At 39.2% G+C, this 230,686-nt stretch carries 153 protein-coding genes and 2 pseudogenes (2 of these 155 only partly in view); 71 read left to right on the top strand and 84 right to left on the bottom strand.

Annotated elements, in window-relative coordinates:
• Both L0668_RS12020 and L0668_RS12025 read left to right on the top strand, forming a co-directional pair.
• Positions 1-2,023 carry the 3' portion of an alpha-L-rhamnosidase gene (locus tag L0668_RS12020; protein ID WP_235312878.1) on the top strand. Its footprint begins 854 nt before the window's first position, so 2,023 of the gene's 2,877 nt are visible here — the last part of the coding sequence; the start codon falls outside the window, past its left edge; it ends in the stop codon at positions 2,021-2,023.
• Between the two features lie 67 nt (positions 2,024-2,090).
• Positions 2,091-4,301 carry a hypothetical protein gene (locus L0668_RS12025; protein ID WP_235312879.1) on the top strand — a complete coding sequence of 737 codons (2,211 nt, stop codon included), beginning with the start codon at positions 2,091-2,093 and terminating at the stop codon, positions 4,299-4,301.
• Between the two features lie 125 nt (positions 4,302-4,426).
• On the opposite strand, the gene L0668_RS12030 is transcribed toward L0668_RS12025, so the two are convergent.
• The 4 genes from L0668_RS12030 to L0668_RS12045 all read right to left on the bottom strand — a co-directional run bounded on the left by L0668_RS12030 (position 4,427) and on the right by L0668_RS12045 (position 10,989).
• The gene (locus L0668_RS12030; protein ID WP_235312880.1) at positions 4,427-4,930 is read right to left on the bottom strand and encodes a PEP-CTERM sorting domain-containing protein; all 504 of its coding nucleotides are present in this window, start codon (positions 4,928-4,930) and stop codon (positions 4,427-4,429) included.
• A gap of 61 nt (positions 4,931-4,991) precedes the next feature.
• Positions 4,992-7,208 carry a BNR-4 repeat-containing protein gene (locus tag L0668_RS12035; protein WP_235312881.1) on the bottom strand — a complete coding sequence of 739 codons (2,217 nt, stop codon included), beginning with the start codon at positions 7,206-7,208 and terminating at the stop codon, positions 4,992-4,994.
• 126 nt (positions 7,209-7,334) lie between these two features.
• Positions 7,335-7,838, bottom strand: a complete 504-nt coding sequence (locus L0668_RS12040) for a PEP-CTERM sorting domain-containing protein (protein ID WP_235312882.1) — start codon at positions 7,836-7,838, stop codon at positions 7,335-7,337.
• A 61-nt stretch (positions 7,839-7,899) separates the two neighbouring features.
• Complete coding sequence (locus L0668_RS12045) at positions 7,900-10,989, bottom strand: BNR-4 repeat-containing protein (RefSeq protein ID WP_235312883.1); 3,090 nt, start codon at positions 10,987-10,989, stop codon at positions 7,900-7,902.
• 519 nt (positions 10,990-11,508) lie between these two features.
• On the opposite strand from L0668_RS12045, the gene L0668_RS12050 reads away from it, so the two are divergent.
• From L0668_RS12050 to L0668_RS12060, 3 genes are all read left to right on the top strand, one after another.
• The gene (locus L0668_RS12050; RefSeq protein WP_235312884.1) at positions 11,509-12,963 is read left to right on the top strand and encodes a tetratricopeptide repeat protein; all 1,455 of its coding nucleotides are present in this window, start codon (positions 11,509-11,511) and stop codon (positions 12,961-12,963) included.
• 136 nt (positions 12,964-13,099) lie between these two features.
• A complete protein-coding gene (locus tag L0668_RS12055; RefSeq protein ID WP_235312885.1) occupies positions 13,100-13,477 on the top strand; it encodes a BlaI/MecI/CopY family transcriptional regulator in 378 nt (125 codons plus the stop codon).
• Between the two features lie 3 nt (positions 13,478-13,480).
• Positions 13,481-15,250 carry a M56 family metallopeptidase gene (locus L0668_RS12060; RefSeq protein WP_235312886.1) on the top strand — a complete coding sequence of 590 codons (1,770 nt, stop codon included), beginning with the start codon at positions 13,481-13,483 and terminating at the stop codon, positions 15,248-15,250.
• A gap of 35 nt (positions 15,251-15,285) precedes the next feature.
• On the opposite strand, the gene L0668_RS12065 is transcribed toward L0668_RS12060, so the two are convergent.
• The 14 genes from L0668_RS12065 to L0668_RS12130 form a co-directional block, all read right to left on the bottom strand.
• Positions 15,286-16,749: a BNR-4 repeat-containing protein gene (locus tag L0668_RS12065; protein ID WP_235312887.1), complete on the bottom strand. Its 1,464-nt coding sequence runs from the start codon at positions 16,747-16,749 to the stop codon at positions 15,286-15,288.
• A gap of 20 nt (positions 16,750-16,769) precedes the next feature.
• A complete protein-coding gene (locus L0668_RS12070; RefSeq protein ID WP_235312888.1) occupies positions 16,770-17,420 on the bottom strand; it encodes a cytochrome b/b6 domain-containing protein in 651 nt (216 codons plus the stop codon).
• Positions 17,421-17,424: 4 nt separating this feature from the next.
• Positions 17,425-18,354 (bottom strand): c-type cytochrome domain-containing protein, encoded by a 930-nt coding sequence (locus L0668_RS12075; RefSeq protein WP_235312889.1) that lies wholly within the window; start codon positions 18,352-18,354, stop codon positions 17,425-17,427.
• 16 nt (positions 18,355-18,370) lie between these two features.
• On the bottom strand, positions 18,371-19,903 hold the full coding sequence (locus tag L0668_RS12080) for a DUF1501 domain-containing protein (RefSeq protein ID WP_235312890.1): 1,533 nt from the start codon (positions 19,901-19,903) through the stop codon (positions 18,371-18,373).
• Positions 19,904-19,917: 14 nt separating this feature from the next.
• Entirely contained in the window at positions 19,918-23,013 is a 3,096-nt protein-coding gene (locus L0668_RS12085; protein ID WP_235312891.1) for a PSD1 and planctomycete cytochrome C domain-containing protein, read from the bottom strand.
• Between the two features lie 4 nt (positions 23,014-23,017).
• Positions 23,018-24,052: an NHL repeat-containing protein gene (locus tag L0668_RS12090; RefSeq protein WP_235312892.1), complete on the bottom strand. Its 1,035-nt coding sequence runs from the start codon at positions 24,050-24,052 to the stop codon at positions 23,018-23,020.
• Between the two features lie 4 nt (positions 24,053-24,056).
• Positions 24,057-25,571 carry a sulfatase family protein gene (locus L0668_RS12095; RefSeq protein ID WP_235312893.1) on the bottom strand — a complete coding sequence of 505 codons (1,515 nt, stop codon included), beginning with the start codon at positions 25,569-25,571 and terminating at the stop codon, positions 24,057-24,059.
• 463 nt (positions 25,572-26,034) lie between these two features.
• Positions 26,035-28,839 (bottom strand): family 78 glycoside hydrolase catalytic domain, encoded by a 2,805-nt coding sequence (locus tag L0668_RS12100; protein ID WP_235312894.1) that lies wholly within the window; start codon positions 28,837-28,839, stop codon positions 26,035-26,037.
• Between the two features lie 236 nt (positions 28,840-29,075).
• On the bottom strand, positions 29,076-30,812 hold the full coding sequence (locus L0668_RS12105; RefSeq protein ID WP_235312895.1) for a BNR-4 repeat-containing protein: 1,737 nt from the start codon (positions 30,810-30,812) through the stop codon (positions 29,076-29,078).
• Positions 30,813-30,847: 35 nt separating this feature from the next.
• Entirely contained in the window at positions 30,848-33,352 is a 2,505-nt protein-coding gene (locus L0668_RS12110) for an endo-acting ulvan lysase-like protein (protein WP_235312896.1), read from the bottom strand.
• A 262-nt stretch (positions 33,353-33,614) separates the two neighbouring features.
• Complete coding sequence (locus L0668_RS12115) at positions 33,615-36,737, bottom strand: TonB-dependent receptor (RefSeq protein WP_235312897.1); 3,123 nt, start codon at positions 36,735-36,737, stop codon at positions 33,615-33,617.
• 94 nt (positions 36,738-36,831) lie between these two features.
• A complete protein-coding gene (locus tag L0668_RS12120; RefSeq protein WP_235312898.1) occupies positions 36,832-39,540 on the bottom strand; it encodes a chondroitinase-B domain-containing protein in 2,709 nt (902 codons plus the stop codon).
• 250 nt (positions 39,541-39,790) lie between these two features.
• The gene (locus L0668_RS12125; protein ID WP_235312899.1) at positions 39,791-41,581 is read right to left on the bottom strand and encodes a LamG domain-containing protein; all 1,791 of its coding nucleotides are present in this window, start codon (positions 41,579-41,581) and stop codon (positions 39,791-39,793) included.
• Positions 41,578-42,159, bottom strand: a complete 582-nt coding sequence (locus tag L0668_RS12130) for a sigma-70 family RNA polymerase sigma factor (RefSeq protein WP_235312900.1) — start codon at positions 42,157-42,159, stop codon at positions 41,578-41,580. Before L0668_RS12130 ends, L0668_RS12125 begins: the two co-directional genes overlap by 4 nt.
• A gap of 224 nt (positions 42,160-42,383) precedes the next feature.
• Here L0668_RS12130 and L0668_RS12135 point away from each other — a divergent pair, with 224 nt between their 5' ends.
• The 8 genes from L0668_RS12135 (at position 42,384) to L0668_RS12170 (ending at position 57,206) form a co-directional block, all read left to right on the top strand.
• The gene (locus tag L0668_RS12135; protein ID WP_235312901.1) at positions 42,384-43,661 is read left to right on the top strand and encodes a glycoside hydrolase family 88/105 protein; all 1,278 of its coding nucleotides are present in this window, start codon (positions 42,384-42,386) and stop codon (positions 43,659-43,661) included.
• A 111-nt stretch (positions 43,662-43,772) separates the two neighbouring features.
• Positions 43,773-45,788 carry a heparinase II/III family protein gene (locus L0668_RS12140; protein WP_235312902.1) on the top strand — a complete coding sequence of 672 codons (2,016 nt, stop codon included), beginning with the start codon at positions 43,773-43,775 and terminating at the stop codon, positions 45,786-45,788.
• A gap of 316 nt (positions 45,789-46,104) precedes the next feature.
• Complete coding sequence (locus L0668_RS12145) at positions 46,105-47,835, top strand: sulfatase family protein (protein WP_235312903.1); 1,731 nt, start codon at positions 46,105-46,107, stop codon at positions 47,833-47,835.
• A 31-nt stretch (positions 47,836-47,866) separates the two neighbouring features.
• A complete protein-coding gene (locus L0668_RS12150) occupies positions 47,867-50,668 on the top strand; it encodes a family 78 glycoside hydrolase catalytic domain (RefSeq protein WP_235312904.1) in 2,802 nt (933 codons plus the stop codon).
• Positions 50,669-50,846: 178 nt separating this feature from the next.
• Positions 50,847-52,286 carry a sulfatase family protein gene (locus L0668_RS12155; RefSeq protein ID WP_235312905.1) on the top strand — a complete coding sequence of 480 codons (1,440 nt, stop codon included), beginning with the start codon at positions 50,847-50,849 and terminating at the stop codon, positions 52,284-52,286.
• Between the two features lie 112 nt (positions 52,287-52,398).
• Entirely contained in the window at positions 52,399-54,615 is a 2,217-nt protein-coding gene (locus tag L0668_RS12160; protein WP_235312906.1) for a hypothetical protein, read from the top strand.
• 222 nt (positions 54,616-54,837) lie between these two features.
• Positions 54,838-55,461, top strand: coding sequence for a sigma-70 family RNA polymerase sigma factor (locus L0668_RS12165; RefSeq protein ID WP_370659897.1), 624 nt, complete (start codon positions 54,838-54,840; stop codon positions 55,459-55,461).
• Entirely contained in the window at positions 55,458-57,206 is a 1,749-nt protein-coding gene (locus tag L0668_RS12170) for a LamG-like jellyroll fold domain-containing protein (RefSeq protein WP_235312908.1), read from the top strand. The genes L0668_RS12165 and L0668_RS12170 overlap by 4 nt, the downstream gene beginning before the upstream one ends.
• Before the next feature lie 65 nt (positions 57,207-57,271).
• On the opposite strand, the gene L0668_RS12175 is transcribed toward L0668_RS12170, so the two are convergent.
• Positions 57,272-60,274 (bottom strand): TonB-dependent receptor, encoded by a 3,003-nt coding sequence (locus tag L0668_RS12175; protein ID WP_235312909.1) that lies wholly within the window; start codon positions 60,272-60,274, stop codon positions 57,272-57,274.
• 490 nt (positions 60,275-60,764) lie between these two features.
• Here L0668_RS12175 and L0668_RS12180 point away from each other — a divergent pair, with 490 nt between their 5' ends.
• The 9 genes from L0668_RS12180 to L0668_RS12220 all read left to right on the top strand — a co-directional run bounded on the left by L0668_RS12180 (position 60,765) and on the right by L0668_RS12220 (position 76,963).
• Entirely contained in the window at positions 60,765-63,557 is a 2,793-nt protein-coding gene (locus L0668_RS12180) for a family 78 glycoside hydrolase catalytic domain (protein WP_235312910.1), read from the top strand.
• A gap of 311 nt (positions 63,558-63,868) precedes the next feature.
• On the top strand, positions 63,869-64,438 hold the full coding sequence (locus L0668_RS12185; RefSeq protein ID WP_235312911.1) for a gluconate 2-dehydrogenase subunit 3 family protein: 570 nt from the start codon (positions 63,869-63,871) through the stop codon (positions 64,436-64,438).
• Positions 64,435-66,165, top strand: a complete 1,731-nt coding sequence (locus tag L0668_RS12190; protein WP_235312912.1) for a GMC oxidoreductase — start codon at positions 64,435-64,437, stop codon at positions 66,163-66,165. Before L0668_RS12185 ends, L0668_RS12190 begins: the two co-directional genes overlap by 4 nt.
• A gap of 19 nt (positions 66,166-66,184) precedes the next feature.
• A complete protein-coding gene (locus L0668_RS12195; protein WP_235312913.1) occupies positions 66,185-67,117 on the top strand; it encodes a TIM barrel protein in 933 nt (310 codons plus the stop codon).
• Positions 67,118-67,210: 93 nt separating this feature from the next.
• Positions 67,211-70,750 carry a glycosyl hydrolase gene (locus L0668_RS12200; RefSeq protein WP_235312914.1) on the top strand — a complete coding sequence of 1,180 codons (3,540 nt, stop codon included), beginning with the start codon at positions 67,211-67,213 and terminating at the stop codon, positions 70,748-70,750.
• A gap of 45 nt (positions 70,751-70,795) precedes the next feature.
• The gene (locus L0668_RS12205; protein ID WP_235312915.1) at positions 70,796-74,251 is read left to right on the top strand and encodes a glycosyl hydrolase; all 3,456 of its coding nucleotides are present in this window, start codon (positions 70,796-70,798) and stop codon (positions 74,249-74,251) included.
• Positions 74,244-75,092: a DUF1961 family protein gene (locus tag L0668_RS12210; protein WP_235312916.1), complete on the top strand. Its 849-nt coding sequence runs from the start codon at positions 74,244-74,246 to the stop codon at positions 75,090-75,092. Before L0668_RS12205 ends, L0668_RS12210 begins: the two co-directional genes overlap by 8 nt.
• Positions 75,093-75,137: 45 nt before the next feature.
• A complete protein-coding gene (locus tag L0668_RS12215; protein ID WP_235312917.1) occupies positions 75,138-76,601 on the top strand; it encodes a BNR-4 repeat-containing protein in 1,464 nt (487 codons plus the stop codon).
• Positions 76,601-76,963: a hypothetical protein gene (locus tag L0668_RS12220; RefSeq protein ID WP_235312918.1), complete on the top strand. Its 363-nt coding sequence runs from the start codon at positions 76,601-76,603 to the stop codon at positions 76,961-76,963. The genes L0668_RS12215 and L0668_RS12220 overlap by 1 nt, the downstream gene beginning before the upstream one ends.
• An 80-nt stretch (positions 76,964-77,043) precedes the next feature.
• Here the strand turns inward: L0668_RS12220 and L0668_RS12225 are convergent, their stop codons facing one another.
• Together L0668_RS12225 and L0668_RS20730 are read right to left on the bottom strand one after the other, a co-directional pair.
• The gene (locus L0668_RS12225) at positions 77,044-79,272 is read right to left on the bottom strand and encodes a glycoside hydrolase family 2 TIM barrel-domain containing protein (protein WP_268820354.1); all 2,229 of its coding nucleotides are present in this window, start codon (positions 79,270-79,272) and stop codon (positions 77,044-77,046) included.
• Positions 79,249-79,494: pseudogene (locus L0668_RS20730) on the bottom strand (hypothetical protein); the annotation flags it as partial. The gene L0668_RS12225 and the pseudogene L0668_RS20730, both read right to left, overlap by 24 nt.
• 12 nt (positions 79,495-79,506) lie before the next feature.
• On the opposite strand from L0668_RS20730, the gene L0668_RS12230 reads away from it, so the two are divergent.
• From L0668_RS12230 to L0668_RS12240, 3 genes are all read left to right on the top strand, one after another.
• Positions 79,507-81,498, top strand: coding sequence for a COG1470 family protein (locus L0668_RS12230; RefSeq protein WP_235312920.1), 1,992 nt, complete (start codon positions 79,507-79,509; stop codon positions 81,496-81,498).
• Positions 81,499-81,776: 278 nt separating this feature from the next.
• Entirely contained in the window at positions 81,777-83,126 is a 1,350-nt protein-coding gene (locus tag L0668_RS12235; protein WP_235312921.1) for a BNR repeat-containing protein, read from the top strand.
• 125 nt (positions 83,127-83,251) lie between these two features.
• Positions 83,252-83,575 (top strand): cupin domain-containing protein, encoded by a 324-nt coding sequence (locus tag L0668_RS12240; protein ID WP_235312922.1) that lies wholly within the window; start codon positions 83,252-83,254, stop codon positions 83,573-83,575.
• Positions 83,576-83,632: 57 nt separating this feature from the next.
• On the opposite strand, the gene L0668_RS12245 is transcribed toward L0668_RS12240, so the two are convergent.
• Positions 83,633-86,818, bottom strand: a complete 3,186-nt coding sequence (locus L0668_RS12245; RefSeq protein WP_235312923.1) for a TonB-dependent receptor — start codon at positions 86,816-86,818, stop codon at positions 83,633-83,635.
• A gap of 717 nt (positions 86,819-87,535) precedes the next feature.
• Here L0668_RS12245 and L0668_RS12250 point away from each other — a divergent pair.
• The 6 genes from L0668_RS12250 (at position 87,536) to L0668_RS12270 (ending at position 95,482) form a co-directional block, all read left to right on the top strand.
• Positions 87,536-88,423 (top strand): polysaccharide lyase, encoded by an 888-nt coding sequence (locus tag L0668_RS12250; protein ID WP_235312924.1) that lies wholly within the window; start codon positions 87,536-87,538, stop codon positions 88,421-88,423.
• Between the two features lie 732 nt (positions 88,424-89,155).
• Positions 89,156-89,362, top strand: coding sequence for a hypothetical protein (locus L0668_RS20930; RefSeq protein WP_349815647.1), 207 nt, complete (start codon positions 89,156-89,158; stop codon positions 89,360-89,362).
• Between the two features lie 280 nt (positions 89,363-89,642).
• A complete protein-coding gene (locus L0668_RS12255) occupies positions 89,643-90,236 on the top strand; it encodes a sigma-70 family RNA polymerase sigma factor (RefSeq protein WP_235312925.1) in 594 nt (197 codons plus the stop codon).
• On the top strand, positions 90,236-91,873 hold the full coding sequence (locus tag L0668_RS12260) for a LamG domain-containing protein (protein ID WP_235312926.1): 1,638 nt from the start codon (positions 90,236-90,238) through the stop codon (positions 91,871-91,873). The genes L0668_RS12255 and L0668_RS12260 overlap by 1 nt, the downstream gene beginning before the upstream one ends.
• A 268-nt stretch (positions 91,874-92,141) precedes the next feature.
• On the top strand, positions 92,142-94,544 hold the full coding sequence (locus L0668_RS12265; protein ID WP_235312927.1) for an alpha-L-rhamnosidase-related protein: 2,403 nt from the start codon (positions 92,142-92,144) through the stop codon (positions 94,542-94,544).
• Positions 94,545-94,642: 98 nt separating this feature from the next.
• Positions 94,643-95,482: a heparin lyase I family protein gene (locus L0668_RS12270; RefSeq protein WP_235312928.1), complete on the top strand. Its 840-nt coding sequence runs from the start codon at positions 94,643-94,645 to the stop codon at positions 95,480-95,482.
• Positions 95,483-95,656: 174 nt separating this feature from the next.
• Here the strand turns inward: L0668_RS12270 and L0668_RS12275 are convergent, their stop codons facing one another.
• The 4 genes from L0668_RS12275 to L0668_RS12290 all read right to left on the bottom strand — a co-directional run bounded on the left by L0668_RS12275 (position 95,657) and on the right by L0668_RS12290 (position 102,583).
• Complete coding sequence (locus tag L0668_RS12275; protein ID WP_235312929.1) at positions 95,657-97,120, bottom strand: sulfatase; 1,464 nt, start codon at positions 97,118-97,120, stop codon at positions 95,657-95,659.
• Positions 97,121-97,212: 92 nt separating this feature from the next.
• Positions 97,213-98,211, bottom strand: coding sequence for a heparin lyase I family protein (locus L0668_RS12280; RefSeq protein ID WP_235312930.1), 999 nt, complete (start codon positions 98,209-98,211; stop codon positions 97,213-97,215).
• 43 nt (positions 98,212-98,254) lie between these two features.
• Positions 98,255-100,816: an endo-acting ulvan lysase-like protein gene (locus tag L0668_RS12285; protein ID WP_235312931.1), complete on the bottom strand. Its 2,562-nt coding sequence runs from the start codon at positions 100,814-100,816 to the stop codon at positions 98,255-98,257.
• A 57-nt stretch (positions 100,817-100,873) separates the two neighbouring features.
• Complete coding sequence (locus L0668_RS12290) at positions 100,874-102,583, bottom strand: hypothetical protein (protein ID WP_235312932.1); 1,710 nt, start codon at positions 102,581-102,583, stop codon at positions 100,874-100,876.
• Between the two features lie 277 nt (positions 102,584-102,860).
• On the opposite strand from L0668_RS12290, the gene L0668_RS12295 reads away from it, so the two are divergent.
• Positions 102,861-106,199 (top strand): glycosyl hydrolase, encoded by a 3,339-nt coding sequence (locus L0668_RS12295; protein WP_235312933.1) that lies wholly within the window; start codon positions 102,861-102,863, stop codon positions 106,197-106,199.
• Between the two features lie 295 nt (positions 106,200-106,494).
• Here the strand turns inward: L0668_RS12295 and L0668_RS12300 are convergent, their stop codons facing one another.
• Together L0668_RS12300 and L0668_RS12305 are read right to left on the bottom strand one after the other, a co-directional pair.
• Positions 106,495-109,329 carry an autotransporter-associated beta strand repeat-containing protein gene (locus L0668_RS12300; protein ID WP_235312934.1) on the bottom strand — a complete coding sequence of 945 codons (2,835 nt, stop codon included), beginning with the start codon at positions 109,327-109,329 and terminating at the stop codon, positions 106,495-106,497.
• A gap of 213 nt (positions 109,330-109,542) precedes the next feature.
• Positions 109,543-110,334 carry a polysaccharide lyase gene (locus tag L0668_RS12305; RefSeq protein WP_235312935.1) on the bottom strand — a complete coding sequence of 264 codons (792 nt, stop codon included), beginning with the start codon at positions 110,332-110,334 and terminating at the stop codon, positions 109,543-109,545.
• Positions 110,335-110,530: 196 nt separating this feature from the next.
• Between L0668_RS12305 and L0668_RS12310 the strand changes: the two genes are divergently transcribed.
• The 3 genes from L0668_RS12310 to L0668_RS12320 all read left to right on the top strand — a co-directional run bounded on the left by L0668_RS12310 (position 110,531) and on the right by L0668_RS12320 (position 115,400).
• Positions 110,531-110,950, top strand: a complete 420-nt coding sequence (locus tag L0668_RS12310) for a CBS domain-containing protein (RefSeq protein ID WP_235312936.1) — start codon at positions 110,531-110,533, stop codon at positions 110,948-110,950.
• Positions 110,951-111,110: 160 nt separating this feature from the next.
• On the top strand, positions 111,111-115,022 hold the full coding sequence (gene hrpA, locus L0668_RS12315; RefSeq protein WP_235313049.1) for an ATP-dependent RNA helicase HrpA: 3,912 nt from the start codon (positions 111,111-111,113) through the stop codon (positions 115,020-115,022).
• Between the two features lie 75 nt (positions 115,023-115,097).
• Positions 115,098-115,400, top strand: coding sequence for a PilZ domain-containing protein (locus tag L0668_RS12320; RefSeq protein WP_235312937.1), 303 nt, complete (start codon positions 115,098-115,100; stop codon positions 115,398-115,400).
• Positions 115,401-115,488: 88 nt separating this feature from the next.
• Here the strand turns inward: L0668_RS12320 and L0668_RS12325 are convergent, their stop codons facing one another.
• Positions 115,489-116,676: a class I SAM-dependent rRNA methyltransferase gene (locus tag L0668_RS12325; RefSeq protein ID WP_235312938.1), complete on the bottom strand. Its 1,188-nt coding sequence runs from the start codon at positions 116,674-116,676 to the stop codon at positions 115,489-115,491.
• Positions 116,677-116,810: 134 nt separating this feature from the next.
• Here L0668_RS12325 and cobB point away from each other — a divergent pair, with 134 nt between their 5' ends.
• The 5 genes from cobB to L0668_RS12350 are packed head-to-tail and all read left to right on the top strand — an operon-like array spanning position 116,811 to position 120,475.
• The gene (gene cobB, locus L0668_RS12330; protein WP_235312939.1) at positions 116,811-117,569 is read left to right on the top strand and encodes a Sir2 family NAD+-dependent deacetylase; all 759 of its coding nucleotides are present in this window, start codon (positions 116,811-116,813) and stop codon (positions 117,567-117,569) included.
• The gene (locus L0668_RS12335) at positions 117,563-118,207 is read left to right on the top strand and encodes a LysE family translocator (RefSeq protein ID WP_235312940.1); all 645 of its coding nucleotides are present in this window, start codon (positions 117,563-117,565) and stop codon (positions 118,205-118,207) included. The genes cobB and L0668_RS12335 overlap by 7 nt, the downstream gene beginning before the upstream one ends.
• A gap of 33 nt (positions 118,208-118,240) precedes the next feature.
• Entirely contained in the window at positions 118,241-119,005 is a 765-nt protein-coding gene (locus tag L0668_RS12340) for a hypothetical protein (RefSeq protein WP_235312941.1), read from the top strand.
• Entirely contained in the window at positions 118,998-119,840 is an 843-nt protein-coding gene (locus tag L0668_RS12345) for a glucosaminidase domain-containing protein (RefSeq protein ID WP_235312942.1), read from the top strand. Before L0668_RS12340 ends, L0668_RS12345 begins: the two co-directional genes overlap by 8 nt.
• Positions 119,837-120,475 carry a DUF2987 domain-containing protein gene (locus L0668_RS12350; protein ID WP_235312943.1) on the top strand — a complete coding sequence of 213 codons (639 nt, stop codon included), beginning with the start codon at positions 119,837-119,839 and terminating at the stop codon, positions 120,473-120,475. The genes L0668_RS12345 and L0668_RS12350 overlap by 4 nt, the downstream gene beginning before the upstream one ends.
• A gap of 119 nt (positions 120,476-120,594) precedes the next feature.
• On the opposite strand, the gene L0668_RS12355 is transcribed toward L0668_RS12350, so the two are convergent.
• The 3 genes from L0668_RS12355 to nadK form a co-directional block, all read right to left on the bottom strand.
• Complete coding sequence (locus L0668_RS12355; protein WP_235312944.1) at positions 120,595-120,951, bottom strand: outer membrane protein assembly factor BamE; 357 nt, start codon at positions 120,949-120,951, stop codon at positions 120,595-120,597.
• A gap of 114 nt (positions 120,952-121,065) precedes the next feature.
• Positions 121,066-122,739: a DNA repair protein RecN gene (gene recN, locus L0668_RS12360; RefSeq protein ID WP_235312945.1), complete on the bottom strand. Its 1,674-nt coding sequence runs from the start codon at positions 122,737-122,739 to the stop codon at positions 121,066-121,068.
• Positions 122,740-122,824: 85 nt separating this feature from the next.
• Positions 122,825-123,700, bottom strand: a complete 876-nt coding sequence (gene nadK, locus L0668_RS12365; RefSeq protein ID WP_235312946.1) for an NAD(+) kinase — start codon at positions 123,698-123,700, stop codon at positions 122,825-122,827.
• 174 nt (positions 123,701-123,874) lie between these two features.
• Here nadK and nagZ point away from each other — a divergent pair, with 174 nt between their 5' ends.
• From nagZ to L0668_RS12385, 4 genes and pseudogenes are all read left to right on the top strand, one after another.
• A complete protein-coding gene (gene nagZ / locus L0668_RS12370; RefSeq protein WP_235312947.1) occupies positions 123,875-124,876 on the top strand; it encodes a beta-N-acetylhexosaminidase in 1,002 nt (333 codons plus the stop codon).
• The gene (locus L0668_RS12375) at positions 124,866-126,284 is read left to right on the top strand and encodes an SLC13 family permease (protein ID WP_235312948.1); all 1,419 of its coding nucleotides are present in this window, start codon (positions 124,866-124,868) and stop codon (positions 126,282-126,284) included. Before nagZ ends, L0668_RS12375 begins: the two co-directional genes overlap by 11 nt.
• 581 nt (positions 126,285-126,865) lie before the next feature.
• Positions 126,866-127,129 carry a hypothetical protein gene (locus L0668_RS12380; RefSeq protein WP_235312949.1) on the top strand — a complete coding sequence of 88 codons (264 nt, stop codon included), beginning with the start codon at positions 126,866-126,868 and terminating at the stop codon, positions 127,127-127,129.
• 69 nt (positions 127,130-127,198) lie between these two features.
• Positions 127,199-127,501, top strand: a pseudogene (locus L0668_RS12385) (DUF5677 domain-containing protein); the annotation flags it as partial.
• Between the two features lie 473 nt (positions 127,502-127,974).
• On the opposite strand, the gene yiaA reads toward L0668_RS12385, so the two are convergent.
• From yiaA to L0668_RS12400, 3 genes are all read right to left on the bottom strand, one after another.
• Complete coding sequence (gene yiaA, locus L0668_RS12390; protein WP_235312951.1) at positions 127,975-128,430, bottom strand: inner membrane protein YiaA; 456 nt, start codon at positions 128,428-128,430, stop codon at positions 127,975-127,977.
• A gap of 80 nt (positions 128,431-128,510) precedes the next feature.
• Positions 128,511-129,305: a DUF2145 domain-containing protein gene (locus tag L0668_RS12395; protein ID WP_235312952.1), complete on the bottom strand. Its 795-nt coding sequence runs from the start codon at positions 129,303-129,305 to the stop codon at positions 128,511-128,513.
• A gap of 73 nt (positions 129,306-129,378) precedes the next feature.
• The gene (locus L0668_RS12400; RefSeq protein WP_235312953.1) at positions 129,379-129,786 is read right to left on the bottom strand and encodes a hypothetical protein; all 408 of its coding nucleotides are present in this window, start codon (positions 129,784-129,786) and stop codon (positions 129,379-129,381) included.
• A gap of 145 nt (positions 129,787-129,931) precedes the next feature.
• On the opposite strand from L0668_RS12400, the gene L0668_RS12405 reads away from it, so the two are divergent.
• Positions 129,932-130,666, top strand: a complete 735-nt coding sequence (locus tag L0668_RS12405; RefSeq protein ID WP_235312954.1) for a helix-turn-helix domain-containing protein — start codon at positions 129,932-129,934, stop codon at positions 130,664-130,666.
• A gap of 31 nt (positions 130,667-130,697) precedes the next feature.
• Here L0668_RS12405 and L0668_RS12410 read toward each other — a convergent pair whose 3' ends face one another.
• The 3 genes from L0668_RS12410 to cmoA form a co-directional block, all read right to left on the bottom strand.
• Positions 130,698-131,084, bottom strand: coding sequence for a tetratricopeptide repeat protein (locus tag L0668_RS12410; RefSeq protein ID WP_235312955.1), 387 nt, complete (start codon positions 131,082-131,084; stop codon positions 130,698-130,700).
• Positions 131,085-131,124: 40 nt separating this feature from the next.
• Positions 131,125-132,105, bottom strand: coding sequence for a tRNA 5-methoxyuridine(34)/uridine 5-oxyacetic acid(34) synthase CmoB (gene cmoB, locus L0668_RS12415; protein ID WP_235312956.1), 981 nt, complete (start codon positions 132,103-132,105; stop codon positions 131,125-131,127).
• A 180-nt stretch (positions 132,106-132,285) separates the two neighbouring features.
• On the bottom strand, positions 132,286-133,017 hold the full coding sequence (gene cmoA, locus L0668_RS12420; RefSeq protein ID WP_235312957.1) for a carboxy-S-adenosyl-L-methionine synthase CmoA: 732 nt from the start codon (positions 133,015-133,017) through the stop codon (positions 132,286-132,288).
• A gap of 445 nt (positions 133,018-133,462) precedes the next feature.
• Here cmoA and acs (L0668_RS12425) point away from each other — a divergent pair, with 445 nt between their 5' ends.
• Entirely contained in the window at positions 133,463-135,406 is a 1,944-nt protein-coding gene (gene acs, locus L0668_RS12425) for an acetate--CoA ligase (protein ID WP_235312958.1), read from the top strand.
• Positions 135,407-135,529: 123 nt separating this feature from the next.
• On the top strand, positions 135,530-136,174 hold the full coding sequence (locus L0668_RS12430; RefSeq protein WP_235312959.1) for a LuxR C-terminal-related transcriptional regulator: 645 nt from the start codon (positions 135,530-135,532) through the stop codon (positions 136,172-136,174).
• A gap of 417 nt (positions 136,175-136,591) precedes the next feature.
• On the opposite strand, the gene L0668_RS12435 is transcribed toward L0668_RS12430, so the two are convergent.
• The 10 genes from L0668_RS12435 to purM all read right to left on the bottom strand — a co-directional run bounded on the left by L0668_RS12435 (position 136,592) and on the right by purM (position 152,478).
• A complete protein-coding gene (locus L0668_RS12435) occupies positions 136,592-137,512 on the bottom strand; it encodes an alpha-E domain-containing protein (protein WP_235312960.1) in 921 nt (306 codons plus the stop codon).
• Positions 137,512-138,966, bottom strand: a complete 1,455-nt coding sequence (locus L0668_RS12440) for a circularly permuted type 2 ATP-grasp protein (protein ID WP_235312961.1) — start codon at positions 138,964-138,966, stop codon at positions 137,512-137,514. Before L0668_RS12440 ends, L0668_RS12435 begins: the two co-directional genes overlap by 1 nt.
• Before the next feature lie 72 nt (positions 138,967-139,038).
• Positions 139,039-139,917, bottom strand: coding sequence for a transglutaminase family protein (locus tag L0668_RS12445; RefSeq protein WP_235312962.1), 879 nt, complete (start codon positions 139,915-139,917; stop codon positions 139,039-139,041).
• On the bottom strand, positions 139,914-142,466 hold the full coding sequence (locus L0668_RS12450; RefSeq protein ID WP_235312963.1) for a circularly permuted type 2 ATP-grasp protein: 2,553 nt from the start codon (positions 142,464-142,466) through the stop codon (positions 139,914-139,916). Before L0668_RS12450 ends, L0668_RS12445 begins: the two co-directional genes overlap by 4 nt.
• A gap of 21 nt (positions 142,467-142,487) precedes the next feature.
• Positions 142,488-145,790, bottom strand: coding sequence for a transglutaminase family protein (locus L0668_RS12455; protein WP_235312964.1), 3,303 nt, complete (start codon positions 145,788-145,790; stop codon positions 142,488-142,490).
• 380 nt (positions 145,791-146,170) lie between these two features.
• Positions 146,171-146,953, bottom strand: coding sequence for an SHOCT domain-containing protein (locus tag L0668_RS12460; RefSeq protein WP_235312965.1), 783 nt, complete (start codon positions 146,951-146,953; stop codon positions 146,171-146,173).
• Between the two features lie 385 nt (positions 146,954-147,338).
• Positions 147,339-149,804, bottom strand: a complete 2,466-nt coding sequence (fadE, locus tag L0668_RS12465; protein WP_235312966.1) for an acyl-CoA dehydrogenase FadE — start codon at positions 149,802-149,804, stop codon at positions 147,339-147,341.
• 258 nt (positions 149,805-150,062) lie between these two features.
• The gene (locus tag L0668_RS12470) at positions 150,063-150,824 is read right to left on the bottom strand and encodes a DUF3108 domain-containing protein (protein WP_235312967.1); all 762 of its coding nucleotides are present in this window, start codon (positions 150,822-150,824) and stop codon (positions 150,063-150,065) included.
• Positions 150,784-151,440, bottom strand: coding sequence for a phosphoribosylglycinamide formyltransferase (purN, locus tag L0668_RS12475; RefSeq protein ID WP_235312968.1), 657 nt, complete (start codon positions 151,438-151,440; stop codon positions 150,784-150,786). The genes L0668_RS12470 and purN overlap by 41 nt, the downstream gene beginning before the upstream one ends.
• Complete coding sequence (gene purM, locus L0668_RS12480; RefSeq protein ID WP_235312969.1) at positions 151,441-152,478, bottom strand: phosphoribosylformylglycinamidine cyclo-ligase; 1,038 nt, start codon at positions 152,476-152,478, stop codon at positions 151,441-151,443.
• Positions 152,479-152,780: 302 nt separating this feature from the next.
• On the opposite strand from purM, the gene L0668_RS12485 reads away from it, so the two are divergent.
• On the top strand, positions 152,781-153,896 hold the full coding sequence (locus L0668_RS12485; protein ID WP_235312970.1) for a DUF2066 domain-containing protein: 1,116 nt from the start codon (positions 152,781-152,783) through the stop codon (positions 153,894-153,896).
• A complete protein-coding gene (gene hda, locus L0668_RS12490; RefSeq protein ID WP_235312971.1) occupies positions 153,884-154,603 on the top strand; it encodes a DnaA regulatory inactivator Hda in 720 nt (239 codons plus the stop codon). The genes L0668_RS12485 and hda overlap by 13 nt, the downstream gene beginning before the upstream one ends.
• Before the next feature lie 31 nt (positions 154,604-154,634).
• On the opposite strand, the gene acs (L0668_RS12495) is transcribed toward hda, so the two are convergent.
• The 8 genes from acs (L0668_RS12495) to L0668_RS12530 all read right to left on the bottom strand — a co-directional run bounded on the left by acs (L0668_RS12495) (position 154,635) and on the right by L0668_RS12530 (position 168,127).
• Positions 154,635-156,578: an acetate--CoA ligase gene (acs, locus tag L0668_RS12495; protein WP_235312972.1), complete on the bottom strand. Its 1,944-nt coding sequence runs from the start codon at positions 156,576-156,578 to the stop codon at positions 154,635-154,637.
• A 163-nt stretch (positions 156,579-156,741) separates the two neighbouring features.
• Positions 156,742-158,076, bottom strand: coding sequence for a sugar MFS transporter (locus L0668_RS12500; protein ID WP_235312973.1), 1,335 nt, complete (start codon positions 158,074-158,076; stop codon positions 156,742-156,744).
• A gap of 56 nt (positions 158,077-158,132) precedes the next feature.
• The gene (gene nagA, locus L0668_RS12505; RefSeq protein WP_235312974.1) at positions 158,133-159,254 is read right to left on the bottom strand and encodes an N-acetylglucosamine-6-phosphate deacetylase; all 1,122 of its coding nucleotides are present in this window, start codon (positions 159,252-159,254) and stop codon (positions 158,133-158,135) included.
• A gap of 111 nt (positions 159,255-159,365) precedes the next feature.
• Positions 159,366-160,250 carry a glucosamine kinase nucleotide-binding domain-containing protein gene (locus L0668_RS12510; protein ID WP_235312975.1) on the bottom strand — a complete coding sequence of 295 codons (885 nt, stop codon included), beginning with the start codon at positions 160,248-160,250 and terminating at the stop codon, positions 159,366-159,368.
• A 68-nt stretch (positions 160,251-160,318) separates the two neighbouring features.
• Positions 160,319-162,910, bottom strand: coding sequence for a family 20 glycosylhydrolase (locus L0668_RS12515; RefSeq protein WP_235312976.1), 2,592 nt, complete (start codon positions 162,908-162,910; stop codon positions 160,319-160,321).
• A gap of 100 nt (positions 162,911-163,010) precedes the next feature.
• The gene (gene nagB / locus L0668_RS12520; RefSeq protein WP_235312977.1) at positions 163,011-163,817 is read right to left on the bottom strand and encodes a glucosamine-6-phosphate deaminase; all 807 of its coding nucleotides are present in this window, start codon (positions 163,815-163,817) and stop codon (positions 163,011-163,013) included.
• A 16-nt stretch (positions 163,818-163,833) separates the two neighbouring features.
• The gene (locus L0668_RS12525) at positions 163,834-165,315 is read right to left on the bottom strand and encodes a tryptophan halogenase family protein (RefSeq protein ID WP_235312978.1); all 1,482 of its coding nucleotides are present in this window, start codon (positions 165,313-165,315) and stop codon (positions 163,834-163,836) included.
• An 82-nt stretch (positions 165,316-165,397) separates the two neighbouring features.
• Positions 165,398-168,127: a TonB-dependent receptor gene (locus L0668_RS12530; RefSeq protein WP_235312979.1), complete on the bottom strand. Its 2,730-nt coding sequence runs from the start codon at positions 168,125-168,127 to the stop codon at positions 165,398-165,400.
• A gap of 403 nt (positions 168,128-168,530) precedes the next feature.
• Between L0668_RS12530 and L0668_RS12535 the strand changes: the two genes are divergently transcribed.
• Complete coding sequence (locus L0668_RS12535) at positions 168,531-169,592, top strand: LacI family DNA-binding transcriptional regulator (RefSeq protein WP_235312980.1); 1,062 nt, start codon at positions 168,531-168,533, stop codon at positions 169,590-169,592.
• Positions 169,582-171,054, top strand: a complete 1,473-nt coding sequence (locus L0668_RS12540) for a tryptophan halogenase family protein (RefSeq protein WP_235312981.1) — start codon at positions 169,582-169,584, stop codon at positions 171,052-171,054. The genes L0668_RS12535 and L0668_RS12540 overlap by 11 nt, the downstream gene beginning before the upstream one ends.
• On the opposite strand, the gene L0668_RS12545 is transcribed toward L0668_RS12540, so the two are convergent.
• Genes L0668_RS12545 through arsC form a run of 4 tightly spaced genes read right to left on the bottom strand, consistent with a single transcriptional unit; the run spans position 171,051 to position 174,369 of the window.
• Positions 171,051-172,970, bottom strand: a complete 1,920-nt coding sequence (locus tag L0668_RS12545) for a hypothetical protein (protein ID WP_235312982.1) — start codon at positions 172,968-172,970, stop codon at positions 171,051-171,053. The genes L0668_RS12540 and L0668_RS12545 overlap by 4 nt on opposite strands.
• A gap of 25 nt (positions 172,971-172,995) precedes the next feature.
• Positions 172,996-173,424 carry a DUF2069 domain-containing protein gene (locus L0668_RS12550; protein ID WP_235312983.1) on the bottom strand — a complete coding sequence of 143 codons (429 nt, stop codon included), beginning with the start codon at positions 173,422-173,424 and terminating at the stop codon, positions 172,996-172,998.
• Position 173,425: 1 nt separating this feature from the next.
• The gene (gene wrbA / locus L0668_RS12555) at positions 173,426-174,019 is read right to left on the bottom strand and encodes an NAD(P)H:quinone oxidoreductase (RefSeq protein ID WP_235312984.1); all 594 of its coding nucleotides are present in this window, start codon (positions 174,017-174,019) and stop codon (positions 173,426-173,428) included.
• On the bottom strand, positions 174,016-174,369 hold the full coding sequence (gene arsC, locus L0668_RS12560) for an arsenate reductase (glutaredoxin) (RefSeq protein WP_235312985.1): 354 nt from the start codon (positions 174,367-174,369) through the stop codon (positions 174,016-174,018). The genes wrbA and arsC overlap by 4 nt, the downstream gene beginning before the upstream one ends.
• 68 nt (positions 174,370-174,437) lie before the next feature.
• Between arsC and L0668_RS12565 the strand changes: the two genes are divergently transcribed.
• A complete protein-coding gene (locus L0668_RS12565; RefSeq protein ID WP_235312986.1) occupies positions 174,438-174,920 on the top strand; it encodes a TlpA family protein disulfide reductase in 483 nt (160 codons plus the stop codon).
• 1 nt (position 174,921) lies between these two features.
• Here the strand turns inward: L0668_RS12565 and bepA are convergent, their stop codons facing one another.
• Both bepA and L0668_RS12575 read right to left on the bottom strand, forming a co-directional pair.
• On the bottom strand, positions 174,922-176,376 hold the full coding sequence (bepA, locus tag L0668_RS12570) for a beta-barrel assembly-enhancing protease (protein WP_235312987.1): 1,455 nt from the start codon (positions 176,374-176,376) through the stop codon (positions 174,922-174,924).
• 108 nt (positions 176,377-176,484) lie between these two features.
• A complete protein-coding gene (locus L0668_RS12575) occupies positions 176,485-177,060 on the bottom strand; it encodes a hypothetical protein (RefSeq protein ID WP_235312988.1) in 576 nt (191 codons plus the stop codon).
• Between the two features lie 160 nt (positions 177,061-177,220).
• Between L0668_RS12575 and L0668_RS12580 the strand changes: the two genes are divergently transcribed.
• A complete protein-coding gene (locus tag L0668_RS12580; RefSeq protein ID WP_235312989.1) occupies positions 177,221-178,288 on the top strand; it encodes an AI-2E family transporter in 1,068 nt (355 codons plus the stop codon).
• A gap of 49 nt (positions 178,289-178,337) precedes the next feature.
• Here L0668_RS12580 and bcp read toward each other — a convergent pair whose 3' ends face one another.
• The gene (gene bcp / locus L0668_RS12585; protein WP_235312990.1) at positions 178,338-178,802 is read right to left on the bottom strand and encodes a thioredoxin-dependent thiol peroxidase; all 465 of its coding nucleotides are present in this window, start codon (positions 178,800-178,802) and stop codon (positions 178,338-178,340) included.
• 38 nt (positions 178,803-178,840) lie between these two features.
• A complete protein-coding gene (locus L0668_RS12590; protein WP_235312991.1) occupies positions 178,841-179,377 on the bottom strand; it encodes a glycine cleavage system transcriptional repressor in 537 nt (178 codons plus the stop codon).
• A gap of 463 nt (positions 179,378-179,840) precedes the next feature.
• Between L0668_RS12590 and dapA the strand changes: the two genes are divergently transcribed.
• The 3 genes from dapA to L0668_RS12605 all read left to right on the top strand — a co-directional run bounded on the left by dapA (position 179,841) and on the right by L0668_RS12605 (position 183,066).
• A complete protein-coding gene (gene dapA / locus L0668_RS12595) occupies positions 179,841-180,722 on the top strand; it encodes a 4-hydroxy-tetrahydrodipicolinate synthase (protein ID WP_235312992.1) in 882 nt (293 codons plus the stop codon).
• Positions 180,723-180,731: 9 nt separating this feature from the next.
• Entirely contained in the window at positions 180,732-181,838 is a 1,107-nt protein-coding gene (bamC, locus tag L0668_RS12600) for an NlpB/DapX family lipoprotein (protein WP_235312993.1), read from the top strand.
• Positions 181,839-181,962: 124 nt separating this feature from the next.
• Positions 181,963-183,066: a phosphoribosylaminoimidazolesuccinocarboxamide synthase gene (locus L0668_RS12605; protein WP_235312994.1), complete on the top strand. Its 1,104-nt coding sequence runs from the start codon at positions 181,963-181,965 to the stop codon at positions 183,064-183,066.
• Positions 183,067-184,310: 1,244 nt separating this feature from the next.
• On the opposite strand, the gene L0668_RS12610 is transcribed toward L0668_RS12605, so the two are convergent.
• From L0668_RS12610 to ppk2, 4 genes are all read right to left on the bottom strand, one after another.
• On the bottom strand, positions 184,311-184,976 hold the full coding sequence (locus L0668_RS12610) for an energy-coupling factor ABC transporter permease (RefSeq protein ID WP_235312995.1): 666 nt from the start codon (positions 184,974-184,976) through the stop codon (positions 184,311-184,313).
• Positions 184,977-185,022: 46 nt separating this feature from the next.
• The gene (xthA, locus tag L0668_RS12615) at positions 185,023-185,832 is read right to left on the bottom strand and encodes an exodeoxyribonuclease III (protein WP_235312996.1); all 810 of its coding nucleotides are present in this window, start codon (positions 185,830-185,832) and stop codon (positions 185,023-185,025) included.
• Between the two features lie 180 nt (positions 185,833-186,012).
• Positions 186,013-188,853 carry a bifunctional diguanylate cyclase/phosphodiesterase gene (locus L0668_RS12620; RefSeq protein WP_235312997.1) on the bottom strand — a complete coding sequence of 947 codons (2,841 nt, stop codon included), beginning with the start codon at positions 188,851-188,853 and terminating at the stop codon, positions 186,013-186,015.
• A 169-nt stretch (positions 188,854-189,022) separates the two neighbouring features.
• Positions 189,023-189,799: a polyphosphate kinase 2 gene (ppk2, locus tag L0668_RS12625; RefSeq protein ID WP_235312998.1), complete on the bottom strand. Its 777-nt coding sequence runs from the start codon at positions 189,797-189,799 to the stop codon at positions 189,023-189,025.
• A gap of 119 nt (positions 189,800-189,918) precedes the next feature.
• Here ppk2 and recC point away from each other — a divergent pair, with 119 nt between their 5' ends.
• Genes recC through L0668_RS12645 form a run of 4 tightly spaced genes read left to right on the top strand, consistent with a single transcriptional unit; the run spans position 189,919 to position 199,877 of the window.
• Positions 189,919-193,344, top strand: coding sequence for an exodeoxyribonuclease V subunit gamma (gene recC / locus L0668_RS12630; protein WP_235312999.1), 3,426 nt, complete (start codon positions 189,919-189,921; stop codon positions 193,342-193,344).
• Positions 193,341-197,195: an exodeoxyribonuclease V subunit beta gene (recB, locus tag L0668_RS12635; protein ID WP_235313000.1), complete on the top strand. Its 3,855-nt coding sequence runs from the start codon at positions 193,341-193,343 to the stop codon at positions 197,193-197,195. Before recC ends, recB begins: the two co-directional genes overlap by 4 nt.
• On the top strand, positions 197,189-199,234 hold the full coding sequence (recD, locus tag L0668_RS12640; RefSeq protein WP_235313001.1) for an exodeoxyribonuclease V subunit alpha: 2,046 nt from the start codon (positions 197,189-197,191) through the stop codon (positions 199,232-199,234). Before recB ends, recD begins: the two co-directional genes overlap by 7 nt.
• Before the next feature lie 16 nt (positions 199,235-199,250).
• A complete protein-coding gene (locus L0668_RS12645; protein WP_235313002.1) occupies positions 199,251-199,877 on the top strand; it encodes a DNA-J related domain-containing protein in 627 nt (208 codons plus the stop codon).
• 84 nt (positions 199,878-199,961) lie between these two features.
• Here the strand turns inward: L0668_RS12645 and L0668_RS12650 are convergent, their stop codons facing one another.
• Both L0668_RS12650 and L0668_RS12655 read right to left on the bottom strand, forming a co-directional pair.
• A complete protein-coding gene (locus tag L0668_RS12650; protein ID WP_235313003.1) occupies positions 199,962-200,780 on the bottom strand; it encodes a glycoside hydrolase family 11 protein in 819 nt (272 codons plus the stop codon).
• A 167-nt stretch (positions 200,781-200,947) separates the two neighbouring features.
• The gene (locus L0668_RS12655; RefSeq protein ID WP_235313004.1) at positions 200,948-201,472 is read right to left on the bottom strand and encodes an NADPH-dependent FMN reductase; all 525 of its coding nucleotides are present in this window, start codon (positions 201,470-201,472) and stop codon (positions 200,948-200,950) included.
• Between the two features lie 122 nt (positions 201,473-201,594).
• On the opposite strand from L0668_RS12655, the gene L0668_RS12660 reads away from it, so the two are divergent.
• A complete protein-coding gene (locus tag L0668_RS12660; protein ID WP_235313005.1) occupies positions 201,595-202,506 on the top strand; it encodes a LysR family transcriptional regulator in 912 nt (303 codons plus the stop codon).
• Between the two features lie 7 nt (positions 202,507-202,513).
• On the opposite strand, the gene L0668_RS12665 is transcribed toward L0668_RS12660, so the two are convergent.
• Positions 202,514-204,691 carry a winged helix-turn-helix domain-containing protein gene (locus L0668_RS12665; protein WP_235313006.1) on the bottom strand — a complete coding sequence of 726 codons (2,178 nt, stop codon included), beginning with the start codon at positions 204,689-204,691 and terminating at the stop codon, positions 202,514-202,516.
• A 267-nt stretch (positions 204,692-204,958) separates the two neighbouring features.
• Here L0668_RS12665 and L0668_RS12670 point away from each other — a divergent pair, with 267 nt between their 5' ends.
• Positions 204,959-205,513, top strand: coding sequence for a hypothetical protein (locus L0668_RS12670; RefSeq protein WP_235313007.1), 555 nt, complete (start codon positions 204,959-204,961; stop codon positions 205,511-205,513).
• Between the two features lie 30 nt (positions 205,514-205,543).
• Here L0668_RS12670 and L0668_RS12675 read toward each other — a convergent pair whose 3' ends face one another.
• A complete protein-coding gene (locus L0668_RS12675) occupies positions 205,544-206,224 on the bottom strand; it encodes a tRNA-uridine aminocarboxypropyltransferase (RefSeq protein WP_235313008.1) in 681 nt (226 codons plus the stop codon).
• 80 nt (positions 206,225-206,304) lie between these two features.
• On the opposite strand from L0668_RS12675, the gene L0668_RS12680 reads away from it, so the two are divergent.
• The 6 genes from L0668_RS12680 (at position 206,305) to L0668_RS12705 (ending at position 211,250) form a co-directional block, all read left to right on the top strand.
• On the top strand, positions 206,305-206,844 hold the full coding sequence (locus L0668_RS12680; RefSeq protein WP_235313009.1) for a GNAT family N-acetyltransferase: 540 nt from the start codon (positions 206,305-206,307) through the stop codon (positions 206,842-206,844).
• A 114-nt stretch (positions 206,845-206,958) separates the two neighbouring features.
• Positions 206,959-207,360, top strand: a complete 402-nt coding sequence (locus L0668_RS12685) for a DUF2750 domain-containing protein (RefSeq protein ID WP_235313010.1) — start codon at positions 206,959-206,961, stop codon at positions 207,358-207,360.
• Positions 207,361-207,380: 20 nt separating this feature from the next.
• Positions 207,381-207,920 carry a DUF6942 family protein gene (locus L0668_RS12690; protein ID WP_441295206.1) on the top strand — a complete coding sequence of 180 codons (540 nt, stop codon included), beginning with the start codon at positions 207,381-207,383 and terminating at the stop codon, positions 207,918-207,920.
• Positions 207,921-207,970: 50 nt separating this feature from the next.
• Positions 207,971-209,671, top strand: coding sequence for an aminotransferase class V-fold PLP-dependent enzyme (locus L0668_RS12695; RefSeq protein ID WP_235313011.1), 1,701 nt, complete (start codon positions 207,971-207,973; stop codon positions 209,669-209,671).
• Positions 209,672-209,732: 61 nt separating this feature from the next.
• Positions 209,733-210,227, top strand: a complete 495-nt coding sequence (locus tag L0668_RS12700) for a thioredoxin family protein (RefSeq protein ID WP_235313012.1) — start codon at positions 209,733-209,735, stop codon at positions 210,225-210,227.
• 24 nt (positions 210,228-210,251) lie between these two features.
• Positions 210,252-211,250, top strand: coding sequence for a purine-nucleoside phosphorylase (locus tag L0668_RS12705; RefSeq protein WP_370659898.1), 999 nt, complete (start codon positions 210,252-210,254; stop codon positions 211,248-211,250).
• A gap of 77 nt (positions 211,251-211,327) precedes the next feature.
• Here the strand turns inward: L0668_RS12705 and L0668_RS12710 are convergent, their stop codons facing one another.
• The 4 genes from L0668_RS12710 to L0668_RS12725 form a co-directional block, all read right to left on the bottom strand.
• Positions 211,328-212,116, bottom strand: a complete 789-nt coding sequence (locus L0668_RS12710; protein WP_235313013.1) for a DUF748 domain-containing protein — start codon at positions 212,114-212,116, stop codon at positions 211,328-211,330.
• Positions 212,117-212,206: 90 nt separating this feature from the next.
• Positions 212,207-213,523, bottom strand: a complete 1,317-nt coding sequence (locus L0668_RS12715; protein WP_235313014.1) for a glycosyltransferase — start codon at positions 213,521-213,523, stop codon at positions 212,207-212,209.
• Positions 213,520-214,767, bottom strand: coding sequence for a sensor domain-containing diguanylate cyclase (locus tag L0668_RS12720; RefSeq protein ID WP_235313015.1), 1,248 nt, complete (start codon positions 214,765-214,767; stop codon positions 213,520-213,522). The genes L0668_RS12715 and L0668_RS12720 overlap by 4 nt, the downstream gene beginning before the upstream one ends.
• 133 nt (positions 214,768-214,900) lie before the next feature.
• A complete protein-coding gene (locus L0668_RS12725) occupies positions 214,901-216,493 on the bottom strand; it encodes an alpha-L-fucosidase (protein ID WP_235313016.1) in 1,593 nt (530 codons plus the stop codon).
• A gap of 404 nt (positions 216,494-216,897) precedes the next feature.
• On the opposite strand from L0668_RS12725, the gene L0668_RS12730 reads away from it, so the two are divergent.
• Positions 216,898-218,373, top strand: a complete 1,476-nt coding sequence (locus L0668_RS12730; protein WP_235313017.1) for a mannitol dehydrogenase family protein — start codon at positions 216,898-216,900, stop codon at positions 218,371-218,373.
• Complete coding sequence (locus tag L0668_RS12735; RefSeq protein ID WP_235313018.1) at positions 218,373-219,308, top strand: sugar kinase; 936 nt, start codon at positions 218,373-218,375, stop codon at positions 219,306-219,308. Before L0668_RS12730 ends, L0668_RS12735 begins: the two co-directional genes overlap by 1 nt.
• 68 nt (positions 219,309-219,376) lie before the next feature.
• On the opposite strand, the gene glpT is transcribed toward L0668_RS12735, so the two are convergent.
• Positions 219,377-220,729 (bottom strand): glycerol-3-phosphate transporter, encoded by a 1,353-nt coding sequence (glpT, locus tag L0668_RS12740; protein ID WP_235313019.1) that lies wholly within the window; start codon positions 220,727-220,729, stop codon positions 219,377-219,379.
• A gap of 239 nt (positions 220,730-220,968) precedes the next feature.
• Between glpT and L0668_RS12745 the strand changes: the two genes are divergently transcribed.
• Positions 220,969-221,598 (top strand): TetR/AcrR family transcriptional regulator, encoded by a 630-nt coding sequence (locus tag L0668_RS12745; RefSeq protein WP_235313020.1) that lies wholly within the window; start codon positions 220,969-220,971, stop codon positions 221,596-221,598.
• 38 nt (positions 221,599-221,636) lie between these two features.
• Here the strand turns inward: L0668_RS12745 and L0668_RS12750 are convergent, their stop codons facing one another.
• The 7 genes from L0668_RS12750 to L0668_RS12780 all read right to left on the bottom strand — a co-directional run.
• Positions 221,637-222,965 (bottom strand): NCS2 family permease, encoded by a 1,329-nt coding sequence (locus tag L0668_RS12750; protein WP_235313021.1) that lies wholly within the window; start codon positions 222,963-222,965, stop codon positions 221,637-221,639.
• A gap of 229 nt (positions 222,966-223,194) precedes the next feature.
• Positions 223,195-223,464, bottom strand: a complete 270-nt coding sequence (locus tag L0668_RS12755) for a hypothetical protein (RefSeq protein WP_235313022.1) — start codon at positions 223,462-223,464, stop codon at positions 223,195-223,197.
• 48 nt (positions 223,465-223,512) lie between these two features.
• The gene (locus L0668_RS12760; protein ID WP_235313023.1) at positions 223,513-225,198 is read right to left on the bottom strand and encodes a cupin domain-containing protein; all 1,686 of its coding nucleotides are present in this window, start codon (positions 225,196-225,198) and stop codon (positions 223,513-223,515) included.
• Between the two features lie 65 nt (positions 225,199-225,263).
• The gene (locus tag L0668_RS12765) at positions 225,264-227,699 is read right to left on the bottom strand and encodes a TonB-dependent siderophore receptor (RefSeq protein WP_235313024.1); all 2,436 of its coding nucleotides are present in this window, start codon (positions 227,697-227,699) and stop codon (positions 225,264-225,266) included.
• A 326-nt stretch (positions 227,700-228,025) separates the two neighbouring features.
• On the bottom strand, positions 228,026-228,256 hold the full coding sequence (locus L0668_RS12770) for an EF-hand domain-containing protein (protein WP_235313025.1): 231 nt from the start codon (positions 228,254-228,256) through the stop codon (positions 228,026-228,028).
• A 402-nt stretch (positions 228,257-228,658) separates the two neighbouring features.
• Positions 228,659-230,413 (bottom strand): sugar phosphorylase, encoded by a 1,755-nt coding sequence (locus L0668_RS12775; RefSeq protein ID WP_235313026.1) that lies wholly within the window; start codon positions 230,411-230,413, stop codon positions 228,659-228,661.
• A 9-nt stretch (positions 230,414-230,422) separates the two neighbouring features.
• Positions 230,423-230,686, bottom strand: the 3' portion of a protein-coding gene (locus L0668_RS12780) for a glycosyltransferase family protein (protein WP_235313027.1). 963 nt of this gene lie beyond the right edge of the window; only the last 264 of its 1,227 coding nucleotides appear in the window; its start codon lies beyond the right edge, outside the window — the gene reads right to left on this strand; the stop codon is at positions 230,423-230,425.

The raw sequence follows: 230,686 nt of genomic DNA on the forward strand, positions 1-230,686 counted from the left end.
AGGCAGTGGCTGGTACGACGAAGATATTGCTTTTAGCGGCTGGAAAAATCCAGATGCTACAACCCCTAACAAAGCCCGCAAAACGTATACTTTTGGTCAGCCTACATTTATTGCTCAATTAGAAATTACATACAGTGACGGTAGCCAAGAAGTGATAACAACTAATGAAACATGGCGCAGTCATGCTTCTGCTGTGGTTAAAGAAGGGATTTTTTCTGGTGAGCTATTTGATGCCTCTCAAGTTATCCACGATTGGCATAAAGCTAGTTACCAAGACTTAACGGATTGGCAGGAGGTTAAGGTGTTAGATACTTGGCCTACTAAGTCGTTAGTACCGCAAATGTTACCTGCGATACGAGCAGTAAAACCTATGCAGGCCGTGGGTATATCTCAACCCAAAGATAATGTATGGGTGTTTGATTTTGGCCAGAACTTTACCGGTATTCCTACCTTACATTTAGACAAGTTATCTTTAACAGAAGGGCAGGGCGTGTATCTGCGTTTTGCTGAATGGCAAGACGATAAAGGAAACATCAGTCAATTGAGTGGGGGAGGCTGGGCCACTAATTTAAATGCGGTAGATGGATATATTGCGGGTAAACAAAATGCAGATTCTTGGTCACCTAGTTTTACTTGGCATGGATTTCGTTATGTGGAAATTACTGGGTTAACCGAAAAACCACCACTTGATGCGCTAAGCGCTCGATTGTTGAGAAGTGACGTAGAGCGTGTCGGGCAATTTGAAAGTTCAGATACCTTGCTTAATCGTATTCATCACACGGCGCTTTGGACCTATGAAAGCAACTTAATGAGTGTACCGTTAGATTGCCCCATTCGTGAAAAAGCTGGTTGGACAGGTGATGCCCACGCCGCACTAATCACAGGTAACTATAACTTTAATATGCAAAATTTCTGGGAAAAATACCTAGGCGATTTTGAAACCGCAGCGAAAATAGCACCCACAGTTGTGCCCGGTAAACGCACGGGTGGCGGTAAAGTAGATTGGGCTGTGGCCGAGGTTTTTATTGCATGGGAGCATTATCGCCATCATGGTGACAAACAAATATTAGCCAATCAGTATCCAAGTTTGGTCAAGTATATGGATTTTGGTCAAAGCCAAATGAGCAATTTTCTAATTGAAAGTGGTTATGGTGATTGGTGTGATCCAGTGCCTTCACCAGGTACACCAAGAGTGGGTGGCCGTGGTACGCCACAATGGACCACTACCACAGTCACCAGTACAGCCTTGTTTACCCAAGCGGCAAATTATATGACTGAGATAGCCAAAGTATTGGGTGAATCGGCAGATGTACAGCGTTATCAAAGATTACACCAAAATTTAACCCAAGGTTTTCATCATGCATTATACGATCCTGAAACGGGTCATTATGGTAGTCAAACTGCAGATGCTATGGCCTTGCAGTTTGGTATTACCCCAGTCGAATTACGTCAAAGAGTAGCCGATGCGCTCAATAAAGACGTAGTAGACAAGTGGAAAGGCCATTCTTCTGTTGGCGCACTTGGCCAAACCTATTTGTATTTATCGCTAAGTGATTATGGTTATGCAGATACAGCGTTCAATATTTTTAAAGCCAAGGGGTATCCAGGGTTTTCATACTTGTTTGATGAGCTAGACGGTACCACTTTATGGGAGCGTAAAGGGGCGTTTAACCCAGACAACTCTGTAGATGGCAAAACTCGCGGACCATTACGTTCGTTAAATCATCCTTTTCACAGCGGTTATGATGGTTGGTTTTATCAGGGATTGGGTGGAATCCGACCTTTAGAACACAGTGTGGGTTATCAAGAATTTATGCTTAAACCCGTATTTCCAACAGACTTAAATCATGCAGACGTCACTTATAACAGTGGTTACGGTGATATAAAAAGCTACTGGAAACGCCAAGGAGAAAGTATTGTTTGGCAATTTGAAATTCCCAATAACACCAGTGCTTGGGTGGTTTTACCGAATAAAGACAAGGTGAAATATCCTGCAGGTAAATACTCAATATTAATTGACTAGAATAGTCAGTACTTGTGAGTTACTAACAAGTAACCGTTAAAAATACGCCTTAAAAGAAGTAGGAATAATGAAAAAAATACTAATACCACTACTATTAACCTCAACATTAGCTACAACAGTTTCATGCTCTGCTAAAGATAAGTTATCTCAACAATCTAGCATTCCATCAGCTAATCCAGCGGCTAGCATAATGTTAGATGCCAGCAAAGATTTTAACCAGACTAACTTAGGTGATGTGCCTTATTACCAAGATAAAAATAACGACTCGTTAGCCATAGATGCACGGGTACTTGAATACCGTAATTTATTTGCCAAAGCGTCAAGCACCTTTAATGGTCTGACTGGAGAGTATGATGTCACTTTTACTTATGTAACCGAAGAAGATGGTGAGCCGCTTTATCGTTTATTAGTGAATAATCAAGTGGTGGGGTTATATCGCGCCGACTATATTCAATTAGATAAAAATCGAGATTTAAAACCAAACACACATGTATGGAAAGGAATAAGGTTAACCCAAGGTGACACCATAAGTGTTGAATCTGCAGCTCATACCAATGGTCGCATTCCCGAGCATGGCGGCACTGCCTGGGCGCGAGGTCGTTGGCAGCAGGTTGAATTCACCCCGGTAAATAAAAAGCAAACAAAACCTAAACTTAGGCCCCATCAACAACCCAAGCGAGAATATTTCAGCCAGCACAAAGACTTGTTAGTGGCGCAATTCGACTCAAAACCAGATGCTGACGATATTCATGCTATAGCGGCATTAGGTTCTATGTTGGCTCACCCTGATTTAGCCAAGGTTAATTATGTGGCAGTTGCTGGTGCTTTTGGCATCCAAGATGGTGAATACATAGATTCCCCAGAGTTATTTAAACTGGCTTTTGGCAAAGAAAATTTAGGCTGGACTGACGCTAATAAAAACAAGGCAAACGCCTTAAGTCTTATCACTAGCCGAGTTCGTGCAGTGTTAAAGCAAGGTGGCAATGTGTGGGTGCAAGAAGCCGGACAATCTGACTTTACCCGCGATTGGCTAGAAGCTTTAATTGCTGGTGGCATGCATCAATCTATCGTTAAAAACAACATATTTGTGGTGCAGCATAGTAAATGGAATGAGACAAAAACCACTCCCGAAGATCTAGCTTACGTAAAACAAAAAACAAGCTACATGGCCATAAACGATGGCAACGAAGCCATGAAAGAATTTAACCATCATGGCCGACGAGTCTTTTTAACACCTATGTATGTTGACCCTGATACTAAATGGATTGCCAGTGCAGTGAGTGAAGATAATAACAAGCAGCATGCGCGTAAATTATGGCAAGAAGCCACAAACATCATCGACAAAATTGGCTTTGATGCACATTATTCGGTTATTCCAAAAGGTGGGGTAGATTTCTCGGATACCGTTGAAAGCTGGTGGATCTTAAATTTAGGGCACAGAGCGCCATCAGTCCATGGGTTTTGGGATCGTTATGTCACCAGTGTAGAGCTTGATTCTATTAAACCGCCAAAAGGGCGCATAGCTGTGGTAATTGATGGTAATTCACCGGATCCTGACGATGTTGGCGCAACGCCGGTTATGTTTGGTTTATTAAACCAAGCAGGCCTAACCGATAGGTTAGTGCATCTTTCACATTCTTGTGATCTAGACCCGTTTAAAAACAAAGGTGTACAACGTATCGATGCTAAAAATGAATTACGACGCCAAGGCATATTGCATCAACTAACGGGCGAAGCAATAAGCTTGTTTGGGCCTTTTAAAAACTTGCGTAATTTTTACAACTGTCGTGTGGATCAAACTGCCGCCACTCAAGATCTTACCGATGCCATAAACAATTCAACGGCAGCAGATCCTTTATGGATAATTGAAGCCGGTGAGCCAGATTTAATTGGTTATGCCTTAGAGTTAGCCAACCCAAGTGCTCGTCAGCATGTGAAAATCATCTCTCACCATCCAGCCAACGATAACAGCGGTGACTATTTTACTTGGCAACAAATTCTTGATTTTGGCATCACTCAATATCAAATAGGCGATCAAAATGTAGGTTTGCAAACCCCTATGTATCCTTGGGATTGGGCCAAAGAACATAGCAATAAAGGTATTGCCTTTATTTGGAAGATGTTAGCTTATGCTGAACAAGATGGTGTGGTGGCTTTTCAAACCAATAAATTCGACTGTTCAGATGCGGGAATGATGTACTGGTGGATCACAGGGGCTGATAATGGCGGTAACAACTCAGCCACCGCAGATGATATGAAAGACATGTTACTGCGTTAGTTGTTACGTAAAAGAAAACCGTACAAAGAAAGCTATATCCACAAAAAAGGCGCTGAATGTTATGTTCAGCGCCTTTTTTAGTGGTTTATTGTTGCGCAAAAGCGCAACAATCAGTTTTCACTTCCTTAAGCTTGTTTGCGTTGACGCATTAATAACAAGCCAGCCGTTAGAGAAAATAATACTAAACCCGAAGGAGCTGGGACTTCTGAATGAGGTGCTCCGTTTTTGTTTAAATTTTCAACCTTATCTTCTACAAATACAGGATCCACAGTGTTGTCTAATATATTAAATACCGCTTGGCCTAACTCAAAAGAAGGTCCAAAGTTAAAGGCATCATCAAAAAACACAAAATCAACGAAAAATAGAGACGAATCACCATTCGGGATCACACCACCAGAGCCAAAACCAACAAAGTTATCAAACATAAATACTGAGTCTGTGTAACTTGAAAATTCCAACTGACTGTCATCAAATAAATATTCTGCCGTGGTTTGGTATGTATCTTGTTGGATATTATTTAACGAAAAATCAACAAATAGCTGATTACCAGAAGTGAACACATTGGTAATTAAGCCTGCATTTGCGTTCATTGCAAATACAAAAGATAAAACTAACACTATATATTTCATGTTTATAATTCCTATTTCTAGTAATGGTGCGTTACAGAAGCAACGCACCTATTAAAACTTATTACTCTGTAGCACAACCGCTACGAGTACATAAAAGAGCAACACCACGCACGTCACGACTATTAATTAAACCATCGGCGTTAAAGTCATATCGCATGTCAGTAATTCCACCGGTACGCACAGCAGAGCTAAAGGCACGTACATCATTGCGATCCACATCACCATCCTTATCCAAGTCACCAAAGACATCCTTTGCCAACACGGTGAGCTTCATGATTTCAGTGGTTTCATTACCAGCCCTATCTCTAGCAATCGCCTTAAACGTATGCACCCCAACAGCTAGTCCTGTTGTTTCTTGTGGATCAGGCGAATTTGCATGTCCCCATTCATAAGGAGCAACCGATTCTTGTCGAACAAAGGTGTCGTTGATATAAAGTTGAACATTTGCGATAGAGGAAACACTTAATGGACTGCTCGCTTTAATATCAAGAACTAACTCTGGGTATCCTTCAGTAACCGTCATTTCGCTTGAAGGGAATATGACGAGAGGGTTGAACTCTGATTCGCTGAGCACATTTACGATCATTGTTGATTCACCAGTGTTCCCTTTGGAATCAGTAGCAACGGCTTTGAAAATATGACTGCCAATAGGTAACCCTAACAACTCCGTTCTCCCTCCATGCCCCCACTCATAGGGTGCGACACCTTCCTTTCGAACATAAGTGTCATTGATATAAAGCTCTACGCTTGTAATTTCACTGTTTGCCTCAGATGCACTCGCAGCGATATCTAAATATAAGTTTTGATAACCAACAATTAGACTTATCGAGTCTTGAGCAAAGTTGACGACCGGCGCATTTTCTGAGGGGGTAGGGGGCTCAATTGGGGTTGGGTCAACCGGCCCAATAGGCCCAATTGGTGGTAACGGCTCACCATCCGTCAAATCAAAAATATAACTGAACAAATTTTGTGAATCAGTTTGAACACTGCGATCTTCAGCAATTAGAACTAACCTACCATTTTCAATTCTAGAAACCGTATTACCAAATTTGTTAGGTGTTTGTATGGTTAACTCGGGTTGGTCATTAATGGAACCTACTTCTGTGCTACTTATCGTTATCAGGCCCGAACTTGATGCTGTTGCCCGATATAGTTTGTTTTCATAGGGCATGCCAGCTAAAGCTTTACCCACATGTTTTGTAAAACTTGTTTCACCGGCTTGTCGGGAATAAGTATAGTGGTAATCGGTATTAGACGTACGTGCTCTATAAGTTAAATGAATACCACCATCATCGCTTACTGAAATACCTGGCCCAGACGACGAGCCCGTCCCGTCATGGGTAACCGGTAAATCAATTAAAAACGGAGAGTAATCTTGAATGGGTAAGGGGTGTTTGACACCGTTTGGATCTTCCCACTGGTCAGTCATAGTAGGCCCTGTTTTGGCGAGATATACTCCCTCATTTAATATCCCTAATGGTTTTTTTGCTGCCCATCGCACTGAAAATGCGTAATAAACATCACCATTTCCAAACGCCGCTTTACCATAAGCATAGTTTCTATCTTCTACTGCCACATGAGGTAAACCACCGCCACGTGTGACTTGCTTCGCAGGAGTCCAAGTATCACCATTGTATACATGCACCATTTCATTGCCGCCTACAGCAGAACCTTTTCGGTAATGGACCACTATGTCTCCATCATCGTTTTCCACTAAAGTTGGGTAAGTAATACGAAGATTTTGCCCTTCGGCTAAGTATTCTCTTTTATTGTGGTAATTGGTGACTTGAGAAAATAACTCGTCAGAAGCAAAAGCGAGATTCTTTTTCGATACAATGTAATTTAATGGATCATTGTGATGATCGAATAGCATGTGGATAGTACCATCTTTTTCACTGACGCTAACCGCAACGGTTCTATGTGAGTCGCCCCATTTGTTCCCTGGTTGAATCAACTTATTTTGATGTGGAAACTCAACAGATACCCAATCTCCACTGCCAATGCGTTTACGAGACAGCATTAACTTTCGATTGTTCATTCCTCCTTTATACCATCCAAAATAGGCAAAACCGTTTACCACGGTTAAGCAATCTCCCCTAGGGCTAATATTTGGCGCATAGTGATAAGCTTTGTCTCCATTTGCATACCAAAAATATAAGCCTTGATCAGTAACCAATGACTCTTCTATTAACGTAACGTCTGCTTGAGTATAAGTAGCAGCAGAGACGGTAAGTAAAGTCGATATAGCCAAAAGCGATTTTTTAACTGTCTTATTCATGTCCTTTGTCCTTGTTCTTTCCTATTAAAACGATACGACAAGATTCCATTTAATAGAGTTAGGTTTTATAAAAAGGCCGTGAAATTAGTGATGACTCAGCCTTTTGAAATTGGTTTTAGATGAAATTTAACCTTGCTTGCGCTTGCGCATAAAACACAATCCCGCAGCTAAAGAAAATAAGGCCAAACCCGAAGGAGCTGGGACTTCTGAATGAGGTGCTCCGTTTTCGTTCAAATTTTCAACCTTAACTTCTACAAATACAGGATCGACAGCGTTGTCTAAAATATTAAATACCGCTTGGCCTAACTCAAAAGAAGGTCCAAAGTTAAAGGCATCATCAAAAAACACAAAATCAACGAAAAATAGAGACGAATCACCATTCGGGATCACACCACCAGAGCCAAAACCAACAAAGTTATCAAACATAAATACTGAGTCTGTGTAACTTGAAAATTCCAACTGACTGTCATCAAATAAATATTCTGCCGTGGTTTGGTAAGTATCCTGTTGGATACCATCCAAAGAGAAATCAACAAATAACTGATTACCAGAGGTGAAAACATTGGTAATTAGGCCTGCATTTGCGTTCATTGCAAATACAAAAGATAAAACTAACACTACATATTTCATGTTTTTAATTCCTATTTCTAGTAATGGTGCGTGACATATGCAACGCACCTATTAAAACTTATTACTCTGTAGCACAACCGCTACGAGTACATAAAAGAGCAACACCACGCACGTCACGGCTATTAATTTCACCATCGGCGTTAAAGTCATATCGCATGTCAGTAATTCCACCGGTACGCACAGCAGAGCTAAAGGCGCGAACGTCGTTGCGGTCAACATCGCCGTCTTTGTCTAGATCGCCAAACATCGCAGCTTCATTTACTGTTATATAAAGCTTGTCTTCGCCGGTTTTACCATTGCTATCGGTTGCGATAACTTTAAATTCATGCCTACCAGCACTTAGGCCAAGAAGTTCTGATTCATAGAACTCTCCACCCCAAATGTATGGTGCTTCGAACTGTTCACGTGTAAACGCGCCATTTACGTATAGCTCAACACTTGTAATGCCAACATTAGCGTCAGTTACGTCAACTGTGTTCATCAAGGTTAGTGCTTTGTAACCTTCCTCCAATTCACCATCAAATTGTTCTAGGCTTACTGTTGGACCTGGTATAGGCTTAACGATGAATGTCATGGCAAAATGTTCGCCTACTAAACCAGTATTATCTTCTGCTACCGCTGTGAACGTATGCTCACCAACTCCCAATGGGTTAGGATTTGGAGTGTGGCGGTCTAACCAACCCATTGCGCCAAATTCGTATGGTGCAAATGAATGTCCCCAGTTCCATGGAGCTCTAGTATCTTTACGTACTAACTCACCATTTCTATATAAGGTTACTGATTTGATAGTGCGGCCTTCTACAGGCGACGATGCTGGTATCGAAAGACTAAATTTCTCGTAACCTTCTGTTACTTCATAAACACTTTGTGGCCAAGTAACAATGGGGGGGTGCGGAGCGCCAATTACTTTTAATGTAAATGCTGCTTCACTGCTGTCACCTTCACTGTCAACTGCAACAAACTTAAACTCATGTTCACCAGCTGTTAGTGGGTTAGGGTTCGGCTGATGACAAGGGCTAGGTTCCGGATCTTGGTCGCAACTGATCCATCCCATTGCTCCTGTTTCATGTGCTTGGTGCTTATGACCCCAGTTATACGGAGAGTTTGTATCTTTACGCACTAATTCATCGTTAATATAAAGTGTAACCGATTCAATAGTACGGCCATCAATTGGCTCTGGGGTAACAGTAACACCTAGTTGTTCGTAACCTTCATCAACTGTTTTTTCTGTATAAGGTAAGGTGATTGTTGGGCCGTTTGATTTAACCGTTAGCGACATTGTTGCGTAACCTTTAGCGCCTTCACTATCGGTAACAACTGCTCTGAAAGTATAAACACCAGGGGCAAATGGGTTTGGATTGGGTGAATGTGCATCTGTCCAACCCATAGCGCCAGTTTCGTGAGGTTTAGAACCATGGCCAAATAGGTAAGGGTCTGAATCGTCAACACGCACTAGCTCGCCATCGATATAAAGCGCAACCGATTCGACTGTACGACCTTCAATAGCTTCAGCTTTAAGACCTAGCGATAATTTTTCATAACCTTCAGCAACTTCTTTCGCTGATTCAGGGAATGTTACTTTTGGCGCGTTAGCCTGACCTTCTAGGTCCAAATCAATTACTTGTAAATATATTGGTCTAGCAGTACCAGTGGCTTGTTCCATCATGTAGTAATAAGCTTTGCCGTCCTTGATATTGACAACGCCACGTTGGAAATTAATGCCATCAGGGTTAGCATCAGCATGATAAATACGTTCAAAGTTGTTAGTGCCGCCTAGCGCTTTTTCAACATAAGGTTTGCCGCCATCTAAGCCAATGATATAAAGGTCATTACCAGCATTATAAAGTTTACCGCCGGCAAATCCCGTTTCGGTGATAAATTCAGTAGCACCTGCTGGCTTATAGGTATGAGCTTTAATCGTCACATTATTTTCAAGGTCTTTTACTTGGTGAACAAAGTGCAAATCACCTTGGTCGGTAAGGGTAAAATCGAAGCCTCCCACAATGTATACTTTACCTGGCGGTGTGCCAGCGCCGTTAGCAGAAGTACCTTCAGTTTCTACTAAATCACCTGGTTCAAAAACTTTAATTTCTTCGGCATCAACTAAAGGCCAAGTAATTTGCTTGCCTGCATGGTCACGCCATACATTGTTAGCAGGATCATCTAAGTATGCGTAATAAATACCGTTTTGATAAACGAATTTATCGGTATTATCACTACTACGTTTTTGGAAACCAACATGGAGTTTGCCGTTAATATATTTCATAAAGCCATACAGCCCCCAGTTGTGATCTAGACCATGGCTTTTTTGGTTTCTATGACTGAATGGGACAAATTTGTTCCATTTGTCAGAATCTGCATCATAACTGTTGTAATAATATGCACCGTTATTATTGCCGCCCCAACGCATATAGTGGATGAGGTCGCCTTCCTTTGTTTCATAAAACTTAGGGTAGGTTAACGCTGCAAAATTTCCTTTGTCGGCTATATCTCTAGTCATCACTAGATGCTTATAGTCATCAGGACCTTGGCTGACGTTACTAGTATCAGGTACAAAAACATTTTCTAGGGTGAAATCTTCATCAGCAACTTCAGCTGCACCAGGAACACTGTAGCTGTAACGGAAATAATCGTCTTTAAAAACTCCGCCATGGCTGGTATTTGTATATGCGTGCATATCGTACACCATATGGATAGTGCCATTTTTCGGGCTAACCGCTAAACCAATGGTGTTGTGAGATTCACCAATCCACCATTTACCTTGGAAACCAGTATGGCGGTGAGGGAATTCGATGGTTTTTACAACACCAGTATTTGTGTTTAGGCGCGATAACATAACATGACGGTCATCTTTGCCACCGCGATACCAGGTCATAAATACGTAGTTTTTATATACTTTTACAGCGTCACCGTATGCAGAGATACTTGCACCAAATTTAAAGTGGTACTTACTATCCTCTTGCAATTGTTGGGTGCTGAGGTTTTGTCTATCAATATCGCCCCCATCGAAGTGCAAAGCGTTATCGGCGATTTTTACTTGGCTTTCTAACTTTACCTCAGCATTTGCATAGTGAAAGCTGCCACCTAAGACAGATGTCACCAGCAGTAAATGCTTGAATGGCGATATGTTTAAATTTTTAAATAAATTCATATGGAGCCCAATTTTAGTTATGTGTATTGATGTCCGGTTACGCCAAATTAGTCGTAACTTATGCCTTAAGTTGTCTTCCAAACTTATTGGAATGAGTACCTTTGTGTAGGGTTGTACTCTAATATGACAAGTTAGGTGCTTATATCTTAACAATTGATCACCTTAAATCAAATTAATTCACATAAAATTAACTAAAATAACAATTTGTAATCAATATAGATCTTTTTAGGTCTTTGTGTCCTGTGTTTAATATATTGATTAAGTGGGGATATTAAGCGGTAAATGTAGCCTTAAGTATGATCTTAGTAGCTTATGTACTTCCTTGGTTATAGAAGTGCCTTAGGGTTTATTTACTGTAATTGGTATCAAATGTGCGGAAAACAGGCTTAGTCTTACCAACCTTTTTTCCTTAACACTGAATTTATTAACAATTTTTGCTTGACGGATAAAGCTTATATAACTACATTTGTAGTTAATACACCTACAAATGTAGTTTAAATAAGAAATAAAGGATTAATAATGAAAAATATGCGTAAAAACCTAATCGCTGTTTTAGCCATTGCACTGCCATTTCAAGCCGCGTCTCTAAACTTATTAAAAGCTAACGATGATTTTAAAGACAAGCAATATGACTTAGCATTTCAAGAATACAAACAAGGGGCGCAAGTGGGTAATTCTCACGCTTATTATCAGCTTGGTGTTATGTATTCAAAGGGATTGGGAGTAGAGCCTGACTTAGTAAACTCTATACTTTATTTCTCATTGGCAGCAGAACAAAATTATAGTCAGGCGAATGAAATCTTGGACTTGATGTTGTCAAACCTCGACACAAACCAATTGACGGAAGTTCATGCATTATTGGATGAATTTAAACAAAATCAAGATGTATTTACTCAACAATTTATGCCCGAAATCATTGAAGAAAACTTGGCCCATAAGGTTACTTTTGATGGTAAACCTGAACTAGAAAAAAAGTTTTTTATTGACCTAGATGAAGAAGAACTTGGAATTAGTCCATATGGAGGATCTGGCAACTCTGTAGGAGAAGGTGGAGTAGAATCCTTCGGCGGAATAATAATCTCTAAACCCGCACTATTAATTGTTGAAACTGATGTAGCAAGCGACGGCTCAAAAAGAAATATTCAAAAGTTGCAAAAGCATGGATTAACTAGAGGATATTTAGACAAATACAAACTTTTTCCAACTGCAAAACCTCAATTTAAAGGAAAACCTGTGGACTTTGTGACACGCTCGTACATGGGAGTCGCAGCTGACGATGCTTTTGCATTCGTTGATCAACAGCCTCGTCTGTATGGTGATATACGCAAAATTGTTCGAGCAGCAGAAAAAAGTGATACTTTGGAAGAGAAATATCAACACGCCATTGCAATGACAATGTTCCCCTGGCTTGAAAAACAACCCAATCAAGCCGAAAACCTAATGAAAAATTTGGCATTACGAGGGCATCCGGCTGCCATGTATGAATATGGATTTATGTTATACACGAAACAAAAGGACATTCCAGAAGCGGTCAAATGGATCACTGAAGCCAGTAAGTATGGATTAGCTCGAGCAGAATACCGTTTAGGAAAATTACTCACCTCAAGCCCTTGGGTACAATCAGATGAGAAAAAAGCCTTGTTCTGGTTTGAATCAGCCATGGAAAAAGGCCACGATGCAGCCACCTTATATGCGGCAAAAATTAAATTAACCTCTCAAGATCCAACATTAAAAGATGTTGCAGGCGCAATAGAATACCTAGCATTAGCTGAAAAACCTCAGCGCCTTAATCCAGAGTATTTCCATTTACTGGCGCTTTCTTACAAAGACAGGCCTGCTAGAGACTTTAAACTTGTGATTGATAATTTAGAACGCGCTATATGGATGGGAAATCAAGCCAACTGGGATACCAGCGAATGGCAAGACTTACTCAGTCAATTTACCACAGGTAAAGTCACCATAGCAGATTCTTAATCTAGAGGTTATGACTTAACTAAAAGTACTTCACAGCGTTTGTCGCTATACCAATTCCTAAGAACATATGGCATTCTCAACCTATGTTCTGTGGTTATTGTTCATCGCGACAAGCGCCAATTACCCTAGGGAAATAATGAAATTAAGCAATTTTGAATTAGATGTAATGCAGCATTTTTGGCAACAGACTCAATGCGGCGCAAAACATATTCATCAAGAGATTAGCCTGACTAAACCTGTCGCTTACAACACAGTGAAAACAATAGTTGATCGGCTTGAAGAAAAAGGCGCAATTAAGCGCGTTGGTAAAGACGGTAGAGCCATATTGTACCAAGCTGCTATCAGTCAAAATGATTTGACGCCAAGTGCCGTACCTAGTTTTATACAACGATTTTTTGGTGGCAGTGCCAGCGGTTTAATCACTCACCTAATAGACGACGATAAACTGTCTGAGAAAGACATTGCATATCTAGAAAAATACCTACAAGACAAAAAGGCAAGCAAGGATAAATAACTAATGGACTATATACTCACTAATATTTTTATCACGCTAATTATGTTAGCTACAGTTAAATTAATTAGTCAGTCTCCCGCTAGATTACAATTAACCTTATTAATGTTAGCGGTAATCAGCTGGTTTATTCCTTGGCACAAGATAGAGTTTTTAAGAATATACTCTCAAGACCTATTCACAAAAACCATTGAAAATCTATTTCCACAAATTAACGAATATTTACAGACCAATAAATTGGACACTCCACTGTCATTAAATGCTCCAGCTGCCCCGACTTTATTAGAAAATATTCAACAAACTTTTTATTCACCTTACTTCGAATATTCGCTAATTATAATGTCTTGCATAGGATTAGCCTGGCTGGTAGTCGACATTTCACGCTACCAGTTGTATCTATCCAAACTAAATAACTCCGCTAAAGAAAAAAATAGCCTACTTGAGCAACAATACTTTTCTAGCACTATCACTTTTCGCCGTAAACTTACCTTGAAGACATCACCCTTGGTACCAACCGCAATGGCAACAGGTACATTTAAGCCTACTATTTGGTTAAATCAAGAAACCGTTAACTCACCTCAGATTCACTCTATTTTGTTACACGAAATAACACACTTACAGCAACTAGACCCGACCCTAAAGTGGCTAATATTGTTGATTAAACGTTTGTTTTGGTGGAATTCACTTGTTCAAATACTACTAAAAAAAATTGATCTACTGATTGAAATGCGCTGCGACCAACACTGCTTCAGTGTTAAGCAAGAAAAATATAGTGTTGATTTAGCCGAAATCATTTTGAATCATCACAAAAAATCACAAGCATTAGATATAAAAGTGAGCTGGTTAACGTCCATTACTAGCCAATCAAATGCCAATATGGCACGGATCACCTCCCTTAAAATAGAAAAAACAATGAAGGCCAGATTTGTTACTTTGGCAATTTTTGGCGTGTTGCTAAGCTCTATGGTTTGTACGCAAATAAATAGTATTTCGATAGATAGTGTTTCGACAAACAGTGTTCAATTACAAAATACTCAAAAACTAGATCTAAATGCAATGGAACTTAATCTCCAAACACATAGAGCTAAGTTAAAAAAGTTTAAGATTTATCTAGCAGAAACAGAAGTCAATACTGATTATAACCGTCAAATCAACCAACTTGTCTCCTTAAGTAAAGATGCCTTAAACAGTGACAAGAATGTGGTCGACAACATATTTAACGAGATTGAAACTTGGGTGGCAAAGCGTGCACAGCTTAATCAAAACCAAGAAAATAAACTGATGTTTCATACTTTTGCAGTGCAAAATTTTCTTTTACAACAACAAGGCAAAAGCGAGCAAATAATCGACCTTCTGGTCAATAGGTTTGGTTCATTAGATAGATTACCTAAAGCCTATTTGAACAGGGCAGCGACTGCTTTATTGCAACAGCAGCAGCCAGAAAAAGCGACACAAGTATTAAACCAATTTAACTTTAACGATCCTCGAATTGCCATTGGTAATATTTACCTAGCGGTTGAAGCTTACATGTTAGGTGGTGAATACGAACAAGCCTTGCAGTTACTTGAAGATCGTTTAAATAGGGATAGCGGGCGCGATACACAGCGTTTGCTCACCCTTAAATACCAAGTGCTCAATTACATTGGTTCAAGCAAGGAAGCAAATCAAATAAAACAATCATTAGCTAACTATCACAATATACATAAAGTTCGTCATCGCGACTTTAGTGTCCCTCAATTAAGAGTACATTGGGCTCCTGTGTTAGATTATATTTGACCTGAGTACAGTCTGAGTATTTACAAGTGTCTGAGTTAATCTAACTCAAACACTTGCAGATATAAGGCTCTTTTGTCACCTGAACCCGCTTGTTGCTTTAAGTAGAAGTAAACTTTTCCATCAAAAACGCGTACTACGCCTTTATCAAATTTGGGGCCTGTTTGATGCTGGTACATTTGTGTAAACTGACTTGTGCCGCCGGGTGTTTTGACAATATTCACTCGGCCATCTATTAAACCAATCACATACACATTGTTACCTGAGGTATAAAGTTGGTTACCACCGGTATATTCGACTGTTGTAAAGTTTTTGTTGCCCGCTTTACGGTATGTATGCAGATTCTTAATGACATTAAATTCTTTATCCTGGATCTGGCTAACAAAGTGTTCATCGCCAGCATCTGTCACTACAAAATCAAACCCATGCACGATAGACACTTGGTCTTTTTTGGTGGTTTTTACCCAATCACCAGGCTCAACTATTTTGATTAAATCAGCTTGAGAAACAGGTAAGGCTAAGTCTTCTCCTTTTGCCGTTTTCCATGAAGTTACTCCAGTAGGATCGTTTGAATAAGCGTAATAAATGCCATTTTGATACTGATACTTATCGGCGTTATTTTTTGAACGTCTTTGAAAGCCAATTCTAAATTTACCACCTGTATATTTGAAATCTCCGTACAAACCCCAGTTGTGTTCACTACCATGTTCAGAAGCCATAGTACGGTTGAAGTCATGGTAACCATGCCACTGTTTTCCATCATATCGTGCGAACAACATTTTACCGTTTGCAGAATAACCAAAACGCATCTTCATAAATAAGTTGCCGTCTGCCCCAATAAAAAATGCAGGGTAGGTGAGTAGTTGAGTGGTTTCGATATCGCCAATGCCAGCAAACTCTAAATGTTTATAATGTCCCGCTTTAGAGTTCACAAATTGCTTTAAGGTAAACTCTTCATCTGTAACTGTTGCAGCACCTTCAATGGAATATGAATAACGTAAATAATCGTCAGCAAAAGCAGCGACATTGCCATTACGATGCATATCGTACAGTAGATGAATAGTATCGTTTTTGGGGCTAATTCCGACAGCAATGGTATTGTGTGATTCACCCAACCACCACTTACCTTTGAAGCCAGTGTGCCGGTGCGGAAACTCGATGGTTTTTAACACACCGGTTTGGGTATTTAAGCGGGATAACATAACGTGACGATCTTCAATGCCCCCGCGATACCAAGTCATAAACACAAAGTGCTTATAGACTTTTATGCAGTCACCATGAGGTGATAACGCATTACCAAAAATATAATCGTAACCGTTAGGATTAGGAGGATTATTGGTCTGCTTAAAACTGAGTTTGTTACCATCAAAAAACATGGCTTTATCGGTAATTTTTGTCTCAGATAAAAAACCTACCTTTGCATACAGTGAGCCATGAAATAACGCAGTTATTCCGACTAGTGTAATGAATTTAATGGCATGACTTAAAGGATTGGGCGTCATTTTAAAACTTTTCCTAGGTTTTAGGGATAATATAAATAGGCACTTAGCCCGGCTGATAGCAAAAACACACTTACTGCAAGATACATAGAAGCGAATCGTAATCGAAATGCAGGCTGGCGCTCTAGGATTTTAAAGCCTGTGATCATGGCCTTAACTAAGTTATCCCGCTTAACTAACACATAAAAAAACACAGCAACTAAATGCACCCAAATAATCGCCACTAACAAGTCAAAGTTTAATCCATGTAGTTGAGTCAATCTATCTGATGTGGCTTTGCTTACATAGTCTGATAAAGCACCACTAAATCCTAAATCGTTATTGGCTAATAAACCAGATATAAGCTGAAAGCCAATCACCAGCATCATGATGACTATCATCCAACCACCGGCAGGGTTATGACCAATTTTATGATGAACTTTAAGTTTTAAAGATTTAACTAAATACTGCAATGCTGAAATTGGGTGAGTGATAAAGTGGCTAAACCTTGCCGTGGTTGAACCAACAAATCCCCAACAAACCCTAAACACTAATAAAGCAATTAATGTATGTCCGGCAATTTCATGTAGTTCTATTAAGCGATTTTCTATGGTATACCAAGCCGCAATAATATTGATGACTAATGCCCAGTGAAATAAACGAGTTGGGCTGTCCCATATTTTAATTTTTTTCATCAAACTATCCTTTATTCACACTAACGAGTCTGACATCTCGTTGCTTAAATGCTGCTCGTATTTCGTCTGTGAGAATTGATTTGCTGACAATCACAGTTTGCAAGTTTTCAAGATCCAATAACTCAACTAAACGACTACTGGTGATTTGTGTGCCACTTAAATTAATAACGGTGAGGTTTGGCATTGTTAAAAATTTGTCGATTGAATTGTCACTGACCAGAGAATTTGCAAAATGTAATTCAGTTAAGACAGGTGCAAGGGGCATAAACTCACTGACTGTTTTATCAGTGAGTTGCTGGGTAATCGAAAAACTTTCAATCACCACTAAGTTTGAGGTTCTGGCTTGGTAATGCAGGACATGAGGGTAGCGTTGTTGTATGTCTTTAAGTGTCTTGGCATACGCTGCACGATCTTTTTCAATTTTCTGCCAATCAATATCCGCAAACTTAATGACCTTGGCTTTAGCCGGAGCTTCAGGAAAGTCATCTTCAGTTAGCTCCCCTGAACCGCCTTTGCTTAACCAAAGTTCAATCAAAGCGAGTTCAGATTCAGTATGACGCTCGCGACCAAATGGAGGCATGGCCAGTCGATCTGTTTCGGGCAAGCGCATTCTTTCTAGTAATAGATTATTGTCGGCCACTCTAAGGTCGGCTTCGCTTCTGCCTGAGAATGTAAAGTGACGGTAGCTGTCTAACCTTAATTGCCCTTTGTCTTTGTTGCCGTCGTGACATGCGGTGCAGTATTTTTCAAATATCGGGTCTATTCGACTATTGTAAAACGAATCATCAGTAGCCTGAAGAGGAGCGCTTAGTCCCAAGGTTTCTTTAATATTTTGCGTCCAACTAGGCTGAGCCTGAATATATAATACTAGCCATACAATGCTTAGTCCTGTTACGACTAAAAAGTAGCCTTTGGGGCTGATTGTTTTTGTCATTGTGTTTACTATTCCATTAACTCAATATTTGCGACACGATATGGGCTTCTTCAACACCGGTTAAGCGTTGGTTGAGTCCTTGGAATCGGTAGTTCAAGTCGTAATGATTAAAACCGAGTTGATACAAAACGGTGGCATGAAAGTCAGCTATTTCAACTTTGTCTTTGGTAATTTCGTAGCCTATTTCGTCGGTTTCGCCATGAGTATAACCACCTTTAACACCTGCTCCTGCCATCCACATTGTGTAAGCATCAGGATGATGATCACGTCCAGCAAATGGGGCGTCTTGTCCACCTCTATTTTCTAACATAGGGGTTCGACCAAACTCGCCGCCCCAAATCACTAAGGTGTCTTCTAACATACCTCTTTGTTTTAGATCTGCTAACAATGCAGCCATAGGTTGGTCTGAGCCTTTACACAAATCAACAAAACCATGATGCAATGAGCCGTTTTTACCAGAACCATGTGAATCCCAGCCATAGTCAAACAGCTGAATATAACGCACACCGCGTTCGGCCAATCGACGAGCCACTAAACAGTTGTTAGCAAAACTCGCTTCGCCGGGTTTGGCTGCATAATTTTCTAAAGTTTGTGCCGACTCTTTTTGGATATCGAAGGCATCAGAGGCCTCTATTTGCATGCGATAAGCCATTTCGTATTGAGAAATACGGGTTAAAGTTTCCGGATCACCAAAGGTGTCGTAGGTCTGTTTATTCACATCTGCAATGGCATCCAGTACTCGCCTACGTAATGAGCGTGATACATGTTCTGGGTTACTTAAATATAAAACTGGATCACCTTGAGAGCGGCATTGTACTCCCTGATAAACGCTTGGTAGGTAACCTGAGCCCCACAACTGTTTACCGCCATCTGGCGCATTGGAGCCGGAGAGTAAAGACACAAACCCTGGTAAGTTTTGATTCATGGTACCTAAACCATAAGTCGCCCAAGCACCCATTGAAGGTTTACCTGAAAGCGCTGACCCAGTATGCGCCAGTATTTGAGCTGGAGCATGATTAAACTGATCGGTTTTCATCGATTTGATAAAACACATATCGTCAACATGTTTGGCTAAGTGGGGCATTCTGTCAGAGACCCAAGCGCCTGATTCACCATGTTGTTTAAACGGAAACTGCGGTCCAAGTAGTTTGGGCGTACCAGAGATAAAGGCAAATTGTTTACCTTCTAAGAATGATTGTGGCGTGTCTTGGCCATTATATTTTTCGAGTACGGGCTTGTAGTCAAATAATTCTAATTGACTGGGCGCACCTACCATATGCATATGAATTACACGTTTGGCTTTAGCTGGATATTGCGGAGGTAAAGGCGCTAAAGGTTCGGTTAATGGGCGACTAAAGTCTAGTTTTTGTCCCGCTGCTAAACTTTTTTTAGGCATTAATGATGCTAAAAACGCTGCCCCCGCTAAGCCCCCACTTTGGGTTAAAAAAGCACGACGGGAATTGAGCTCTAATTGTTTGTATTTTAGCTGCTGTAATTCAGCTTGGCTAGGCATGGCTTGGTTGCCAGTACGATTGAATAAGTTTTTCATGGGCTACCTTTTGCTTAGCGGGTGAGCGCAATATCTAAGTTCAATAAGATGGAAGCCATAGCTGTCCATTTAGATTCTGTGGCTTGTTCGCCTGTCAGCTCTCCAGAATTTCGTATGTCGTCATCGATTTTGCCAAGGGCAACAATTAAACGCTCAAGCTCTTGAGTTTTTGGTTGACGAGACACCACTCGCTTAAAGCCATATTCAATCGCCGTAGCATCTTTACTTGTTGTTTGTTTCGCTGACATAAGTTTTCCCAGTGCTTGCGCCGCTTCGTGATAAACAGGGTCATTTAAGGTTACCAAAGCTTGCAAAGGTGTATTGGTGGGTAAACGTCGTTCGTGGCTTATTTCTCGAGTTTCCATATCAAAGGTTAAAAAGCTGGGATACATAAAGGCACGTTTGACAAAAGTATAAATGGCTCTGCGATAGCGGTTTTTATCTGTTGCGTCAGTCCACTCTTTGATTTGTTTTCCTGGATGTCCCCAGATCCCTTCTGGTTGAGGTGGCATAACCGGCTCGCCACCAATTTTATGCACCACTAACTCACTGGCAACTAAGGCTTGGTCGCGGATCATCTCCGCGCTTAACCTTTGCCTTGGGCCGCGAGAAAAGAGCTGATTTTGTGGATCAAATTCTAATACATCAGCTTTGATGGTCGCATCTTGTTGGTAAGCGTGACTCATCACCATAAACTTCAACATGGCTTTCATGTCCCATTTTAGATCATCTTGAAATTTAAGGGCTAACCAATCTAACAGTTCAGGATGAACGGGCAGGGTACCTGCGCTACCAAAGTCTTCCAGTGTTTCGACTATACCAATGCCAAAGAGTCGATGCCAAAGTCGGTTCACAGCCACGCGAGCGGTTAGCGGCTGGTCAGGTTGGAAGAACCACTGTGCTAGGCCTAGGCGGGTTTGTTGTTGATTAAAATCTGGGAATATGGCTGGTGTGCCTGGCTTTAATAAATCTCCCACCTTAGCAATCATATTACCACGATTGAATTTCGCCATGCCTCGATTATCCCATTCATCTTGTTCAAGAATAACGGGCATTGCATAACCATCAATTTTACTTAATTGTTTAGATAAATCGCCATATTGTTTGATGTTATTGATACGCAAGTCACTAGCTGCGTACTCTGGCCAGCCTTGATAATTAGTTGCTTCAACTTTAACTCTATGCAGACGAGCCAATAATACATCGCCGCCATATTTCTGTTGCATTTGAGATACTTCAACTTCGATTCTGTCACCTTTAGCCAGTTGCAATGGTTCGGCTAAAACCGCTGTACTCCAGCGCGGTAAATAAATGCGATGGGCTAGCCAACCTACTCCTTGTCCTGTACTCAAACCGTCATGATCTTGAGCGAGTTGCGATAATTTAGTCAGTTGATTGTCCATAACTTCCGTTGAATTGGACATAAATGTGTTGATGGCTAACTGACGTTTTTGACCCTTTTTATTGACCACATAAATTTTCACATCGTCAATTTGTAAACGTGCCTCTGGGGTATGCCTTGCTTTGATTGGATCTTGTGGCATAGCGGTCAAGCGCACTGAACTTATAGTTTTAGGCTTATTAACAGGCTCAGTGGTGAAATGATAATATACGCGTGCTTCGTATTTTCCAGAGTCAAAATACTCGCCATCTTTGACCTTAAATTCACGCAGACCTTGTTGTTTTAATTCAGCTAAGCGCTTTTCGCCTACCTTTATCAATTCTACAAAGCGATAGTTGGGCTTTTGACCTAGGGCTATTTTTTCAGCATTGGTTTTTTGCATACCACTGATATATTCATGTAACCCTCTATATTCATCACCTGTAGCCTTTTCAATGGTGAGTTTTTGCCAAGGGGATGTCGAATTGTCTGTCTGTTGGGATAACACAAATGCTTGATTAGCTTCATGTTTCCTAATGGCCGTCATTTTCTCTTGCATGTCAAAGGCTGATTGTTTTTGTTGCTCTTTTTTAGCCAATTTATACAGAGGTTTGTAATCTCGGTAATCTGAATCTTTAGTGGTATTAAAAAAGCTTAAGGATTGATAATACTCTTCATGTTCAATTGGGTCGTAAGGGTGTGAGTGACACTGTACACAATTCATGGTCATGGCATTTAACATTGACCAAGTGGTAGCGCTTCTGTCCATTACAGCGACCATACGAAACTCTTCATCGTCTGTGCCGCCTTCGCTATTAGTTGGGGTTTGACGATGAAAACCACTGGCAATTACATTGTCCAGAGTACGATTAGGCAATAGGTCACCGGCCAATTGCTCAATAACAAAGTCTTTATAAGGCTGATTTCGGTTTAGCGCTTCAATAACCCATTGTTTGTATGGCCAGGTTTCTCGGTATTCATCACGAGTATAACCATGGCTATCTGCATAGCGGGCTAAATCCATCCACATAGCGGCCCAACGTTCACCGTAACGGGGCGAGGCTAATAATCTATCGACTTGTTTTTCAAAGGCATTGTCGCTGGTGTCAGCTAAAAAATTGTCTATTTCTGCTGGGGTAGGAGGTAAACCAATCAGATCAAAGGAAACCCTTCTGAGTAGCGTGCTTTTATCTGCTGCGCTAGTCAGGCTTAACGGCTGGTTTTTGACTTTGGTTGACTCTAACTTGGCTTGCAAAAAATTATCAATTTCATTATTGATAACCTGAGTATTGCTGACCTTAGGTACTTGATGAGTTTGGGGTTTGATAAAAGCCCAATGTTCTTCCCACTGCGCGCCTTGTTCTATCCAGTCTCGCAATAGCTGTATTTTTTCTGTTGATAGAGCTGGCGCTTTGTAAGGCATGCGCACGTTAGGATCAGTGGCTTCAACACGAGCGATAAGTTCAGATGCATCTGGATCGCCCGGTACTATGGTTAAACGACCAGAGTGTCCGCGACCTAGAGCTTCTTCTCGATAAATAAAAGATACGTTGGATTGTTTGCTCACCCCACCATGACAACCGGTACAACTCTCATTTAAGATGGGACGAATATCATGGTTAAATGAAATGTTTTTAGCATTATTGCTACTACTGGCAGAGTGTTTGGAGCAGCCAGAAACTAACAAAGTTATTGTTAAGCCGGTTAGTAGGGCGAGGGTCATTTTCATTTTGTTAATCCGTTAAATCAAAGCGCACAATACGACCTGTTTTATTCCATTCAGTAATAAACAAATTACCTTTATGATCAAACGTAATACCATGTGGCGCGGTAAATACACCTGATTTCCATTGGTCTGGCGTGGTAATGTTAGTGTTTATCAATCCTTTTACTTCGTTAGTGCCTAATGTTCTAACCGTTTTTCCGCCTTTATCTATTAAGCTGACTCGGCCACTTATCTCGGCTACGGCAGCCATGTCACCATAAAATGCCACGGCACTAGGACGACGTAAATTGTCGGCATAAGTGCCAATTAATGCGCCATCTAAGCTCATGTGCACTAAACGACTATTTTTACGATCGGTACAGACCAAACGATTAGGTTCAAACCTTGGGTCAATATGGATTTTGTGACAGTTATCAAACTTGTACGGAGAATCTTGTCCACCAAAGGTGGTTAAATAATGTCCTTTAGCATCAAATTTATGAATGTAATCTAAGCTGTAACCATCTACTACATACATGTTTCCTTGGTTGTCTACGTCTATGGCGGTAAGTTTGAGCGGGGCAAGGCCAGGCTTGTTTACATCTATTTTATGGTATGCCTTCGGGATAAGTTTAGTGGCATCTAATGTAAACAAACGTTGACCATCTAAGGTCATTTTGATGATTTCTTTATTTACCAATGAAGCGCCATAAATATACTCTTTACCATCTTTATCTAGATGAATGACAAAGCCATGAAAATCATCTGATGCATTGGCTACCTCGCCAATACGATGACCTTGTGCTGAATATATGTGAATGCCACCTTTTATTTCAGGAGTGCTCATTAAACTAAGATAGAATTTTCCATCTTTGGCTACATCAATTTCACCATGAGACTTGCCTATGGCTTGTTTTCCATTGGCTAAGTCTACCCAACTTTTAGAAACTTGATAATTTGTGGCACTTGAATGCTCATGATCATCATGTGCGTAACCACTATGCGCAGAAAACATAAGCACGCTTGTGTAAAAAGCGCGTAAAAACTGTCGAGAAACGTTCATGTCTCTATTGCTCCGTATGTGGTTTAAGTTCTGACAAAACGGGATCATGGGTGTTTTGCATTTTTTGACGAATAATGCGGTCGAAATTTGCGATGACGTGCCGGTGTTTTGCAGACAAGGTTTGTTTTATTAAGTTTGTGGTTTCTTGTGGATCATTGACCAAATCATAAAATTCATCTCGGCCTGTATTTTTGAAATCTCGAATGAGTTTATGTTTTCCATCACTGTACATGCGCATCTGAGTCAATGATTGATGCAAGGTAGTATAGGTGGCGTAATAATCAGTTGATAAAATCACATTTTCGTCTAAAAAAGCAGGCACAAAGTTTTGTCCCCGTATGATGTTATCTTTGGATATTTTGCCTTTGGCTAAACTGACTAACGTCGGAAACCAGTCTAAATTAGACATGGTGGATAGGTTCACCGAATTCGCTTTAATCACATTAGGCCAGCGGACAAGGGTAGGGACTTTAATGCTGTTATCGTACATATTGGGTCGTTGACCAGTGGGTATGTTGTCGGTACCTGCTGGGTTTTCATTTAGTAACCAAAACCCATTGCCTTTATGCCACATGCCATTGTGAGCAATGTTGTAACCGTGATCTGAAGTAAACACCACTAAGGTATTATCTGCTAAACCAAGGTGTTTAAGCTCAGCCAACAGCCTACCCATATTTCGATCAATGCCTTTAACACTAGACAAATACTCGCGCATTAATTGTGTGGCTCTTTTGGTGTTAAGCCCTGGGTAATCCGGATGAGGTAATTGAATGTCCATGTCTGCAAATGGCGCGGCATCTTCTGGTGCCACAGGTAAAAAACGATAATGGGGGGCTCGTAAGTGCAAAGACAAAGCAAATTTATTGTCTTGATTACGCTTTAGAAATTCTACAGCATAGTCAGTCAGCACATCTACGGTTAAGCCTTTGTGTTTGGTTTCTACTCCCTTAACCTCTAATAAAGGGTTAGCTGATGCCGCGCCACCTTCCCTAAAACCTGTAAATTCATCATAGCCATGCTGAGTAGGGTGAAATTTATCTTCTTTACCTAAATGCCATTTACCAATAATACCTGTGTGGTAGCCCGTGTTTTGTAATACCTCAGGCCAAGTTTCGTATTGACTGTCAAGGCCTAAACCAAATTGATGGCCCGTTAGGGTTTTGGCTTTAGGGTTTATATTAATCCAGTCATCAATACCTAATTCATAACCATATTGCGAGGTTAATAATCCCGCTCGAGATGGACTACATACGGGAGTGGTAGCGTAAGCGTTGGGTAAATACAGACCTTCGCTAGCAAGCTTGTCTAGATGAGGTGTAATCGCTTGTTTATTACCAGAATGCCCCAAAGCCCATGGTGCTTGGTCGTCAGTATAAATAAATAAAATATTTGGCTGCGGCAAGTTGACATCTTGTAGGTTGATTGATTTTTTGACATTTGCATTACTTTGCATCGCACAAGCTGAAAGAAACAGGCCGAGTAGCAAAGCGAGTCCACGGTATAAAACAGTTAAAGTCATGAATATTGAAATAATTGTTATTGATGTGAAATGATTGTAAATGAATTGATATGATTTTTCATCAGGTTTTTGGGGATTTTCAAAAAACATTAAAAAGGCTTAGCGACAAATATTATTTGCCGCTAAGCAAAAGCGGGAGAGAGAGTTACTCCCGTGTACCAAAATTTTTTAAGCACATAAAACTGTGCATCTAGGTACTGATTGAATTTAAGTACTATATGCACCTAGATATTAAGAAAAGGCATGATTTATAAAAATTGATACCTCTAATTTGGATATATATTCCCAGATACTTAAAATTTTGACTTACTTTGTTGATTGTTATGCCTATTTTAGCCTGCTAACGAAGGCACTGCCGTTTGATATCGTTTATTAGCGCTTTGTGTGTTTGACTTGTCTTTCAGTTGCATCGAATTAAAAACAGCATCTAAGATGCTGTTTTTTATGCGGATTTTCATTCTGTTTAAAGAGAAATGGATTCGCCTGTAATTAGGTAGCGACCCGGTAATAATTTCGGTATTGGATCAGAAAAAAGTATTGGTTGGTTGTTTTGCCTAATCACCAAATTTTTTATCGTCGGTAAATTTAGTTCTGCTTGGGTATTTTTAGGGATAGTTAAGTCGACAGTTATATGCGTGCCTTTGAGCTCCCAATTGATTGAAATTTTACCCTGAGGAGTTTGGTAATGACCTTTGGCAGAGGTTAGCTTTGTATTAAATTGAGGTTCAACGCTGATTTTTTTAAAACCTGGTACGAGCGGTTTTATGCCTAAAATACCTTGATAGAACCATTTTGCTACTGCGCCATAAGCATAGTGATTGAGTGAATTCATACTTTCACTATTATAGCCCTCGGTCAACGAGTAAGAGTTCCAACGCTCCCAGGTTGTGGTTGCACCATTATTGATTGAGTAAAACCAAGATGGATAGGTTTCTTTGAATAACAGTTCAAACATCAGATCAGATTTTCCCATCTTTTGTAAGACGGGAGCTAAAAGAGGAGTCCCTAAAAATCCAGTTCTTAAATGATGCTTCGATTCTTTAAACTCATTGAGTAAGTGTTTTTGCGCCACTTCTTTCTCATTTGAGTCAAATAACTCAAACTCTAAAGGTAATAAATAACTTGTTTGAGTAGAACTACCTTTAATTACCTTTAAATCGTTGTCGTAAAAAGCCTGTCGATAAGCTGTTTTTATTTGTTGATGTAATTGTTCAAGTTGCTGAGCTAATTCGGTTTTACCCAATACTTTTGAGGTTTTGGCTGTGTATTCAACAGATCGAGCGTAGTAAGCCGTCGATATTAGTGACTTATCAGTGTCGCCTCGGCGTCCTGCTCGGCCCTCACCTTCAGGGAAGGGTTGTAACCAATCTTGAAATGATTGCATGTTAGAGATGTAATCTTTGCTTTGACTTTTGTGATAATCGAGCCATTTGGTCATCATCTCGAAATTATCAACTAAAATTCGTTTGTCACCTGTTAGTTGATATAGCTCCCAAGGAATGACGGTGACTGCATCCCCCCAGCCTGATGACGCCCCTTTGGTATGCTTGTTTTGTTTGGTGGGAATAAAGTTAGGGACACGGCCATTGTCGGCTTGCTCTTCACGTACAGTCTTAAGCCATGCTGACCAAAATGAATACACGTCTGCCATATACATAGAGGGCGCGGCAAATACTTGTGCATCGCCTGTCCAGCCTAAACGTTCATCACGTTGTGGGCAATCCAGTGGGATATCATAAAAATTACTACGTAACCCCCAGGTTATATTGCGTTGTAACTGATTTAACTTAGGGTGTGACGATTCAAAATTTTCATAGACGTCAAAATCAGAATGTTGCACTACGGCTTTTATCCAACTAGTGCTTGGTGTTTTAGATGTGTCGTGGCCACTTATTTCCACATACCGATAGCCATGAAAGGTGAAAGTGGGCTGATATTCAGTCATACCAGTTTGGCTGGGTAAGTAATAATCGGTGACTTTTGCTGATCTTAAATTCTTAACATAAAACTTATCGTGCTCTAGGGCTTCAGAAAAACGTAATTGTACTTTCTGGCCTTTGATGACAGGAATGTTTACTTTAGGTACACCCACCATATTTTGGCCCATGTCGAAGATAATCGCCCCATCGTTTTGACTAACAAGTTGTTGTGCAGGTAAGGTTTTAATATTACGGACAGGCGCATGACGTTTTGGTTCAAGTTCCACCTTAGGATCTATGGTTTGGGTGATAACGGTATTCCAACTACTATCGTCAAAATTGGCTGCAGCCCAGCCTGGCATTTCTTTTGACTGATCGTAGAATTCACCGTCGTAGTTACCCGCCATTTGAATCGGCCCGTTATGAGTAGCGCGCCAATCTTTGTTAGAGGTAATCACTTGGGTTTGACCATTATCGTAGCTAATTTCCAATTGAGCTAAAAAATAAGGTGCAGGTACATCACGTTTTTGCGGCGATAAAATACGGCCTGTGTACCAGCCTTCCGCTAATATGGCGCCTAGTACATTGTTACCCGTTAGGATTTTATCGGTGACATCATAGGTGAGGGTTTCTATACGTTGTTTGTAGGGCGTCCAGCCTGGTGTCATGGTATCATTACCAATCGCTTGTCCATTTAAATAGGGTTTAAACACTCCTTTGGCAGTAACGTAAAGTCGAGCTTTTTGCACATTGGGTTTTCCACTAAATTGGGTGCGTAAGTATTGTGGACGGTATAATGTATTGGAAAACTCTTTGCTTGTGCCTTTTTTGAAGGTAATGGTTTCGCCCGTATCAGGGTGGCGTATCCATTCCCCCTGCCACTGCGTATTGTCCAGTAAACCGAGTTCAAATATGTTGATTGGGCTCCAATCACTCTGCTGATTGGTTTCATCCCAGTATCGTACACGCCAGTATACAATTTGCCGAGAGGTGAGGGGCGTACCTTGGTAATTGATCCAAGCGTTACTATCTGTCAGTACTTTATGGCTGTCCCATAAATCGGCTTTATTCTTGAGTGAATCCAAGCTTGAAGCTACCTGGATTTGATAGGCAGATTGAAATGTTGCCGTTGAGTCGGCTGGTATTTTCCAAGAAAAGCTAGGTGCAGGGTCATAATAACCAACAGGGTTTATGGCACCAGCGCCTACTTTTAGCTGAATAGGAGCCAAAGAGTTAGTTGATTGTGCATGACTAACACCCTGGTTTTTCCCACATGAAAAGAGTGTAATGGTAATCACAACCACCTGAAGCAAGCGGCTTATTTTGTTATTAACTGATGGAATTCCCATGTCATTGTTCCTGATCTTTTTATTAGATTTAACTAAATATAATTTTTTAATAAAACTTAGCGACAAAGGCAATTTATCGCTAAACCCAAAGAGCACTCTCGTTAAGCCCAAAGAGCATTCTCGTAAAGCATGTGCACATAAACCACTCGCTCTTAGAAAGAAGTAATTTTTTGCTTAACTATTCATAAGATAAGTCATGAAATAACTACAATTGATACCCCTAGTGCTTTTTTTTCTTAAAAATTGTTCCGTGGGCGGATCTTACCGTCATGCCACAAGTACAGGCGACGGGTTTTACCCTTACTGATATTTACAACAACCCCAATACCATTTGCTTTTTTGTCTCGAACGGCTTTCATCTTCATGCCTGCGCCTAAAAGCACAAGGTGGTCGGTTTTAACTTGCCAGTCTTGCCCAACCACACCTATTTTTTTATTGCTAGTTGCAATGGCAAATACGGTTTCTCTTTTTGCGTTTCGGTAGATGACCGCTGCAGTCGCTTTTTTGCTGTCAGAAGTGAGTTGTTGTAAATCAAAGATTTTATTAATGGATTTACCATTGTTGTCTTTCAGCGTCCAAACTGTCGTTCCTGGCATGGGTTGATCTGTTGTCCAGCTACCATTATCGAAAGTCGCCATTTTCCAATGACGCGGTTCTGGCAGGCGTATTTCGTAGCTCATTGCCGGTTTACCGTTTTGCATCTTTAAACCAAGCGTGTCATTGACAATTGTGCCTACTTTGATCGAGTCGTAGACCAAGGTATGTTTGTCTCCAGTGGTTTTTATGATGGGAAGCGTCAACTGCTCATCTTTGACATTGTAGAAAGTATCCGTAGTTGTATCTAACCTCATGTAATAAGCATTAAAGCGGTCGTCATGTCTACTGGTGTGAATTTCCTTGAAGTTACACAGGTGGTTCATCATGGTGACAAGGATATCGGTGTCATTGGTTTTGAATGTTTTGATATAAAACATGTCGACCATGATAGGGTCATCTATACGGGGGGTTGGCCAAGTGATGATTACTGGTGGTTCAAAGCTAGTGTTGCCATTTTTCAACTTGTAGTAAATCCAGGGGGATTTATGCGTACCTGCTCGTGTGAAAAAATACATATCACCGTTGGGCATTTTGACACTTTGGGCATAAGAGGCAAACGGTGAAACGTCATTTTTAGAAGAGAAGCTACTAATGTCGTTTGGTTGGTCAGAAACAACATGAGTAAATCGACCGCCAGCATGAGCTGTGTCAATCGATAGCGGATTTAAACCGTCTTCTTTTTCGCCACCATGACCACCAAAAGTAATATGAAAGTAACCATCATTATCTTGCTGCATGGTAGGGTTGCCGTGGCCATCGGCCTTTCTGCCATTTTTAGAAAGAGTATTATGTCCTGCTTTGTATGGCCCTTGCCATTTGTGAGTTTCGACATCATAGCTGGTAATGTAAGGATCGGTTAGATGCCCTTCGTAAGCAATATAGATTTTTCCATCACGGTAATGGCTATCACCAGGTGACCGATTCATGGGAAGATAGCCCGAAAAATACCCCTTTGGCAGTGTGTGATGTTTAGGTGCTGTTTTTGCTGAGTCTATGAACGGGTCATCGCTCATGTGGTAAATATCGACAAATGCTCTCCCTTGTTTGTAAGCATCATAAATCGGCTGAAACTCAGTGTATTGACCATACAAATATTGATCTATTTTCCAACGCCAAAACTTGCCACTTAAGGTATCTTCAGCTTCCATCGCTTTTTGCAACGCGGCAAAGGTTCTGTCGTGATGAGAATGTTTGATGATCAACGCTGCACGCTTTTTAAGAAATTCTGCTTCGCTCATGGAGATTTGTATACTGCCATCAATTCTACCGATTTCTTTGGCATCAGTGTTGGTTAGCGTATCTTGTGCCTGAGCGGCGATTACAGTAATAAAACTGCTGGCCACTATGGATGCAACAAATATCTTTTTTATTATCATTGTTTATATCACCTTATTAAAACTTAGTGGTTTCTCTACTCAAAATCTTTATAAGCGGCCTTTTTACCATCACTCACATTTAACGTGTCATCTTGGTAAGTGAGTTGGTTGCCTTGACCTATATACAGTTCTGCTAATTGACCGTTTTCCAATGTAATAACGGCAAAGTGACCGGTAAATTCGATGCCTAGATTGGGGTTTAGATACCTTTCGTTAAGTTCTTCTTGGATTAATATAAACTGTTCAATTTTACGTTTACCCACCTGAGCGTGTACCTGTAAACCTTTAAACTCCCCCTTATCCATGATCCTTTCTACTGACCGAATGGTAGGTTTTTTCTGACTTTCTTTGGGCTCATAAACGACTGCAAATGGATTAACCCAAGCATCTCCTTGGTGACGTAAGACCATTAGCGGAATAGGTTTAGTATTGTAAGGTTTATTCTCACTCTTATTATTAGGTGACAAAGCTTTGCTAATGCTGACATCTAAACCTTCTACCACAAAGGCATGCATAGTGACGGGATCTTTTTTCAAGGCATTGGCTTTAAACTGCACATCTAGGCCATTACTGATCACTGATGAAGTTTTAATGTCGGTAAAAAAATGCCACCCCGGGTGTTGATGTTCTGTACGGGTGCTTGATAATTTTTTTGAGGCTGAAAAGCGTTGGATATCGTCTTTAAAACTGACTGCTTGTCCTTGATTATTAACAATTATTTCATCCCCCTTATTGTGATAAAGGTAATCATGATATTGTTCAGGGGTATCCGATTTTGCTCTAAAAATATCAATATAATAGCCATCTGTATCACCTAATCGAATTAAGGCTGTGGTACGCTGATGATGGGCTTCTTTTAGTAAGTTAAATTCATCATGAAAACTTGCGGTTACAAAAGAATAATTCTGACTCACCGCGGGTTGTCTAGGCTCAGGCTCCATGGCTTCTTTTTGTACTTTATTCATGCCTAAGCCCACCCAGTCTTTACCACTACTGGCACTTGCGCCATTACTGATTACAGTATTGTGAGCTGCAAAAATACGATGGTAATTTTTATGTACATCTGCAGAGTAATCGGCTTTGCCAGCATTTATGCCCAACACATGCCCACGGCCATAGAGCTCCATGTCAATGCCAGAAGCGTGTCCATGCACATAACTGGCACCACCTATCATGGCCATTAAACCGTTATATTTTTTATTTCTTAGCGTTTCTAAATTACGTTGTATAAAAATACCTGCGAAGGGAATATCGACGGTTCTCGGTGCCACAAATTCGGTAACAGGTTTATCGCCTAAATCAGCTACCGCCCATAATAATTCAAGAGGTGAGTGATAAATAGAAGCGCTGCCGTAAGTATGGGATATCTTATCGCGCTTATAGGTTTTACTTTTAACTCCTGCTTTTAACTCATTAGCAAAAACATCTATAAGCATCTGATTTTTATTTAATGTGGCAGATAAATATGCAATTTCTAAATCAGGGTAACTTGACTTATAACGCCTGTCACCATCACCAAATGATGGATATTCATTATTCGGAAATTGCAATTGTTTATAGGTTAATAACGCACTGGCTATATTTGGAAATTTATTGCCTAACTCAAGGGGATAAATACGATCTAGGATCGTCATTAAATACAAACTCCAGTTAGCCACCGTCATCGAATAATTTAATGACTCAGGCCAAATATCACCGGCGTTAACATAGCTTTTCGCCACTTTTGTCAGTGAGTCTTGGTATTTAGTCTCTTCAAATAAGTAATAGGATAAATATTTATTGCGAATATTTTCATCATCAATAGCGAGTGCATTATGCACTAGGCTAGGGGATTCGAGCACAGGCCAGTTGTTATTAATTAACCCCACATCGAGTGTTAGCTGGGCATAGGTTTTAAATACGGTTTGTGCCGCGGCAAAATCAAATTCAACATAATCATCTAAATAAACATCATAAACGTCATTGCCGGCTTTTAAGTAGTTGTAAACAAAGTCATAAATAATGGGGATTTGTGCGGCATAAATGCGTGACTCTAACAAATGATCGTCTGGCATGATCCAGCCATAACGCCCCTTTAGACTAGTATCGAGTTCGGTATTATTAAGCCCTTGCACAACCGTATGTAATATATCGGCGGCGCATTTAGCGTACTGATTATCAGAGGTTAAATAATACAGTACACCACAATCGACACCATCTTGTAGAGCACTTTGAAGGATATTGCGGGATTCCTTTGGATAACCTCTTGCCTGTTTGATAAAGGCAGGAAATTTCCCCGTGTCTTTGTCCCAATCAAGCGGAAACTGACTTAGACTTTTCTTTCTATCACGATTTAATTTGGGGGCTTTTTTTGCGGTGCGATTCTGCAATTGAACAAAACGTTTTTTTGCCCATTCATTATTCATTATTTTATTAAAAATAACGGGTTTATCTGCCGCTGTTACCCATATAGAAGGGCGATCTATAGCCAACACATTATTGGCAAAAACAGTGGTTATCACCAAAAGTAATATGCCGCATTGTTTATAGAATGTAGACACTAGGGGAATCCTTATTTTTTGTATTTATACTCGCCAAGAATAGTCACCAAACTGTGATAATTAGTACCCTTGGTTGAGATTTTTTTGAATGCCTTAAAGCATAAATATTTAGAAGAGCGGATTGCCTTTAGTACGCATATCTAGAAAACACATGTCTAGAAAGTAAAGTTTATAACTATCATGTGGGCAACCTAGGTCTTCGTATAAAAAATCGGCTGTAAATATACAGCCGATTTCAATGAAGAACTTACTCAAATTACAATTAGAAGTTGTAGTTTATTGAAGCTGAGTAGGTTCTGCCGTCATAGTTGATACGGCTAATGGCTCTTGGGTCATCTAGAATATATTCTTTATAAATAACATCCGTTAAATTATAGCCACGTAACGATACTGATAGGTTTTTTGTAATTCTGTATCTTGCTGACATATCAAGTTGGCCACGCTCTTCGGTATTTTTATTGTCTAAACCACCAAAGCTATTACCGCCTTCTGACTCATAAGCATTACGATAATTATAAGATAAACGAATATTAAGCCCATCGTTTTCGTAATAACCAATCAGGTTATATGAGGTGGTAGAAATTCCATATAGCTCTACTTCACCACGGTCATTATCTACATAAGAGAAGTTCACTTGGCCACCAAATCCATTCCACGGATAAGGTAAGAAATCTAATTTCTGTTGAACAATAAACTCATATCCCAAAACCGAGATATCTTCTTCGCCGTTGTAGTATTCTCTAATATCGACTTGGCGGGCGTTACCATTGTTATCAAACTCAGTAGAATAACAATCAAATCCACCACCTTCTCTTTCAACTTGGTATAGTTCTTCTGTTATGCCGTACGCTTCAGCTGCATTAGGGCCTTCTGGACATAACTCCCTGCGCTTAAATGAACCATAAATATCTTTTTGAAAGATACCTGCTGAAATTACACTACCTTTTCGGTTATACCATTCGATTGACAGGTCATACATGTCTGCTTCATATGGTTTTACCGCGCTACCCTGTAAATCAACTCTCGTTCTAGAGTCAGACTCTTCGAATAGTGTACTAGGGTTTTGAGCTCGTAAGTTAGGCCTAACAAAACCTTCTGAATATGCAGCACGGATCACAATATCATCGGTAATTTCAGCCGCAATATTTAACGAAGGCAATAGGTAGTTATAGGAGTTATCAACATATTCATCGGTAATTTTATAAGTTAACTCGCGCGTTGTGGCTGGATTACCATCAGCATCTAGCTCTTGATTGCCATCAAGATCCAGTTTAGGGCTATATTCATACCTCTGGTTATATGACAAGCCAGCTATATCATTATTTGTTTCAACGTAACGTAAACCAAAGTTACCAGAATAAAAAACATCACCAATTTCACCAACAAAGTTAGCCATAAAATAAGCAGCTAAGGTTTCTTGCTCTACTGAGAAATTTTTAGCAAATTCGATATTTTCACCAGTGTACCTATGTTCTTTACGGATAAAGCCGCTTTCTGGAATAAGTACCGCTCCCTCATGCAAATCCATACCCCATTGTAAGGCTTGCACCGCACCTTCTACATCAAAGGTCTGCCAACCTTCTAGGGGTTTATTGTAACCAGGTAATTTCCCATTAAAGTAATCGGTTGAACCTGTATAAATGGGGTTATCTAATAAAATATCATTGCTGATATTATCTACATTGATACCAGCCGGTGAGTTTTGTTGTACTCTATTATCTAAGGTTTCTAACTGATAACGAGCGCCAGCTTTTACTGACTCTATTTGAAAACTATCATCGAATACCGAAAACTCTACATAACGTTTCACATTTAATTCGGCACTTTCCATAGTTCGTTGTGGGTTATCAACGGCTCCTAATACATAGAACCCTTGCGCTTTATCAAAATCAGGCGCATTTAGAGAGGTTTGGTATCGTCCTACTGTGGTTCCCGTTAACGTCGGATGCACAAACTTTTGGTCTAAATCTAAATTTTCCCAGCCTTCAATAGTAAATAAGAAATCGTCTAAATTCCCACCACCGGTATGAATCGTTGAAGTTACACCTGTTGGATTTTTGTTTGTGTCGGCTTTTAATCGAGCGTCTATGCCTGTTTGGTTAAATAAGCTTTCAGCTTCTGAATATGAAATTACCCCACCAATTTCCCAATCATTTGTCATATAGTCGGCATACAAAAAGATCCCTTTGGTTTCTTCACCCATATTAAAAATACGGTTACCCGGAAGATAAGTCACACCTTGCATGTCAACGTTTTGAACAGAATATACATTTTCGCCGTTGTCACCGAGTCCTGCAAAATAGGGAGCAGAAGTAGGAGTAACAAAAACACCGGCTTTTTGTCGACTAATATCTGTTGAAATATCTGCTACGGCTTGTATTTGTTCAAATTTATTGTCATCCATTTTACGTTTTGAGTACAATAAGTTGGTACCTAGTTTTAAGTCTTCGGTAGGCTTCCACTCGATATTACCGGTGAAAGACAGTCTATCGCCGCTGTTGTACTCGATTAATTGCCTTACTTCGTTAGGTACACGCACAATATCTTCAACATTTAGCCCATTTGCTTCCTTCCAGTCATTAAACTCTGGAAATACTACGGAATTTAATGCGGTGTATTTACGGGTTAATATTGAGTCACGACGAAAGTTTTGCTCAGAGCCCGCAATTTTAAAAGCATAAGCTAACTTATCTTTAATAAGGTGTTGGCTACCAGCAAACGCAAATTGTTCATCAAATGAGTCATTAAGTTGTTCGTAACGCGTGCCTAAACTTAGGTTGAAACGGGCTCTTTCTGGTCTTGATAAGGCTTTTGATAATTTTTTATCCACAATACCCGAAATACCGCCGGCTTGACGATCTGCGGTCACCGCTTTGACCACTGTTACCCCATCGAATACAGCGGATTCAAATGCGCCAAAGGGGTTTGATGATCCTTGAGGGCTACTACTTCTAGTGGGGGTGGCAAATGATTGGTTGTTTGCGGTTACTTTAACAAAACCACCAGGTAAACCACGTAAGTTGATTTTAGACTCACGTCGTTCACTTTCGCGGTTAACTTGTACGCCAGGTATGGCCTGAAGGGCCTCCCCTAAATCCAATGCAGGTAAGTTGGCAATGTCTTCTGATGATATGGCATCAACGATAGTATTGGCACTACGTTTAGTGAATAATGCCGATTCTAACGAAGCACGGGTACCGGAAACTTCAATCGTTTCAATGGCTTCTTTTTCTTTATCTAATTTTTCTTGGCGAGCTTGCTTTTTTACTTCTAAGGCACTTTTAACTTCTTGCGCCACAACTGTCGGTGCAAATAGTGCGAGTGCTAAACATGCAGAACCCGTTAATCGTTTCACATTTTTTAAGGAGTTTATTTCGTTTATCATATTATTCTTCTCAAATGTATTTCTTCTTTTGTTTCGTAGTCACACAGCTTTAATGACTAAAAACTCTGCAATATTGATTAATTAAAAGAATGCGTTAATCATTTAAACCTGGTAGTAAAATATCCCATTCCCAAGTTGAGCCAACGCCTACTTCTGATGTTTGAATGCGATATAATTTACTTGGGTCTGCCCCTACGTTTTGATCAGCGCCGTTATAGATAACGAAGCCTTCTTCATCCACTGCAACTTCAGCATTGGCAGCTGCGTCGAATATCACACCGGCACCAGGCAAAAACGTTTTCTTATCGCCAATAATCGTGTCGGAATAATAATGTTCATTGTTAAAGGTGACTTTCATATGAGTATCAAAGAAACAACCTTCTCTGATGGCACCTGTGCCCCCTAAATCAAACTTGGTTGACGTCAATTCGTTAGTTTTTTCGCCGGCATCAAAGTTAGACACCACTAAGTTGTTTTCAAGGGCGCCTAAATAAACCGGTAACTCACCACCCCAAGTTTCACACTTATCTTTTCTGTGATTACTAAATACAATGGCTTGTTTGGTATTAACGAGTGTATTGTTAATAAAGGTTGAGGTGTTTTTACCGCTATTGGCACTACTATCTTGACTGCTGGTTTCTAAAATCAGCGGACCACGCTCATAACCTGCGGTATTAATCGCCACTATGTAGTTATTTTTCACTGTATGGCCATGGGGGCTTGCTGCCACGCCTGATTGACCGCCTTGATCGTCATTGGTGTTGTCACCGATAAACAGGTTATAACTAACATTACCATTTTCACCGGTTTCTAAAATTACGCCGCCGCGATTATCTAGGAAGGTATTGCCATAGACTTTAGCGCCACTGCTATTAATTTTAAGAATATGTAGACGTGAATCGACTTTATCTAATAAGTTGTAACGAAAGGTGATATTGCCCACAAGTTGGCTGTTACTGCCCGCGTTACCAAAGCGTGCAATATATGCTGAGTTACCCACACCAGCACTACTACCAATTTCATAGTTAACAAAGTAGTTGTATTCGACTATGTGATTAAGTGGTGTATCAAGGGATTTAAACTTAAGGATGCCGCCTTTTAAGTTTTTCTTGGCGAGGTTTCTACCGTTAAAGCTGTTTCGGGAAATATGTGCATGAGTGCTTTCTGTATATATCCAATGGCTTTCATTGGGAGAAGTACCCGTAATGGCATCATTTAAAAATTCGTTATGACTTAGCGTGACATAATCCGCACTGAAAACAACAATCGCATTACTAGAGCCTCCTACATCGTTACACTTAACGCCTTTAACTAAATAACGGTCAAACTCAGTTAAAAGTAAGTTAGTTAACTTGACGCCATCCTCATAAGATGTGCCTGAAGCACTGTTATTAACACTTAAACAAAATTTACCGCTAAGTGCTGCTTTTTCTGTATTTGTTGCACTATCATCTGCATTGACAGCTTCAGCTGTTCTACTTAAGGTGATATTGTTTTGAGTAATATCAAAGTGCACTGGCGCTTCATCAGGGAAATGATAATCACCAGGTGCAAGACCTACAACATCACCTTCCTCTAAAGAGTTTATTGTTGTTTCTAATTCCGTTTTATTACTAACAACCTTGGTAAATACGATATCGATAATTTCATCAACTACGGTAATAAAACCAATATTATCCGTATAATCGACAACTAACCTAAGCTCCTTACCGGCATCTGCTGACACTGGTGTATAAGCATTGGTATTTGAAACCACTTCGCCATTAATTGACCATTGATAAAAAACATCATCGGGTAGTCCATCAGCATCAGTAACGGTTGCCATTATTTCTGTATTAACAAGAGGAGTAGCTGTTGAATAAGCGATAGAGGCTGCATTATCAGTACCTCCAGGACGCGCAATGACCGATTCAGAGGCAGTTGAAGTAGCATCTTCAGAAAAACCATCACCATCAACATACACAGCTTGTGCAGATATGGCTTTACCTATATCACTTTCAACCAAAGTGTAGGTTTGTTGGTTTTCGCCGGCAATGACAGTATTGTCAGCATACCAAGTATACGTTGGCTCAGTGCCAACTTCGTTAAAATCATCTATATTAGCTTTTAATGTTTGGCCAACTTGTAATAACACTTTTTCTGTTTTATCACCCGAAAGTACAACCATCCCCAGCGTATTATTAATTTTAATCACCTCACTAGTTTCTCCTGAGGTGACAGTTTCAACAAAACCATGGCGGTCGGTATATACGGCTGTCACACTGAGTTTTTGACCGATAACGTCTCTAGGCACAGTAAATTTACGACTTATTTGATCTGGAATTTCAACGCCATCGGCATACCAAGTAAACGTGGCACTGGTGATATCTAGGCCTTTATTGTCATCATAAGGTATTGCTTCGAGTGTTTGTCCTTGCTGCGCAATTCCATCAATCGCCACACTCCCTTCAAAATTAACAATAGGTACTTGGTTGCTTTGATCTGAAACAATCACCGCATTAAAACCTTTATCGTCCACATATTTAGCATGTGCGCGAATAGTCGCTTCTAAATCTTCTTTTTGTATTTCGTATGTTTTCCCCGTGGCGCCAGGAATGGTCTCTGAATTGCGTTGCCAAGTATAAGTAACAGCACCAGTTAAACCGTCAGGTTCAACTACAGATGCGGTCAAAGATGATCCATATTCAGCGGTGCCCGTGATATTTAGGTCTCCCACCAGATCACTATTGCTATCACCACTGCTATTCCCACATGCTGATATAGCAAGAGAAAGTGCAGAAAGTGCAAATATTTTTTTATACATGTGTCTACTTTCCTTTTATTTTTTGAATTTACAGCCTGTATTGCAGCCGTTGATTTCGCGAAAAGTTTGTCGCTTACATGAATAATTGAGAGGGGTTAGAATTTGCTACCCTAATCTTTAAAGAAAGGTTAAAAAATGATTTTAAATGTTAATTAAATGGTTGGTTATGACGTGGCGAGATACTTGGGAAATATGTATTTAACAAATATGGTCGTCTAAGTGTTGCGATAAAAATTATAGAGCGGCCATGTCATTTTTGACTTGTGATGTGATTTGGCAGACCTGTAGAAGGCTCTAGCTGAATAATGGCTAATGCTGGTAATGGGAGTTTAATCTTTTGCGGTAACCGCTTGGCGTTAGGAGTTAAGCCAAAATAATTATAACCTTGTTGTATTTGTTCATAGTGGTTTTGCACCATAAAATCAGGTAAGGCAAAATCATAAAAGGCCACTTCATCAATCACCCCATTAAAAGCGGCACCATGCCTGTCAACAACACCTCTGGTTAGTGGTTCTATTGAAATTTCACCACTTGTTTCTATATTGTAACCTTGCTTACCATGATGTTGATCCTGTGGATAAGTGGGGGAGTTACCAATATTCGCTTGACCAGACCCACCACTAAGCATTTTAGAACCTGGTGGATATTGATAAAAGGCCATTTTTTTGCCATCAATATAAATAGCTTTGACACCAGTGACGGCATTATAACTTGCTACGACGTGATGATATTTCCCATCTTTGATTTCGCTTAAAGTTGGTCTACCACTGAGGCCATCCAGAGGAAGTTTTAATTCATGATAACCATGACCCAGTATAAACAGGCCAAAACTTAGGCTCTGTTTAAATTGACCTTCAGGACGCAGGTAATTTTTACCTTCGTCATTTTGAAAACTTAACAAGATTCGAAATTGACCATCAGTTTGCCCCTTTCTAAAAATATGATCACTTTCCCATTTTCTTCCTGAATACAAAGGTTTGACTAGTGCTTCAATCGTCACCCCGTCGGTAACAGAAAAAGACCCAGTCCCCAACGCAGAGCCACCTCCACTTCCAAGGTTTAAACGAGTATCGTCGCTATTATCAAATAAAAAAGCACCATCTCCCACTAGGCCCCGAACTCGTGAGGCCCCTGAATACACAACACCATCGGCATTACCGACAAAATCTATTGCACGGTCACTCTTACCATCAAATGACCAATAATGTTTTGGCCGCCATCGGTCTGGTGAAAATAGCGTTTGTTTACCGCTTTTTATGGTTGTCTGGCTATTTCTAAGGTCAACCGACAACGAGTCCCCGTTAGAATGTAGGGTGATATGTGCAGTACGTAATTCAATGCTATTGTTGGGTACTGATATAATTGAGATTGCGCCTTGTTTAAGTTCTACCTTGTCATTACTAAACAAGGTAATAACCGAGTCTTCAGCTAAATTTATGGTTTCGCCGGTTAGAAAGCCAATGGAAGATTTTTGCTTGATATGATACTCACCCGCCAGTAACTCATTACCGTTAATTTGACCAAATTCGCCAGTAGTAACCACACCACTGAACAATAACGCTCGGAAATGCTGTGAAGCGGAGTCATGAGTAAACCAGCTGATAAAAGCCCAGAGTATGCCAAAAAATAGTAATATAGCCGTAAGCCATTTCATTAGAGTACTGATTGAAATCGGTTTGCTTGGTGATCCTTTAATTGGTGGTTCTATAAAAGGTGATTCTATAAAAGGTGGCTCGACATCACTTATGTTATCTGCTGGTAGAATACGACCTTGCTTGTTATCCATTTTTTGTTCTGAATGACCTGCGGGGCGCATAATAAATTCTTCTTCAGTCAATCGGCGATACACAAATTCAATATTCTGTGCCGCAGAATCTTTTAAACGCGTATGCACGCCAACATAATCAAAGTAAAAATCTTGGGCGTTTTTGTCTGAGGCAAGTAATTGTTTTAGTCGGTTAACTTCAGCGTCGGTTGCTTGTTTATCAATAACCGCATCAGTAAGTGTTCTTATCTCTTGGTATTGTTCACTTCGTTTCATTGTTTACCTACTGAAGGTTTACTTTCAATACAGTCAAATAAACTCTTGCGTAATTTGTGTACCGATTTACGGATACCATGTACCGAACGCCCTGTTTGCTTGGCAACTTCTTCAGCCTTGCAATTGTCCACATAAAAAGCGCGATAGATATTTTTTAATGTGGTGGGTAGTAAGCTTGTACAATGTTGTAACTGCGACCATTTTTCCTGTTTATTATCAGCGAGTTGATTTTCAGTCTTACTATTTTGATACAGTGTTTCAAGCAACTCATCATCTAAATCTAACGCATACTTTTTACCTACACGTAGAAAATTACGAATAGCATTAAAAGCGATGCCATTTGCCCATTTAGAGAAGTTAGTGCCTAATTCAAATTGGCTAAACTCTCGCCACAAAATTAAGCTCGTCTCTTGGAAAATATCATCAGCCGCCGCATGATCTAAAACAAATGCGAAGATATAGGCATATAGACGATTTTTGTCTGCTTCATATAATTCAACGAATACAGCTGAACTTCCCTGCTTATTTGATACAAGGTCAGATTGTGACTGTTTTGTTAATATTTTATTTGAAGGCACTCGTACTCTCAGCCAAATTGTAGTGTGTTCATAGAAGTAAGAAATGAAAAATACTATACAAGAAGATTACAGGATGATTCAATATTTTTACATTTTGACCGAATTTGACACAAAAAGAAGTGTTTTTTTATTTAATTTTAGGGTAGCAATTTTGCTGTCTTCACAATTATTTTAGTAATTAGTTAAATTTTTTAACATCATTTCAATAATTAGGAACAGCCATTATGCAAGCTGCTTGTATTAACAAAAGAGCTATCAATTGCAACAAACAAACATTCAAACTACTAAAAAAATGTGCCCGCGCTACCGCTATAGCGTCCATAAGCATTAGCCTTGTAGCCTGTGGTAACGGTGAGGTTAACCCTACAACCGTTAATTCAGGCTCAAATCAAGCAAAGGTTAGCTCCAAAGAGTTGCCTTCCAGTGGAGCGGTACTAGCCTCTATGGAAAAAGTCGCTAACTGGCAAGTTCCTCGGATAGATTCACTTCAATACTTGGACTTTAAACGGGGGGAATCGTTAGAAGCGGGTCGCTGGGTACAAGGTGTATTTTATATTAGCTTAACTGAAATAGCCCAAAGATCAGCCAACCCTTTTTACAAAAAATGGATATCCTTTAAAGGTAACGAACTCAACTGGCAACTGGGCCGTCATTACTTTTTTGGTGACGATCAACTCATCGGGCAAACCTATATTTGGCATTACTTAAACCAAGAAAAAAATGAACAGATTTTGGCGCCAACTAAAAAAGCGTTTAATGCGTTAATCTCTGAATCTCCAAATACATCATTGGAATTTTATGATGATGCGGATGAAAATGGTATTTTTTCTTGTCAGCGTCGTTGGTGTTGGGCTGATGCCTTATTCATGGCACCACCTACTTGGTTTGCATTAACCCAAGCGACCGGAGACCAACGTTATGCCGATTACGCCCATAAAGAAGTAAGGGCGACAGTTGATTATTTATTCGATCCTGAATACGACCTACTTTATCGCGACAGCCGTTTTAAACAAGAAAAAGACCAATTTGGTAATCAATTATTTTGGGCTCGTGGCAGTGGTTGGGTATTTGCTGGTTTAGCCCGCATGATGGAATACATTCCTAAAGATGATCCCAATCGTAAATTTTATGAAGACTTATTCAAAAAAATGGCAGCCAAATTAAAAAGCTTGCAGAAAAAAGACGGCTCTTGGGCCATGTCTCTGCTGGCTGAAGAAAAGATGCCACAACCTGAAACCAGTGGTACGGGATTTTTTACCTATGGTATCGCTTGGGGGATTAACAATGGTTTACTTTCTGAAAGAGAATATATGCCAAGCTTAACCAAAGGCTGGGCAGTGCTAAATTCAGCGGTGCATCCGAGTGGAAAATTGGGTTGGGTTCAGCAAATTGGTGATTCACCTGATGGCGTGAGTTATGACGATTCTCAGGTGTACGGGGTAGGGGCATTTATACTAGCTGGTTCAGAAATTTACGATTACCAAAAAGGCCAAAGTAAATAACTAACATAATGTTAATAACCTGCTCTGGCATCACTGGCTAATATAGTTTTGTCAGAGTTGGCTTATGTTCGACCCTTCCGATCCAATAATAAATTTCTAGAGAGTTTAAGTATGAAATTTCGAAATATAAAAAAGCGGTTTTCAGCTATATTCACATCCAGCCTATTAGTACTAACGACACAGGCAAGTGCTGAACAGACGCCATGGGTACCCTATGCAAATATTCCTTTAGAGCACATTAACCCGTCAGCAGAGCATCCATCTTTGTTTTTTACCGAAGCTGAATTACCGGCGATTATAGAGCGAAGTTTATCATTACCTTGGTTACGTGAAACTCGTAAACAAATCAAAAACAAAGCCGATTTATACATGCAGTTAAGCACAACACCATGGCAACTGGCCAATGAATACAATGGTATTGGCACCGCGGGGCGTGGATTGCAAAACTATGTGGGTACACTCGGTTTTGCCAGTTATTTATTTGATGAGCCTAAGTATTTGCAAAAAGCCAAAGAAATTTTGTTAGCCGTAGTGGATCAAACAGAGCCTAATAATCGCAAACACTGGCGCTCACATTTGCAAGTATCTGATGCGACCCAAGGCATGGTGTTGGGGTATGATCTTGTGTACCCGATCCTTTCAAAGGGAGAGCGTCAAAGGGCGCTAGAAGAAATCAAAAAATTTGCTCTGGAACTCACCCACAAAAAATCAGCGTGGGGGGCGCCGGCACCAGGGGTATTGTCTTGTAATCATAGTACGGTGCATTATGGCGCATTAGGCTTGGCTGCTTTAGTTTTATGGTACGAAGGCTTGCCAGAAGCAAAGCATTGGATGCAGCGGGCTATTGGCAGAGTAGACGGTTATTTAGGATCCTTTAGCGATAAAACCGGCTATGGTACTGAAGGTCATCATTATTATGCCTATGGCTTAGGGGGAAGCTCGGTATTTGCTTGGGCATTAAAGCGCTCTAATGGTCCAGATTTAATTGCTCAGCACCCTAAACTTGCTTTAGCGGGCGATCAAGTTTTATGGAAAGTACTCCCTTTTGAAGGTCGAATGTTAGCCCTTAACGATAATGTAGAAACCGTACCAACAGATGTTGCCGGTATGCTAGGGGCATTAACTTATAATCAGCCGAAACAATTATGGGCTTGGTTAAAATCACTAAAAGATTCGGATAAATTAGATTGGTTAGGCGGCAACGCGCGCACAACATATACCACACCATTTTTATTTATGTGGGGAGATAAGCCGGTAGCGCCTATCGACCCGCAATCAGAAAACTATAAATTAGGTCATCACTTTGAAAGTGGCCGTGTTTTTGCCCGCAGTAGCTGGCAAGGCGAAGATGCTGCGCATTTTTCTATGACATCGGGGATCGATTTTCATCGAGGACACGATCAACAAGATGAAAACTCTGTGACCTTTTATGCCTACGGTGAAGGCTTTTTGACGGATCCAAATTATGAGCCGGAACGAAGCGAAGCACATACAACCCTTAGAATTGATGGGGTTGAACAAATCAAAGGTGGTGATGGCAATATTGCCCGTTACCGTGAAGACAAATACGGTGCTTTAGTTGTGGGACAAGCAGAACATGCTTACGACTTTGATAAAACCTGGGTGGGTTATGCAGAGCGAAAATCTTATTTTGTACGTGGCCCGGTGCCTTATTTAGTCTTTAGAGATGATAGTCAGGTAGAGCACGATCGTGCTGTTGAAGTGGTGAGTCGTTATATTACCTATCCAAATAATACCTTATCAACTGATGGTGATGCAGCAATCATCAAAGGCTTTAGAGGTAAAGCTTCGGCGCGTTTAATGGTCTTTAGTGAACATGAACAAATAAAAGTGAATATTGACGATGTATCAAAGGATGGCTTTGTCAACCGTGGTAAAGAGTATGCATACAAAAAGTACTTAAAACGTTTAAGTGCAACAGTGCATAAAGTGAACCCCAAATTGTTAAGTATTTTGATCCCATTTAGAGAAAAGCAAGACTTACCTAAAGTTGAGGTTAATTTTGATGACAAATCATATAGTTATACTTTGACCATAACTTTTGAAGATTCGCATACTGATGTCTTGACGATCACGCCTTATGACATAGTGTTAAACCGTAAATAGCTGAAGAGGCTTTAGCTGGTCTTTGTCTAAAATTTTTATGTTATACATTTTCATTCATGCTGTGCACGTAAATAGACTTGGTGTACTTGATTAATATAAGTAATTTAATATAAGTAATAATGATGTAAAATGATTGTGAATGACATTTCGATCATCTAACATAATTGTCTTTATTGCATATGTTTAATTGAGTTTGGTGAAAGCGAAGTATAAAAACATAATAAGCTATTAACATTTATGAAACGTCTTCTTAATAGTTTTTGTGTTAAGTTTTGATTGTTTTTGATTGGGGTTTATTTTTTTTGAGTGAGTGTAAATGTTTAACCTAAATAGTAAAAAAGTGTGGCAGTATTTTTGTGTTTTGGGATTGTTATGTACCACGCATACGTATGCGCTAGATAGTGCCAAAGTACAACAAAAGCCCAATATTTTGTGGTTAGTATTAGAGGATATGAGCCCAATTTTGCCTGCTTATGGTGATCACACAATTCAGACTCCAAACATCAGCTTGTTGGCAGAGCAGGGTGTGAAATATACCAATGTGTATTCTACCTCAGGTGTGTGTGCGCCTAGTCGAAACGGGTTAGTCTTGGGAATGTATCCTTCGGCAGTGGGTGGTAACCACATGCGCACCACCTCTTATACCCAGGTAACTGGCTTGCCTAAATATGCAGCGGTGCCGCCACCAGAAGCTAAAATGCTCAGCCAATATATGCGCCAGCAGGGGTATTATACAACTAACAATTACAAGACAGATTATCAATTTGAGGCACCGCAAAATGCTTGGGATGAAAGTGGTGTTTATGCCCATTGGCGTAACCGTCCTGCAGATAAACCGTTTTTTGCTGTGGTAAATTTTACCACTACCCATGAATCTGGTTTGTTTGAACCTTATGGGTTTAGACATATAGAATCTCGTCATTATTTTTCAGATGATCCAGCGCGTATTGCTAAGTTGTCCACATCGCCCAATACTAAATCAAGTGAAGCAGACACGCCTGTGCATGTACCCAAAGATACAAACTTTTCCATACCTCCTTACTTGCCTGATACACCTTTAGTGCGCCGTGATTTGTGGAAAATGTATAACAACCTAGCCGAAGCGGATCGTCAAATTGGCGCTGTGCTTGAGCAACTAAAACAAGATGGTTTGTACGATAACACCATTATCTTTTTCTATTCCGATCACGGTGGCCCGTTACCTAGGCAAAAACGTTTGATTTATGACAGTGGTTTAAAAGTCCCGTTAATTATTCGATATCCTCATGCCGCAAGTGCTGGAAAGGTGGATGATCAATTGGTTAGTTTTGTGGATTTTGCCCCAACTACACTCAAATTAACCGGTATGGATATTCCAAAACACATGCAGGGGCAAGACTTTATTCAAAATGGGATGCAACAAAGAGAATACATACATGCCGCAGCTGACAGATTTGATGGATTTACTGATGTAATACGTGCGGTTAAAAACAAACGTTTTAAGTATATTCGTAACTATCGCCCAGAGCAGGCATATTATTTGCCGGTTGAATACCGCGAGAAAATTCCAACCATGCAAGAACTCTTACGTTTGCGTAATGAAGAAAAGTTAAACGCCTATCAAGCTCAATGGTTTAGAGGCGCAAAAAATGTTGAAGAGTTATTTGACACTGTTGCCGACCCCCATGAGTTAAACAATTTGGCTGATGATCCCGCCTATGCTACTGAGTTAAAAACTCTAAGCCAAGAGATGGAAAGATGGTTAACTGAAATCGGCGATAAGCCTAATTTGCCTGAAAAACAACTCATTACCAAGCTATGGAATGGTGCACAAGCACAACCTAAAACTGCTGATCCTGTGATTAAAATTAAGCAAGGTGTGGCGAATATTTCAAGTGTTACTCCTGGTGCATCAATCAGTTACAAATTGATTGTGAACAACTACGAACCCTTGGCTTGGGAGATATATCAAAAGCCTATTTCAGTGCCTCAGGGTACAAAATTAAAAGTGGTAGCCCAGCGTATAGGTTATTTAGAAAGTGCCACTAAACACGTGATAGCTAACTAGCGCAATTATGATTATTAATAACGGAAATTTTATGTCATTCAGACCCAATACAATCAGTAAACTAGCGACTTTAACACTGGTCGCTGTTTTAGGCAGTGCCTGCAGCCCTGCTACGACAGAAGCTAACAACCAATTAAAACAAGTGGTGGCTGAGAAACTTACAGCCTCTCCAGTTCAATTAAAAGTGGGAGAGGGGTTTGTTAATCCAGTTGGCTATTATGAGGCTAAGCCTAGGTTTTCGTGGAAATTGGCAGATAATGCAAACAGTCAATTTCAAACAGCATATCAAGTTCAAGTTTCACAAGAACAGAATTCATTTACGCAAAATACCTTGGTTTGGGATTCGAATAAAGTTGTATCAAGTAGTAATGCATGGGTTGATTATCAAGGGCAAGATTTAACATCCCGTCAAAAAGTATATTGGCGTGTAAAGATCTGGGACGAAGCAGATAAAGCATCAAATTGGAGTGAAATCCAAACTATTGAACTGGGTTTGTTAAACAATCAAGATTGGCAAGCCAAATGGATAGGGCATCCTGATACCCAGTTAAGTAAAAAACCAGAGCAAATGGTTTTAGCCACACCACAATATTTGCGCAAAACGTTTTCTGTTAAAGGTGATATCAAACAAGCACGCTTATATGTTAGCGCTAAAGGTTTATTCAAGCCGTATGTGAATGGTGCTGAGATATCTAGTGAAGATGTGATGACACCCGGTTGGACACCATATGCTAAAAGGATTGAAACCCTAACTTACGACTTAACCGACAAGCTAGTGCAAGGCGAAAACGCCATTGCAAGCAGTATTGCTGGTGGTTGGTACGCGGGTCGTATGTTTGAATTTACCGATAGAGAGTTTGCCTTACCCGCTCGTTTTTTAGCGCAACTTGAAATTACTTACGCCGATGGTAAAACTCAAAAAGTATTAACCGATACCAGCTGGGCAGTCACCCAGTCTGGCCCCATTCGTTTTGCCAGTATTTATGATGGCGAACGTTACGAACAAGGCAAAGAAATGCCTAATTGGACAGCGGTTGATTTTGACCAATCTAGTTGGGCTCAAGCGATTGAACAGCCTCTAGATGAAAATGTGCAATTACAGCCAAAACGTCATGCGCCTATTCGGGTTACCGAAAAAATGCCAGTACAAGAGGTTGTTAGCCATAAAGATGGCGTAGTGATATTTGATTTTGGCCAGAATATGGTGGGTGTGCCTAAGCTAAATATTCCTGTGATTGCGGGACAAGAAGTGAAAGTACGTTACGCTGAAGCGCTACATAAAGGTGATTTTTACACTGACAATTACCGCAGTGCAAAATCCACTAACTATTATCTACCTAGCCAAACAGGCATGATTGAATATCAACCTACCTTTACTTATCACGGCTATCGTTATTTAGAAGTGTCTGGATATGATGCCAGTCAAACTCCTACAGAAAACTGGGTGACAGCTATGATCCAACACTCAGACGTAAACATTCATGCTAGCTTCGAAAGTTCACACGACAAATTAAATCAACTTAGCCAAAATATCATTTGGGGTATGCGTAGTAATTTTTATGATATCCCCTTAGATTGCCCGCAAAGAGATGAACGTTTAGGTTGGACAGGAGACGCTCAAGTATTTGTCACGCCATCAATGTACATGGCTGACGTATACGGATTCTGGTCAGCTTGGTTACAAAGCATCCGTGAAGAGCAGGGGCCGGATGGAAAAATTCCTTTATATATCCCTTTTGTTGAGTGGATCAATTTTGCGTCATCAGGTTGGGGGGATGCGGTAACCATTATTCCTTGGGAGTTGTATATGGTGACTGGCGATGAAACCATATTGGCTGACAACTTTGAAATGATGAAAGGCTGGGTTAATTACCACCAGAAAAAAAGTAAAAATTATATTTCTACTATGAACACCTTTGGTGATTGGTTACAACCATTTCCGAGTAATTTGAAAGATGGTGAAAATGGAAATCGTGGCAATACGGACTACAGCTTAATTGGTACCGCCTATTTCGCCCGCTCGATTGAGTTAACCATTAAAACTGCAAAGGTGCTGAATAAACAACAAGATGTTGCTGAACTCACTGACTTGTATAAAAAGGTTAAACAAGCCTTTATTCAGGAGTATTTTGATGATGGATTAAACCTAGTCAAAGAAAATGCTATCCCTACTCAAACGACTTATTTGTTAGGTTTGGCCTATGATTTATTCCCTGTCGAAAAACGAGATATTGCTGTTGAAAAGTTAATTGGTTTAATAGCTGAAGCAGATAATCATTTGCGTACTGGGTTCTTGGGTACACCGCTTCTAACTCAAGTATTACAAGATGCAGGGCGCAGTGATGTGATATACGACTTATTGTTTAAAGAGTCGTACCCTTCTTGGTTCTATTCTATTAATAACGGTGCGACCACAACTTGGGAGCGTTGGAACTCTTATTCAATCGATGAGGGCTTTAACCCTCAAGGCATGAACTCACTTAATCATTATGCTTACGGCACAGTTTCTCGCTGGTTTTATGAAGGCATATTGGGGATTAAGCCAGTTACAGCAGGCTTTAAGCATATTCGAATTGAGCCTCAATTCGGTGACAAACTCAGCCAAGCCAAAGGTGGATATATTACCCCTCAAGGTGAAGTGACTGTGGATTGGACCATTGCTGCTGGGCAACTAACTATGAGTGTGATAATTCCTAAAAACACCACAGCCGACATAATTTTACCTCAAGTTGATGTGGCTAGTTTGGTTGTGAATGGTAATAAACCATCAATCACTAGTTTGACTAAGGTGTTACCAGGTCAGTATCAAATTACAGGCTCAGTCAGTTTATAGATACAAGGTTTATAGACATAAGGTTTATAGATTTAAGATTTATATATACAAAAAAACAAAAATTTATAAATTTAAAGAAAACAATAAAAAGCGCGACCGTTATTTACGGTCGCTAAAAGAAAGCCTGAAGGCTTGATAAATAAAGAATATTAATAACAAATGTACCCTAGGATATTTTATGTTTTCATTACCCAATTGGACCAAAAGTAAAAAAACGCTGGCGGCGAACAAATTTAAAATCGCTGTATCTGCTTTCGCAATGACAATAAGCATGGCATGTACCAGCCAGAGCCCAAATAACGTAGCAGAAGTTGAGTCAGCAAAGCCTGAAACTCCACCTAATATTTTGCTTATCCTGTCAGATGACCACGCATGGAACGATTATAGTTTTATGGGCCACGAAATTGTGCAAACTCCAGCTTTAGACAAATTAGCCGCAGAAGGCGTAACCTTTAAACGGGGTTATGTACCGACTTCTTTGTGTCGTCCGTCGTTGGCTACTATTGCAACTGGTTATTATGCTTTCCAACATGGCATTACCGGTAACGATCCATCTCGTGAATTAGCCGGTGGTAAAGGTGGAGAATTATACGAAAAACAAAGAGCTGAAATTATCGCCAAAATCGATGATGTGGCGACCTTACCACAGCTATTAAAACCTAAAGGTTATGTGTCTTTGCAAACCGGAAAGTGGTGGGAAGGCAGCTTTGAACGTGGTGGGTTTGATCAAGGCATGACCCGTGGTTTTCCGCAACCAGGTGGACGCCATGGTGATGACGGACTTAAAATTGGTCGTGAAGGTTTGTCGACTATTACTGATTTTATCGATGAAACCAGTGCCGCTAATAAACCATTTTTTGTCTGGTATGCGCCTTTTATGCCTCATTCCCCACATACACCGCCTAAGCGCATTTTGGAAAAGTATCAAAACAAAGGATTATCAGATCCCATTGCTCGTTATTACGCCATGATTGAGTGGTTTGACGAGACTAACGGCGACTTGTTTGAACACCTAGAAAAGAAAGGCTTAAAAGACAATACCTTGGTTGTGTATGTATCGGACAACGGTTGGGTAAATAATCCTTCGCAAAGAGATCGTTTCTTACCTCGCTCTAAACAAAGCCCAGGAGAAAGTGGAGTACGTACGCCTATTATGTACTCATGGCCTGAAAAGCTAAAAGCACAGATGCGCCCAGAAGTGACCAGCAGTATTGACATCGTGCCCACCATTTTGGCCGCAGCAGGTGTTGAAATACCAAAAGAATTACCTGGTATTAACCTATTGGCTGACATGCAAAGTCAATCGCCTATAAAACGTGACACCATATTTGGTGAAGGGTTTGCACACGACATGGATGATTTAGATAAGCCAGAGTCAACATTATTGTACCGCTGGGTGATCCAAGACAAGTGGAAACTCATTCTGAGTTATGACGGAAAAAATGTCAGTTATCAGAAATACCATGCAGACGTATTAGCCGGCCCTCGTTTATATAACCTGTTAGCCGATGAACATGAAACCACTAATTTGGCTGCACAACACCCAGAGTTAGTCAAAGCGTTATCTAAAAAACTAACAGATTGGTACCCAGTAAAAGAGCGTGAAATTTTACACTAGTGATGACAAGTTGGTGCTTTTGATTCTAGCGATATTGCTAAGGTTCGCGGTGTTCCAATTGTGACGAAGACCATAACTTTTGGTATGTCTTTGGGTATAAATTGAGAAGTTCATGAAGATAAACAAACAATTGAAGGCACTAGGATTATCCCTAGTGCTGAGCACTTCAGTGGCGATGGTAGTAAAGGCAGCTGACCAAGATTATCCCTTTGAGTTACCTGACTCAGTAGCCACTCAAATTAATATTAACACCAGTAAAAAAGAGCCATTTAATAATAAATTACTGGGTACCAATATTTTTGGATTTACTTCTGATAAAGATCAAGAATTGATAAACATTTTTGATCCGCTAACGGTTCGATTTCCACATGGTTTGTGGGCCAATTGGTATGATTGGGAATTGGATAAAAGTCGCGTGTTTGGTACTGAAAAGTTCGAATACTTACATGTAGACGGCACTATCAAAAACAAAGAGATCGATCATTTAGCTAGTTTGAAAATATTTGAAAATAGTTCGTCACAAATTGGCATTGATGGATTAACCGATTTAAACACTATTCGAAAGTCTAATCTCGGCAAAGGTTACGACATGTTATGGACCTTTAACATGAGTGCTGATGGGACTGATTTTGACAATGGTAGTCCGGTTTCTGTGGCTCGTTACAACGATTTGGTATCTCGTGGTTTTGAAGTCAAAGCCATAGAAATGGGCAATGAAAACTTTTATCCTGGTCAGCGTAGCTCGATTATTCCCAATACTGAAGACTATCTCAAACGCGCCAAATCTATGTCGGCTGCCTTAAAAGCGATTGATCCAAATATTAAAGTATCAGTACCGTTATTACGTCGAGAGAGCTGGCCAAACCCTAATTGGAACCGTGATTTAACCGCTGACTTAAGTTATTTTGATGCCGTTACTGTGCATACTTATGTTGGCAGTGATCCCGATGACGCTGACAGCCCACAAGGTGCATATTCCGACGCCTTAACCGCACGTCATCACATCGCCGCTTCTGTTGATAACTATGCAGGAAAAGTAGCCCCTAGCAAACCTATTTGGTTATCTGAATGGGGCGTAAAATCTGGTGGCCCAAAAGCAGCATCTGTTATTGGTATGACAGATGTGTATTTGTTTATGAGTGAAAACCAAAACAGGTATGAACGTGCCAACTGGTTTAGTGTGAATGGTCAACTAAATTCATTTTTAAAATGGGAAACATATACATCACCATCAGGTGTGATACGCCCAAGAATTCAATATCCACTTATAAAAACAGCTTTTGGCTCTGCTCATCAAATTATGCGGTCAGTATTGCAAGACAGTATTTTGCTTGAAAGCTCAACCGATAGTGTGACTTTAGAACATGGTGTTCAAGCCATTAGCGCCAGAGCAGTGAGGAAAGGTGATCACATAGAATTATTAGTACTTAATAAAACAGATAAGGTAGCGCCATTTAGCGTAAAGATTGACGGGGTGAGCTATAACGGCAGTATATCCCATCAAACTATGAAGTTTGATTCAGTAGGCGAAGAGCGTGAAATGCCCATAACGCAAGACCCTTTATCTCATGAAACACTTGTTGATGGAGGTGTTGTATTACCGCCACTGTCCATCAATAAAATCACCTTAAGTGATGCAAATGTGCCAGCAGATGTGTTCAGCATAAACATGACAACAGATGAAAACACTATGGTTTATCAAATCGGTGAAACCATTAATTTGAATGCCAAGGTATTGAACACTGCGAGTCAGATTGAATCTGTTATCTTTTCCCAAGGAGAACAAATAATAAGTACTATCAGTGCTGCTCCATTTAAATCAGCATGGTCTCCAAGCTTACCGGGTGAATACGAGCTAGTGGCCACAGCAAAAGCTGTGGATGGCACCGAAAAACAAGCTTTGATAACCATTACTGTGGAAGGGGCGGCATTACAAATCACCACTAGTATCAGCAGTAATGATGTCACTGAAATCACCTTAGGTGAATCAGTGAGTTTAACGGCTACCTCTGAGACAAATTACGGCAACATCACCAACCTAGACATTTTAATTAATGATGAAGTGGTTCAGCAAAGTACTAATAGTGAGGCAAAATTTGATTGGAAACCAACTGCTCTCGGAACCTATCAAATTAAATCACTTGCTAAGCAAAGTGATGGTTATAGTGAAAACTCAAGTGTGATGAGCATTACTGTTGTTGCTGCGCCAGAGCCGGCACCTCAACCTACGCCTAAAACAGACTCGAGCGGAGGCGGTTCTAGCTCAATTTTAATGCTGTTAGTGATGAGTGGGTTTCTATGGTTTAGGGCGTATGCCGTGCGTCGGTAGGGGGAACTTTGTTTAAGGAAAACATTAAGCCAATACGTTTTCTAGTATGCAAGCTTTTGGTTAGGTCAAGGTTAATGGCTATTTTAAATTTACGGTGGATTGGTCGTACATTCACATTAAAGATAGGTTCATCTTCTCGATATGCCTGTCAGACCATATTAAACACAGATATTTATTTTATTCGCTTATTTTTACAATCAATTTGTTTACATATAGTGGAGGATGAAATTGAACATTGCCAATAAGTTAGATAAAACTACATCCTCTAATCTACAAACATTATCAGAGCATTTTAATGCATTATTCGAAGCTGACCGAAGCCGACTTTATGCCTACATATATGCCTACGTTATAGATAAAAGTGCGGCTGATGATATTTTCCAGGAAACTAGTTTGATCTTATGGCGAGAATTTCATAATTTTGAGTTAAATACTAACTTTTCTAAATGGGCGAATGGTATCGTATTTAACCAAGTTAGGGTGTATCGACGTAATAACAAAAAGTTTGTTTTAGGCCTGAGTGAAGACTTAATGGAGTCGATAACCAATTCTATTTCAAAAGACACCTATGAAAATGAAATGCATTTACAAACAACCGGGCATAATGACCTTGTTAATAATCCTAATAGCCTAGATAGCCGTTGGAATGCACTACAATACTGTCGCGAATTACTTAGCGAAACAGATAAACAATTATACGAATCATTTTACGTGAAAAATATTAAAGCACAGGAGCTTGTTGAAAAAACAGGTCGTTCTATATATGCGATACGTAAATCCGTACACAAGTTAAGAAAAAAGCTTTTTGATTGTGTTGACCGAAAAAAACACGAGGGCTCACTGTGAATCGTACGGATGAATTTCAAGAAATACGTGATATTGCAGATTGTATTTGTAATGAAGACGTAACACCTGAGCAGGTCAATCAATTAGAAAAGCTTTTAACCGATAATGATGATGCACAGCGATTCTATTATGAATACATTGGTATGCATGTTCATATGAAATCTGCTTCTGAGCCATCAATGGAAGTTGTCAGACGACGGATGCAAGTAGAAGAAGTCATAATAAGGCCTGCTGGTAGTGCCGATCATGTTAATAGCCCATTTAATACCAAGCCTTTTCAAAATAGTGATAACACAAACACTCACAATGATGACACACAAACTAACAATCATATTTCCGAGCTAAATAGCGAGAAATTAGACTCGCCAAAAAGTTCGGGTGCAAAAACCAAGTCAACCGAACGCAAACTGTTAGGTATTTTAATTGTATCTTTAACCATTCTATCCATATTGCTGGCGTTATTGTTTTTATTAGTCAGAGATCCTGATAACCATTTAGGTCAAATAGTGACCGGGAAACTAGCCATTCAGGGATTTGGTAAAATCGATTCTAACCACCTTTATTCTGGGGAATACTTAAGTGAACAAGATGCAGTCATTCAGCTAACGTCTGGTGAACTACTGAGTATTGAAAAGCAGTCTATTATTAAGCTATTTAACCAAAGTGAAATTGAATTAAAACAAGGTGCAATTAGCATTGATAAGCCGCAAGGTAATAATATTTCAATCATTGGCACTAATTTTACTATAAATTCAGCTGGCTCAAACTTATCAGTTAAATTTAAAGATGATGTACCCATTGTTACCACAGGTCATCAAAATATATTGATACCCAATCGCTGGCGTCCGCAACATTATTGGTCTTTTGACGGTAAAGGTGATCGTGCGGCAGACTTAGCAGGTAATGCGACTGGCATTCCTGACAAGGGAGCGGTTCGAGTTAAAGGCTTAATCGGTACCGGTGCTTTTGATTTTGATAATACTAAAGACGCGCGAATAAATGTAGGTAGCGGTGGCGGCACTGTGCCTGCAACCGGAAGCTTCGCGGTAACAGACGGTATTACAATAGAAGCATTAATAGTCACTCGCTACACTGGTAACCCTTTGGGTAATAACGGTTATGGTGAATTGGATGAGATTTTTCGAAAAGACCAAGCAGATGAAGATCTTCGTATCTTACTCAGTTTTCAAAATGATACAGGCAAGGATTACCTTAAACCTGAAGGGGACTTTGCCGAGTCATTAAGTTTTGGCCTGTACTTAGTAGGGCAGGGCTATCACGAATTAAAACTACCGCTGGACGGCAAAAATGGTCGCCCAACCTTGACCCAGTTAAAAGACGGTAAAGCCCACCATGTTGTGGCGACTTATAACGTGTCCACTGGCCTAAAGGCAATTTACCTCGATGGACAAATGTTAGCTCATTATCAATACCCTGCGGGTTCAAAAATGTTGAGTGGTGGTTCAGGCATGGCAAACATTGGTAATTCACCTAATGCTGATGATGAAAGTAGCGATAATGAAAGTTTTTCTGGAATTATTGATGAGGTTGCTTTTTATGACTTTGCTTTGCCAGATTATATGATCCGTCAACATTTTAATTTTTTTCAACAAGGTCAGAATTATTTTGGGTTAATACAAAATTCTACTGATTTACCACAAAATATTCATATTCAGTTATCTGATCAACAAACCTATTTTCTTGACCCGCTTACTGGATTGCCTGAAAGTCATAACTTAAAATAACGAAGATAAAAAAAGCCGCAAGTCGCGGCTTTTATAATTGATATTGTTGAACAGACTAATCTTATCTAAAACTTATAACGTGCACCAACTTGATATCTAGCGCCTAGGTCAGTGGTCTGCCACACATGGAGTGTGCTACGACCATAGGTACGGCTGCCTTCTTCAGCTAAATTAATGGCTTCAGCAAATAACGATAGGTGATCATCAATTTGATAACTAACATTCATATCGAGTTGACCATGAGCTTCAACATTTACTGAACTACGTGCAGAGCCCATTGAGGTGCCGGCTAAATAATCATCACGCCAGTTATAGGCAACACGTGCTTGCAAACCATCTTGTTCATAAATTACAACTAGGTTGGCTGTGTCACTCAGGCCCGTTAACGCAAATTGAGACTCACCTAATAAAAGGTTGTCAAAACCAACATCGCCTCTAACAATGGTATAGTTAGCTGCTAAACCAAAACCTGATTCACCAAAAAAGTATTGGCCTGCCAATTCAACACCATGAATATTTGCACTTTTATTGTTTACAGGTCGGCTCGTTAAGAACTTATAAAATGGATCGCTTGAATTTGCAAATAAGTCATACTTACCTGAAACATCAGTAGAAAAGGTAGGATCCTGAGCGTCAGTTCTATAATCAGCTGCACCATTTGGGAAATCTGCTGGGTTATCCAGTACAGCTGTCATTACAAATAATGAATCTTCTGTAACCGCTTCTCCAATAGCACCAAGTGCTTTAGCGGCTGCTTTTGCTCGCGGGCCATTAGTCACATCTCGTAAACCAAAATGTTCCTCTTCGATTTGCTCAGTACCAATAAAGTTATCTACACGTTTTTCAAAGAAGCCTAAAGATACATAGTTGGTATCATTCATGTAATATTCGATTGATACATCAAAGTTGTTAGATTGAAGTGGAACCAAACTAGGGTTTGAAGCACTTGCCCTTGCAGTTCCTCCATCAAGAGTAGGCCCAGTCGCTGTCATACCAGACACCCCAGAACGTAATTGGCCATAACTTGCACGGGAAATAGTTTGACTATATGAAAAGCGCGCTTTTATTTCATCTGTTAAACCGATATCAAAATCTAAGCTAGGCAATAGGTGATCATAGCTTGTATCTACAGCAAACGGACTAACTTCGTCATCTCTTTCTAATAAAAAGTCATTGTTCTCAGTCCAATCCAAACTGGTGGGCAACCTAATATCAGAATAGGACGTTACATCAGTCGTTTCGTACCTCATACCAGTGAGTATATTAACAGGCATACCACTTAGCTCTGCATTAACAGAAAATTGAAAATATGCAGCAGTCATATCTTCAGTTACTCGGTGATTTTGGTCTAAAACAGGACTTATTCCAAAAGGTTTATTATATTCATCAGCAGCCCACATACCTAGGGCAACTAAGTCTTTCGCTTTAAACCCAACTTGGTCATAACTATTGGTGTCATATTCATCAAATTCATTCAGAATGTTAAAGTCCTCGACTAAATCAGTTGGAATATCTCTAGGGTTGGATACGCCCCAACGGCCAAGGAAATATCTATTTCGAGAATGTTGTTGCTTTAGTTCTGATGCGCGATGGTCAATACCAAATTCAAACACTCCTTCATCAAACTCGTATTCACCATCAAATTTAAATTGTTGAATACTTGTTTCTTGAGATGAGTAGAAGACAAACATCATTTGAGAGCCTAAATCTTCTTTATTATAAATACCGTCGTTATTTCCTTTAACACTATCATCTATTTGTATTTCAGTGCGAGGAAGTGTTTGAGTAAAGTCCATAATCTGATGCTTACCTACTGGTGCAGCCATCCAGAATCTTAAATTACTCCCACCATATGAGGCTCCCGGTACGCTGTCCATTGATGAATCATGAGCATCGAAATTTAGGGTTAATCGATCATTAACTTCATATTCTAAATTCACACCAAGTGATTTTAAGGTATTAGTTTGATGTTCATGTTGTTGTTGAAAAGTATTATCTTTTGTACCCGATAATGGTTCAGATATTAATACTGCGGTTGCAATATCTTGATCAGTATCAAACACAACTTCGTCATAAAATTTATTCGACCATGCACCTTTCTGGCCTTTACTACTTTCTAAGTCATTTTGAGCATATGTATAATCAACTGTGGCTAATATTTTATCCGAAGGTCGATACTGTAAAGTTAACTGAGCATTATCTCGAACTCTAGTGTTGTCAGCAAAGTTGTAGCTCAATGAATTGGCAATTGCATAAAGTTGCCCTTCAGCGGGTTCATTAATAATTTTACCACCTGGCACAAGATCTAATGTGCTTTCTGCTTCATATGTGCCCATACGCCAATCAGAAACATCTGCACTTGTATTTCCACTGTTTCTTTTTTGATGACTCACACTTAAAGAGATAGCAAATTCGTTGTCGTCGTCAGAAAAGCTAAAAATCCCAGATAATTCAGGCGTTATATCAGAACCTACTCGGTTAGTGGAATCATAAACTCCTTTTGCTCCGACATTGGCTTTAAACCCCGCATCACCCATTATAGGTTTAGTGGTATTTATATTGACTGTTCCTCCAATACCGCCCGTTGTGATATTCGCTTTACCGGTTTTAAATACCTCTAATGAACGTACACTTTCTGATGCTAGATTTGCAAAATCAAAAGCACGGGAAGTGCCTTGAGCTTCTCCAAATGTGCCACCTGTGGGTAACATACGGCCATTTAACGTCACCATGTTTTTGTCTGCGCCAAAGCCGCGAATAGTGACTTTAGAGCCCTCACCATTATTCCGGCTAATTGAAACACCTGTAATACGCTGCAGTGATTCAGCTAAGTTTGTATCAGGAAACTTACCTATATCTTCAGCCGATATTGCATCTACCACTCCCATTGCATCGCGCTTCATTCGAGTTGACTCTCGTATACTTGAACGAATACCCACAACGCTAATCACCTCAACATCAGCTTCAGCCTCTTGGGCTATAGCATGGAGCGGTAGGTAAGACGTTGAACCAAGAATAAGTGCAAGACTGGTAGCTAATGTGGTTTTTGTTAATGGTTTTACTCTCATTTTAGTGCCTCTATATGATTAGTGGTAACACACATTCAAAAACATATAACTCCGGGTTATAAATAATTTAGGTGTGTCATCTTTGTTTTAAAGGATGGTAAAGCCACTCAATACATAAATATGAATGACGCATACCAACAAAGAAAAATCATAAAAAAGTTAACGTTAATATTTATTAACAAAAACGTGGTGATACTTGTTCAAGCACCTTTAAATAATGAACTTTCGTTTACTATATTTTTTTGTCTAACACCTGGTTTGTTAACGTTGTTTACATTTAATGTGATTATTCTTCACATGAATAGACGGGCAAGATTAAAATTAATACCCCTTTCGATAAAATTAATTTGAGATATTTTTCTGTTACGTTTTAAAAATATTAGGCATTTTTCAAAAAAGATTATTTCTTGGGTATCAATTTTTGATAATTGAGTCTTTTCATACATAACGGGCTTTAGTGGTCATTATTAATTAAGAGATAGTTATCAACATGATTAAATTAAATAGTATAAAAAGCTTAGGATTAATAAGTGTTTTAGCATTATCTGTATCCTGCAGTGATGCGAATAGCGAAATCAAGCCAGCATTAGTTATTGTTTCTGAATCATTAGTTATTGCCCCAAATATGCTGAAAGTGGGCGAAGGTTTTAAGGATCCTCTGGGTTACTATGAGGCTGAACCTCGCTTTTCATGGGAAATATCTACCAAAGCAAAAGCTAACAGACAAACCGCCTACCAAATTCAAGTCGCTAGTAGCGAGAGCGCGCTAGTTGAATCACCTGATTTATGGAATAGCGACAAAGTATTATCAAGTGAAACCTCATGGGTTAACTACGGTGGTATCCCATTAAAATCAAGGCAAAAAGTATTTTGGAAGGTAAGGTTTTGGGATGAAAACGACCAAGTATCTAATTGGAGTAGAATCAATACTTTTGAATTAGGTTTATTAAAAAATGCTGATTGGAAAAGCCAATGGATAGGTCACCCTGATACTGCACTTAAAGCTATCCCTTCTAAAGAGACAGTAGCAACACCACAATATCTACGTAAAACCTTTCAAGTGTCTGCAGATATAAAACAAGCGCGTTTATATATTACCGCTAAGGGGCTGTTTAAACCCTTTATTAATGGGCTTCAGGTATCAGAGAAAGATGTCATGACACCAGGCTGGACTCCCTATCAAAAGCGGATTGAAACGCTAACCTATGATTTAACTGAAAAGTTAACTCAAGGTGAAAACACCCTAGCGGCAAGTCTAGCGGGGGGGTGGTACTCGGGTCGTGTGGCCGATTTAAAGGAGCAGGATCATGTGTTACCACCACGATTGTTAGCCCAGTTAGAAATTACCTATGAAAACGGTCAAGTCGATATTATTACCACTGATAATAATTGGAAAACGACGCAAGAGGGCCCGATACGTTTTGCCAGTAACTATGATGGCGAGCGCTATGAGCAAGGTTATGAAATGCCCGGTTGGACTAGTAACAGTTTCAATGATCATAATTGGGCTAATGCCATTGCAGAGCCGCTAGACGAAAATGTTAAGTTAAGACCTAAACGTCATGAGCCTATCAGATTCATTGAAGAATTAGCGATTGAATCCATTGTAAGCCAGAAAGGTGATGTTGTGATCCTTGATTTTGGTCAAAACATGGTTGGAGTTCCACGCATCAATATTCCAGTGATTGCTGGTCAAGAAGTCAGAATTCGATTTGCCGAAGCCTTGCACAAAGGAGCGTTTTATACCGACAATTACCGTAGCGCATTATCAACTGATTATTACTTACCTAACCAAACGGGAAACATCGAATATCAACCCACCTTTACCTATCATGGCTATCGTTATATTGAGATAAAAGGTTTTGATCCATCTAAAATTGCTACTAAAGATTGGGCAACGGCTTTGATACAGCACTCTGATATCAAACTATATGGCAACTTTACATCTTCTCATACAAAACTGAATCAATTGTCTGAAAACATAGTGTGGGGCTTGCGCAGTAACTTTTATGATATTCCGCTAGATTGTCCACAACGTGATGAGCGTTTAGGTTGGACTGGTGATGCCAATGTATTTGTTACCCCTTCAATGTACATGGCTGATGTTTATGGTTTTTGGTCTGCATGGCTAGAAAGTGTTCGAGAAGATCAAAAAGAAGATGGCATGATCCCCGTATATGTGCCGTTTGTTGAGTGGATTAATTGGGCTTCATCAGGCTGGGGAGATGCAGCAACCATCATCCCTTGGGAGCTTTACATGGTAACTGGCGACAAAACGATTCTTGTCGACAATTATGACATGATGAAAGGCTGGGTTAATTATCATACTAGCCACTCAACTAAACATATATCTAATATGAAAACGTTTGGCGATTGGTTGCAACCATACCCTGATGCAAGCAGTCTTGATGATGGTGAAGGCGGCGCTCATGGTGATACCGATTATTCATTAATTTCAACCGCATTTTATGCACGTTCAGTTGAGCTCACCATAAAGTCAGCCAAAGTATTAAATAAAACAGATGATGTTAAAAAGCTTTCCGCATTACACAAAAAAATTGTTACCGCTTACAGAGAACACTTTTTTGATGAGCAATTACTCCCTAAAAAAGGTATGACTACACAAACTAGTTATTTATTAGGCCTTGAGTTTGGTTTGTTTAAGCCAGAAGAAAAGGGCTTAGCCTTAGAGAAGCTTATTGAATTGCTACACAAAGCAGATAATCATTTAAGAACGGGATTTTTAGGTACGCCGTTATTGATTTCTGTCTTAAAAACAGCCGATCGTAGTGATCTTATTTACGATTTATTGTTTAAAGAAACATACCCTTCTTGGTTCTACTCTATCAATAATGGTGCGACAACAACTTGGGAGCGTTGGAATTCCTATACTATAGATGAAGGGTTTAACCCTCAGGGCATGAACTCACTTAATCATTATGCTTACGGGACGGTCTCACGCTGGTTTTACGAGGGGATATTAGGCATTAATCCGCTGACAGCTGGCTTTAAACATATTCGTATTGAGCCGCAATTTAGTGACAAACTCAGCCAAGCAAAAGGTGGCTATATCACCCCTCAAGGCGAAGTAACAATTGATTGGACGATTGTTGCTGGGCAGTTGACTATGAGTGTAAACGTACCTAAAAACACCACCGCCGACATTCTGCTACCTAAGGTAAATGCCAAGAGTATGACTCTTAACGGTAATAAATTGGCTGTTAACGGATTAAAGAGCTTACAGCCCGGTACTTATGTTATAGCGGGCTCAATTTCTTTGTAAATAAACAGTGCTTTTTACATCAATAGGTTATCTACGGATAACCTTTTTTTTAAGCTTGTTATTAACGCTTGGCTTATTGTTTTTTCATCTCACGACTATCTAAATAATCAAGAGTACTTAGCACTGAATATAGTTTTTTGAGTTATTTTGATTTGAAATGATTTTATACGGTGTATAATGAGTTAAAATAATGTTTGTTTTGTTTGGTAGTTGTAAATAGGCCGCCGTTTTAATGTTGTTGGATTTATAGCTTTAGGTGTTTATTAAAATCAAAACAGTCGAGTACGGTAAGTTTTATTTATAGGTGAATTATGCAATCCCATACCATTACACGGCGCGTATTTATCGGCGCTAGTACGTTTATTTTGTCAGTTCCCTTGTTGGCCTCTTCTTTTAATAAGCAGAGAAGTTTAATAGAAATCACCCAAGATGGGCAGTTTTTCTCTTCTTCAGAACTTACTGTTTTGTCGGATGTTGCCGATATCATGTTGCCTAAAACTGATACACCCAGTGCCACTGATGCACACGTGGTGGTTATTCTAGATGCCATGATGCTAAGTTGGGCTGTAACCCATACCCAAGAGCAGTTTCGTGCGTGTATTAAGTTAATTGAAGACCTAGCGACACAAACTTATGACTCGGTTTACATAAATCTTTCCTTGGCGAAACGAAGCCAATTAATCACTGAGTTAGATAGTCGTGCCTTTGAGCAAAAAAAGTCAAACATGTCAGTCAATTATCGTCGACTAAAGGAAATGATTTTCCATATTTATTATACCTCTGAACAAGTCGCCACTGATTATGTCGCTATGCCAGGTGGTTACGCGGGGGATATATCCAAAACTGAGTTTGAAGCAGCGCAAAAACGAGGTTACTTATGAGCCAGAGTAGTTCGCAACAGTATGACGTGATAGTTGTTGGATCAGGTATAACAGGTGGTTGGGCAGCGAAAGAGTTTTGTGAGAAAGGTTATAAAACCTTAGTAGTAGAGCGTGGTCGTCATTTAGACCATCCGAGTAAAGAATATAACGACATGAAAGCCCCATGGGAGTTAGATAATCATGGATTAGCGCCAGAACGACTAGCCGAAGAAGGCCATTACGGTATGTTGTTAGCTAAAAAGGGTGTACTTAAATCTGATTCCATTCAATTTTTTGCTGATGATAAAGAATACCCTTATTCCTATCCATCCAAGCGACCATTTATGTGGACCCGAGGATACCAACTTGGGGGGCGCTCCATTACGTGGGGGCGACAAGTGTTACGTTGGGGCAAAAAGGATTTTGAATCGAATGCTAAAGATGGTCATGGGGTGCCTTGGCCCATTGGTTATGATGATTTGGCACCATGGTACGACTATGTTGAGTCGTTTATTGGCGTGTCAGCAAATAAAGACGGTCTTGATTCTGTACCTGATGGTGTATTTCAAACACCATGGGAAATGAGCAGTGCTGAAAAATATATAGCAAAAAACCTAGCCAAAACGTATTCAGATAGACGTCTCATTGTTGGCCGAGCGGCAAATTTAACTAAGCCAACAGCACAACAAAGTGCATTGGGCAGGGCTCAATGTCAGGCTCGCTCTCATTGTCAACGTGGGTGTACCTTAGGAGCATATTTTAGTTCACTGTCAGCTACCTTGCCGGCAGCTCGCAATACTCATAATTTAACTATAGTCACTGATTCAATTGTATCGACTGTGGATTATGACGAAGCCAGGGGTAAAGCATCTGGGGTGACAGTTATCGATGCTAAAACAAAAGAGAAACGGAGTTACAAAGCGCGAGTCGTATTTTTGTGTGCATCTGCTTTAGGTTCGGTGCAAATATTATTGAATTCAAAATCTAAACGCTTCCCAACGGGATTAGCAAACTCTAGTGGAGTAGTCGGGCGTTACATTATGGATCACTTTACAGGGGTGATTGCCAAATCTGAAGTTTTAGGGTTAGAAGACAGATACGCCTTTGGCCGTCGGCCAATCGCCACTTATATACCTAACTATCGTCATGAAAAAGCTGAGGATGTAGATTTTATTCGAGGCTTTGGTTTTCAAACCACGGCAAGGGAGAGACCAAAAATCGCTACCTTTGGCAAAAAATCCGGCATTGGTGTAATGGCTAAAGAGCAAGCAAAGCAAGATAAACCTTGGGAGTTTAAGGCCTTAATGTATGGTGAAATGTTGCCCTACTATGATAGCCGCGCTAGCTTACATCCGAGTAAAGTCGATCAGTGGGGTATTCCTCAACTACATATTGACGCTAAGCTCAAAGACAACGAACGTAATATGATTAAACAAGCGGCAGCAGACATACAAGAAATGTTAGAAGTAGGTGGCTGTAGCAATATTACTATCCGCGAAACTCCACCTAATAAACATTTAATGGTAGGTAACCGCACTCATGAAATGGGCGGTGCTTGTATGGGCGCAGATCCCAAAACCTCAGTACTAAATAAATGGGCACAAGCTCATGATGTGGCTAACCTATTTATTACAGACGGCGCATGTATGTCTTCATGCGCTACTCAAAACCCTTCACTGACTTACATGGCCATTACCGCGCGGGCAGCTGATCATGCAGCTAAATTAATGGAACAAGGTCAATTGTAATGCAGCAAGGAAAACCATAATGGATAGACGTAAATTTATTGGTAGTTCATTAGTCGCTGGTTTAGCCACCACAGGCTTAACTTCCTGTGTTTCTAACAGTTCAATTAAAACTGATCAGAAATCAGATATTTTATCCTTATCTGAGAGACAAAAATGGCTAGCGCCGTTTGCTTGTAATATTGAACAGTGGTTTCGACCTATGCCATTTTTAGACAGAATTAATGCAGCTAAAGCCTTAGGGTTTTCAGCAGTTGAAATCTGGAACCCCAATCAAGCCAAAAAAGGTAAAACCCCCGAATCTATCGCTAAAAGGGCAAAAGAGCAGGGGATCACTATTACTACCTATTCCCCCAGTGCGCCTAATTTTGCTGATCCTAAAAACGAACAAGCATTTATGCAGTGGTTAGATGGGGCGATTGCAGCAGGTAAAACCCTTAATATTCCTAATTTTAATTTAACCGGTCATAAGTTGATTGAAGGACTCAGCGAAGCCCAAATGTTGGAAAACTACACTCGGGTATTAAAAAAGGTGGCTCCGAGATTAGAAGCCGTAAACATGGTTGCTACCATCGAACCCTATAACCCCTTTAATCATCCGGGCCATTTTATCTATGGTAATGAACCCGCCTTAAGTATCTGCCGTGAAGTGAATTCTCCCAGCGTAAAAATCAATTGGGACTTTTTCCACATGCAACGTACCAATGGCAATTTGATCACTAATTTAGAAAATGGTTTTGACCAAGTGGCCTATATCCAATTTGCAGATTCTCCAAGTAGGAATCAACCGGGTACAGGAGAGGTGGCCTACGGCAAAGTGTTCACCCGTCTACGAGAGTTAGGTTATACCGGCTATATCGGCGCTGAATTTTTCCCAGAGAATAAAGATAGTTTACGAGCTGCATCTGATTTGGCTAGGTTAGCCAAAAGCATTAATTTGCAGCCTAGTTTTTAATCAAGTTAATGAGCCTTGTTTGAAGCAACTGTGCAAATTAAATAATAAACCTTAAGTGTATTGAACTTTAAATTGGAAAATTGAAATCAAAGTATGAGTCAAAATTTTAACTATGGATCAATGAAAACCATATGCTCGCTTGCACTTTTTAGTCTGCTAGCCTGTGGCCAAGTTAAGGAATCACAGCAAGCCAATAGTAAATTTAAGCCTGAATTTAACCTAAATGCTTTAAAGCAGGGCTTTATCCAACCTGATAAAAAATACTATCCAGAGACTTGGTTTCATCTAAATGGAAAAAATATTAGTCAAGCTGGGCTAACGGCTGATTTAGAGGCCATTGCTCAATCAGGTATACAGGGTATTCAACTGTTTAACAAAAAAGGCCCCGCCTATCCTAATGTAGAACAAGTGGCTATTTTAACTCCAGAGTGGGAGCAAATGATTGCTCATGTAGCTGATGAAACACAACGTTTGGGTTTAAATTTAACTTTTCAAAATTGTCCTGGCTGGTCAATGGCCGGAGGCCCTTGGGTGCCGGTAGAAGAGTCACAGCGTGAGCTGGTTGAACATGTGTTTTATATGAAAGGTGGTCAACAAATACAGCAAAATCTGGCCATCAAATCAGATTATTTAAGCGCAGATCGTAACTATCAAGATGTTCAGACCCTAGCGTTTAGAACACCGCTTGATGAAGAAAAGGTGGGTTTAGTGCCGGTTAAATACCAAACCAATAATCCTATCGTACCTTGGGAAAATGTTTTTGAGCCGCAAAAACGAGTGGTATTTAACCCTAAGAAGATCCACCCGCAAGAGCCGTTTAAAACCTATCAACAGCAAAATATTAATTACGTTAATGGCGAGCCCACTTGGGTAGCGGTCACGTTTTCACAAGCTACCACACTGCGCAGTATAGAGTTACCACCCATACGTACTGTGTTAACTAACCGATTATTACCTAAAGTAGACATAGGGTTATTGGTCGAAGCTCAACAAGAAAATGGTCAGTGGCTTAAGGTTGCACAGTTACAAGTACCTACCAGTCATTGGTACGATAACGATTATCCTGTGACCTTGTCCGTACCTGAAACCAAAGCCAGCTCGTTCAAACTTACCTTTACTCAAGACCCTTTGTTTTTGTCTTATTTAAGTTTTAATGGCCAAGTCAGGTTACACAATCACCAAGCAAAGGCCGCAAAAAGCTCCCGTGGCTTACAAAACCATGTGCCCCAATTTGCCCCCAAATTAGGCCCCCAACAAAGCATTATTGAACCAACTGAGATCATCAATTTAACCGACAAAGTTGATGTACAAGGTAACTTAAATTGGCAGGCTCCAGCAGGAAACTGGACAGTGATCCGCTTTGGTCATGTGAATATGTTAAAAACCAACAAACCCGCAGAGCCAGAAGCCACAGGCTGGGAAACCAGTAAACTCGATAAACAAGCGATAGAAAATCATTTACGCAATGGCATGATGGGCAACTTGATGCGCGCTGGTGGACCGTTAGATGGCCATGATGTACATGGTATCTTGATTGATAGTTGGGAAAGTGGCGTACCTACTTGGACTATGAATAGTGACCAACTTCCAGTGGAGTTCAAAAAGCGTAGAGGGTACGACCTGCTGCCCTATATGCCAGCGACTTTAGGTTATATCGTGGGTTCGGTTGATGAAAGTAACAAGTTTTTACGAGACCTTCGTCAAACCATGGATGATTTGTATCTTGAAAACTTCTTTGCTCACTTTAGAACGGTATCCCATGACATGGGGGCTAAGGTATACACCGAAGGAGCAACGGGCGAAACCTTGCCAGGTGATCCTCTACGTTATTATGGGGTGAGTGATTACCCCATGACTGAATTTTGGTATCCGAAAGCCCCGTCGAACAAAAAAGAAGCTAAACCTATTTATGCCGCAGCATCAGCTTATCATTTATATGACAAACCCTTTTTGGCTGCAGAAGCCGCCACACAATTAAGCGTTAAATGGAACGAGTCACCACAAGATTTAAAGTATTTAATTAATGAAAATTTTGCCAAAGGCATTAATCATTTGGTGTTTCATACCTTTTCTCATACCCCGCAAACTGATGTGGTACCGGGCTCAAGCTTTGGCGGCAGTATTGGATTTCCATTACTCCGTACACAAACTTGGTGGCGACATACCCCCACCTGGATCACGTCTTTAGCTCGTAGCCAATATATGTTGCAACAAGGGGAATTTGTGGCAGATGTACTCTGGTATTTGGGTGATGAATTAGATCGTCACCCGTTTGATACCCATCCATTTCCACAAGGTCATAAATTCGATTATTTGAATCACGAGTTATTACAACAAAAAGTCAAAGTGACTGAAGGCCAATTACATGTAGAAGGGGCAGGGCAATACAAAGTCATTATGTTGCGTGACTCCCAACGTATGTTGTTATCCACCGCTCAAAAATTAAAAAGCTTAGTAGAACAAGGCGCAGTCATTTTAGGCAATAAACCGCAAGCGTCCCCCAGTTTAATGGACAACTCAGCCGAGGTGGCCGAGTTACTCAGTATCGCTGACGAATTATGGGGCGAGAGCGAAAGTGGTGTTAAACACACAGGCAAAGGAAAAGTCTATTGGGGCCAAAGCCTACAACAAGTATTGGATGCCGAATCTATTCAAGCTGACGTGTCTTTTGCCAAAGAGCTGGATATACGTTGGTTACATCGCCGTACCGCCACGGCTGATATTTATTATGTGACTAACCAGCATGACAAAGCGATAGATGCCTCGATTCGATTTAGATCCACAAGCGGCCAACCAGAAATTTGGAATCTAGACACAGGTACTAGTCACCCAGCGCCGCTATGGAAAAAATCAAGAGAGCAAGAAACCCATGACAACACAAATGTGGTATTGAGTTTAGAGCCTTACGGCAGTCAATTTATAGTTTTTAATAAAGTTAATAAAACCAATACAGAAACCGCTAATGGATATCAAAAGTTAACCCATAACAGCGAGGTGTTGTTAGATACCGAACAAAATTGGTACAGAGTTTATGACGATGGAAGCCGTCCTGTTTCTTTTGTGAATGGACAACTGCTGGCAAATAAAAGTGGGGATTATCAATGGCATGCAGTTAACCAAAGCCTTAAAACTCAAACTGTGGAATTAGCCACAACAGCCGTCACATCCCCATGGCAATTGGAATTTGAAGCAGGGTGGGACACCCCAACAAAATTGACCTTAAACCAGCTACAGCCATTGAATGAACATGCCAATCCTGCGGTTCAACATTATTCAGGAACGGTGACCTATGCAACGTCATTTACGCTTGAGAAAAATGCATCTCTCACTAAATTGGATTTAGGTCAAGTATCAGATATTGCCGAAGTTTGGATGAACGGAAAACGAGTCGATACTCGCTGGGCGGCGCCATACACCTTTGATATCTCAGAGCATGCAGTTGCCGGTAACAATCAACTTAAAGTGGTGGTGACTAACACTTGGCGTAATCAGCTGATTTATGACGCGCAACGGCCAGTAGATAAAAAGAAAACCTGGACTACCAATCCACCTAAACCCCATGAAACTAAGCTCGAACAATCTGGATTAGTGGGACCGGTTGTAGTGATAACTAACAAAATGTCGCAACCGTAAGTATTTATCGGTGCATGAAGTGATTTAAAGGAATGGATAATAAAAATGAAGAATCCTAAATTAAGCTGGTCGGCCTCTTTAGTAGGCTTAACCTTATTAGCCGCTTGTGGCAATGAGCCTCTGGGGGAGCCTGCGCCTATAACCGCACCTATTGCTGAACAAGCTCCGTCTCACAAAATTAGTCACTATGCTCCTGTTGACTATGCAACTTTAAAGGCCGAACTCCAAAATCCGCCCCATAGTTCCAAACCCTTAACTTGGTTACATGCCATGAGTGGCAATATGTCGGCGGCGGGTATCACTAAAGATTTAGAAGCGATTAGTGATGCAGGTATTGGTGGCACCTTGTTATTTAATGTGACCCAAGGTGTACCCTTAGGCAATGTTAAATTTAATTCAACTGAACATATTGATTTAATTGGCCATTTAGCCAAAGAATCACAACGTTTAGGGTTAAGTTTTGGTATGCACAATTGTGATGGCTGGACATCAAGTGGTGGCCCTTGGATAACACCAGAACATTCAATGAAACACTTAACTTTTAATGAAACAGTGGTGCAAGGTGGCGAGATAAACTTGCAATTAGCTCAGCCTTTTTCACGTTTTGATTATTATCAAGATGTAGCTGTGATTGCCTATCCGTCATTAGCCACTGAATTGATTGATGCCAGTATAAAACCAGTGGTGACGGCCTCTGATCCTAATTTTGATTTAAAGATTGCCCGCAACAGTAATTTAGAAGATTACAGTGCGTTAACCGCAACACAGAACAAGCAAGCCTGGTTGCAGTTTTCCTATTCGCAGCCCTATACTTTGCGTTTAGTTGATATGTTGATCCATGAAGGCCGTGGTCTAGAATTTAGCTTACATACTTCCAATGACGGTCAAAACTTTACAGAGCAACAAGCATTAACTTTGCGCCGCCCAGGCAAAACTACTTACGCATTAGATGAAGCGTTTGATGGCATAACAGCTAAACACTTTCGACTAGTCACAAACAAAACCGTGCACGTGAAAGAAGTAAACTTATCGTCAACCCCAACTATGCACAATTACCTTGGCCGCACATCAGCTAGTCGTTCAGATTTTCAAGAGTTAGGTGAGATTGGCAGAGTCGATAAAGCACTCATTATTAACCCAGCACAGATACGCAATCTCACTGACCAGCTCAAGCCAGACGGCACGTTAAACACGCAGTTACCAGCGGGAAATTGGACCATTATGCGTTTTGGTTTTACCAGTACTGGTGCGGTGAATATTCCTGCATCACGTGAAGGTACGGGTTTAGAAGTGGATAAATTTAGTAAGGCTTCATTTAAAACTCATTATGATGCTTACGTCACAAACGTAATTAACAAAGTGAAAGAAGTGGCACCTAACGCTTTGCATACCCTTGAAATCGACAGTTATGAAGTAGGCGCACAAAACTGGACCCAAGGTTACGAGCAACACTTTAAAGAAAGGTTTGGGTATGATTTGGTGCCATTCTTACCACTATTTGCAGGTAAGTTCGTCGATTCTGCAGATATATCAGAAAAAGTCTTATGGGATACCCGAGATTTAAACAATCAACTTATAACCGAAAATTACTACGGTTACTTTACAGAATTGGCCAACCAAGATGGTATACAAACTTACTTGGAACCCTATGGTTCAGGCCCATTTAACGAGTTAGATGTAGCTAGCAAGGCTGACTTACCTATGGGTGAGTTTTGGCTTAAGCGCGAAAACTTTAGAATTTCAGCCTCCAGTTCAACTGCTAATATATATAATAAACCCATTGTTGCAGCCGAAGCCTTTACTCAATTTCCAGAGAATAACTGGTTGTTTCATCCTGCGATTGGCAAAGCCGATGGCGATAAAAGCTGGGCCCTTGGGGTCAACCAACACGTATTTCATCGTTTTGCTCATCAAGCTAATACCCATGTGATGCCGGGTATGACTATGAATCGTTGGGGGGCGCACTTAGATCGCACTCAGCCTTGGTGGGATAGTGCCGGAAAAGCTTGGTTTAAATACATAGCTCGAGGCCAGCATTTGTTACGCCAAGGTCATGAAGTAGCTGATGTCTTGTGGTATTTAGGCGATGCCACGCCTACTGTGTGTCCAGAGCAAGATGCTTTAGCGTCTGTGATGCCAACCCATATCAATTACGATTGTTTGAACACTGAGGTATTGCAGCAATTAACTGTAAATAACGGCTTAATCACTTTGCCCCATGGCAGTGAATACAAAATATTAGTCTTAGACAATCACCATATCTTAAACTTTTCTACGGTAGAAAAGCTCTATCAATTAGCCAAACAAGGGGCAGTGATCATTGGTGACCCAATTCAAAAATTAGCAGGTCGAAACGTTACCCCCCAGCAGCAAAGTCAATTTGACGCTATGGTCAAAGAAATATGGTCCCGTCCAACTACCTACGATATAGCCATAGATTTAAAAACCAGTCATGGCCATAGCGGTGAAAAGCATTGGTTAAACCAGACTCCTAATCAACAAGTAGATTGGGCGCAGATATTTGCAAAACATGATTGGAATTTTGATCTTGTTTTAAAAGACGCTAGGCCGTTTTATTTTACCCATCGTAAAACTCCGCAGCAGGATATTTACTTTGTGTATAACGACAGTCCGGAGCGAAAATTGTTTGACGCGACTTTTAATGTTGCAGGCAAAATTCCTGAATTATGGGATGCACAAACAGGTGCCGTTAAAAAGTTAGGTGCTTTTGCATCATATACATCAGAAGGGAAAACTCATGTGCCATTTCGTTTAGATGCTGGCGAGTCGGTGTTTGTGGTGTTTAGTCAGTCAGCAACTTCAGTTGAACCTGCACCTCCGTCACTGGTTATCAATCAAGACATAGAAGTATTACTAAATGAGAAAAATCAACTACAAACTTTAACTGCACCCGTTAAAAGTCTTGCCATTGATGGATCATGGTCGGTGAGTTTTGAAGGGTTTTATGGCCTAGAACAAACTTTTGACTTTGAGCAACTTATTGACTGGAACCAACACCCAGAGCAGTCTATTCGTGATTACTCAGGCATCGCCACCTATCGAAAAACCATTGTTTTACCAGAGTCGTACCTAGTCGACAATGTGCAGCTAAATCTAGATTTAGGCCAAGTCGATGTGGCAGCACTTGTGACTTTAAATGGAAACTTGGTGGGCACCGCTTGGAAAGCTCCTTACACTTTAGATATCAGCCAATACGCCAAAGCGGGTGAAAACAAACTAGAAATCAAAGTGGCTAATTTATGGGTAAACCGTTTGTTAGCTGATAGAAAGTTACCAGATACCTCAGGCTTTGAAATCGCCAGATGGCAAGATCCTGTGGTTAAAATGCCGAAATGGTATACCGATAATAAGCCACAGCCAGAAACACAAAGACTAACCTTTAGTACTCAACGCTTTATGCAAGATGATGAACCTAGAGTATCGTCTGGCTTGATTGGGCCGGTTCAAATAACCATTAAAGAAGGTCGTTATTTTGAATGATTTCAATCAGAACAACTGCAAGACTAAGCCATTCTTAAAGTACATTTTTGGGGTGGTGTTAGTTAGCTTTGCGTTAATGAGTTGTTCTGGATTGAGTCAGGATCAAGTTGAGGCTAAATCTGGATCTAAACCTAGTAAAGATGGCTGGAAACTTAAGTTTTCGAATGACCCCAATACACCTTGGCAGAATAATTGGTTCTTAGATGGGCGTATCGGCAAAGTCACCAATACTAGTAAAGGCTTAAAAATAGAAGCTGGGCCCGAAGCTAAGAACGATGCTCATCATCTAGTGTTATGGACCAAACAAGAGTTCGCTGGTGATATTAAAATTGAATATGACTTCACTAAAATTGATGATGAACACAAGATGGTTAACATTTTGTATATCCAAGCGACGGGTATTGGTGATGCTAACCAAGATATTTTGAGCTGGGCTGAAGAACGTCAAATTCCTTCCATGAGGTCATACTTTAATCGTATGAAGCTACTGCATATAAGTTACGCCGCTTATGGTCAGACAAATGAAAACCCAAATGAAGATTATGTAAGAGCCAGAGCTTATCCAGTGCACTCTGAACTCGGATTTAAGGGTATGGAAGTGCCACCGAGTTATTACAATACAGGTTTGTTTAAGAAGGACGTGGTGTACAAAATTGAGGTTGAAAAAACGCTAGATTTATTAAGCTTTTCAGTGCGTCCCAAAGACCAAGATAGATCAAAAACTAAGGTTTTCACTTGGGCCATACCTAAGCGTGGTCAAGTGGATTTTGGCCGAGTCGGTTTACGTCACATGTATACCAGACAAGCCATTTATAACAATTTTAAGGTGTATACCCGATAGGGTTTTAACAAGAAATTTAATGATAAGTACATATAGGAAATAATGATGAGATTTTTAAACCTTTTTAAGGCTACATGTCTTGCAGTGAGTTTAGCTAACATCAATCACTGCATGGCGGAAAGTTCACCGACAAGCGCAGTGGATTATTTTGCTGAAAATGGTTACGGAGAAGGGGTGGCTGTGGTGCAACATCCGGCTGGTGAATACCGAAACGGCGTTACTTACGTTGCTTACCAAGGCACAAAAGAAGATCCCCATGTGGCAGCTTATGATCACAACAAAAAACAATGGTTTGGTCCGTTTAAAGCGGGCATTAGTATTTTAGGTAAAGATCCCACTAAAAAGATTGATAGTCACGGTAAACCAACTCTACTGATTGATGATGCCGGTTATATCCATATATTTTATGGCGGACATGGTGGGGTTAAAGCACTACATGGTGAAAATAAATTTGGTGCAGGTGACCATTCAGGGGAAAACAAACATGCGGTATCTAAAAAGCCTTACGACATTAGCGAATGGCAAGATTTAGATAACATTGCCCCTTTTGGCACCTATAACCAAGCCATTAAAATGGACAACGGTGACATTTATTTATTCTATCGTCATGGTGCGCATCGAGCCGATTGGGTATATCAAAAATCTACCGATAATGGCCGCACTTTCGCATCGCCTGTGGCATTTCTGAAACACCAAAGACGAGAAGATAATATAGGTACAGACAGTTGGTATGCCTATGTGTCTAAAGGGTTGAATAACGAGATAGTGGTGGGTTTTGATTATCATTATTGTTGGGACAGAGATGCACCTAGGAATAATAGAGGAGGGCACTCAACAGAGCGTAAAAATCTGTATTTTATGACCTTTAATACCCAAACGGGTGTTTGGCAAAATGTTAAGGATGAAAAACTAACTGTTCCATTAACTAAAGGCGTGGCTGACCAAAAAACGCTTGCTGTAGACACAGGTGATATGTGGACATTTAACGGCACCACAAAAATTGATGTCCAAGGTAACCCGCATATTTCAGCTTATGTGGGTAAAGACATTGGCTGGCAAATAGGTGGGCCTAAACACGCGCGTTATTTTAGGTGGACAGGCAAAGAATGGGCAGGCAGTTTTTCAAGTGGATTACCCATTGGCCGAGGAGACTTTGAAAGCTCGAATAATAACGTTCGATTTTTATTAAGTGGCATCGACCCCAAAACCGATAAAACCATAGTACGCTGGTGGGAAAGTAACGATGGCGGTAATAGTTTTACAGCTGGTGAAGAGTTACTTAAATTTAAAGATGACTTAGTGATCATCCCAGATGAAACAAGTGGTAAGCGGCCTAAATCATTAAGTAATTTAGACAGCCCAGGATCCGCGGCTAGCTCATTTATCCGTAATGCCCACCCTGATGCCCGAATAATTATTGCTGAAAAACCCGAGGGAACCGATTTTAGGCGCATGTACTTAGTAGGCGACAATGGCCCTATCAAGCGGGCTTCATTAAGTAAAAATTAATGAAAAAGATATCGGTATTATTCGTCATCTTTCCTATAACCACATTGGCTAGCGAGATCCTTTGGAATAGCGATAAAACTGCGTTGGCTTTTTGTGACTCGAAAGAACAGACAGTTTGCTTTGTTATCGCCAATAGTATTGCTACGAATGTGAGTCGTATTGAAAACGCTAATCTCGGAAAATTAAGAATTACCGAGAAAGAACAATATGAGAAAATACAAACCTTTCCATCAAAATGGTTGGCTGATAAACCTAATGGAAACTTGATATCCTTTACCACAATGGCATGGAAAGATGGTCAACGTTATACCATCACTGGCCCTGTGTTTGTAAGCAATGACGGTTCTTATGTAGAACAGTAGTTTGCTAGATAAAAGGGGATATTTTTGCACTAGCCCGTTGTTTAGTCAAAAACAACGGGCTTTATTTTGAGTGAAACCGTTTATTCCAAGCTGAATTGATCGATACTTGGGCCACTTTCACCTATGGTTCTAAACTCAATGTGGTTGGCCCCTTTGACCAAAGTGAACTCAGCAATAGCTTGTTCACTCCATTTACTATCCCAGCTACCAGTGGGTTCAAATTCAATCACAGTTGCTTTCTTATTGTTGATATAAATCGCCAACGGTCGTTTGGAGTTTTTATCATTGTGGGTGTAACGGAAAACGGCTTTATATACGCCTTCTTCGCCATCATTTTCGTGATACCAGTACATGCTTCCTTCTTTGTTGTTGAAGGTACCATAGCCTCCACCATGCAGGCCATGTGCGCCTGTAACAGCTACAGCCCCGCCTTTATATTCAGCTGCTTCACCTTGCATAGACAATCCGCGACCAATCCACATATTAGCTGAGTTTTCATCTCCCCAGAAAATACCTACGCCATTACCAAAGCTTTGTTGCATAGTTAAGGCAAGCTTGCCGTTAACCAATACTTTTGCATAAACCGTGTCACCATTTTTAACCTTAAAAGGTTTGTCATAGGTTTGCATATTAGTCGAGTAGGCGTCATTGATTGCGTAGACAATGTCTATTTGTTGTTTTTGATTACGGGCGTTATTCGTTAACGGTAGGTTTTGCACGTCAATACTAACTTGGTCAGACAAACGTAATGCTTCGTCACCAACAATAGCGCCTATAGTGGCGTATTCAGCAGCTTGTGGGTATTTAACCTCGACAAAAGCGCGGTTTTTACCCATAAACAATGGGCGGAAGTTAGCACGTACACGATTGGTGTGTTCATAGGGAGAGCCATTTTCTAATGCTTTTACTTTTACCCCATCTGTAAAGTGGTAATACACATTATGAGCACCATAAGGGTAGAAAGTCTGGTTTTTATCTACAGTTTGGCTTGAGATCACTTTGGCGGTGTCAAAACCAGATTCTGCATCAAACACTTCTACTTGATGTTGTAACGCTATTGGCGCGTCAGCTGTGGTTAAGGATTGTTCCATCACCTTTTGGCCGTTTTTGTAGCCTACTGCTGTAATTTTTCCCGGTTGCCAAGGTACCAGCCATTCACATTGCATTTCTTCTGCTTTACTTCCTGGTTTGTCTCGACCTAATGATTTGCCATTAAGGAACAATTCCACTTCATCTAGGTTTGAATACACCCAGACTGGAATTTCTGTACCTTTTTTCATCGTTGGGTGAGTCCAACTGGGTAATATATGCAGTGATGGTTTGTCTAGCCATTGACTACGATATAGGTGGAATAGGTCTTTCTTAAAACCGGCTAAATCTAAAGCACCGCCCATAAAGGCGATAAATGGCCAACCACCATGGGCTAAGCCTGCTTCACCGTGGTAATCAAAACCCGTCCAACGGAAGTGTCCAGAGTGGTGGGGTAAATCACGGGCCATTTCCCAGTTTTTGCGCGCGCTAATACGCACAGTTGCATTGTCGTATGATGAGTTTAAGTGTTGCTTTTGATTTACCCAGTCTTTTGGATCTTTCCAGTCGTAAAAGAAAATCTCTTTGTCAGTAATATTAGGTAAATCAAATGTATTGCTTTTGGGGCCATCTCGCCACCAAGTTTGGGTGCGGTAGTAGCCCCGTGTTTGCCAGGTGTGTGGTGCTTCTGTTGAAACAAATGGCAGATCAAAACGGCGTTCAAAAAAGCTTTTTCCTTCAGAGCCGCCATTAATACCGAAAACGTCCATGCCATCTTTGTTGGTTGAACCAGAGGTGACCAAACGTGTTGGATCAAACTCTTTTACCGCTTTCACTAACTCAGGAGCAATTTCGCCGTGTGTTTCGTTCCCCACACTGTAAATAATAATGGATGGATGATTGCGATTACGGGTTACCCATTCTTGTAAATCTGTTTTCCACCAGTCATCAAAGTGATGTGCGCCATAGTCGTGTAAGGCTTTTTGTTTCCAGCCGTCAAAAATTTCGTCCATTAGCATTAAACCTAACTCGTCCGCTAACTCATAAAACATAGGCGGGTAGGGGTTATGCCCAAGACGAATGGCATTCACGCCCATGTCTTTTAACAGTTGCAGTTTCCAACGCAATAAAGGTTTGGTCCAAGCGCCCCCGACTGGGCCTCCTTCGTAGTGCTCGGCAACACCTTGAATTTTGATGTTTTTACCATTTATCCAAAAACCAGTATCGGTTTTCCAAGCTATGTCACGTACGCCAAAGTTTGTATTGTCACTATCGATCATTTGACCTTTGTGCAATATGTCTACACTTAAGTTGTATAGGTAAGCTGCATGTGGGTTCCAGCGTTTTGCGTTGGCTAGTTCAAATGAAAATTCGTATTTGTCTTGTTTTTTAAGTTTGCTAAGTGCTGATCCTCCGTTTAATACTTCGGTACCGTCTTGATCAACCACACGATAACGCAATGCATAATCCTTGGAGTTTTTAACACTTTTACTGAGCTCAAATGCGGTTTTTACTTGGGTTTATGGGCCAATTGGTATGATTGGGAATTAGATAAAAGTCGTGTTTTGGGTACTGAAAAATTCCAATATTTACATGTTGACGGCTCTATCAAAAATAAAGCAATTGATCACTTAGCTAATTTGAAAATTTTTGAATCATTACCTACTCAAATTGGCATTGATGGGTTAACTGATTTAAACACTATTCGAAAGTCAAATATGGGTAAAGGTTACGACATGTTATGGACCTTTAACATGAGCGCTGATGGGGCAGACTTTGACAATGGCAGTCCTGTTTCTGTCGCCCGGTATAACGACTTAATATCTCGAGGCTTTGAAGTTAACGCCATAGAAATGGGTAATGAGAACTTTTATCCTGGTCAACGAAGTTCGATCATTCCCAATACACAAGACTATATCAAACGTGCAAAATCTATGTCTGCGGCTTTAAAGGCTATTGATCCCAATATTAAAGTATCAGTGCCGTTATTACGACGTGATAATTGGGCAAACCCTAATTGGAACCAAGACTTAACCACTGATTTAAGCTATTTTGATGCAGTCACAGTGCATACCTATGTTGGCAGTGATCCTGATGACGCCGCGAGTCCTGAAGGGGCTTATTCGGATGCTTTAACTGCCCGTCATCATATTGCAGCTTCGGTTGATGATTATGCTGGACTAGTGGCCCCTACCAAACCTATTTGGTTATCTGAATGGGGCGTTAATTCTGGCGGGCCAAATGCAGCATCTGTTATTGGTATGACCGATGTGTATATGTTTATGAGTGAAAACCAAAACCGTTACGAACGTGCTAACTGGTATAGCGTGAATGGTCAATTAAACTCATTCTTAAAATGGGAAGAATATGAGTCACCATCAGGGGTCATGCGTCCCAGAATTCAATACCCGTTAATTAAAACCGCCTTTTGCTCTGCCCATCAAATTATGCGCTCTGTATTACAAGACAGTATTTTGCTTGAAAGCACATCCGATAGTGTGACCTTAGAGCACGACGTACAAGCCGTTAGTGCAAGAGCAGTAATGAAAGATGAGCATATGGAGTTGTTAGTATTAAATAAAACTAACAAGGCTGCGCCTTTTGCTATAAAGGTCGACGGTACAAGTTATTCTGGCGGCATTTCTCATCAAACCATGAAATTTGACTCGGTGGGTGAAGAGCGTGAAATGCCTATCTCCCAAGATCCGTTAACCGATGAACCTCTGGTTGGTGGAGGCATTGTATTACCGGCTTTATCTATTAATAAAATCACTTTAAACGATACAATCGTGCCTGTTGATTTGTTCAGCATAGACATGAGCACAGACGAAAACACCGCCGTTTATCAAATAGGTGAAACCATTAATTTGACTGCTGAGGTATTGAATACCTCTAGTCAGATAGAATCTGTTACCTTTTCACATAATGAACAAACCATTAATACTCTCAATGCTGCCCCATTTAAATCAGCATGGTCTCCAAGTTTACCGGGTGGTTATAACCTTGTTGCCACGGCAAAAGCAGTTGATGGTACTGAAAAACAAGCGTCGATAAAAATTAAAGTTGAAGGTGCGCCGTTACAGGTCACCACCGGTATCAGTAGCGGTGATGTAACAGAATTGGGTGAATCAGTGAGTTTAACTGCCACTTCAAGCACGAATTACGGCAGTATCACCAACTTAGATATATTAATTAATGATGAAGTAGTTCAGCAAAATACAGATAGTGAAGCAACATTTAATTGGCAGCCTAGTGCTGTAGGTACTTATCAAATTAAATCTCATACCACACAAAGTGATGGCTACGTTGAAAACTCTACAGTGATGAATATTACTGTTGTTGCTGCACCAGAGCCTGAACCCGCGCCGACACCTCAACCTACGCCAACTCCTGCGCCTAAAACAGACTCGAGCGGAGACGGTTCTAGCTCAATTTTAATGCTGTTAATAATGAGTGCTTTTATTTGGTTTAGGGCGTATGTACTGCGTCGAAAAGTAAGCGTATAGACATAGTAAAAATATTAACTATGTTGACTGTATAACAATAAATTATTTTTCAATTATAGGTCTATCCTGCGCTGATTAGGGGTATCAGTTTGTTACTTTCAGCGCTATTCCTTTTAGAGACAATAATATATTAATCGCACTTTTTTAGCTTATCTAATAAATCAAAGCGTTTAGCAGACAAACATCATGAACTTATTTGAATACTATTGTCTTATTTGCTCAACTCACATGAGCATTCATTTTTAAATAAATTGCCACTAAATAATACGCGAGGTCCAATGAAACGACTTATTACGGTTATATTAATACTAATCAATTCGATGAACATTTATGCCCAAGATATGAATGTTGAAGAACCTGATGTTCAAGCGATAGATTGGGCTTGGGCAGGACAAAGGGTTTGGTTTGATTTTGTCAGTCAGAGCAAGCATCAAATGATTGCTTACTATGATTCATCTCGTCAGATGAGTGTTGCAGTTAGAGAAATGGGTGATATAAATGGCGGGCCTTGGCAATACCACAAGCTGCCTAGTTTTTTAGGGTGGGATGCACACAACAAGGTTGAAGCCGCGTTTGATAAAAACGGCATAATTCATGTTGTGGGTAACTTGCACGCTAACGCTCTGGTTTATTTTAGATCGACTGAGCCTTATGATCCTCGCACCCTAACGCAAGTTAGCGTTATGGTTGACTCTCAATATGAACAACAAATGACTTACCCAGAGTTTTTTAAGGCGCCAGATGGCAATTTGATATTCAAATATAGAGACGGTACTAGTGGACAGGGAAAGTGGTTCTACAACCGCTGGAATGCAAAACAAGGTAATTGGACGCATTTACATGAAAGCGTGTTATTAGATGGAGAAGATATACGCAGTGTTTATCCAGTTGGCCCGGTCATCGGCCCAGACGGAGTTGCACATATTGTTTTTGTTTGGCGTGAGACACCTAAAGCCTCATCAAATCATGATCTGTCTTATGCCCGTAGCCGAGATCTGGTGAACTGGGAGACCTCAACAGGCAAAAAAATAAAACTGCCCATTACACTCAGCAGTGGTGAAATTATTGATCCAATACCTGAGCATGGTGGTTTGTTAAATGGTCGCACTCCCATAGGTTTTGATGGGAATGGTCAAGCGCTTGTCACCTATCAAAAATATGATGCAAACGGGCAAACCCAAGTATATCTGCTTCGACGAGAAAATAACCAATGGCACAAAAAGCAAGTATCTAATTGGAAAAACTCGCGTGTGGAGTTAGATAAGAGCGGAGCGCTTGATCTGCCCATCATTACTAAAGAACCCGCTTTTGTGAATAAGCAAAATAATATTGTCGTGTCAGCCGTTTGGCGAGACGTGCGTTGGGAATGGGTGTTAGACAATAAAAACTTAGCGGTTATCTCGGGGGGACCTATTGAAGAACCACTACCAAAATCAATTGTTAAGTACGATCTAAAAAATGATATTCCTTTACGGGTTTTACCACTTATGAAAGAGCAAACAGAACCATCAAAAGAATATTTTTTAAGTTGGGAAGCACTACAACCCAATAGGGATCAAGCCAGAGCCGATATCCCTGCTCCTACTACCCTTAGAGTTCATAAGGTGTTAAAAAATAACGATAAATAGCAATATAAAATAACGGTAATGCCATCTTCGGCAAGATCGTTATAAAACTAACCAGGGTTATCTGCATTAGGTAGCCGTGCTATTGAGCGACTAATAACATAACTAAATAAAATTAAGGCGATAACATGTTTGTAATGGGTGATGATGTAAAACTAGAAGATTTAGGTGCTGGCGTTTCACGCAAAGTTTTAGCACATAGCGACAACATTATGACAGTTGAAGTGCACTTTGAAAAAGGTGCAATAGGCCCTATGCACAACCACCCGCATGAGCAATTAACTTATGTACAGTCTGGAGTGTTTGAATTTACTATTGGAGACGAAACTAAAGTAGTAAAAGCCGGTGACAGTATGTACAAAGAACCTAAAATTGAACACGGGTGTGTATGTTTAGAAGCTGGCGTATTGATTGATAACTTTACGCCTATGCGTAAAGATTTTATATCCTAAAGAACAAAACTGGGTAGACATCAATCTAGATGTCTACCCATTATTTTTAATGATTTATTAAAAGCGTTTTTGAACACTCAACTTCACAGTTCTTCCATCATATTGCAAACGACGGGGTAAAAGCTCAGTGTCTTGATACTCAAACGGATCTTCATCTGTTAAGTTAAACATTTGCAAGCGAACGTCAATATTGTTGTCAAACTTGTAGTTTGCTTGAAGATCAAGCTGGCCTCGAGCACCTACAATACGTTCTCCAACTACCGCTGTACTGGCGCCTTGTACGCCATATTCGTCACGGAAATTGTATGCTAATCGTATTCCATAATTGTCTCTTTCATAATAACCAATGAGATTGTAGGTTTCAGGAGAAACGCGATCTAAAGGTCTATCTTCAGAGTTTCTATTAGAAATTTTAGTGTAGTTAAATTGAAAACCAAAATCTTTAAAGAAATTATCAAGGAAGTCTAAGTTTTGAATGATCTGAAACTCTATACCCTCAACTGTTGTAACGGCATCTAAATTAACATTTTGCTCAATTCTAATTCTACGATTTCGAGTTAAGTCTTCACCGGTGAACCCATCATCAATTCTACACGTTGTGCCATCAAGCAACAGTGCTCCAGTTTCAAATGAATCTGCTGTAGCTGCATTGGGAAGAATAGTAAGTTCGCCGGTCAAAGTAATACCTTCACTCGGACAAATAACTTGTTTATCAATATCACCAATTACTTCTTTATTAAAATAGTTCAGTCCAACTAAACTGCCTTTGCGGTTATACCAAGCGAAGCCTAAGTCATATGCCTTAGAGGTACGAGGCTCAACATCCACACTGGTAATATTGGCAGTGACACTCGTTAGACCAAAATTGTCGGAATCAGGATCGTCATTTGGTAAGCTTATTTCTATTGTAGTAGGTGCTGGAGAAAACTCTGTTAATTCAGGAGTTTCGAATGTTTCATAATATGCACCGCGTAACACGACATCATCGGTTAAATCGTAGATTATATTTACTGACGGTAATATATCAGTATATGAGTTTTCAACATCTGCTGTGCCAACAACAGCAGGGTTTAAAAGCCTACCTGACATATCAGCAGTGACATACCGTAAACCAAGGTTACCTCTTACTGGTATGTCATAATCGTCGCCACTAAAGTTGACCATAACGAAGGCTTCAAGGGATTCACGTTCAGATGTAAAGTTACTGGTTCGTCTTCTTTGAACTGCATTTGGCCCTCGTTGATAATAGGGAGTTAAATCCGAAAATAATGGAATATCAGTAATTAGAGGTTCATTGGTTGTGTTTTCTTCAGGGTTAACTGGTAATAAAACGTCGACTAATGCTGGAATTTGAATGGACAGGTAATCATCTATTTCAGCACCAGGTAGCTTACCTCCAAAGTATCCATTACCTTTTGTAATAGAGTCTGATTGGTCGATTAGGGTTCCGAATATTTGCTCAGGAAAATTACTCGTATTTAAGCCAATAGCAGAGTTATCTGCTCGTGCTGCTTCACCTTCTTCTTTGGTGTACATGGCTCCCACTTTGACGCCGGTTATTGGGCCCACATCATACAATGAGTATTCCCAGTCTGTCCCTAAACTCTGATAGGTTCGTCTAGCAGCCGTGTTACCACCAGTTACAACAACGCCATTATTTACCCTAGAATCTAACTCGTTGTATATGATGTTTCCTTGAGCGTCTCGGGTACAAGCGTTATCGATAACCTCTGCACATCTTAATCGTGGTGTGAGACCCGTTAATCTGTTGATTGAAATATCGTTTCCGGACAGAACTCCCTCGCCTTGCAGCGCTAATGCTCCGTCAGGTAAATTGTAATTAAAAGCGAAGTTATCCCAATTGCCAAGACCGGTATTTATAGAGCCTGTTATCCCGTTACTATCATCAATATCTGCATTATTTCCAACTTGGTTTACACTCACACGGTATTGCTCTTGTGCTCGAAGATTATTGGCTTCAGACAATGTGGCAATTACGCGGCCTTTGAGGTTTTCACCCTCATAGTTAAACTGTGGGTAAATAGCATAAACTTCTTCGCTTGTAGGGAAGTTTCTATCTTCAATATTTACACTGGGGTCGTCAAACTCAAAGTTCGACAGCACATGGGTGGGCAGAAGCGGTGCGTCAGGGTTACTTGGATCTAAATAGTTGGTCAAGCCGATTGGCGTGATATCACCAACTTGGGTAATTTGATTGGGCGAGCGTTTCAAATCAACAATTAGAAAATTTGTTCGTGCAGCTGATAAATCACGTTTTGCGTAAATACCATCTAAACGAAAGTTCATCTCATCGTTGATAACGTATTCAAAACCCGTGGCAAATGAAATTCTATTGCCTTCAGAAATTTGTGATTCTTGGCGATATTCACGTGGGGTTATCAAGACTGCATTATCTTCTAACCCAGATCTATCCACATTGGCGTACTGACCAAAACCGCGCGAAGCATTAGCTCCAATGACATTGTAACCATTAATGTTTGCTACATCACGACGAAAGCTCATGTCTTGCCATGAAGCAGTTGCATATACGCCAAGCTTTCCATCGTTAAAATGTTTAGAACCCGTCATAAAAAACTCTGGCACGATATCTTGAGTTAGTTCTTCGTATCCCGCACTAGCTTTAACCACCACTTGACCGTCTTTGCGATCCAATGCTGAATTTATTCTAAGGTCAACGTTTGCAGATAAACCACCTGATAAAATATCAGATCTAAAGGATTTGGTTACATAAGCTCCATTAAAAATGGATGAATCAAACATACCAAATGGGTTTGCGCTTCTGCCGGCAGTACCAGCCGATGCAATCCCTTGTCCTTGGACCGTTGTTAATGCAAAGGCTCCTGGTAGACCCCTTACCGAAATAGTAGCTGAACGCCTAGAGTTTTCTCTGTCTATTTGGACCCCGGGTATTCTTTGCAGTGCTTCACCAAGGTTTAAGTCAGGAAAATTACCCAAATCATCAGCGGATATACCATCAGTAATTATATCGGATGCGCGCTTTTCTAATAAAGCCCCTTCAATCGACGACTTAATACCTGTGATTTCAATTACTTCAACGTCGTCTTGTGTGACATTTCCTTTAGCGACATTAGACACATCTTGAGCAAATGCAGTTTGTTCGATAGTGGCTGTTGATAATAATATTGAGCCTACCACTAGAGCTACTCTTGAGGGTTTAAACCTTAATTTTTGATTTTTATGTTTTTCTTTGTGATACATCATTTTCTCTCTTATTTGATTTGTATGTTGACGAAGGAAATTTATCCTTCTATAAGGAATAGCCAAAACGACTTTACTCTGATACCCCTGTTTGTATTAATTTGATGATAAATTTGTTAAAATGATGTTTTTTGAAGATTATTGATTGGTATTGAATTTTTTTTGGAGTGATGTGGTTCAATATCACTTTAATCATCTTAAAGTGATTGAGGCGCGTTATGGTTTGTCTAATTATTTTGCAATTGAAGTTTAAATAGGTCTCAGGTTGTCTACTGATCAAAGAATTAAAAAGCAACAATCACCCACACCACTCAAGGTATTTAAAGGGAGCGTCTTTGGAGAGTTATTTGATGCTGATAAAAATCGCTTGTATTGTTACACATCCAATTGTGTGGCTTTAACAACTGACACTAATAAACAGTTATTTACGTCACTATTTTAAATCGCTAGGGGTGTCAATATCCAATCGACAAGGCTTTACTATATATCAGCGTTGTTAATTTTTTGTAGCGTAATTGTAATATTTTGTCGGGGTTTTAGTCTCAATCCTTAATGTTCGTTTCCATGAATGTATAGCGAGAGTTATCCAAGGTCACAATAATCTATTTCTATTCGCTGATATAACTTCACTTGTAGCTACCGAGTTAGTTGCTTTGAATCCTCATTGCTAGTCCAAGTCTTAAGTCACTGGTCTAGAAGTTAATAAAATTAGGAAGTATTATGAATAAAACCAATTTTTTAAAACCTAGTTCTGGCCATGCAATAATTGCATGTATTGCTTTATCAGTATTAACGTTATCGGTAAATGCTCAAACCTTATATTCTAACGACTTTCAATCGACTAATGCCATTAGCCGTTTGAGTCTAGACAAGGGGGCATCACAAGCTGAACGACGAACTTATAATTTTGATGGCCGTTCGGGTACTGGTGTAAAGCTAAAGCAATTAAAAAGCAATGATTGGACTAGTATTCTCGGAAACCCCGATTTCTCAAATAAGAGAGACGTTACCCTAAAATACAGCTTCTATGCACCCAGTAGTCGATGGGAATATCGTTTACAAGGTAAGTTACCAGGCCTACAACCAGATCGTCCTCATTTCGGTGGAAATAAAAATGATGCGCCAGTGTGGGATAAGTGGAGTGTTCGTTTAATGTGGATATCGACCTCAGGTAATATCAATGTTGGAAACGATGGCAGAGCCCGCCCGTCTGTTTATATTTATGACCAAGATAGACAAGTAGGAAGTTTTGGTAAACACCATATAGTCGACGGACTTTATCTACCGAAAAGTGATTGGGTCGACGTTGAGATGTATGTAAAGGTTAATTCTCATCAAGCCGGTACAGGTAAAGCTTGGAGAAATGGTGAAGTTCAGCTTTATATTAATGGTAATTTAGAAAAAACAGTATCAGGATTAAAACTTATTGGTGACCTGCCTAGTCAGTACGGCAACCAAGCACCAAGCCAAGCTAAAATCTCTAAAATTGCATTTCATAACTATTATGGTGGCTCTAAGAGTGATAGCAAAAATGTGCCATTAGCAGATGATACGTTCATTTATATGGATAATCTTGAAGTGATTAATGGTTTGTCAATCAGTAACTAATGAAGTTATTTTCGATTAAAAATATCTGATAATTCGCCTTTGAATAGCCATTCAGGGGCGACGTAGGTGGATAAAAATTGTTTTCTGTTTGTTGATAAATAGACTTAGTTGCTCGAAAATTCGATTTAAACAATTATCAATAGCCGTCTTCAATTAAAAAATTCAACAATATATTATATCAATTCCCATCCCCAAAAATCATTCTCAGTAGCTAAATATTTATGGGGGATTGTTGTCAGTGCAGTGTTAGTTATATTTTAAGTGTATTAAAAGCGTTGTTAGCCCTAATTAATTTAGCCTTCAGATTACACATCAAATACCTTTATTAGATAAATTATGTGTTATCGTACGTTTGTTACATCTTAAATTTTTTTCGTTTTTCTGGAAGTCTGTGTCTACGTAGTTAAATTTATAGATACCCATGTCAGACAACGCAATGAAACATCCCAGAAGCAAATTCTCTGCTGAGTTCAAATGGTGTCATGATTTAAAATAGGGAAAGCCAACTGGGTCAAGAGTTTACACCCGCCTGATGTACCCATGCTATCAGATGAGTCGCCTATTTACCCGTAAATGTCATCGAAATTGAGTCCAGCGCATGAAGCAAAAACAGAGCATCAAGCAAATTGTCTGTGAAACTCTCCTCGGGGTATCAGTTAACAATTGATAACTTCGACGACATCACACTTAGCTAGGATGTAACAGACGTACTCTTACTCAAAAGCTATTTATATCAATGGAGAACAACTTGCCTCCTATCAATACGATCCTGATTCAAAAGTGCTAAGTGAGGGGCCAGGAAAAGGAGAAATAGGCAATAATTCGGCATGGACTCGATGGGAAAAAGGCGCATTTTCCGGTGTGATAGACGAAGTGGCGTTTTACGATTTTGCTTTGCCTGCTTTCACATTACAACAACACGTAAAACAAGTTAGATAAGGTCTAAATTATTTTGGTATGCCGCCAAGTTATCGAGCTTTACCTGAAAAAATAAAATTTCCGCTGCCTGAATTCCAGTCAATTATGTTAGACCCATTAACTGGTTTACCTAGCCAGTAGATAAATAGCGGTAACAATTATTACTATCTTCATTTAAATTCAAGTTGATTTTTTAATGTTATAGGCTGTTTTACGTATAAGTAGTGCTTGTTTTTTTTAATACAGAGACGTGTTATAAATGTAAATCTTATCTTATCTTATTTTATTTTTTACTTTTGTCGTGCCTGAAAATAATAACCTTTCCTTAATAAATAACACTGAGCCAAATACAAAAGGGTTAAATGAAACTGAATTGTTACGAGCAAGTCAGTTCGGCCAGTTATTTGAAGCAGATAAAAAACGTTTGTATGCTTACATCCATGCGTTTGTTTCTGATCACACGATAGCTGAGGATATTTTTCAAGAAACTAGTTTGATCTTATGGCAAGAGTTTGACAAATTTGAGATAGGTAGCAAATTTTCAAAGTGGGCTAATGTCATAGCTTTTTATCGCATCAATCATCACCGAAATGCTAACAAAAAATATCAGCTGGGGTTGAGCGATGATTTCTTACAAGAATTTAGTCAAAACATCAGTATCATTGAAAGCAATACTAACACTCAAGAGCAGAAATGGCAGGATCTAGAGCACTGTTGCGCGTTACTGTCTGAACCACTGAGAAAAGTTTACCAAAGCTTTTACATAGAGAATTTAACAGCTCAAGATATTGCAACAAATACAGGACGCTCTCTTATTGCTATTCGAAAAGTCGTACACAAAGTAAGAAAACGGTTATTTGATTGTATTGAACAAAAAAAACAAGGTGCGTCGTAATGAAGCGAAGTGAGCAATTTCCAGAGGTTAGAGAGATCGCTGATGCCGTCTGTTCAGATTGTGCCACACCAGAGCAATTGGCAAAGTTAGAACAATTGTTACGGGGCAATTTTGAGGCGCAGCATTTCTACTACGACTACATCAATATGCATGCTCAATTAAGTGAATCTAAGCGTCGTAGTACTGAAGTCATTTTCCGACGAATGACTGAAGAAGTTGTTGTGCGCTCTAATGCAAATTCCTCTGCACACGAAAACAACAATAACCTTGATAACGAACATGAACAAACACAAGGTAAAAAAATAATAAGTAAACCCATATTTATATCCTTGTTGGTATTAATCGGGATTATCTTCAGTTTACTCTGGTTAATGCTCAACCGAAGCACAGCCCCATTTGTTGCCCACATCATTAACGGTAACGTGACTACCACCTATCCCGGAAAGAAAGTTGGTAGTGCCTTACTTGCCGGCGATTTTAGCAATGACCAAGACGTTACAATAAAACTAATTGATGGTGATACCTTACATATTGCCCCTAACTCACTTGTTAAGATATTTAATAGTCGAGAAATAAAGCTAAAACGAGGCAAGATAACCCTTGAAGCATTTTCCGAAGATAACACCATAGTGCACACCAAGGAGTTCATTGTTCAATCCAGAGGTGATGATCTTAGTGTTGCGCTAGAATACCCTGCTCCTAGAGTGATTAGCGGAGCAAAAACGGAATTAGTACCCTTACGTTGGCGGCCTAAGCACTTTTGGAATTTTAATGGGCAAGGCGATCGAGTGATGGATACTGCAGGCAGCGCCCATGGCGTTGTCGCTGCAGGTGCAACCAGAGTGAAAGGTTTGATTGGTCAAGGTGCTTTTATATTTGATAATAGTCCTACCGCACATATTGAGCTTGGCAGCGGTGGAGGTACAGTGCCTGGCAGTGGTTCTTTTGCTGTGGTTGATGGTGTTACCATCGAAGCATTAATTCGGCCAGAAAACTCGGGTGAATTTGGCGGGGCAGGGGAGATATTCCGTCAAAACCGCCCAACTGACGAGCCAGCTATTTTGCTGAGTTTTGAACATGACACAAGTAAGGTTAATTTAAGCCCCAAAGATGAAGTTAATCTAAGTTTGAACTTTGGCTTGGTCATATTAGGAGAAGGTTACCATGAATTAAAGGTATCACTTGATGGACGCGATGGTCGACCAAGCTTGGCAGAAATTAAAGACGGTAAGTACCACCATATTGTGGGAACCTACAATGCTACAACAGGTGTTAAAGCTATTTACCTTGATGGTAAAAGAGTGGCATTTTATCAACACCCCCCTGGTTCAATAGTGGTAAGCGGAGGCTCTAGTCCCGCTGTAATCGGCAACTCTGCAGCAAAAAATCGACATAGCCAAAACGTTTTTACAGACGTTATTGATGAAGTCGCTTTTTATGATTTCGCATTAAGTGAGTTTATAGTTAATTATCATCTACTTAATATAAAAAAAGGTTACAACTACTATGGTTTGGCACCCAATACAGAGGGATATGATATCGTTTTACCAGAGCGAATCCGTATGGTTTTATCACCTTATTCTACTTATGAGCTGGTCCCATCGTTCGGGATACCAGCAAAACTTATTGAAAAATAAGTGCGAATGGTTAAGTTAACGATATGCAAATGACTTTGAAATGCATATTTCAGAGTTTTTTGCTGCTCAAAGGTGCCACGAAACTCATATTGGTACTTTTTTCTAGGCAAACTTCCTAAGGTCTTCCTTAATCTACCTAAAAATTACTTGGGCACCACAGAGTCATAAATTTATGAAATTTATTGGTTTTTAGGGGGTATCAATTAGCTACTTTCAGCGCTATTCCTTATACAGAATGTGAACAATGTAGTATCAATCAGAGAAAATTATGAACATATTTAAATTCCACTGGCTTTTTTATTTAAGCTTTTCAATTTTTTTTACTTCATTGGCGAGTGCAGCAGATAGTGGTTTGAAAACCGAAAACTCTGTAAGTTGGACTGCCAATTGGATTTGGAGCAATGAAAGAGCCAGCATTCCCAACACTTGGGTCGCATTTCGTAAAGAAGTGACGGTTGATCAACTCAGCGATAAAGCGGTTGCCTACATTAGCGCAGAGACTAAATATTGGCTGTGGATCAACGGTGAGCTAGTGGTGTTCGAAGGTGGTTTTACAGGTGGCCCAAGTCCGGTTAAGTCTTCACCACGTGTTGACAATTATGCTATTGCCTCTAATAAATATTACGACACTGTCGATATTGGAAAATACTTAAAAAAAGGTAAAAACACTATTGCCGCATTAACTTGGTACTGGGGAGATAACGGTACTAAAGGTACGCATATCTCCGCTATATCTGGTGGTTTTCTGTTTCAGGCAGAAGTTGGCAAGCAAACTATCGTTTCAGACAAATCATGGAAAGCGATAAATCACGCGGCTTATCAACGGGATTTTATTAAAACAAACCCAATCCGTATTGCCGCTTGGAGCGTAAAGTATGATGCAAGTCAAGCAATGGGAGATTGGACTAAACAGGCTTGGTATATGCCGGGTTTTGACGATTCTCAGTGGAAGGAACCAACAACGAAACGTTTTCCTCCCCGTGAACCATTTTTTGGATTATTTCCGAGTGAAATACCGCCTTTCACTAACTATGGTCTAGCTAATTGTACTAACTACCCAGATTCTAAATTTCCTTTTGTCAGCGACGGCAAAAAAATAAAGTGTCAGTTAGATTTTAATAAAAACTACACCCCCTATTTTGATATTGAAGCTGAAGCAGGACAGAAAATTAAAGTCGAATCGAATATGACGCGAAGTGGCATTGATACTTTTTATACCACCAAACAAGGTCGTCAGCAGTTCGAATCGTACTCCTGGACCAACGGTCGAATTATCGAATACACCATACCAAAAGGTGTGACTGTTCATGCATTAAAGTATCGCTGGACAGGTGTGGGTACTGCACCTGGGCACTTTGAGTCTGATGACGATTGGTATTCGCGCATTTGGCAAATGGCCGAAAATACCTTGTATATTTGTGCTCGTGACAATTTTATGGATACCCCCGACCGCGAGCGCGGTTTATGGATTGGTGATGTGGCTGACCAAGCCAGTTATTTATTTTATTCAATGGACAAGCCCGGTCGTGATTTACTGAAAAAAGCGATCAAAGTCACCATGGCTTTTAGCGATTCTGAATCAGGCATTTTTGCCGGTTTAGGCCCTGGGCGTTTTCGTGAGTTACCTGCGCAAAGTTTACAATTTATCGAACAAGGGGTTTGGCATTATTATTACAATACAGGTGATAAAGAAACCCTCGCTTACGCCTATCCATACGTGCATAAGTATCTAACCTTGTGGGATATCAAAGAAAACGGTTTAGCGACTTTTAGAGCCGGAGCTTGGAAATGGACCGACTGGGGCCCACAAGACACCATTGATTATGATGCGATTCAAAATGCACTCTATTACAACGCTTTGGTTTCAGCCCGCAAAATGGCGCTGGCATTAGGAGATAGTGCCCATATTACGATGTATGAACAGCGTATTGCTTCAATTAAAGATGCCTATCAAAAATACTATTGGCAAGACGGATTTTACAGCAGTAATCCTAAAAAATTTAAAGACGATCGCGCCAACGCCATTGCTATTTTGTTTGGTTTAGCCAAACCAGAACAGCATCAAAAAATTGTTGATAATGTGCTAGTGCCCAATCACTTTGCCAGTCCACATTTTGAGTGGATGGTTTATAACGCCATGGCCATCGCGGGTCGTTATGACGATGCTTTAGCGCGAATGAAAACACGTTATGCTAAACAAGTCGATAATCCAAAGTTATCTACTTTAGCTGAATATTTACCAAGTGGTGGCACGGAAAACCACGCATGGAATGCACCGGCTACGATCTTAAGTCAATATATTGCGGGGATTGCGCCCACATCTGTAGCTTGGAAAGCCTATCAAATTATGCCGAATATGGCACACATGAAAGTTCTGAAACAACAAGTGCCCAGTGTGCAAGGTGATATTGATTTCAAAATTCAACGTGATGATAAACAAATTACTATGACTTTAGACTCACCTGCTAAAACTACGGCGTTGGTGGGTATTCCAAAGCAGTATTTCGACATCAAAAACGTGAGTATTAATGGTGCTTCGGTTTGGCAGAAAAGTATCTCGTTAGGCTCGAACCCTAAACAAATGAATGGTATTAAATTTGTCGGGGAAGATGACAAATACCTTAAATTTGAATTTGCTGCCGGTATTTGGATGATTCAAGCCAATCAATAAAACTTGTTAGCCCCTATGTTATAAAACATAGGGCATAAGGACTAAATAAATGATGTATACCCAAATGTTTTGTGTGTACATAACTAAACGAGAAAGCTATGAAAAAAACGATCTTATTATTAGCATTTTTTAGCTTCATTAGCGCTCCACTTTCAGCAAAAGTAATTTGGTTTGCCGACCCAGATCAAAGTACTAAGGTAACCAATTTTTTCAAACGGCTAGATGATGGCAACTACCCGCAAGATTATTGCAAAGTTAAAGGAGACCATGAAGATGTTGAAGCTTCGACGGTTGAGGTTTTATCTGATGAAGAACTAGGTAAAGTTTGGAAAATCAATAAACCGAACAATAGAAAGCGGGGTGAGTTTGCTCGAGTTGAAGGACAACTAGACAGCTTTAGCCCCAAAGAAGGTGACGACATTTATCTTGCCTGGCAATGGAAAATTGACACAGTAGATAAAGCTAAAATAGATAAAGAAGTCACGGTTTTTCAATGGAAGTCAGCCAGTCCACACAACCAAAACTACCCCCTTAATTTAGAATATGATGGCGAATTGACTTTAAATGCTTGGGGCCCTAATTATGTTGAAAACAAGGGGTATCATAATCGTAGAACGGTTTTATGGCGTAAAGCTGTGCCACAAAATGAGTGGGTTTCTATCGTTATCCGTATCAAAGTTAATAAAGAGGATTTCGGCGGCTTAGTGCAGTTTTGGTTTAATGGTGAGCAGCAAATATTAGAGAACCTTGAATCAAAAGAATACCAAGTAAAAGTGTCAGACGATAAAAAAACCGTATTTCACCGTACCAATGATGGCCGCTTTGTTTACCCTAAATGGGGTGTGTACAATAAAAGATCTTGCCAATATGACGTCAATGCCTATTTTCACAATATGAAGTTGGGTACTAGTTTAGCTACAGTGATGCCTAAGCTGTAGGTCAGTTTAGTGAAGAATAGAGTTGTGGAGGAGCTTAGTTGTTTACTTAGCACACAAGCCAGAGGGCACTGACTTTAGACATATGTAATTGGTATTAGTTGTGGACAAAGGGCCTATCCAACGTTTAGTCAAATAGTCCCTAATGCTAAGAGTTAAACTTTTACACAACCTTGTTTATTTTGGGTTAACTGCCTTATCGGTTAAGGCATTAAAGTAATCATTACTTCTAAATTGGGATACCGGTGACCAAGGGGCGTTTTCACTGGGTAGGTATTTGTATATTGACTGTTTCACTGTGCTGTACTTTTTATCATCAGCCAAGTTATGCCATTCATTTGGGTCGGTTTCATGGTCGTATAATTCTTCACTACCATCTTCATAACGAATATAACGATATCTGTCTGTTTTTACTGCATGGTTGTTGGGCCCAAAGGTTGATACCGCTGCATGCTGCCAATCCGCATCAGGCTTTGCCAATAAAGGCGTGATGTCTTGGCCTTCGGTCAGTGGGTTTGCTGGCAAACCACAAATTTTTACTAGAGTAGGGTATAAATCCAATAAACTGACCGGGCGGCTGCTAACACTTTTACCTTGTGATTTTGGGGGCTTAATAATCAGTGGCGTGCGGGTCGAGGTTTCCCATAAAGCCATTTTAGCAAATCGATTCTTTTCACCCACGTCGTAGCCGTGATCGCCCCAAAGTACCACGGCAGTGTTATCGGCATATTCGCTGTTTTCTAAGGCATCTAACACTTTGCCAACACATGAGTCTACAAAGGACACACTGGCCAAATAGGCTTGTACTATGTATTTCCACTCGCCATTTTCAATCGCCCAATCGGTTGTGGGCATCATTTTGAATTCGGTCATACGTTTAGCGATCTCTGGCACATCATCTAGATCACCTTTTAAATAAGGCGGCAATTGAATATCTTCAATTGGATGCATATCAAACCATTTTTGCGGTACCGTCCAAGGGACGTGTGGCCGTAAAAAACCGCCGGCGATAAAAAACGGTTTATCGTGCTGCATATTAAGATGTTCAACTAGCCAATTTGCGGTGTCGTAATCAGGCATTTGTTCGTCTTTCTCTGGGTAAGCTCCCCAGTCAGTGTTAGTGCCTTTGTTATTCCACTTTAAGGCTTTGGGAGCATAAGGTCCAAATGCTTTAACTCGACCACCAAATACATCAAAACTTCCTTTAGCCACTTTTTGGTGGAATATTTTGCCTACAGCGGCTGTGTAGTAGCCATGTTGTTTGAAGTATTCGCTTAGAAATATCGATTGAGCGGCTTTTTGATTCGCCGATTTAATGTCGTCGTCGTTAACATGGCCATAAATCCCAGTGGTTGAGGGCGCTAAACCTGTCATGATACTGGCGCGAGAAGGGCCACATAAAGGAGCGGAAGCATGGGCATTGGTAAAGGTGGTGCCTTGTTGCGCTAGTCGGTCGATATTCGGTGTTTTAGCGTTGGGGTGACCACCTAAGGCGCCCACCCAATTATTCAGATCGTCAACAGCCAGCATCAGGACATTGGGATATTCTTTTTTTAATTTACTTAACCATTCGAACTGAGAGGTACATGCAGTGCCTAAAAGGCCCGCACTGCCTATGATAAAATTACGTCTATTCAGCATATTCTTGTCCACATACCTGATTTATTATCTGTTTTGGGCCTTTAAGCCGTTGACTATTATTGTCATTAAATCGCTATTTAAAATATTGTTTGTTACTTGGCAAAAAAGCCTGGCGCAACATCATAGTAGTTGGCATCAAGATGTTCTACGTGGCGAATTTCATCTAAATAAAGGATCATATCTGAATCTCGCCCCGAGTTATGTTTGCCTGTTTGATACCAACCCCAAGAAGGGTAAAGGCCTTTGTCATCATTATATCCAAGTTGAATATTAGTACGGTTAGCCACTTGTTTACCGTTGATCCACATCTTGATATACCCTTTTTCTGCAAAAGGATTTGCACGCACTTCCAAGACAAAATCTACCCACTTGTCTTTGTAGTCAGCAATGTTAACCGGAACAGTGAATTTATCTCGGCCTTGACCACCTGTATCTTTGGCAAACTTTCTTGCGTCCCAGCCATAACCTATATCAAAACCTTGATTGGTAATAGTCAGTGCTAATGGCGGATTTCGGCCGGGCTCTTTATCATCTGCGGTTTTATCGGGTGCGCCATGTAGTTGGAAAAATAGCGGGTCTTGTTTATCAGTAAGTTTGGTATGTTCACTTGGGAAGTAAACACTGAAACCATGCCATACCGTTGCTGTGATGCTACTGGCATTACTACCATGCAGCATGGCTTTGCGATCTTCGTTATCTAACTTATTTGGATCACGATTCCATTTAGCTGGGTTGCCGTGTTTCCAATGTAATTTTGCTGAATAATTACCTAAACGTGTGATGTTATTTTCGGCTACAAAAGAGTGGGGCCCTTGAAACTGGGTAAAACGGAAATTTTTCGGCAGACTAGCATCATGCCCGGGGTGGAAGGTGGCGTATAGTCTACCTGCATTCCAGCCACCGCCTTCAAAGGATTCACTTGATAACGGTGTAATACGCTCAATTGGGTTATTGCCTGCTATGCTCGCACCTACAGGGTAATGTTGAGTTTCTATATCCGTGGTTTTTTCTGCAATTTTATTTTTTTCGCCGTTAGCACAGGCTGTTATTGCCAGAGCTATAACAGTAAACGCAATTATGTTTTTATACATTTTCAAGTAACCTTTTTATTTATTGTCTTTTGAGACAAGAAGTTTATAACTTCAAATATCCGCTATTAGTCTTAGGGTTTGCCGTTACTTTGTGTTGCTTATAAAGCAGGTAGCTGCCATTGCCTAAGTACATTTCGGTTGGCTGTTGTTTGTGATCAAGGGTGACAATCGCAAAGCGGCCGGTAAAGTCGATTCCTAGCTTTTTGTCTTGGTATCGCTCTTGGCCATTCTCTTGGGTTAAAATGTATTGGGTTAATGATTTACCAGAAAGTTTAATGCCTACTTTAACCCCTTTAAATACACCGTTAACCTGAATGCGTTCTACGCTTTGGATGGCGTAGTTTTCACCTTCTGTGATTGACTCGTATGCCACTGCATATGGATTATTCCAAGCTTCACCTTGATGTCGCAATAAAAAGGTAGGTAGCGGTTTTTTATTGTAAGGCGCTGAGCCCCCATAAGCTTTTGGGGCTTTTACTTGGCTAATTTCAATATCTAAACCAGCCGGAATTAAGGCGCGCATTGAAATGTTTTTATCGCCAAGTTTACTCGCTGTGAAGGTCGCTTCGTATTGCTGATCTGATCTACTTTTAGTTTTGACTTCATCAAAAAAGTGCCAACCTGGGTGTTTGTATCCTCTTTGCCCTGTGGTTATCCACTGCAATTTAGCCGAGTCTTGATAACGATCTGGATCAGCAACTAAATCAACCCCTTGATTGTTCGAGGTGATGCTTAGCTTGTCTCCAATGTTATGGTAAACATAGTCGTGGTATTGGTTTGGGGTGTTACTTTTAGCTCTGAAAATATCAAGGTAATACCCTTTAGTTTCATCAAGTTTAATTAATGCTAAGGTTCTTTCATGTTGAGCTGGCGCCACTAAGTTATATTCATCAAAAAACGAGGAGGTTGAAAACGAATGCTTAGGCGATACGCCAGCATCACCGGCAGCAGGTTCCATCAATTCAGATTTCACCCGGTTAATACCCAGATTAATCCAATCACCTTTGGAGGCAGAGGCACCATTACTAATAACTGTGTTATGGGCCGAAAACAAGCGGTAGTAGTTTTCATGGATGTCGGTTCGATAGGTACCTTTACCACCGTCGACACCCAATACATGGCCTTGGCCATAGAGTTCCATATCCATACCTGAGGCATGACCATGAATATAAGAGCCACCTGCAACAAAGGCCATTAAGCTATTTTTGACTGGATCTTTTTTACTGATATTTCGCTGAATATTCATACCAGCAAACTCTAAGCGGGTAGTACGAGGCCGAGGCGGGGTAACATCCATTTCGGTCTTACTTTGAATTTTGTTCACCGACCATAATAACTGCAATGGGCTAAAGTAGGGGCTTGCACCGTAAGAACGACTATGTAAATGGCCACGATCATATAAACCACTTTTGATGCTAGATGCTAAGTAAGTAGTAAAATACTCTTCTTGTTGCTTATTGTTATTTAACTTAGCTAATAATAAAGAATTTTCTAAATCAGCATAATCAATTTTATAAGTGCGGTGGCCATCACCGATATAAGGTGACTCGTCATTTGGGTACTCCAAATTGTAATAGGAGGTAAAAGCTCCTGGAATATTCGGGTATTTTGCACCTAGTTTTAAGGATGGATCGTACCGATCTAATAAGGTCATCAAATACACGGTAAAACCAGCAACATGGCGTGAGTATTGGAATGATTCAGGCCAAATATCACCTTTGTTTACAAAATGCTGGGCGACCTTTTTTAGTGACGCTTGGTTTTTTGTGTCGATATGGGTGTAGTAGGGGATAAACTTTTGAATCTGTTGGCTATCATCAAGGGCCAAAATATTATGGACTAAGCTGGACGACTCTAAAACCGGCCAGTTTGAATCTAATAAACCTTTGTTAAGCGCTAACCAGACATAAGTACCAAACACGCCTTGGGCGGTAGGAAAGTCAAAGTTGGTGAGTTTGGCTGAGGCCAAGTCGTACACTTGACCGCCTGAGTTTAAATAAGGAGCAACAAAATCGTAAATAATGGGTAATTGAGCGCCAATCACCCGGGCTTCGTATAAGTGGTCGGTGGGAAACATCCAGCCAGAATTCATTGCCCCGTCTTTATGCACTTTCATTTGTTTGAGGGCGTTAATATAGGTAAAGAGAATATCCGAACCACAAGTGGCATATTTTGTTTCTTGGGTGAGATAATATAATACCCCACAATCTACACCGTCTTGCAGTGTTTTAACCACTTGGGTTAATTGTTCTTTACTGCCCCCATCTTTATGGCGAAAGGTGGGTAAAACAGGGGGCAATGATTTATCTTCAAACCAAATTAGTGGCAACGCTTCTAAGCTATTACGGCGTTTTTTATTACCTTGAACTGCAACTAAATCAGCCCGTTTTTTAAGCTCATCAAATAAAGATTTAGCCCATGGTTCGCTTTGTATTTTTTCTAAAATAGCTGCTCGTTCAGAGTTTTTAACCCAGATTGACGGTCGTTCAATTTCTGCTGCCTGACTTGATGATGACAAGGCTAAGGTTGAAAAGCTCAAGCAGCAGATACCTACTGCCGTTTTAACTAAACTGAACCAAGGTTTTATATCTTTTGTGATTAACATGCTAACGCCTTAAATTATTAAGTTGTTGCTCACTCGCGTTAACAACATATTTTTGTTTTAGTATTTACTGTGAAACTGACCGTCGTGCCATAAATATAAGCGTTGCGCTGTGCCTTTTTTGACATTAAGTACCACTGCAACAGTCTTATTTGTGTTGTCTCTTACTGCTTCTATTTGAATTCGGCTGTTGGCTAGACTCAAATGCGTTTTATCAAGTTGCCATATTTGCTGCGTATCACTCACTCTTTTGGCGGTGGCAAAGACGGTATGGCCTTGTTTATTTTTGTAGGTCACCACAGCGCTGCTGTGGTCAATCACTTCTAAACTTTGAACCTGCTTTATCTCACGTTTTTTGTGATCCCTGACAATTCGCTGTTCAGTGCCAGGCATAGGTAGACTATGTTGCCACTGGCCATTTTTAAGGGCCACCATACGCCACTCTCGATAATCTTTAGTGCGGGCTTCATAGGCCAGTGCCGGGGTTTTGTTTTCTAAAATAAGCGGTACAGTGCCAAAAGGCGTTTCTTCACGCTGGGTTGAGTCAAAGGCTAAGGTATGTTTATTAGCACTAGCTAAGGTTATAGGTAGAGATAACTTTTCGTTTTGCGCGTTGTAAAAGGTATCGTTTGTTGTATCAAGCTTCATGTAGTAAGCATTAATACGGCTATAGGTCGTTTTATCGTGATATTCGAGGAAATTACATTCGTGCCATAAAGAGCTAATGGCTATTTCTGTATCGGATATTTTTAATGGCGTAATGTAAAAAGTGTCCACTTTGATCGGATCGTCTTTTTGTGGTGTTGGCCAAGTAATGATCACAGGCGCTTGAAAGTGTTGTTCGCTACTTTTCATTTTATAAAATACCCATGGTGATTTGTGGGTGCCGGCGCGGGTGAATAAGTAAATGTCACCGTTAGCCATTGTGAAACTTTTGGTATAAGACGCAAAGGGGCTGATGTCGTTAACCAGCACAAATTTTGAGATGTCATTGGGCTTTTCAGACACGGCATGTAACATTCTGCCGCCAGCATGAGGGGTATCTATTGAAAGTGGATTAAGGCCATCTTCACGTTCGCCGCCATGGCCACCATACACAATATGAAAGTGCCCTTTGCTGTCTTGTTCAATGATCGGCCGGCCGTGACTATCTATTTTACGTCCACCTTTTGAAAGCGTACTTTCAGCCGCTTTATATGGGCCGTCCCAATTGTGAGTTTTAAGATCAAAACTGGTAATGTATGGGTCGGTTAAATCGCCTTGATAAGTAATATGCACCTTACCATTAGACACATAATGATCACCCCGGTGAGGGTTACCTTGTAGATTGTCAGTAAAGTAACCTTTTGGTAATGCAGGTGGATTTTTAGCAGACAATTCATTTTTAGAGCTTAAGTCTTCTGCTGGTAAATTATAAATTTGCTGGAATGTTTTGCCCTGAGTAAAGGCATCATAAATGCTTTGGAACTCAGGATATTGACCATACAGGTACTGATCTATGCGCCATTTCCAATGTTCACTGCTGGTTAGATCATTGGGTTTGACTTGTCCTTGTAACGCAGAGAACACCTTGTCTTGGACGGAATATTTTGAAATAAGCACTGACCTTTTTGCTAGGTATTGCTCTTTACTCATCTTTGTTACTGAGTCTGTAGATTGATTTAAAGGCGAACTCGCCGCAGCAGACATAACACCTGTCGTCATCAATACAGTGAATATCGTTTTTAAAAAGCGCTTAAGGTGCAATGTTTGAGGCTGGCTTGTATGCAAGATAGACATTCCTATTTTGATAACCCTATGCACCTAATGCCAAATCAAGAGGGAAGGGTTTACTTTTAATTTTGGGGATTGTATTTGACTATTTGGTGATTGTAAATGATTATAGGTGGTTGTTATTGTTTTGTTGAGTTGTTAACTAATATATTTAAAGCAACTAAGAATAGGGTATCAATTTCAGAGTGGCTCTTCCTATTAGCCCTGCATAATTATGTGATTTATGGGGTTATTAGACTCAAAATTATAGAAAATATTTTACGGTGATAAAAATATGGTAACGAAAATACAAGTTGCATCTACAGCCGCAATGTTCTTAATCTGCAATTTGGCAAGTGCAAATGCTGAGACGTTTTCTAAACAGGGGTTTGAAAACCCAGCGTCAAGGTACTTACCAAAAACCTGGATGCATGCCATGAACGGTAATTTGAGTAAGCCGGGTTTCAGCGAAGACTTTAAAGCCATGAAAGATGTTGGTATTGGTGGCGCGATATTTTTCCATGTGCATAGACGTAATATGCCTTATTCATCAAGAGGGCCTGTTCGATTCAATACCGATGAGTTTATCGACACCTTAGTACATGCCGCAGCAGAAGCTGACAAAAACGACATTGAATTTGGTATTCACAATGCTGATGGTTGGACCTCAAGTGGTGGGCCTTGGGTTACACCAGAAATGTCGATGAAACGTATTACTTGGTCTGAACAAGCGGTGCAAATAAGTCAAGAGGGTAACCAAAACTACATACCACCACAACCTGGGTTTTATGAACAGTTTTATCGTGACGTGGCGGTTATCGCCTTACCAGCCAATCAATATAACCAAAGTAACGCTTTTGCCAACGCTAAAATCACCAGTTCTAATCCAAACCTCGATACTTCAACTTTAACAGATAACGACTGGGACACTGTATTCAGTTTTAGCGAAGAGCAAAATACAGACAGCTTTGATGCTCCGCAGACACCTAAAAGCGATAAAGACAAAGAGTATTGGGTACAAATAGAGGTTGATGAAGTAACGCCGCTGCGTAGCTTGCATATTGAAACCCCTGATCGTCATGGCGATGCTGCGTTACAAATTTCAGATGATGGCATTCATTTTACCACTGTGGTTGAAAAGCTAAGACGCCCTCGTCCTGGCGCAAGATTGTGGGCATTTAGTCCGCAATTGGTGAGTGATAAAAATGATGGTTATAAAGCCAAGTATTTCCGCTTGGTATTTGACAAACCTATTACCCTTAAACGTTTCGACTTTTGGTCAGTGCCAAGATTTGATAATTGGTTTTCAATGAACGCTATGGAGCGAGGACGTTTAAGTCTAACCCCCCAAGTGCCAGCGCAAGCTATAACCCAAGCAAAAGATGTATTAGTGTTAAATCGCGGTGAGCTACCAAAAGATGGAATAAAACTTCCCAAAGGTGATTGGCGAATTTTACGTTTTGGTTACACCAGTACTGGGGCGTTTAATGTGCCAGCAACTGTAGAAGGTGAAGGCTTAGAAGTAGATAAATTTGATCCTAAAGCCTTGCAATTTCACTTTGAGCAGTACGTTGGCAAACTCGTTAAAAAAGCCAAAGCACAAGGCATTAATTCACTTAAAACTACTGAAATTGACAGTTATGAAGTGGGTGGACAAAACTGGACTAAAGGTATTGAAGAAACATTCAAGCAAAAATTTGATTACGATTTAATTCAATGGTTACCGCTGTTAACCGGCCGCGTAGTTGAATCCCCCGAACATTCAGGCGCCATATTACAAGAGTTTCGCCAGCATTTATCAGATCTTATGGTTGAAAATTACTTTGGTGAATTTACCCGTCTCACCAAACAATATGGCTTAGAGTCATACATTGAACCTTATGGCTGGGGGCCATTTGATGAGTTGGCGTCAGGGGGCAAAGCTGATCGCTTAATGGGGGAGTTTTGGGTTAAATCTCCTTGGGGGGATCCTAATCAAATTTATCATGGCCGCACCAGTGCTGCTATTTCATCGGGTCATATCTATGGTAAAAAAATCATTTCAGCGGAATCTTTTACCTCAATTAATACCATAAACTGGAAAGGTCACCCTTATTATTATAAACACCATGGTGATCATATGTGGGCACGGGGTATAAACGAAACCATGTTCCACCGATTTGCCCATCAACCGAATAACCATATTAAACCTGGCATGACCATGGACTCGATCGGCTCGCATTTCGATCGCACCCAAACCTGGTGGTATAACGGTGGCGCTTCGTGGTTTAAGTATTTAGCTCGTGGATCTTATTTATTACAACAAGGCGTGCCAGATGCTGACTTTTTAGTGCACCTAGGTGATGTGGCGCCAGTACGTGGTGGCAGCAATGTTAAAATACCTGCTGGTTTTGGTTATGACTTTACTAACACAGATGTATTACTGAATCGACTCAGCGTAAAAGATGGCTGGTTAGTGCTGCCCGAAGGTACGCGTTATAAAGCCTTATATTTAACCAGAACGGATTACTTGCACCACAAAACGTTAAAACGCATACAAGCCTTAGTGGCCGCTGGTGCAACCGTGATTGGTATTAAACCAAACGAGGTGATTGGGTTTAGTGAATGGAAAGACAAAACAGAATTTAAACAAATTGCGGATGAACTTTGGGCAGAAGCGCCAAATACCATCAAAGCATTCCAAAAAGGCTTTGTGAGTAACGCTAGTCTTGAAGAAACCATTAAGCAGTTGCAATTACAGCCTGATTTAATAATCAATGACGAACCGGTGAAGGTGTTTGCTAAACGCCGTGTTGAAGGTAACGATTTATACTTCTTCCATAGTGAAAAGCCTGAGTTTAGGCAAATCACTGTTGATATTAGAGATGGCAATGGCATCCCCGAAATTTGGAATAATACCGATGGCACCATTGAACAAGTCCAAAATTATCGCGGTGAAGGCAATCGTATTACTTTTGATTTAGTCCTTGAACCTTACGCTAGTCGCTTTATTTTGATCCGTCGTGATAATAAAACACCAATCTACAACGGCACGCACTCACAACTGGTTAAAGACATATACCAAAACAGTGACAACGAAGCACTGATAAGTGAATTAACCGGCCCTTGGTCAGTTGAATTTGATCCAGCATGGACTGGTCCTGGCTTGGTTACTTTTGATGAATTACAAGATTGGAGCAGTCGTTCTGAAGAAGGGATTAAACACTATTCGGGCACTGCCAAGTATGGAAAAACCTTTACCCTAAGCCAAGCACAAGTAGCCAGCAAAAAGCCTATCTATCTAGATTTAGGCGAGGTGCAGCAAATTGCCGAGGTGACCTTAAACGGTAAAAAGCTAGCGACCTTATGGAAACCACCATTTGCTTTAGATATTAGCAGCGCGTTAATTGTAGGTGAAAATAAGCTTGAAGTGGCGGTGACAAACACTTGGACGAATCGTTTAATTGGTGATGAAGCATTACCTGATACCAGTGGTTACAGCATGGTGGGCGACACAGTGCCTTGGCTAAATGCCAATCAAAAGCCACCTAAAAGTGAACGTGTGACTTTTACAGGGTTTAACTTCTTCGCGAAAGAAAAATTAAAAGTCCTACAAACATCTGGGTTGTTAGGGCCAGTGCGTTTAATTTATTAATAGTCACTTAATACTTTTAAGATCACAGATAGGTTTAAATTTGAAACATGATGCAAATAAAGGTTAGAAAATACACTTGGCTGATCTTGTTTTTCGCTTTTAAAGGCAGAAGTATAAGTGCAGTGTCATAAAATTGCTGAAGGTAGAGTCGATTATTTTAACGATAACGCCATAGGTAATTCGGTGGCCATTATTCAGCACCCTGAAGCGCAGGCTGTTTCTGCTCGCCCCTATTAGTTACAAACGTGATGTTACTGAAATTCAGAACATCACGTTTTTTATATCACAGAGGTTGTTAATGCACCGAAAGGTGTTTACGGCGTAAAATTCCCAACAAGCCTAATGCTAAAATGACCAAAGTGCCAGGGGCTGACACTCCTGTTGAACCTGTGCTGCGGTTATCGGACAGTAACAAAGACATATAGCTGGATTCTTGTAGACCCGAACCATCAAAATATGTAATAGACCAGTCAATCCCAGCAGCTAGTCCATCTACTGAGAATGCGTCCATATCAAACCAATCATCAAAGTTTAGTGCTGTGCCAAAATCAAAATTGAACGCATTCAAGAACTTAAAGGAATCGCCATCCGAGACTTGATAATTATTGTCAAACATAAAGTCGAAATTGCTGGTATCTGTTAAAGCAAGGATACCTTCAACAAATAACATATCATGTACAGAAGCACTGTATATTTCTGTCGTGAGAGTCCCGTTTAAGTCTAAATCTCCCGTTAGAATAAGGGTTCCAGGAGAATTCCCCGGGTTTATACTGGCATTTTCGCCAACGATAACCTTATTGGCCTTAACAATGCCGCTACCACTAATACTGCCTCCTTGAATATCAAAGCTTCCTTGTTTAAGAGTACCATCAACAATTGTTTGACCGCTGACTTGGGTAAATACGCCTTGATTATGGATACTGCCAGAACTACCTATATGTAATGTGCCATTAACTACAGTGGTATCACCAGCGTAGGTGTTTTCTCCGTTGAGTGTTTGCGTACCACTGCCAGACTTCATTAGTCCACCAGCACCACTGATATCACCACTATAGCTGTAATTACTATCGTTATTGATAGTCAATTTACCCGATTCTATATGGGTCTTTCCATCTCCAATGAGGTAGCGAACGGTATTGTCACCTTTGACAGACAAGCTTGCGCTACCGCCAATATTCAAGCCTGACATATCGGAGCTTGTACCTTCACCATCAAAGGCGATAGTTCCAAGATCAATTTTGGTTTCGCCGCTATAACTATTGTTTTTATGGGTAAGGTAAGCAGTACCATTTCCCTTTTTTCTGACCGAGCCACTGCCAGAAATACTCACATTATAGTAACCATCATTTGATTGATTCAGGATAAGTTTGGCATTATTAACGATGTCGCCTTGTATGCTTCGTGCATTACCTTCAAGGGTGCCTTCATTAATTACCGTGCCGCCATAATAACTATTGTTGCCAAGTAATCTTTGAATAGCATTACCTGATTTTACTAATCCACCATTACCTGTGATATCGCCATTATAGATAGAGAATCTTTTTGAGTTTATGGTCAAATCACCGGCTTTAACGCGTATATCGCCATCTCCGGTGAGGTAAGCAAAGGTGTTATCACCGTCAACCTGCACGTTTGCGCCACTGCTAATTCTTACACCTGATAAACCAGAGCTAGTACCTTGCCCCAAAAAATTAAGCGTACCTTGCTCAACATTAGTTTGCCCCGAATAGGTACTAGCACTACCTATAATTTGAGATATTCCCGCTCCTGTTTTGGTAACAGAGCCGCGGCCCGTTATATTATTGGCGTAAAGTCCGGCTGAGGGATGCGTGAAAGGGCCGGCTTCGGCTTGATTAAGGGTTAAGTTGCCATCATTATAAATATCGCCACGAAGATTAATTGCACTGCCCTCAAGGGTGCCTTTATTGATAAAAATACCGCCGCTATAGGTCTTATTTCCACCAAGTACAACCTTGCCATCTCCAGATTTATGGATACTCGAATTGCCTGCTAGTACCGCGTTTACGTACCCATCGCGAAGATCAAACACACCATCATCAGAATATAATGAACCGCTGCCGATTATGCTCCCAGAAAGAAACTGAACGCTAGCCACACGCTCCGTTTCATCACCAATGTCAAATGTGCCGCCATTAACGACCAATCCGCTTTCTATATTTCCTCCACTCCTAATGGCAAGAGTACCACTGTTAACTGTGGTTAGGCCGCTAAAGGAGTTGTAGCCCGTAAGCGTTAGGGTACCGTCTCCACTTTTAATCAGGTTGCCCTTAGTGCCAGAAATTCGACCATTAAAAGTGGTATCCTTGTTATTTGCACCTACGTCCATGTCGTTATAATCTAATAAAACGTAACCATCTCCTTCCAAGCCACCAAATGCATTGCTTTGTAGACGCATATTCAGCCGTCCTGCTTCGGAAATATTGATGGTGGAACGGGTGGATAAATTACCTCCCTCACGTAAAACAAGGGTGCCACTTTCGATAGCTATATCGCCATGCATAGTGCCACTATCACCACGCAACCATAAGTCGCCACTACCTGTCTTGCGTAGTGTGGTGGTGTCTTTTCCATCCTCTACGAGTTGCTCGAATAGAACCCTATCAGTAATTTTACCTCCCATATCTAAAATACCCGATGTATGAAAAGTAATAGCTTTGTTACCTTGCAAACTTATCGTATTAGTTATTTTTTGGGTTGAACTTGAGTCGTTATGTATGCCATCTCCGTTAGACATAGCTTTTAGGTCAATTTGATTGCCTGTTATATTGTGTCTTTGGGATAACGAAGATTTGAATTCAATATTGACAAGGTCAATATCTTCATAATTATTGTTGCTAGCTGCATTAGAATTCGCATCAAAAGAAATACTATCCCCGTTGACCAAAATTTCATTATTTTGCCAGTTGGTCTGAAAGTTGGGAGGTAAAAAATAGAGAGTGGCCCAGTTAATATCGCGCGCGCCAACCCATGTTTTCGTGTCAGCTTGAACTGTTGCTGTAATGAATAATGAAGCAAGAAGCGCCGATATTATTTTAGGCTGGGGGATTTTTTTTATTGAATTTGAATGAGTTATTGGAGTGAGGCTATTTTGTTTTTTCCATAAAACCATTTGGGTTTTCCCTTAGGTTGCTTTTCAAGACGAAAGCGTTTATTTTTTTATCTTGTAGCAAAAAATACGCCTAAAAAATAACCGGTTAGTTTTCAATTGGTTAATTGGTTAATTGTTTTATCTTTTTAATATATGTAAAAAAAATGGACACCATATGTAGAAATATTTGGTGAATTTAAGTTAAATCTAGAAATTTTAAGATCGCTGTAGTGTTTATTCTACAAGCGCAGTTTTGCTAATAATAAAATTATCAAAGTAGGCATAACTGTCGTGTTTTGGGGCCCAATCTTTGGTATTTCCACCATGAAAAGTAGAGAAATAAAAGCTATCAATGATGGCTGTTTCTTGTGCTCTAAATTTGAGATCAGTTTTAGACAATTTTTTATCTCCATCAATCCAGACTTCTAATACACCATTACTTTGTTGCATGTCGTTGATACGAATATGCTGGACTAAGGTGTGCCATTCATTCGGTTGGAAATGAAAACCAGCTAAGGTTAAATCGTCGCCCCATTTACCCTTCATATCCATATAATATAGGTAAATAATAGCTTCACCATCTTCGCGCCACATATATCGAGCACTCCAACCTTCACCTTTTGTAGGTTTGTTCCCACCAGTGTATTTACTACCACCGCTAGTTAACCCTGGTAGTTTTCCTCCTAACCTAAAATCAAAATTAGGATCAAATTTAACTTGGTAGGATAACCATAAGTCTGTAGCCGGCTGCAAAGGAAGCAAAAATTGTCCTCCACCTTGACTCGGTCCAACAGCGCCTTTGGGATAATAGATTTTTAGCGAGTGATCGTTTGAGTCATTGGGTACAATCTCTGCCCTTTGAGATAAAGCCTGCCACTTTAATTGAGGCCAATCGCTAACAATGCTTGATTTTTGATAGGGGCCAATTGGTGAGTTGTTAAAATTGACTTCTAACTTTGATTCAGAAAAAGTATAAAAACTTGTAAAAACTGCCGAAAAACTCACTATTAATTTTGGGGGAAACATAATGTTATCTATCCAATTTAATCTAGAAATCAAAACTATTTATAACATCTTTATAAAATAGTGCGTAGCTATTAGCCCTTGTTCCTTTTTGTGTCTATCTTTAGCATGGGAGGCAGTCAAATTATGCCTACAGTGAATTGACAGTTCTGCCAATATAATAATTACAAACAAGCTGTAATCAAGCTAGGAGAGTTAAATGGAATCTTTAAAAGTTAATGACCATATGAACCTACGTCCAGTTACTTTTACCAGTAATATGTCAGTGGCTGAAGCGGTCGAACATCTATTACAAGCGAAACAATCTGGTGGGCCTGTAATTGATCACAAAAGAAAAGTGATTGGTTTTCTATCGGAACAAGATTGTATTGTATGCATGATTGAATCGAGTTATTACCGTGAACAAGTCGCTCAGGTCAAAGATATAATGCAAACTCAGGTGATGTCGATTAAACCTTATACTTCAATTATTGAACTCGCACAAAGAATGATGGTAGAAAAACCTAAAGTATATCCAGTAGTAGATGATGATGGTTATTTACTCGGGACTATTAATCGTTCTGCTTTATTACATGCAATTGATTTACAGTTACATGATGGATATAAAAAAGTAGGCTAGTTGAGGAACTACCCTTAAAAAGGGCAAAGACCTTTGACGGATAAAGTTGGTCTTGCCCCTAGTATTTTCGGCTGTATTCTTCTAGGATCCTCCATCGCTTTTTAGGTTTCCATTTTTTCAATTAGAGCATGTATCTTTGTCTTCAGTGCCCACGCCCAGTATGAATGCCAATACGCCCAGTATGAATATCAAACAATTATCTGAACAAGTATCGTCTTGCATGTCGAAAGACATCTTTAGGTTCAAATCTCGTATTAGACGGTTCCCCTCGATTGAACCTGATAAACAAGCTGAGTATTTACAAAAGCTTGGAGTAGACGTGGAAAAGTCATCTTCGCTGGCTGAAACAAGATTGTTACAGTGCCCAGACATTGAATATCCTGATTTACCGGTAAGTGAAAAAAAGGATGAAATAGCACAGGCCATAAAGTCTAACCAAGTGGTGATAATTGCAGGTGAAACTGGTTCAGGTAAAACCACCCAAATTCCGAAAATATGTTTAGAACTGGGCCGGGGCATAAAAGGCTTAATTGGTCATACACAACCTAGGCGATTAGCTGCAAGAACCGTTTCAAACAGAATTGCCGAAGAATTAAAAAGTCCTATTGGTCAAAACGTTGGATTTAAAATTCGCTTTTCTGATCAGGTATCAGACAATACCTATATCAAGTTAATGACAGACGGGATTTTATTAGCAGAAATCCAGCAAGATAAATTCTTAAACCAATACGACACTATCATCATTGATGAAGCCCATGAACGTAGTCTAAATATTGATTTTATTCTGGGTTACCTAAAACAGTTGTTACCTAGACGACCTGATTTAAAACTTATCATTACCTCAGCAACCATTGACCCTCTAAAATTTTCCAAACATTTTAATGATGCGCCAGTCATAGAGGTGAGTGGTAGAACTTATCCTGTTGAAATGCGTTACAAGGAAATTGACAGTGGGGAATATGACCAAATTCAGGCCATTACCGAGGCGGTTGATGAGTTATTAACCGAACCCCGTGGTGATATTTTGGTGTTTTTAAGTGGTGAGCGTGAAATACGTGACACAGCAGACGCGTTAAATAAACAGCAGTATCGCAATACTGAAGTATTACCTCTTTACGCTAGATTAAGTAACAGTGAACAAAACAAAGTGTTTGCGTCTCATACTGGTCGCAGAATAGTACTAGCCACAAACGTAGCCGAAACCTCGTTAACTGTACCTGGCATTAAGTATGTAATCGATCCAGGCACAGCGCGTATTTCAAGGTACAGCGTGCGCAGCAAAGTTCAGCGCTTACCCATTGAAGCCATATCTCAAGCATCTGCCAATCAAAGGGCAGGGCGTTGTGGTCGTGTATCTAATGGTATTTGTATTCGTTTATATTCTGAAGAAGACTATTTAGCTCGTGATGTGTTTACCGATCCTGAAATATTAAGAACCAATCTAGCTTCAGTTATTTTACAAATGATGTCTTTGGGCTTAGGAAAAATTGATCAATTTCCATTTGTTCAGCCACCAGATTCAAGAGCCATCAATGACGGTTTTAAATTGCTTGAAGAGTTAGGCGCGATTGACTTAGCCAATGATTCAAAGCATGGCAGACAAAAGTTATCTAAATTAGGTCGTCAATTAGCACGATTACCCATAGATCCTAGGTATGCTCGCATGGTGATAGAAGCGGCTAAACAGAACAGTTTAAACGAAGTATTGATCATCGCGGCCGGCTTAAGTATTCAAGATCCTAGAGAACGGCCGCAAGATAAAAAGCAGCAAGCGGACCAAGCTCAAGAAGACTTTTTCAATAAAGAGTCTGACTTTTTAGGTTTCTTTCAGTTGTGGCGTGAGTTCAAACAGCAACAGCAAGCTCTATCTTCAAATCAATTGCGCACTTGGTGTAAGAAACACTTTATCAACTTTATGCGCATGCGTGAGTGGCAAGACATAGTCAGTCAACTTAAAAAGTCTATCGCTGAATTAGGCTTTGGGATCTCCTCTCAAGAAGCGGATTATCAAGCTATTCACCAAGCCATTGCTGCAGGTTTGTTGTCTCACATTGGTAACAAAGATAAAGACAGAGAATACCTTGGCGCTAGAAATAGTCGCTTTATGATTTTTCCAGGATCAGGGTTAGCTAAGGCACAACCCAAATGGACTATGGTGGCTGAACTAGTTGAAACGGCACACTTGTTTGGGCGAGTAGCTGCTAAAATTGAACCCGAGTGGATCGAATCATTGGCCAGCCATTTAACTAAATCAGAATTTTCAGAGCCCCACTGGTCAAAAAAACAAGGGGTAGTACAAGCTTTTGAAAAAGTCAGCTTGTATGGCTTAGTGTTAGTTAGTCAAAGGCGAAAAAATTATAGCTTGATTGATCCGGTTGTCAGCCGTGAAATATTTATTCGTGAAGCCTTAGTCAACATGGAGACTAGACTTAACTTTGCATTTTTAAAGCATAATCATCAAATAATTGAAGATATTGAAAACCTAGAAAGTAAAAGTCGTAGACGAGATTTACTGGTTGATGAAGAAACCCTAGTAGATTTTTATGCTCAAAAAATACCTGAACATGTCTGTTCTGAGGCTAGTTTTAAAAAATGGTGGAAAAAGCAATCTCAAGATAACCCTAAGATATTGGATTTTGATCCCAACGCTTTATTGAAAAAAACAACCAATCATATTGATGGGTTTTCTTTTCCTGAGACCTTTAAGCAAGGGAATTTAACCTTAGGTCTCACTTATCATTTTGATCCTAAAGATGAAGATGATGGTGTGAGTTTAATGGTACCTTTAGCTTTGCTTAATCAGGTAACCACCCAAGGACTCGATTGGTTAATACCTGGCTTACGTCATGAATTAATAGTCGCCTTAATTAAAGCCTTACCTAAGTCTCTTAGGCGTAACTTTGTACCTGCGCCTAACTATGCTGATGCCTGTTTAGCTGATATTCAAAGCCAAGACAAAAAAGGTAATGCATTAGAGTTTTTACCTAGCCTTTCTTTAAAACTAAAAAGAATGACTGGCAAAGAAGTAGAGATATCTGAATGGCCTATGGACAAACTGCCTAAACACTTAATTTTTAATATTAAGGTATTGGATAACAAAGGGCAGGTGATCGCCCAGGGTCGTGACTTAAATCTGTTGCAGCAAAAGCTACAAGGTAAAGTGAAACAAAATCTGCAAAAAGTAGCTACTCCTGAATTAGAACAAACTGGTTTATCCGATTGGAGTATTGAATCACTACCAAAAGAGTTTATTAATAAGGCTGGGGGTTATGAGGTAAAAGCCTATCCTGCGCTAGTCAATGAAGGTAAAACCGTTGGGGTTAAGCTTTTTGATCAAGCTCATATCGCCCAGCAAGCCCATAAGTTAGGTTTAAGACGGTTAATTATTTTGGCTATTCCATCACCTATAAAGTATCTACAAGATAAATTACCTAACAAAGCCAAGCTTGGGCTGTACTTTAATCCTTTTGGCCAAATTAAGGCCTTGATAGATGATTGTATTAATGCCGCTGTTGATCAGCTTGTTCAGCAATATTGTGAACAACATGATGCCGATATAAGAGATAAAACGCACTTTAAAGCCTGTAGTGATTTTGTTCGCCAAGAAATAAATGACACTGTGTTAGAGGTGGCTAAAAAGGTTGAAGTAGGTTTAACCATAGCCCATGAAATCAAAAAGAAGATGAAAGGCAATGTACCGTTAAACTTAATTTATGCCCATGGTCATATAAAAGCGCAATTAGATTCTTTGGTGTATAAGGATTTTGCAGCAGATATAGGTGTGACTAAATTAAATGATTGGCAAAGGTACATCAAAGCTTTAGCTAAACGTCTAGAGAAAGTGGCGATTGATCCAACTAAAGACAAATTACATCAGTTAAATGTTGAAAAAGCAGAACACGCTTATCAAGCCAAGTGTAATCAAATACCGGCTAATATGCCTAAACCAGAAGGGTTAAAAGAGGTGAGGTGGTTATTACAAGAGTTACAAGTATCATTTTTTGCCCAGCAACTTGGTACTTCTGCTCCCATATCCGTAAAACGAATATTGAATCATTTGGATCAAATTTAAAAAATCAGGCGTTGACTTTATTTTCTCAGCACCCTATAAACACATGTGTAGAACTTAAACACGAAGAGGCATTAAATGTTAGGTTACGATGATAAACGCAATTTTTTTCGTATGATGGTTAATTCTGTTTGTGAACTCAAAATTAAGGATGATGAATCGACTCGTACAGCTCAAGCGGTTTGTAAAGATATCAGTGCTTCTGGTATGTCGTTTGAACTAGATGAGGGTTCACTAGAGCTCGGTACCTTAATAAACGTTTACATCGAATCAACAAACTCTCAAATTCCCTCGTTAACCGCAGATACTAAGGTGGTGCGATGTGAATCTATTGATGACAATAGTTGTTCAGTAGGTGTTGAAATAATAGAAATGAAATAAATTCTATTAAGTAACAAACCAATAAAAAACGCGACTATTAAGTCGCGTTTTTTGTAGTTTTTATTTGGACTAGTTTGAAATAGTTTTTTTATAAAACTTTACAGACTAGACCCTTCAAATAAAATCCTTCAGGGTAATTACTACCTACCGGATGGTCGGCAGCTTGTCCTAATCTTTCAATAAACTGTACGGTTCTTCCTGCGTCTAGGGCTGCATCGGCCACAACCTTTTGAAATAAGTCTGAAGATAATAATCCAGAGCAACTAAAGGTTACTAGAATGCCGCCTGGTTTCATGATTTGCATAGCTAACATGTTTATATCTTTGTAGCCACGGCAAGCTCGATTCAAAGACGATTTAGAATCAACAAATTTTGGTGGATCTAAGATTATCTGCTCAAAGTGTTTCTCTTGTTGTTTAAAATCTCTAAGAGCTTGAAACACATCTAAGTTTAAAAATTCAGATTTTGAGGTATCTAGGCCATTAATTTCAACGTTACGTTTGGCAGTAGTTAAGGCTAAATCAGATACATCCAAATTTGTTACTGAATTTGCACCTGCGGCTAACGCGTAACTACCGAACGTGCCGGTATAACAAAAACAATTTAGTACATCTTTGTCTTTAGCGTATTTAGCAGCAATAGCGCGATTATCTCTTTGATCCAGATAAAACCCAGTTTTGTGACCTTGTTTTACATCCACAATTATTTTTACGCCGTTTTCTTCAATCACCACTTCGTCAGGTACGTTACCATGTAATACCTGGGTAATTTCCTCTAAGCCTTCTTTCTTGCGCACGCCCACGTCACTGCGTTCGTAAATGGAACAATCAGGAAACTGTTTGGTCAACGCCCAAACTATTTTATTTCTGTGTTTGTCTGCACCCGCTGACAACAATTGGCATACTAGAACATTGTCGTATCTATCTATGGTCACGCCTGGAAGGCCATCTGATTCAGCAGCAATCAGGCGATAACCAGTTAGGCCATGACGTGAGATTAAATCTTCTCTTGAGGATTGAGCTATAGCAATTCTTCTTTGAAAGAAACCATTGTCAATAATTTCATTTTGGTCAAAAGTCCAAATCCTAACTTGGATCTGAGACTCTGGTGACCAAGCTCCACGGCCTAACCAATTTCCATCATGAGAAAATACATCTACCGTGTCGCCTTTATTCATTCGCCCAACGGTTTTTTCTATGGCTCTAGAAAATACCCAAGGGTGACGACGTAATAATGATTTTTCTCGGGTGGGCTGTAGAATGACGCTAGCAGACATAGTTCTTCTTATTCAGTAAATTTAGCGTAATTGTACATCAGCTTATTTTATTTTGTTGTTTGAATTATTCACTTACTACTAATTTTGTTAGCATAGCCGACTGGCAAGTCTGTGTGAAAATCATAAGGGTATGAGTGTTAACCAAGTTTGTTAATCAAAGTCTAGATAATCTCAAAGTAGTTGTATTAACCGGTGCAGGTATTTCAGCTGAGTCTGGTTTAAAAACGTTTAGAGACAATAATGGTTTATGGGAAAATCATTCTATTCAAGAGGTGGCTACTCCTGAAGGTTTTGCTGCCAATCCGCAGTTAGTTTATCGCTTTTATAATCAAAGACGCCGACAGTTGTTAAGTCGAGAGGTTACGCCTAACTCAGCCCATTTTGCATTAGCTAAACTCGAACAAGTTTTGGGTGATAGATTTACCTTAGTCACGCAAAATGTCGATAACTTACATCAACAAGCGGGAAGTCAAAATGTGTTACACATGCACGGCTCTTTATTGTCTGCAAAATGTGTCAAGTCCGAAAATAGTTTTAAGATAGAAAGTGATTTAGAGCTCACCAGTCGTTGTACTTGTTGTCATCCCAAGAATATTTTACGTCCGGATATTGTCTGGTTTGGTGAAATGCCCAAATACATGCAAAGCATCGATGATGCGTTGTTTGACGCCGATGTATTTTTGTCTATCGGAACCTCTGGCACGGTTTATCCTGCTGCAGGTTTTGTTGATCAAGCTAATCAATATGGGGCACATAGCGTTGAGCTTAATTTAGAGCCGAGTTCTGCTCAAAGTCAGTTTGCAGAAAAACATTATGGTGTAGCGAGTGAGCTAGTACCTAAATTTGTAGAACAAATATTACAAATAGATGTAAAAGGGAAGTCAACTTGTTAACTAATCTTGACATTTATTGGGTGGAATTTTTAACCATTGCTGGTGTACACTTATTAGCTGTTGCCAGCCCAGGGCCTGATTTTGCTGTGGTACTCAAACATAGCGTTCAGTATGGTCGCCGAGCAGCCATACTCACTAGTATTGGTGTAGGTGTGGCTATTTTAATCCATGTGGTTTATTCGTTATTGGGAATTGGCCTATTGATCAAAACTACGCCTATTTTGTTTCAATTATTTAGTTATGCAGCAGCTGCGTATTTATTGTATTTAGGCTGGGGAGCGATTAAGAGCAGTGTTCCAAACCCGGGTACAGAAGGTTTAGTTAATGAAGCACAGCAAGTTATTTCAGATAGCAAAGCTTTTAGCGTTGGATTTTTAACAAATGGTTTAAACCCTAAAGCGACTTTGTTTTTTTTATCTCTATTTGCAGTGGTGATTGCGCCTACAACCCCAAATGAAATAAAAGCTTTGTACGGAATATATTTAGCTATAGCCACAGGAGTTTGGTTTTGTATTTTGTCGTATTTTTTATCAACCTTTAAAGTACGAAAATTTATTACAGCTAAAGGGTATTGGTTTGATCGATTTATGGGAATAGTGTTGATTCTGTTGGCGATTAAATTAGTTATGCCTGTATAATCCGCGCGCAAAAACATTTAATTAGGGTGATAAGTGGAAGAACAAAAGTTTGAAGTGTTAGGTGGAAGTTTAGAAAAGTCTCTTAAAGGTGAAACTAAGCTGGACCTAAAAGTATTGGCCTCTGAAGCTTGGCAATTAACCAAAAACCGTAAATCTGAAGTGCTTCAAGGTGCACTTTTTATCTTTTTTTTAGGGGTGGTTTTATCCATTTTTATTCAATCTTTTTTTGATGTTAGTGATATTCAAGCTGTATCTCCCAATGTATTAATGGCCATAAAAGTAGCAGGTATTGTGATTACCGCTCCTATAGTTGCCACTATGTTGTTGTTAGGCATTTCTCATAGCGTGGGAATCAAGCCAGCTTTTTTCTTATTGTTTAAAAAGCTAATTGGTTCAGTGCTGATTATATTATTAGCCTTAGGAATTGCCGCTCTTACGGATTTGAGCTCATACTTAGTCTCTAGCATTAATACGTCAATTGGTTTTATAGTGTTGATATACGTGGGTATGGCAACGGGGTTTTCCATGATGTTGTTAATTGAGAAAAAACTATCCCCCAATCAATCTATTATTCAGTCTTTTAAGGTTTACAACCGTTATATTTTGCCATTGAGCGCTTTTTACCTAGGCTCTGTTGTGTTGTTTATTGTCGGCATGTTCACCTTTGGTATCATGTACATTTGGTTAATTCCATTCTATTTTAATTTTAAGGGCGTGTTATACCGTGAGTTATTTGGTGTAACAGTTGCCAAAGTAAATTCCGTAAAACAACCAAGCGAATCTATTTTTCATGCATAAAATTTTAAAAAATTCGATTTTTGTAACCTTAGGCTTTATAGCCGTTATTATTTTGATCGTTGTCACTCAACATAGGCCTGTTGATGATGGGGAATTTGAAATCGTCGATATGGGACAAATTAACCTTGATAATTTGTATGTGGCGCCATTGCCTAGCAGTAAACTTCCTGTTCCAGACTTTGCTGCATATTCAAATGTTGTTGAAAAGAAAAAAGCCTTTTTTGCTTATTTACTACCTGAAATTCGTCGTCAAAATTTTATCGTGTTAAAAGAACGAAAAATGGTTTTAGCTTTGTATGAAATGGATAGCAATAAGCAAACTATGAATCGATCGCAACTAGCAGTATTAAAACACTTAATGAAGAAATATCAGGTATCCCAAAAAGAAAACCATTCTAATGAGTATATTTTATCCAAACTGATTAAACGCATTGATGTTATCCCTGAGGCTATGATTCTAGTGCAAGCAGCTAACGAGTCAGGGTGGGGCACGTCTAGGTTTGCCAGAGATGGTTATAATTTTTTTGGTTTATGGTGTTTTAGAAAGGGCTGTGGTTTTGTTCCTAGCCAACGTAATGAAGACTCTTCTCATGAAGTCGCAAAATTTAGAGATTTATCTCACGCAGTGATGACTTATGTACGTAATCTAAATCGTTTATATGCTTATCACGACCTAAGAGAAATACGCATAAAATTACGCAGGAAAGGCAAAAAAATCACCTCAGAAGCGTTGGTCAAAGGTTTGTCTAAATATTCAGAACGAGGTCAAGATTATATTGATGAATTACAAAATATGATACGAGTCAATCGCAAACACATGGGCTTAACTAAATGATACTACACTTAGGATTGACTTTAAGTTTAATCGTCTGCACTACTATCTCACATGCTGAAGAATTAAACGTCGATTACGCTAGCTTTTACGGCCATGTAAAAAAAATTGATAAACCTGATACCGACAAACTTAGATTTGCATTTGGCTTTACACATATTGCCTACAATCGATTATGTAAGCTGGAAAAAGCTGAGATAGTCACTCAAAAACAGACACTGCCGTTAATTGTAGAAAACGGCACCCGTTTTACCGTACCTTCAGACAAAGTATTAAAAATGGCGAAAGCCAAAGTGTCAATTGAGTTAGACGACAATGCTAATCAGTGTGATATGTCGGTACAATTAGAAACAAAAGCCGAGCAATTAAAGCACTCCTACACCCACGCAGAGCTTAAAGCTCTACTAAACCAATATCAGGCATTCTTTTCTAACATGGGAAGTTTTATGTCGTTTATGATGCCATCTGCTGAAGGTTTGGTTTTAAAGTTGCAAAATGAGCAGGTATTAAACACTGAACTTAGCAAACTGTTGGATGAGCGAGGTAACATTAATTTAGATCAAGATTGGTTCGAGAAAGGCTTAGGTCTATCTTTACCCTCAAAACCAATTCGGATCACGGCTCTAGTGATTAAATAGAAAAACGAATTAGTATGGTATAAATTAACGTCCTAGTGATATCAGTATAAAAAAGGTCTCAATGACTTGTCATTGAGACCTTTTTTATATTCAGAATGTATATATTACGGGGAGAAGGCTTATTGATCCAGCGGTGTAGAGAACTCTTCTGACAATTCAAAGTCGCCCACTACTTCAGACACTTTACCGTCAACAAATTTAATTATTAACTCTTTACGAAAGTCTTCACCGCGTTTTTTCATGCCACGTTTCATTTGATACAAATAGTACCAAGTGTCGTGATCAAATGAATCAGCTACTACAGGTTTACCTAGTACAAATTCAACCTGTTCTTTGGTCATTTCTATTCTGAGCTTTTCAACATCTTTTTTGTCCAAAAAGTTACCTTGAGGAATATCAATTCGGAAAATCCAATCAGAACAAGAAAACAGCATTAAAGTGGTGATGCATACAAGCAGTGTATTTTTAAACTTCATTTTTACTCAATATTTGGCATTTTAAAATAGTTAATAGGCTCTACTAAGCCTAACCAATAAACTTTTAGCGGAGCATCCTAACCCAGCCTTAATGGCCATATCAATGCCTAATTGTTAGGAATTACTAAATTGTAGTAATTCTTTAGCATTGGCTATTGCCGACGCAGTTAAGGTGTCTCCAGCTAATAGACGTGCTAACTCTTCAATTCGTTCACTTTCTTGTAAATTAATCATGTGAGTTTCTGTGGTTTTTTTGTCGCTAAACTTAGTTACAAACATTTGGTTGTGGGCTCTAGCAGCTACTTGAGGCAAGTGAGTCACACAAATTACTTGGCAGGTTTCGCCTAATTTTCTGAGTAATTCTCCAACGATTGAGGCTGTTGAACCACTGATCCCACTATCTACTTCATCAAAAATCATAGTGGCAACCTGATTATTACTAGAGCTAATCACTTGAATGGCTAAACCTATACGGGAAAGTTCTCCACCAGACACCACCTTTTCAAGTTTATCCAGTGCTTGACCTTTATTGGTAGAAACTAAAAAGTGAATTTTATCTAGGCCTGTTTTATTAGGTGTTCCTTGTTCGTCATACTCAACTGAAATAGTAAAATTAGCCTCTGACATATTCATTTTGTGAATATGTTTTTCTACTTGTTTAGCAAAGAGTTTTGCAGATTTTTTACGAGATTCAGATAACTTTTTAGCGGTCAATCGATAATTATCTTCTACTGTTTGTAATTGTTGCTTTAACTCATCAAGTAAAGTGTCATCCTGACGTAAATCTTTGAACTCCAATGCTAATTCTTGATGAAAGTCATATAAATCTTCTGCTTTTACGCTGTGCTTTCGAGCCAAATCTAGAGCTTGTGAGTATCGGGCCTCAACATTTTGCATGCGCATAGGGTCAATTTCTAGTTGTTCGCAGTAAGCGCGTAATTCACTAGCCGCTTCGTCAATTTGAATGCTCGCTTCAGTTAACATTGAAATAATTGGGGTCAGACTAGCGTCATGCTCTTGCAATTCGGTTAAACGATCAACACTGTTTTGCACGGCAGATAAAGCATTGAATTCTTCTGCTTCATATAATTGATGAAAGCTAATTTGGCTTTGTTCTAACAAACTTTGACTATGACTTAATTTTTTATGCTCTATTTCTAATTCAACAAATTCGTTTTCTGCTAAAGAAAATTCATCTAACTCTACTATCTGATAAGACAAAAGTTGCCGTCTGTCATCTCTTTGCTGTTGGCCTGCCAATAACTCTTGATATTGCTTTTGTTGATCTTTAAGGGTTTGATAACTCTTATTCACTGCATCTAATAATTTATGGTGTTCAGCATATTGATCTAACAAAACAAGTTGCTGATCATTTTTTAAAATTTGTTGGTGGGCGTGTTGGCCATGAATACTGAGTAAATACTGGCCTAGACTTTTTAATTGTTGTAGTGGAACAGGGGAGCCGTTGATAAAGGCTTTAGAGCGGCCTTCAGATGAAACTATACGCCGAATCAATACTTCGTTTTCATCAGCTAATTCGTGTTCATTTAACCAAGTTAATGCAGCCGGTAGTTGTTTAACGTCGAAACCCGCTGTGACTTCAGCTTTATCCGCTCCTTTGCGCACCATACCACTATCTGCACGCTCACCTAAACATAAACCTAGGGCATCGACTGAAATAGACTTACCAGCGCCAGTTTCGCCCGTTATGGCAGTCATGCCATGTTTAAAATCAATGTCTAATGTTTTTACTACCGCAAAGTTTCTAATAGATAAGTGAGTCAGCATAGGAATATCTACACCTGTTTAATTATACAGTGGTGTAAATATAACCATGCATTTAGATTATGTCTAGCGTTAATCTAACAAAGTGTTAGTAAAGTTTGCTGCCCCAGCCAAGTTTGGTTCTTAATACATTAAAGTAGTTGTAACCAATTGGGTGGATCAAAGATAACTTAGCTGAGTTTTTCCTAATGATTACCTCATCACCTGGCAATACCGTTAACACAATATGGCTGTCGCAACTCACTTGTAAATTATCTTTGTTTGCTGGTGATACCTTAAGTTTTACTGTGCTATTTGCATCCACCACAATTGGGCGGCTACTTAATGTATGGGGGAACATAGGCACTAAAGTCAGTGCATCTAATGTGGGAGTAAGGATTGGACCTCCACCAGATAACGAATATGCAGTGGAGCCAGTAGGCGTGGCCACAATAAGCCCGTCAGAACGTTGACTGAAAACAAAGTGATCATCTAAATGCACTTCAAATTCCATCATGTGGGCCACTTTTCCATGGTGCATAACTACTTCGTTTACCGCAGAGTTTTTACTTTGTAACTGGCCGTTTCGATAAACTTCTACAGTCAATAAAAATCGTTGTTCAAACTGACCATTACCATTAAATATGCTGTCTAGTTGAGTTTCAAAGTCTTCTGGATTGATATCTGTTAAAAAACCTAAGTTGCCTCGGTTTATACCAACCACTGCCACATTGTGTTCAGCTAATACTCTTGCTGCGCCCAACATATTGCCGTCGCCACCAACCACTATCGCTAAATCGGCTTGTTTGCCTAAGGTTTCAATATCTACGGATTCAAAACCATTTGAATCTAATTTATCGGCAGTACTTTGTTCCACCAATACTCGACAACCAAGTTTAGCTAAATAAACAATTAATGCTTTAAAGCTTAAATTTGCATCGTGATGGGCTTGTTTGCCGATTAAACCAACTGTTTTAAATTCCATACAACAACATAAAAAATTTGGGTAGTGGGCTAGTATAACCAGCGCTTGTTATCAAAGTCATTTGTTTTACTAAAAATGCTGACTCTTTTCAGTTTTAGATTGACTGTTGGAATTGAATATTCATATGATCATTTAACACTTTTAGAACTAGGGCTGACCTGAATGGGGCCAATAATGTTAGACGTGGCAGGCTACGAGCTGTCACCAGAAGAGATTGAAATCTTAGACCATCCATTAGTCGGGGGGCTTATTTTATTTTCCCGCAATTATCACGACCAAAATCAACTAAAAGATCTAGTAAAACACATTCGTATGGTTACGCGTAATGATATTGTAATTGCTGTAGATCACGAGGGTGGGAGGGTACAGAGATTTAGACAAGATTTTAGTAAAATTCCTGCTATGGGTAAAATTGACCAAGTTTGTCGTGAAAAAAGTTTAATTTCTACTGACGTCAGCCAGCAATTAGGCTGGTTAATGGCCTCTGAAGTGCAAGCTTTTGATATCGACATTAGCTTTGCACCAGTACTTGATATCAATGGTATATCTCAAGTGATTGGTGATCGCGGATTTCATCAACAGCCTGAAAAAATTGTGCAACTAGCCAGTAGTTTTATAAAGGGCATGCACCAAGCTGGCATGAAAGCCACAGGTAAACATTTTCCCGGGCATGGCAATGTTTTAGAAGATTCGCACATTGCCATGCCAGTTGATGAAAGGTCTAAACAAGAAATATTTGCTTTGGATATGGCTATTTTTAAACAGATACATCAACAAGGTTTATTAGATGCAGTAATGCCTGCCCACGTGATTTATCCAGAAGTAGATGATTTACCCGCAGGGTTTTCGCAAAAATGGATAAAACATATCCTTCGCCAAGATCTAGCATTTGACGGCGTGGTGTTTTCTGATGATCTATCTATGCAAGGCGCTGTGCAAATGGGTGACATAGTGCAAAGAGCTGAAATAGCGTTAGAGGCAGGTTGTGACATGGTGTTAGTGTGTAACGATGCTAAGGGCGCTATGCAAGTGATTGATGGTTTAGCCAGTGACTTACCTCAGGCGACACGGGCAAAGGGTTTACGTAAAGCAAATAATTTTGACTTTACTTCTTTGCAGAAATTAACTGAATATACTCAAGCCCAAAAAACTTTAGAGCACTTTTATGCAGGCTAATACTAAGTTAATTTTACTATCAGCCATAAGTGCTATAGGTCTGTATCTTGTACTTAGCTTTTACGGCAATAATCAGGCGGTTAGCGCCACTGCGGCCATCACTTTGTTTACGGCTATGTTGTGGGTGACCGAAGCTATACCCATTCCAGTGACCTCTTTAATTCCTTTTTTGGCGTTTCCTATGGCTGGAGTCATCAGCCATAAAGAAGCGGCATCTGCCCTAGGCAGCCATGTAATTATTTTGTTGATGGGGGCTTTTATGTTGTCTAAAGCCCTGGAAAAATCTAATGTGCATAGTCGTTTAGCCTATTATTTAGTGAATATTACGGGGGGTAAAAGCGCTAAACGTTTAGTTCTAGGTTTTATGTTAACTGCTGCAATTTTAAGTATGTGGATCTCCAATTCAGCCACCACCTTAATGTTATTGCCCATTACTTTGGCTGTTTTACAACATGTAAAAGATCCCAAATTAACCATAGCCATGTTATTAGGCATTGCTTATGCGGCTAGTTTAGGGGGCGTTGGTACACCGGTAGGGACACCACCAAACATTATCTTTATGAGTGTGTATGTGGAAACTCAAGGTAAAGGAATCAGTTTTGTTGAATGGATGAAAACCGGCGTACCTATTGTGGTGATTGGTATTCCCATCATAGCTTGGTGGTTAACCCGTGGGCTAGAGAATACACAAGAATATGTTTTGCCTAAATCAGGCCAATGGCAGCCCGCAGAAAAGCGGGTATTAAGTGTATTTTTACTTGTTGCTTTGGCTTGGATGACCCGACCTTATTGGACGCAGTGGTTAAATCTCACTTCAATTGGCGATAGTACCATTGCTTTAACAGGTGTGGTGTTAATGTTTATGATCCCTAATGGTAATAAGCCCGAGGTGGTTGACACCTCAGACGAAAAGTTTGGCGAGTCAGCTAAAAAGGCTGATTCGAATAAGTTATTAGACTGGCAAACAGCTGTGTCTATTCCTTGGGGCATGTTGTTATTATTTGCCGGTGGTATTTGTATCGCTAAAGCGTTTGCAGCGTCTGGTTTAAGCTCACAAATGGGGGATGCTTTATCAGGGTTATCTTCGTTACCTGTTCCTTTATTGATTTTATCTATTTGTTTGTTTGTGACATTTTTAACTGAAATCACCTCAAACACCGCCACCGCCACTTTGTTAATGCCAATACTTGCCGCAGCTGGCATGGCTGCAGGCATTGATCCCGCTTTGATCATGATGCCAGCAGCCATCAGCGCCAGTTGTGCTTTTATGTTGCCAGTGGCCACCGCACCCAATGCCATAGTGTATGGTATGGATAAATTCAGTATTAAAACCATGGCACGAGAAGGTTTTGCCTTAAATGTGATAATAGCGTTTGTGGTGACAGGAGTGAGTTATCTGACTTTGTGATTACGTTATTTCGCTATGCTCAACTTTATTCACTACGTTCACCAAGCATTCGCAAGCTCATTAAGAGCATGCGTTTCGCACACAAAGCATCGCTTCGCGATAGGGCATTCACTGCGTTCACCGCAATCCATTGCGGACTTTCACCCTGCATCCCTGCAGGGCGATTTACTTTTGTTATGAAATACATCCCTATATTTCACCCTACGGGCCAGCTAAAGCTGTTCCATTTTTATCCCGTATAAATTGGTCAACAGCAGCAAAAAGTAAACAAAAAGTGCCGCGCTCCAACAATGCTCTTAATCTAATTTTGAATTCAATTAAGCAGGCCGCTTTTAGCCGTTCCCGACGGCCAAAAGCTCAATTGGCTATCCATGCCAATTGACCCACTTAATTGAATACAAAATCAGCGAGCCTTGATTCGCGGATATGTCAAAACTATTGACGTACCCAATATTTCTTTAAGTAGTAATGTGTTAGCTAATTTGCTACAAGTTACCCACATATGAAAATACGTAATATGTAAAAGAAATTTAAACATCTAGTGTGCAATTAAATTAATAATCATAAAAATGGAGTTTGAAGTGAAAGTTCAGTTAGCACCCAAAGAAGCTTTAGCGTTATCTAAAGCTAATATTTCCAAGGTCATTAAATATTTAGGTGAGCAAACTTTTACTGAAGATAATAATGCTAAATTGATGATTTTAAAAAATATAGTACGAGAACTTGATGTATTGGAATTATCAATTGATGACCTAGAGTATGCGAGCTTGCATACTCGAAACATATTTGAACTATACCTTATCCTCACTCACATAAATTCTAATCAAAAGGCGTTAGAATGTTAGTATGGGCAGGTTCATAAAGATTCTGAGCAAGTTAGAAGTGGATTTAGAAAATTTCTAGTTAAGAAAGGTTTAGATACAACATCGCTAGATGAAGTGAAACAGTTTGAAGATACTGCCCTAGAAAACAGCCCATACACTTCACAAAGAAATTTCAATATTCGAAACCTTGCTATAGCTCATGGTTATGAAGAAGATTATGACTTCGTTTATAAGTTAAGTTCAAAGTTAATTCACCCATCTTCAATTAAGGTTAATTTTTATGAATCGTTTATTGAAAATGATAAATACCTTACTGTTATTATTGGAACTGCAATGTACTTTGGTCAAAAGGCTGAAAGTCTTGCTCAAGAAATAAGTATTGAATCAGTTTAAGATGGCTATCAAATTTGGCAGAAACCAGTGGGATGGGAGTCTTTGAAATAACTGTAGTTGGGTAGGAATGCTTTTGATTTCCCCGTGACTACAAATTCCCTATTCAATAATTGGCTTGTCAGATGGGAAGACATTGATGTCTGACCAAGGCAATCTTTTATAGCTGGGAGCGGCTTATTGCCGGTCTGACATTAAAGACAATTATTTAATGGTTTAGACAAAAGTTTCTGGAAAACTTTTGAACAGCTTTAGCTGGTTCAAGTAGGGCATGGAAAGCCCGAAATAAATTTGTCCGGAGCAGAGACTTTCTTGGTTACTTATTTTGTCGTTTGAAAAGAAGTAACTGGTGCAACAGGGATGTTGTATCAAAAACGCAATGGATTGCGGTGAACGTAGTGAATGTTTTGTGAGCGAAGCTCATACAAAAGCGCAGCTTTTGACTACTGCGCTTTTATAAATTAAATAATAGAAGTTTACTTCTCGACTATTTTTTCTTCTTCCACATCATTCGACAATGATGTCGATGTCTCAACATCTTCAACAAACCCTTGTTTATCCCTTACATTTTTTTGCACAGACACTGCTGCAAACAAACTCAACACATACGCCATGGCGAAGAAGCCTTTTTCGCTTAATAATAAATCAGCATTGATAAGCCCTATGGTTAACAAGGCTATGGCAAAGCCTGATGATACCCAAGCTAATATGTAATAAATTTTCGATGTGGTAATGCCTTCTAAGGTGTCTCGAATGGTTTTTTGTAGCGACACCATAGAGAACAATCCGTATAAAATGATGGCTAGGTAATAACCTTTTTCGTTAAGTGCCATATCGGCGTTAAATAGGCCAATGCCATATGCACCAGCGCCTATGATTAAGGCTGCGATTGAAGCGATTGAGTAAGACTTTGTTGGTGCTTGAATATTCATAATGATCCCTTTGAATTAAATTGTTTAGATACTAGGTTAAGTAGAATGGCTTTTGTGAAATAGCTATCTGTAGTAAATACCTAAATAGCCACGGCTCGCTGCGCTGAATAAAACTCTACCGCCTTGTGTACTAACTGGTATTTAGCTAAGTATCGATTGATTGAGCTAAAGGTTGCGGTTGCCACTTTTCTAGGATGATCTTTAGTTGTGACGTCTTTCATTAACATAGAGCCAAACATTAATTTTAAGGGATTAGTTTTCACTCTTTGTGGAGTGAAATGGGCTTTAGCATTGGCTTTTAATTGCTTGATGTTTGTGGTTTGGTAAATGGCTGCATTCAACATATCTAAGGTATGTTCAGTACAGTTTTGAAAGCGGCTATTTAATGGATTAGCGATAACTGAATACTTAGGGTTATGTAACTTGGTATTTTTACCTTCTGCAATTAACTTGATTAAGCCTTGTTGAACTTCAGTTGTAGGAATAATGATCCCTGCCTTTAATTGTTGTGCGCCCCAGAAAAAATCCACTGGGTAATCCATAATAAGTTCACTACGATTGGGTTTATCAGCGTTTTGGTACAAGTTATGAATGGCGTAACCTTGTACCGTTTCACCAGTCTCTAACTCAATATTAGAATATACAGCAATAGCGGTATGGGTGTATTTTATGCCTTTAGGTAGTTCTTTTTCGGGTCTGCCTACGCGGGCAATGATAAACGCTCTGGCACCTTGGGCGGCTGCATATTTTTCCACGTCTTTGGCAAAGGTTTTGATTGTTTCAGGTTCAAATGTGGCTTTTTCTGCACTTTGACTGCCAGCCCATGCGGTTGGTGATAACAACAATAAAACGACTATTATGGCTTCAATATTCATCTGTTAGTTCCTTATTTACAGTTAGTTAGCAGGCAATGATTAACTTGCCTGCAGGCTTGATCAACAACATTTATTAATGAAATTTTTGTTTGGTTTGAATAATGATCATTTGATCTGGTGTAGGATCTGCTGTGATAGTGGTTTCGGTGATCACCAAAGGCGCATGTTTGTGCTGGTTGTGTTTTTGTTTATGGGAATGGTCATGACTACTATTTGAATCGACAATTGCACTTCCTGTACTAAGGCTGGCTTCGCCTGCATTAACACTTGCCGCGCCAGCTACTACAGCCACACTTCCAGCTACAATTAAAGGCGCTGCAACTACTACACTTGCGGCTTTTGCTGTAGACGTCACACCATGTCCCACGGCTAATGCTGAATGTTTACTGGCTTTGCCGCTGTGCTGCACTGAGTCAGCGGCGTTTACATGTAAAGTGCTTACCGTTAATCCTAATAATAAAACTATCTTAGTTAATTGCATGAGTATTTCCTTTTGGTTGAGAACGTGATCAAGACTAGATGTAGGTATTTAATATGTAAACAATGGAGATTTTTGTATACTGGAATTACACTTTTGGTATAGTTAAAATATACTTTTGGTTGTTTTTTAAATGGAATAGAAAAATATGAGTCAAATTAAACAGGTGAATTTAGTTCTCAAACAACTATTACGACAGCATCAAATAACCTACAAAGAGATCGCTCGAAACTTAAATATGAGTGAAGCCAATATCAAACGTATTTTTTCTACCCAAAGTTTTACTTTGGCGCGTCTTGAACAAATTTGTGACATGTTAAAAATGAATTTGTCTGACCTGTTTGCTTTAGCGCAAAAACAAGTACAACAAATTAGTCAGTTAACGGTAGAGCAGGAGCAAGAGTTATTAGCCGACCCTAAATTGTTATTAATTGCGGTTTGTGTACGTGATGCCTGGAAATTTGATGAAATTATTGATTACTACGACATTGATAAACTGGCCTGTATTCAATTATTAGCCAAGTTAGACAAACTAAAAATCATAGAATTATTGCCCAATAATCATTTTCGTTCCCTTATCGCACAAGACTTTAGGTGGATCCCTGGTGGGCCATTAGAGCGTTTTATGGAGCAAGAGGTGATGGTTAAATTTATGGCGCCTAAACAAAATGAACAATGGAACTTTAGATTTTATTTACGGGGGCGTTACTCACAATCTTCTATCGATATTATTCAACGTAAACTTAATCAATTAACTAAAGAAGCGGCTGTACTTAATCAAGAAGATGCAGACTTACCTTTAGATAAACGTCAGCACATTGGATTACTGATGGCTATGCGCCCATGGGAGCCATCTTTGTTTGAGAATATGCGTAGGCTCTAGTTAACTGCGGGTAAATAAGCTAATGCTAATATTAAATATTAGTGTGTGTTGGAGGTCTGTTATGTGATTGAGGTGTACTTGACTGCGGTTTCATATGCTGACTAATACTAGACATTAAAGCTTTAGCTCGATAGAAAGCTTCTGTTTCAGGGTAGCTTTGCATTAGGTACTGAATAGTACCGAAAGCATCAGTGTATTGCTCTAACTTCGCATAACTTTTAGCCTTTAGAAAAACTAAATTGGCTTTTTCTTCAGCGTTGTATTCATAGGTGGATAGGGCGTAATTTGCTTTTCTGATTGATTTGGCGTATTCACCAGCGTTATACAATTTTTGTGAAATACTGGCTGCACTAGGTGCTAAACTGCAGCCTACTTGTAAGAAACTTATAACTAAGAAGATTATTTTTACATTCTTCAACTCAATACTTCCTTGCAAAATTTTGATAAAAATTAATGAATTATACTTGGGCCACTATTACAGCTCTGAGTGGAGCAGGGTAACCTTCAATGGTTTTGTTGTTATCTTCGGGATCAAGAAAGTCGACTAATGATTGACCATCCATCCAATCAGTGGCTCTTTGTTCTTCGATTGAGGTTTGGTCTAAATCTACTACTTTTATATTTTTAAAGCCGACTCTTTGCATCCAAACGGTTAGCGCAGCGGTACTGGGTAAATACCAAACATTACGCATTTGGGCGTATCGCTCACCTGGCATAAATACTGTCGTTTCGTCACCTTCTACTACTAGTGTTTCAAGGATCAATTCACCACCTTTACGTAGTTGGCTTTTTAGCTGATATAAAAAGTCTATAGGGCTACGTCTGTGGTACAAAACCCCCATGGAGAAAACAGTATCAAACGCTTTTAGTTCGGGGAGTTGTTCTACACCTACGGGCAATAAGTGAATATTGTGATTGTTAGGGGACGGGTTGAAATGTTTTAAGGCTTGGAATTGCATTAAGAATAGCTGAGAAGGATCGGCGCCCACTACCATTTTTGCATCTTCTCCCAACATACGCCACATGTGATAACCACTGCCACAACCTACATCTAATACATATCTATCTTTTAGTGAATGAATGTGAGGCTTTACTCGATCCCATTTCCAATCTGAACGCCATTCTGTGTCGATGTGAATACCATGCAAATCGAACGGGCCTTTGCGCCATGGAGCGAATTGTTTGAGCAAACCCGTGATGTGTTTTTGGGTATAGTCGTTGATATCCTCGACTTGTCCAAATTCAACTTTATTTTTCAACTCAATCTTTGATGGCTGTGTTTTTGGCAGTTTGTCGAGTAATTTTACCCACTTATTGAAATCGCCATGGAGTTGCTCTTTTTGCCAATGGGCAATTTGTGCAGGTAACACTTCAAGCCAATGGCTTAACGGTGAATCAGCTATTTGTTTGTAAAAATCGTTAAACCAAGTGACAGCCAAGTGGCCTCCTTAAAAGCAGCGGCGAAAAGTAAACCGTTATCTGCGAACTTCTAGCTAGAAGCAAAATAAATTTTAAAGTTGAGGTACTTTTGTTGACAATACTGCTTTGGATTACAAAATACTTTCGTATCTCGTATCTCGTATCTCGTATCTCGTATCCCGTATCTTATATCTCGTATGTTAGCTCTTTATCGCGACCATAGATGCAAAGTTAAAACAGGTGAACCAACGCACTACATCTGAAAATCCAGCAGTAGTTATACGAGTTTGATGTTGTTCAAAGGTATCTGTGAGCATCACGTCTTCTAATGCGCTGCGTTTTTGGCTGATCTCTAGTTCACTGTAGCCATTACGTCTTTTAAATTCATGATGAAGGTCAATTAATAATTCATTGCCTTGCTGGCTGTCGTGCTTAAGCTTTTCAGAAAGGATCAATATTCCCCCTGGGTTTAAGCCAGCATAAATTTTGGCAATGATATCGTCTCTTTCTTCCGGCGGGATAAACTGCAGGGTGAAATTCATGATCACACAGGAAGCATTGGATATGTCCACATTTTGTAAATCGTCGCAAATAACTTGGATAGGGGTTGCAGACTTAAAAGCTTGAACGTGAAGTTGGCAGCGCTTAACCATAGCCTCTGAGTTATCTATGGCCTTAATTTCACAGTTTTTGGCTTGGATATATTTACTAGCAGCTAAACTTGCCGCACCTAAAGCACTGCCTAAGTCGTAAATCACACTATTATCTGTGGCATAAGTTCCACATAATTGGCCTATAGCATCAACAATAGTGTTATAACCAGGCACTGACCTTTGGATCATATCTGGGAAGACTTCAGCTACGTTTTGATCAAATCTAAACGAACCCACTTGTTGAGGCTGAGAATAGATCGCATCTTTACCTGTGTTCATATAAATTACAATAGCCTGTCTTAAAATTGGCGGCAATTCTACCTGTGGCAAATTTTGCAATCAAGGTGTTATACCAATCCATCTTGATATGTAGTCACTCAGCGAGAGTTTAAAAGGGTTTAATCAAGGCGCATGATTGATAGCTTTTTATTAAAATCACCTAGTTCTCTTTCGAGGTCATGCAACATAGAGTAAACCCTTTTAAAGCTCGCCTGAAAGGAATGCCCCAGCAGGTTTTGTTTTGCGTTCTCGCTATTTGAAAGGGAACAACCATTACTGCACAGCGACGCCTTTATCAAAATCCGCTGGATGCATTCTGAGTGAACATATATAAAGGTGGATTGGTATCACTTTGATTGTTGCAAACAGGTTTTTACTCTTATACCTTATGTGTCAAATATTTTGTTTACATAATAATAAAAAGTTACCTAAAGGAATTTACATCATGTCATCTAATCTCTTTCCTGTTGCTCAATCAATCGCACAAAACGCTCATGCAGACAAAGTCGAATATGAAAGGCTTTATCAATGGTCAATAAGTGCCCCAGATGAATTTTGGGCCGAGCAAGGTAAACGCATTGATTGGATTAAACCTTTTAGCCAAATTTGTGACAGTAATTTTTCTAAAGATGAGGCCAGTATTAAATGGTTTGCTGATGGGCAGCTCAATGCGAGTTATAACTGTATTGATCGCCACATGAAAAGGGACCCTGAACGCACTGCCATTATTTGGGAAGGGGACGAGCCAGATTGGCATAAGCACATTAGTTATCGCGAACTACATGACCAAGTGTGCAAAATTGCCAATGGCTTAAAAAGATTAGGGGTGACTAAGGGTGATAGAGTCATTATCTATATGCCTATGGTACCTGAGGCTGCCTATGCAATGTTAGCTTGTGCTCGTATTGGCGCCATTCATTCGGTTATATTTGGCGGATTTTCGCCCAACGCCATTGCTGATCGTATTCAAGATTGCGCTGCAAAAGTGGTGATTACTTCAAATGAAGGTCGCCGAGGTGGTAGCAAGGTGCCCTTAAAAGCGAATGTTGATAAAGCTTTGTTAAAAGAATCAACTAAGTGTATTGAAAATGTCATCGTGTATAAACATACCGAAAGTGCCATAGACTGGGTCGAAGGTCGGGATATTTGGTGGCACGAGTTAGCTGAGCAATGTGAACCAGTATGTCAACCTGAGCCAATGAATGCTGAAGATCCTTTATTTATTTTGTACACATCTGGCTCTACAGGCACGCCAAAAGGAGTGGTACATACCACTGGTGGTTACATGGTTTACGCCTCGCTTACCCATGAATATGTGTTTGATTACAAACCTGAAGATATTTACTGGTGTGCAGCAGACGTAGGGTGGATCACGGGCCACACTTATATTGTGTATGGCCCACTTGCTAATGGCGCCACTACCTTAATGTTTGAGGGCATACCTACTTATCCAGATATTAATCGTATGAGCCAAGTGGTAGACAAACATAAGGTTAATATTTTATATACCGCTCCTACGGCTATTCGAGCGCTAATGGCCAAAGGAGATGAGCCCATAAAAGGTACCAGTAGAGAAAGTTTACGTATTATGGGCAGTGTAGGGGAGCCAATCAATCCTGAAGCTTGGCACTGGTATCATGAAAAAATTGGCAACAGTAGATGTCCAATTGTTGATACTTGGTGGCAAACCGAAACTGGCGGTATCATGGTCACCCCATTACCTGGTGCCACAGATTTAAAGCCTGGCTCAGCGTCAAAGCCATTTTTTGGGGTGAAACCAGCGCTGGTTTCCAGTGAAGGCGAAATCTTAACAGGAGCAGTTGACGGTAATTTAGTGATCACCGGATCTTGGCCAGGCCAAGCTAGAAGTGTTTGGGGGGATCACGAACGATATAAACAAACTTATTTTAGTACATACGAAAACATGTATTTTACTGGCGATGGTGCTAGGCGTGATGAAGATGGATATTATTGGATCACCGGAAGAGTAGACGATGTGCTTAATGTGTCTGGACATAGGTTGGGTACCGCAGAGATAGAAAGCTCATTAGTGGCTCATCCTTCGGTAGCTGAAGCTGCAGTAGTGGGATATCCCCATGACATTAAGGGGCAAGGGATTTATGTTTATGTATTACCAACAGACGGTATTGAGGTTTCGTTAGATTTAACCATAGAAGTAAGAAAGTGGGTAAGAGAAGATTTAAGTCCCATTGCTTGTCCAGATTTTATTCAATGGACCCATGGTTTGCCAAAAACACGATCAGGTAAAATTATGCGTAGAATTTTGCGTAAAATAGCGGCTAATGAACATGATCAATTAGGTGATACCTCTACTCTGGCCGATCCCAGTGTGGTCGATGCTTTGATTGAACATAGGCTAAATAGGTAAATTTTAAAGTTCTTTATAAATTAGTGGTATTTTTTCACATTGAAGGTTTAGAGTTTTACCTTCAATGTGTTAGCTTAGACTAAAGTATTACAACTAGCATAGTGTTTATAGAGAGTAATGTGAATGACAAAATTTTTAATCTCAGATGACCACCCTTTGTTTAGGGAAGCCTTGATTGGTGCATTAAGGCCATTATTTAAAGATGCTGAGATCATAGAATCTGATAACTTTGATTCAACCATTCAAGCAATTGAGAGCAACCCTGATATTTCCCTTATTTTATTAGATTTAAATATGCCTGGATGCGAAAACTACTATGGTTTAACCACAGTAACAGAAGGCTTTTCGAATATTCCAGTCGCAGTGATTTCAGCCAATGATTCTATTGCTGTTGTGTCTAATGTGATGGCATTAGGCGCTAAAGGTTTTATTCCAAAAGCAACACCTACCCAGGTTATAGCCAAAGCCTTACATCAAATAATGCAAGGTCAAACTTGGTTGCCAGAGGGTATGCAACAACAAATTGATGAGCAAGATACGGGTATTGATTTGTTAAAATTATTATCTGAACTTACCCCTAAACAACAGGAAGTGTTAAAGCTTGTGCAAAATGGCATGTTAAATAAACAAATCGCTTTTGATTTGAATATTACAGAGGCAACGGTAAAAGCACACATAAGCGCGATCTTGAAGAAACTTGGGGTAAATACCCGTACTCAAGTTGTACTTCTGTTACAACAATATGCTGAAAAGCATAATAGCTATTAATCAAATAAACTTTATTAAGCCGATTGATACTATACCAATTACAGTATTTGTTACCAATTGAGAATGGATTTATTAATTGTTTGGTTATAAGAAACTCGCCAATAGCTCCTGTTGGCGATTGATCAATTATTTAGCTGGTTTTGCAAACTTGAGTTAGCACAACTACGCTCCGCTTATTTACTTAACCTCAGTTCTGCATAAGAAATGTCGTAAAAAATATACTTTCTCTATTTTATTCAATAGGTTAACCGAAATATCAAGTGTCCAGCAGATCAAAGTAAGGGCAAGAGCAGAAATTTTTGTCCCTATAAAGGCGCTCTGAATGTTGTATAGTCATTCTAAAGCCATTTAGAGCAACGCCTATAGGGACAAAAAAGAGCCATTTTGCAGGCGTTGCTTATCTGGGACTGAGGTTAATTACACTAAAAAATATTGTTTGGCTAACTCTGAATGAATGTCTGCCAAGTCTATTTGTAGTTCATCAATGTATTCGTGTAATACTTTTCCTTTTAAAGCATCAATATCTTGTTTATGCAAATCATCAATACTGTGATCTATATGTTTTAACATTTCAGTATTGTTAGGTAATGTACTGACTAAACCTTTTAACTCGTTCAAACAAAAAGTAATGGCTCTTGGAAATGCTTTACTAAGTAACATGAATTCAAGTATGTTTTCAGCCTTAATCCGTATTCCCATTTCTTGACGGTACATTTGGTAAGCACTAAGAGAGCGTAACACACTCATCCATTGAATATTTTCAAATGGTAAGTCTTCTGGCATATCGCGCATTGTTGCTGAACGAACATCCATTATCCTAGTTGTCATATCTGCTCGTTCAAGTAGTGAACCAAAACGAATAAATGTAAAACCTTCGTTATGACTTATAGTGGCATCTAATATACCGAATACCATTAATGCCGAGTCAATTACGTGACTTAAATGCCTGTAACGATGGCGTTTATTAATAAGCTCGACATCATGCTCTTTCACGTATAGATAGAGTGAGTTAATACTTTCCCATACTTGACGGGGTACTACTTCTCGTACAGTCCGTGTATTTTCTCTTGCTGCGGATAGGGAATTTAAAAGTGACGAGGGATTATTTTTGTCAATGGTCATATAGGTTAGGACATTTTTTTCAGTAAAATCTGAATAATGTTCAAGATAATTTTCATGACTACCAATAATATGTATAAGTGGCTCCCAGCCTGGTGATACTCCTTTAGGCAAATCCATCAGTAATAAATTATTGACGTTGACTAAGCGAGCAATGTTTTCAGCACGTTCAACATTACGCGCCATCCAATATAAGGTTTCTGCAACACGTGACAACATTAGCTATTCTCCCCATCAACGATCCAAGTATCTTTGCTACCCCCACCTTGCGAAGAATTCACAACAAGTGAGCCTTTGACCATAGCCACTCGAGTTAATCCGCCGGTGGTGACGTATGTTTGTTTACCTGAAGACAAAACAAAGGGTCTTAAATCAACATGTCGTCCTTCTGTTTTGTCACCGTCTAAAGTGGGCACAGTTGATAAACTAAGTGTTGGCTGAGCAATATAATTACGGGGATCAGCTTTAATTTGTGCAATACATTCTTGCTGTTGCTTTTTAGTTGATTTAGGCCCGATTAGTAATCCATAACCACCGGATTCATTGGCTGGTTTTACCACTAACTTCTCAATATTTTCAATAACATATTTATAATCATCAGGCTCATAACAACGATATGTTTCAACATTAGGTAGTAACATTTTTTCACTAAGGTAATATTCAATCATCTGTGGCACGTAGGTATACACAACTTTGTCGTCAGCCACTCCTGCACCAGGTGCGTTAACTAGGGCTACATTACCGGCACGCCAAGCACGCAACAAGCCTGGTACGCCTAATTGAGAGTCAGGATTAAAGGCTTCTGGATCAATAAAGAGGTCATCTATGCGTCTATATATGACATCGACTCTACGTAAGCCGTTAATGGTTTTCATATAGACACAATCGTTTTTATCAACTTGTAAATCTCTGCCTTCAACAAGTTCGCAGCCCATTTCTTGAGCCAAATAACAATGTTCAAAATAAGCAGAATTAAAAATGCCGGGTGTTAATACAACCACTTCAGGTGTGTCATGTGGACGTGGAGACATGGCACAAAGCATATCGAATAATTGTGATGAATAATCGTTCACCGGTAAAATATCAATATGCTCAAACATTTCTGGGAATACTCGTTTCATCACAGAACGGTTTTCAAGCATGTAAGATACCCCAGAAGGTACCCTAAGGTTATCTTCTAATACGTACATAGTTCCGTCGTGGTCACGAACTAAATCTGAGCCACATATATGCGCCCAAATATTATGGGGTGGGGTGATACCCATACATTGTTGTCTGAAGTTGACAGATTTAGAGATTAATTCTTTAGGGAATATACCGTCTTTGATGATTTTTTGATCGTGATATAGATCATTAATGAACATATTCAGGGCTTTTACCCGCTGCTCTAGGCCTATCTCAATTTTTTTCCACTCTCGATTGTCAATAATTCTTGGGATGATGTCCATTGGCCAATTTCGGTCAATGGAACTACCTTCTCCATAAACCGTAAATGTGATCCCCATTTCTTTGATCGCAAAGTCAGCTGCAGCTCGCGCTGAATTTAAGTCACTATCAGATAAGTCAGAAAGAAATTTAATGAGCTTATGGCTGTGTGCTCTTGGTTTACCATCTTTATCAATTAATTCATCAAAAAATGATTTAAATTGATAGTTCTTCCAATCTATCGCCATTTACTCTCTCCCATATTTAATTATCAACTCTTTTACATTGTAATTTTACTTGTTAGGTGTTTTCTATTGTTTTCAGTTAATTCGATTCATGTCTACTTCAACCTTTAATTGATGTGAACCTCCACCAAACATTACCCCTTTTAATGGGGTTATATCTGCAAAATCCCTGCCAGAAGCTAAGGTAACGTGTTGATCGCTCGGCTGGATATTATTCGTTGGGTCAAATTCAAGCCATCCGGTACCAGGAACATAAACTGAAAACCAAGCATGTGTCGCATCTGCTCCGGCTAATTTTATTTGTCCTTCAGGGGGGATAGTTTCGATATAGCCACTCACGTAGCGGGCAGCTAATCCTACACTTCTAATACAGGCTAGAGCAAAATGCGAAAAGTCTTGGCAGACTCCACGCTTATGTTTGAATATATCTGCAACAGGTGTACTAATGGTTGTGAAATTTGGATCAAATTGAAACTCATTGAATATTCTGGACATAAGATCCAAACATGCTTCTACAATGGCTCTGTCAGGTGTAAAAGACTGTAATGCGTAATTTTTAATTTCATCATTATATTCAGTATGTAAGCTTGGTATGCTGAATTCAGTAGCTAAAATTTGTTGTTGGTTTTGTGGGCTACGAAGTTGGTCCCTTACCGACTCCCAAGTGAGTTGTTGTAAAAATAGCGCTTGGGGTTGTCTATATGTAATTTCTACTTCACTAATCGCAGTCACCACCATTTCATCGTGTAGGGTGGGGACTTCGAAAATTGTGACCTGGTTAGAAAAATAATCGTTATATTCAGCTGTATAATCGGCTGAGGGGCTAATTTCAATTCGGTAGTTTAGGCAACGTTGATTTTCATTTGTCTGTGGGATCAATCGCGCGTGATTTTGACTCAAGGTGACTTTGTCTGAATACTGGTAAGTGGTGACGTGTTTTATTTGATATTTCATATATGAGCACTATCTAAGTCTTGTATTTCTGTATCGCTATTTGGTTTGATAGACCAATTAAATTGTTTTGCCGTTTTGGTATGTGAGAAATATTGTGTGTGTAGAATTTCTTTAAAGGATAATAGCTCGGCTTTAACTTGCTTCATCATTGTCGATAATTTAATTCTTTTATTATTATCAAGTACATATGCAATCTCATCACGATCAACCAACATACATTCGGCCTTTAGCTTAAGTAATGATTTTTCAACCCTAGTTAATAAGCTTGGCTTGTTAGTGGATTCAGGTAATCGTTTGCTCAAAGATATGAGTTGTTCAACTTGAAATGCGAGTGAACGTGGGTATTCGGTATCTAGTAGCAACAATTCAAGGCCAGTTTCTATGCTCTGAAAAACTCGATAGCGTCGACGATGAGTGATTGAGCTAACTTGGCTAACTAAAACAGATTCGAGGATATTTTGTTGTTCAGCTTCAGGCATTGCATCTATCAACATAGTATCGACCATAGCGACAAGCTGTAAGCAGCGTTCCATTTTTCTACCAATTTCCAGCATAAAAAATCCGTTACTGTTTGACATACTATCAAGCACAGAACCGTTAAATGCCATGACCAATCCTATTACCCTATCTAAGCTAGACTGAAACATATGTGTTGGCGTGATGTGAGAAAACTTATCCAGTCGACGTTGCTCTGTCTCTAAGTTTTCGATGATGCGTAAGCTGTCGTATGAAAGTAATTCCCTAACTTGCATAGCAAAGTTACATACTCCAGTTATATTGGAGAATACGCTGCCTAAGTTATCAGGGTTTTTAATACAATGGATAGCTAAGTGTTTAAATTCAAATGCATTTGTATTCTTATCGTTTATATCCACTTGATTGTATGGAAATGTCAGTGCCTGACTCTCGAGACCCTGTTGCATGTATTTTATCGTGGTACGATGTTTTACATCTGGATACATAGAGACTTCGGTAAACAAATCAATAAATATACGCACGAGTCGAGAGGTATTTTCACTGCGTTCCAATAGGCTGCCTAACCAAAATAAATTCTCGGCTGTGCGGCTAGGAATTAACCCTTCAACTAACGCCATGTCGGTAATTTTTCTAGCGGGCTTGGGTAATTTAGGCTGTTCAATAGGGTTACTTTCGCCTGTTTGCACCCAAGTGTCTTTAATACAAATACTTTGCTTAGTTTTTGTATCTGTCAAAGTTGAGCACAGTGCAGAAGGAAGCACATGCACTTCATTGTTAGACACTAATGCGTAACAACGCATTATTACCGGCTTAGAGACCAGCTTTTTATTTTGCCAAAAAGGGGCATGTGTTAATTCGATATTTTTACAGAAATAATAATCTTGGCTGTTAGTAGCCAGTAACTGCTCAATTTCAACTTGATAACCATCTCCCGCTAGTTTGAAATTCGGATCAAGGTAACTGTATAAGGTATGGTCGTGCCAAACTTCTCGATTGACTTCGCCTGGTTTAAATGTGCTTGGGGTGCCTAATAGTAAAGGTTCAACCAATAATGATTGGGCAATTTCATTGAGCTGATTCTTGATGGCTGGTATTTGTAATATACAATTACCAAAAGGGTTTAGCAGTATTACGCTGTGTGAGCGAATCGCCTGTAATAAACCTGATACACCATCAAGTGAATATTCTGTTTGCTCTAGTGAATCTAAATAACGATCTTCTATCCAACGCAAAATGACGTCTATTTTACGTAGCCCATCTAAAGCTTTTAACCATACTTTACCTTTACGCACTGTAATGTCAGCACTTCTCACTAGGGTATAACCTAAGTAGGTTGCTAAATATGCATGTTCGGAATAGTAAGGATCGTCTGGCCCCTTTGTCAGAATGACAATACGTGGATCTCTTAAATGTTCGGTTTTTAGGTTAATTGATTCTTGTAATTGCCGGAAAAAACCAGCTATTCGCTGAGCTCCACATTCGGCAAACTCTTCACTCATAACCCGCCTTGCAACAATGCGGTTTTCTAACAATAATCCTAGACCAACTGGAAACTGATAATGGGAATCGAGTACAACATATTGCCCCAAATTATCTCGCCCAATATCGTAGGCCAACATAAACAGGCCTCGCTCACTATTAGGTAAACAAGTTGCTTCACGTAAATAATGAGGGTGCTGCATTAACGGTAATGGGGAGACAACACCTTGAGTAATAAGCAATTTATGACTATTAAAATCATCTAAAATAGCTTGGTCAAGCTTTATTCGTTGACGAACTCCAAGCTCAATTTTCAGCCATTCATTTTGAGATATTAATAATGGAAGTGGATCAAGTTGCAAACGTTTAGGAATATTCGTATCAATAAACCCACTGTTACGCAATAAACGTTTAATTTCAGCAGCACGGTGACCAATATCCTCCCTATTTAAAAGAGCAAGATGGTCACTCAGTTGCTGTAGTTGATCTTCTAACAATGGATTGACTCCATTTATCGGATTGATGCCTTTTTTAAATTCAGCTAACCAATCTGGCAAAATATTATCAATATTGTTATCTGACGATAAATTCATATTTTCATTTCATCTAAATAATTAAACTAATGGTTTGCGACGCAAATCCAGTGTATTTGGGTAATCTTTATTAAGGGGTTCTTCATCTGGGATAACAAAATCGTTATCTCCATCATGCTCAACAAACCTATGTTGTACTTGTTCATGAGACGCAACAGGGGCGTCTTCTTCTTTAATCGCCGGTGTGTGACCATGATCCCAAAAACGCGCTATTCGCCTACCTTCTGCTTCAAAAGCATTGACAGGGAATGTCTCTGGGTTACGACCACCAGGGTGACTTACATGATATGTGAACCCGCCAACTGAACGCCCAGACCATGTATCAAACACGTCAATGACTAATGGGGCATGTACACCAATAGTAGGATGAAGTGCCGAAGGTGGTTGCCATGCGCGGAATCGAATACCCGCAACAAACTCACCTTTTGTTCTAGTTTGTTTTAACGGAATGCGGCGACCATTACAAGCGATTAAATACCGATTGTTAGGCATATTGGTTACTTTAACCTGAACACGCTCTAATGACGAGTCTACGTATCGAGCTGTGCCCGATGAAGTCGACTCTTCACCCATAACATGCCAAGGCTCAATTGCGGCACGTAATTCCAATTGAATTTGTTCAATTTCTCGCACGCCACATTGAGGAAAACGGAACTCAAAGAAGGGTTCAAACCAATCAGCCTTGATATTATATCCGGCCCGTTGCAAGTCTCGACATATTTCGCCGATATCTTCTTTGACGAAGTGCGGCAGCAAAAACTTGTCATGCAATTCAGTATTCCATCTGACTAAAGGCTTATGATAAGGCTGTTTCCAAAACCATGCTAATAAGGTACGTAACAGCAACATTTGCATTAAGCTCATACGAGAGTGAGGAGGCATTTCAAAGCCTCTAAATTCTACTAAACCTAATCGTCCTGTTGCTGAATCAGGTGAATAAAGTTTATCAATACAGAATTCAGCGCGATGGGTATTACCAGTTAAATCAACTAATAGGTTACGAAGCAAACGGTCTACTAACCAAGGCTGAGGCACTTCTCCGGTAGGCATTTGTGAAAAAGCAATTTCAAGTTCATACAATAGTTCATCACGGGCTTCATCTACCCTTGGTGCTTGACTTGTAGGACCTATGAACATACTAGAAAATAAATAAGAAAGTCCTGGGTGATGTTGCCAAAAAGTAATAAAACTACGTAATACATCTGGTCTGCGGATAAATGGACTCTGCGAAGGTGTTTTGCCACCCATAGTGACATGGTTGCCTCCTCCGGTACCTGTATGGCGTCCATCTAACATGAACTTTTCGGCAATCAGTCTATTTTCTTTGGCTAGCGCATAAAGTGCTGTGGTATTTTTTACCAACTGTGCCCAGTTATCGACTGGGTGTACATTGACTTCAATGACACCTGGATCTGGTGTCACAGCGAATTTTTCGACTCGGCTATCGTACGGCGGCGTATAACCTTCTAAAACAACAGGAATAGACGATGCTTTTGCTGCATATTCTATCGCTCTTAATAGCGTTAAATAATGTTCAAAATCAGTGACAGGTGGCATAAATACGTAAAGTTTACCTCCTCGACACTCAAAACTAATGGCGGTTTTAACCGGATCTTGATTAACGGTCACATTAGCATTTTTGATCCGCCCAAAGGTTTTAGGTATCGCATTAGGATCACGATCGATTAAATTGGGTGGTAGTCCAATACTTGATAAAGGAAGTCGGTAACCCATAGGTGAATCACCAGGTAGTAAGAAACAATTACCACGTTTAAAATGCCATTCACTGGTATTCCAACAGTTGTTATCTCCCCATTGAATGGGAATGATATAGCCGACTGGTTTTTCGATACCATGTTCCATTTTCGCCAAAAAGGTTTTACGAGACATGGCATCTAGCAATTCAGGCGCATCTGGAGAGGTTTCTAAAGGTAAATTACCTTCTTGCCATAGGTGATAAAGTACATCTTCAAAGCCAGTTACAACACAATCTTCTGGGATCTTTAATTTTTGCGCAAAGGCATCGGTGAAACGTTTGGCATCTTCTGTGGTGAAATCAGTTTTGTCATTGATATTAGCCAATAAAGATTGATCTTTCCAAAGTGCTACACCGTCTTTGCGCCAGTATACGGCGTATTGCCAACGGGGCAGGGGCTCACCCGGATACCACTTACCTTGCCCGTAATGACGAAAGCCATTTTCGGTGAACTTGTCTTCCATTGACATAAAAAGATTATGCGCGAGTCGACGTTTATCTTCTCCGTCAGCTGCAATACTCCATTGTTCAGATTCCATATCGTCGATGGAAATAAAAGTAGGTTCACCACCCATGGTAAGGTGGATTTTTTGCGCTTTAAGATCTTTATCAACCTGCTGTCCAAGGTTGTTAATTGCAGCCCACTCTATATCTGAATAAGGTTTGGTCACCCTTGGTGTTTCGATTAACCTACGGACTTTGTTAGAAAAACTGAATTCTGTCTCACATTTATCAACACCTCCAGAAACTGGCGCAGCCGAACTAGGTTCTGGTGTACAGGCTAAGGGAATATGACCTTCACCAGCAAACAAGCCTGACGTGGCATCTAAGCCTATCCAACCTGCGCCAGGGATATAAACCTCACACCAAGCGTGTAAGTCAGTGAAATCTTGTTCTGGGCCACTGGGGCCATCTAGGGATTTTTCATCAGATGTGAGTTGGACTAAGTATCCTGAAACAAATCTTGCGGCTAAACCTAAATGTCTAAAAAGTTGAACTAATAACCAAGCTGAATCTCTACATGAACCAGATTTTTTCTTTAAGGTCTCAGTGGCACTTTGTACGCCTTGTTCGAGCCGTATGCCATATTTAACCATTTGATAAATTTGTTGGTTAACCGCAACCAGAAAATCAACTATCACCATGCCTTGGTTTTTCTTTTGTTCGGCAATCAGTTTTTTCATCTCTGAGGAAGGGGTTTTAGTTTCTGTTTCTAGATAGGGTAATAAATCTTGTTTTAGGCGCTTTTCGTAAGCAAAAGGATAATTATCAGCATATTCTTCTACAAAAAAATCAAATGGATTTATCACCGCGAGTTCGGCTACAACGTCAACAGTAAACCAAAATTTGCTGGTTTTTTCTGGAAAAACTACCCGGCCTAAATAATTACCGAAGGGGTCTTGTTGCCAATTTATATAGTGGTTCTCTGGAAATATTTTTAGCGAGTAACTTTTAATTGGTGTACGACAATGTGGAGCCGGGCGCAATCTAAATACATGGGGCCCCATATTAATAGCTTTATCATAATGATATTCAGTATGGTGGGTAATACCGACTGTTATTGTCATTTATCTATTCTCACTTATTGATAATAAAAAGAGTTCAAATCTAGGTACTTCAGAAAACAAAAGAATCAAATAGTGTGAAATTTGCTCCTTGCCACACATCAACAATACCCCGCACTCATTCCCTTTACAATAGCCGTGTGCAGAGGCATAGCTGTTTATTATTCTTTGTATCAGTTTGGCACAGCGTTGCACTACAATAGGGCGAGAAATAGGTTGATATGGGGTTCTATAAAGAGATTAAAGTAAAAACTTAGTGAGGGTAAAGCTGTTCGGTGAGGCCTATTCACCGAACGGCGAGATTAAACTTATTATTTTAATCTCGCACTAAATTATTTTTGGTGTTTTAATTACCATGAACGACACTTTATGGCTGTTTAGCTTTATATTCTATTAAGTAATTCTGTTTTTTTCGCATCGTATTCACCTTCGGTTATCGCACCTGCATCCCTTAATTTTGCTAATTTTTCAATAAGTTGAATAATTTCATCAACTGAAGATGTACTTGCACTAGGTATATTTATTTTCTTGGGAGCAGGTATCTCGGAGTCGTTATTAGTATTCTTGGGAGCTGAGTGTTGTGTCGGTTCAGCAAAGTTAGCTTGGGGAGCTGGTACTAACTCTTCACCAGATATTATGGGTAGGCTATTAACAGCAATTGTGCCATATTGGCTACTAAAAGTTAGCGATGAATCGCCACCTTGTTGTTGACTCACACCACCTATATTGTTGTCTAAGGTGTCATAAACAGTGACTTGTCCATTAATCTCAACCGCTAAGCGATTTGGAAAAACCGCATAACGAATATTGTTTTGGCCACCACTACTAAATGGATTGCCTAGCTCTCCTGGCCACCATTGGCTGCTATCTGGTGTTCCTTTAGGAATGGGGACAAATATTTGCAAATTAGCTAAGCCATTGGCTAGCTCATTACAAAGGTTATCGACTGTCATTTTTAAACTGTAGTTGAAAAGATCACTAACCATAGTCATGCCACCGCGCATCCATTGACCAGATCCTCCTAATTCAGGGCAGTTAAATTGTGCCATACTGCCTGAGCCATTATTAACAGCAATAAGCATATGCATTACTGCATCAAAACTGAGGTTGTATTTGCTACTTAAATTATTGACTAGTTGTTGTCCATCTGGAGTCAGATTTTGCATGTTTTGTGCACTCTATAGGTAAAGGCTGAAGGGGTACATAATGATTAAATTTGTCATTACATGCATATAATGGAAAGTGACAATTTGGTGTGTTTTGCAGCTTCCTTGTGTGAGCTGAAAGTTTACCATATTGTATAAAAATAAAACGTATTTAATAGCATTTTCGGTAGGCAAATTAGACATTAGCTTACGGTTATATAGTTTTTCACAATTTTATAGTTGTCTCTGGATGTAAATACGCGAATTCAAGCAGTTTTGCTTTTGAAAAATTGGAATAAGATCGATAGTTATATCTCTTTCATTAAAGGTTAATGTAAAAAGCCCTGAACATAATGTTCAGGGCTTTTGGTTTTGGATGTTATAGCTAGGCTTAACTCAGATAATTTTAACTCGCTTTAGCCACTCTTGGTTTTCTTTTCGCCTTAGGTTTCGGCGCACCGCCTAATAATTCATGGGGGGCAAAATCATCAACGTTAATGGTACGTAATCTGCCTAGTTCAGTTACACGTAATAATTCAGCTTGCTGTTCATTGATTACCTCCAGCTCTAGGCCTTTTTCAGCTAATTTATCGAGTTGAGTGAATGGGAAACGTTGTCCCGCTGCTTTACATATTTTGTCATATATTGGTTCCGCAGCCACAATGTTTTCTAGCGTTTGCTCTAAATCACCAAACAAACTTCCGTCAATACGAGCTAAGTATTGGTCTTTGCCTAAACGTGTCCGTACATCATTTGGTGTTTGTAATAATTTAGCTATTTTATGATCAAGCTTATCAGACGGACGTTTGTATTTTTTGCCAAATGGCATAACCACCAATTTTAGTACTTTTCCTAAAATTTTATTTGGAAAATTATCCAATAACTCTTCAAGTGCAATTTCTAATCTTAATAAACTATCTTGCATGGCCCAGTGCATTAAAGGTGCATCTTCAGCCTTGCGACCTTCGTCGTCAAAACGTTTTAGCACACAGGATGCTAGGTACAAATAGCTTAGAATATCGCCTAATCGAGCAGACACTCTTTCACGGCGTTTAAGATCGCCACCTAAAGTTGCCATAGCGATATCAGACAAGAGTGCTAAATTTGAACTGTAGCGTTGCATGGAGCTGTAATAGCCACGGGTATGGTCCATAAAAGGCGCTTGAGTAAACTTTGCAGCCGTTAACGAGAACCATAAACTACGGAAAAAGTTACTCGTGGCAAATCCAATGTGTCCGAATAAGGCTTGGTCAAACTGGTTTAATCCTTCTTCTTCATTTTTATTATTGGCGGCGACTATTTCAGCTAAAACATAAGGATGACAACGCATAGCGCCCTGTCCATAAATCATCATATTTCGCGTCAATATGTTAGCGCCTTCCACCGTAATGGCGATAGGCGCGCCTTGATAACCACGACCTAGATAGTTGTTTGGCCCAAGCATGATCCCTTTACCACCATGAATATCCATGGAATCTGAGACTAATTGCCGAAGTTTTTCAGTGAGATGGTATTTACAAATAGCCGAAACAACCGACGGTTTTTCACCTATATCAATTCCTTTAGTAGAAAATGACGTAACCGCATCCATCAAATAAGTATTACCACCTATACTGCCTAGCTTCTCTTCAATACCTTCCATTTTACTGATGGGTAATTTGAACTGGCGGCGGATCCTAGCATAGGCACCAGTAGCTAAAGCAATGGACTTAGCTCCACCTGCAGAAGTTGATGGCAGAGTAATAACTCGACCTACAGATAGACATTCGACTAACATACGCCAGCCTTGACCTATCATTTTTTCGCCGCCAATAATAAAGTCGATTGGCACGAATACATCCTGTCCTCTTATCGGTCCGTTTTGAAATGCTATGTTTAGAGGAAAGTGGCGGTTACCAATATCCACACCTTCAGTTTCTCTAGGCACTAAAGCACAAGTGATACCTAGGTCTTCTTTTTCTCCTAATAAACCATCAGGATCGTACAATTTAAATGCCAAGCCAATAACCGTTGCCACCGGGGCTAGCGTGATATAACGCTTGTTAAAGGTAAGCTTCATACCTAGCACTTCTTTACCTTCCCATTGTCCTTGACAAACAATACCGGAATCTGGCAAAGACCCTGCGTCTGAACCCGCTTCAGGCCCAGTCAAGGCAAAACAGGGAATTTCGTCGCCAACTACCAATCTGGGTAAATAATAATCTTGTTGTTCTTGCGTGCCATAAAGCTGTAACAGCTCTCCAGGACCGAGTGAATTAGGTACACCTACTGTGCTGGATAAAGCTGAACTGACCCCTGATAATTTTTGTAATACGCGAGATTGGGCATAGGCCGAAAAATCTAAACCACCGTATTGTTTATGGATGATCATGGCAAAAAACTTATTCTCTTTAAGAAATTGCCAAATCTCTGCTGACAGGTCAGTATCCTTGTGGCTTATTTGCCAGTCATCACACATAGCGCAAACTTCTTCAACTGGCCCATCTAAAAATGCTTGCTCTTCTGCTGTTAATCTAGCTTGAGGTATATTATGTAAGGTTTGCCAATTGGGATTACCACTAAATAATTCGCCATCCCACCAGACTGTTCCTGCTTCAATGGCATCTTTTTCTGTGTTAGACATTTCTGGCATGATATTTTTATACATCTTAAGCAGCGGTGAAGTGATGTATTGTTTGCGGATAGATTCAATGTTTAAGGGGATAGCAAAGACTAGAAATAATAGCCAGGTAATTTCACCGACAATATTAAAAATATTACCAATTAATAATAGACAAAAAATAGTGACACATGCGTTGAATAGCTTCATTCTAAAGTAACTAACAGTGCCTAAAGTGGCGATGATAAATAAAAACCATATTAACATTTGCATAATAAACTCTATTAGAGGTCAGACCAGAAATTCAAAGGTATATTTTTGCTAAACAAAGATCAAGCGTAACCTTATTGTATTAGCAAATTATTTGATCTGAGGTGTATGCTGATTGATCTTATGCCGAATCGTTTTCTTAAAGAATAACCAGAGCTGTACTTGAGAATTGATTATTCTTTCTATTTATATACAGCTTATATGCAGCATTAATCTGAGGAGGAATAATATAATAGTGTTAAGTTAGCAGAGCTGGCCGTTTTACTGCTGTGCGGTTTTATTTTCGGTGAAGGTAAACTTTTTCAGGCGAATTTCACCTTGTTCATCCCCGTCTTTAAACTGTTGCAATTTAACCAGTTGATAATTAAGTTTTGGGGCAAACCAAGCAATAGTTTCTCTTGATGAGTTATCCCGCTCTAAAATAACTTTAATGCTATCTAACATTCCGTAGGGCAATTGTAATTTTTCCTGGCCAATTACTTTTACATCATAGTGTCTTAATTGGCCTCGATTATTAATAAGGTCATATGAAAACTCTTTTGCCCCGGAGGCCAGTTTTAGTTGAGCGTCTAAACGGTATAGTTGATTGTCGAAATGACCATTCCAACTGATAGGCTCTCCATTATTGACGGTGATATTTTGATTTTCTTTAGAAAACTCAATGCCTATATTTTTATTAGAACCCGTTCCTGTACGTTGGTATATATAAGTTTTAGGTATGATTGTATTGTTTTCGAATGAAAATATACTGGTTTCGGCACGTTTATCAGATAAGAAAAATGCAGATACTTTTGAATAGTAATCTAAGGTCAATTGACCGGTTTCATCAGAAGATAGCTCTAATGTCGCGTAACCTAAATCTCTACCAAAACGAAAGGCAGAATATTCAGCTTTGAATGATTTTAGAGTAGGGGAGTTGTCTGCATTAACTTGATGAATGAATAATAAGCTCGTTAGTATGGCAATCCAAATAGCCACTAACCTAGCCAATGGCATAACCCATTTCTGGTAACTCTTTATCATCTAATACTGCCTTATTGTTTACCATTTTTAATCTGTTTGTGCAGAACCAATTAATCACTAATGGATACATCTTACGTTCTTGTTCCTGAACTCTTTGGGCTAACTCATCAGTTTCTTGTTCTGCAAAAATAGGCACTTTAGACTGCAAAACCACAGGGCCACCGTCAAGTTCAGGTGTAACAAAGTGAACCGAAGCCCCATGTTCTTTATCTTTAGCGTCTATCGCCCGCTGATGTGTATCTAAACCTTTGTACTTGGGCAACAAAGATGGGTGAATGTTCAACATACGCCCTAAATAATGTTCAACAAATACAGGCGTGAGGATCCGCATAAAACCGGCCAATACAATTAAATCAGGCTGGTATTGGTTAATAGTCTGCATAAGTTTCTGATCATACTCTTGACGACTATCAAAGCCTTTGTGATCGATAAAAATAGCCGGAATATTTGCATTTTTAGCTCGGGTTAAACCATAGGCAGATTCTTTATTGGCAATAACTGCGGAGACTTTCCCGTTTATTTTGCCCAATTCAATTTGGTCAAGAATCGCTTGTAAATTGGAGCCGTTACCTGAAACCAATACCACCAATGATTTTGAATTACACTCGTTTGACACTTAGTTTATCTCAACCTGTTGTTCTGACTGGCTGTTTTCAATATGGCCAATAACCCAGGCGTTTTCGCCTAACTGGTTTAAAATTTCAACTGCTTGGTCGGCTTTATCTTTTGGTAAAGCTATCACTAAACCAACACCACAATTAAAAGTACGGTACATTTCGTGAGTCGTCACATTACCTTTTTCTTGTAACCAATTGAATATGCCTGGCCATTGCCAGCTGCTGCCATCAATCACTGCTTTAGTACCAGCTGGTAATACTCGAGGAATATTTTCCCAGAAACCACCGCCAGTAATATGTGAAATAGCGTGAACTTCGATTTGTTCCAATAGTTTTAGGACAGATTTTACGTAGATACGGGTTGGTTCTAATAAATGCTCAGACAAGGCTTTGCCTTCGAACAACTCGCTAGTATCACTGCCAGACACTTCGATAATTTTACGGACTAGAGAATAACCGTTTGAATGAGGCCCAGATGAACCTAATGCAATGAGTGTATCGCCATCAGCTACTTTTGAACCGTCAATCACATCGTCAGCTTCGACTACACCTACGCAGAAACCCGCGACATCGTAGTCTTCACCGTGGTACATACCTGGCATTTCAGCAGTTTCACCACCGATTAAAGCGCAACCCGACAATTCACAACCTTTACCTATACCGGTTACTACTTCTGTAGCTGTGTCTACGTTTAGTTTGCCTGTGGCGTAATAATCTAAGAAAAATAAAGGTTCTGCACCTTGTACTATCAAATCATTTACACACATGGCGACTAAATCAATACCTATACCAGCGTGTTGTTTCAGATCCATAGCGAGTCTAAGTTTGGTACCCACACCGTCAGTGCCTGAAACTAATAGTGGTTTTTTGTATTTTTCTGGAAGAGAACACAGTGCGCCAAAACCGCCTAAACCGCCTTTTACCTCGGGTCTATGGGTTTTCTTTGTGACCGATTTAATTCGTTCGACTAGCTGATTGCCTGCGTCTATGTCGACTCCAGCGTCTTTATAACTTAATGATGAATTGTTGTCGCTCACGTCTTTACCTCAATTGGCCACAAAAAAAAGAGCGCAGATTTTAGCAGTTTGCTTGGGGAATACCAATTAAAGATAACCTGTTTGCTCATCGAATTTTTATCTAGGTGTTTAGTTTGCTTATAAATTAATCATAATTATCAATTTGTATGCTCTGCTTGCTAGGTTTGCTATTGAGTTTGTTTAAGAGTCTCACTAATTTGTTAAACAGTTGATGAATTTTATCTTTAAATAAAAGACAATATGCTTTTTGTCATTGATTTTTGAGGAGTATTGGTTCAAATGCCAATAAAACAGTGGCCCAAATGCCAATAAAACAATACATAGTTAAACTTGCATTTTGTTGGGTGATATTATTTGCTTGGCATACCAACCTGCACGCAGCTGTGATTGAAGGATTGTTTGACGCGAACGTGGCAGTAATTAATCAATCTGATAATAATCGTGCAAAAGCATTTCAACAAGGCATGAAACAAGTACTGATTAAAGTGCATGGAAGCGATGACTTGCTAAAAGATCAAGAAATTCGTAAAGCTATTACTAGAGTAACTCGTTACGTGCGGGCTTATAGTTATGAAACGGTAGATACCCAGCAATTTATTACTATTAACTTTGATCAAGATCGTATTTCAGAACTTATTCGCACTGCAGGTTTTACTATTTGGGGAAAAAGGCGTCCAGATACATTGGTGTGGTTAGGCATGCAATTGCCTGACAGTAATAACAAAACCTATTTGACTATAGATAATCAGCCACAAATTTATGCTGCTATGAGCAAACAAGCGGCATATAGGGGGATTAACTTAGTTTACCCGTTATGGGATTTAAATGATGTACAAAATCTGAGCGTTTATGATATCTGGGGGGGATTTACTCAGCGTATTATAGAGGCTAGTTACAGATATGGCGTACAATCGATTATTTCCGCTAGGGTGTATCAAAGTCAACAAGCATCGGTGAGTGACGAAACGGAACTTGAACCGGTTGACTATAAACCAGGGCAATGGGTAGTGGATTGGACCAGTATTGAAGATGGAAAAATCTTGTCGGGCCAATTGACGATTGATAGCTTTGAAGATCTCGCAGTACGTTTGATTAATGAATTGGCTGATCAACTTTCGGCCAAGTACGCTATTGATATTGACAGCCTTCATTCAAATCAAGAAAAAACCAAAATTGTTATCAATAATATTGCAAGTATTGAGTCTTATGTGCAGGTGTTGGCATTTTTAGAAAGTTTAAGTGTGGTGAATAATGCTACCCTGATCAACCAAAATGGTTCTAGAGCTACATTTGAATTGAGTTTGTTCGGAGAGTTTTCTGATTTAAATACCGCTTTAAAATTGGAAAGCAAACTGCAACCTGTAATGGATGAATTTGGGCAATCGCTTAATAATGCGGAGTTCCTTTGGTTCAAGTAACGAGTCAGCTTTCATTACCCGTTTCAATTAAAGAAGTGGAAACCTTTGAAAGTTATATTCAGGGGCAAAATGCTCAAGTCTGTGATTATTTGCAGCAGCTCTTAAACCAATTCAAAACCGACACAGTAGAACATTGGTTAAGCTACTTGTTTAGTGAAAGTGAGGTAGGAAAAAGTCACTTATTATATGCAACTTGCCAACAGGCTGAGCTTGATAACATTAGTAGTATTTACCTTAAGTTAGAAAGAAACACGGAATTAACCCCAGATGTATTGTTTGGGCTAGAGCATTATTCACTCATTTGTATCGATGATATTCATGAACTAGAAGATTCTAGGGAATGGCAAGTCGCATTATTTGATTTGATTAATCGAGTGAAAGAACAAAATACAGGGTGTTTGATAATGACAGGTAACCAACCGGCAAATCAGCTCCCGATTCAATTACCTGATTTACTGTCTCGTTTGTCTTGGGGTATAAATTTTCAACTTATTTCCTTAACCGATGATCAAAGACAACAAGCGTTGATCATAAGAGCTGAAATGCGAGGCATGAATATGCCTAAAGAAGTGGCTAAATTTTTGGTTAATCATTGGCCTAGAGATATGTCTTCGTTAATAAACTCTCTAGACCAACTAGATGAACAATCCTTGCAGCAGCAACGTATGCTCACCATTCCATTTGTAAAAAGTATTTTAGATTTATAATCCAATTATTTATTGGTTAAACAATAATAATTTATGCCTTGTTTAGTCTGCCAGCAATTAAGGTTTGAACTGAGCTAGGCTCAGCAAGGGTGCTAATATCACCCAATTGCTCATGCTCGTTAGCCGCAATTTTTCGTAATATTCTGCGCATAATTTTACCAGAGCGTGTTTTTGGCAATGCTTGAGTCCATTGAATTAGGTCTGGGGTGGCGATAGGACTGATTTCCTGACGCACCCAAGTGTTGATTTGTTTGGTTAACTCACTATTAGTAACTTGCCCGTCAATTGGTGTAACAAATACATAGATACCTTGTCCTTTTATGTCATGGGGAAACCCCACAACAGCAGCTTCGGCAATGGCAGGATGAGCAACTAAACAGCTTTCAATTTCAGCAGTGCCTAATCTATGGCCCGATACATTTAAGACGTCATCTACTCGGCCCGTTATCCAATAATAGTCATCTTGATCACGTCGACAACCATCTCCAGTAAAATAAACATTCTCATAAGCACTAAAATAAGTATCGATAAACCTAGAATGATCAGCATAAATAGTACGAGCTTGACCAGGCCAACTAGCTTTAATAACTAAATTTCCTTCTGCTTCGTCAGATAATTCCTCACCATCTTGATTTAATAAAGCTGGTTGAATACCAAAGAATGGCTTACTGGCCGCTCCTGGTTTAAGCTCAGTGACACTAGGTAGCGGCGTCATCATTATGCCACCTGTTTCAGTTTGCCACCAAGTATCCACAATAGTGCAGTTTTTATTGCCCATGACTTCGTAATACCAATGCCAAGCTTCTGGATTGATTGGTTCGCCCACTGAGCCTAATTGTCTTAAACTGGTTCGCTCTGTGTCTTGGATAGGCTTTGTGCCATGAGCCATTAAAGAACGGATCACTGTGGGCGCGGTATATAAAATATTGACCTGATGTTTATCTACAATTTGTGCCACACGGTTAATATCTGGGTAGTTAGGTATACCTTCAAATAATAGGGTAGTGGCCCCATTAGCCAAAGGCCCATAGACCATATAACTATGACCTGTTATCCAACCCACATCAGCTGCGCACCAATAAATTTCATTTGGTTGATAATCAAACACATATTTGTGGGTCATAGCAGCATAAACTAAATAGCCACCTGAGGTGTGCACCACACCTTTAGGTACACCTGTTGAACCAGAGGTGTAGAGAATAAATAGAGGGTCTTCGGCTTGCATGATTTCTGGCTCGCAAATACTAGTACAATCTTGGATTAATTCTTGCCAGCAAACATCTTGTGAATGCCAATTTATGTCACTACCTGTATTACGAAGTACTATGGTTCGCTCAATGGTTTTGCAGCGATTGCCTGTTAATGCTTGATCAACATTACTTTTTAAAGGGACTGTTTTTCCGCCTCTACGGCCTTCATCTGCAGTAATTAATACTTTGGCTTCACAGTTGTTTATCCTATCTGCTATGGCGTTAGGAGAGAATCCAGCAAATATTATTGAATGTACTGCGCCAATTCTGGCACAGGCCAACATGGCATACGCAGCTTCGGCAACCATAGGCATGTAAATTGCCACTCGATCACCTTTACTCACACCTAACTTTTTTAAGCCATTAGCTAACTGACACACTTGATCGTGTAGCTCTTGATAACTAATGTGTTTATCTTTGCTTGGATCATCGCCTTCCCAAATAATGGCTGTTTGTTGTGCCTGTGTTTTTAGGTGCCTATCAATGCAGTTGTAACTTACGTTTAGTTCACCGTCTTCAAACCAGCGAATATCCACGTTGTTTTTGTCATAGGAGGTGTTTTTAATTTTGGTCGGCTGATGTGCCCAATTTAGTATCGATGATTGTTTCTGCCAAAATGTATCTGGATCATTAATTGACTCTTGATACATCTCTTCATATAGCTCAGGCGTAAGGTGGGAATTCTGTTTAGCTTGCGCCGGCACTGGGTATAATAATTCTGTCATGATAGGTATCCATGCATAAAGTTTATAACTAATTAAACATTTTTAGCGTGTTACACGCACAGGTGAACCATAAAGCGAGAACAGCTCGTATGAGAACTGCTCTTGTTTGAGAGCTACTCTCGCTTTAATAGGTTAAGAATGATTTTGAGAGATTGAGTAGGGATTAAGCTTTTTTCCAGGCTCTAATTTTGTGACCTTTTAAAGCGTAAAATAGAATAAAGCCATAACAAGGTAACATCATCCAATAGGCAGACTGGCCGTCGAAATGTTCTGCTAAAAAGCCATACAGCATAGGAAGTACTGCCCCGCCCGATATCCCCATAATTAACAAGGCTGAACCACGAGCTGTTAAGGTATATAGTCCGTCTAATGCTAGCGGCCATATTGCTGGCCACACTAAGGCATTAGCAAAACCAAGGATTGCTATCAAAGTTACCGGATCAGGTAATAGGGCAATGCCCATCCATCCCCATAATACTGAAGATATTTGAGTGGATTGCGGATCAGAGAATACAATCACTACACTTAATATCAGCCCTAAAATAGCTGAACCAGATAAAGCTTGTGCTTGGTTAACAAATTTTGGGATGATGACCAATCCCATAAGATAACCCAAAACCATAAAGGCCATAGTGTAAGACGTTAACGAGGTGGCATTTTCGACACCTAGTTGCGAGCCAAATAACCCTATGGTATCACCAGCAATTACCTCTGCACCCACATATAAAAATAGGGTGAATACACCTAAAATCAATTGCGGATAGGCCATTAGACTGCCGGCTTGTTCATCTTCAGATCCTGGCTTTTCTAACACTAATTCTGGTAAAGAAGAAAAGTTAAGTAACACAGCTAGTACTAATAATGCACCAGTCATGTAGGCGTAAGGTAAAACCAATCCATCGGCTAGAGCTGAAATTTGTAACGCTTTATCAGCTTCTGAAAGGGCTGCGATTGATTGGGCATTAACGCCAGCAAACTCACCCAACACTAAAGCGGTAAATACTATTGGTGCAAGGAATCCGGCAAATTTATTAAGCAATCCCATGATAGAAATACGCACCGCTGCGGTTTCTTGTGGACCAACTTTTACGATATAGGGATTAGAGGCTGTTTGCAGAATAGTTAGACCTGTACCCATCACAAACTGAGCAAACAAAAATACAGCAAACTCTTGGCTGTATGAAGCTGGGATAAATAATAAACAACCCAAGGCAATCATACCTAGCCCTAGACTCATGCCTTTTTTGTAACCAGTTTTATCTAACACCCAGGACATAGGTAATGCCATAACTACGTAGGCAATATAAAAAGAGAATGCAACGAGTAGAGCTTGAGATTCAGTTAACTGACAAACGATCTGTAAAAAGGGGATCAATGCGCCGTTTAGCCAAGTAACAAAGCCAAATATAAAAAATAGCATACCTATGATTATCATAGGCACTACGGCACTTGGCTTAGCTTGGTCGTCAATATTGGAATTGGGGTTTAGTGTTTGCATAACTCACCTTTTAGTTGGTCTTGTTGTTGGTTTGCATCTTGTAGGATCAAACTGTATTAAAATACTTTTTGTCCAGAAATATAGGTTTGATTAACTTCAAATTGGTCATCTAACACTAACCAATCTGCATCAAAATTAGCCGCTAATTTACCTTTATTTTGTTGTTTACCAATAAAGTTGGCCGGGGTAGAGGAGGCCATATTAATGCCATCTTCAATAGTACAATGTAAATCTTGAATAGTGTTTCTGACTGCACTGGCCATATCTAATGCTGAACCTGCAAGTCTTCCACCTTCAATGGTCAACTTATTACCTTCTCGAGTAATGTCCATGCCGCTGAATTGTAATTTAACTTGTTCACTGCCCACATGAGACATGGCATCTGTGACTAACATTATTTTGTTTGCTGTTTTACATTTTATAGCTAGTTGACAACTAGCCAGATCTACATGTTCATGATCGACGATTAACCCGCAATAAGTATTGTCATCTAATAATGCTGCGCCTACCATTCCAGCTGCTCGGCTTTGCAGCGGAGACATTGCATTGAATAAATGGGTGAACCCCTGAGCTCCAGCTTGAATAGCCAATTGGGTTTGTTCTACTGTGGCATTAGAATGGCCTAAACAGACTTTTACGCCAGCTTGTACGAGGTGTTTTATTACGTCACAAGATACATTTTCAGGAGCTAGAGTCACACAAACTACACCTAAATCTTTACGAGTAAATAAAGCTAATTCTTGATCACTTATTTGGCGTATATGTTGTTCTGGGTGAATGCCTTTTTTGGGTTGGCTCAAATGAGGTCCTTCAAAATGCACTCCCACAATACCATGCACTTTGCTTGTTATGGCTTGAGCAATAGCGTCGCCAGCATGCAGCATAGTGTTTAAATCATCTGTAATTAAGGTTGGTAACATGGCTGTGGTACCAAATTGTTGATGGGCTTTGCTCATTATTTGCAAGGCTTCGAGATTTGGTTGATTGTTAAATAATACGCCACCACCACCGTTAACTTGCACATCAATAAAACCAGGCGTGACTAAACCTAGCAATTGTTTGTCACTATCGGCTTTTGTTCCTGATGTGACAGCAATAATTTTGCCGTCTTCTACTGTCATAATTTGATTGGTTTGGATTGATTCACCATCAAATAATTGTTGAGCAAAATAACGCATTAAATTTTCCTATTTACGCCTTAAAAGCGTTGGTTATATTTTTAAAATCTACAAGCTAATGTGTGTTTTTAGCTATTTATTGAAGCTTGCATAATATTACATTCGCTATTATCACTTAAATCTTAATTGAGATTTAGCAAAAAGAATCGCGCCTTGCTCTGGACTCCCAAGAGCCGGTTGGATCCGCTCTTGTAATTGGGGTTCTAAATAAGGGATCAGTGCTTGAGTGACGCCGCCAATAAAAGACAAACGTGATGGATTTAAGGCTAGTAATCTAGCACTTAATTTCTCAATGTAATGACATGCTTCTTTTACTAGGTTTAATGCATCAGTTTGTTTTTGTGTCGCTTGTGCAAATACTGTTGGCGCTAATGCCGCATAAAAAGAAGGTTTTGCATCTAAAGTCAAATTAACCAGTTGCAAGGCTGTTTGGCAATTGAGTTTGTCTAATACTGCTGATGCTAATTCATTTGGCTCTCTTAATTGATCTAATGTTTCTAAGCAACGACTAATGGCCTTTTTACCTAACCATGCACCACTTGCTTTATCTCCTACCACAAAACCATGACCACCCAATTCCACATGTTGTTCTTGATTGATCACAACACCAGATGAACCCGTACCTATTATTATAATCGCACCATTATCACCTTGGTGCGCACCAAAACAGGCAATATGTAAATCAGTGGTGATATGAGAAGAAGCAAATGGCAAGGATTGTGCTGCAAATGCTATTTTAACTTCCGGGATGTTTATGCCGGCTAAACCAATACCTGCATGCAGTTGATCTAGCGTTAATCCTTTTATATTAGCGGCCTTTATTGCTTCTTCACTGGCTGAGAGTATTGAATTTATAGTACCAGGTAAATCTCGAAAAGCGTTAGCAGGCCCTGCAACACTTTCTGCCAAAAGGTTTCCATTGGCGTCTTCTAAGCGGGCTTTGCATTTAGTTCCACCGCCATCAATACCTAAGAAGTAGTTAGCTTGATTATTCACTAAGTGTTCCTTTTAAATGTTTTGTATTTAGCTTAGAGATACAAAAGTAGGGGATATTTAATATCATGTTATTTAAGTTCAATTACAGCGCTATATCGCGGTTTATCGGCGCTGTTAGTGTTAGTTAGTTTCGCTCGTATTTTTACTATTGGCTTGACCTTTATAGGTTGTATGTAGGTTTGCCATTGATTAGGTGTTTGTTGATACTCAAGTTGCACACCTTCTCCAAAAATATGATTCATGTGTAATTCAGCCTTTTTAATCTGAGCACCAGGTGGCGGTAACCTAAAGTTTTGGTTTTGAGTAATCAAATTAGGCAATTGTTTGTTAACTAAATTTTTTGAAAAAGCATACCAATTTGCATTAATTTTTCCGGTTAATGCTTGAGTTGATAAGGCAACTGATTGCGTTTCCCAATCAGGTTTTACCCAGGCTTTTTCGGCAAAACTAATTAATCTTGGGTAATACATATATTCAGCCACACTGTCATGGCGAATAATTTCACTCCACAAATGAGTTTGTATGCCTTCGAAATGTATTGGGCTATTAGATGTTGATGGATCTGGCGTGTACTGATTCCCCATACGATCTACCCACAACTTAGCGTTATCTTGGGCATTGTCTGGCATAAACTGAAATACCTTGTAACTATCGGTGGCACGCGTCGCCCAGTAGTAACCATGTTCATTTGGATCAACCGCATATGGAAAATCAAAATATAGGACGTCTGGGTAAGACAAAATGGTACGCCAGCCTTGCTGCTGGAATTTTTCAGCGGCTAAATGGCCTTGCCACATAAGTAAATCCCACACATTAACTTGCATTGGTTGATTAACGTCAGGCTGGAACTCACGCATTCCGTCACTCCAACCGCCAGCAATAATGCCTTTGTCTTGAATAAGTTGTGCTACGCGTGTGATGAAGTAACCACCAAGTTGTTCTACATTTTCAATATCTTTATTTTGTGCGATAAATTCATGGCAAACAGGGGAGTCATGCCAAGCACCAGCTGTTTCATCAGCACCTAAGTGATAACGGGTTAAAGGCACACCTGCGTCTTTATGCTGTTGAATTAGGTTGCTTAATACTTTATCAACAAAGGTATAAGTAGAGGATAAACAAGGGTTTAACGTATTGTCATTGTAATGCTGCACCGATGAATACTGACTTTTGTCATCAAAATCTGTTAACAAATATTGTTTGGCTTGCTCGTACCTTTCTTGTTTTACCAACCTTTGATAACGAGCTTCCATGGATTTTATTGACGAGCGAGAGTGTCCTGGCATATCTAAAGAGGGAATGATCTCTACATGGTGCGCTGCTGCATATTGTACCAACTCACGGTAATCTTGTTGGCTATAAAACCCATTATTAGGATTAGAGCGATTAGGCCCGCTTCCCAGTTGAGGCATAAGGCATTGTGTTTCAGTTGGATCAAAGCAACGAAATCCGCCAACTTGAGTTAATTCTGGTAAATCTTGTATGGCTAAACGCCAGCCTTCATCATCGGCTAAATGCAAATGTAATTTGTTTAATTTCCATTGAGCCATATTTTGAATTAGCTGTTTAACAAAATTCACTGAACGGAAGTTTCTAGCCACATCTAAATGAACGCCGCGAAATTCATAACGGGGTGAATCATTAAATTGACCAACAGGTAGGGCATTGTTTTCTACAAGTTGTTTTAAAGACATTAAGGCGTAGAAAGCGCCTGTATAACTAGTTGATTTGATTTGAATGTTTTGGTTTGAAATGTGTAATTGATAAGCTTGTTTGGATATTTCTTGATTAGCTTCAGCTTCATTTGGCGTTTGATTCAACGACGTTACCAAATCAATGTTTAGATTTACTAAATCGGTATCTGCTTTTTGTGACTTTATCTGAATACCAGTGTTTTTTAATAAAGCAAATGCACTAGAAAAATCAACTAAAGATTGTTCAGACACAGCTAAACCTGCACTAATATCTAAAGTATTGTCGGTCACTTGCTTATTCAATATTGATGGTATAACCAATTGTTGGTTAGTCGTTGAATTAAGCTCGGAAAATATCGTTTGATTACGTTCAAAGTTAAACTCAGCTGTTGCTAACACTGAATTATCTTCAATATTCCGTTTAAACTGTTCGGGTAGTGACATTTCACCTGCGTGAGGAATGATAGGTAACACCGAGTCCGCTACGAGTTGTTCTTGGGTAGATTTTATAATGGCTGTTTGGTTGTCGTTGTTGTAAACAAAAAAGTAATTGGGTAATACATCTGACTTAGACACAGACCAAAAACCAGCTTTAATTTTGATTTGATAATTTTTGCCAGCTTCAATTGATTTTTTACTACTTAATTTATGCAGATCACCATTAAGATGTTCGATCACAAATTCTTCGCTAGTCACCTCTTGAATGGGGGACAAATGAGAAAAGTAAATATGCCAACCCTGAGCTGGTAAGTCTGCAGCGAAGCGCAAGTTAAGTTGCGCTATATAACAGTTACCTTCAGCCATCTCCGCATCGCAGTTTTTTGCTTGGGTATTACTTACTACTTGGTAGTTCACAGCCATTTTCTGCGCATTGTCTGTAATGTTTTGCGCTAAATTGATATCTGTTTTTTGTGAAAAACAGGCTGTTAGGCAAAATAGTAAGGAAAACATCAGTAAAACTTTCATTAGGTGTTTTTCTCCAAGACCGAAGTCTCCTTGATTAGGCTCTCAGTAGTCAGCAAGATAGTGTTTGGGAGCATTACTTTCGGGCTTATAAAATTTGACATTAGTAGTTGTGAAAATAACCGTAATCTTCAATTAATTTGGTATTTTCGTTGTTAGCCCACTGGTAATAACTGTGATCGCTTAATTCGCTAGCTGCTTCTTTATCTAATAAAACAATGGCGTTTTCGTGCATTTGTAGTGCAGAGGCTGGACACATAGCCGAAACACCACCAGTGATCATATCTTTAACCGCATTTGCCTTATTCGCTCCCGTAGCCATCAACAATACATAACGTGCATCCATAATAGTGGCGATACCCATAGTCATTGCCATGGTGGGTTGTTTTTCATCAGGCTTAAATAAACGGCTATTGTCCGTAATGGTTTGTTGGGTGAGGGTTTTTATCCGTGTACGAGAGGATAAACTTGAGGTTGGTTCATTAAAGCCAATATGGCCATTGGCGCCTATACCTAAAATTTGTAGGTCAATCCCGCCATGTTGTTTGATTTTATCTTCGTATGCTAATCCTTGAGTTCTTGGATTTTGGCCTGGCGCACAAGTAGGTAAAAAAGTGTTATTTACATCAATATCTACATGATTAAACAAATTTTCCGCCATAAAACTGCGATAACTTTGTGGGTTTTCTGGGGCAATGTGGTGATATTCATCTAAATTAAACGTGGTTACGTTTTTAAAACTAATTTGCTTTGTTTTATGCTGTTCAACTAATTGTTTATATAAACTAATAGGTGTGCTGCCAGTGGCTAAACCTAATACTGGATCAGGTTTTTTATTAATTAACTCTTTCACCCAAAGCGCTGCACTTTCTGCAACCTGTTGAGCATTATCATAAATTATAATTTGCATAAAATTTCCTTAGAATTTAATTTTGTTTAGACGCCACTTGAATTGGGAAGTTGACAGCTATGTGTTGGCAACGCAACTTTGCATTGTGGTGCTTTTTAACTGCCAAACGAAGTGACCCTTTAGTTGGTGTATGGTAATAATTCATACCAGATAAAATGCAATACCATGATGTTTTTCCATACACTAGATTATCACTGATTGTTGCTAACGCTGTGTCGAATGAGCCTTGACTTTTCCAGCCGCTAACAATGGCCATCAGAGTGGATGACATATCTGTATTATTGCGGTTATCAATCCAATACTGACTATCACTGCGGCTGTTTAACAAATAGTGAGCTTGCAAATAATCGCGGGTTCCGTCAATTAGTCGGTTTATTACTTGATTAAATTTTTGCTGATTATTAACTAAGTCATGTGGTTTTTCGCAAAACTCAATAAAAGATTCACATGTTTGCTGCACTAAATTTAGCATGGGGGCTTCAAGTGGCTCTAAAAAGCCTTGGGATAAGCCCAAGGCTAAACAATTTTGTTTCCAATGTTGGCTTATTCGACCGGGTGACCATTTAATATGACGTGCTGGGGCGTCATATTCGTTTAGTTGTTCTCTTAATTCTTTTTCTGCGTCTTCACTAGACATGTATTTGCTACTGTAAACATAGCCATTACCGATACGGCTTGATAACGGAATAGACCACATCCAGCCATTTTTTAAACCTTTTGATAAAGTATAGGTACCGAATTTTGAAGGCTCTTTATGATTAGTTCCAATAGCTACAGCACGATTATTCGGTATGTATTTTTGATAATCAATTAACTCTTCTTTTAAGGTTTGCTGGATTAATATTCCTTTGAGACCACTGCAATCTACGAACAAGTCGCCAGATATTTCGCCTTTTTGTTGTGTGATAATCGACTCAATACCAAGTGTGTTTGTTTTTATATCAACCACTTGATCTTGAATTTGCTTTACACCAAGTTTTTTCGCATGTGATGCTAGAAATGAGCCTAACTTATCAGCATCAAAGTGGTAGCCGTAATCTATACCTTGATATTGTAAATTGGTAGTTTTTGGACTTTTGTTTTGTTGTGCCAAATAGGCATTTATAAAATAATCATCAGGTAGAGTAGGGATATCGAAACCTTCTCGACGATATTGACAATTGTTGAAAAAGTCTTTGACTAAGGGGCTGTCGATTTCACCATAAAATGGATGAAAATAAGACTCTGCTTCATTTGTATTACACCAATTAGGGAAGGCAATTCCACATTTATATGTGGCGTCACATTTAGCCATCCATTGTTTTTCCGAAATGTTTAGGGTCTGAAAAAATTGGCGTAAGAAAGGCGTAGAACCTTCACCTACCCCAATAGTTCCTATCTTGCTCGATTCAACCAAAGTTATACTGGCACCATGTTTAGACCAGCGATTTGCCATCAAAGTGGCAGCCATCCAACCTGCGGTGCCTCCACCGACTATGACAATTTGCTTTGGTATCATCAAATAAGTCCTCAATAAAAAAGCCGGAGCTTAATGGTTGTTAATCTAAGTTGATTAAATCCACTCCGGCAAACACACTCTATTAAAAGCGGAAATTAGCACCGACGAATAAACGACGACCATTTGAGCTTTGAGTACCACCTAAACGTTGAGCATCGGTATTACGTTCGTAATAATTTTCCCAAATTTCGTTAGTTAGGTTCAATGCTTCAAACTTGAGTGTAATGTTGTCAGTTAGCACATAGCTAAATTGAGCATCCATTTGTGCTTGTTCATCTCTAAATTGATCTCCAATTTCAGCTGCAGCAATGAAATATTCAGATCGGTAGTTATAATTTAAACGAGCGCTATAAAGGTCATTTTCATAAAACACCCCGAAGTTGTAAGAATTTTTTGACGTATTAGGGAATCTAACCGTGCTTTCAGATAAAGTGGCACCTGTTATATTTCCGTCAGCGTCTGTTACTGGCACTGCTTCGTCAAACGTCGCATCACCCACATCTGTATAGGTGTAGTTAAAGTACCCACCAAAGCCGTAATCAATGACATGCTGAACTTGAAATTCAACTCCATCAATTGTTGTTGAACCACCATTTTCCGGGGTTCTTAACTGATTGATTTGTTGTCCATTTATCTCTTTAGCTACAGTTTTTGTAAAGATAAAATCGTTCACATCTTTCTTAAATAAGGTTACTGCAACTAGTGATGCTTCATCGAAGTAATGTTCAACACCGAATTCAAATTGATTAGCCGTTAGTGGATTAAGGTTAGGGTTACCAGCTGACCCAGAGCTTGTTTCAGGCGTTAAGTTAACTGCTGGAGCTAATTGGAACGGGGCAGGGCGCGTTAATACCCGAGAAGCGGCAAAGCGTAAAATTGTATCTTGATCAAGATCATAGGCAAGGTTTACGCTAGGTAACCACTCATTATATTCGCTACTTGATGAAATTGCTTGTCCAGAAACTAGATCATAACCATTTGAGGTTGAATCTGTTTCTACATAACGCATACCAATGTTACCGCGAATACCATCACTACTAAAGTTAGCCATTGCGTAAATTGCGTTAATCGTTTCTTCAATTTCAAAAGAAGACGCTGTTAAGAATACATCCGAATTTCTGCATAATGTAGTAGCACCAGTTGTGCATTCAGGCACTGCGTATAATGCTTCATGCATTAAATCTCTACTTGGTAAGAAATAGCTAGCGCTAAAACCTGCTGTGTTACTATGATCTACATTTATTAAATCACCTGTCCAGAAGTCACTTGCAGGTCCTAAACTCCCCTCACCAACTGGTGCTAGATTTGCTAAATCAGTTCTTACGCGACCTTGGGTGAAGCTGCGATCACGCAATTTGAAACCTGTCTTTATGTCAGTGATGATGCCCATTTCTACTTCGTGGGTATAATCAACTTGAGCATAATTTTCTTTATCTTTTGTTGTATTTGCCTGATCAAATATTCCCCCTAACCACATTTGGTCCGTAGGGTTAGTTAACCATGGACTTGCAGTGGTAAAGTCGATGCTTGGAGCGGTACCTCCTGGATTATAAAAGTCAAATTTAGCATCAGGATCTGTTGCATCAACCCAAAATTCTGTAAAGAAATCTCGGTTATCGCCTTCACCGGTAGTCGTACCAATTTGCCAATGTAACGTACCACTATTCATAGTGTAGTTACCTTCGAAGTCTAAAATTTGAGTCGACATCTCAGAACCTTCACGGAATATATTATCGTAAGCCATATGACGGGCCCAACCTGGACGATTATCGACACCGCTTACTTGTAAGCTCTCAATTACGCCATTTTGGCTCGTACCAGGATTAGTATCTGTACCTAAAAATGCTACACCACGAAAGCCGATACCAATTAGGTTGGAGTTGTAGTTATCGGCTTTCATTGTTGAACTTAAATAATGCAAGTTCATGTCTAAGTTATCTGTAGGTCTCCACTGAGCATTGATGTCATATCCAATCCGCTCTCTATCTTGCTCAAATAATGCTGAACCCATACCCCAAGGAATCGCTCCTTTTTCTGAAGCTCCTTGCGGCGCCTCTATTAATGGGTCTATACGTGGGATCGTTGGCCCAAACCAACCAAAGTCTTCGTTAGTTTCGCGCACTACTGAACGCTGTTGGTAACTAGCAGATGCTAATATACCGAAAGTCTCATCTTCATTTTTCCAACTATATAAACCAGAAAAAGAAGGGTCTGTATTTCCAGACTCGTCGTTATACTGAGCTTCAGTTGAAAACTGAATAGTATTAGAGTCTAAGTCCATTGGTTTGCGTGTACGTAAGATTACCGTACCACCTAATGCACCTTCATCTATGTCGGCTTGGGCCGATTTGTACACTTCTAGGCCAGCGACCATTTCTGAAGCTAAAATTTCAAAGTTAAAGTTACGAGTCGCATCAGATAATACAAACCAATTTGCTGTACCAACAGCCTGGCCATTAACTAATGTTAAGTTTTGATCTGGCTGAACACCACGAATGGTTACGCCTTGACCTTCACCAAAAGTACGGTCAATCGTGATACCAGGAATTCTTGATAACGACTCTGCTACGTTTTTGTCAGGGAATTGGCCAATATCTTCCGCAGTAATCGCATCTACAATGGCGTTAGCGAAACGTTTTTCATTTAAGTTCGCTTTAGAACTTGCTCTTAAACCCCTAATTTCAATCTTTTCGATGTTATCTGAACTAACTTCTTGAGCGTTAGCTGCTGTTGATATTCCTACAGTTGTTGAACCTATCACACAAGAAAGTAATATCCCTTGGGTAATTTTATTGATTTTCGACGTATTCATATTGCACCTTTGGACTGTTATTGTATGACAGCGTTGTCATTATGTGTTTTAAATATAAAGATCTATAATTACTTAAACCATTTTAACGTGGTTTTTAATTTTATGATAACGCTGTCATTTGAGTAAAATAAAAAAATGACAACTAAACAATTTTTTATTCACTTTCATTTAACTAGGTGACAGCGTTGTCATTTGTGTGTAATCTAGACGAACTAAAAACATTTGGCAACATAAATTACAAATTAATCACAATTTAATTTACTGCAATATAAAAAAAACACATTATCAATGTGCTGGTTTAATTAGTTAACATTCTGATTTGTAAATAATTAATTTAATCTCCATATCCATAATGAAACGCTTAAAAAATTTATGTTAAAAACTTAAGATGGGCTAAAGGGCAATGCTAAAGAATAAAGCCACGATTAAAGATGTCGCTGAGCTGGCGGGGGTGTCTATCAAGACCGTATCTCGAGTCACAAATCGTGAAGGCTCGGTAAAACCTGATACCTTAGAAAGAGTCAATCAAGCTATAGAACAATTAAATTATCAACCTAATACTGCTGCTCGTAATCTAGCGGGGCGCAAGTCGTATGCCTTAGGTTATGTTTACGACAACCCTAACGCTTATTATGTATTAGATATGCAAAATGGTATTTTAGCCGAATGTCGAGACCGGGGATATGAATTGGTAATTCACCCTTGTTCAGCCACCAATAAAGGAATTATTGATGAGTTAGCCACTATGGTTAAACGTTCCCAGTTAGCAGGCCTGATTATTTCTCCTCCACTATCAGAAATGCCAGATGTATTAACGGGTTTAGATAAATTAAATATTCCGTATATTCGAGTCATTTCAGGTAGTGAAGTGCAAGTCAATTCTTCCCCTTGTGTCTACATAAATGATAGGGACGCTGCATTTGAGATCACAGAACATTTGATTGAGCAGGGGCATACAAAAATTGCTTTTTTACGAGGGGATGAATGCCACAGGTCAAGTCATGAACGTAAAATTGGGTATCTACAAGCATTAGAAAAACACGGTATTCAATCAGATCATAGGTATCAAATAGATGGTTCATACTCATTTGAGTTTGGTGTTTCAGGCGCTAAACAGCTGCTGCAATTAGAAGATCCTCCTACTAGTATTTTTTCGTGTAATGATGAAATCGCGGCGGGGGCTTTATTTGCAGTCCGACTTGAGGGCCTAGACGTACCTAGTCAGATATCTATAGCTGGATTTGAGGATAGCCCATTCTCCCGTCAAACTTGGCCTAAGTTAACTACAGCTGCACAGCCAACAAATGTAATCGCACGCAAAGCAACGGCATCTTTTATTCAATATTTATCGTCCAGAAAAGATGATGACCCACACAATGACTTAGTACCTCATTTGCAATTTAAACCTGAGTTAGTTCTGCGGGAATCAACTTTAAATCAAGCTAGGAATGAAAATGTTAATTAAGCCTAAATCTGTTTTGATTGTGGGCGGCGGAACAGCGGGTTGGATGACGGCAAATTCTTTATTAAATGTTTGGCCAGATGTAAAGATTAGTTTGGTTGAATCTGAAGATATCGGAGTAATAGGAGTAGGTGAAGGGGCTACTCCTTATTTAAAGCAATATTTTAAACAATTAGGTATTGCCGAGAAAGACTGGATGCCAGAGTGCGATGCAACCTATAAGTTAGGAATAAGCTTTGAAGGTTGGTCTGGTAGTCATTTGGCTAAAAGTTATTTCCATCCTTTTTTTTCAGTGCTTGATAAACCTGTGGCTGAGATGTTTTTTCATAACTGCGGCCTTAGAAGAAGAGGAATTGAAGCGCCGGTAGCGCCTGATGAATATTTTGTTGCAGCTCAATTAACCAATCAAAAGGTTGATCCTACAGCTTGTTTAAAACATTCTCTAGATATTGATTACGCTTATCATTTTGACTCAGTTAAGTTAGGAATATATTTACGAAATAGGGCAGTAAAGCTGGGACTGACTCATGTTATTGACAATGTGCAGGACGTTAAGTTAGACAAAAATGGTGATATCGTAGATGTAAGTACACAACAACATGGTTGTTTGACGGCAGACCACTTTATAGATTGTACTGGCTTCAGTAGCAGGTTGATTAATAAAGCACTTAAGAGAGAATCTCGGTCATACTCTGACACTTTATTCAATAATGCTGCAGTAGCAATACAGACTCAGTATACAAACGAATCTAGCATTAAGCCGCAAACACGCTCCATAGCATTAAACGCAGGTTGGATGTGGAATATTCCCCTTACTACGCGTCAGGGAAATGGCTATGTTTATAGTGATGGACATATAAGTTCGGACCAAGCTGAGACAGAGTTACGACAAGCATTAAATATTCAAGATGACGCAAACGTAAAGGTAAGGCATCTAAACATGAGGATTGGTCGATTAAACGAGCATTGGCATAAAAACTGTTTAGCGGTTGGACTGTCACAAGGTTTTATTGAGCCTTTAGAGGCGACAGCTTTGATGTTAACCCAATTGACTATTGATCAGTTTGTACAAAGTTTTGCTTCTCAAGAAACTGATTTGATTACTGCCCAAAATAGTTATAACCAAAAACTTAATCAAGTGTTTGACGGTATTCATGATTATATTGTGGCACATTATCAACTTACAAAAAGGCAAGATACTGATTATTGGCGTGATAACAAATATAACTTGGTAAAACCCAAGATATTAAGCGAAATTCTGTATGCTTGGGATAACGGGCTAGACGTTGAGAAAGTGCTAAGTCGACATAAAAATAATTTAGTGTATTTACGGCCGTCTTGGTATTGCATTCTAGCTGGAATGGGACGATTTCCACAAAACCTGAAACATTCTACTCAGGTTGCTGACGTAGAGCAGGCCAGAAAATATTGTAAAGATGTGACCAATAAGTACTTTTTAAGCTAAGGGCCTTTGGGGCCATGACGGTAGGTGTGCCAATAGTCTTTTGGCGAGACTGGCCTTAATGTTTTCTCGCCTTGTTTGTTTCTGGGGGTAGGGGGCACATTGCCTAACTGTAAGTTAACGAACCAATCTTGATTTTCACGCATGAGTATTGGGGTAGGCAGGTTTTGTTGAATTGTACGTACGTCTAAGTTTGGTAAAATGTTTTGCACCACATTTTGAACTCTAGGTTGGACTTTGCTTTCGTTAAATCTATCTCTTTGTCCCCAAGAGACGATCAGATTATCATTGTTAATGTTGCTGATCACAGCAACATCAGCGCTAACATCTAGACGATAAGACATCATGAAACGCTCAAATAGGGTTGCGTAATCTTCACGCACTGTTGAATAGCTGTAATACGCTGGAGCTGAGTCAGGCTCGAAATGACTGACTATGTCTTGTGCACTTAAGTTTTTTTGTTCGGTGTTTGCTGTTTCCCCAGCAAAGCTGACTTTAGCTACAGATTTCATGGTGTCAGAAGTTAAGCCAAAGGTTTGCTCAAATAATACAGAAGAAGCATCATTTTGATTAGAATAATCAAGAGGAGATATATCTTCAGGCATATTTGACCATGAGTTTGGAGGAAAAAAATCATTGGCATGAGCTAATTCGTGATACATAAGCCAACTTATGTTTGCCTCTAGATCACTAAAAGTTTTGCTAAGTCTTAAATGAGCTGGGTAGTCACTATTTCTAAAATAGTAATCATTGTCTTTTACATAACGCCAAGGGATAAAAAACTGTAGGTCATCCCCAAAATCACTTCGATAGTCTGGCTGGGTATTTAAAGTATCTCTTTCCTCTGGGGTCATCCAAAAGTTTGCGGCATCTAAATAAATCGCTCCGGTTGCGGTCCAATAAAAGGATGGGCGAACATCATAAGAAATCACTATTGCGGTAGTCGCTCTTAGTAACTTTAACATATCTTCTGAGGTTGAAGATTGTTCTAAATATTGCTTAAACCTTAAGCCCATCCAATCATGAGAAACAACAAGCCTCTCCAGAATATGTTGAATAGTGGGTGTTGAGTGTTCTTGTCCTATTAAAGGTAATAGGGAAAATTCGCAACTTTTTGCGACTTGGTTATTGTATACACAGGCACGCAAATTATTAGCATGAGGGCCTTCTTGTATAAAGGGGTAAACATCTGTTGTCACTACTTTTTCGGCATATCTAGGAAAATATCCATTTGTATTGACTTGGACATTTTTGACCACTAGTAAACTATTATCAGTTTCTGAACTGCCATCTGTGTAGGTTATTTGTGCTTCTATTTGCACAATTTCATCTTTAATGACTTGGGGCGCGGTGAAAAACACATCTTCGTCTTGGCTTTGAAGGTCGTCTATGGTGGGGCCGTCTAGTTGCTCCCATCTAATGCTTTGCATGGTTTTATTTGGATTAGCCAATGCCCTAAAAGAAACCGCTGCTTGTTCACTGACTGCATGGTCGAGTCGAATATTTGTTCGGTTATTTGAGCTGACTAAGGCGCTAAAACTGAATATTTCATTGATAGTTTGCCCTTGGGAGTTTGTACCATGAAACTCAATTTGATAGTCACCGCTTTGTTTAATATCAAAACCAATAACTTGAGTGTGCGTAGCCAATATCGTCAGAGGGCTGCCACTAATTTGCTGCCACTCTATATTGACTAAATCACTGGTGTCGCTAGTAACAGCAATACTAGCTGCTTGTCCTTGATAAAATGTGTCTTGATAGTAAAAGTGTAAACCATTTATCGAACGTTTGGCCTGAATTGGCGGGGCAGCCTTTACAGGAGGGGGGACTACACTTGTTGGTGAATTGGAACTGCCACCACAAGCGATTAACACACTGCTAATTATGGTAAAGATTGATATTTTAGTTAAAAAGTACATGTTACTTCCTTGTGATTGGCCAATACTATTTGGAATTTTGTGAGTTTTCAAAAAACTCTTTTTCTTCAGCTAACTCTTCCTTTAGTTTGCGAATGCCCAAGCCTAACTCTCGACCTCTTTTGCGAGCATAAAAGCTGCACCCCGTGAATAAAACAAAACACAAAATAATTTCTATGAGTGCGTATAAACGTTCACCATCGATTGCATAAACAGCGGTAAAACCATGTAACAAATAATACATCACAATAAAGTTTGTCCAAGCGTGTGTATATGGCTTGCCTTTGATTAAGCCTATGCTTGGTAACAGGATAGGTATGATCCAAAATATCACAGTAAATGTATGAGATGTGGCTTTGTCTGGTGTTAATAAAAAATGCCAAATAGGTAACCAGATCACCAAAAGTAAGTAACTGGTTAAAGTTAATTTACGATAAAAATCAGTCGATAAATTCATGTTAATCTCTTAATTTGTTGACTAAGGTAGCTAACCTTTTACCTTGTTCAATACACAAGACCACTTCGTCTTCACTGAGTTTATTCGGATACTTGCCTTGCGCTAAATGAGTGACCCCATAAGGGGACCCGCCGGTAAGAGTAGTATGTAATTGTGGAATTGAATAAGGTAAACCACAAAACAACATACCGTGATGAAGTAATGGTAAGGCCATAGATAATAAAGTACTTTCTTGCCCTCCGTGCATACTAGAGGTTGAGGTAAATACACATGCTGGTTTGTTTTCTAATACACCAGACAACCAAAGGGCACTCGTCGAATCTATAAAGTGTTTTAACGGAGCGGCCATATTGCCAAAACGAGTAGGGCTACCTAACGCTATGCCTGCACAATCTTGGATATCTTGATGACTCACAAAGGGGTCGCCACTAGTTGGCACGGGTTCTTGTGCGTCACCTATATTGGTACTCATTTCTGGTACAGTTCGTAAACAAGCTTCTAAACCTTGTTGTTCTACTCCCAACGCAATTTTGTTGGCCATTGCTCGGGTTGCACCATGTTTACTGTAATACAGGACTAAAACCTTATGGCTCATAGAATATCCAAAACTGACTCTGGTGGTCTGCCTATCCTGGCTTTTCCTTTAAACAATACTATGGGCCTTTCTATTAATTTGGGCTCTTCTAACATTGCAGTTATTAATACTTCTTCACTTAGGTCTTCATTTTTAAGCTCTTTGGCTTTATATGCTTCTTCGCTTTTACGTAATAATTGCCTAGCTGAACTAAAACCTAGTTGTTCAACAATAGTCGATAACTGAGTGGCAGTTAATGGCGTTTTTAAATATTCGACAATTTCAGGCTCAAAGCCTTTTTCTTGCAAAAGTTGTAATGTTTGACGGCTTTTTGAACATCTCGGGTTGTGGATTATTTTTAGATCTGACATAAATGACTTTTTCACATAAATTGAAATCATATTCTACGATCAATTTAGCCAATAAGGATCAAGTAATTTTGAAAAATCTCACCTTGAAAAATATCGCCTTAACGATATTTGCAGTCTTAGCTTTGTGCTTAGGTGTTTGGACAAATAATCAATTAAAATTTGATTTTATTACCTTAGATGAACAAAAACATTCTTGGTCTGAGATGCAGGGTAAGTGGATTGTAGTTAATTATTTTGCTGAATGGTGTGCTCCTTGTTTACGTGAGATCCCAGAGCTAAATCATTTCAATCAACTGAACCAAGCTGACATTTATATGTTTGGGATGAGTTTTGATCAATTAGAGCGCGGGAAGCTTATCGATCTTCAACAAAAGTATGATATCCAGTTTCCCCTTATCCAAAGTGCAGTGACTTTGCCTTGGTCACAACGCCCAACCAGCCTACCGACTACATTTATCATTGGCGCGGATGGTGAAGTAAAAAAACAACTTAAAGGAGAACAAAGCGCCGATAAATTATTAAAAACAATTCGTGCACTTCAAAGCCTTTGACTTACAGGCTTTGGAGCTTTTCTTGTTCACTTCTAAATTGTTCGATTCGTCCTCTTATTCGTTGCTTTTCAATTTGCCTATCTTTAGCGTAAGTATAAGCGGTTTGCAGTTCATCTATAGCTCTAGGGTAGGCGGCCACTAAGGCATATATTTCAGCTTTGGTTTGATGCATTTCTAAGTTTTGTTGGCTAGCTTTATAGGCGTCTGACAATATTTCGTAGGCCAACAAATTTTGTGGTTTAACTAATAAAAAGTCTTTTAATAATTCAATCGCTTTATCGGCTTGTTTGTTTTTAATCAAAACGTTGGCCAAGTTCAGGGTTAATACAGGGTTATGGGGAGCATTTACTACGGCTTTTGATAGTTTAGTAATAGCTAAGTCTGGTTTTTCTAATTCTACCGATATATCAGTATAGGTATCTAAATAAAACAGGTTATCTGGTTCTTTTGATAGTAGTTCATCTATTAATGTTGAGGCTTTCTCAACTTGTTCGTCGGCTAAATAAGATAAAGCTAAACCATATTGAGCAGCTTGTTTAAACACATACTCTTGACTTTTTAACAGTCCAGAAAAATATTCTATGTTACGTACTGGATTAGCATAATAACGGGCTAAAATCCTAGACTTTGCCAAATGAAAATTGATACTCGGTGGTATGTTTCTTGGACGATAAGTGGCTGCACGTGTTCTCGCATCTGCTACCCGAGTTTCGGGTAAGGGGTGAGTTAATAAAAATGCCAAAGGCTTGGATTTTAACCGGTTTTTTTCGGTCAAGGTACCAAAAAATGAACTGGCTCCATTTGGGTCAAAACCTGCTTGGGCTAAAATGTGGATCCCAACTCTATCCGCTTCTTTTTCATTTTGACGAGTAAAGTTAATTGTTGATTGGGCTGATGCCGCGTTACCTACTGACAAGGCTGCCATGCCAGCTTCTGGGTTAACAGCCGCAAGTAATATGCCCCCTAATAACGAAGCAATTTGTAATGGGCTAGATTTTTGTTGCGCTTCAATTCGACGAGCGATATGTCTTTGGGTGACGTGGCTAACTTCGTGGGCTAATACCGAGGCGAGTTCAGATTCATTTTTGGCATTGATGATGAGTCCTGAATGAATACCTATATGTCCACCAAAAAATGCAAATGCATTAATATCTAAACTATTGATCATGAAGAATTTATAGGGAAATTTAACATTTTCAGCCTGAGCCACCAAACGATTACCAATATCTTGAATGTACTCTTCTAACAAAGGATCATTTATTAAAGGTGCTTGCCCACGTAACTGGCGCATTAATGCATCACCAATTTGTACTTCTTTGTCTAGTGAAATGGCATTTGATGCTACTACTCCAATTTCGGGTAAATTATTTTTTTGGTTGACTGCATTAACAGATGTTAAGCCAACTAAAAATACTAATGCTCCAGATAGCAAGGAGGTAGTAATAGTTTTTATCATAAGTCTATTGTTATCTTTGTTTTAAATAATGAACGTGTTTAAGAATACTCATTCAGTCAATAAGTTCATTTTAATCGGTTGTTTGCTTAAGTTTCGTACAGGCCTAATTTAAACCGATTTTAAAGCGGCTTCGTCTTCTGCCATCATTTCAAAAAAGTCTTTAACTGACTTACCGGTTCGTTCAGTTACATTCAATCTTTTAGTAAATAATGTAATAAGCTGCTCTGTCATCATATGGGCATATTTAATTAATTCCATATCTGCATCATCACCTTTGCGCACAGCCATGCTAATTAAATTGTTTAACCCGTTTATTTTTAATAAAGGACCGAAACTAGCAGGATTATATTCAGTAAATGGTGAATTGGGATCACGACTAACAACTACAGCTTGCGCTTCGTCTTTGACGATTGGAAAACAATGTAACTCAAAGGCGTATTCGTCCATACGAGAACGTAAGGAAATACTAGGTTTTCCTGCTACAAGATTATTTGCATTCCAGTGGTTTGAATTAAGTAAATATTTAATATTATTTTCAAAGCCGTCTATGAAGGTGCCTTCTAACTCTTTTAAGGTTTTTGCCACCGTTTCAAAGTTAAGGGAAACATCACCAAAATTAATCGATTTTTTTAATTGCAAGATAGCTTTTACGTTATTAAATCGACATGACCAATCGTTTATCAAAATTTAAACCTCTTAGCTTAGGCGTTTATCTTTTACTTTATCTTTTTAGTTTATGTTTTAAAATAATTCAGTTGTTCTACAATACCATTTTTCTCACATACATTATCTTTCAGTTACGAAAACTGGCTTGTTATTGCATGAATAATTTAAAGGAAGTTAGATGTTAAACGTTTTTGAGCGTTGGTATAAGCGAAAATTTTCCAATCCCGATGCTGTCATGCTGTTATTGATGTTGTTGATCAGTTCCATTCTACTTGTAATGTGGGGTGGTATTTTAATGCCAGTGTTAGTTGCGGCCATTATTGCTTATTTATTAGATTGGCCGGTGACACAATTGTGTAAATTAGGTTTATCGCGAACTTATACTTCTGTACTGGTACTTTTTGGTTTCATAAGTTTTTCAGTGTTGGCTTTTATCGGCATAGTGCCAGTGGTGACCCAACAAAGTATTAATCTAATAAAAGAAATGCCTCAAATTTGGGCTGAAGGCCAAAACTGGTTACTCAAACTACCAGAAACTTACCCAGATTTTGTTGAATCAACCCACATTCAAAATATGTTGCAAGGGGTAAACGAAAAGGTGGTGTCAATTGGTGAGCAGATATTGTCTGCCTCTGTCAGTTCATTAGGTGACTTAGGTGCATTGCTTATTTATTGCATATTAGTGCCATTAATGGTGTTTTTTATGCTCAAAGATAAAGAGGTATTAACCAGTAATATCGCGGATTTATTACCTAAAGAAAGACGTTTAATCAAACAAGTTGGCTCTGAAATGAATTCTCAAATAGCCAATTATATTCGCGGTAAAGTCATTGAAATTCTTATAGTGGGTACAGTATCAGCGGTCACATTTGCCTTTATGGATTTACGTTATGCTTTGTTATTGGGTGTGCTAGTTGGTTTGTCAGTATTGATCCCATACATAGGCGCAGCCGTGGTCACTATTCCTGTGGCCATAGTCGGGTTGTTTCAGTGGGGGATTACCCCAGAATTTTGGTATTTAATGATAGCTTATAGCATTATTCAAGCTCTTGATGGTAATGCCTTAGTGCCGATACTGTTTTCAGAAGCGGTGAGTTTACACCCTATTTATATCATTATTGCTGTATTATTTTTTGGCGGGTTGTGGGGCTTTTGGGGGGTGTTTTTTGCTATACCTCTAGCGACTTTGGTTAAAGCGGTTGCTAGTGCTTGGTCTACTTCTGAACCTGTTGAGCCTGAGTCGTAACTGAGATGACCAGAAGCTGATGTGACAGCTTCTGGTTATTGCTGTGTATTTATTGGTTTAAATAATCCAATACCACTTGATGATGGTCTTTGGTTTTAAACTTTGTGAATACGTGTTCAACTTTGCCGCTTTCATCAATTAAAAACGTTGTACGATGAATACCGTCGTATTCTTTACCCATAAATTTTTTCAGTCCCCACACGCCAAAGCCATCGGCCAAAGCATGATCTTCGTCAGACAACAAAGTAAAGTTAAGGCTTTCTTTTTCTATAAACTTAGGTAAACGTTTTACGGCATCTGGACTTACGCCTAACACAACAACATTTAGTGCTTCTAATTCTGCCTGAATATCTCTTAAGCCCTGAGCTTGAACCGTGCAACCAGGAGTCATGGCTTTAGGATAAAAGTAGACCAAAACTTTTTTGCCTTTAAAATCGGCGATTGAAACGTTTTGATTGTCTTGGTTGGGGCGAGCTAAATCTGGCGCTAATTCGCCTTCATTTAAAAATTGCATTAATAATTTCCTTGGATGTATTGATGTTAAACACAAAACTAATGATTTTGTTTGAATTCACCTTGAAGATTCAAAGGTTTTAATAAGGCTTGAAATGCTTGTTCAATTTCATCTACTACTAAATCGTGGGGGATTGAAATTACCATTTTACATTTCATTTTTTTCTCTGTGTCTGGCTGCTCAGAGTCACTATCAACAAACTTAAATCTAAAAGCACTGACTGATATTTTATAGTCAGCAAAAAAATGACTGACTTGGTCAATTAAGCCTGGAGTGCTTGTGCCAAATATCACTACATCAGCTAGATGTTCGAGATTTTGTTTGTTGTGTGCGGAGGTACGTTTCATTAATGACAAAAGATCATGTTTTTGACAGGTTTGTGGTAACAAACATTCAGCTTGAGTGATAGCTCTAGGGCTACCTTCAATTATCATAGTAAGTGAAAAGTCTTGTCCATAAATGGCATGACGACTATCCAATATGTTGCAACCGACTCCTGAAACTGTCTCTGCTAAAATGCTTAGTACACCAATTTGTTTAGCACCTAAGATAGTAATGATGAGTTGTTGATTCATTTTTAACCGTTTTGTTTGATTTCACTGCATTTAAGGCATATAACATACCTGATTTTTATCAGGTGTGAAAAGAATCTATTGTAATACCAATCTAGGTAAATAAGTAGTCACTCAGAATGCGTCCAGCGGTTTTTGATTAAGGCGTCGCTGTGCAGTAATGGTTGTTCCCTTTCAAATAGCGAGAACCAGCTCTTTTTAAAAAGATAGGCGCAAAACCCACTGGGGCATTCCTTTCAGGCGAGTTTTTAAAATGGCTTACTCTGCGTTGCATGACCTCGAAAGAGAACAAGGTGATTCTTAATAAAGAGCTATCTATCATGCGCCTTGTTTAAGCCCTTATAAACTCTCGCTGAGAGGCCTATTTTTTACCTAGATTGGTATTATATGCTTATTGTACTATTCAAAGCTTGTTTTTATAGGGGGGGATCATTACCATTAGGCGCGAATTTTTTCTGGAGAACACATGTTTACTGGTAGTTTTGTGGCGTTGATAACGCCAATGTTTGAAAATGGGCAAATTGATTATCCTTCATTACAAAAGTTGGTCGAATTCCATATCCAAAATGGCTCTCATGGTTTGGTGTCTGTTGGCACTACAGGTGAATCAGCGACTTTGCCATTTGATGAACACATAGAAGTGGTAAGACGTACAGTAGAATATGCTAACGGTAAGATACCTGTTATCGCAGGAACCGGTGCCAACTCAACTGCAGAAGCTATATTTTTAAATGAACAAATTGGCACTACAGGTGTGCAAGGTTTTTTAAGTGTGGTGCCTTATTATAATAAACCACAACAAAAAGGCATGATTGCGCATTTTGAAGCGATTGCCGATGCTACGGATTTACCCACAATTTTATATAATGTGCCGAGTCGAACCGTTGCTGATATGTTGCCAGAAACGGTTGCGCAATTAGCTCAACATCCAAAAATAGTAGGTCTTAAAGATGCCACTGGAGACATTAGCCGTTTACAAGAAACTCAAAAGCTCGTGGCTGATGATTTTTTGATGTTAAGTGGTGATGACGAGTCAAGCTGTGAATTTTTAGCAAATGGCGGGCATGGTGTTATATCAGTTACCGCTAACATTGCCCCTAAACAAGTTGCCGATATGTGTAATGCAGCAACAGCAAAAGATTATCAATTGGCAAAACAAATCAATTCAGAGATTGCAGAATTACATACCAGTTTGTTTATTGAACCTAACCCTGTGTTGCCAAAATGGGCATTATATAAGATGGGGCTGACGAATTCGGCTTTTTTACGATTACCTTTAGTGGAATCGGAACTTGAGAGCCAAAAAACAATCGAACAAGTCATGCGCAGTTCTGGCGTATTATCTTAAGGAGATAGCATGACAAACAAGTTACATTTAGTAGGTTTATTAGCACTTGGTGTGTTAACGGCCTGTAGCTCAGTAGATGAAAGAGAAATTGCCGGGGGCGGTTTTGATTATTTAGCAGAAACCCCAGGGCAAATCATGGCCGTTCCTGAAGGTATGGACAGCCCACAATTTAGTGATACGTATAAATTACCAGACATAGGTGAAAACGCCCCTAGGAATACTATGGGTAAAGATTTAAGTGTGTTGTCTCCCGCTTTAGTTTTACCGCTGGTAACCGGCTCTCATATAGAAGAAGGTAAAAAAGGGGCAACAATTTGGTTCGATCAGGTAGATGATAGCCAAGCGTTAGACACCACTATTTGGAACTCTTTAATTGCATTTTTAGAAGCTCAAGGCATAGGTGTGACTGAATTCGATAAGGAAAGTCAGCGTTTAGTGTCTGATTGGATGACTATCGACGAATCTTTAGACGCTAAATGGTATAGCTGGTCAAATTCAGAGCGTACTGTAGGCCAAAGATTTGAGTTCAATTTAGAACTTAAACCACACGGCAGAACGGCCGCTTTAACTGTAGACTTGTTAGATTACAAAGAGAAAAAGACATTAGACTCTACTGTTATTACCCAATCAAAAGATGAAAGAAGAAACGAAGTTGAGATTTTAAATCGGGTGATTGAACACTACGAATATGAAATTCGCTTAGCTGATGCCAAACGCATTCGCCAAATTCGCCAAGGCTTAGCCATGGAATTAGGGTTTGATGAAGACGGTGAAGCCGCTTATGTAGTGGATGCAGGTTACGACATTGCTTGGCCACGATTTTTATTGGTGCTAAGAAAACTAGGGTTTGACGTAAAAGATTACGACAAAAGCACTGGTTTATTATTTGCAAAATTTAACGGAGTAGACGGGGGTTGGTGGGACAGTATGTGGTCTGACGATGAACTTCAGCTTAAATTGGACAATGAAGACTACCGATTTAAAATTGGTAGTGTAGGTAATAAGACTTCAGTGACTTTATTAGATAACGAAAGTAAACCTTTCCCAGTTAATAAAGTATCTGAATTATACCCAGTATTTTCTAAAACTATGTCTACTGAAGATCTAGATATTTAACTTTTCACACCACCTTTAAACACAATTAAAGGTGGTGTAATTTAAACTCGTAAACAATTTTATTCCGTATTTATTTAAAAAATAAAATTTAAAACATACAACATCAATCACCTGGTAACCACTCATGTCAATTTCTGATTCTATTTTATCTGTTAACAACGATTTACCCATACGTACAGATCTACCAGTACATAGCGGAAAAGTACGTTCGGTTTATTGGTTAACAGAGTCAGACAGTCGCCGTTTAATTGAGCAAAAAGCTTATCCAGTACCAGCTGATACGCCTTTAGCCATTATGGTAATTAGCGACAGAATTTCTGCTTTTGATTGTATTTGGCATGGCGAGCAAAACATGCAAGGTGTGCCGGGTAAGGGCGCCGCACTCAATGCAATTTCTAACCATTGGTTTGGTCTATTTAAACAAAAAGGATTAGCTGATAGCCATATTTTAGATATTCCTCATCCTTTTATTTGGATAGTGCAAAAAGCTAAACCCGTGATGATAGAGGCGATTTGTCGTCAATACATAACGGGTTCAATGTGGCGCGCCTATGAAAAAGGTGAACGGGATTTTTGTGGGATCAAATTAGAAGAAGGTTTGAGCCAAGATAGCAAATTATCTGAATTACTCATGACACCATCTACTAAAGGTATTCTAAAGGGAATTCCCAATGTGCCAGAAGCAGATGATGTGAATATCACTCGTGAAAACATCACAGATAACTTTGCAGCTTTTAATTTTGAAAATATTGAAGATGTAACCCTGTACGAAAAACTGTTAAAAGAAGGCTTTGCGGTGATTAGTGAAGCACTAGCTGAGCAAGAACAAATATTTGTGGATACAAAATTTGAGTTTGGTTATGTCAAAGATCTCAATGGCGATAATAAACTGATTTATATGGATGAAGTAGGTACACCAGATTCATCACGTATTTGGGATGCCCAGCAATACAAAAATGGCAAAGTGGTAGAAAACTCTAAAGAAAGCTTTAGACAATTATTATTAAACCATTTTCCTGATCCAGATATTTTGTTAAACAAAAACCGTATGCCAGAACGTCTAGCCTTAGCTAAAGACAATGCGTTACCTGTAGAAGTCTTGATGGAAGTGTCTAAGACTTATCTAGATATCGCAGAAAAAATCACTGGGGCAAAAATCGAGTTAAGTGATAATCCAAAAGCCGAAATTATCGAGATTTTGAAAGACCAATATCAATTGGTTGATTAGTTGTTACTGTCTGAATAAAGCATGCATTGTGTGCATAATGCATCACTTCGTGACTTGAGCATCGCTTCGCGATAAGGCATTCACTTCGTTCACCGGCATCCTGCCTTTTTTCAAGCCTCGTCCATGAGGCTCGACAGACTTTTTACCAAAACAGCCGTAAAAAGTATGCACAAATTCATCGGGAATGAATTTGAACATCCGTAGGATAGCCCGAAGGGTGGAATATAGGGATGTATTTCATAAAAAGGGCCGTGCCCCACAAACTTTCCAGACCTAAAAATATCTATCCTTTAATGTCGTAGCGGGCATAAGTCGCCTCCATGCTGTGAAAGATGCCCTTGTCCAAATGTCCCTATTTGGACATTCGATAAGGGTCGTTATTTTTAGGGAAAGTTTCAGTCACGATAAAGTCCAAAGCATGGCTTTGTAACAAAAATAAAATAGGAATTAAATCAGGTTAAATTTTTATGCACACTATAAATGGGTGGTTGTTTCTACAGGGCCCTACAGTTTCGCCCCTATATGTGTAAATACGAAACTTTTGCGTTTTTACATAATTGAATATTTAAATAACTACAATATTTTCTATAGCTAGCAATATGTTAGGTTATTTGTTAAAAATAACTAAATAATGAAAATATGCGATTTGTAAATAGGAATATGTGCAAGTCGCGGACTATTAAATTGTTATATTTCAAGAGATTGTTGAATGAAGCGTTACCCTAATAAAATACTGTACTTACCATTTCTATTTATTATTCTTTATACCTTAGGCACAATTTTTATGCCGCAAGTTACTATTTTAAACAGTTCAAATATGCGAATAGTAGACGCAAGTATTTCAACTTCATATTCTGATTTGAAATTTTGGTCACTAAATGATGGAGATGATAAGGATCTGTATTATTCAATATTTCAGAAAGAAGGGAAGTATCGATACCACTTTTCCTTAAAAAACAATATTACGTTGAGCGGTGAGTGTGGTTACGTAAAGAATTTTGAATTCGGTAAACATGTCATATTTTTAATTAGTGATGATAAAGTAATATATTCTAGTGGTAAAAATGTCGTATGTGAGACATTTGAAATATAGCAAGTTTATTAAATATCATTACGGCCAAACAAGGGCCTTCACTGGACGCGCAAGAAACGCGCGCCATTTATAAAAAGCATTAAAGTCCGATACTTTTCTTGTTTGAATTGTATTCTAACTTAAACTTTTAGACTCATTGTTAAAAAAATTTCTACTTACCTTTATTTACATCAAACTTATTATAAAAGGTGTAAACCCACTTGGGTTTGTGTAGTGCTAATATTACCAAGGTCATGGTGTTGAACATGGCTTCGGGCATTAATAGGTATTTGAGTAAAACTAAGTAGTTTTCCGAGACAACATGCCAAGTGTGTATACCTTCAAGGTAATAGTAACCGCCCATTGCGAACATTTTTAAGCCAATACTTAAGCCACCAGCTATAAATCCACACACAAAAATATAGCTAATAAGGTTTCTAGGGAGTTTATAAAACGTCACGCTATACAAAGCATAGGTGACTGAAATCGGTAACAACACACCTAGCAAAAAGTTTACCCCCAACATTCTAAAGCTTTCTTCACCCAAGGCGGTTAGGCTTAATAAAACTAAGCTTGCGCTAAATAGGGACCATCTAAAACCTAACAATAAGGGGATAGTGGCTAACCATAAAAAGTGTACGCTTAAGCCATCGTAGATGCTGGTTCTAAACATCCATAAAATAAATAAGGCTGCTGAACTGCCAAAGACTAAATGTTGGACTTGTTTGTCTAACTTTAATTGAATTAATGGCAGTTTGTTATAAACATACAAAGCGAATATTCCGCTAAGTATATTCGCTATTAATTGGAATGTGGTTACTTGGGATAGGAAGTCCATTAACTAAATTACACTTACTAACTGATTTGATTGTAACTGCACGCCGTCAAGACTTAAAAATAGACCAAATAGGCGCGTGATCTGAAGGTTTTTCAAGCCCACGTAATTCATAGTCCACATCAGCTTCTATAATATTGGCATGCAACTTTTGCGTAGCTAAAATTAAGTCAATTCTAAGACCTCGGTTATCTGGGAAACCTTTTGAACGGTAATCAAACCAACTGTACTTTTCAGATTCTTCTGGATGTAATGCGCGGAAACCGTCGGTAAATCCCCAGTCTATCAGGGTATTTAACCATTCTCGCTCTTCTGGTAAAAAGCTACATTTTTTGGTTTGTAACCAACGTTTACGGTTAGGCTCGCCAATGCCAATGTCTAAATCGGTATGGGAAATATTCACATCACCCATCACAATCACGTTGTCTTCTGGCGTGTGATACTCGGTTAGATAAGTCATTAAGTCTTGATAATACTTACGTTTTGCAGGGTATTTAGTCTCGTGGTTTTGATTTTCACCTTGAGGAAAATAACCATTTAATACCCGTACCGTTTCGCCGTTTTCCATAGGGTAGGTGACCATGATCATACGGCGCTGGGCTTCATCATCATCGGTTGGAAATCCGTACTGCACATCCAATGGCTCTTTTTTACATAACATAGCCACACCGTAATGGGCTTTTTGTCCGTGAAAATAGACCTTGTATCCCATAGCTTCAACATCTGCTACTGGGAATTGTTCGTTATGCACTTTGATTTCTTGTAAGCCAATAATATCAGGTTGATGTTTGTCGATTAAAGCTTGTAATTGATGAAGGCGGGCACGAATACCGTTGATATTAAAAGAAATGACTTTCATGTGTTTGATAAATACCTAAATAAAGATTTAATAAAGCGAAGTGCTATTATTGTGAAAGGTTATGCCATTAAGAACAAGTGTTTATCTAGCTTTTGCTTATTTGCTTTTCGGGTTTGGGCTGATTAAGCGGTTTGAAGGCTTGAAGATTAGTTGGTTTGAAAGGTCAATCCGTTTGAAAGATCAATCGGTTTGAAAAAGAGCGACAAAATCAGCGCTCGAAATGGCTGGGCTTTTCAAATAACCTTGATATGTATTACAGTGATTATCTTGAATAAAGTTAAGTTGGTCAGTGGTTTCAACGCCTTCAGCTACCACATGTAAATTTAAGTTTTTAGCCATGGAGATAATGGCACCGGTAATCTGTATATCTACTGAGTCATCAGGTATGTCTTTGATAAAACTTCTATCGATTTTTAAGATATCAACATCAAAGTATTTTAAGTAAGCCAATGAAGAATAGCCTGTACCAAAATCATCAATCGCAAGGCGGATCCCCAGTGCCTTAAGTTTTAATAATGTATTTTTAGTTATTGAATCATTGCGTACTAGCACACCCTCGGTTATTTCCAAAACCAAATTATTGGGCGCCAAACCTGTTGCACTTAATATATCTTGAATATCGTCAAGTAAGGATACATCCTTAAATTGCATGGGTGATAGGTTAACGGCAATATAGTCCAATTGAATATTACGTTTTTGCCAAGCCATAAACTCCTCACAAGCTTTTCTAAGTACCCACTTTCCAATTTTTATAATTTTTCCACTCGCTTCAGCCACCGGAATAAAGCGATCAGGGGGGATCATGCCCAGTTCAGGGTGAGACCATCGAATTAAACTTTCGACACTTACTATTTGGTTATCTTGGCAATTCACAATTGGCTGGAAAAAAACTGTAAAATCGTTGGTTTCGATAGCGTTATCAATATGTTGTTCTAGTGAAAGTTTGGACTCCAACGCCAAGGTAAATTCATGCATATACAATTGAGCACGGTCTTTACCTCGTGACTTAGCTTTATACAAAGCCGTGTCTGCATTTCTAAATAAGGTTACAGCATCTTTACCATGTTCGGGGTAAACACAAGCACCAATACTGATGCTGTTTTTGAGTGGCATAGTGACTTTGCCTACTAACTCAATAGGTACTGAAAACCGTTTAATCAGTTCATTAGATACATACATAAGTTGTTCATCATCAATAATATCTTCAATAACCACCATAAACTCATCACCACCAATGCGGCCTATAAAATCACTTTCACGTAAACTTTCTTTTAAGCGCTTGGCTACCAACACAAGTAGTTGATCGCCAACAGGATGTCCGTAGGTATCATTCACATTTTTAAATGAATCAAGATCAATCACCAATAAGCCTAATTTAGAGGCGTGGCGTTTTGCTCGGGCAATTGAGTTAATTAAATTGTTTTCAATTGCCGTTCTGTTGGGTAGTTGAGTCAGTGGGTCAAAGTAAGCAAGTTGCTTCAAATTATTTTCAGCTTCAATTTTATCCGTCACATCAATCATGACCCAAGCCTGGCCATCTTCAAATTTACAGCTACTAAATTCAATCCATCTGGTTTGCCCATCTCGACGATTAATTTGCATGGTAGTGTTTGAAATTGATTCGCGGGTTTGAGTTAAACTCTCATAAAGTATAGGTGATGTATCTCGACTATCGACAAACACCTTGTCCCAAAAATCATTTATGTCGGCGATTTGCTCATTGGTATAGCCGGTAATGTGCTCAGCTCGCACATTTAAACTAACTTTTTTATTCACCACTGAGCAAACTCCAGCAGGCAAATCAGCAATAAAGCTAATGAGTTTATTTCGACTTTCTTTTATTTTTTCCTGGACTTGTTTTTCATCAGTAATGTCACGATTCATTCCGATGTAAGTATTACCTTCGCCCTTTTTACCGTGGATCATGCTGCCAGCAACATAAATATGTCGGATCTGCTTTTGGTTATTTATGATCCTAAATTCAGAAACTAAATTATTACCTTCAGTTAATGCCTGTTTAAATTCTGCCAAAATCCCTTGTTTATCATCTGGGTGTACATGTTCTGCAAAATCAGTGAGTTGATGGGTAAAATCATGTTTATTTGTTTCAAAAATACTAAACATAGTGTCATCCCAAACAAGTTGCTTAGTTTTTAATGAATATTCCCAAATACCTATCTCAGCTGCATCTAAAGTGAGTTGCAGTCTTTTAGTTACTTCTGTTAATTGTTTTTGTCTATGGCGTTCAACGGTAATGTCTACAAATGATGTTACCGACATAGTTGGCTTTGACTGGTTTTTCTGAAAGATTGGTTGAGAGTTGATTTTTAACCAGCTTATGCCGCCGTCTGGTTTATTGATACCCATAGTAAAGTCGAGTATCGGTACTCCCTTACTAATCGCTTGTGATGAGGGGTGATCTTCAGGAGGACAAGGTTCGCCATGTTCAGTTATGGTTCCCCAGTTGGGGTCTGCATTATCCAGCCCTCTCATTTGATTGCTGGTTAAACCTAAGATATTTTCGGAGGCTGAGTTATTGGCAATGATGACACCATTAGCATCCTGAATGACCACGCCTTCCAGTAAAGAGTTGAGTAAGATACCTTCATCACGTCCCAATAGAATTGACTGCGTTCCACCCGACAGAGGGTCCATTGATATCTGAATAGAAATTAATGTAAAACCTATACCGTTGAACTTAATTGGGGAAATAAAAAAATTAACCTTATGTTGATATCCTAGAAGGCTAATGTCTGTGTGTATTTCAGAAGTTGGTTGATGTGCACTTTGTGCCTTGTGAATAGCTAACCTTAGAGAATGGTCCAGTTGTTTGTCATTGAGTTGTAGTAAAGGATTTGGCCATTCGGCATTGATTTCTGAATATATGTTTTCTGAGGCACACTTTTTTAAGTTCTGAATCCAACTTGAATTAGTGTATATGAGCTTGTTTTTAGAAGATAGAATGCCAATATCTTGTGGCAAATTATTATATATCTGGATTAATTCATCACTCAATTGCACATCAACACCCAAACAACAGCAGATAGTCAAAGAATAACAATATACGCTTTTCTTAACCTGATCAATTAATGGTTTATGTGGAATTTAGGTTTAAGATTAGTGCTCTAATTGTTTGAGGGAGGTTATATTTTCCTAAATATAAATAATCCATAGCCGTAATTGGTAGCCACTAGTTTTGCCCATATCTATCCGCCACTGTACGCAAGCTATTTTTGTCTAGTCGCTTAATTACACTTGGTGCCACCTTTGGTAGTTTTACTGATTTTTGCTCTGAGTATTGGTAATCGATTAATGACAACAGGTGACTAATACAATTGACTCTAGCTGCTTTTTTATCGTCGGCCTCTATGTTGTACCAAGGGCTAAGATTCGTGTCTGTATGCTTTAACATTTCATCTTTAGCGACAGAGTATTCATTCCATTTACTACGGGAAACGAGATCCATATCAGAAAACTTCCAACGCTTGAGGGGGTTGTTTAACCTTTCCATAAAGCGCTCTTCTTGTTTTTGTTGAGAAACAGAAAACCAATATTTGATTAGTTTAATTCCTGAACCTATTAGCATTTTTTCAAATTCTGGACAGCTGGTTAAAAATTCTTGGTACTCGTCATCACTGCAAAAACCCATGACTTTTTCAACGCCTGCTCGGTTATACCAACTTCTATCAAATAAAACGATCTCACCGCCAGCGGGCAGGTGATTAACATAACGTTGAAAATACCATTGGCTTCGTTCTTTTTCCGTGGGTTTTCCAAGTGCAACAACTTTGACTATCCTAGGATTAAGTCTAGAAGTAATGGTTTTTATCACGCCACCTTTGCCAGCTGCATCTCTTCCTTCGAAAACAACTACCACCTTGGCACCAGTTGTTTGCACCCATTCTTGTAATTTTACCAGTTCGGTTTGCAGCTTTACAATTGTGGCTTGGTAATCTTGTTTTTTCATTGAGTTGCTGCCTCTAATGTAGAGATAAACGAATTAAAAAACTGAATAAATTTAGTTTTAAAATCATAGACTTTGGTAGACTTATTTTAGTCTTTTAATAGCTGATATTAAATTTATACATGTTACATCTGATACAATCAAACAAAATGGAAGTGTTAGCCCAAAGCCTCATTGGTGCTCTAAAAAAAACGGTTCAGCAAGGTGTTAGTGTTTTTGAGCCTGATCAAGTATTAGTGCAAAGCCCTGGTATGTCTCAGTGGTTAAAAATTCAAATTGCACAAGAGTTAGGCATAGCCGCTAATATCGAGTTTCCGCTTCCTTCTAGTTATATTTGGCAATTGTATCGCGAACATATTCCAGACTTACCAGAACAATCTGCCTTCACTAAGCCGAATATGGCTTGGAAAATAATAAGCATATTACCCAAGTTATTGGGTAAGCCAGAGTTTGCGCCAATAAATGCCTATTTAGCAGATCAAGAGTCCATTAAGCTTTATCAATTAGCCAACAAAATAGCCGATGTTTACGATCAATATTTAGTTTATCGACCTGAATGGATTTTGGGCTGGGAAAATGGTGAAGATAAAGTAGCGGATTTAGCCAATGTTTTTGCAGAAAAGGACATCGAAGATAACCAAGCATGGCAACCCATTTTATGGCGTGAAATGGTTAAATTTAGCCAAGAATTACACGAGTCTATTTATCACAGAGCTAATTTACATCGAGGCTTGTTGAGTGCCTTGTCTAGCAAACATGAACCTTCAACTGCAGATATCAAGCAAGAATATAAACCTCTTATGGTGTTTGGTATTTCTGCTATGCCTTTGCAACAACTAGAAGTGTTAAATGCTTTAGCTAAAAATCGCGAGGTAGTGATATTTTGGTTCAACCCTAGTCAACATTATTGGGGGGACATAGTCGATAATAAAACCCATGCCAAAACCCAATTGAAGGCATTGGATAAGCCACAACTAGGAGCAGAATTGTTTGATGTAGGGAATCCACTTCTAGCTTCGTGGGGTAAGTTAGGCCGTGATTATCAAGACATGTTGTTGTCTTTTGATTTGCAACAACAAGATTGTTTTGTTGACCAACAAGCTACGAGTTTATTGGCGCAGATCCAAGTTGACATCAATCATTTACAATTTAGACATTCTTCACAACCATTAGATGCCAATGAGTTGTTAACCAATGGTGTTGAGTATCCTAAGGTTGAAGTTAAACATAATGATAGTTCTATTCAGGTACACGCTTGTCACTCAAAAGTAAGAGAATTAGAAATATTACACGATCAATTATTAAAACGTTTTAATGATAATCCAGATTGGTCACCTGCAGATATAATTGTCATGATGCCTGATGTAGCAACGTATGCTCCCTACATAGAGGGCGTGTTTGGTGGTGTTGAGTCTGACTTATTTATTCCCTATGCCATTTCTGATCGAAATTTTGCTCAAGTGTCGCCACTTATTATTAGTTTTATCAACATAATGAAGTTGCATCAAAGCAGGCTAACTTTGTCTGAAGTTTTATCTCTATTGGAAGTGCCGGCAATTCAACGTAAGTTTTCGATTAGTTTGCAAGAATTTGAATTGATCCAGCATTGGTTAAATGATGTAGGTATTCGTTGGGGCTGGAACGCAGATGATAAAAAACGTTGGGATTTACCATCCCAACAACAAAATACTTGGTTATTTGGTTTGCAGCGGTTATTAGCAGGCTATGCCATGTCGGGGCAAACTATGTTCGCTGGCAGTGAGCAACTGATTGCACCATATGCAGACATAGAGGGACAACAAGCAGTTGCCTTAGGTAAATGTTATCTGTTTATTCAAATATTATTAAAAGCATTAGAATTCTGCCAACATGAGCATACCTTAATAGGTAAGGTTGAATATGCGCTATGTTTACTGGAAGACTTATATGAAGTTGAAGAAACTGAAGAAATCGAATTAATTACGCTTAGGGAAGCACTAGAACAAATTTTGTCACATCAAGCTCAGTTTACCCAAGCATTAGACCAAGATATTTTTGTGAGCGAATTAGAACAAAATATTCAAGAAAAGGGCGTTGGGCAACGATTTTTGGCGGGTTATGTAAACTTTTGTACCTTAATGCCTATGCGTAGCATTCCTTTTAAAATGGTATGTTTGTTAGGTATGAATGATGGTGACTATCCTAGGCAAAGTGTACCCATGGGCTTTGACTTAATGCGCTTGGCGCCGGCTAAACGCGGCGATAGGTCCAGACGTTTAGATGATCGTTATTTATTTTTAGAAGCCTTATTGTCAGCTCGTGAACAAATGTATTTGAGCTATCAGGGTTTTAGCCAAAAAGATAACAGTGTTTTATCACCTTCAATTTTACTCAGTGAGTTACTTGAATATTGCCAGCAAGGGTTTGCCTTACAAGGCCAATTGGATCTTACAGCTCAACAAACCGAGAAGAATCTACTTAGCTTGTTGACTATTCAACATAAATTACATGGCTTTGATTTAGATTATTTTGATCCCACTAAAAATAAATTAATCAGCTTTAATATGCAGTTAAAAAATATTGCAGAACAAACTCGTCGTAAGGTTCAAGCAAAACTATTTTTTGAGCAAGAGTCTAATGCAACAGACTTAACCTTTAGTGCAAGCATATCCATTGAATTAGACGACCTCATTTCGTTTTACCTCAATCCAGCTAAAGCATTTTTTATCAATAGATGGCAAAGCCGTTTTTATCCTTTGGCCAATGAAAGCTCAGATGTCGAGCCTTTTGCCTTTGACGGTCTAGACTCCTACCAAATTAATCAAAAGTTAGTGGATAATTTTGTGCAAAATGTAGACCACAGCGAGCATGAGCCTATTGATATAAATACTGCTGAAATGTTAACTGAACTCAGAGCACAAGGTATTTTACCTATTGGTGCTAGCGGCGAATTAAAAATTCAACCTTTGTTACAAGCCAGTCAAAAGATTGCTCAGCAAATAGCCCAGTTGTCAGCAGGTATTGCCAAACGTTTTGTGGAAGTAGAACTAGCGCTAGAGGTAGATCTAGGATTTTCCCTAAATTCCCATGAAATTTCACTAGTTGGACGCATAACCCAAATGTACGGAGGTAATTTAATCCTATGGCGGCCGGGAAAACTGCGGGAAAAAGACAAGGTGGTACTGTACCTTCAATGGTTGTGTTTATGTGCTAAGCCGCCTGCTACAGGTTTAGATAAAGCCTTTTTTATATGTACAGATAAAATTTATCAATTGCCACAACTTGATAAAACCCAAGCAGAGTCTGAATTGCAAACTTGGTTAGAAACTTATCTGAAAGGGCAACAAACAGTTGTTCATTTTTATCCGGCAACCGCTTGGCAATGGTTTAAAACCCAAGATATGGATAAATGTAAACAAACCTTTGAAGGCAATCAATTTAGTAATGGCGAGGGCAAAGAAGCTCATATTCAAAGAGTATGTCCTGACTTAGCTGCTGTTTTCGATAGTTTTACTCAAGTGAGTGAAAAGCTCTTAAGCCCCTTGATTGAGTTGGAGAGTCAAAAATGATTGACATGACTTCTAATCATTCTGAAGGTTTAGCAGACATGCAGCCGCTGGACGCCTTAACCTTTCCATTGAGTGCAAGCTCTCTGATTGAGGCTAGTGCAGGTACCGGTAAAACCTATACTATAGTCAATTTATACCTACGTTTGTTATTAGGCCATGGTTGTGAGCCTCTATCCGTCGAGCAAATTTTGGTGGTGACCTTTACCAATGCAGCTACAGCGGAGTTAAGAGAAAGGATCAGACAAAGATTACGCAAAGCCTATTTAGATTTTTACGCCAGCCTTACTAGCACTACCCCAAGTGATGATGACTTTATTCAAAGCTTAATTGAGCAATCCCAGGGTATTGAGCAAGATTGCCAAAGATTAGCGCTAGCCAGTAAACAAATGGATGAGGCCGCTGTACATACCATACATGGGTTTTGTCAAAAGGCCTTGACCGAACACGCCTTTGAAAGTGGTGCTTTGTATGATCAGCGTTTTATTCTGGATGAAAGTGAATGGGTACAAATAGCGATAGAAGATTATTGGCGCAAACACCTAATACCACTGCCAAAATACGTGTTGCAACTGGTTTTAGACACTTGGGCAACACCAGATGATTTACTTAAATCTATATATTCTTTTATTTATCGAGATACCCAGGTTTCAAACAGTCAAAGCATTGAGCAATGTCTACAGGCAGTTCAGCGGTATAAACTTGCAGTTGAACAAGCAAAAGCTTGGTGGCTAAACAACAAGGTTTCAGAACAACTTGCAAAGGCTAATTTAAAAGGCAATGTGAAGTTAGCAAAGTTAGCTAACTTGCAAAAACTTGATGACTTCTTTCAAAGTGATCTATTACAAATGCCCAAAGAGACAGGCACTTGGTTAGATTTACTACCTGAAAAAGTAAATAAAGCTAAGAAAAAAACAGGTAGTGCTGACTTATCACACTTGGACTTTAGTCAATTTGAATTATTAAACGATAGTTTAGCTAAATGTCAAAACGCCATTAAAGTGTCGTTTAGTTTGCAAGCTATTGATCAAGTTAGGAAAAATTTAGCCAGTCACAAACATCGATTACATATGTTGTCTCCCGATGATCTATTGTCTGGTTTAAAACGTGCCTTAGTCAATGTTGAAATGAGTGAAAATCAAGCTGAGCAGACTACGAATAAAACAACTAAAACCAAAGAAAATTCTCTAGCAAATGCTATTCGACAGGCTTATCCGGCGGCACTCATAGATGAGTTTCAAGACACTGATCCTATTCAATTTGAGGTATTCAACGCTATTTACGGCGATCCAAAAATAACCAAGCAAAATACTTGTTTGATCATGATTGGTGACCCTAAACAAGCTATTTATGCCTTTAGGGGCGCGGATATATTTACCTATATTCAAGCTAAAAAACGCATTCATAAAAGTCGCCACTTTACTTTGGCTACCAATTGGCGATCAGCCCCGAGTTTGGTTCAAGCCATTAATCATGTATTTACCAGCAGTGCAAAAGGGTTTTTGTTTGAACAAAACATTCCTTTTTATCCAGTGGCTGCTGGTAAAAAGCTAACGGGCTTAGAGATAGAGGGAGAGCCTGTTGCTAGTTTACATTTCGAACATTATTGCCATGACAATAAGCCCGTAATATCTGCTAACGACGCTCAGCCATTATTGGCTAAGAGTTTAGCTAATCAAGTTAGTCATTGGTTAACCTTAGCTAAAACTGGACAAGCTCGCGTAAATGGCAATCCTTTAACTGCTGGGGACTGTTGTGTATTGGTAAGAACGCGCTTTGAAGCAGACATAGTCAAACAAGCTTTAACAGCAGTAAACATAGATAGTGTATTTCTATCCAGAAGTAGTGTATTTGAAACACAAATTGCCCAAGATTTGTTTCGATTTCTCAAAGCTATTAGTCAACCAGGGGAAGAGAAGCTATTAAAAACAGCGTTAATGAGCGAGCTGTTTGCATTTAATGTAGAGCAATTAGATGAGTTATTTAATAACGAATTAGCTTGGCAAAATGTGCTGGAACAACGATTTTTTTGGCATCAAACTTGGACGAAACAAGGCTTAATGCGGGCTTTAAAACTCGCTTTTGGGTATTTTAACGTAGAGCAAGTTTTGATTTCGAGGTATCAAGATGGCTTAAGACGTATTACGGATTTACAACATTTAGTCGAATTATTGCAGCAACAAAGTTTGCAGCTAGTCGGAGAATCACAACTTATTCATTGGTTTGAATCTTGTTTGTTAGATCCTGATGCGAATAGTGAAAGTCAGCAAATGCGCTTAGAAAGTGATTCTAATCTAGTCCAAATTATTACCTTACATGCATCTAAAGGCTTAGAGTTTCCTTTGGTGTTCATTCCCTTTGCTCCCAACTTTAAAGCCAGTAAAACAGCTATGTATCATAATCAAGATGATCATTTAGAAGTGGATTTTCTAAATAGTGATAATGCTATGGTTCAAGCTGAATATGAACGATTAGCCGAAGATATTCGGTTATTTTATGTGGCTGTGACCCGAGCCGTTTATTACTGTCATATCGGACTGTGGAATATTAACTTAGCTAATAATAAAAAAACGTCTGGTTTTGTTCAATCAGCATTAGGTTGTGTTTTATTGGCAGAAAATCATCCCAGTGATGCTGAAGTCAATGGCACTATTAGTAACTTGCATATTAGCCAGAGAATTGATGAGTTAAGAGCACACAGTGATATATCCTATAGGACGTTTTCAGACGTTTTACCTTTAGATAATCCTTATGTTAATCCGTGGCTGTTGCATGACAGCTGTCTATCAAATTCACAGTTAAATCAAAAAGTGCAAAGAACTTGGCGTTTAACTAGCTATTCAGCTTTAAGTAAACAGCAAGCACATTTAGATATGCCTACACCTGGTTTAGATGAAGGCCATGGACCTAACTTGCCGCAAGACCCTGACGTTGAGATGAACAAAATAACACGACAAGAGTTGGTCAAATCGGCCTTTACCTTTCAACGTGGAGCGAATGCGGGATCATTTTTACATGCTGTATTAGAAAATGTAGATTTTCAACAATTGAGTAATTTATCTGAGGTGATTGAAAAACAGTCGATTAAATATGGCATAGATGCCAGTTGGCGAGAGTGTTTAACTATTTGGTTAACTGATGTAATCAATTGCCCAATCAATCAGCACGTATCATTACAATTTAAACAACCAATAATAGAAGAGCAAGCCAAGCAAGGTGGAGCAAACAACTCCTTATCTCTATCTGTTTTAAGTCAACAGCAGATCAAAGTTGAAATGGAATTTTACATGCCATTACATAAAATTCAGGTAAAAGACTTTAATCAAATCATTAATGGCTTTTATCCTCAGTATCTAAGAAATTATCAGTTCGATACACTTAACGGCATGATCAAAGGATTTATCGACCTAATGTTTGAATTTAATGGTCGTTATTATGTGGCAGATTATAAATCGAATCATTTAGGAGATAACTATCAAACTTATGGTCAGTCAGAGATGGAAAAATGTATGTCAGAACATGACTATCATTTGCAGGCCATTCTTTATACTTTGGCCTTGCATAGATGGTTAAAAAGTCGTTTGAAGGGGTATAGTTATGACAAACATATAGGCGGTGCATATTATTTGTTTATTCGAGGGATGTCGTCAACAAAGGTGCTTGCCAACTCACAAAACACACAGCAACAACTAAAAGCTGAAAATGTACTAGGGCAGGGAGTATATTTTGTTAAACCAGAACAAGGTTTAATTGAAAGTTTAGATACCTTGTTTAAAGGCTCCTATATACCAACCTCTAAATTTGAACAGACTAAAAAAGACTCCAAAGAAGAAGGGCAATTAGACTTATGGTAAACGCAGCTCCTAACCTTGATGCCCGCACTCACACTGAAGAATGCAGCTTTAAACGTATCGTAAATGATTTACTAGAGTTAGGTGTTTTTAGAGCAATTGACTATGCGTTCGCAGAATTTGTCTACCAACAAGAGGTAAATTTAGCTGAAGATTTAAGACTGCAAGTGGCACTTCTTGCTGGTTATGTCAGTTTACAAACCGGTGAACAACATACCTGTATTGAGCTAAAAGAATTAGCAAAACTTAATCTGGCCGGGTTTGTTCTGCCGGATGCAGAAGGTTTGTTCCAAAGCCTACAACAGGCTAATACAGTAGAGATTTTGGCCAGTGATATTCAAGCCACAGGTAAATACTCTAGCCCATTAATTTTACAAAACAACAAAGTATACCTGCAACGATATTGGCAATATGAAGTGAACTTGGCAGGTAAAATCCTTGAAATGGCAGTTAAAAGTCACGATTTAAATATTATTGAAACTCAGACTTTGTTAACAGGCTTGTTTCCAAAAGATAAGTGTGTGCAGACTGAAGAGCTAGATTGGCAGAAAATAGCAGTTTGTATTGCTTCAAGCCAAAAATTTAGTGTCATAAGTGGAGGCCCAGGTACGGGGAAAACCACAACTGTGACAAAGTTATTAGCCTTATTACAAGGCTTAGCCGCTAAACAGAATAAAGTATTAAATATTCAATTGGCTGCCCCCACTGGTAAAGCAGCAGCCAGATTAACTGAATCCATTAGAGGCGCAAAGAGTAAATTACCAGAGCCATTACAAAATCATCTGCCGGAGCAATGTCAAACAATTCATAGGTTGTTAGGGGCTTTACCTATGAGTCCTTATTTTAAAACCGATCAATTTCAGCCACTACATCTTGATGTATTGGTTTTGGATGAAGCCTCTATGGTGGATTTACCACTTATGGCTAAGTTGTTTGATGCCTTACCTAAGCAGGCTCAGGTGATCTTGTTAGGTGATCAAGACCAACTCGCATCAGTAGAAACGGGTAGTGTATTAGCTGATATTTGCCAGCCATATAATCTAAATTTAGGCGGCGATAAGCTAGCGGGTTATAGCCCTAAAATGTACGACAGGTTAAGTCAGTTGATAGATGGTCTATCCGACTTAATACTTGAGCAGGGGGTACAAATACATGCAAATGAACGAGCCGTCACCCATCTCATTAAGCAAGAACCATTTGGCCTACAAGATAATTTGGTCCAACTAGTAAAGAGTCATAGATTTAGTGATGATAGCGGCATTGGTCAACTAGCCAAAGCCATAAAAACCGGTGATGTGGTATTGGTACAGGATCTTCTTAAAGAAAAGTCATTTACAGATATTAACTGGTATCAGCTAAAACAAAACAGTGTAAAAAACAATCAAAAAGTTGTGTCTGAACAAATATTAAAACAACTAATAACTAAGTTACTACCCGTATTTAAATTGTATTTGAAAGCGATTAAACAAGGTGATCTTGCATTGGCTTTTAATTGTTTACATCAACAACAGGTATTGTGTGCACAAAAAACAGGTTTATGGGGTGTTGAGCAGATAAATAGCTTGATGGAGAATGAATTACACCAGCAAGGTTTAATAGATAAATCTAAGGATTTCTACACTGGCCGACCTGTTATGTTAAGCAAGAACGATCATCAGCTCAAATTGTTTAACGGTGATATTGGCTTGGTAATGCCTGATCCAAATCAAGCAGATTTAATTAAAGTGTGGTTTATCACACCTGAAGGTGAAATACGCGGTTTGTTACCTAGTCGTTTGCCATCTCATGAAACCTTATACGCCATGACTATTCATAAAAGCCAAGGTTCTGAATTTGAATCAGTTTATTTATGCCTGCCTTTAGTCAATAATAACTATGGTGGAAGAGGTTTGAGTCGTGAATTGTTATATACAGGGCTGACAAGGGCCAAGAAACAATTTTATTTATTCGCACAGCCTCAAGCTCTGGCCCTAAGTCTTAGCCAACAGTGTAAACGCAGTAGTGGTTTAGCTCAGCGGTTACATAATTCAAAGGCGACTTAATACAGTGCAACATACTATGCAAAAAAGAGCGCAAAAAACACTAAACACACCGTCAGAGTGGTTACCATTGCAGGGGATATTAGAAAGTGTGTTATTTGCCCATACGGATGGGGTGTCTGAATATGACTTGCTCAAAATTTTGCAATCAAGCACTTACAAGGTGTTTTCACGGCACGACCTACAAGATCCTTTGGTGTTATTCCAAACCCATTTCATAGTATTTAATGCTCTTTATCACTTGCGAGATAAATTAATAAAACAACAACTTGGTTTGTTGCATATCGACTGTATGAATATTTGTATTAAGCCTTGGCGAGCCGGAGGAAGTGGCCTTCAGGCCCAAGATAAACTTCGTGAGTATTATCTAAACTGGCAACACTTATCAGATACTGGCCAACAAGAAGTTGAAAGTTTACTGAATAGTTTTTGGCAAGGTTTTTCTGGAAAGATAAAACAAAATAATAATATAGAGCTGGAACAAGCGTTAAATATCTTTGAGATAAAAGAAGTCATTTCACAACAACAAATCAAAAAGCAGTATCGAAAGTTGTTACATAAACACCACCCAGATAAAGGTGGTGACAATGAGAACACTCAGTTGTTACATAAAGCTTTTGAATGCCTTTATAACTACTCTAGCTGAATTCTGGAACAACTATCTCGAATCGCTATAAAGTGATTAAAAAGGCTAACTCAAAGGAGTATAGCCTGATTTTGAAAGGTTCAATTAATTTGATGCAGCATCCCAAACACGGCCTGATGTGGTGCCATCTTTGGGTGGGTTAAACACTTCAACGGCCATAACTTGGTATGTTGGGTCATCACTCGCATCAAAGTTATTCATATTTGGAATGACCCAACCACTGTCTTCCCACGCTTTTACGTGATCGGCAAACACTATCTTGCCGTCTTTACCTAATGGTTGTTGTTCGTTTGGTTTACTCCAGTATTGATAAAAGGTAGAGGTACTATTGATTGAAGGTTTCTGTTCTCGAGTAGAACGATAAGTTGAATATTCGATGCCATTACTGACGAACGTCTTACCAAACACGGCATTTTGGCTTGGATCATAAGTCCATCTTTGTAAGATATAGTATTCTACTAAGTGAGCTGGATTGGTCTTTGCCATGTTCTTGTCGTAACCCCAACCATATAAAGTTACAAAGTTAGCACCACTATCTTGGTCAAATCTGTAACCTATGACTCTGTCTTTGTCACCGTAATGCCAACCTGGACCACCCACGTAGTTATAGCCACCACCTTGCCAAGTAACACTAAAGGCACCATCTGTATCCATACTTAATGATGCCGCTCCACCGTCTTTCCAATGTGTAAAAAAATACTTACCTATATGGCCAGTAGCATGATTTCGCGTTAATTTTGTAGGTTCATTAAAGGCTTGAGTATAAGCCTTAAATTTAGTAATTGACTGTGTTGGCGATTCAATCGGCAAGTCTCGCTGTTTAGCATCTTGATTAACTGAATTACAAGCTAAGAGTAAATAACAGGTAAAAGTAATGGACGTCGTAATTAACTTATTTTTCAAAACATATCCTCAAATTATTGTGGTATTAGCCGTAGTTTTAAATAAAAACCAATCAAATGAGAGCTAATCAAATTGTCGATTAACTCATTGATTGGTTATTATCTTGACTATTTTTAAATGTGGTCATGTTTCCAGATTTTGCTACAGTTAACTATTATGTTTTTGATTTACCGAATTAATTTATCCACTAGATTTACTAAGCTTTTGTTAAGTGCTTGATCGGTCATTTTACCAGTATCCATATCAAAAACGTCGAAGAAGTTAGGCACAGATAAACTTCCTTTTACCTCACCGGCAAAATATGGAGCTGATGTCACCGCTGAATCTAAAACGTTCTTTGCGCCGCCAGGACCTGGAGAACTTGCTAGTAGCAACATGGGCTTATTTTGATATAAGTTTCTTTCAAAACGCGATACCCAATCAAAGACATTTTTAAACGCTGCTGAATACGAACCATTATGTTCGGCAAACGAAATAATGATGGCGTCGGCTTGGCCTATTTTGTCGAAGAAATCTTTGGCTAATTGCGGTATCCCTGATTCATTTTCTCTGTCTGAACTATAAATCGGCATTTCATAATCGTTAAGATCCAGAACTTCAACTTTCTCATCACTTAAGCAAGCGGCGTATGTTGCTAATGCCTTGTTAATCGACTTTGTACTATTTGATGCTGCAAATGCTAATAATTTCATTAATTGGCTCCTTGAATGAATTAGTTAAATTATATCTAGTCTTTATTGGGTGATATATATGTATAATGGATAATTATTATTTCCATATAACTTCTAATCAACTCTCAGCGTGGTGATGTTTGATGGTTTATGAACGCTCTTTTGATGCCTCATTGTTTGACGGTATCGCTATATTCGTGATCCTTGTGGATGAAGGTAGTTTTACTAAAGCTGCGATTGCTACGGGTCATTCGACCTCTTATATAAGTAAACAGCTAAATAAACTTGAAGAAAAAGTCGGTGTACGCCTACTAAATAGAACCACGCGTAATTTAGGATTAACAGCTGAAGGGCAGGCGTTTTATTTTAGATGTCAAAAGATAGTAGATGATACTCGACAAGCCACTGGAGCATTATTTGGCTCGCAAGATGAGCCTAAAGGTACACTTAAAATAAGTTGTCCTGTTAGTTTAGGTTTGTCAAAACTTAGGCCCTTAATATCCGAGTTTATGGTCGTTTATCCAAAAGTGAATATCGAGTTAGAGTTAAATGACCGTAAGGTGGACATTGTTTCCGAAGGTTTTGATTTAGCGATTAGAGCATCACGAAAATTAGACGATTCAAGTTTAATTAGTCGCTGTGTCTTAAAGTCTCACTCATTAGTGATAGCTTCGCCTGATTATCTCGATAGGTTTGGTACACCTCAACATCCTGCTGATTTAATTCACCATAAAACGATTAGTTACAGTAATCTTAAACATCCAAATTTATGGGAGTTTATTGATTTAGATGGCAGCAATATTTCTGTAAAGGTGGATAGCCATATTTTAACTAATAGTGCTGAGATGGAAATTGCAATGTGTATCGCCGGTAAAGGTATCACCCAAATGCCAACATTTAATTTAAGTGACGAAATCCAGCAGGGAAAGCTAGTTGAATTGTTTAAATCGTTTAAAAAACAACAAATTGAAGTATATTTGGTTTATCCAAGCAGAAAACATATGCCATCTAAAGTTCGCTGTTTCATAGATTATGTGATTGCAAATTTGAAATAAACAGGCCTTAGTGTAAAACACTAATTGAAGAAGGTGGGGTAATACAATCTTTAGTCAGTACCCCTTGATTTGGAGAAAAACTAAGCGTTGAAACATAGTTTGTTTGTCTGTTTAAGTAGGTAATTGCATTTTGATTATTAAACTCTTGGTAAAAAATATCAGATTCATTACATTGACTGCCAGTAACAAAATATACAGCTTTCTCATCAACCGCTAATAGTTTGCTATTAATTGCTAAACTAATATTGATTTTGGCTAAATTTAAAGATCTCGCATTTAGCTTCCACAACCCTTTTTGGCCAATGTATTGAAAGTAAATGTTTTGTGCGTCAGTGATAGTTGAACCTATAGCGCCAAACGTGAGTTGCTTACGTACGTTTTGATTTAAATCTATACGCCAAATATTTTTTGCTTGTGCTACTTCACCTATTGCGATTAATTGGTTGCTTAAGAGATCAAAATAAATAGGGCTAAGCTTGTTGGCGTCGGCAAGTAGTAACTGATTATTATTAGTTTTTAGGTCAAAATAATAAATGTTGGATGCTGATTTAAATACTAAGCCTTGATCTTGTACTTCAATTAAATCTGTTATTGCTGAACTAGTCATCTCAGTTAATAGTTTTTCATGTGTGCGGTTTTCTGGTGAGCTTGAAGTTTTTGCCCATACTTGTTGTTTATTAGTAACACTTTTCACATAAACTAAGCCTTTGTTTTTGTTCATAATTAAGCCGTTGAAGCCACTAATTGTGACAGCTTCTTGGTTAATATTTGTGCCAGTTATACTAATAAAGGTTAGCTTTGGGGATTGTTTAACCTTAGAAAAATAAATAGTGGTTCCATCAGGGCTATAGCGTGCAAATCGTATTTCATCTGTGGCTGTTTTGTCTAAACGAATAGATTGATCATCCCCATCTAAATAAACCGTGACTAAATTGGGGTTTTGTTTATTGGACAATAACACCCCAGACCCATCGGGAATCCAACTCAAATCCTGAACTTCAAAATTTACTAATTTAGATAATATAAGCTGTTGTTGACTATCGATAAAATCAATTTTACTGCCTTTTTTATGGGTGCTAACTAACGCCAAAATATTATTGTGAGATGCTGAGTAAAGGGGCAGTGGAGAGTGAGGAGAAGGCTCAACTATATTTAAGATCTGGTTGTTAGGAGTGTAGCTAAATCGTTGAAAGGTCGTACTTTCGCCTTGTGTCGCTAGAAACTCAAATTCTCGGTTATCTAACCAAGTTACACTATTGATCCTGCCATGCCATTGGCTAAGTAATTGCTTTTCTTCTAGTTTTCTTGTTGACAAATTTAGAGTGAAAATATGAATGGTATATAAAGCAGGCTCCTGAACATAAAATTGCCTAGGATTAGGTTGTAAATCCTTTTCCTGTTGCTCAATAGCTACAAGATGTTTGCCATTAGGTGACCACGCCAAGTGTAACCATTGTCCTTTGCTAGTCGCTAGTCGCCAGTCATCAACTAGACTTTGATTTTTAATTAATAGAGTCTGCAAAGATTGATTGTCGGTTTGTGTCTGATTATTGACTTCTTGACCTTTGACATACGCAAGATCGTTATTATTTGGATGAGGAGAGATTAAGTTTGCCAAAATCAATTGGTGGCTAAATATCTTAGTACCGTTGAAAGTTGTTTTATGATTTTTGAATAGCTGCTGTTGATTGATTGATGTCCAAAAATAAGCGACAACAGCAAATAACAGTAAACCGCAAAAAGTAACAATACTTATTTGCTTAACCTTTGTTCTACTGGGTTTTACACTATTGGCTTTTACATTAAAGGTGCCACCTTCTTGTGTGCTGATTTCTTGGAAAACAGGGCTAATTTTTAACTGATAACCTTTTTTGGAATAGTTCTCAATCACAGTTTGTTGGGGAAAGTATTTGGCAAGTAATTTTCTAAGGGTATTAATACTTTTTTGCACTGAGTTCTGAGTCACAATTCGACCCACCCATAACACGTCAATGAGCTCTTCACTACTAATGACTCTGTCGTGATGGCAGGCTAGATAATTGAGCACTGACATAGCTTTGGGCTGAACTTTAATGGTTAGCTGATTAATTTTGATTTGATTTTTTGCTGGGCAAACCAAAACAGGACCTAACATAAAAGCCTGTAGTTTTTCATCATTGAATCGAGAGTGTGTATCTTTTTGCAAAAATATCGCCTCGTTAAATTAACCAAACCTTAACCTGTTACTTTAGGTTATGGTTTACTTTTTACTATCCACTAATTTTGCAATACAAGCTAGTATAAATGCAACCTAAGGTTAATTTTTAAATTGTCATAACTAATTGATTTTTATATGTAATTAAATGGTAAGAAAAAGGTCAGCAAAGGGTTTCTGCTTGGTACACCCATTCCTAGTTGGGTGATATATAGTTTATGCGGACAAGTTAACCTTAATGAATTTTTGGAGAGTAAAATGAAAGTCTATTCTTTAGCATCAGTATTAAGTATGTATTTATTAGCTTCTAGTGCCTTCGCTCAAGACAAAGAGATCTATTTAAATAGAGATCTAGGTTTTAATGTAGAAGGTTATAATTACAACCAAAAAGAATTACCTTGCGAAGTAGACAAGTATCTAGTCAAAGACATAGTGTCTCGCGGTAAACAACAAAACTTGGTCATTACTACAGTTGGCACGGGGGATTCTATTGCAAAATCAGATGCGGCTGTTTTAGCCATTGAGATTGATTCCTTATCCTTGGGGAAAAAAGGCTTTAACTTTGGTGCTAACAATGAAAACAATGTGCTACCGGCTATGAAAGTGACTGTAGGGTTAATTAAAGGCAGCGAACAAGGTGGAACTGTATTAGCTAAACATAGCTGCGCTATTTTAACTATTAATCAAGTATCACCGGGCAGTTCTAGCGTATTAGATATGGGCACATACGGTATGTCGGTATGTGATGCAACGCATAAATGTTTGAATGATTTAAGTAAAGATATTGTGGATTGGGTTATGCCCCAATTATAAAACCTTGAGTACAAGTTTTGTCGGAAGGTATTATTTGAGGTGAGGTTTACCGACTATATAAGCCTCTCTAAACACTTCAAAGTATTTAGCTAGTGCATTTGCTGCAAGGTGATCATTAGCTAGTCTTAGAATTTCGATAGCCACCTCTGCTGTGCATAATTGATGGTCTTGTGCAGCTTCTCTTAACCGATAATTTGAGGTACTTTGAGGTTGTATGCCTAAAACAGGTAATTTTGCCAAGCTAGGGCTTTTAAACATTTTTTTAGCTTCACGCCAAGTTCCATCTAACATGATAAATAGCGGGGTTTTGCCTTTTTGAACGGCAGGTAAGTCTAAAGGTGAATCTATACATTTTTCTGGTTGAGCATATTCATGGGGAAATACCACAATTGGTGCGTAATCTGGGTGTTGTAATAAATTTAAGAATGCAGGTTCGGGTGTAACTCTGTGCCATAAAAATGCGTGGTTGTCTGGGATCACATCAGCGATGATCCTGCCTGTATTACTTGGTTTGTAATATTCATCTTTGTACATCAATAAACAAAATGCACATTGGCTACTAATCTTGGGGCGTTGCGAACATATACATTCAGTTTGTGGAATTAAACAAAACTCGCATCGTTTAACCTTAAAACCTCTTGCTTTAAATGCTCGGGTGGATTGAAGGAGTTGTTTTGATCTAAGTCTTAATACAGAATTGTAAGTCGTCAATATGGTTACCGCAGTTATAGCTTTAATTTATGTATCAATTTGGCATTGTAAAGCTAACTTCTATTTGAGTCTCTTTAAACATGAAAATTAATGTGTCACCTAACATAACAATTCGATTATTCACCCCAGAAGATCACGTTACATTATTTACAGTCATCGAACAAAATAGAGAATATCTTAAGCAATGGTTGTCTTGGTTAGACTTAGTAAAAACCAGCTCAGACTCTCAAACATTTATCGAAACCTGTATTTATCGACACAACAACCAAGAGTCTTCTAGTTTTGGTGTGTTCTATCAAACTCAATTAGTAGGCATAGCAGGCTTTAATAAGTTTGATTTTGCTAATAAGTCTGCTGAAATAGGCTATTGGTTAGCCCAAGCATATTGTGGAAAAGGCATTATTACTTCAGTGGTTAACACCTTATTAGACTACGGTTTTAAAGACCTAGAGTTAAATAAAGTAGAAATACACTGCGCCGTAAACAACCTAAAAAGCAGAGCGATCCCAGAACGTTTGGGGTTTACCTTTGAAGCAAATTTACGCCAGCGTGAATGGCTATACGACAGCTTTGTTGATCACGCTGTGTATTCATTACTTAAACGTGAATTCACCCAATAGTGACTATATCCTGCAGTGAATTTAGTTCGAATAAACAAGTGCTTTATTTAAGTCTTCGTAATAAAATAAATTTTATATAGGAAGCCAAATTTTAAAGAATGATAAGAAGTAGTTATGAGTACAGTATCAGCAAAAGATTTTCTCGATTTAAGCAAAATGTTACCCGAACAAAGATTTGAATATGCGTTAACTAAAATGATTGAAGACCAAAGTCTTTGGGGCTTGTTTGGCGCCAATGGGTGGGTCATGGTTAAGGCGGATGAAGATACTTGTATGCCAATTTGGCCCCATGAAGAATTTGCAACCTCTTGGGTCAAAGAGGACTTTCCTGACTGTCAGCCTAAACAAATTGAGTTTTCTCAGTGGTGCGAAATGTGGTTACCTGGCATGCAGAAAAACAATACCTTGGTTTTGGTTTTTCCATTAGGTGAAGATGAAGAGGGAATAATTCTTGAAGCACAAGAACTAGCAGAATGTATTGACGAAGATTTAGCTGAACTTGAAAATAAAAAATAATTTGTTAACTAAAACCCACTATGCCTAAGGTGTATGGATTGGGCGATCCACTAGCCCATTTTAAAGTTTATATAGCGAATCGCCCACAATTTAAAAACCTTCCGCATACTGATGTAGTACACCCTGTAACTCAAGGTGAAATTTATGCCATTGGACAGGCTTGCGGGAACGGTTGGCGAAAAGTGTTTAATGTATATGCTAAGTTAGTGTTTGCGTTAAATAGCCCAAAGTTTATGGATGTCACTAAATATAAATGTTGGCAGGATTATCGTGATCAATGTTTATTACAGCAAAACTCAAATACAGCGCTACTATTTTCGCCTCCTATACTTAATCAAAGTCAGGCCCAAGACATACACATAATAATGGGTAAGACTTACGCTAATTCACTTAGCCTGTTTCAGCCGATTAATCAGTTAGATAACGATTTTGCCATAGATGTAGACCAAAACCTTATTGTATGCCCTTATTTTGATTATCGTCAGTTATCTAATCTGAAAATAATTCGTTTAGTAGAATTAATTACAAAATTAAAAGCATATAATTCCAAGCAAGGATAAAGGTCAACTTTATTAAATTAAAACACTTAGTGTTAGGTATTCCAATTTAAATGAGCATAACAAGTCTTAGAGATTTATTTCCATTTTTTTCCTCTGAACAAAACCAAAGTTTAATCTACTTTGATAGTGCCGCGACTAGTTTAAAACTAGACAGTGTTATTCAGGCTCAAAATCAATATTATCAATTCAACACTGCTAATGTTCATCGCTCCAGTTACAAAGCAGCGACACAGGTGACAGCTCAATTTGAACAAACAAGATGTGATGTTCAGACATTTATTAAAGCAAACAGTCCTGCAGAAATCATTTGGACAAAAGGCGCCACTGATAGCTTAAATCTTATTGCTAACTGCCTAACTAGAAGTGACCTGTTAGACAATAAAGGAAGTGAAATCCTAATAGCAGCCTCTGAACATCACTCAAATATAGTGCCTTGGCAAGCGCTGTGTAATACCTTAGGTTTTCAAATTAAGGTGATGCCGGTAGACAAAAACGGTGTGCTAAAACTCGAAGAGTCACTACAGCTTATTTCAGAAAACACTGCTGTGATCTGTATTGCACAGGTTTCAAACGCGTTAGGTAATATCAACCCTATAAAACCATTAATTGAACGTGCTAAAGCTAACAAGGCGCTAACTGTTATTGATGGTACCCAAGCTGTAGCCCATATGCCCATTAATGTAGCTGAATTAGATTGTGATTTTTATGTATTTAGTGGGCACAAAATGTATGGACCAACAGGCATAGGCGTTTTGTACGCAAAGCTAGGAATATTAGAACAGTTACCCCCTTACCAATTAGGTGGTGAAATGGTTAAAACTGTGAGTTTTAGTCAAGGGACAAGCTTTCAACCAAGTCCATTAAAGTTTGAAGCAGGCACCCCAAATATCGGTGGCGTGTTGGGGTTAGCAGAAGCCGTTAAGTTTATTCAAAACGATATTAACCAGATAGAAACTGTTGAAGAACAACTGTACAAAAGATTAATTCAAATATTAACAGGTATACCTCAAGTAAAGTTGTGGGGTGATACCGACAACACAATTTGTCTACAGTCTTTCACGCTAGAAGGTGTGAATGTTTATGATTTAGCTGTGATGCTAGATGAGCATAATATTGCCGTTCGAGTAGGCCATCATTGTGCAATGCCTTTGATAAATGCTTTAGGCATTGAAGGTGTGTTGCGAGTTTCTTTGTCCTGTTACAACACAGTACAAGAGTTAGACTTTTTCGAAAAAGCGCTAAAACAGTCTATTTCAATACTTTTAGATCCAGGCCTAGACTCAGACTCAAGCCCAACTCCAGAAGTGCTAATAGAGTCTGAGCAAACAACATCAGTCAATAATAATTTAACTTTAGGCTTAATCGCTAAAAGCTTAAAAGCAGCCAAAGGTTGGGATAATACCTACAGGCAACTCATGTTGGCGGGTAAAGGCTTACAACGTTTAGCTGATCTTGATAAAACCCCAGACACAGAAGTGTTTGGTTGCGAAAGTCAGGTTTGGGTCAAATGTGAGTTAAGTGACAATAAAGTTTTATTGGTAGGTGATTCACCAAGTAAAATAGTCAGAGGTTTGTTAGCAGTAATATTTGAAGTATTAAACCATCAACAGTCTTGCGTAATTTTGTCTTTTGATTTAACCGAATATCTTGCATCCTTAGGTTTATCTCGCCACTTAAGTGAATCAAGAGGAAATGGTTTAGCTGCAGTATTTGATAAAATTCGAAAGTTTTGCTTAGTAAACGGGTCATAAGTTAGTCATAGAAAGTAATGGTAACCATCACCTAATTAAACGTTTGTAAAAAAGGCTAAATATGAAAGATAGACAGAATTGGATCACTTCAGTTACCACTAACAAAAAGCTATTGAGTCTAGTTAAAATACTACTATTGGTATTGGTTGTGATGGTTGCTAATCGTTTAGTACAAAGCTATTTAGGTGCCTCAGCTTATGAAGAAACTGGGTTGGGTGATTTGAATTTAAGTGAAGCAGTACAAACTGCTAAATCTACCGAACGTTTGGTGCTAGCTGATTTATCTGCCGTCTGGTGTCCTAGTTGCCGTAAACTAGATAAACAAGTGTTAAGTCAACCAGAAGTCAAAGGTGTGATTAATCAATCATATGTGTTTACCCGCATTGAATATGACTCAGAGCAGGGTGAGGCTTTTATGCAAAAATTTGATGTCAGCGGCTTTCCAACCTTATTAGTTCTCGACGATAATGGTGATAAATTGGTGCAATTACCTCTAACATTTGATCCTGATAAATTTCAAAACCTGTTAAAACAAGCAGCCATTAAATTTAATTAGTTACCCATCTAGGAGTATATTTTTGTGAGAAAAATATTGTTGTATTCGCTGCTTTTAATAGTAGGCATTTTTAATGCTCACGCGGCTGAACCCAAAATCAAAGTGAAGGTGTTTGTTGCCGCTATGTTTGAAATTAGCGAAAATCAAGGAGATAAAGCGGGTGAGTTTCAACATTGGTACTTAACTTACTTTAAAGAAACCAAACCTATTCAGGTTACAGGAGCAGTTAATCCCGTTTTTTGTAACAAAGATGGAGTATGTGGCTCAGTTTTAGGTATGGGAAAAGTTGCATCCTCGGCGTCGATGCAAGCTATTTTATTAAATCAACATTTTGACTTTGCACAGAGCTATTTTGTGTTAAATGGAGTAGGGGGCACGCCACCATCACAAGGCACTATTGCTGATGTGAGTTGGGGCACTTGGTTAGTAGACTATGACCTCGGCCATCGATGGAAGCCTGAAGAAGCAGAAGCGGGGAAACCCACTTTTATGCCCCGTAAAGGGTACGAAAACATACGCAGTTACCAACTCGATACAAATTTAGTTAGATGGACGAAACAGCTAAGCGCTAATGTACAACTAAAAGATTCACCCAGCGCACAAGCTTACCGAACGCGATATCCTGACAAAAATGCAAGGCGTAAACCCAAAATCACCTTTGGTACACATTTCACAGGGGATACATTTTTTCATGGTCCAGGCTTGTCTAAAGAAGCTCAATACATAAGTGAATTGTATGGTGCCGATGATTATGTGATCACTGAAATGGAAGCCGCAGCTATCACCCAAGTCATTGATCGATTACATGGTACTAGTCGAATTATGAGTTTAAGAGGTGCAGTAAATTTTGATCAAGGCCACCCAAATGAATCGACTTTAGCACACCTAGATCCAGCACCTGGAGAAACCGCCGGAGGCTTTGCCGAAACCGTTGAGAATATAGTATTGGTTGGTAGTCAGGTAGTGGATCATATAGTACTGAATTGGGCTGATTGGAAAGATGCCACGCCTAAACTAAACTGATTTGATAGACAAATTAAAAACCTGTCAGGGGTTAGGTGTACTTTTTTAAAACTTCTGACAGGTTTCTTTGGGCTTAGTTAATTACCACCAAACAGGCCTTTTAGTTTCTCTTTAGCCTTTTCTTTAAGTTTATCTTTTTCTTCCTCTAACTTTTCTTTGGCCTTAGCTTTAGCCTCTTCTTTGAAAAGCGCTTTAATCTTGTTTTTACCTTCTTTAATTAAATTATCTAACATTGCATCGACAATCGCTGCGCCAACTTGATCAGCCGGAATACCATCGGGAATACCAATTGAATCTGCATAGAAGGTGGGCAGAGTTAGTTCAAACTGTCGCTTATTTAAAGGCAGTTCGGATAAATCCATGGCTTCAATATTAAGTTTAAGTTTTACATTTTTTACGGTAATTTTGATAACACTCATAAGCGGCGTGGCTTGTGCATCTTTTTGTTCAGTAGCTGGTGTAGTGGATTTCGGCAAGGCTGACTGAATATTTTGCTGGATTACACTTAGGTTGGCTTTTCCTTGTTTATCGACTTCGTATAATACAGTAGGGCTATCGATCAAAAACTCTTCGATAACATAAGGCTCTTTGGTTGAGGTACCCAGCTCTAACCTTACGACATCCAGACTAAAAGCATTTTCAGCGGAATAACCTTTTGGGTTAGCAATTTTAAGCCCTGTGATGCTTGCTTTCGCCTCAGATAGTTTGGTTTCTACCTTTTCTACTGAGACACTTGTTTGGGTTGCTTTACTACCTTGAACTTCTATTTGCTCACGTATTAAACCATCAAGTTCTGACAGTCCCATAAAAATAAAACCAATAACAACAACTAATATCACAGCGAATGCAATAAGTACTTTTTTCACAATTAACTTCCTTATGTAGGTTTGTTTATTTATTAAAATGCATTTAGCTTAGTGATGTCAACACATCCTAAACTAGAGCGTGTTGATCTTTTAAATTAGTTTGTTTTTAGCTTCTATCCATTGCGACATATATTGGGTACTCTTGAGGTGATGGTGTTGTAACATTTGGCCTATAAAGTTGTCGTTTCTATGTTTAATAAGCCCTAAACCTATGCTATTTAACCTTGAGGCTAATTTTTGTTGGATCAGTTCCTTATCAAAATTTGCGATTAATAACTCATAACCTAGAGATTGATATTGCTGCCAGCTGGTTTGGTTTTGATATAACTCAACGGCCTTTACAGCAAAATCTTTAGCATGTTGTTTTAGGTCAATACTGTGAGTTAATTCCGTTATGTATCCAGGCCAAGGCTTCCCCATGTGCATGCCCTCCATACCAAGATTGGTGGTGACATTTGGGGTGCCACACCACATGGCTTCGGCTAATTTTCCTTTAATGCCTGCTCCAAACCTAAGTGGCGCTAAACAAACTTTAGCGTTTTCCATTACTTGTTTAGCATCTTCAGCCCAACCTTTTACCAGAAAGCCTTGCTTTGGATTGTGTAACTGTGTGGCTTTGGGGGGCGGGTAGGCCCCATAAATGTGTAATTCTGCTTTTGGTAGTTGTTGTCTAATTAATGGCCATATGCTTTGTTTTAGCCATAACACAGCATCCCAGTTGGGTTCGTGTCTGAAATTTCCAATGCTAATAAAATACTGCCTATCTTGGTAATCGATGCCAGAAGCTGAATGCGTATTCATCTCTAACATAAATGGACAATGAAACAATAATTGCTCAGGTACCTTAAAATGTTCTTGTAACAAGTCAATTTCATAATCAGAAATCACTAAGGTTAGATCACACCTGAATATTGCGGCGATTTCTCTTTTGGCTACATCACAGTGCAAATCATCTAAAGTAAAAGGCCGATCCTTATGCTTTTGATGACGTTTGAAAGCCGCTTGTCGTGCTTGGCGAAGACAATGCAGATCCTCGGTATCTAATATCTTAATAGCATTCGGGCAATGTTTAGTTACGCGCCAGCCGAATTGTTCTTCTAACATAAACCTATCGAACAATACTGTGTCTGGGTTTAGAGTTATAAGGAGCTCGTCAAAACTACAGGAGTTAAGCTGGATAGGCACTTCTTCAACACCTAGCTGAGTTAAATCAATTTTATGCTCACCTCGTTGGGCAGGGCTGGCATAGGTAATTTGATACCCTTGATTTAGAAAAAACTGAATCAAGCTTAACATATGGCTACCGGCTGCAGATGAGTTGGGTTCAGGCCACACGTAACCCAAAACCAGTAATTTTTTATGCCCTAAAGCTGGTTCCTTTTTTATGCCTAATTTAGTTTTGTTCATTGTTTGGCCACTTTTACACAATTTCTCCCGGCTTTTTTTGCCGCGTATAAAGCTAGATCGGCTTGTTTCATAACCTGAGTAAATTCTGGGGACCCTTTCGTTCTTTGGGCAACACCAAAACTTGAGGTGACTTTTACAATTTTTTCTTTTGCAGGCTGTTTAAGCCCCCCTTTTTTATTACTTGCTTTAGGCGCTTTAGCAGGTCTAGGTTTGGTTCTAAGAGCAATGTCGTAATCAGCTATAACCTGTCGAACCACCTCTACAAATGGCAATACTTCATTGGCATTTTTACGAGGAAAGATAATCACAAATTCTTCTCCACCAAAACGAAAGGTTTTGCCACCACCTGTTACCTTGTTAAGTTTACTGGCCACTAATTTTAATACTTCATCTCCCACATCATGGCCATAGGTGTCATTAAACTTTTTAAAATGATCAATATCTGACATAACAACTGAGTATTTTCGGCCTAAAGTCTGTACATATTGCATCATCGCGCGCCTAGAGGGAATGCCAGTAAGTTCATCTTTAAAAGCCATGGTAAAGCTATCTCTAATAACAGAATATCCAATAAGCAAAGATAGAAACACCACACCTAATTGCATGATTTGAGTGTTATTTGAAAACTGGATAAACCCAGTTATTACAATACAGCTAAACAATGCATTGTGGGTATTGGTTGTTAGCCAAATAAAACGTAATAAACACAGTGTCAAAGTAAAACAAAGTATGACGAACTCAAGTGGACCGATTACATAGTCAAAAGAGCGAGACAGTTCTAAAAGTAAGTTTCCTGGCGCAGAATACCAAGCATCTACTATAGGATTTAATTGCGGAACCGCAAAAAAGCTGATTAACCAAATTACGCCTAAAAATACCAATGAAATAACGGTGTTTAAAGGTGAAAAACCTTTATCTCGGCTGAAAATTAGATGGGTAAAAGCCAGTTGGATAAAAATATATTTAATAGTTAGATAACCAACATCAGGACCTAAAAAAGGCCCTGCGACTGGTGTTAAATATAACAAGATAAAACATGCATACACCAATCTACTTTGACCAAAAAATAGCGCTATAACACTACTTAAGGCGATACATAGATAAATCAGCCAATTCAAGTTAAGAAAAATAATATCTAGCGCAGGGTGGTGGATTTGTAGGGTAAAAACTAGCCCGATAAATAAGGCTAAAGGGGTTAAGAATAACCAACAGAAATGCTTAATTTTACTAATTATTTTAGACATTTGAGCGTTCAATAAAGCGTCCATAAAAATAAAAACAACAGTTATTGTAAGTGAAATAACTAGTAGATGTCGCTCAATTTCAACAAAAAAGCCGCAAATTAATGCGGCTCTCGTTGCAAAGGCTGGTTAATATTTAGTAAGTAATTTTTAACACTTGTGCGTGTTTCGATGGAGAGCCTGCTGGTAACGTTACCTTCAAGTTATCATCTGTTTGTACAAATTTAACTTCTGCTTGATGACCAATCAAAGCGATATTGCTTATTTTATGCGGATAATTTTTCGCATTTATTGAGTGAATAGTGATTTCCTTACCGTCACCAGGCCAAGCTAACATAGTGGCATATAGTGTTTCGCCATTTTTAGTAAAACGAATATCGCTACTGTTAAAGTCTTTACGGTTTTTCTCAGCATCATTAGAGTTTTTACCGTCCGGCACATAGGTTTCACCTTCACCATACACTTCCCAAGGACGAGTATTGTAAATGGCTTCACCGTTAAGTTTTAACCAAGTGCCTATTTCACTTAATAACTTGATTTCTTCTTCAGGAATGGTGCCGTCTGGCTTAGGTCCTATATTCAGTAACAAGGAACCATTTTTACTAATTATATCTATCATGTCGTCAACTAAAGAGTTGGCGTTACGATATTTATGATTAGTGACATAACCCCATGAAGACGTTGACACAGAAGTATCTGTTTGCCAGAAATGTGGATGAATATTTGTCATGCCACCCCTTTCAATATCCAGTACAGCTGAACCAGGAATAAAGGAGCGCATTTCATGATGCTCTTTATAGTTTAAAGCTGGCATGTTTTTCCAGTTAATACCTTTGTTGTAATAATAACCAGTAAAGGTTTCAACGTGTTTGTGGAAAGGTTCTGAAGCCATCCACCAGTCAAACCAAATTAATTCTGGCTCATATTTATCGACAATCTCTACAGTACGTAGTAACCAATCGTCCATAAATTCTTGGCTAGGTGGTGTTTCGCCAGCTTCAGACGTCTCACGACTGACTGCTGGGCCGTATAGGTCGCGATATTCATCATTCTGAACATCTGAAGGGGCAGTACGACCACCATCAAAGAACCACCAGTTTTCGGCTCGATGACTAGATAATCCAAAATGAATATCTGTTTTGCTAGTTGCGTCTTTCAACTCTTGGATAATGTCACGCTTCGGCCCCATTTCCACAGAATCCCAGCGGGTATATGAATTATCGTACATTGAGAATCCATCGTGATGCTCAGCCACGGGAACTATGTATTTTGCCCCAGAGTCAGCAATGATCTTTAACCATTCATCAGCATTGAATTTCTCTGCTTTAAACATCGGGACGAAGTCTTTGTATCCAAATTCTGTTTGAGCGCCATATTTTTCTTTATGGTGATTATATTCACTATTTTCAGGGTTATACATTTTACGTGGATACCACTCGCCATTAAAAGCGGGAACAGAATACACCCCCCAATGGATGAATATGCCGAACTTAGCATCTTGATACCAGTCTGGAATCTGGTACTGAGTAAAGGATTCGAAGTTGGCTTTATATGGCCCTTGATTGGCTACTTGATGAATTTCTGCCAATTTAGCTGCTTTATCGAGCTTTACCGGTGCCGTTTCTTTAGCTAATGGAGTTGCTGTTTTATCGCCACCGCAACCATAGAGCGTAACTGCGACAGTCAGCGCAGCAAGTGTTTTTATAGACTTAAATTGTATTGGTTTCATATGTACTCTTAATCGTCAGTTAACCTAAATTTAACAGTTACACTATAAAGTTAAACGACATATAATTCCATTGTTTTTTACAGGTAAAAGTAGTAATTTCTATTTGAGTTTAAATTTCCTTTATATATATAACCCTTAGTTATTTTCGTAATGGGTATTTTAATTGATAAAATTGTTTAAACCGAAATCATTATGCTGGAAAGATATCTGTAACATTTTATGTTTTGCAATAAGTAAAATTATATTTATATATGACAAATTTAAGAGTATATATAAAATGTACTAATGCTGTTATTAGCTAAGCTGATCTAATCTTTTTAGGCGACAATGCCTTGTTATCAACCATGTGGCAGTATTCTCAGGGCAACAACTGTTTAATTACTTTTCTAAGGAAAATTTATCCTGTGATCCAACTAAATTTAAGCGCATTAAAAACTTTAAAAGCTTCAGGCAAGCAAGTTCCTGATTACCGCATGGGTGCAGATGTTCCAAAAATTGGCATAGTGCACATTGGCCCCGGTGCGTTTTTTAGAGGGCACCAATCTTGGTATACACATACTGCTTTACAAATGGCGGGGGGAGATTGGGGGATTTCCTGTGTATCTATGCGTTCTCCAGGCGTAGCTGATGCCTTAAATCCCCAAGACGGACTTTATACCGTTGCAGTGTTAGATGCACAAACCTCTTATGAAATCATTGGTTCAATTCAAGAAGTATTAATAGCCAAGGAGCAATACACAGAATTACAAGCTCGTTTGTCATCAGCTGACACTAAATATGTCACCATGACAATTACCGAAAAAGGCTATTGTTTAAATAGCGAAGGTAATTTGGATCTAGACAATGACAACATCAAACAAGATTTAGCCGGAAATCAACAAGCTTGTTCAACCATAGGTGTTTTAGTCGAAGCCTTGGGTACACGTAAAGCGGCTGGTCTGGAGCCATTTTGTGCCATGAGTTGTGACAATGTTACCGATAATGGTAAAAAATTACGCAATGCACTAATACAATATGCAAAGCAAAAAGATGCGTCCTTAGCCGCTTGGTTAGATGATAAGTTAATATGCCCTTGTTCAATGGTTGATTCAATCACCCCGGCAACAGATGATGCACTAAGAGAGCAGGTAAGTTCGGAGTTATTGATTAAAGATAACTGGCCGATAAAGCGAGAGTCATTCGTACAATGGGTCGTTGAAGATTGTTTACCAGAGGATAAACCAGCATGGAAAGAAGCTGGCGTGACTTTTACCACTGATGTTGCTGGTTTTGAAAACGCCAAATTGCGTTTATTAAATTGCCCTCACTCAAGTATGGCCTATTTAGGTGTACTGGCTGATATTGAAACAGTGCATGATGCTATGCAGCAAGAAGGCTTGGTCAGTTTTGTTAAATCTATGATAGAGCAAGAAATAGTTCCATCTTTTACGCCACCCAAAGAGTTAGATGTAGCTCAGTACAGTGCTGATATTTTGAAGCGTTTCCAGAATCCCGCTATTCGCCATTTATTAAGTCAAATTGCTTGGGATGGTTCGCAAAAATTACCTATGCGGATTTTACCTATTATTCAACAAAACATTGTTGATGGAAATCCCATTGCCCAACTAAGCACTGCGGTAGCGGCTTGGTGTTTGTTTGCTCGTAAACGTTTTATTGAAAAACAGGAACTGGTGGATCCATTAGCAGTAAACATGTTAAGTATAGCGGGTCAGTGTAATGACGATGCAGAGCATGACGTGAAACTGTTTTTAACAATGGAAGAGGTTTTTGGCAAATCTTTGTCTAAAGACAAGACTTTTATTGGGGCGCTAACCCAAGCCTATCAAAACTTATTACCAGTACTAACAACTAAAAATATTCCGTGGGGATCATTAAAATAATGTCAAAAAATTTACTCATTCTAGGCGAGTGTATGATGGAATTAAGTAGTGCCAAGAATGGTGATCTACAACGTTCTTTCGCTGGGGATACATATAATAGTGCGGTTTACGCTAAACGTTGTTTAGCGGATAGTAAAATTAGTTTTGTATCTGCAATTGGAACGGATCCCTATAGCCAATTAATGAAGTCTAATTGGCAACAACAGGGCATTGATTGCAGCTTAATCGCTGAAACCGATCAAGCTGAGGTGGGTATTTACGCAATTCATACAGATAATACTGGAGAAAGAAGTTTTTCCTATTGGCGTAAAGGTTCGGCTGCCAGTCAGATGATGTCTTATCTGGATTTAGAAAAAATTAAGACTCAAGCAGCAAACTACCAAATCTTATATTTTAGTGGCATAACTTTAGCGGTTTTACCTGAGCAAGATAAAGCTAAGTTTATGGACTTTGTGGCCGAAATGAAAAATTTAGGCTGTAAAATTGCGTTTGATCCGAATTATAGGCCAAGACTATGGGATTCCTTAGAACATGCCACTATCTGGATTGAGAAAGCGTATGCTTTGTGTGATCTAATTCTGCCAGGTTTAGAAGATCATCAAGTTATGTTTGGTCATCAAGATCATGAGCAAATGGTTGCATATTTCAAACAATATTCAACCCAAGAACTGGTGATTAAATGTGGTGGACTCGGCACTTTTGTCTATATAGATTGCCAACTAGATACACATTTGCCTTTTACACCGGCACCAGTGCAAATTGATTCTACAGCGGCTGGAGACTCTTTTGCCGGTACCTACTTAGCCAAACGAATTGATGGTAGTAGCTGTGAAAGCGCTGTAAAACTTGCAGCCCATGTTGCAGGTCAAGTGGTTCAGCATAAAGGCGCGATTTTAGATAATGAGTTATATCAAAAGTTGTGTGTGATCACTTAAATCTGTTGTTTGTGATGTAATAGAAGTTAAAAAGAGCCCGCATTAATGCGGGTTCTTTGTTTATTAGTTTATGCCACATGTTCTTCATTACTTTCGTGTGCTACTTCATGTTTTAAGGTCATAGTGATCAGTAATATGGCGAAAACACATCCACCCACTAATAATATAAAACCACCATCCCAGCCAAAGTGATCAACCGTATACCCCAAAGCAATGTTGGCAATTACCGCTCCGCCCAAATAGCCGAATAAGCCAGTTAATCCCGCAGCCGTTCCAGCTGCTTTTTTTGGCACCAATTCAAGAGCAAACAAACCAATTAACATGACAGGTCCGTAGATTAAAAAACCGATTGCCATCAAAGCTGCTATATCTATGTATGGATTGCCAGCAGGATTAAACCAATAGATTAGAATCGCAATCAATACCAATACCATATATAAAATAGCAGCTGGCGCTCGTCGACCTTTAAACCAAGCGTCACTTATATAACCGCATAATAAGGTGCCAGGTATACCAGCCCATTCGTAGAGAAAATATGCCCAAGAACTTTTATTAATGGTGAAATCTTTTACTTCGTATAAGTAAGTTGGTGCCCAGTCTAAAACACCGTATCGGATCAAATAAACAAATGCATTGGCGACTGCAATGAACCAAAGTAATTTATTGTTAAGAACGTATGTAAAAAATATTTGTTTAGCGCTAAATTCTACTTCGAAGTTTTTATCATAGTCTTTTGGGTAATCCTTACGGTATTCTTCAATCGAGGGTAAGCCACATGATTGGGGGGTATCCTTCATAGTTAAAAATATAAAACCAGCGATTAAAGTGGCGACGGCCGCTGGCACATAAAAGGCACTATGCCAATCATTAAACCAAGCCATACCCAGGATAAATAAAGGGCCAATTAAGCCTCCGCCAAGATTGTGAGCGATATTCCAGAAAGATACGGTTCTGCCACGTTCGTTACCCGAATACCAATGAACCATAGTCCTGCCACAGGCTGGCCAGCCCATACCCTGAGCCCAACCGTTTATAAACAAAAGTATAAAAATACTAGCGACACTTTGTGTGGCCCAAGAAGTAAAACCAAAAAGGAACATTACAGCAGAAGAAACTAATAGCCCTGTCATTAAAAAGTATCTTGGATTACTTCTATCTGACACACTGCCCATTAAAAATTTACTCAAGCCATAAGCGATTGAAACAGCGGATAGGGCTAGACCTAATTGACCTTTAGTGAATCCTTGCTCTTCTATTAAAAAAGGCATGGCCAATGAAAAGTTTTTACGTACTAAATAATAACCAGCATAACCGACAAAAATTCCAATAAACACCCGCCAACGAAGACGTTTATAGTCTTGGTCTAGCTTATCTTTAGGTAAACGTTCAATGTGAGGAGCGGGTTTAAAAATGCCGTACATGTATTTTACCAAATAGTAGTTTGAGCTTTATTACACCAGAATTGTTGACTAAACAGTAGCTTGTTTTTAGCGTGATTGTTTTTATGGTGTTAACTTGTAAATTTGAACTGCTTAATATCAAAGCTTCTAATTGATTAGTTATTCATCTAGTAAAGTCCATCCAGCAATGATAATTTGTAGAGTCAGCCCCTTAGGTTAAGCCTATCTGTTAAAAACATACATTTATAAGCAGTATAAAATTGAAAGATAACGAAGTAAGTATTGGTGCGCAAAATCGCAATAAAATTTTAAACGCTGCAGAGAAAGAATTTGCCTTAAATGGCTTTAAAGGTGCTAGAGTCCAATCGGTTGCAGATAGGGCTGGGTTACCCAAAACCAATGTATTGTATTATTTTAAATCTAAAGAAGTATTATATGTTGCTGTTTTGGACGAAATTTTACGTATCTGGAATGGGCAATTTGACTCAGCTACAGCTGAGGACGATCCGGCAGCAGTATTAGCGCAATATATAACCGATAAAATGGAAATATCCCGCACACGCCCATACGCCTCTAAAATTTTTGCTTTAGAAATCATTAATAATGCGCCTAATTTAGACGAGTTCTATACTGGTCAAATTGAGTGGATGAATGGACGAGTGGCCGTTATTCAAAGCTGGATTGAGGCAGGCAAAATAAGTGTGAAAGACCCATATTGTCTATTGTTTAATATTTGGGCAACTTCGCAACATTACGCTGATTTCTCTGCGCAAATAACGGTGCTAAAAGGTAAGAAATTTGATAAGGCTGCTTATAAAAATGCCACGAAAGAGTTAATCTCATTAATTTTAAATGGTTGTGGCTTAACGGTACCCAACGAGTACCGTTAAATTTGGAGTGTCAGAGCTCGATTTATTAACAACTAAGTCTACTTGAGATCTAACAAATATCGTAAAACAAACACAGCTGCCATCAGATAGGTAATGACGGTAACTTGCTTAAATTTTCCAGTACCAATCTTTATGCCGACATAAGTAATAAACCCTAGTGCGATACCTTCACTGATACTAAAAGTAAGCGGCATAGCTATCAGTGCTACAGTGGCTGTGGCCAAGGAGGTTAAATCATCAAAGTCTAATTGTTTTATTGAATCCATCATTAAAATTCCCACCATGATTAACGCAGGGGTGGTTGCCATAAGTGGAATGACTTTCATCACAGGTGTTAAGAACAACGCCAATAAAAAACAAATAGCCACGACCACAGAAGTGAGTCCAGTGCGGCCTCCTGCTGATACCCCAGCTGCTGATTCAACATAAGATGTCACAGGTGAGGTTCCAACTGCTGCACCAATCACGCTGGCTGCTGCATCTGCGTTCATAGCTTTACCCATTTTTGGTAATTTACCGTTTTTATCGAGTAAATTAGCGCGACGTGAGACCCCAATTAAGGTACCTATAGTGTCGAACATGTTAACAAATAATAAAGCAAAAATGAGATCCCAAGTTTCAGAGAAATGGCGAATAGGGTACATAATGTCCATAGCCATAAAGGTAGTACTAATACTATCCGGCATACCGACTATGTCACTTGTGTGTTGTGTAAGGTAACCATCACCTACAGGAATAAAGGTACCTATTATAGTCAACACAATAACGGAAATTAAAATGGCGCCAGTTACCTTCTTAATCACTAGAACAATTGTCAGTAAAATTCCGATCAGGGCTAACATAGTTGCTGGAGCAGATAAGTCACCTATGGTGACAAATGTCGCTGGGTGATGCACTACTAAGCCCGCATTTTTGAGGCCAATAAAAGCGATAAACAAGCCAATACCGCATTGCACCCCTATTTTTAGTGCAGCAGGAATGGCTTCAGCAATTTTTGTTCTCACACCAGTAAGGGACAATATTAAAAATATAATGCCATTCCAAAATACAATCCCTAATGCTGCATCCCAAGGGATCTCTCGGGTTAGACAAATAGTAAATGCAAAAAACGCATTTAACCCCATACCAGGGGCCATAGCTACTGGGTAGTTGGTCATTACAGCCATCAACAAAGTACCTAGACAAGCAGCTATTGCGGTGACGGTTATTAATCCTTCTATTGGCACACCACCTGCACTTAAAATGCTAGGGTTAACAACCAACACATATGACATGGCAGCAAAGGTGGTTAAACCTGCGATAAATTCAGTTTTAAGGTTTGTGCCGTGTTCCTGAAGTTTAAAAATTCGATCTAAAAAGTTGGACATGCAAAGCTCTTATTTTTGATTTTTATTATTACTGGTTACTCACCTGCAAAATCTCGACCAATTAGTCATGATTTTGAAATTTGATTTATCAGACTGTCATACCTGACAAATATCGCTAGTTAACCACTTATTTCAGCTAACTTAGCAAGTTTTACTTTTACTTAAGGCTACTCATTGCACAAAATAAGTGTCTGTTTTGGGTATTCTTGGTGCAAACCTAATGTCTGACTTATTTTGCTGAAGCTTTAGCAATAACGATTTTTAATGCTTCATCTTTACTAAACCCACTAGTGACTAGCGCTTGGTATAGTTTTCGGTAGTACTCAGCTTGAGCTGCAACCATCTCAGGAGTGGTAATCGCCTTTAGTTCATCCAGTTTTTGGGCTGATATTTGTTGGTTCACAAAGTCGAAACGTAATGGTTTTTTGTCTTGTGTATACGCACTAATACTGATGATGCACAAACATATAAACGTTGTTAATCGCAGAAACCTAGGCATGTTAACCTCTATATTTTATTTAATGAGTGGCTTATGTTACTTTAAAAACTAACGACTGAGTTGATTAATTAGTAGTTTATGTTGGGGAAATAATCTGATCAGCTTGTCTGTTTTACCCAATTGCATATCAGCGTATTCAAATCCAGGTGAGACAGCTTCACCAATTAACCCGTAACCGTACTCTTGGTCTGTGGGGATTTTAGACGCTTTCCAAGTGCCGCCTTTAACCATCATTTGCATTTTATGTCCTTTACGCGGATCAGGTCCTAAAACAGTAGTGGTTAAATTTCCTGCTGTGTCGATTAAATAATAAGTAATTGGGTCACCTTTATGAAAAAAGTGCATGATATCCGACTGATTCATATGAAAATGGCCAATGGGAGAATCTGCTGTCAAAAGGTAATAGATGCTGGTCATAGTGGTTCTTGGCCCATTATCAGTATTTATTTTTTCCCTATGATTGGCCTTAGACGTTTGCTTAAAATAACCACCTTCAACATGCCCTTGTAATTCTAATGATGCAATTAATTCGGCTCGGGTAATATCTCTATTCTGTGCTTTCACCTCGGTTAGTAGAGGGATGACTAATTGTTTAGGGACTGTTTGGCCAATGGAAGTCTTAATCTTATTTGATTCATAGGGAAGGGTGGATTTAACTGTATCCCAATTAGCAACAATAGTGTCTACGACTTTACTACCGACTAAATATGCTGATTCTAGTGCAGAACGCATACCAACAAACCCTTCTTCGCCACTTTCATTGGCTAGGTTTTGTGCGGCTGTCATATCCGCTGGCGGCGTAGCGTAATTACTAGCGGTGCGTAATACTAAAAATCGGTTTTTATCTGCCTTTTTAGCATTGTGCAAATATGTCATTGCTTGAAAGGCTCCTGAATCTTCCATTCCGGACATGACAAAATTTCCCTTACCTTGTGTCCAATAATAAGTCCAATCATTTGCCCATTGATTTAACATATCGCCATGCCAAAAGGTTGAAGCAGACATTTGGTCACCCTTTAACACGAATGGTGGTTTTTGTGCATTCGGCTGTTGGGTATATTGGTTACGCAAAGTTTGCATAGCTGGATAATCATTGAGAGGGGTGTCCTTAGTTAAGTTATAGGCCCAGTTGACTAAATCTTCATTAAGCTTAAATACTTCACCATTTTTTGATAGTTCACCGGTTTTTGCTGTCTCTCCTAGCTTAACTGGATGGTTAGCAAACAAGGGAAAATAACCACTATTCCATTCTTTTGGGATTTCTCGTGCATCAATTTCATGGGCTAGGTCTCCATCTACTAAATAGGTTGCCCAAGCTGCTGAACCTATTGATGCATCAGCTGGATCAACACCTGCTATACCGGCTACTAACCAATAAGCTTGGGTAAGATCAAACCTTGGATCTAAACCTAGTGCCATAATTGCCGCTGTAGCGCGAGAAATACCCATACCAGTGACAATGCCCAGAACGCCAGTTTCTTGGTTAAGGCAAATGTCATGAAATGACGTATCAAAAGGTAGGCAAGTATCTAGTTTTTGGCCAGCTTTCCATAATTGAAATTCACCGGGTTTATCACCCTGATCTTCACCAATTTCAAACATAGTCACTAGCACAACTTTAATTTCAATCGGTGCTTTTGAGCTGGTATTGGCCGATTGTTCTCGATTAGATTGCGGGCCACATCCTATAAGTAGCAAGAAGGTTAACAGCGGTACCCAATAGAGCTTTTTCATATTATTCCCAAATAAAAAGGGTAAATATGCTGAACATATTTACCCTTGAACATGATTAATTTGTATTAAAATTTATAATTAACTGTCGCTTGGAAGTGACGTGGTAATTCAGGTAATACAATCTGTGCACCAAATAAATCAGGGAAGTTAGCTCTGAAATATTTCTCGTCAGTTAAGTTTTTAATATTTAGACTCGCTGACCAAGTATCTACTGTATACGACACACCTGCATTTACTAAGGTAAATGAAGGTAAGGTAACCGATTGTGAGAAGCTAGAGAAGGTTTCATCAGACTTCACAACACTAGCGTTAACTGCATACCCATTTTCAAAGTCGTAGGTGGCGGTTAACGTATAGATATTCTCTGGAATACCGGCTTTACGCGCGCCTTCTTTGTCTCCTTCAGCTATAAGCGTTAGACCAATTGGGTTTCCGCCGTAAATTAAAGAAGCATCAGATAATGAAGTAAGATCTTCTATGCCTAAGAAACCAAATAATGAACCACCTTCGCCATTGTTATAGGCTGTAAGGTTATAAACTTTAAGGTTGGTATAACCAGCACTAATTAAAAGTTGATCAGAAACAACCCAACGTAATTCAAATTCAGTACCTTTGTTTTGCGTAGTTGCGTTGGTAACAATCGCTTGAGCATTAAAGTCGGTACGCTCTTGTTCGTAAACAGATAATGCAAAGTACAAACTGTCGTCTAAGAATGAACCTTTAACACCGTATTCAAATAATTCCGATGTATCAAACGCACCATTGTAAGGATTACCATCGCCGTCTATTAATTGACCGTAACCAATTTCAGCCCCTTGACCCGCAATTAACGTCGCTTGCTCAGCTGCTGTAATGTAGGGGATTAAGCCAAAATCAGTTTTATATGAAATACTTGCGTTCCAAGATGTACCATCAAAGGTTTCTTCTGCTGTATTAATATCTGTTTGGTTCAGCAATAAATCGCCACGGCTTGTGGTTTCAACATCAATTGTGTCATAACGTAAACCTAATACTATGTTTAAACCCATATCCCAAGTGATATCTGTCATAGCGGCAAAACCATAATCGGTATAACTACCAGTGTCATGATTATCGAAGTCTTTACCAATTCTAGTAGCTAATAGTCTTCTATCTAAGGCAGTAGATGGGCCTGTTAAGTCACGACGGTTAAAAAACTCATTAGCAAAGTCATCTGCATGGAAAAACTCAGTATGACGTACAGAAGGTGATAGTTGGAATTGAGCTAACATGCTGTCATTTTCATATTCGGTAGCGAATATCAACTTGTTTTCAAATACTGAGCTATCATGGGTTTGTGAGAATCCATATGCGTTTTCGTTAAGGTTATCATATGCCTCATAGAACATTTGATTCTTAATTTCCCAGCCATTATCTGTGTAATAAAACACATCAAAATAAAATGTTTCTACGGTATTGGTTAACACGTCATCCGGTGCTACTAGTGTTTGGTTACCTTTAAGTGTAGCTGTTCCAGGGTTATCTAGTTTCATGGCTTCTGTTGCATCTTCATCAGTAAAGGCTGGTGCAAATGGATAAAAGAAACCGTTACCTGCTAAATTCACCATGCCATATTCTTGGTGAGAAATAGAGCCATCACCGTCTGTATCTAATGGCTTAGCTGTACCCGTTACATAAGTACCATTGTCAATTAGGTCTTGACTTAAACGGTTCCAACCAGCAACTTGGTTACCATCGTAATCGTGGTACATACCGCCAAATTCAATTCGAAGGTCGTCGCTAATGTCAACATTAAATGAAGCTTGCAATATAGTTTGGTCGGTTTCAGAGTTGTCGTAGTAACTACCTGAGTTTTCAACTTCACCATAAACATAGAAACCCATGTCTTTATCGCCAATCTTACCAGGTCCACCCAGCTCAGCAGTCATAACACTCTTGTCCCAGCTACCTGTTGTATAGGAAAAAGCGCCTTTATTTTCTTCTAGGTATTGACCGCCACTCGCGCGAGCAGACTTAGGATTAAAGTTTAAGTACCCGCCAATTTTTGCAGGACCATAAATAGGTGATGCTGGGCCACGCACAATATCGATACGGCTTGAAGCGCCAATAGGAGTAGGGTAGTTACCCGGATTGTCTAAGCGTTTTACTCCACGAAAATAGGTTTCACCTGGTGTACCACGCACATCTAAGGAGCCGGCCACACCAAAAAATGACTGGGTAAACGTACCTGGTGCAAATGCCACTAATTCATCAATGTCAGTTACACTAAACCGCTCAAGTTGCTCATCACTGATAGTTGATGCTGAACGTGGGGTTTCTAAAATCGATTTTCCAAAACCAAAAACGGCTTCAACATCCTGTCCTGGTAAACTACCTAACGACCCTGTTACTTCGATACGTTCAACACTATCTTCTTTTGCCTCTTCAGTTTCCTGTGCTAAAACATGTGTGGGTATCATAACAGCTAAACTAAGAGCGATGGCTTTTGCCAATGGTGTGGTTTTAAACATACTTTTTGTCATTGTGTTTTCCGAATAAGAATATTATTAAGGTTTATTTCAAAAATTGAATTGCACGAAGGGTGCCAAAATCCTGTCCATTCGGTCTAGTTCTGTATGTAATGATTAAGTTATTGATATTTATAAGTTTAATATTTAGTTCTGTTTTTAGTTAGAACTAAACTCAATTAAAGTCATTATTTCATGTGCACCATGAGTGATCAATTAATGTTTAATGGTTGCACTAATAAAAGGCGCGGTAAGCAGCTGTCTAGTTTTATGTTGAATTTAACAGAAAAAAGGTAACCACTGAGGAGTGATGGTTACCTCTATACTTATATATTAAGTTATTAATTAAGTTTTTTCCCAAGTTCAGCTAATTCATCTTTGCTTAAATAACCATCTTCATCAGTATCTAACTCAGTAAAAACTTGCGCTAATGTAGGATCACTTTTAGCTTCATCGATACTTATTAGTCCATCATTATTAGTATCTAATTTACTAAAATTATCTTCAGGTTGTTGCGCTGTAATTGCTAGTGAAAATAGGCTTGCTGTTAATACGATTAAAACTTTAGTCATTTGACTCTCCATAAATTTATATTGATTTAGTAAACATTAAGGTTTGTCCAGTGCGCACGGCTTAACCTTATTGATTAGATTTGTTCAATCAAATTATTCTGATTCAACAATAAGCAGACTTTTTAAAAATAAGTGTTGTTCATCTGCCTTATCACACTAATATCAAAGTTTATGCCATGTTAGAATTATATAATTAAAACAATAAGTTAGACAAGGTTATAAGCTTGAGTTAGGAATTTAGTGCGAAATACCTAAAGCATTAGTCGCTTAGTGAATACAGTATTTATATAGGTTTTAATAACTGACGAATTATCAAAGAGTTAGAAGTAGACACTTATTAATGCGGATTGGTATAAAACAATATGTATTTAAGCAAGTAACGTCCTTGTTTTTTGCTCGATTCTATAAGGTGTTGGATATCCATAAACTTTGATATGGCTGCAATTGGTATTCTAAATCTTCCATACAAATAGTTTGCTGGCTGATTAAATCTAACCAAGTATCTGTACCTATCAGATTAAGATCACTTAATCGCAGCGTTTGTATTTGGTCAGACATATTATGTACACAAAAAATACTTTGATTGCGCTTTAAACTTTGTCGCCAAAAGCCGAATAATTGCTCACCTAATTGTAAGGTGAACTGGGTACAATTTGGATGAAAGGCTGGTTGATTTTTCCGAATATTGAGTAATTCTGTTATACGACCATGTGCTTTTGCATGTTGGCTTTGCGGGTCGTTTAACACTTCAACTAAACTATCATAATCCCATTTATGTCGGTTAATTGAACGATTTTGACTGGTATTTCTGACTTTTTCGTAATCATTACCTGTGCCAAGTAAGCTGTGAATATAGACCCCTGGAATACCTTCTAATCCGAACATCACTGCATGAGCACAAACAAATCGTTCCAATCCCCATTTGTCTTCACCTTTAGTGGTGCCTTGCAGCGCATCATATAGTGCAATGTTGATTTCGTAGGCTTTTTGTTCACCATTTTCTGACTTTCGCCATGAGATACGGCCACCAAAATTTTGCATAGTATTCACTAAAGTTGTCAACTCTGTGTCATCCAGAAGACCTTCCGCGGGTCTTAATCCTATTCCATCATGGGAAGCTATAAAGTTAAAAAAGAAGGTTCCATTTTGCGCCGGAGGCATGCTTCCTAACCAGGATTTTAAATGTTTACATGAGCCTGTTACTAATGAATTAACCAATAGAGGGGGTAATGAGAAATTGTAGATCCCATGGGCTTCGTTGGCATTACCAAAATAGGTTAAGTTTTGACGATTAGGAATATTAGTTTCAGTAATAATAACCGCATCATCTACAGCGTGTTCAATCAGGGTTCTAAGTAATCTTACCGCTTCATGAGTTTGCTCTAAATTAATACAACTAGTACCTATGGTTTTCCATAAAAAAGCGACGGCATCGAGTCTAAATAAGCGGATACCCGTATCTAAGTATTGACGGATAATTGAAACAAAAGCGTCTAATACATTGGGGTTAGTAAAGTCAAAATCCACCTGATCATGGCTAAAGGTACACCAAACATATTGTTCACCATTCTCTGTTTCTGTGAGGCGTAATAAGTCCGAGGTCCTTGGTCGTGTTACCATAGAAGTATCTATGTCTGGTGAGGCAGTAAAAAAGAAATCATGCCCTGGACCTTCACCTTTAATAAAATTAGTAAACCAAGCACTTCTAGAGGAACAATGATTTATCACCACGTCAGACATCAAACGATAATCTTGGGTAATGGCTTCAATATCATCCCAGTCACCTAATGATTCATTTACACTGCTGTAATCTATGACCGAGAATCCATCATCTGAGCTATAGGGAAAAAACGGCAAAATGTGTACGCTATTCACCGAGTCTGCACAGTAATTTTTTAGAAATGTATGTAAGGTATGTAGTGGTTTTTCTCCGGGCTTTTCGACGCTATCTCCGTATGTGATGAGTAAAACGTCTTTTTCATCCCAACTATTATGGTGTTGTTTGGGCTCTACTATAGAATCGGCATCGCCAATTCTCATAGTAGCTAACAGTTGCTGGCTTAGCTCAGGAATAGAAATACTTAAATCTACATCTTGATATATAACATTTAGATGATGTTCCACACGTTCAGTTAGTTGTTCAAATATAGATAACATTTTGTTTCCTTAACCTTTTGCAAATTCTTCGTAGTCAAGCTCTACCGCTTGTTTTAATTGATCTAACACGTCTGGAATAGCACTAACAACACGATTCCAACTTGGAATAAATGGAGTTTCCATTGGGTTGTCTAAGAAGCTTTCACCAGCCTTCATTATGTTTTGAGCAAATAACTCAACCGCTTTTTCTTCGCTATGAATATCTAATTTAAGCCCATTCATAATGGCGTCATTGTTATAAGTTTCGATAAAATCTAAGGCAATTCTGTAGTA

It is taken from the genome of Paraglaciecola algarum, from assembly GCF_021532655.1.
Classification (GTDB): Bacteria; Pseudomonadota; Gammaproteobacteria; order Enterobacterales; family Alteromonadaceae; genus Paraglaciecola; species Paraglaciecola algarum.

Excerpts from the sequence above, each read along its gene's own strand:
- L0668_RS12025 (WP_235312879.1), top strand. The coding sequence starts at position 2,091 with ATGAAAAAAATACTAATACCACTACTATTAACCTCAACATTAGCTACA.
- L0668_RS12030 (WP_235312880.1), bottom strand. The coding sequence starts at position 4,930 with ATGAAATATATAGTGTTAGTTTTATCTTTTGTATTTGCAATGAACGCA.
- L0668_RS12035 (WP_235312881.1), bottom strand. The coding sequence starts at position 7,208 with ATGAATAAGACAGTTAAAAAATCGCTTTTGGCTATATCGACTTTACTT.
- L0668_RS12040 (WP_235312882.1), bottom strand. The coding sequence starts at position 7,838 with ATGAAATATGTAGTGTTAGTTTTATCTTTTGTATTTGCAATGAACGCA.
- L0668_RS12045 (WP_235312883.1), bottom strand. The coding sequence starts at position 10,989 with ATGAATTTATTTAAAAATTTAAACATATCGCCATTCAAGCATTTACTG.
- L0668_RS12050 (WP_235312884.1), top strand. The coding sequence starts at position 11,509 with ATGAAAAATATGCGTAAAAACCTAATCGCTGTTTTAGCCATTGCACTG.
- L0668_RS12055 (WP_235312885.1), top strand. The coding sequence starts at position 13,100 with ATGAAATTAAGCAATTTTGAATTAGATGTAATGCAGCATTTTTGGCAA.
- L0668_RS12060 (WP_235312886.1), top strand. The coding sequence starts at position 13,481 with ATGGACTATATACTCACTAATATTTTTATCACGCTAATTATGTTAGCT.
- L0668_RS12065 (WP_235312887.1), bottom strand. The coding sequence starts at position 16,749 with ATGACGCCCAATCCTTTAAGTCATGCCATTAAATTCATTACACTAGTC.
- L0668_RS12070 (WP_235312888.1), bottom strand. The coding sequence starts at position 17,420 with ATGAAAAAAATTAAAATATGGGACAGCCCAACTCGTTTATTTCACTGG.
- L0668_RS12075 (WP_235312889.1), bottom strand. The coding sequence starts at position 18,354 with ATGACAAAAACAATCAGCCCCAAAGGCTACTTTTTAGTCGTAACAGGA.
- L0668_RS12080 (WP_235312890.1), bottom strand. The coding sequence starts at position 19,903 with ATGAAAAACTTATTCAATCGTACTGGCAACCAAGCCATGCCTAGCCAA.
- L0668_RS12085 (WP_235312891.1), bottom strand. The coding sequence starts at position 23,013 with ATGAAAATGACCCTCGCCCTACTAACCGGCTTAACAATAACTTTGTTA.
- L0668_RS12090 (WP_235312892.1), bottom strand. The coding sequence starts at position 24,052 with ATGAACGTTTCTCGACAGTTTTTACGCGCTTTTTACACAAGCGTGCTT.
- L0668_RS12095 (WP_235312893.1), bottom strand. The coding sequence starts at position 25,571 with ATGACTTTAACTGTTTTATACCGTGGACTCGCTTTGCTACTCGGCCTG.
- L0668_RS12100 (WP_235312894.1), bottom strand. The coding sequence starts at position 28,839 with ATGGGAATTCCATCAGTTAATAACAAAATAAGCCGCTTGCTTCAGGTG.
- L0668_RS12105 (WP_235312895.1), bottom strand. The coding sequence starts at position 30,812 with ATGATAATAAAAAAGATATTTGTTGCATCCATAGTGGCCAGCAGTTTT.
- L0668_RS12115 (WP_235312897.1), bottom strand. The coding sequence starts at position 36,737 with ATGATAAACGAAATAAACTCCTTAAAAAATGTGAAACGATTAACGGGT.
- L0668_RS12120 (WP_235312898.1), bottom strand. The coding sequence starts at position 39,540 with ATGTATAAAAAAATATTTGCACTTTCTGCACTTTCTCTTGCTATATCA.
- L0668_RS12125 (WP_235312899.1), bottom strand. The coding sequence starts at position 41,581 with ATGAAACGAAGTGAACAATACCAAGAGATAAGAACACTTACTGATGCG.
- L0668_RS12135 (WP_235312901.1), top strand. The coding sequence starts at position 42,384 with ATGCAAGCTGCTTGTATTAACAAAAGAGCTATCAATTGCAACAAACAA.
- L0668_RS12140 (WP_235312902.1), top strand. The coding sequence starts at position 43,773 with ATGAAATTTCGAAATATAAAAAAGCGGTTTTCAGCTATATTCACATCC.
- L0668_RS12145 (WP_235312903.1), top strand. The coding sequence starts at position 46,105 with ATGTTTAACCTAAATAGTAAAAAAGTGTGGCAGTATTTTTGTGTTTTG.
- L0668_RS12150 (WP_235312904.1), top strand. The coding sequence starts at position 47,867 with ATGTCATTCAGACCCAATACAATCAGTAAACTAGCGACTTTAACACTG.
- L0668_RS12155 (WP_235312905.1), top strand. The coding sequence starts at position 50,847 with ATGTTTTCATTACCCAATTGGACCAAAAGTAAAAAAACGCTGGCGGCG.
- L0668_RS12160 (WP_235312906.1), top strand. The coding sequence starts at position 52,399 with ATGAAGATAAACAAACAATTGAAGGCACTAGGATTATCCCTAGTGCTG.
- L0668_RS12165 (WP_370659897.1), top strand. The coding sequence starts at position 54,838 with ATGAAATTGAACATTGCCAATAAGTTAGATAAAACTACATCCTCTAAT.
- L0668_RS12175 (WP_235312909.1), bottom strand. The coding sequence starts at position 60,274 with ATGAGAGTAAAACCATTAACAAAAACCACATTAGCTACCAGTCTTGCA.
- L0668_RS12180 (WP_235312910.1), top strand. The coding sequence starts at position 60,765 with ATGATTAAATTAAATAGTATAAAAAGCTTAGGATTAATAAGTGTTTTA.
- L0668_RS12185 (WP_235312911.1), top strand. The coding sequence starts at position 63,869 with ATGCAATCCCATACCATTACACGGCGCGTATTTATCGGCGCTAGTACG.
- L0668_RS12190 (WP_235312912.1), top strand. The coding sequence starts at position 64,435 with ATGAGCCAGAGTAGTTCGCAACAGTATGACGTGATAGTTGTTGGATCA.
- L0668_RS12195 (WP_235312913.1), top strand. The coding sequence starts at position 66,185 with ATGGATAGACGTAAATTTATTGGTAGTTCATTAGTCGCTGGTTTAGCC.
- L0668_RS12200 (WP_235312914.1), top strand. The coding sequence starts at position 67,211 with ATGAGTCAAAATTTTAACTATGGATCAATGAAAACCATATGCTCGCTT.
- L0668_RS12205 (WP_235312915.1), top strand. The coding sequence starts at position 70,796 with ATGAAGAATCCTAAATTAAGCTGGTCGGCCTCTTTAGTAGGCTTAACC.
- L0668_RS12215 (WP_235312917.1), top strand. The coding sequence starts at position 75,138 with ATGAGATTTTTAAACCTTTTTAAGGCTACATGTCTTGCAGTGAGTTTA.
- L0668_RS12220 (WP_235312918.1), top strand. The coding sequence starts at position 76,601 with ATGAAAAAGATATCGGTATTATTCGTCATCTTTCCTATAACCACATTG.
- L0668_RS12225 (WP_268820354.1), bottom strand. The coding sequence starts at position 79,272 with ATGATCGATAGTGACAATACAAACTTTGGCGTACGTGACATAGCTTGG.
- L0668_RS12235 (WP_235312921.1), top strand. The coding sequence starts at position 81,777 with ATGAAACGACTTATTACGGTTATATTAATACTAATCAATTCGATGAAC.
- L0668_RS12240 (WP_235312922.1), top strand. The coding sequence starts at position 83,252 with ATGTTTGTAATGGGTGATGATGTAAAACTAGAAGATTTAGGTGCTGGC.
- L0668_RS12245 (WP_235312923.1), bottom strand. The coding sequence starts at position 86,818 with ATGATGTATCACAAAGAAAAACATAAAAATCAAAAATTAAGGTTTAAA.
- L0668_RS12250 (WP_235312924.1), top strand. The coding sequence starts at position 87,536 with ATGAATAAAACCAATTTTTTAAAACCTAGTTCTGGCCATGCAATAATT.
- L0668_RS12260 (WP_235312926.1), top strand. The coding sequence starts at position 90,236 with ATGAAGCGAAGTGAGCAATTTCCAGAGGTTAGAGAGATCGCTGATGCC.
- L0668_RS12265 (WP_235312927.1), top strand. The coding sequence starts at position 92,142 with ATGAACATATTTAAATTCCACTGGCTTTTTTATTTAAGCTTTTCAATT.
- L0668_RS12270 (WP_235312928.1), top strand. The coding sequence starts at position 94,643 with ATGAAAAAAACGATCTTATTATTAGCATTTTTTAGCTTCATTAGCGCT.
- L0668_RS12275 (WP_235312929.1), bottom strand. The coding sequence starts at position 97,120 with ATGCTGAATAGACGTAATTTTATCATAGGCAGTGCGGGCCTTTTAGGC.
- L0668_RS12280 (WP_235312930.1), bottom strand. The coding sequence starts at position 98,211 with ATGTATAAAAACATAATTGCGTTTACTGTTATAGCTCTGGCAATAACA.
- L0668_RS12285 (WP_235312931.1), bottom strand. The coding sequence starts at position 100,816 with ATGTTAATCACAAAAGATATAAAACCTTGGTTCAGTTTAGTTAAAACG.
- L0668_RS12295 (WP_235312933.1), top strand. The coding sequence starts at position 102,861 with ATGGTAACGAAAATACAAGTTGCATCTACAGCCGCAATGTTCTTAATC.
- L0668_RS12300 (WP_235312934.1), bottom strand. The coding sequence starts at position 109,329 with ATGGTTTTATGGAAAAAACAAAATAGCCTCACTCCAATAACTCATTCA.
- L0668_RS12305 (WP_235312935.1), bottom strand. The coding sequence starts at position 110,334 with ATGTTTCCCCCAAAATTAATAGTGAGTTTTTCGGCAGTTTTTACAAGT.
- L0668_RS12310 (WP_235312936.1), top strand. The coding sequence starts at position 110,531 with ATGGAATCTTTAAAAGTTAATGACCATATGAACCTACGTCCAGTTACT.
- hrpA (WP_235313049.1), top strand. The coding sequence starts at position 111,111 with ATGAATGCCAATACGCCCAGTATGAATATCAAACAATTATCTGAACAA.
- L0668_RS12320 (WP_235312937.1), top strand. The coding sequence starts at position 115,098 with ATGTTAGGTTACGATGATAAACGCAATTTTTTTCGTATGATGGTTAAT.
- L0668_RS12325 (WP_235312938.1), bottom strand. The coding sequence starts at position 116,676 with ATGTCTGCTAGCGTCATTCTACAGCCCACCCGAGAAAAATCATTATTA.
- L0668_RS12345 (WP_235312942.1), top strand. The coding sequence starts at position 118,998 with ATGCATAAAATTTTAAAAAATTCGATTTTTGTAACCTTAGGCTTTATA.
- L0668_RS12350 (WP_235312943.1), top strand. The coding sequence starts at position 119,837 with ATGATACTACACTTAGGATTGACTTTAAGTTTAATCGTCTGCACTACT.
- L0668_RS12355 (WP_235312944.1), bottom strand. The coding sequence starts at position 120,951 with ATGAAGTTTAAAAATACACTGCTTGTATGCATCACCACTTTAATGCTG.
- recN (WP_235312945.1), bottom strand. The coding sequence starts at position 122,739 with ATGCTGACTCACTTATCTATTAGAAACTTTGCGGTAGTAAAAACATTA.
- nadK (WP_235312946.1), bottom strand. The coding sequence starts at position 123,700 with ATGGAATTTAAAACAGTTGGTTTAATCGGCAAACAAGCCCATCACGAT.
- nagZ (WP_235312947.1), top strand. The coding sequence starts at position 123,875 with ATGTTAGACGTGGCAGGCTACGAGCTGTCACCAGAAGAGATTGAAATC.
- L0668_RS12375 (WP_235312948.1), top strand. The coding sequence starts at position 124,866 with ATGCAGGCTAATACTAAGTTAATTTTACTATCAGCCATAAGTGCTATA.
- yiaA (WP_235312951.1), bottom strand. The coding sequence starts at position 128,430 with ATGAATATTCAAGCACCAACAAAGTCTTACTCAATCGCTTCAATCGCA.
- L0668_RS12395 (WP_235312952.1), bottom strand. The coding sequence starts at position 129,305 with ATGAATATTGAAGCCATAATAGTCGTTTTATTGTTGTTATCACCAACC.
- L0668_RS12400 (WP_235312953.1), bottom strand. The coding sequence starts at position 129,786 with ATGCAATTAACTAAGATAGTTTTATTATTAGGATTAACGGTAAGCACT.
- L0668_RS12405 (WP_235312954.1), top strand. The coding sequence starts at position 129,932 with ATGAGTCAAATTAAACAGGTGAATTTAGTTCTCAAACAACTATTACGA.
- cmoA (WP_235312957.1), bottom strand. The coding sequence starts at position 133,017 with ATGAACACAGGTAAAGATGCGATCTATTCTCAGCCTCAACAAGTGGGT.
- acs (WP_235312958.1), top strand. The coding sequence starts at position 133,463 with ATGTCATCTAATCTCTTTCCTGTTGCTCAATCAATCGCACAAAACGCT.
- L0668_RS12430 (WP_235312959.1), top strand. The coding sequence starts at position 135,530 with ATGACAAAATTTTTAATCTCAGATGACCACCCTTTGTTTAGGGAAGCC.
- L0668_RS12435 (WP_235312960.1), bottom strand. The coding sequence starts at position 137,512 with ATGTTGTCACGTGTTGCAGAAACCTTATATTGGATGGCGCGTAATGTT.
- L0668_RS12440 (WP_235312961.1), bottom strand. The coding sequence starts at position 138,966 with ATGGCGATAGATTGGAAGAACTATCAATTTAAATCATTTTTTGATGAA.
- L0668_RS12445 (WP_235312962.1), bottom strand. The coding sequence starts at position 139,917 with ATGAAATATCAAATAAAACACGTCACCACTTACCAGTATTCAGACAAA.
- L0668_RS12450 (WP_235312963.1), bottom strand. The coding sequence starts at position 142,466 with ATGAATTTATCGTCAGATAACAATATTGATAATATTTTGCCAGATTGG.
- L0668_RS12455 (WP_235312964.1), bottom strand. The coding sequence starts at position 145,790 with ATGACAATAACAGTCGGTATTACCCACCATACTGAATATCATTATGAT.
- L0668_RS12460 (WP_235312965.1), bottom strand. The coding sequence starts at position 146,953 with ATGCAAAATCTGACTCCAGATGGACAACAACTAGTCAATAATTTAAGT.
- fadE (WP_235312966.1), bottom strand. The coding sequence starts at position 149,804 with ATGCAAATGTTAATATGGTTTTTATTTATCATCGCCACTTTAGGCACT.
- L0668_RS12470 (WP_235312967.1), bottom strand. The coding sequence starts at position 150,824 with ATGATAAAGAGTTACCAGAAATGGGTTATGCCATTGGCTAGGTTAGTG.
- L0668_RS12485 (WP_235312970.1), top strand. The coding sequence starts at position 152,781 with ATGCCAATAAAACAATACATAGTTAAACTTGCATTTTGTTGGGTGATA.
- acs (WP_235312972.1), bottom strand. The coding sequence starts at position 156,578 with ATGACAGAATTATTATACCCAGTGCCGGCGCAAGCTAAACAGAATTCC.
- L0668_RS12500 (WP_235312973.1), bottom strand. The coding sequence starts at position 158,076 with ATGCAAACACTAAACCCCAATTCCAATATTGACGACCAAGCTAAGCCA.
- nagA (WP_235312974.1), bottom strand. The coding sequence starts at position 159,254 with ATGCGTTATTTTGCTCAACAATTATTTGATGGTGAATCAATCCAAACC.
- L0668_RS12515 (WP_235312976.1), bottom strand. The coding sequence starts at position 162,910 with ATGAAAGTTTTACTGATGTTTTCCTTACTATTTTGCCTAACAGCCTGT.
- nagB (WP_235312977.1), bottom strand. The coding sequence starts at position 163,817 with ATGCAAATTATAATTTATGATAATGCTCAACAGGTTGCAGAAAGTGCA.
- L0668_RS12525 (WP_235312978.1), bottom strand. The coding sequence starts at position 165,315 with ATGATACCAAAGCAAATTGTCATAGTCGGTGGAGGCACCGCAGGTTGG.
- L0668_RS12530 (WP_235312979.1), bottom strand. The coding sequence starts at position 168,127 with ATGAATACGTCGAAAATCAATAAAATTACCCAAGGGATATTACTTTCT.
- L0668_RS12535 (WP_235312980.1), top strand. The coding sequence starts at position 168,531 with ATGCTAAAGAATAAAGCCACGATTAAAGATGTCGCTGAGCTGGCGGGG.
- L0668_RS12540 (WP_235312981.1), top strand. The coding sequence starts at position 169,582 with ATGTTAATTAAGCCTAAATCTGTTTTGATTGTGGGCGGCGGAACAGCG.
- L0668_RS12545 (WP_235312982.1), bottom strand. The coding sequence starts at position 172,970 with ATGTACTTTTTAACTAAAATATCAATCTTTACCATAATTAGCAGTGTG.
- L0668_RS12550 (WP_235312983.1), bottom strand. The coding sequence starts at position 173,424 with ATGAATTTATCGACTGATTTTTATCGTAAATTAACTTTAACCAGTTAC.
- wrbA (WP_235312984.1), bottom strand. The coding sequence starts at position 174,019 with ATGAGCCATAAGGTTTTAGTCCTGTATTACAGTAAACATGGTGCAACC.
- arsC (WP_235312985.1), bottom strand. The coding sequence starts at position 174,369 with ATGTCAGATCTAAAAATAATCCACAACCCGAGATGTTCAAAAAGCCGT.
- bepA (WP_235312987.1), bottom strand. The coding sequence starts at position 176,376 with ATGATAAAAACTATTACTACCTCCTTGCTATCTGGAGCATTAGTATTT.
- L0668_RS12580 (WP_235312989.1), top strand. The coding sequence starts at position 177,221 with ATGTTAAACGTTTTTGAGCGTTGGTATAAGCGAAAATTTTCCAATCCC.
- bcp (WP_235312990.1), bottom strand. The coding sequence starts at position 178,802 with ATGCAATTTTTAAATGAAGGCGAATTAGCGCCAGATTTAGCTCGCCCC.
- L0668_RS12590 (WP_235312991.1), bottom strand. The coding sequence starts at position 179,377 with ATGAATCAACAACTCATCATTACTATCTTAGGTGCTAAACAAATTGGT.
- dapA (WP_235312992.1), top strand. The coding sequence starts at position 179,841 with ATGTTTACTGGTAGTTTTGTGGCGTTGATAACGCCAATGTTTGAAAAT.
- bamC (WP_235312993.1), top strand. The coding sequence starts at position 180,732 with ATGACAAACAAGTTACATTTAGTAGGTTTATTAGCACTTGGTGTGTTA.
- L0668_RS12605 (WP_235312994.1), top strand. The coding sequence starts at position 181,963 with ATGTCAATTTCTGATTCTATTTTATCTGTTAACAACGATTTACCCATA.
- L0668_RS12610 (WP_235312995.1), bottom strand. The coding sequence starts at position 184,976 with ATGGACTTCCTATCCCAAGTAACCACATTCCAATTAATAGCGAATATA.
- xthA (WP_235312996.1), bottom strand. The coding sequence starts at position 185,832 with ATGAAAGTCATTTCTTTTAATATCAACGGTATTCGTGCCCGCCTTCAT.
- ppk2 (WP_235312998.1), bottom strand. The coding sequence starts at position 189,799 with ATGAAAAAACAAGATTACCAAGCCACAATTGTAAAGCTGCAAACCGAA.
- recC (WP_235312999.1), top strand. The coding sequence starts at position 189,919 with ATGTTACATCTGATACAATCAAACAAAATGGAAGTGTTAGCCCAAAGC.
- recB (WP_235313000.1), top strand. The coding sequence starts at position 193,341 with ATGATTGACATGACTTCTAATCATTCTGAAGGTTTAGCAGACATGCAG.
- recD (WP_235313001.1), top strand. The coding sequence starts at position 197,189 with ATGGTAAACGCAGCTCCTAACCTTGATGCCCGCACTCACACTGAAGAA.
- L0668_RS12645 (WP_235313002.1), top strand. The coding sequence starts at position 199,251 with ATGCAAAAAAGAGCGCAAAAAACACTAAACACACCGTCAGAGTGGTTA.
- L0668_RS12655 (WP_235313004.1), bottom strand. The coding sequence starts at position 201,472 with ATGAAATTATTAGCATTTGCAGCATCAAATAGTACAAAGTCGATTAAC.
- L0668_RS12660 (WP_235313005.1), top strand. The coding sequence starts at position 201,595 with ATGGTTTATGAACGCTCTTTTGATGCCTCATTGTTTGACGGTATCGCT.
- L0668_RS12670 (WP_235313007.1), top strand. The coding sequence starts at position 204,959 with ATGAAAGTCTATTCTTTAGCATCAGTATTAAGTATGTATTTATTAGCT.
- L0668_RS12680 (WP_235313009.1), top strand. The coding sequence starts at position 206,305 with ATGAAAATTAATGTGTCACCTAACATAACAATTCGATTATTCACCCCA.
- L0668_RS12685 (WP_235313010.1), top strand. The coding sequence starts at position 206,959 with ATGAGTACAGTATCAGCAAAAGATTTTCTCGATTTAAGCAAAATGTTA.
- L0668_RS12690 (WP_441295206.1), top strand. The coding sequence starts at position 207,381 with ATGCCTAAGGTGTATGGATTGGGCGATCCACTAGCCCATTTTAAAGTT.
- L0668_RS12695 (WP_235313011.1), top strand. The coding sequence starts at position 207,971 with ATGAGCATAACAAGTCTTAGAGATTTATTTCCATTTTTTTCCTCTGAA.
- L0668_RS12700 (WP_235313012.1), top strand. The coding sequence starts at position 209,733 with ATGAAAGATAGACAGAATTGGATCACTTCAGTTACCACTAACAAAAAG.
- L0668_RS12715 (WP_235313014.1), bottom strand. The coding sequence starts at position 213,523 with ATGAACAAAACTAAATTAGGCATAAAAAAGGAACCAGCTTTAGGGCAT.
- L0668_RS12720 (WP_235313015.1), bottom strand. The coding sequence starts at position 214,767 with ATGTCTAAAATAATTAGTAAAATTAAGCATTTCTGTTGGTTATTCTTA.
- L0668_RS12725 (WP_235313016.1), bottom strand. The coding sequence starts at position 216,493 with ATGAAACCAATACAATTTAAGTCTATAAAAACACTTGCTGCGCTGACT.
- L0668_RS12735 (WP_235313018.1), top strand. The coding sequence starts at position 218,373 with ATGTCAAAAAATTTACTCATTCTAGGCGAGTGTATGATGGAATTAAGT.
- glpT (WP_235313019.1), bottom strand. The coding sequence starts at position 220,729 with ATGTACGGCATTTTTAAACCCGCTCCTCACATTGAACGTTTACCTAAA.
- L0668_RS12750 (WP_235313021.1), bottom strand. The coding sequence starts at position 222,965 with ATGTCCAACTTTTTAGATCGAATTTTTAAACTTCAGGAACACGGCACA.
- L0668_RS12755 (WP_235313022.1), bottom strand. The coding sequence starts at position 223,464 with ATGCCTAGGTTTCTGCGATTAACAACGTTTATATGTTTGTGCATCATC.
- L0668_RS12760 (WP_235313023.1), bottom strand. The coding sequence starts at position 225,198 with ATGAAAAAGCTCTATTGGGTACCGCTGTTAACCTTCTTGCTACTTATA.
- L0668_RS12765 (WP_235313024.1), bottom strand. The coding sequence starts at position 227,699 with ATGACAAAAAGTATGTTTAAAACCACACCATTGGCAAAAGCCATCGCT.
- L0668_RS12770 (WP_235313025.1), bottom strand. The coding sequence starts at position 228,256 with ATGACTAAAGTTTTAATCGTATTAACAGCAAGCCTATTTTCACTAGCA.
- L0668_RS12775 (WP_235313026.1), bottom strand. The coding sequence starts at position 230,413 with ATGTTATCTATATTTGAACAACTAACTGAACGTGTGGAACATCATCTA.